This is a genomic window from Burkholderia sp. HI2714 (assembly GCF_002223085.1).
GTDB classification, from domain to species: Bacteria; Pseudomonadota; Gammaproteobacteria; order Burkholderiales; family Burkholderiaceae; genus Burkholderia; species Burkholderia lata_D.
Genome location: NZ_NKFM01000032.1, coordinates 1 through 171,640, shown reverse-complemented (window position 1 = coordinate 171,640; position 171,640 = coordinate 1). Strand labels below are relative to the sequence as shown.

Sequence of the window (171,640 nt, the reverse complement as noted above, 5' to 3'; positions counted from 1 at the left end):
GCTACCTCGTCTGGCTGTTCACGAAGCTGCCTCTCGCTGCAACCGCCGACGACTACGCGGCCCTCATGCCATGGAGCATGCCTGCCACTCCCAACCTCTGATGGGTGTCGTTAAAAGACCGCATACGGTTCAGGAGGGTGGGAATTGGCTGTCCTAGGCCGCCTGCTCTTGCTGTTCCAGAAAGCGCTTGCGGAATTCCATCGGGCGCGAGATGCCAGGGATCGGTGCCTGAGGGTTACCAGCCCCGGCCATCACGATCGATCCGAAGTCGAAGATTCGCCCCAGAATACCCTGGTGGATCTGGATGCTTTCGACTTTGCGGATGCCGATTTCAACAGTGCTGCGTCGGATAAACCCGAACTTCGCGACAATTCGCTTGTTCGTGACTGCCAGTTCCGTGGATTTGTACCGGATGAATACGTCCAGCCACAGGAGCAGGCCGATACCGAACAACGGGAGGAGTAGCAGGCCGAGAATGATTTTGGGAGCAAGGTGCCAAAGGCTCAGTTGCCCCTGGTAGACGACCTGCTCTTCGGACATGAGATTTTTTTGTACGTAATTCGCCACGATATCCCCGGGTGGTGTGTTTTCGGCAGAGGTGCCAGTTCTCTGAGTTATCGGCACATGCAGTCTTAACTTTACCCGATCGGGACGGGCGAATTGGCAGTTTGAGTGGCCTTCACGGTCGCCGACCTGTTGCGGTCAGCCCTTCCTATGTCGCGTCTCCCGCTCATCGAGCGCCTGAACGACCTTGCCGGCCACGGTGTCGGCGAAGAGGTCCATCGTTCGGTCGTCGACTGGCGGCACTCCCTTCACATCCCGTTCAAGGCTTTCTTCGAGCCTTCTCACGACCTCCGCATTCAGCGATCTGCCGTTCTCCTCCGCGAGCGCCGTCAGCCGGTCTTTCAATTCGACAGGCAGGCGCAGCTTCATTTGTGGATCTTCACGTGTCATGTCGTGATTATGATGGACCACGGTGGTGTTGACAATGAACCACGGTGGTGTATATCATGAGGTCACCGTGATCCCCAGTGTTGCCATCCACAGCGATGAGGAGATAGCTATGCGCGCCCAAGCATCGATGCAGCAAAGTTCCGTGCCCGTTCGCGTTGGTCAACTTGCGATTCTGTCGACTCGCCACGAGACGCGAATCATCCGCGTCCTATCGCGCGCTGCGGACATCTGCCTCGACTGGAAGGTCGAAATACTGGGCAGTCCACTCTGGTGCGTCGATGCGCGTACCAACCTGCCGGCGCTCACGAATCTTGCCTTGGTGAAGGACGGTCAGTTGTTTTCGCTCGAGACGGATGACATGGAGTTGTCACTGATCGAAGAGCAGGATGGTTGACGGAGTACCCCCAGTCGACGGCATTTTTAGTGCCTAATGATTAGGACAACATGATGATTAAAAATGAATCAACTGATCGCGAGGATTCGTCCCGCCTCGTCGAACGAATCGTCCAAGACGCTTTGCGTAACGCCTCGATTGCGTGCACCGATGCAGATGCGTTGGATATCGCTGGCGACGCACTGTGCCGCCTCGTCGAAATTGCCCGAGAGGAGGTGCGCCATGGATAGCCGCAAGAGCACGTCCCAATTGGGCCGCGGAACTCAAATTGTCAATTTGGTGGACTTCCGAAGAAATTCTCCAGCCGCTCGCACACTGTCGGAAGAGGACGCCCGACGCGAGCTTAAGCAGACAATCCTGTCCCTGTCGAATCATGTGCTTTCCTGTGCCGAGTTAGTCGCCAAATGCGGCGAGCTGTTCGAGGTGCTTGACGACGTGGGGGCGCATCATGGCTAAGACATCGTTTCCGATATCGATTGCCGGGTCTGACGGGCTCCTGCTTGTAGGGGCTGATGCACCGATAGCCGATTCCTTGGAGGAAGCGTCGAACACCTTGGAGGCAGCGCTCACCATCATTACTGCTGTCGCTAACGGCATGGAGGCGATTCCGGAGGCGCAATCGACACTTTATGGCGCCCTCACGTTGATCGGAATCAGCAAAGGTCTTGCCGATGCAGCACTCGTCAAGTACGGCTTGGCGAAGGACACGGAGGTGAACCATGTCTGACATTCGCACGCTTAAGACTCTCGCTGAAGAGCCTCTCGATAGGAATGCGATGACTGGATATTTTTCGGTCACGGCTGGTATGCCGGTTCTTGAAGCCCTGGAGGCTTCGTCATGCCATCTCAGCGTCGTGCTGGACGTGCTTCGAGACGCTGCATCCAATAGCACTGAATGTTCGAGCCAAATGTATGCCGCTATCGCAGTCGCAGCGATGGCCAAGGGACTACTCGATTCTGCTGTCTCAGCTATCCAGGCCGACGGTCGGGAGGCGGATCATGAATGAAAACACAACCCTTCCGCGATGTCCTGCTGATGCGTTGCATGCCGCGAGCAACGCGCTTTTGCACGCTGAGCAACTGCTAACAATTGTGCGGGACTTCATTCGGACAGAGCCGACCGACAACGGCCACGTTCTGGCGTTAGTGGCGTCCGCGATCAGCTATTTGCACGCGCAAGGAGTTGAGGCTGGCGAGACGGCGGACGACCTGTTGGCGCAGTCGATGTGATCTGCGTTTGTGATGGTGCGCTCTGACGATATATTTTGTCGCGCCGCAAGAGCGCAGGGGCAACGAAGATGCAAGAAGAACAATTTCTGATCCGTGACCGATGCTACGGCGTTTGGCATCGGCCGCGATCGATTGGCCGCTACCTTGAGCGCCGCAAAGCGCAATCGTTGACGATGGCCGATCTTGATAGCGTGCTGTTCGTCGAGTACGGATATGGGAACAAGGTTCCGTTGGCCCTTGTCGAGGTTGCCCGGGACATTGGTCAGGAGAAACCCACGGGCGTGATACGAGAACTGGCAAAGATGGCGAACCTGCCGGCATTCGTTGCGCTCTACACACCCGCGCAACAGGCGAATCCCACCAGTCCCGCGTGGCATGACATCGACGGTTTCCGCGTTCGACGTGTGTGGCCGAGACCGGAGGCGTCGTGGAGGTCGCTGACGCCGGGGCAGTGGGCAAACGCGCTGCTACAGATTCGGGACTGGCAACTGCGCAAGTATGTGTCGCGCGCCGCCGAAAACGATGCCCGCTTCTGACATCTAGTTTCGGTTGTCGCGGCACGACAACAACACGTTTTTCCTATCCTAGCGGCGCACCACTTTGCGATATCTCACGTAGACCGAATGCCGTCGCGACAGTATGCGTGCGTCACTCTGTAGACGTGACCGCCATTCTTCAGCGCAGGACAGGAGCCGCCGAAAAGTTGTTGCCAAGCCGTACGAGCCCCGCTAATCTTCCTTCATACCTAGCCCGGGTTAAGGGCATCGACTGCAAGACCTAGCTGTTGAAGAGCCATATGTGACGCCTGCTTTGCGGGCACGGTGACTAGATCACCGAATGAACTGAGTCGGGCCCACGCCCAAAATCCGTCCGTCGGTTCCTGATGGACTTGTGACTGCTTCGCCGGTAGGTGAAGCCCTCCATCGCCTTTTGCTTCCCGCAAAAGGCGCGATGTGCAATCCCCGTATGCCGCTCCCGCGGCAATCAATCCGTGACGTGCGCCCCCAGCGCTAACGCCATGTCTTGCTGCGTCCGTTTCAATCGCCCTCATGACGATTGGCGGCGCGCTCGGCCTCGGCGTCTGAAATCTCGTGTCGACTCGCTCGGCACACATCAATTCGCGCGGTCGGGGCATTGGCGCCCCCGATCGGTCGCAAAGCCAAAACACGGATCAAACGGGGGAAGCGTCTTCCCGTCACGCGTCGAACCTCATCGGGTTCATGCGTGCCGGGCTGCGCCAGCTGGCTGGCGTAGAACGCTCCCAATCTCACCAGGCCGAGGCTCGTGCCCCCGTTTGTTGTCTCCCAGCTGCGTTTGCGCGGCTCCGCCCAGCGGACAGGGAGGCAACTGGGGTCGAGCCTCACGTCATGGATGCGGGGTACGCATGTCGCACAAATCTCTCACGGCCGACCTGTGCCGTGCTGCGCGCGGGGCGCGTGGCAAACAGGCAAACTCGACCTCGAAAGGTCGCGAGAAGTCGCTCGCGCGTTTCGCGCGGTTTCTGTGGGATATGGGCTTTCAGGTCCACACGACCGGTCAGCTCAAAGAGAAGCATCTGATCGCCTGGTCGAACGACATGACAGGCCGAGGGCGCTCGAAGCGGACTGCCGTCAACAACATGACGCACATCCGAACGGCGCTCGAAGGGATCGGCCGCCGGCCGTTTGCCGACAAGATGAGCAATGTGGCGCTCGGTCTGTCGGGAGCAAGCCGGGCCGGCACGAAGCGACCGATGATGCGCGACGAGCTGGAACCGTATCGTGCCGCTGTTGCTGCGATCGATCCTGGCATCGCGGTTGTGCTTGAGATGCAGCTCGAGCTTGGGTTGCGTGCCCGGGAGGCGGTTCAAAGTATCAAGTCGCTGACTGAATGGCGGCGCGCTCTTTCGAGCCCGATCGGGGATGGCTTCGTGACCATCATCCACGGGACGAAAGGAGGCAAGACGCGACGGAGCCCGCCATTGGATCGGCAGCGCGCTGCCGAGCTGGTGGAGCGTGCGATTGGACTGTCGAACGAGTACGGCGGGAAGCTGGTCCGCAAGCCGGATCTGAAGCGCGCGATGGAGCGTTACCACTACGTCGTGCGCAAGGTCGGTATGACCGATGAGTGCGCGCCGCATAGCCTCCGGTACGCATACGCGACCGAGCACCTGGAGCGGCAGAAGGCTGCCGGCGTATCACGCCGAGAAGCGGCCGCCGGTGTGTCAACGTGGCTCGGCCACGGGGACGGCCGCGGCACGTGGGTGGAGCGGGTCTATGGGCGCGAGGCGTTGGCCGAATCGGAGGCGAAGTATGCATAAGCACGTCGACACGCTGCCGGAGGTTGGTCACTCGCGCTGGAGACAAATCGCGCCGTTTGTGGGTGTGTGCCGGGAGACGTGGCGAAAGCTCTGTTTGGCTGGGCGGGCGCCTCAGCCGATTCAACTATCTCCGCGGTGCACGGTGTGGAAGAACACTGAGATTCATCGTTACCTCTCCAACCCCTTGCAATATCGGGATGAGTAAGTCTGCCTATGGTGCAGTTCGGGGCTGCACTTCTCAAGTTAAGTGGCTAACGACCGATATGACGTATCAAGGAGGTGCGACGTTGTGGACATGGCAGATCTTGTCAATGCATACGGCATCGGTTCGGTCATAGGAGCCGTTGTTGTGGTGGTTTGTGCGAAGGGAGCAAAACCGTATAGTTTCACGACCCTCTTGGCAGGTGCAGGGTTGATCATTGTTGCGGCAACAACGGCATCAACGTTTTCAAGTCTCGAAATGATTGCGAAGTCGCTTCATTTGCAGCACCGGTTGAGTGATGGAGCGTTAGAGGAAAGTCTTCGCATCAACGGTTTGTGGGTGCTTATATGCCCCGCTCTTGTGGGAGCGATGGGTATAAATCTTTTGACTACATGGTTTCAGGCCAGCAAACCAACGGTCGATAGGGACTCGATTGAGGCGACTGTTCCGATGCGCACCGCGGAGCAACGCACCGCGAATTTCGCCAGTAATGTTCAACGCGAACAAGGATCGTCTCGACCCATGCGGCGAGTGCGGAGAAATGAGAGGGCGACGCTTGTACGGAGACGCTGAGAGACTTGGTATTCACATATCACGTTACTGAGATCGCTTTCCTCCGACTCTGCTTAGACCAAGTTGGCCAAGATGTTGTTGTCGAAGTAGACGTTCATGGCGCAACTCATCAAGGGCGACAGGGCAAATGGTAGGACATATTTCCTTCATGACAGCGTGATCTCTGGGTGTAAGGGCTACGAGAGCCTCCAATGCTCGCCTGCGTGGTCGGTGCATTGTGGCATGCGTTACTTTTCCTTTTAAAATTAGGAGTTTAGAGCTAAACTCCCAACATGCCGAAAAACGACCAACGTCCAATTCTTGAGTCTTTTACAGCTGCGCAGGCCGCGCGGCTCGGCGGGTTGTCGCTGGACATGGTCAACTACTTGTCGCGATATGGGATCGTTGTTGCGAGCGGCAATCACCGCCGCGGGCGAGGTTGCCAGCGAAAGTACCTATACGTCGACGTGTTGCTCCTCAAGATCGTGAGCAGTCTGTTGGAGAGAGGTGTCTCGGTCCTTCGCTTGAGGCGAGCAATGGCTGCGATTTTGAGGCGGCGCGACAAGGGCGATATCTTGTCGGCACGCTACTTGGTGACGGATGGACGTGCGATGTACTTTCGCGATGGTGATGTACTGGAGGTCCTAGAGTCTGGACAACTAGCCTTCGCCTTCGTCATGGATCTGTCGGGGGCCCGCAAGGAGTTGGATCGTGAGATTCGTCGCGAGTCCCGCGTCGCATGAAAATCGTGATAGCTGCGTCGGGTGCTATGATGCGCCGCTCAACCGGGATGATGTGAACTACGTGAACGACATACGCGTCCGTGTGACTCCTGAATTGGTTCGTGCCCGCTTTGGGCAGGATGCCGAACGTTATCTCGCCAATAAGGGGCGTGGCGGCGAAAATAACTTCAAAGGTGGCCGATACGAGCAATTTTTTGCGGCGCATCGCATTGCTCAATTGGCGGTTGCTTTTGTTAGCGACGGCGCAGATGCTTTGGTTGAGGCCCAAGCCTATGGATTTGTCGACGACCTCGTCGTGACGACATCTGGCGACGGAGCATATAGCGCCTATCAGCTTAAGAATTCTGGCAACGTCAGTTGGACGACTGGAGAACATCCAATCGCTGACGACTTCAGAAATCAGTACTCGATCACTCGAGATTTCGGTTACGCAAGCATCAGGCTGAAGCTTGTGTGTTCGGACGAGGCTTGTTGCGGAAGGCTGGAGCGCGACGTGCCGGCCGACATCAGTGAGTATTCGGCTGCTGAGCACTTTCCGTACGCAGCGGCTACCCACGAAATCTTGATGAGCAACGCTCGGCTTAGAGATGATTTTGCGAGCTTGCACATCAACGAGCGTGGAGGGGCGCTGGAGAGTGATGAGGTCGCGAGCTTGCTTATTGGGGCTTGGGCAAGCTTGCCACCTGAAGCCAAAGTAAGCGACGTCTACGCAAAGGTCCGGCGACTCTCTCCAACGATCATTCGACCAGCACGTTCGGATGCTGATGCGCTGGCAATGTTGCTCCCCGCATGTAAGGCAATACTTGACGCTGTGCAGCACTTTTCATACAACATTCGTCGAGGTGTGTTTCGATGGAGCGAAGAGTTCGGATTGTCCGGGCAATTGTCATACGATTGCTTTGATGACCGTTTCCGAGCGTTTCAGGACCGGATTTTGGACGCGCATCCCGCGACCCTTGACGACTTGCTGGAGTTGTTGCGATGAAAGCATACGGTCGCACTACCACTGACTACTCCTCGCGCAACACGGACACGCTCCTGGCGGCGCTTGCTAGTGAGCGGACGGATGTCGAGCACTACCGTGAGACCATGAAATCACTTGGTGGTGAACTGGCGCGCGCGATTGTGCCGAAGGTTAAGGGGCCGGATGCTGGCTCCACGATTTGTATCGCTTGCACCGTAGAGGATGCTGACTATTTGGCGCAAGGTCTGATAGATGGGCTCGTCGCACGTGGAGTCGGTGCGGATAAATTGCGCCTCTTCTGTTTCTGGAATGAGCGACTGACACGTTTCGACGATGAGCAGTCGGGATCGTTTGATATCGCTCCCATTGTGAAGCAGTACGAGGAGCCGGTTGATCTTGGCAAGGCGGTATTGGTCGTCATTAAGTCGATCATCTCAGGTGCTTGCGTGGTCAAGACCAACTTATCGCGGTTGATCGATAGGGCAGAACCCGAAAAGATCTTTGTAGCCGCTCCAGTTATGCACGTGGAGGCGAAGAAGCGTCTGGAAGAACAATTCCCTCCCAGTGTTTCTGAGCGCTTTGATTTCGTAACGTTTGCGATTGACCGTGTACGAAGCGCAGACCGGCACACAGTGGTTCCCGGCATTGGCGGTTCGGTATACGAGCGATTGGGGTTTGAAGATCGACTCGGTGCATTGCCATCTTTGGTTCTGTCCCGTCGCAAGGAGCGTCAGCGCGCCGCCTAGTGATTGGGCACAGACGTTTTAAGGTACACACTAAGGTACACAAAGGCCTCGCCTATTTGGCGGGGCCTTGTTGTATATGGTGTTTGGGGAGTTTTCTAGGTTTTGTATCGAAATGATCCTAGGGTCGTTGACCTCGTGGGGTGCTGCTTCATCCGCCTGCATCGTATCGGCACGCCTCGTCATACCTCTGTACAGTCCAGAATCGGGTAGCTGAATGGGGCACTGTTTGCCTAAACGCCCTATTTGGACAGTTTGGGGTCGACAACTCGACGCAAGCCTCTCGTGACGGCTCTGTCACGAAGCTGACTATTTCGCAGCATGTTGTTCGCGTGGATGTTTGGAGCTCCATGTTCGGACAATGTTTGGACCGATGTCGTGCTCCATGGTTGGCGCGATTGCCAGGCCTGTATCCGCTCGCGCTTCCCATTCTCGTGCTATTTCCTCGTCCGTCTCGCGTGCGATCGACTACCGCCGGCGCAACAACCCCTCGTGTTGCCCGTTCACCACGGGTCCATGCTTATGGCAAGCCGTCTGCTCGTCGGTCTCCAGATCTGGTTCGCAATCGAGCAGGCCGAGTGGAACCCGCGCCGCACCGTGTCTCGTTGCGCCACGGCCAACTGTGCGAAGGGATGCAAGCGCTCGCCACGCAGCTCAAGTAGCCGACTCGAAGGTAATGGGGTAGCGATCTCAGCGGGCAGCGTATTTCGTTGACAGGTAGACCTTAAGGGTCTAAATTGACTCGCGTTGGGTAACGCTCCGCGTAGCCCGCTACCTCCGAAAGGAACGACATTATGAATAGCATCGTATTCGCGGGAATTCCGCGCGACCACGCTTATGGCCCTCAAATATTTCCCGCCGACGCCGGAAGACCTGCGTGCGCTGAAAGTGCGCCTTGGATTCACCGGCGAGCAGATGGCTCAGATGTTCGGATTGGCTGGCAACAGTCAGTGGCGAAAGTACACGGGGGGAGTCGAGCCGAGACCGATGTCGTTGCCGATGCTGTTCCTAGCGCTAGCGCTGCAGGATCGTTCCGCGACTGTCGACCAAGTGCTCGAGAAGTGTCGGAAGGTCGGCGCAACGATCGAGCTGGACGACGAGTAACCGCCGACGGCGTGCTTGCTGCTACCTTTCCGAATACTCTTCCCAAATCTGCCGATCCGATCGCTCTCGTACCGAGTGCCTGGCGTAACGCCCGGGCGTCGAAGCCCGCGATTACTGTCACATCGGAGCTATTCGAACTTGCCGGTATCCGTGCGACAGAACATTGGCTGAATGTTCGCCCGACGGCGCGCCCGAGCCGGTGGTATCGGTTGATGTTCGAAGACCTCGTCGCTGGCTTCGGTCATATCCCGTTCCGCGCTGATGGCTGCGCAGCGTTCAAACGCAGCATCGAGGCCGCAACTTGCACTGACTGTAAAGCCTCAGAGGTGTGCGCAATCTCCGCCGCCGAAATCATTCTTCGCTGTTTGCTGGGTGCAGTGAAGGCACATGCGCTTCTCATGATCGCTGAGATCGGGCCTCGGATGGGTCAGGCGGCGCGTTGCGTGCAAAATGCGGAGGCGCATCATGGCTCAAAATGATGACGCAACTTTATCTATCGAGGAGGCGCGCCGCGAACTGCTGCAGGCATCGCGTCAACTGAGCGTTCTGTTGCTCGATTTGTCGATGGATCCCGAACGGGTGTTTGAACACTTTGCCGTACGTCGTGACGCCTTCTTCGAACTGTTGTCGGATCTGAGCGTCAAGGTCAATACGCGTCTGGAGGAAATGCTTCGTGAGTGAAAGCATGTGTCTTTCCGTTGAGAAGCAGCTTGATGCCGTGCAAGGCGAAGCGGGAGGCCTAGCGGGGGAGCGTTGTCGATGTCAACGTCACTTGGCCCGAACATCTTTCGAAGATCGGGATCATCAACAGAATATTCGCTGCGATATTCGGCGTGCTTGGCGGCCAGAACATGGGTCCTATGGCCAATTTCCGTGCATCGGCGGCAGCGACCCGCGCGCGAGCGCCCGTATTTCCAGATAGACATAGCCGAACTGCTGGGCGAGTCGTATCGATTCGATGCCCGACGCGATCTGATCGAAGACGCGGAAAAGGGGGCGATCCTCGAGCGTCTCCACGATGAAAGGCGCGCTGCGTTACAGGTATCCCCAATGCATACCGAACCGGACCACATCGGCTCGATCCCGCGAATGTCCGGATCGCCGCTTCGGACCCTGCGCCTGCATCAATCCCAATGACGATGATGGTGGTAATACCCATCCCCGTAATACCCGCCGCCGTCAGGCACCACAATACAGCCGCTCAACAACACGGCGACGCCGGCAATCAGCAAAAGGGCCTTCTTCATCGCGTTCACCTGCTCGGATTCAATATGAAACCCAGCATAGCGAGCGGTCCCGGCTCCGACTGTAAGCGATCGTATCCCGGCGCCGCAATCCGTAACGGCGGATTATTCCGGTCACAATGACCGTAACAAATAGCCAAACAGCAGACGTTTTCAGGCGGTGACGACCCTGTTTCGCCCCGTATCCTTCGCACGATACAGCGCGGCATCGGCGGCTTCGATCAATGCATCGGGCGTCGACAGATCGTCGGCCGACACGGTCGCGCAGCCGACGCTCACGCTCACGCGTCCGGCGGGTGCGGTCGGCATCGCGAGATCGAGCCGCAGCACCGCTTCGCGCGCTTCCTCGGCGACCAGCCGCGCACCGCGCGCCCCCGTGTTCGGCAGCACGATCGCGAACTCCTCGCCACCGTAACGCGCGACCATGTCCGCGGGCCGCCGCACCGCGCCGGCGAGCGCATTCGCGACCGCGATCAGGCAAGCATCGCCCTTCACGTGGCCGAACGCATCGTTGTACGCCTTGAAGCGGTCGACGTCGACCATCAGCAGCGACAGCGGTTCGCCTTGCCGTCGCGCCTGCAGGAACAGCGTGTGGAAATGATCGTTGAAGTGCATGCGGTTGAATGCGCCCGTCAGGCCGTCGCGCGCGGACGAACGGATCAGCGTCGCGTGCGCCTCGAACAACCGCTGGTACAGCATCGTCACTTCCCACGCGAGCACGCACACGAGCACGCCCGGCGTGAACATGCTGAACACGCGCGCGAGGTACCAGCCGACCGTGAAGCGATGGGTGCTCATCAGGTTCAGCGTCGTGTCGGTGAGGCAGGCGAGCACCGCGATCGCGAGCCACAGATCGAGCGTCGTGCGCAGCCGGCCGGTGGCCAGCACGGCCACGAGCGCCAGCGCATTGAGCAACCACACGATCAGCGCGACGGCGTTGACGGGCAGCACGGCCGCGTCGCCCGGCGGATGAAACGCGGGCGGCAGCGACACGTTCAGCGCGAACAGGCACAGCACTCCGGCGACGACAGCCGGCCCGCCGATTAGCGCGAGTGTCCACCAGCGTGTCTGCTGCGCACTGATCGGTGCGCGTGCCAGCCGCTCGCGCGCGAGCAGCGCGACCATCACGAAACCCGGGAAGCCGGCATGCCAGAAGATCCACATCCACGCGGCGCTTTGCGGTTGCGCGCCGAACAGCCCCTGTGGTGCGAACACGCCGGGAAAGGTGAGCAGCTGCAATGCGACGGCGAGCGCGGTAAACGCGTAGGCGCCGCCGAGCGCGCCGAGCACCGGCTGGCGCGTCACGGTGAACTGCGCGCCGAGAAAGAACGCCGCGATGCTCGCCGTGGTGAACACGGTGAGCGCGCACATCGGCATGAACGGCTCGACGGCTGGCAGCTCAACGCTCGCGTGCGGCGCGGCGATCCCGAGCGCGAGCACGATGACGAGCGCCGTCAGGGCGCCGAACCAGAGCTGACGGCGTGTCGTGTGCTGGATCAGGATGCCTTCCATGGTGTTCCCCGGGCACGTAGGCGGAAACGCCCGGGTCTTGCGCCGGGCGACAGGCAACCGGCCGCCGCGCGACCGGTGCGGCCTGATCCTATCGCGTTATGGGTGCGCGCTCAAACCCCGAGGCCGGGACCGAAGTTGCCGGCGACCCATTGCGTGACGGCGTTCACGTCCGCGTAGTCCTGTTCGGGCAGGCCGTCGAGCATCGACAGCACTTCGTTGCTGGCGCCGGCGTCGCGCGCGGCATCGACGATCGCATCCTTGTTGGCCGGGTAGCGGACGGCCGCGAGGACGTCGGCGATCTGCAGGTCGATCGTTTCGCTGGGAATGTCGTGCGGAGGCTGGGCGGGCTGGTCGTTCACGGCGGCGTCTCGCGGGGTGAGCGGATCAAGGGGGAATCGGATCGCGGCGAAGTTCGGGTGCTTGACAGGGCGCGTCACGCGTTCACATGCCAGGGTGGCCGGGCCGGCACGCCCCGCGGATGAACGGCAATCGACTCAATGCTCGCGTCGCACGCGGCGCCACGGATGCTTCCAGTCGATGTGCGGTGCGTTTTCGTCGCGCGGATGCTGGCGCCGATGTTCCTGCCAAAGTTCGTCGGAAAACAGCGCCGCGACGATCACGAGCGGCAGCACGAGGAATATTCCGAGTATGACTTGCTCGAACACGATAGCCTCCTTGCGGTGGCAGGAACCCTTGCTCCCATTCTAGGCTCTGAACTTCGCCCGCGTTCAATTTCTTACAGTGCGAAACAGGCCGGATGCGGCCTTGCCGCACGTGCGCCGGCATCAAAAAAGGACATGAACATGCAACTCCAGAACGATACCAACACGCTCGCGCTGCGGCCGCTGGAGCGCCAGGACCTGCGCTTCGTCCACGAGCTGAACAACGACGCCAAGATCATGCGCTACTGGTTCGAGGAGCCGTACGAAACCTTCTCGGAACTGTCACAACTGTACGACCGCCACGTGCACGATCAGCGCGAGCGCCGTTTCGTCGCGGTCGACGCGCAAGGCGAACTGGTCGGCCTCGTCGAGCTGATCGAGCTCGACTACATCCATCGCCGCGGCGAGTTCCAGATCATCATCGCGCCGCAACGCCAGAGGCGCGGCTACGCGGGCCAGGCGACGCGTCTTGCGATCGAGTACGCGTTCAAGGTGCTGAACATGCGCAAGCTGTATCTGATCGTCGATACGTCGAATGCGGCGGCGATTCACGTGTACGAGAAATGCGGATTCCAGCACGAGGCCGAATTGAAGGAAGAATTTTTCGGAAACGGCGCGTATCACAACGCCTATCGCATGTGCATTTTTCAGCGCGATTATTTCGAGCGCCAGTAAGCCACCCTGAATAAAGCAGGGTAAACACGCTGGCGAATGGCGCCTGCGACGGGGCTTTCGCGGGCGCCGAATACATGCGGCGTAGTACGGATAAATACGGATGCGCTTATACCTGGCATTTTTCTTGTATCGGGTAAATGCGATGCCGCGTTGCGGTAAAGTCGAATCGTTTCGGATGACTTTATGTGCGGCGCATCAAAATGATCTGGATATCGAAATGGATTATCCAAACCGTTCAATCGCCGCGTTGTAACTTTGATGAAAGTCTTGCTGAGTAACGCTTTCCGCCCGGCGGCGCGAGCCCGTTCGTCGGGTGGTGCGCGTCGTCGTGCCTGTGCGGGATGTGAAAAACAGGCTGCGCATGGGGTGCGACAATCCGCCGCTATTGCGGTCGCACAACAAATGTGCTTGCTATCGCTTGCCGGTCTTCTAAAGTGAAAAACGCGGGTTCACGATCACCTTTAAACACATAGCTAACCCAAGCCTGGTGCCCGCAAGCCTGGAGACAGAACATGATGAAACGTACCGGTATCCTTTTTGCCCTCGTCGGCGCATTTTGCGCGGTGTCGATTGCCCAAGCCGGCGGCGATTCGGCCGTCAAGCCGAAGCAGGAAATCCAGCTGACGAAGAACGCATGGGGCTGCCTGTCGAAAGACAATCTGGACTCCGTACTGAGTCACGAACGTGACGGCAAGTCGCAGGCGAAGCAGCAATACTTCGACGATTACCGGTGCCTGTCGGTGCCGGAAGGTCAGCGCTTCCGCGTGGTGTCGGTCGACCAGGGCGACGTGCAGTTCGTCAGCGCCGACAACAGCGACCAGCAGGGTCTCTGGACCGATTCGCGCTTCGTCAAGCAGTAACCGTCCATTCACCGCGACGTCACACGACGCGCGAGCGCGCCGGCCCGATGAGCCGGCGGCGCGAACCGAACACGGCCCGGCACATGCCGGGCCGTTGCGCTGTGGGTGGCGCATGACACGCGCCGGACGGCCCGCATTCGGTATCATCACGGCCCGACCGAACCGAATGCCCGCCCGGGCCGACTCCGCATGGCGCTGAAATCCACGATCTACAAAGCCGAACTGCAAATCGCCGACATGGATCGGCATTACTACGCCGATCACGCGCTGACGGTGGCGCGCCATCCGTCCGAAACCGACGACCGGATGATGGTGCGTATTGTCGCGTTCGCGCTGTTCGCGCACGAGCGGCTCGAATTCTGCAAGGGGCTGTCGGACGTCGATGAGCCCGACCTGTGGCAGAAGGACCTGACGGGCGCGATCGACGTCTGGATCGAAGCCGGTCAGCCCGACGAGCGGCGCATCTCGAAGGCGGCCGGCCGCGCCGGGCAGGTCACGGTGATCGCATATGGCGGCAAGACGTCGGATATCTGGTGGCAGGGCGTGCGCAGCAAGGTCGAGCGGCTGCGCAACGTGCAGGTGCTGTCGCTCAACGACGGTGTCGCGGCCGCGCTCGGGAAACTCGCGGAGCGCACGATGCGCCTGCAATGCACGGTGCAGGACGGCGCCGCGTGGATCTCGAGCGCCGACCACGATCCGGTGGCGGTCGAGTGGACGGTGCTGAAGGCGCGCGCGGACGCGTGACGGCCCGCGTGCCGCCCGCGTTCAGCCGATCGCGGCCGGCGGCCCCTTGAATTCGAGCATGTTGCCTTCCGGGTCGAACAGGTAGATCGACGGCCCGTAGCCGCCGGCGCCGTAGCGTTCCGCGGGCGCGCCCGGCCGTGCGCCATGCGCGGCGAAATGGGCGGTCAAGGCGTCGGGATCGAACGGCTCGACGCGTAGGCACAGGTGATCGAGATTGCGTCCCGTGCCGGGCGGGCCGCTGTCGGGACGGTCGATCGGGCCGCCGACCGACAGCAGGTCGATCAGCGCGTCGCCGGCGCGCAACTGCACGAGGCCCAGATCGGGCTGTTCCTTCTCCACATGGCAGCCGACGGCGTCGCAGTAAAAGCGCGTCATCGCGGCCATGTCGGTCACGCGCAGCACGACGTGATCGATCGCGCGGATGGTCGGTTTCATGGGCAAGGCTCTCCTTCGCAGTCCACGAGCATCGAGTGTAGACGCATCGCGCCTGCGCCGCCGGCCGGAACGCGGCACAATCGACGGACGAAAAAAAGCCCGTTCACGCAGAGCGGAACGGGCTTAATCCATATCAGGAGGAGACATGGAGGAGACAGTTCCAACTATACACACGGCGATGGTGCGACGCAATATTCCGAATGCAAAAAAACGTCAGGACGGCGATTTGTCGCATCCGCAGTGCAACACAATGGTGACGGGACGATGACGAAAACCGCGCCGGAACAGCCGGCGCGCGCGTTTTGTCGGATTTATTTTCGGCTGATGCGCCCCGATTATCCGGGGCGAATCACAGAGCAAGATTCAGGGCGCGACGGCACGTGCCGATGTCTAGAGTAGGCACCATCTACACTAGAGAGTGCGAGGTTCAGATGAAAACCGCCTATCCGACCGATGATGCCCGCTGGGGCGCCGTCACCGAGCGCGATCCGCATGCGGACGGCGCGTTCTTCTACGCCGTGAGCACGACCGGTGTGTTCTGTCGCCCTACCTGCGCGTCGCGGTTGCCGCGTCGCGAAAACGTGTCCTTCTTCGCCGACACGGCCGCCGCGCGTGCGGCCGGCTTCCGGCCCTGCAAGCGTTGCCAGCCGGAAGGGCTGCCGCGCGAGCTCGAGATCGTCAACCGCGCGTGCGCGGTGCTCGACGCGCATGCCGAACGGCTCACGCTGCAGCAACTGAGCGATGCCGTGCACGTGAGCCCGTTTCACCTTCAGCGGCTCTTCAAGCGCGTGGTCGGCGTGTCGCCGCGGCAGTACCAGGCCGCGCAACGCGGCGCCGCGCTGCGGCAGGCGCTGCAAAGCGGCCAGCCGGTCACGCAGGCGGCCGTCGACGCGGGCTTCAACTCGCCGTCGCGGCTTTATGCGTCGGTGCCGCGCGAGCTCGGGATGGCGCCGTCGGCGTTCCGCCGGCAGGGCGCGGGTCTGCGGATCGACTATGCGACCGCATCGACGTCGCTCGGCACCGTGCTCGTCGCTGCAACCGAGCAGGGCATCTGCCGGATCGCGTTCGGTGACGAACCGGCAACGCTGGTCGGCGAACTGAGGGACGCGTTCGCGCGCGCCGAGCTGGTCGAAGCGTCGGCACGGCTCGAGCCGTTCGTCACGCAGATCCGCGCGTACCTGGACGGCACGCGGCACGCGTTCGACCTGCCGCTCGACATCGCGCCGACCGCATTCCAGCAGCGCGTGTGGGAGGCGCTGACGCATATTCCGTACGGTGAAACGCGCAGCTACTCGGAGATCGCCGAGGCGCTGGGTGCGCCGCGCGCGGTGCGCGCCGTCGCGTCCGCGTGTGCGTCGAATCCGGTCGCGCTCGCGATCCCGTGCCACCGCGTCGTACAGAAGGGCGGCGCGCTTTCCGGGTATCGTTGGGGCGTGCGCCGCAAGGCGACGCTGCTCGCGTCCGAAGCGCGTCATGTGCACGACGATCAAACCGAATTCGTTGCGGAGGGCAGCGCAGTTTGAGCATCGCAAAAACAACCATCACCTCCATCGTGAACGGCGGCCAGGTGCCGCCGTCCGCACAAATGGAACTGCGCTTCAATGCGCCTTACGACTGGGCGCGCGTGCTGCGCTTCTTCAGCGGGCGCGCGATTCCGGGTGTCGAGCAGGTCGCGGACGGCGTGTATCGCCGCATCGTCGACCTGCACGGCGATGCCGGCCGGCTCACGGTCGCGAAACATCCGCGCAAGCACTGCCTGGTCGCGACGGTCGAAGGCGCGGTCGCGCGTCATGTCGATGAGGCGTTCGCCGTGCGCGTCGCGACGATGTTCGACCTCGGCGCCGATCCGGCCGCGATCGGCGACGGGCTCGCGCGCGATCCGTGGTTTGCGCCGCTCGTCGAGGCCGCGCCGGGGCTGCGTGTGCCGGGCGCGTGGTCGGGGTTCGAGCTGGCCGTGCGCGCGATCGTCGGTCAGCAGGTGAGCGTGAAGGCCGCGACGACGATCGTCGGCCGGCTCGTCGAGCGAGCCGGCGAGCGCGTGGTTCAGGAAGACGACGGCGCGCCCGCATGGCGCTTCCCGACGCCCGATGCGCTGGCCGCCTGCGATCTCGACAAGATCGGGATGCCCGGCAAGAGGGTGGCGGCACTGACGGGCGTGGCGCGCGCGGTGGCGGCCGGCGACGTGCCGGTCGATCGCGAGCACGCGGACCTCGCGACGCTGCGCAGCGCGTGGCTCGATCTGCCCGGCATCGGCCCGTGGACTGTCGAATACATCGCGATGCGCGCATGGCGCGATCCGGACGCGTGGCCTGCCTCCGATCTCGTGCTGATGCAGTCGATCGCGGCGCGCGATCCGGCGCTCGACCGGCTCGCGACCCAGAAGCACCGCACCGAAGGCTGGCGGCCGTGGCGCGCGTACGCGGCGCTGCATTTGTGGAACGAAGTGGCCGACCGGGCGGGCGGCGCGCGCGGCGGGTGACCGCTGTGGCCTGCGGCCGGGTGCGACCTGGTGAGGCCGCGATGCAACCCGTTTGCGCAGGTGGTGCCGACATGCGCAGGCTAACCACCGGACACCGAACGCCGAACGCCGAACGCCGAACGCCGGACACCGGACACCGGACACCGGACACCGGCCGTAGCGGCAATTCCGCGCATCCGTCGTCGGCCAAATGCCGGGCGCGCGATGCCTCTTCACCCCGCTTTCCGCGATCGGTTCAGCGGCAGGGTTGCACCTGCCGCCACCCGTCCGCGCATCACGTTCCGTCCGACGAATTCGCGTAACCGGCGTGCCCGTTGCCGCCGCATGGAACCGGTCGCAGATACGGCGACCGCCGCGACCGGCCCGCCTGGCGGCCCGCTTCGGCCCGCGCACCGTGCCCGGCGCCACCTCAAGCGCGTGTTTCGGCGAGATGTTAAAGTGCCCGCTACCAACGAAGCGACCAACAATCCAGCCGGCCGCGTGCGGCGTTCTGCGCGCGGCCGTCACGCACTTGCGTCTCCATGTCGAACACCATGACTCACCGCCAGTCCGAACTGCTGCTGAATCGCCTCGACGCGCTGAGCTCGGGCCCGACGCGGCAGCATCTGCCCGACGGCCTGCGCGGCATCGAAAAGGAAAGCCTGCGCGTGACGCGCGACGGGATGATCGCGTTCACGCCGCATCCGCGCGCGCTCGGTTCGGCGCTCACGCATCCGGCGCTGACGACGGACTATTCCGAAGCGCTGATCGAACTGATCACGCCCGCGGAGCGCGACGCCGCGCTCACGCTCGAACGCCTCGACGATCTGCATCGCTACGTATATGCATCGCTCGGCGACGAGATCCTGTGGAACGACTCGATGCCGGGCCTGCTGCCGGCCGACGACCAGATCCCGATCGCCAACTACGGCACGTCGAACATCGGCCGCCTGAAGACGGTGTACCGGCGCGGTCTCGCGTACCGCTACGGCCGCACGATGCAGTGCATCGCGGGCATCCACTACAACTACTCGCTGCACGAGGAAGTGTGGCGGCGTCTGCATGCGGACGAAGGCTCGACGGCCACGCTCGTCGACTACCAGTCGGAACGCTATCTCGCGCAGATCCGCAACTTCCGCCGCCGCAGCTGGCTGCTGATGTACCTGTTCGGCGCATCGCCCGTGCTCGACACGAAGTTCCTGCGCGGCAAGCCGCAAAAGCTCGACACGTTCGACGCCGATACGCTGTACCGGCCGTATGCGACGAGCCTGCGGATGAGCGATCTCGGCTACTCGAACACGACGGCCCAGGCCGCGCTGCACGTCGACTACAACACGCTGCCGGGCTATCTCGACGCGCTGTCGAAGGCCGTGAGCGAGCCGTATCCGGCGTATGAGGCGATCGGCACGCATCGCGACGGCGAGTGGATCCAGATCAACACGAACGTGCTGCAGATCGAGAACGAGTTCTACTCGACGATCCGGCCGAAGCGCGTCACGTATTCGGGCGAGCGGCCGCTGCATGCGCTCGCGTCGCGCGGCGTGCAGTACATCGAGGTGCGCTGTCTCGACATCGATCCGTTCGAGCCGACCGGCATCGCACTGGAAACCGCGCGCTTCATCGACGCGTTCCTGCTCGCATGCGCGCTCGACGAGAGCCCGGCGCTCGATTGCCCCGCGTACAAGGAGGCGAACGCGAACTTCGGCAGCGTGACGATGGAAGGGCGCAAGCCGGGGCTGACGCTGCAGCGCGACGGCCAGCCGGTCACGCTGCAGGCATGGGCGGACGACCTGATGGCCGATATCGAAACCGTCGGCCGTCGTCTCGACGAGATCCGCGGCGGCGACGAGCATGCGCGTGCAATCGCCGCGCAACGCGAGAAACTCGCGGATCCGGAGCGCACGCCGTCCGCGCGCGTGCTGCGCACGATGCGCGAGCGCGGCCAGTCGTTCCTCGGGTTCGCGCTGGCGCAGAGCGAAGCGCATGCCGCGCATTTCCGTGCGCATCCGCCGTCGGCGGAGACGCTGCGCACCGAGCAGGCGCTTGCCGCGAAATCGCTGGCCGAGCAGGCCGAGCTCGAAGCGAAGGAGGCCGGATCGTTCGACGCGTTCGTCGCGGCCTATCGCGCCTATACGCTGAACCGCTTCAGCGTGTGATGTTTGCGCACGTGCACCGCGTCGGTCGGCGTGGTGCGCGATGCGTCTCTCCGTCGCCGGTCAGGGCGCACCGTTGTACGCTCGATCCGGTTGAATCTGCCGTCAGTGATGCGCGTACGTGCCGCGGTCGATTGCGTGCGGCAGCGCCGGCTTGCCCGATTCCACGTTTGTCCCGCCTTCGCTGCCGTAGCCGGTGTCCTCGCCGCGTGCCTGTGCGGCGCGGCGCATGATCGCCTGCATGTGGTCCGGAAAGTCGGGACTGCTCGCGAGGCTCGTCCGGTAGCCGGCGGCCTGCAATTCCACGAGTTCATGGCGGACATCGGCACGCGTCAGCGTCGACGCGGCCTGCGCGTGAGCGGCGAAGGCCGCGCCGATCAGCACGAACGCGCATGCAGCCTGTTTCATCGTCTTCATCGTGTTCACTCCGTGAGGTTCCGGTGCCGGGCCTGCCGTGGCCGGCGCGGGCGGAATCGATGCGGCCAGTCTAGGCTTCGGACGCCAAACGAAACATCCCGCCCGCCGTTAGGCACCTTTGCCGCATGTGCAACATTGCGCGGGTGAGCCGCTCGTGGCGGGCTTCCTGTCGAATGCGACAGCGGGCTGCCTGCTGCCGGTCAGCGGGCGGCGGGTGGTGCGTATCGGGTCGCTACGCATCGGGCTTGTCCCCCTTGTACAAGCGCCGTGCGCCTCCTAACCTCTTTTAAGCGACTGATCGGTTGGCCGTGCGACGTCGTTGCGTGCGCAAGCGCCTGATTGTTGTCGTGACCGCAGGACATCGCCTTGTACCGAACCCGGGGCATCCCGTTGCCAGCTCGGGTCGACTCTGGAGACACGATGAACCCCACCGACGCCCTACCGCCCGGCATCGTCTTCGCACAGCCGCTGACGCCGGTCGCCAACTCACTGCTGCTGTCCTTCCTCGTCGCCGCAATCCCGATCGCGGTCGCGCTGATCGCACTCGGCGTGCTGCGCCGCCCCGCGTGGCAGGCGTCGCTCGCCGGGCTCGTCGCGGGCCTCGCGGTCGCGATCGGCGCATGGGGCATGCCGGCGGGGCTCGCGTTCAACGCGGTCGGCGCCGGCATGGCGCTCGCGGTCGTGCCGGTGATGTGGATCGTCTTCAACGCGCTGCTGCTGTACAACATCGCGGTGAAGTCGGGCCGCTTCGACCAGTTTCGGCAGTGGATGCTCGACAACCTGCCCGACGATCGCCGCCTCGTGCTGCTCGTCGTCGCGTTCTCGTTCGGCTGCCTGCTCGAAGGGATCTCGGGATTCGGCACGCCGGTCGCGATCACGAGCGCACTCTTGATCGCACTCGGCTTCCCCGCGCTCGAAGCGCTCACCTACACGCTGCTGTTCAACACGGCGCCGGTCGCGTTCGGTGCGCTCGGCGTGCCGATCACCGTGCTCGGCGCGGTCACGTCGCTGCCGCCCGCGACCCTCGCGCAGATGGTCGGCCGCCAGCTGCCGTTCTTCGCGCTGCTGCTGCCGTTCTACGTGGTCGGCGCGTACGGCGGGCTGCGCTCCATCTCGAAGCTGTGGCCCGCGCTGCTCGTGTCGGGCGGCAGCTTCGCGATCGCGCAGTTCGTCACGTCGAACTTCCTCGGCTACCAGCTCACCGATGTGCTGTCGTCGCTCACGTCGCTGATCGTCACGATCGGTTTCCTGCAGATGTGGAAGCCGCAGCCCGATCCGCAATACGCGCTCGCGCGCAGCGTGCCGGCAACGGCCGGCGCCGCGCGCGCGGGCTTCGGCGGCTGGCTGCCGTGGCTCGTCGTGTCGGTGGTCGTGATCGTGTGGGTGCACGCGAACATCGCGGCGATCGGCGACGTGAAGATCAAGTGGCCGGGCCTGCACAACGCCGTGTTCGTGTCGCTGTACCACAAGCCCTATGCGGCGATCTGGGACTTCCAGCCGCTCGGCACGGGCACCGCGATCCTGCTGTCGGCGATCATCACGGCCGCGCTGACGCGCACCGGCGTGGGCGATTTCTTCGAGTGCGTGGTCAAGACCTGGCGGCAGACGTGGATCGCGATCGTCACGGTGATGATGATCGTCGGGCTCGCGTACCTGCTGAACTACTCGGGGATCAGCTACACGCTCGGCACCGGCGTCGCGTCGACCGGTGCGCTGTTCCCGCTGGTGTCCGCGTCGCTCGGCTGGATCGCCGTGTTCCTGTCCGGCAGCGATACGTCGGGCAATGCGCTGTTCGGCAACCTGCAGGTCGTCGCCGCGCGGCAGCTCGGCCTCGATCCGGTGCTGATGGCCGCGACCAACTCGTCGGGCGGCGTGATGGGCAAGATGATCTCGCCGCAGAACATCGCGACGGGTGTATCGACGACGGACCTGAAAGGGCAGGAAGGTGTCGTGTTTGCGCGCACCTTCTGGCACAGCGTGATTCTCACGCTGCTGCTCGGCGTGCTGGTGTTCCTGCAGCAGCACGTGCTGACGTGGATGATTCCGGCACTGCCGAAATGATGTGAGCGCAACGACAGAAGGAAGGCACGAGGAAAAACGAGGGAAGGCGCGGGAAAAGCGCCATTGAAGTGCGGAACCGGTGAGCGCGCGGCAGTTCAGCGCGCGTTCATCCGCCGCGCCGTTCGTCCTGCTTCATCCGTCCCGGCCGCGTCGCTGCCGGCCGGCAGGATGCATGCGAGGAATGCGTCGATCGCGGGGCTCTGGCGGCGCGCCTTCAGGTAGTACACGTATTCGTCGATCGTCGTGTCGACGCCGCGCAGCGCGATCACGCGCAAATCCGGATGGCGCTCGGCCTCGCCGAGCGGAAACAGGCTGCCGCCCACGCCGTGCAGGATCGCCTCGCGAATGGCTTCACGGCTGCCGATCTCGGCCACCGAGACGGCCGCGACACCGGCCGCCTCGAGAATCGTCTCCGTGCAGCGGCGCGTGACCGAGCCTTCCTCGCGAATCAGCAGCCGCACGTCGGCGAGCTGCGCCGGCTCGATCGCGTCGAAACGCGCGAGCGGATGGTTGCGATGCACGACGAGCACGAGCGGGTCGGTCGAGATCACCTTGCGTTCGAGGCCATCGGCGTCGTTGCGCTGCGACGAGACGGCGAGGTCGATGCGGAATTCCTGCAGCGCCTGCAGGATCTCCTCGGAGTTGCCGATCCGGCACGTGAGCGCGATCGACGGATGCGCGTTCGAGAAGCGGCCGACCGCGTCCATGATGTAGTACGGCCCCGTCGCACCGATCCGCAGGTGGCCTTCGAACAGGCCGCCGACGTTGCGCAGCATGATGTCGGTCTGCGCCTCGAGCGCGATCATCTTTTCGACGAGCGGCAGCAGCTCGATGCCGGTCTCGGTGACCTCGAGCTTGCGGCCGCTGCGGTAGAACAGCTCGACGCCGTACACCTGCTCGACCTGCCGGATCTGCGCGGCGATCGTCGGCTGGCTCACGCCCAGGTGGCGCGCGGCGCGCGTGATGCTGCCCTGCCGGACGGTCGCGTGGAACGCCTTCAGCTGATCGAACACGACTCGGCTTCTCCCCTCTGTATCGCGCGTCAGCGTAGCGCATGCGTATGTCGGCAGGATGAAAGGCGCGTCGTGTGCCGCTTCGAAAAAATTCCTGTGGGTAACCCAAAGAAACCTGCGGTAACCGGTCACGGCCGGGACACGCCGATGCGGGGTAATAACGGCAACGCACCACCGCCGGCCCCGCTCGACCGGCGCCCCACTCCTATCGACAACAGGGTTCTCTTCATGTCCTCGAACAATCGACGCGATTTCCTGCGCCTCGCCGCGCAGTCGGCCGGCGCAATGGCCGCCTACGCGGGCTTCCCGCCCGCGATCCGCAATGCGCTGGCGATGCCGGCCGCCTATCGCACGGGCACGATCCGCGACGTCGAACACGTCGTGATCTTCATGCAGGAAAACCGTTCGTTCGACCATTACTTCGGCGGCCTGCGCGGCGTGCGCGGCTTCAACGACCCGCGCCCGCACCTGCTGCCGAACGGCGCACCGGTGTGGCAGCAGCCGCCGGCATCGGTGTTCACGAAGCACTATCATTCGCGCGGACTCGATCCGTCGGCGCCGTACGTGCTGCCGTTCTACCTCGATCCGAAGCAGACGACCGAATTCCAGCCGGGCACCAACCACGGCTGGAGCAGCGGCCACCTGTCCTGGAACAACGGCCAGTGGGACCAGTGGGTGAACCAGAAGCAGGACGTGCTGACGATGGGTTACCTGAAGCGCCAGGATCTCACGTACCACTACGCATTGGCCGACGCGTTCACGATCTGCGATTCGTACTTCTGCTCCGCGCACGCCGACACCGCACCGAACCGCATCTACCTGTGGACCGGCACGGTCGACCCGCGCAACATCTACGGCAACCCGCCGAACGGCCCGGGCATCGGCGAGCGCGACGACGTGAACGGCTACACGTGGACGACCTACGCGGAACGCCTCGAGAACGCGAAGATCAGCTGGAAGGTGTACCAGGGCGGCACGGGCATCCCGGGCGACCCGACCGACAACTACACCGACAACTCGCTGATGTTCTTCAAGCGCTTCCAGGTGAAGGAAGGCGCGAGTGGCCCGCTGGTCGACAAGGGCGCGTCGGACCATACGCTCGCCGAGCTGAAGGCCGACGTGCAGGCGAACCGGCTGCCGCAGGTGTCGTGGATCGTGTCGCCGTACAAGTACAGCGAGCACCCGCAGGCATCGCCGACCGACGGCGCGTTCTACATCAACATGGTGCTCGAGGCGCTCACGTCGAACCCGGAAGTGTGGGCGAAGACGGTGTTCATCCTCAACTACGACGAGAACGACGGGTTGTTCGACCACGTCGTGCCGCCGGTGCCGCCGGTGACGAGCGGCGTGGGCGGCCAGGGCATCGTGTCGTCGAACCTGCTGTCGAATCTCGGCGACGAGCTGCTCGACCTGAACAAGTATCCGGGAGAAATGAGCCCGCTCGTGCCGGGCGCGGACCCGGGCGGCATCCAGCCGATCGGCCTCGGGCCGCGCGTGCCGCTGATCATCATCTCGCCGTGGACGAAGGGCGGCTGGGTGTGCTCGGAGACGTTCGACCATACGTCGGTGCTGCGTTTCCTCGAAGCGCGTTTCGGCGTGAAGGAGCCGAACATCAGCGCGTGGCGCCGCTCGATCTGCGGCGACCTGACGTCGGCGTTCGACTTCTCCGCGCGTCCCGACACGCGCACGGTCAGCTTCACGGTGCCGCAGCACATCGCGACGGCCGGCCAGGCGTACCAGGTGCCCGCGCAGCAGTCGATGCCGGCGCAGGAGCCGGGCACGCGCCCGGCACGTGCGCTGCCGTACGAGCTGTTCGTGCACAGCCGCGTGAACGGGCACGACGACAGCGTGTCGCTCGACTTCGCGAACACCGGTGACGCAGGCGCGGCGTTCTACGTGTACGACCGCCGCAACCCGACGACGGCGCCGCGCCGCTATGCGGTGTCCGCGCACGACCGCTTCGTCGACACGTGGAACACGTCGGCCGCGCGCGGCGACTACCATCTCGCGGCCTACGGCCCGAACGGCTATCTGTGCGAATTCCAGGGCAACACGCGGCTCGCGGCGGACGGCCACCACGCGAACCCCGAAGCGCGGATCGGCTACGACGTGCGCAACCGCCACGTGTACCTGCAACTGCGCAACAGCGGGCGCGCGACGTGCCGCGTGACGGTCGACAACGCATACAGCCACAAGCAAGCGCGGACCTACACGCTGGAGCCGGGCGAGCGCATCGAGGATCACTTCGAGCTGTCGTCGAGCCACGGCTGGTACGATCTGACGATCACCGCGACGACGCTGCGCGGCGGCAACGACAAGGTCGTGCGCCGCTTCGCGGGCCACGTCGAGACGGGCCGGCCGAGCCAGAGCGATCCGGGGCCGGTGAAGCACACGGCGGCCTGACGGCCGGCACGCGTCGCGCGATACGGGCGAGGTGGGCCCGCCGCGCGACTGCCGCCTGCCGCGCGCGTTTCGGTTGCATTCCGGCAGGCAGGATTGGTTTTTGGAAACTGAAAACTGTTGACAATGTGCCGGGTCGAGGGTATACAAGGATCATTCGCCGATATGGCGCCCTCGTTTTCTACCGCAGCCCTGCTGCCTGCCCGACCATGACAGCCCCGAACGCGCTCAGCGCCATCGAACTCCTGCAAAGCCAGTCGCTCGCGATGATCGTCCAGGACATGCTCGAGCGCGCGATCGTCTCCGGCGAATACGCGCCCGGCGAGAAGCTCAACGAAGTCGAGATCGCGACCAAGCTGAACGTATCGCGCGGCCCCGTGCGCGAAGCATTCCGCGCACTCGAACAGGCCGGCCTGCTGCGCAACGAGAAGAACCGCGGCGTGACGGTGCGCGTCGTGCCGCTGCGCGAGGCCGAGGAGATCTACGAAGTGCGCGCGATGCTCGACGAGTCGGTCGCGCGCGCGCTCGCGAAGCGCATCTCGCCCGACACGCTGAAGGTGCTGAAGGGCATCATCCAGTCGATGAAGGACGCCGCGAAGACGCACGATGTCACGCGCTATACCGAGCTGAACGTGCAGTTCCACGACGCGATGGTCGTGGGCGTCGGCAATACGCACCTCACCGATACCTACCGCCGGCTCGTGCGCCAGCTCGGCCTGCTGCGCCAGGCGGCGATCGAGGCCGAGGAGGATGCGATCGCCGTATCCGCGGCCGAGCACGACAAGATCGTGCAGGCGCTCGCGGGCGGCGACGAGGAGCAGGCTGTGGCACTCGTGCGAGAGCACTTGTCGCACGGCCTCGAGCGCATGCGCCGCACGCATGAGCAGGGCTTGCCCTCGACGGGCAAGGCGGCGCGGGAAAAGCCCGTGCGCGCGTAACTGCGCGGCAACTCCTGCGCGGGTTGCCGCGAAATGGTTGCCGCACAAAAGCAAAGGGACGCTTCGCAGCGTCCCTTTTTTCATAGCGGCTTCAGGTCATGCGGGTCCTGAAGGTTCTGAAGATCAACGCATCGTCACGCCTTGTCGGCTTTCCCGGCTGCGCTCGCGAATTTCGCGAGCCACGTGTCGACAACTGCCGGCGGCCGGCTCTCGTCCTCCGCGCGCTCCTTGCGGCGGATCGCATTGCGCACGATGTGCGCGCCGACATAGCGGATCGGCTCCGGCGGGAAATGACCCAGCGGGCCGCGCACGATCGGGCTGCGCGTCCACGCGTTGTCGAGGCCGAGCACGAGCGACGACAGGATCTGCCCGCCCATGTAGGTCGGCCCCACGCCGTTGCCCGAGTAGCCGAAGCCGTAGAACACGTTCGGTGCGTCGTCGAGGCGGCCGAAGAACGGGAAGCCGGTGACGGAGCGATCCGACGGCCCGTTCCAGCTCGCGGTGACCGGCACGCCCGCGAGCGACGAAAAGAACGCGCGCAGGCTTTGCGTGAGCTGCGCCTCGTACGGCGAGCGCCGGTCGAACACGGGCGCGATGCGGCTGCGCCACGAGAACGTATTGCCGCCCTTGCCGAGCATCAGCCGCCCGTCGGCGGTGGTGCGGTAGTAGTAGACGAAGATCCGCGAATCGAGCACCGACACGCCGTCCACGAGCCCGGTCTTTTCGAGCAGCTCCGGGCATTTCTCGGTGATGACCATGTCGCTCGACACAACCGCGATCGTGCGCTCGAACTGCGGGAAGCGGCCCGCCATCCACGCGTTGATCGCGAACACGAGCTTGCCCGCGCTCACGCTGCCGGACGGCGTGCGCACGACGGCAGGCTGGCCGGGCGTGAAGTCGAGCATCGGCGTGCGTTCGTGGATCCGGATGCCCATCGCGAGTGCGACGCGGCGCAACCCACGCACGAGCTTGCCGGGATGCACGGTCGCGGCGATCGGCGAGTAGACGCCGTCGAGATTGCGGGCGGAACCCGAGCGGCGCGCGACTTCGGCGGGCGGCAGCGGCTCGTAGCTGTGGATGCCGCACGCGGCGAGCGCGTCGAGCACCGGCGCGAGCGTGCCGACCTGCGCACGCGACGTCGCGGTGTACAGCGTGCCGTCGAGCCGCAGCTCGGCATCGATGGCATGCGCGCGGCAGAAATCGGCGATGTGCTGCACGGCGGCTTCGGATGCCTTCACGAGCCGGATCGCCTCGGCCTCGCCGAACAGCCGCCGCAGCGTCAGGAATTTCGCGGACCACGTGAGCAGGCAGCCGCCGTTGCGACCGCTCGCGCCGGCGCCGCACAGGTCGGCCTCGACGATCACGATGTCGAGCGCGGGGTTCTGCTGCTTCGCCTGGATGGCCGTCCAGAGCCCGGTGAAGCCGCCGCCGACGATGCACACGTCGGCCTGCGTCGCACCTTGCAGCGCGGGGGCGAGATCGCCGTCGTTGAACAGCGCTTGTTCGATCCAGAAGGGTCGCATGGGAGGGTTCGCCGAAAAGGGGCCATGCCGTGCACGGCCCGAAACAACTGACCGCCACATGCGAACGTGCATGCGGCGGGGACCATCACGTCACGCTGCCGCTTCGGCCGACACGCGACGCACGCCCATCGCCTTCAGCGTGTCCGCGATAGCCGCGACCGCGCCCGGGATGCCGGCTTCGCCGAAGTGGCCGATGCAGCCGACCCGGAACGTCTCGACCTCGGTCAGCTTGCCCGGATACAGGATGTAGCCGCGCTGCTTGACCTCCTGGTAGAACCGCTTGAAGTCGTAGTTCGGATCGTCCGGCGCGTGGAACGTGACGATGATCGGCGCCTGGATCGCCGGATCGAGGAACGGCCGGAAACCGAGCGCGAGCATCCCGTCGATCAGCGCGCGATAGTTGCGCTGGTAGCGGCCGCCGCGTGCCGCGAGCCCGCCTTCGTCGACGTATTGCGCGACCGCGGCGTCGAGTGCCGCGACCACGTGCGTCGGCGGCGTGAAGCGCCACTGCGTCGTGCGCTGCATGTAGACCCACTGGTCGTACAGGTCCATCGCGAGCGAGTGGCTGTTGCCTTCGCAGCGTTCGAGCGCACTGCGCTTCGCGATCACGAAGCCGAGCCCCGGCACGCCTTCGAGGCATTTGCCGGATGCGGCGATCACCGCGTCGAACGGCGTCGTGCGCGCGTCGATGTCGATCGCGCCGAACGAGCTCATCGCATCGACGATCAGCGCGCGGCCGTGCTTCGCGACGACCTGCGCGATGTCGTGCAGCGGGTTCAGCACGCCGGCGCCCGTTTCGCAATGCACGAGCGCGACGTGCGTGATGGTCGGATCGGCGGCGAGCGCGCGCTCGACGTCGGCCGGATCGACACGGCGATCCTCGCGGTAGTCGATCGTCGTCAGCTTGCGGCCGAGCACGCGGCAGATCTTCGCGATGCGCTGGCAGTACGCGCCGTTGTTCGGCACGAGCACGTGGCCGTCGCGCGGCACGAGCGTGCCGAGGGCCGCTTCGACCGAGAACGTGCCGCTGCCTTGCAGCGGGACGCATTCGTGCGTGCCTTCGCCGTGCACGATCTGCAGCAGGCGTTCGCGCAGCCGCGCGGTGATCGCGTTGAAGTCGCTGTCCCACGATCCCCAGTCGCGCAGCATCGCGTCGCGCGTGGTGTCGGAGGTCGTCAGGGGGCCGGGGGTGAGCAGGATGGGCTGGGCGGCGAGCGTCATGGTGTCTCCTTGATGAAGTCGGGACGTCACGTAAGTACGGTCAAAGAATCAACGGCGATGCGGGTTGCGCCAGGCCTGCGTACGGCGCAACAGTCGGTGCGAGATGCATGCGAACAGCACGCAGGCGAACGACGAGGTCGCGAGCACGAGCGTGGCCATCGCGGCGGCCGGGCCCATCTGGCCCGCGTCGTCGAGGTTCAGGATCGCGACCGATGCGGGCTGCGTGTCGGGCGAGTAGAGGAACGCGACGGCCGAGACCGTCGTCATCCCGTTGACGAACAGGTAGCGCGCGATCAGCAGGATCGCGGGCAGGCACACGGGCACGGTCACGCGCAGGAAGGTCTTGTAGAACGGCACCTTCAGCGACGCGGACACGGCCTCGAACTCGCTGTCGATCTGCCGGAGCGCGGTGACGGCGGTCAGGTGGCTCGATGCGTAGTAGTGCACCACCGTGACGATCGCGAGCAGCCACAGCGACCCGTACAGCCCGTTCAGCGGATTGCCGGGCGCGTTGAACAGGAAGATGTAGCTGATGCCGAGCACGAGCCCCGGCACGCCCATCGGCAGGATCGCGCACAGCGCGATGAAGCCGCGCAGCCAGCGTGCGCCGCGTGTCTTCTCGATCAGGTAGGCGCCGCCGAACACGACGATCGTGCCGCCGAGCGCCACCGTCGCGGCCATCCGCAGGCTGTTCTTGTACGCGTCGAAGATGCCGGCGCCGATCAGCCCCATCTCGTAGTGCTGCAGCCCGACGCTCATCTGGTACGGCCAGAACTTCACGAACGACGCGAACACCGAGATGCCGACCACCGAGATGAAGAACGCGCACACGATGCCGCAGTACGCGACCATTGCGGCGTCGAAGCCGCGCGACGGCTTCGGCTGGTACGGCGTCGAGCGCGCGCCGAGCTGCGACTGCTGGCGGCGGCGGATGAAGAAGTCGACGCCGAACGCGACGAGGGCGGGGCAAAGCAGCATCAGGCTCACGACCGCGCTGCGGTTGAAGTCCTGCAGGCCGATGATCAGCTTGTAGATGTCGGTCGACAGTACGTTGTACGAACCGCCGATCACCACCGGCACGCCGAAGTCGTTGATGCACATCGTGAATGCCACCATCGTCGCGCTGATCAGCCCGTACTTCGCACCCGGCAGCGTGATCGTGAAGAACTTGCGCATGCGGCGCGTGCCCATCGCGTCGGCGGCCTCGTAGAGCCGGCCGTCGGCCAGCGACAGCGCGGTGACGAGGATCATCAGCACGTGCGGAAACGACGCGTACACCATGCTCAGCACGATGCCCGGCAGCCCGTAGATCGAATGGCCGTGCAGCAGCGGCTTCAGCAGCCCCGCGTTGCCGAACCAGTAGATGAACGACACCGCGGACAACAGCGTCGGCGCGAGCAGCGGCAGCAGCGCGATCGTGCGCGCCGCGTTCTTCAGCGGCATGCACGAGCGCGTCAGCGCGTAAGCGAACGTGAACGCCATCGGCACGACGATCGACGTGACGAGCGCGCCGACCGTCAGCGAGTGCAGCATCGAGCGCAGTACGCCGCTGTCCTCGAGATACTCGACGAAGTTGTGTGCGCCGACGAAGCGTCCGTCCGCATCGACGAAGCATTTCTGCACGACGAGCGCGAGCGGCAGCAGCAGGAACATCGACATCAGCGCGGCCATCGCGACGAGCGCGAGCTGCGCAATGCGGTCGTGCCAGTGCGTGATCTGCCGCACGTCGGCGGGGGCGGAGGCGCCACGGCGGCGCTCGGTCAGGACGGTGCTCATTGCAGTCGCTCCTTCGCGCTCGGGAACACGCGGACATGCTCGCGATCGAGCGCGAGGTCGATGCGCGCGCCGGCCTGCACGCCCGTGCGGTCGACGTCGTGATAAGACAGGTCGGCGACGATCTCCTGGCCGTCGAGCCCGTCGATCCGGAAGCTCACGCGGCAGAACGCACCGAGGAATTCGAGCTTCTCGACGCGGCCGGCCAGCACGTTGTCGGCCGTCTCGCCCGGCACGCGGATGCGCAGGTCCTCGGGCCGCACGTAGACCGACACGGCCGTGCCCTGGGCTGGCCGGGTGGTGCCGTGGCGGCAGTCGAAGCCGACGCCGCCCGCGCGCAGCGTGCCGTCCTGGGCGACTTCGGCGGGGATCGTGTTGACGCGGCCGATGAAGTCGGCCACGAACGGCGACGCGGGCTGCCGGTAGATTTCGAGCGGCGTGCCGATCTGCTCGATCACGCCGTGGTTCATCACGACGATCCGGTCGGCCATCGACAAGGCTTCTTCCTGGTCGTGCGTGACCATGATCGTCGTCACGCCGAGCCGCTGCTGCAGCGCGCGGATCTCCTGGCGCAGCCGCACGCGCACCCGTGCGTCGAGCGCCGACAGCGGCTCGTCGAGCAGCAGCAGGCCGGGGGAGGTGGCGAGTGCGCGCGCCAGCGCGATGCGCTGCTGCTGGCCGCCGGACAGCTGGCCCGGATGCTTGCGATGGCTGTCGGGCAGGCCGACCAGCGCGAGCAGCGTGTGCACGCGCTCGTGGATCGCGTCGCGCTTCATCTTGCGGTTCACGAGCCCGTACGCGACGTTGTCGTACACCGTGAGGTTGGGGAACAAAGCGTACGACTGGAACACGATCCCGTAGTCGCGCAGTTGCGGCGGCAGCCGCGAGATGTCGCGGCCGTCCTGCATGATGTGGCCGGCGTTCTGCGTCTCGAGCCCCGCGATGATCCGCAGCAGCGTGGTCTTCCCGCAGCCGGACGGCCCCAGGAAGCAGATCATTTCGCCCTTCATCACGCTCAGGTTGATGTCGGTCAGGACCTGCGTGTCGTTGTACCGCTTCTCGATGCGTTCTACGCTCAGGTAAGGTGCCATGCGCGCCTCCATGCTGGGGCGGCCCGGGGGCCGGATTCGACGATGGAAAGGGGGCGCGGGGCGGCGCGCGGCGCGGCCCCGCGGCGGGTCGCGGTATTACTGCTGCGCTTTCGCGCCGTAGCGCTTCTGCCACGTATCGAGAATCGACTGGCGGTTCTTCGCCGACCATACGAAGTCGTTCTTCACGAGCAGGTCCGAGTAGTTGTCGGGGATGCCGGCGAGCTTGCGCGCGACACCCGGGTACGCGACGATCGCCCACCAGCGCGCGGTGATCTGGTTCGCCTCCTTGCTCGCCATGAAGTCGGCCAGCTTCTTCGCGGCGTCGGGCTGCTTCGTCGTCTTCATGATCGCGGTGCCTTCCATGTCCCAGCCGAGCCCTTCCTTCGGGAACACGAGATCGATCGGCGCGCCCTGCGACTGCAGTTCGTGGCCGCGGAACTCGAACGAGATGCCGATCGGGAATTCGCCGGTGCCGGCGAGCGTGCACGGCTTCGAGCCCGAGTGCACGTATTGCGCGACGTTCTTGTCGAGCGCGTCCATGAATTTCCAGCCTTTGTCGTCGCCGAAGGTCTGCAGCCACGCGGTCACGTCGAGGTAGCCGGTGCCGGACGAAACCGGGCTCGGCATCACGATCGCGCCTTTATAGACGGACTTCGTCAGGTCTTCCCACGACGTCGGCTTCGGGATGCCCTTGGCCTGCGCGGCGACGCGGTTGTAGCAGATCGTCGCGCCCCACACGTCCATGCCGACCCAGTGCGGCGGCGTGTTCGCGTCGCTGTACTTGCGCGTGAGCTGGTCGAAGTCCTTCGGCGTGTACGGCATCAGCATCCCCTGCAGGTCCAGCAGCGTCAGGCTCGATGCGGCGAGGCCGAGCACGACGTCCGCGCGCGGGTTGTTCTTCTCCGCGAGCAGCTTCGCGGTGACCGAGCCGGTCGAGTCGCGCACCCAGCGGATCTCGATATCGGGGTTCGCTTTCTCGAACGCGTCCTTGTAGGGCTTCATCGCCTCGTCTTCCAGCGCGGTATAGACGAGCAGCGACGTCTTCGCGTGCGCCGCCTGCACCGCGCCGAGCGCGACCGCCGCGGCCAGCGCGAAGCGGGCCGCGCCCGCCGCCCATGCGTTCAAACGCTTGTTTACCGGCACTTCGTTCATCTTCAGACCCCTTGACTGTGGCGCCGCGGCACGCGGCGGATGAGTGGAGACCAGCCCTCTTGCTGCTACGTTGTTTTGCTTTCTGTTCTCTGCATGTTGTTGACAATCTACAAATCATCAATTTTAATGTCAAGCATGGAAAACACCTCCCCTTCGGCGCGGCGCGGGCGCCGACGGCTCTACCCTTCGAACTGAAAGGAATGAACGTCATGAATGAAACGCCTGTATCCGTGGAAGTGAACGGCCGCCGCTACAACTGGATGAGCCGGCCCGTGGTGGTCGTGTGCGTCGATGGCTGCGCATACGAATATCTGGAAGAAGCGGCCGAGGCCGGCGTCGCGCCGTTCCTGCGCACGCTGCTGAAGCCGGGCACGGCGCTCAAGGGCGAGTGCGTGGTGCCGAGCTTCACGAACCCGAACAACCTGTCGATCGTGACAGGCGTGCCGCCGGCGGTGCATGGGATAAGCGGCAACTACTTCTACGATCGCGACACCGGCGCCGAAGTGCTGATGAACGATCCGAAGTACCTGGTCGCACCGACCGTGCTCGCGACTTTCGCGGAGCAGGGTGCGAAGGTCGCGGTCGTCACTGCGAAGGACAAGCTGCGCCGCCTGCTCGGCAAGGGGCTGAAGGGCATCTGCTTCTCGTCGGAAAAGGCCGACGAGGCGAGCATCGAGGAAAACGGCATCGACAACGTGCTCGAGCTGGTCGGCAAGCCGGTGCCGAGCGTGTACAGCGCGGATCTCTCGGAATTCGTGTTCGCGGCCGGCGTGCGCCTGCTCGAGACGCGCCCGATCGACCTGATGTACCTGTCGACCACCGACTACGTGCAGCACAAGTGCGCGCCCGGCACGGAAGGCGCGAACGCGTTCTACGCGATGATGGACACCTACCTGCAGCGCCTCGACGCGCTCGGCGCGATCGTCGCGATCACGGCCGATCACGGGATGAACGCGAAGCACGACGACGAAACCGGCGAGCCGAACGTGATCTACCTGCAGGAGCTGTTCGACGAGTGGCTCGGCGAGGATGCGGCGCGCGTGATCCTGCCGATCACCGATCCGTACGTCGTGCACCACGGCGCGCTCGGCTCGTTCGCGACCGTCTACGTGCCGGCGACGGCCGACGCCGAAGCGCTGCGCGCACGGCTTGCCGCGGTCGACGGCATCGAGGTCGTGCTGACGGGTGCCGAGGGCTGCGCGCGCTTCGAGCTGCCGCCGGCGCGCATGGGCGACCTGATCGTGATCTCGAAGCAGGACGTCGTGCTCGGCACGCGCCGCATCAAGCACGACCTGTCGGGCCTCGACGTGCCGCTGCGCTCGCACGGCGGGATCTCCGAACAGATCGTGCCGCTGATCTTCAGCAAGCCGGTCGCCGGCGACGTCTCGGGCCGCGCGCGGCTGCGCAACTTCGACATCATCGACATCGCGCTCAACCATCTGCAGTGATGCGTACGCATCCGTAAGGGGACACACTCATGAACGCCATTGCAGCATCGACGGACGTCCGCGAGATTCGTCGCGAAGCACTGCGAATCGATGGGGAACGGATTCATCGGGACGCGGTAATCGAAGTGCGCAACCCGTACGACGGCGCGCTGGTCGGCACCGTGCCGAAGGCGACGCTGGACGACGTGCGGCGCGCGTTTGCCGCCGCGCGTGCCTACCGGCCGACGCTCACGCGCCACGACCGCGCGGCGATCCTGCGCCGTGCGGCCGACATCGTGCGCGCGCGCACCGCCGAGATCGCAGCCCTGATCACGGCCGAGTCTGGTCTGTGCATCAAGGATTCGGCATACGAAGCCGGCCGCGTGGCCGACGTGCTGACGTTCGGCGCTGGAGAAGTGCTGAAGGATGACGGGCAGATCTTCTCGTGCGACCTGACACCGCACGGCAAGAAGCGCCGCGTGTACACGCAGCGTGACCCGCTGCTCGGCGTGATCTCGGCGATCACGCCATTCAATCACCCGATGAACCAGGTCGCGCACAAGATCGTGCCGTCGGTCGCGACCAACAATCGGATCGTCGTGAAGCCGTCGGAGAAGGTGCCGCTGTCGTGCTACCTGTTCGCGGACATCCTGTATGAAGCCGGGTTGCCGCCGCAGATGCTGCAAGTGCTCACCGGCGACCCGAAGGAGATCGCTGACGAGCTGATCACGAACCCGGCGATCGATCTCATCACGTTCACGGGTGGCGTATCGATCGGCAAGTCGATCGCATCGCGGATGGGTTACCGCCGTGCGGTGCTCGAGCTCGGCGGCAACGATCCGATCATCGTGATGGAGGACGCCGATCTCGACGAAGCGAGCACGCTCGCGGTGTCGGGTTCGTACAAGAATTCGGGCCAGCGCTGCACGGCGATCAAGCGGATGCTCGTGCACGAGTCGGTGGCCGATCGCTTCACGGAGCTGGTGGTCGAGAAAACCAAGGCGTGGTCATACGGCAATCCGGCCGATCCGTCGGTCGACATGGGGACGGTGATCGACGAAGCGGCCGCGAAGTTCTGCGAGCAGCAGGTGAACGACGCGATTGCACGCGGTGCGCGGCTGCTGGTCGGCAACGTGCGCAGCGGCGCGCTGTATTCGCCGACCGTGATCGATCGCGTGACGCCCGACATGCCGCTCGTGAAGTACGAAACCTTCGGCCCGGTATCGCCGATCATGCGCTTCCGCGACATCGACGAAGCGATCCGGATGTCGAACAGCACCGACTACGCGCTGTCGTCGTCGGTCTGCACGAACCGCTTCGACAACATCACGCGCTTCATCACCGAGCTGGAAGTCGGCAGCGTGAACGTGCGCGAAGTGCCGGGCTACCGGCTCGAGCTGACGCCGTTCGGCGGCGTGAAGGATTCGGGGCTGGGCTACAAGGAAGGCGTGCAGGAAGCGATGAAGAGCTTCACGAATACGAAGACGTATTCGCTGCCGTGGTAAGCGATGTGTAATGCGGACGCGCCGGCGCGAAGGCCGGCGCGCGTAATGTCCCTCGGCGGGATACGCCTGCGACGGGCGCCAGGCGACGGTCAATCGTCCTCGTCGCGGTGATGTCGCCAGCCGCGATGCCAGCCGTTGTCGTGCCGGTAGCGGCGGTAGCGATATTCGCCGTAGTACGGGCCGTAATAGGCGGGTGCCGGCTCGTACACGACGGGCGGCGGCGTGTAGTAGACAGGCGGTGGCGCCTCGATCACCGGCCCCGGCACGCCGAAGTACACGCCGACGTCGGTGTGCGCGAATGCGCTTGCCGACAGGCAGGCGGCCGCGAGGCCGACGGCACTGGAGAACAGGATGCGTTTCATTTGCCGTTCACTCCGTTCGCGGGGGCAAGGCCCGCGAGCAACAGGTTGATCTGCCTTCATGGTACGTAGCGCATGCCGAACGGGTGATACCGCGGTGTCGCTTCTGTAACCGCCGGTAACGAATCGTCGGACCATTGCCGCGCTGCATCGCGACGGATTTCATCTGAGGGATGAGGGGGCTGGTCGGCGCGTTATTCGTCGTGCTCATATCGATAGCCGATTTGCGTTTTTGCCGCGCATCGACGCGTCGGTAGAATTCGCGGACCTCTCGAACGGCATGCATGTGCCGCGGGAATATTCCCTCCAATCATTCGGGGTCCGCACCATGAAATTCCTTCGCTCCATCCTGGTCGTCGCCATGCTGCAGGCCGTTTCGGTCACGAGCGCACTGGCTGCCGACGACCTGTCGCAGATCAAGTCGTCCGGCGTGTTCCGGGTCGGTACCGAAGGCACGTACGCGCCGTTCACGTACCACGACGAAACCGGCAAGCTGACGGGCTTCGACGTCGACATCGCGACCGCGATCGCACAGCGCCTCGGCGTGAAGCCGCAGTTCGTCGAAGGCAAGTGGGACGGGCTGATCGCCGGCCTCGACGTGAACCGCTACGACGCGGTCGTCAACGAAGTGTCGATCACCGACGCGCGCAAGGCGAAATACGATTTCTCGACGCCGTACATCACGTCGCGCGCGGTGCTGATCGTGCGCGCCGACAACACGACGATCCGCTCGTTCGACGACCTCAAGGGCAAGAAATCCGCGAACACGCTGACCAGCAATTTCGGCAAGCTCGCGGCCGCGCACGGCGCGGACGTCGTGCCCGTGCAGGGCTTCAACGAATCGATCGACCTGCTGAGCTCGGGGCGCGTCGACGCGACGATCAACGATTCGCTGTCGTACCTCGATTTCCGCAAGCACAAGCCGGACGCGAAGCTGAAGATCGCGGCGACCGACACGGGTGGCGCGAGCGACGCATCGGGCGTGCTGCTGCGCAAGGGCAGCCCCGCGCTGGTGGCCGCGATCGACAAGGCGCTCGCGGACATCAAGGCCGACGGCACCTACGCGAAGATCTCGCAGAAGTATTTCGGCCGCGACGTGTCGCAGCCGTGATGCGAGGCTGAACGATGCCGGCCTGGCTTCATCTGATGGCGGAATCGCTGCGGCCCCTGCTCGTCGCGGGGCTCGTGTTCACGGTGCCGCTCACGCTCGCGTCGTTCGCGATCGGCCTGTTGCTCGCCTTCGGCGCAGCGCTCACGCGGTTGTTCGGGCCGCGCTGGGCGCAGGCCGCCGTGCGTTTCTACATCTGGCTGTTTCGCGGTTCGCCGCTGCTCGTGCAGCTGTTCGTGATCTTCTATGGCCTGCCGAGCGTCGGCATCGTGCTCGATCCGCTGACGGCCGCCGTGATCGGCTTCTCGCTGAACGTCGGCGCGTACAACGCCGAGGTGATTCGCGGCGTAATCGAATCGATTCCGAAGGGGCAGTGGGAGGCCGCGTACTCGATGGCGATGACGCGCCCGCAGGCGCTGCGTCGCGCAATCCTGCCGCAGGCCGCGCGCGTCGCGCTGCCCGCACTGTCGAATTCGTTCATTTCGCTCGTGAAGGACACGTCGCTCGCGGCCGTGCTGACCGTGCCGGAGATCTTCCAGGCCGCGCAGCGGATCGCGGCCGTGACCTACGAGCCGATGATTCTCTATACGGAAGCCGCACTGATCTATCTGCTGCTCAGCTCGGTGCTGTCCACGCTGCAGCGTCGCCTCGAAATCCGTTTCGGCCGCCACGCGCTGTTCCAGGCGGAGTGGCGATGATCCGGCTCGAACGCATCGACAAGTCGTTCGGCTCGCATCGCGTGTTGCACGGGATCGACCTCGCGTTGCAACCCGGCAGCGTGACGGCGCTGATCGGGCCGTCCGGCAGCGGCAAGAGTACGCTGCTGCGTTGCGTGAACCTGCTCGAAGTGCCCGAGGCGGGCACGCTGACGGTCGGCGACGCACGCATCGACTTCTCGCCGGCGCAGCGGCCGGCGCGCGACGCCGTGTTCGCAGTGCGGCGCCAGACCGGCATGGTGTTCCAGAACTTCCAGCTGTTTCCGCATCTGAGCGTCGTGCAGAACGTGATGGAAGGGCTCGTCACCGTGCAGCGCTGGCCGCGCGAACGGGCCCGCGAACGCGCGCTCGCGCTGCTGGAGAAGGTCGGCATCGCGGACAAGGCCGACGCATGGCCCGGCACGCTGTCGGGCGGCCAGCAGCAACGCGTCGCGATTGCGCGCGCGCTTGCGCCGTCGCCGCAGGTGCTGTTGTGCGACGAGCCGACGTCGGCACTTGATCCGGAGCTGTCCGTCGAAGTGGTCGAGGTGCTGCGCCAGCTCGCACGGGAAGGCACGACGATGCTGATGGCCACCCACGACCTGCGCCTGGCCGCGTCGATCGCGCACGACGCGGTGTTTCTCGCGGAGGGCCGTGTCGTCGAAGCCGGTGCGTCGCGCGACCTGTTCGGCGACCCGCGCGATCCGCGCACCGCGAAGTTCATCTCGACGCTCGCGCAGGGCGTGCCGGTGTTCTGACGCGACCCGCGACGCGGATTACCGGCGGCGTCAACCTTGCCCTGGCCCGTCGAGCACCGCCGCGACGATCGCCTCCGGCGCATCTTCCTGCACCAGGTGGCCCGCGCGCGGCACCCTGATCAGCTGGCCGTGTGCGATACGCTCGGCGAGCGCCTGTCCCTGTTCGAGCGGAATCCACGCGTCGTCCTCGCCCCATACGATGCGCACCGGAAAGTCCGGCGGCGCGTAACGCGCCTCGGCTTCCTCGATGTAGCGCTGGCGCATCTGCGCGATCTGGCGGTAGAACGCGGCCTGACCGTCGGGCGTGAGCCACGGCGCGCGGTAGATCGACAGCGCCTCGTCGCTCAGCGGCCGGGCGACCGCGTTGCCGAGATAGGCCGACACGAGCGCGTGATGCGCGTAAGCAGGCAATCCGGTGAACGCGGCTTCGTGCTGCGCGACATGACGCACGAACGGCGAACCCTGCGGCGCGATCGCGACCGGATTCACGAGCGTGAGATCCGCATAGGCGACGCCGTCGAGGAAGTGCGCGCGCAACACGGTTGCGCCGCCGTAGTCGTGTGCGAGTACGCGGGGGCGTGAGATTGTCCACTCGTCGAGCAGCGCGCCGAACAGCCCGTTCTGGCGGCCGAGCGATACGTCCGCGTCCGGCATGTCGGACTGGCCGTAACCGAGCAGGTCATAGAAGAACACGCGATGACGCCGCGCAAGCCACGGTGCGATCCGGCGCCACACCTGCGACGAAAACGGCGTGCCGTGCACGAGCACGAGCGGCGGCCCTTCGCCGATCGTTCCCCAGGCAATCCGGTGGCCTTCGAATATGAAGCGATTGGCGAGTTCGAGCATCGGCATCTCCGTGCTAACCTGTTTTGGTTGTTAACAGGTTACTCCGGATTATCCGGGTGTGAAACCGAATAGGTGAAAATAAATGGTTACTCGACACGAGCCCGCGCGAGCCGCGCCCGCATGGGGTGCAGCCGATTTCGTCGGCGGCCATCCGGCGCTCGACTTCCTCAACACGGTGGCCGACACGGGCAAGACGCGCGATGCGGACAAGCTCGTCGACTGGCCGGCCGTGCATGCGTGGGCGGAACGATCGGGGCTGCTGGCGCCGGCCGATCTGGCGCGGCTGCTGCGCCATGCGCGGCAGGACGACGCGGACGCGCTGGCGGCGCTGCATCGCTTTCGCGAGGATGCCTACACGGCGATCGCGCACCTGACGGCCGGAGGCGGCGGCACGGCCGGCGCGCGCGCGGCCGGCCGGCTCGCCGTCGCGATTCGCGAGGCGATCGGGCGCAGCGCATTCGATGCGGTCGACGGCCGGTTCGCGTGGCGGCCCGACGCGCGCGCCGCGTCGCGCTGGGTCGATGCGGCCGCACTCGGCTTCGAGCAGTTGCTGCGCAGCGACGATTTCGCGCGCGTGCGGCAGTGCGGCCGGTGCACGTGGTTCTTCGTCGATCGAGGTCGCGGCGTCGGGCGCCGCTGGTGCGACATGCGCACGTGCGGGAATCGCGCGAAGGTGGAGGCGTTCAGGGAGCGGTGACGCGCGCGCCGTACCGGTTGTCGTGCCAGGCGGTGCGCGGCCGGCGCGCGAGCGTCATGGGGAGGTTCCGTGCGACCGATGCTCCGGCCACAGCGTCGCGGCGACGAACAGCCCGGCCGCGAGGAACGGCGCACCGATTGCCAGCAGGATCGCCGTGAGGCCCCAGTGATCCCAGAAGCGGTCGACGACCGCGCTCTCGGGGGTGACGGGGTCGTACAGCACGTTGACCGCTTCGCCTTCCTGCAGGCCCGGATGCGACGACGCCGAGCCCTGCGCGAACGTGATCAGCCGCCCGCTGTCGGTCGTGAACGCGACGATCGCCGAATACAGCGACGTGCGCGAGCGGGCCGACCGCGCATTTTTTGCGATCTCGACGACGTGGCCGGTAGAGCGCGCGTAGTGGTGGACGATCTGCCACTGACGCAGGCCGGTTGCGCCGGCACCGGCGATGAAGCCCGTGCCGATCGTGATCGGAATCAGCACGATCGCGATATCCCAGCGGCGTCGCGCCTGCTTGCGCTCGGCTCGGGTCGGCGGTGCATCGAATTGCATGCGGTGGCGCTTGCCGACGATCAGCAGGGCGCCGATCGCGAACGACGCGACGGCGAGCAGTGCCGACACCGCCGCCGGAAACCAGCGTTGCGCGAAATCGTCGATCAGCGCGGGGCGCTCGGGATGGACGGGGTCGAGCAGGACGTCGACGTTTTCGCCGATGTCGTAGGCAGGGATGGTCGAGGCGGTATTGCCGGCGATCTCGCGGCGCTGACCGTCGTTCGCGAGATACGCGACGATCGGCCGGTACGCGCGCATCGCGTCGCTGTCCTGCACGATACGGACGACCGTGCCCGGCGTGCGGACCAGATGACCGGTCGCCTGGCCGGTCGTGACGGCGAGCACGCCTGCCAGTACGAGCAGCACGGCGCCGAGCGCCAGCGCGACGAGCGCGCCCTTACCCGGCATGGCCGGATCTGGTTCGTGCGTCGCACTGCGGATGCCGGCGTGATCGTGGGAGTGGCGTGTCCCGACGGACTTGCCGATATCGGCGCAACCAGGCTCTCTGAATGGTCGGGTCTCGGTTACATGCTTCCATGTCTGACGTCCCATGTTCTCTCAGTGCCGGCGGGCAAACGGCAGTGCCTGCGCCGGTCGTGTGATATTTGTCGGACGATTCTAGCGGAAACGATGCGGAGCGGGCGTGCGGAGGCGTATTGCGACAGGGCGCGCCACGAATGCGGCGGCGGAAAAGGAAAAAGCCCGGTCAGCTTTCGCTGACCGGGCTTCGGAATTCCTGGTGGGGCGTGAGTGACTCGAACACTCGACCTACGGATTAAGAGTCCGCTGCTCTACCAACTGAGCTAACGCCCCCAACAGAAGAAAGATTATGCACGGGTATTTCGGGTCTTGCAAGCCCTTTCTGCAAATTTCCTGAAAATATTTCGTCACGGCAACGGCGGCTGTCGGTCCGGCATCGAGCGATCGGAGTTTCCGCGCTCCCGGTATGATGACGCCACACGTGTTGCGCGGCGGTCGCGCAACACTTTCTGGGCTTTCGAAGATGGACGAAAACGCAGTCCGCGAATTGCTGGATCGCCTGCTGGCCCCCTGGGTCCGCTCGCTCGGTCTGGTCCCCGTGTCGATCGGCGACGACAGCGTCACGCTGCGCCTGCCGTTTTCCGGCGAATTCCGCCATTCGGGCGGCATCATCTGCGGCCAGGTGTTCACGGCGGCCGCCGACACCGCGATGGTGGTCGCGATCTCGGTCGCGCTCGGCGAGTTCCGGCCGATGACCACCGTATCGCTGAACACGAACTTCATGCGGCCCGTGCGCAAGGGCGACGTGCTCGTCACCGCACGCGTGCTGCGGATGGGTCGCAACCTCGTATTCGGCGAAGTCGAGCTGTTCGACGAGGACGGCAAGATGGCCGTTCACGCGACGTCGACCTACGCGCTCGTCAGCTGAGCGGCGCGATGTTCGACCAGATCGTCTTTGCGGGCGGCGGCAATCGCTGCTGGTGGCAGGCCGGCTTCTGGGACGTCGCCCAGCCGGCGCTCGGCCTGCGCCCGCGCGTGATCACCGGCATTTCGGCCGGCGCGGCGACCGCGTGCATGCTGTATACGCGCGACGCCGCCTGGGTGATGCGCTATTACGAAGAGGCGCTGCGCCACAACCGGAAGAACGCGTACTGGGGCAACTTGTTCGGACGCGAGCCCGTGTTTCCGCATTACCGGATTTACCGTCAGGCGCTGCTCGACATCTATGGCGAGCCGTTCGCGAAGCTGGCCGCGGCGCCGGAGATCCGCATCGGCGTGTCGCACGTGCCGCGCTGGCTCGGCGCGCGCAGCGCGGTGGCCGCCGGCCTCGTCGCGTACAACATCGAGAAGTACGTGCGCAAGACGCTGCACCCGACGCTCGGGCGCACGCTCGGCTTTCGGCCGGAATTCGTGCGCGCGCAGGCCTGCACGCGCGTCGACGATCTCGCCGACCTGATCCTGCAGTCGTCCTGCACGCCGCCGTTCACGCCGGTGCTGCGCCGCGGCGGCTGGCCCGTGCTCGACGGCGGGATGGTCGACAACGTGCCGGTCGACGCGCTCGACCCGACGCCGGGCGACGTGCTGGTGCTGGTCACGCGGCTGTACCCGCGTCCGCAGATGTTCACGGTTGCGCACGGCGAGCAGCGGCGGCTGTACGTCCAGCCGTCGAGCAAGGTGCCGATTTCGAGTTGGGATTACACGAGCCCGTCGCAGATGCGGCATGCGTACGACCTCGGGCGGCGCGACGGCGAGCATTTCCTCACGCGCGTCGGCGCGATGACGGGCGGCCGCGTGGCCGCCTGAAGACGGGAAGCAGGAAAGCGGGGCCGCGCGGCAGGCGCGGCCCGCGGCGCTCAGCGCACGCGGCGCGGCGTCAGTGCTTCCGGGTTGACGACGCTCGACATGTCGCCCTGGTCGAACGCCAGGATGTTCCGGAATGCCGCGCTGAAGTAGAGCTCGTAGCTTTCGCGCTCGACGTAGCCGATGTGCGGCGTGCAGATCACGTTTTCCATCCGCAGCAGGCTGTAGCCCTGCAGGATCGGCTCGCTTTCGAACACGTCAATCGCGACCATCCCCGGGCGGTTGTGCGACAGCGCGTTGACCAGTGCATTTTCCTCGAGCAGTTCGGCGCGGCTCGTGTTGACGAGCAGCGACGTCGGCTTCATCCGCATCAGGTCTTCCTGCTTCACGATCCCGCGCGTGTCGTCATGCATGCGCAGGTGCAGCGACAGCACGTCGCTCTGCTCGAACAGCGCTTCGCGGCTTTCGGCGGCCGTATAGCCGTCGGCGCGCGCGGCCTCGAGCGAATGCTCGCGGCCCCAGATCAGCACGTTCATCCCGAACGCCTTGCCGTAGCCGGCGACGAGCCGGCCGATCTTGCCGTAGCCCCAGATGCCGAGCGTCTGGCCGCGCAGCACCTGGCCGAGGCCGAAGTTCGGCGGCATGGCCGACGTCTTCAGGCCCGACTGTTGCCAGGCGCCCTGCTTCAGGTTCGCGACGTATTGCGGAATGCGGCGCTGGGCGGCCATCACGAGCGCCCAGGTCAGTTCGGCGGGGGCGATCGGCGAGCCCGTGCCTTCGAGCACCGCGATGCCGCGGTCGGTACAGGCTTCGAGATCGATGTGGCTCGAAATGCGGCCGGTCTGGCTGATCATGCGCAGGTTCGGCAGCTTGGCGAGCAGTTGCGACGAAATCGGGGTCCGTTCGCGAATCAGCACGAGTGCCTCGACTTCCGCCAGACGGCTGGCGAGTTGTCCCAGTCCGCGCACCGTATTGTTGAAGACCTTCACGTCGTGGTCGGCAAGCATCTCGAAGCAGTTCAGCTTGCGGACGGCGTCCTGGTAGTCGTCGAGGATGGCAATTTTCATGGTGAGCGGGTGTCGCGCGTTGAAAGCGGCGGTGGCGGCGGCGCACATCGCGCACCCGTCCCGCCCGGCCGGGGCCGACATGATGCTACGTCGGCCGCCTCCATGGTGTCTTTTTAACAGGTTGTTACGCTCCGCCGCAATTGGCGGCAGCCTGACCCGGAGCCGCTTGCGCGGCGGGCGGAAGGGTGCGCTGTTGTGTCGCATCAAATACGTCCTTCCTGATTCGGCCACTTACTCGACGAGGTTCACCCAATTGTTGCTCCAATCAGAATAATTGGATCAACTATCCGCAGAAGCCGAGGATTTTTGACTATTTTTATCGTCAACCACGGCCTTGTTGAGCAACTCTGCATCATTTCCGCTGTCGTAGGAGAATTACGCATTTGCTTCATCTTTTTGAAGTTGTAACAGCGGCAGGAGTCGTTTATGGATCATTTGCAGTCGATGCGCGTGTTCGTCAAGGTTGCAGATCTCGGCAGTTTTGCGCGGGCCGCGAGTGCAATGGATATCTCCAACGCGGTCGCGACGCGTCACGTCGCCGATCTGGAAGGCCGGCTCGGCACGCGTTTGCTGAACCGCACCACGCGCAGCCTTTCCCTGACGGAGTCGGGCCAGGTCTATCTGGAGCGGGCTCGCCAGATCCTCGATGAGCTGGAGGACGTCGAGCAGATGGTCGTTGCGCGCAATCACGAGCCGGTCGGAACGTTGCGCATCGTTGCGCCGGTCGTGTTCGGCCTGCACAACCTCGCGCCCGTGTTGCAGTCGTACACGGAGAATTTCCCGAAAGTGGTGCCGGATCTCACGCTGGTCGACCGGCAGGTCGATCTCGTCGAGGAAGGCTTCGACGTCGGCATCGTCGTCACGCGCCAGATGCGCAGCGCGAGCATCGTCACGCGGCGGCTGACCACCGGTTGCATGACCGTGTGCGCGACGCCGAGCTATCTGGAGAAGCACGGCGTACCGACCCATCCGGAGCATCTCGCCGAGCACCCGAGCTTGAGCCTGCCGACCGAATACTGGGGTGACGAGCGTGTGTTCACGGGGCCGGACGGCGAAGTGCGCGTGCGCCCGACCAACGTGATCGTCGCGAACAACACCGCGATGCTGCGCCAGTTCGCGCTGCTCGGGATGGGGGTCGCGATCCTGCCGAGCTACCTGATCGGCGGCGACATCGCGCGCAGCGCGCTCGTGCGGCTGCTGCCGGATTTCCGGCTGCCGCAGGTCGAGATCAACATCGCTTACCCGAGCCGGCGCCATCTGCCCGCGAAGGTGCGCACGTTCATCGACCACCTCGTCGAGCATTTCAGCCACTCGACCGACGCGACGATGGGCGAGCAATGGGCCGCGCAGAGTCCGGCGCTCGCGCCGATCGGTGTCGAGACGCGTGCCGAGCAGCCGGAGTCGGCCGACCCGAACCTGTCGCCTCGCCTGCCGCGTTCGCCGCGCACGCGCGTCGCGGCACCGTCGCCGCTGTAACGGCGCGACGGCCGGGCGGCGGTTGCCGCCGGCATAAAGAAAAACGCGGATCGAGCAATCGATCCGCGTTTTTTTATGGCTGCCTGCCGGAGCCGGATGCGCCGGGGGAAGCCCCGGCGGCCAGGTCATTACGAGCCGGTCTTGCGTGCCGTCGTTTTGCGAGCGGCCGTCTTGGTCGCGGTCTTGGCGGCGGTCTTGCGAGCCGGTGCCGGTTTCTCTTCGGCGCCTTCCGTCACGGTTTCGGCATCCTTCGTCGCTGATTTTGCCGTCTTCTTCGCGGCAGCGGCCTTCGGCTCCTTCTTCTCGAACTCGAAGCCGATCTTGCCGTCAGGCTGCTTCACGAGGAAGGCCTTGAAGTTGCGGCCCGTGCGCGACGACTTGAAGTTCGGCAGCAGATCCGTGCGGCCGTCGGCAAGCAGCTTGCCCATCTGCTCGCGCGTGATTTCCTGCTGCAGGATCACCTTGCCCGAGCGGAAGTCGCAGGTCTTCGGGTTGGCCACCGAGTGCTCGCACACGTAGCTCATCCCGTGCTCGAACACGCGGCCCTTGCACTTCGGGCACGCACCGACCGGCTCCTGCGCGGAGAAGTCGGGTGCTTCGCCTTCCTCGCCGCCCGTGTCCTGGCCGAAGTCGAACTCCAGCTTGTAGTTCTTCGTCTCGTCGTCGAAGGACAGCTTGAGGATCGCCGAGAACGGGCGGCCCATCTTGCTGCGGAAGCCGGACAGCGGGCCGATCGTCTTCTCGCGCAGCAGCTCCTCGACTTCCGCGATCTCGAACTGCCGGCTGCCCGGGATCTTCGAGATCGAGAACTCGCACTTCGTGCACGCGAAGCGGCGGTAGTTTTCCTTCACCTGGCCGCCGCAGTTCGGGCACGGCGTCTCGAGCGTCGCGTAATCGCCGGGGATCGTGTCGGAATCGTATTCCTTCGCACGCTTCACGATCTGCTGCGTCATGCGGGCGATTTCCTGCATGAACGCTTCGCGCCCGAGGTTGCCGCGCTCCATCTGCGACAGCTTGTATTCCCATTCGCCGGTGAGCTCGGGCGCGGTGAGTTCCTTCACACCAAGCCCGCGCAGCAGCGTCATCAGCTGGAATGCCTTCGCGGTCGGGATCAGTTCGCGGCCTTCGCGCACGAGGTACTTCTCGCCGAGCAGCCCTTCGATGATCGCCGCGCGCGTGGCCGGCGTGCCGAGGCCCTTCGCGGCCATCGCCTCGCGCAGTTCGTCGTCCTCGACGAGCTTGCCCGCGCCTTCCATCGCGGACAGCAGCGTCGCTTCCGAGTAGCGTGCGGGCGGCTTCGTGACGAGCGCGACGGCGGCGATTTCGTCCGTCTTCACCTTCTCGTCCTTCTGCACCGGCACGAGGTTCGCATCCGCGCCTTCGGCGTCGCGGCCGTACACCTGGAGCCAGCCCGGCTCGACGAGCACCTTGCCTTCAGTCTTGAAGTGATGGCCGGCGACTTCGGTGATCCGCGTCGTGACGCGGAATTCGGCGGCCGGGAAGAACACGGCGAGGAAGCGCTTCACGACCATGTCGTACAGCTTCTGCTCCGGCTCGGACAGCGACTTCGGCGCCTGCAGCGTCGGGATGATTGCAAAGTGGTCGCTGATCTTCGAGTTGTCGAAGATCCGCTTGTTCGGCTTCACCCAGCCCTTGTCGAGCACCTGCTTCGCATGCGGCAGGTAGTTGTTGCTCTCCTTGAGCATCTCGAGCGTGGACTCGACCGTCGACAGATAGTCTTCCGGCAGTGCGCGCGCGTCGGTACGCGGGTAGGTCAGCACCTTGTGCTTTTCATACAGTGCCTGCGCGAGGCCGAGCGTGTTCTTCGCCGAGAAGCCGAAGCGGCTGTTCGCTTCACGCTGCAGGCTCGTCAGGTCGAACAGCAGCGGCGACAGCTGCGTCGACGGCTTCGATTCCTCGGAGACCGTGCCGATCTGGTCGCGACACGCGGCGACGATCGTTTCGGCAGCCGGCAGGCTCCACAGGCGGGAGTCGCGCTTTTCCGGATCGAATTCGTCGCGCTTGAATTTAGGGTCGTACCACTTGCCTTCGTAGAAGCCCCCCGCGCACGCGAATTCGGCCTTCACTTCCCAGTAGTCGCGCGGGATGAAGCGGCGGATTTTCTCTTCGCGTTCGACGACGATCGACAATGTTGGCGTCTGAACGCGGCCAACTGTCGTCAGGAAGAAGCCGCCGCCCTTGCTGTTGAACGCGGTCATCGCGCGGGTGCCGTTGATCCCGACGAGCCAGTCGGCTTCCGAGCGGCAGCGTGCGGCGTCGGCGAGCGGCAGCATGTCCGCGTCGCTGCGCAGGTTCGCGAAGCCGTCGCGGATCGCCTGCGGGGTCATCGACTGCAGCCACAGGCGCTGGACCGGCTGCTTCGCTTTCGCGTGCTGCGCGATCAGGCGGAAAATGAGCTCGCCCTCGCGCCCCGCGTCACATGCGTTGATCAGGCGGTCGACGTCCTTGCGCTTCAACAGCTTGGTGAGCACCTTGAGGCGCGACTCGCTTTTTGCGATCGGGTTCAGGTCGAAATGCGGGGGGATAACGGGCAGATGCGCGAAGCTCCATTTCCCACGCTTGACCTCGTACTCTTCCGGGGCGGCGATTTCCAGCAGGTGGCCGACAGCGGACGAAAGGACGAAATCGTCGCTTTCGTAATACTCGTCATGCTTGGTAAAGCCGCCCAAAGCGCGTGCGATGTCGTTCGCGACAGAAGGCTTTTCCGCAATGATCAGTGCTTTGGACATGACAGGTGTGTGTTGGTAGACCGGGTTCGCCGGTTGTGGGTCCCTTTTACGACCGCTTTATAGCACACGCCGCAGCGATGGCGGCTCGGCGTGCAAAAAGCGGCTCATCATAGAGGGGGGCTGCAACGGCGGCAAGCGCCCGGCGCGGCGGGGCGCGCAAATGTGCGCGAAACCACCGGGCCGGCTCGCGAATTCAGGCTTCGACGGCCAGGATGTTGCGCAATTTCGGTGCGTGCGGCGCACCGGGTACCGCGCTCAGGTCGGACAGCATCCGCTCGACGATCGCCGCATGCGGCAGCACCGTGCCGAAGAAGCGGGCGGTGTGGGTATCTTCGATCAGGATCGTCGGGAAGTTCTCGACGTCGAGATCGTCGAGCTGGTCGGCATGCGTTTCGATGTCGATCCAGGCGAAGCAGGCGTCCGGATGCGCGTCGGCGAGCTGGTCGAAGGCCGTCCGGTAATCGCGGCACGTGCCGCACCACTCGGCGCACAGGCAGGCGACGAGCAACGTGCCGGGATCGGCGAGGCGCTCGGCGATCCGATCCGCATCGGTGTCGAGATTCAGCGCGGGCATGGGTTTCCTTGGATATCGTCGGCGGCCAGGCCGCCCCTATGCGGGGGAATGTAGCACGCCGTGCACGGGCGGGGTGCGTGCTGCGTCAAGCCGTGCGAAGCGTCCGCCGGGGACGCTGGCGACGCGGCCGGCCAGTTCCAGCGCAAGCAGCGCGCGGTGCAGCACGTCGTCAGGCAGGCCGCTGTGCTCGGCGAGCCATTCGTAGGTGACGGGGCCGTATCCCAATGCGGCAAGCACGGCCTGTTCGGATGGGGTGGCGGGCAGCGGTGGCGCCGGCGACGGTGCTTCGTCTCGGGCGGGCGCGGTGGCCGGAACGGCGTCGCCGGTTTGGATAACACCGGTAGCGGCACGCTGAACGGCGGCTTCGGTTTCGCGGAGGTCGCCGGTGTCCGCGCACGGATGCCCGGAACACGCCGCACCGCCTGCCACGCCGGCTTTCGATTCGCCCAGCCCGTATTCCTCGAGTACATCGAGCGGCGCCGCCGTCAGCTTCGCGCCGTCGCGGATCAATGCGTGGCAGCCCTGTGCGAGCGGCGCATGGATCGAGCCCGGCATCGCGAACACATCGCGCCCCAGTTCGTTCGCGAGCCGCGCGGTGATCAGCGAGCCGGAGCGCGGCGCGGCCTCGACGACGAGCGCGCCGACCGCGAGCGCGGCGATCAGCCGGTTGCGCTGCGGGAAGTGGGCGGCGCGGGCCGGCGTGCCGAGCGGCCATTCCGACACGATCGCGCCGTGCGCGGCGATCTCGTGGGCGAGTGCGCGGTGCCGCGCCGGATAGACGAGATCGGCGCCGGTCGCGATCACCGCGACCGTGCCCGACCGGCCGTCGAGCCCGCCACGATGTGCGGCGGCGTCGATCCCGAGCGCGAGGCCCGACACGATCGGCAGTCCGGCATCGGACAGTTCGCGTGCGAAGCGCGTTGCGTCGGCGAGCCCCTGCGGCGTGGCGTGACGGCTGCCGACCACGGCGAGACTGCGCGCGTGCAGCAGGTCGAGCCGGCCCTTTACATATAGCAGCAGCGGCGGATCGTGCAGGTCGCGCAGCCGTGGCGGGTAGGCCGGATCGTTCAGCGTGACGAGTGCGTTGCCCGGCGCATCGAGCCACGCGAGCGCGGCGTCGGTGCGCGCGTCGAGATCGCCGCGCGCGCTTGCGCGCACGGCCAGGGCGGCGGCGGCGCTGGTTACGGCGGCGATGGCGTGGTCGGGCGCACGCAGCAGCGCGTCCGGCGAGCCGAACGCATCGAGCAGTGCCTGCAACACGGCGGGGGTGAGGCTGGGCGCATGCGCGAGCTGTAGCCACGCGCGCACCGCAGAGGTGGTCAGCGCTTGCGGCGACATGAGGCACCCCTCGAATGCGGTGGCCAGCGGACCGCGTGGCGCCATGATAAAATTTTCATCATCCGAAATACTCGACAGGGCCGCGCGCGCAGGCGCCCGGCCAATTGCAGGAGGCGTGATCCGCGGCATTGATTCGCCGCGCGTCCGCCTCATCTTCATTGCATCCCGGCGGCAGCGCCAGCCGGCCGGATGGCCGATGCGGCACGCCGCTCCACCGAATACCGAACGCCATGGCTTTACTCAATATTCTTCATTACCCCGACAAGCGGCTGCACAAGGTCGCGAAGCCCGTCGACAAGGTCGACGACCGGATCCGCAAGCTCGTCGCCGACATGGCCGAGACCATGTATGCGGCGCCGGGCATCGGCCTTGCCGCCACGCAGGTCGACGTGCACGAGCGCGTGATCGTGATCGACGTCTCCGAGGAGAAGAACGAGCTGCGCGCGTTCATCAACCCCGAGATCGTGTGGTCGAGCGATGCAAAGCAGATCTATGAAGAGGGCTGCCTGTCGGTGCCCGGCATCTACGACGAAGTCGAGCGTCCCGATCATGTGCGCGTGCGTGCGCTCAACGAGCAGGGCGAGACGTTCGAGCTCGACTGCGAGGGCCTGCTGGCCGTGTGCGTCCAGCACGAGATGGATCACCTGATGGGGCGCGTGTTCGTCGAATACCTGTCGCCGCTCAAGCAGACGCGCATCAAGACGAAGATGAAGAAACTCGAACGCGCGATGTAACGCGCGTTCGCCCAGCCCGACCCCGAACGCTGTCATGACCCATACGTTGCGCGTAGTTTTTGCCGGCACGCCGGAATTCGCCGCGGCTGCCCTCGCCGCGATCCACGAGGCCGGTTTTCCGGTGCCGCTCGTGCTCACCCAGCCCGATCGCCCTGCCGGGCGCGGGATGAAACTGCAGGCGAGCGCGGTGAAGCGCTACGCGGTCGAGCACGGGATGCCTGTCGCGCAACCGCCGTCGCTGCGCCGCGCGGGCAAGTACCCGGCCGAGGCGGCCGATGCGATCGAGCTGCTGCGCTCGACGCCGCACGACGTGATGGTGGTCGCCGCATACGGCCTGCTGCTGCCGCAGGAAGTGCTCGACATTCCGCGCGACGGCTGCATCAACATTCACGCGTCGCTGCTGCCGCGCTGGCGCGGCGCCGCGCCGATCCACCGCGCGATCGAGGCCGGCGACGCCGAGACGGGCGTCACGCTGATGCAGATGGACATCGGCCTCGACACCGGCGCGATGATCGAGGAAGCGCGCATCGCGATCGCGCCCGACGAGACGACCGCGACGTTGCACGACCGGCTCGCCGCCGAAGGCGCGCGACTGATCGTCGACACGCTCGTGAAGCTCGAGCGCGACGGCGTGCTGCCGGCGACGCCGCAACCGGCCGACGGCGTGACCTATGCGGAAAAGATCGGCAAGCACGAAGCGGCGCTCGACTGGCGCAAGCCGGCCGACGTGCTTGCGCGCCAGGTGCGCGCGTTCGATCCGTTCCCGGGCGGCGTCGCGACGCTCGACGGCGCGGCAATCAAGCTGTGGGCGGCCGAGCCGGTGGCGGTGCGCGGCGACGCGGCGCCCGGCACGATCGTCGAAGCTGCGCCGGAAGGCGTGGTCGTCGCATGCGGCAGCGGTGCGCTGCGCGTCACGCAGTTGCAGAAGCCGGGCGGCAAGCGGCTGCCCGCGCGCGAATTCCTGGCCGGCTCGCCGCTCGCCGCAGGCCAGCGTTTCGCGCTGACCGACGTTGCCTAAAGCGGCCTGACCGCCATCCGACACGGCCTGCCGGGCATGCGCAATCGGCCGGACGGCCGAGTCGCGCGGCGCGGCAGGGGCGCGTAGAATTTCCCTGCGCTCTCCGGTTTCGAGGTTTTCATGTTCGGCATCACCCATTTCGGCTTCTTCGTGCTGGCAGTCTTCCTGCTGAACGTCACGCCCGGCCCCGATACGGCCTATATCGTCGGCCGCAGCGTCGCGCAGGGCCGCGGCGCGGGGTTGATGTCGGCGCTCGGCATTTCGGCCGGCTGTTGCGTTCACGCGCTCGCCTGCGCATTCGGCCTGACCGCGCTGCTCGCGGCGTCGGCTGCCGCATTCACGGTGATCAAGCTGGTCGGCGCCGCCTACCTGATCTACCTGGGCGTGCGGATGATCATCGCGAAGCAGGCGGCCGAGCCGTCGGGCACGGCGGCCACGCAAGCCGCGAAGCCGCTGCGCCAGCTGTTCATGCAGGGCTTCTGGACCAACGTGCTGAACCCGAAGGTCGTGCTGTTCTTCGTGTCGTTCTTCCCGCAGTTCGTGTCGGCCGACAGCCCGCACAAGGCATTGGCGTTCCTGACCCTCGGCGGCGTGTTCGTCGCGATGAGCACGGTGTGGACCAGCCTCGTCGCGTGGGTCGCGGGCAGTGTCACCGCGCGCTTCTCCGGCAAGCCGGGCGTCAAGAAGTGGCTCGACCGCACGGTCGGCAGCGCTTTCGTCGGCCTCGGGCTTCGTCTTGCAACATCGCAACGGTGAGATTGAATTTTTCCGGCAAGACCTTATCTAACAAAACGCTTACAATTTTCCGCCGTGCCCTTTGATGCGCGGCGGGTCCCCTGACGGATAAGGAGTGGGTATGTTCAATTGGGTCAAAACGGCGATGCTGATGGCCGCGATCACGGCCCTGTTCATCGTGATCGGCGGGATGATCGGCGGCTCGCGGGGCATGACGATTGCGCTGCTGTTCGCGCTCGGCATGAATTTCTTCTCTTACTGGTTCTCGGACAAGATGGTGCTGCGCATGTACAACGCGCAGGAAGTCGACGAGAACACGGCGCCGCAGTTCTACCGGATGGTGCGCGAGCTGGCCACGCGCGCGAACCTGCCGATGCCGCGCGTCTACCTGATCAACGAGGATGCGCCGAACGCGTTCGCGACGGGCCGCAACCCCGAGCACGCGGCAGTCGCCGCCACGACGGGCATCCTGCGCGTGCTGTCGGAGCGCGAGATGCGCGGCGTGATGGCGCACGAGCTCGCGCACGTGAAGCACCGCGACATCCTGATCTCGACGATCACCGCGACGATGGCGGGCGCGATCTCGGCCATCGCGAACTTCGCGATGTTCTTCGGCGGGCGCGACGAGAATGGCCGGCCGGTCAACCCGATCGCGGGTATCGCGGTCGCGCTGCTCGCACCGATCGCGGGCGCGTTGATCCAGATGGCGATTTCGCGGGCACGCGAGTTCGAGGCCGACCGCGGCGGCGCGCAGATTTCCGGCGATCCGCAAGCGCTCGCGACCGCGCTCGACAAGATCCATCGCTATGCGGCGGGCATCCCGTTCCAGGCGGCCGAGCAGCATCCGGCCACCGCGCAGATGATGATCATGAACCCGCTGCACGGCGGCGGCCTGCAGAATCTGTTCTCGACGCACCCGGCCACCGAGGAGCGCATCGCGCGCCTGATGGAGATGGCACGTACCGGCCGCTTCGACTAAGCCACGGCACACCGTGCGGCAGTTGCCGCGCGGGGGCCGCCACACCACCCCGCACGCTTCGCGCTGCGGGGTGTTTCATTTGCGCGTGCCGTAAAGGGGCCAAAGGGCCTGCAGCATCGCACGCTACAATGCCCGGTTTGGGATGACAGGGCCCACGGGCGCCGCGATCCCGCCGTTTGCCGCATTTGCTTGCTGTGCCCGTTTGCCGCGCTTGTTTGCCGAATTTGCTCCGATGACACGAACCCGTTCTACCGCTCCGTCTTCTTCCGGCCGCCCGGCGCGCCTGTCCGCGCTGCATCTCGCGCCCGATTCGCTCGGCTTCGCCCTCGACGCGGCCGCGCAGGCGGTCGATGCGGTGCGGCGCGGCACCGCGCTGCCGGCGGCGTTGTCGGCGGTATTCGCGCAAATGCCGTCCGGTGCGCAGGCGCTCGCGCGCGGGGCGACGCAGGACGTCGCCTACCGGACGATGCGCCGCCTCGGCAGCGCGGACTGGCTGATCGGCCGGCTCATCAGCAAGGCGCCGCCCGCGTACGTGCACGCGGTGCTCGCCGGAGCGTTCGCGCTGCTGCTCGACCCGGCGGACGAGGCCGCGTATCCGGCGTTCACGGTGGTCGACCAGGCCGTGACCGTGATCGGCGCACGCCGCGAATGCGCGTTCGCGAAGGGGATGGTCAATGCGGTGCTGCGCCGTTTCCTGCGCGAGCGCGACGCGCTCGTCGCGGCGCTGCAGGACGATGTCGTCGCGCGCTGGAACTACCGCGCGTGGTGGGTCGATTCGGTGCAGCGCGCCTGGCCCGACGCATGGCAGGCGATCCTCGCGGCCGGCGAGCGGCAAGGGCCGCTGACGCTGCGCGTGAACGCGCGCCGCGCGAGCGTCGACGCGTATCTCGATACGCTGCGCGAGAACGGGATCGAAGCGACCGCGATCGGCCGGCATGCAGTGCGGCTCGCGTCGGCGCTGCCGGTCGATCGCATTCCGGGGTTTGCCGACGGCGTCGTGTCGGTGCAGGACGCCGGCGCGCAGCTCGCAGCCGAATGGCTCGGTGCGCGCGACGGCATGCGCGTGCTCGACGCATGCGCGGCGCCCGGCGGCAAGACCGGCCATATTCTCGAACTGGCCGATGCGGACGTCGTCGCGCTGGAAAGCGACGCCGCGCGCGCGGCACGGATCGGCGAGAACCTCGTGCGGCTGTCGCTCGAAGCGGACGTGCGGGTCGGCGATGCGGGTGCCCCCGACGCGTGGTACGACGGGCGCCCGTTCGACCGCATCCTTGCCGACGTGCCGTGCTCGGCGTCCGGCATCGTGCGGCGGCACCCCGACATTCGCTGGCTGCGCCGCGAGGCCGACATCCCGGCGCTCGTCGCGGAGCAGCGCCGCATCCTGGCGGCGTTGTGGCCGCTCGTGAAGCCGGGCGGCGAACTGCTTTACGTGACCTGTTCGGTCTTCCCCGAGGAAGGCGAATTGCAGGCCCGCTGGTTTGAAGCGGCCTGTGAAGATGCGGTACGATTGGACGCCCCGGGCCAGCTGCTGCCGGGCGGAGTGCAGGGAGGGGCGGCCGCCGGCGCACTCGACCAGAACACCGATCACGACGGATTTTTCTACGCGCGGTTTCAGAAACGGTGACGATCAAACACCTTTTTCCACTTCGGCTCGCGGCCGTCCTGATGGTCGCGTTGACGCTGTGCCTGGCTGTCGTCCGGCCGGCGCATGCCGAGTCGATCGCCGTGCAGCGCGCGTCGCTCCAGTCTGACGGAAGCGGCTGGGCGCTCGACGCACGCTTCGATTTCGAGCTGAACCCGAACCTCGAGGATGCCGTCAACAAGGGCATTCCGCTTTATTTCACGACCGACTTCGAGTTGAGCCGTGCACGCTGGTACTGGTTCGACGAGCAGCCGGTGGCGGTGACGCAGACGATCCGCCTGTCGTTCCAGCCGCTCACGCGCGAGTACCGCGTGTCGACGGGCGGCTTGCAGCTCGGCTTCCCGTCGCTGAAGGATGCGCTCGCGGTGGTCCGCCACATCACGTCGTGGCACGTGATCGACCGCAACCAGGTGCGCGCGGGCGAAACCTACACGGCATCGGTGCGGATGCAGCTCGATACGGCGCTGATGCCGAAGCCGTTCCAGGTCGATGCCGTGAACAATCGCGACTGGACGCTCGGGTCGGACTGGAAGCGCTTCAACTTCACGGTGACCGAACGTGCTAAATAAAGTGCGCCGCGCGGCCAGCGGGAAGAGCCTCCTCATCCGCGTGATCGTCTCGACGGTCGCGCTGACCGCGCTGCTGCTGCTCGTGCTGCTCGCGGCCGCGAGCGCGAACACCGAATTCTTCGACCGCTACTACTCGTGGCTGTACGCGACGAACATCGTCGTCGCGCTCGTGTTCCTGCTCGTGGTGCTCGGGCTGATCGGGATGATCGTCGTGCGCCTGAGGAAGGGCAAGTTCGGCACGCGGCTGCTCGCGAAGCTCGCGGTGTTCTTCGCGCTCGTCGGCGTGGTGCCGGGCGGGATCATCTACATCGTCTCGTACCAGTTCGTGTCGCGCAGTATCGAGTCGTGGTTCGACGTGAACGTCGAGACGGCGCTGACGGCCGGCCTGAACCTCGGCCGCGGGATGCTCGATGCTTCGCTGTCCGATCTGCAGACGAAGGCGCGGCTGATGTCCGACCAGCTCGCGAGCGTCGATGCGAACACGAACGGCACGACGCTCACGCTGCTGCGCTTGCGCGACCAGTTCGGCGTGCAGGACGCGACGATCGTCGAGCCGAGCCGCGGCGGCTCGGGTGCGGCGCCCGACCTGCACATCGTCGCGCAGGCGTCGGGCAATTTCGCGGCACTGATTCCGGACGACCTGCCGACGCCGCTGATGCTGAACCAGGCGCGCGAACACGGCGCGTACGCGGCGATCGAGGGTGAAGTCGACGGCGACCCGCGCGCGCACGGCGCGAAGGGCGCGCTGCGGTTGCGCGTCGTGCGGCCGATTCCCGATGCATCGACGTCGCTGCTGCAGCCGGCGGAACGCTTCCTGCAGCTCACGCAGCCGGTGCCGCCGACGCTTGCCCACAACGCGGACGCCGTGCAGCGCGCGTATCGCGAGTACCAGGAAAAGTCGCTCGGCCGCACGGGGCTGCGCAAGATGTACATCGGCACGCTGACGCTTGCGCTGTTCCTCGCGACCTTCATCGCGATGATGCTCGCGCTCGCGCTCGGCCAGCAGCTCGCGCGGCCGCTGTTCCTGCTCGCGCAGGGCACGAAGGAGGTCACGGAAGGCGACTACACGCCGAAGCGCGAGATCAAGACGCGCGACGAACTCGGCTTCCTCACGCAGTCGTTCAATGCGATGACGCGTCAGTTGTCCGAGGCGCGGCTCGCGGTCGAGAAGAACCGCGTCGCGCTCGAGCATTCGAAGACGTATCTCGAGAGCATCCTCGCGAACCTGACGGCCGGCGTGTTCGTGCTCGACCGCCAGTTCCGGCTGACGACGGCCAATCGCGGCGCCGAGCGGATCTTCCGGCAGCCGTTCAACACGCTGATCGGCACGACGCTCGACCGGATCGGCGTGGCCGCCGGGTTCGGCGCGATGGTGCGCAAGGCGTTCGCCGATCGCGAGGCGGCATCCGACGGCGGCAGCGGCGATCGCGGCCACTGGCAGCAGCAGTTCGCGATCGAGGTGCCGGGCGAAGCCGATCCGCTGACCTTGCTCGTGCGCGGCACGCGCCTCGTGTCGACGGTCGAGGGGCAGGCCGACGATCCGCAGACGTCCGGTTACGTCGTCGTGTTCGACGACATCTCCGACGTGATTTCCGCGCAGCGTTCGGTCGCGTGGGGCGAGGTCGCACGCCGGCTCGCGCACGAGATCAAGAATCCGCTGACGCCGATTCAGCTGTCGGCGGAGCGGCTGCAGATGAAGCTCTCCGACAAGCTCGCACCGCCCGATGCCGATGTGCTCAAGCGCGGCGCGACGATGATCGTCAATCAGGTCGCCGCGATGAAGCGGATGGTCGACGATTTTCGCGAATACGCGCGCACGCCGCCGGCGGTGCTCTCGAACCTGCAGTTGAACGAACTGGCGAGCGAGGTGCTCGGGCTGTATGGTGTGGGCGAAGGCAAGAGCGCGATCGTCGCCGAGCTCGCGCCGTCGCTGCCGGTGATACGCGGTGACGCGACGCAACTGCGCCAGGTGATACACAACCTGCTGCAGAATGCGCAGGATTCGGTCGCGGAGTCGCCGCATCCGCGTGTGTTGATCGAAACCAAGACAGTAGAATATGGCGATCCCGACGCCGAGGGCAAAACGCGCGTCGCGGTACGTCTTACCGTGTCCGACAACGGGCCCGGTTTTCCGGCGCGCATCCTGACCCGCGCGTTCGAGCCTTATGTGACGACGAAGGCGAAGGGCACGGGTCTGGGGTTGGCCACGGTCAAGAAGATCGTCGATGAGCACGGTGCGCGGATCGATCTGCGCAATCGCATGCACGGCGAGACCGTCGAGGGTGCGCAGGTGTCGATCCTGTTCCTGCAGATGGCGAGCGATGCGCCAGGCGCCGAATCGGGCGTGCAGGACGGGGCGGCCCCCGCCAAGACAAAAGCAAGTGAGCAGACAAAGGCAGCGTAAATGGCAACCATCCTGGTGGTAGATGATGAAATGGGCATCCGGGAATTGCTCTCGGAGATCCTCAGCGATGAAGGACACGTCGTCGAGGCGGCGGAGAACGCGCAGGCCGCGCGGGAATACCGGTTGAATCAGGCGCCCGATCTCGTGCTGCTCGATATCTGGATGCCCGATACCGACGGCGTGACGTTGCTCAAGGAGTGGGCGGCGCAGGGGCTGCTGACGATGCCCGTGATCATGATGTCCGGGCACGCGACGATCGATACGGCCGTCGAGGCGACGAAGATCGGCGCGCTCGATTTCCTCGAGAAACCCATCGCGCTGCAGAAGCTGCTGAAGTCCGTCGAGCACGGTCTCGCACGCGGTGCGGCGCCGGTGTCCGCGAACGCGGCGGCGAAGGCCGGTGCGGGGCAGGCGGCGGGGCCCGCGGCGGTTGCGTCCGCGGCCGCGCTGCCGACGCTCGGCGACGACATGGCCTCGGCACTCGGCCTCGCGGGCCAGACGGCCGCGATCCCGTTCGACATCCCGTTGCGCGAAGCGCGCGACGCGTTCGAGCGCGCGTACTTCGAATATCACCTCGCGCGCGAAAACGGCAGCATGACGCGCGTCGCGGAGAAGACGGGCCTCGAGCGCACGCACCTGTATCGCAAGCTCAAGCAGCTCGGCGTCGAGCTCGGCAAGAAGCCGTCCGAAGGTGCCGTATAAAATATTTCGTGAAAGTACTTGATCAAGTAGCGAAGGGTGGATATACTTTCTCTTCTTCGTTGGCCCGGTAGCTCAGTTGGTAGAGCAGCGGATTGAAAATCCGCGTGTCGTTGGTTCGATTCCGACCCAGGCCACCAGAATTAAAACCCCAAGAATCGGAAGATTCTTGGGGTTTTTCGTTTGTGGTGGGGTTTGCGTGATGCATGGCGTGCCCGGCAGCGTTCGTGAGGGCATGGTAAAATCCGTGTCCGCTCAATAACTTAGCGCATCGCTTCATGCGCACGGCAGGCTGCCAGCGTGGCGCCGCCGTGGCGCGCGGCAACGATGCCGCGCGATGGGCGGTATAAGCGCTCCGCCGCGTTCGCGGCCGATTGCGCTGCCTATACTGGTCGAGCCGGCCCAGGCCGGCACGCGTCGGGCCGCCCGGCGGCAGCCGGCCCCGGGGCGCAGCGCGACGCGAGCCTACACATTCACGGAGTATCACGGTGATTCGGACAGACGCTAAAGACGGCGCGCTCGTGTTGTTTTCCGGCGGGCAGGACTCGGCCACGTGCGTGGCTTGGGCCCTCGAACGCTACCAGACGGTCGAGACGCTCGGCTTCGATTACGGCCAGCGCCACCGCGTCGAGCTCGAATGTCGCGAAGGCGTGCGCGAAGCGCTGAAGCGTGACTTTCCCGCCTGGTCGGACCGGCTCGGCGACGATCACATGATCGACCTGTCGGTGCTCGGTGCGATCAGCGATACCGCGATGACGCGCACGATCGAGATCGAGACGGCGGCGAACGGCCTGCCGAACACGTTCGTGCCGGGCCGCAACCTGATGTTCATGACGATCGCCGCGGCGATCGCCTATCGCCGCGGGCTGCGCGTGCTGGTCGGCGGGATGTGCGAGACGGATTTCTCCGGCTATCCCGACTGCCGCGACGACACGATGAAGGCGCTGCAGGTCGCGCTGAACCTCGGGATGGATACCCGCGTCGTGCTCGAGACGCCGCTGATGTGGCTCGACAAGGCGCAAACCTGGCAGCTCGCCGAACAGCTCGGTGGCGAAGCGCTCGTCGAACTGATCCGCGTCGAGACGCACACGTGCTACGTGGGCGAGCGCGCGGAACTGCACGACTGGGGCTTCGGCTGCGGCGAATGCCCGGCCTGCAAGCTGCGCAAGCGCGGCTACGAGGCGTACCTGAAGGGCGAGCGGGTGACCGAAGCGCCGCTGTGATGCAGCAGCAACGGCAGCGCCTGGTGATTAACGGATTCTGATCGACAGCGAGCGGCGCGAGCCGGACGAAGGACGATGACTTACGCGGTCAAGGAAATTTTCTACACGTTGCAGGGCGAGGGCGCGAACGCGGGCCGGCCGGCCGTGTTCTGCCGGTTCGCCGGCTGCAACCTGTGGTCGGGCCGCGAAGAGGATCGTGCGGAGGCCGTGTGCCGCTTCTGCGATACCGACTTCGTCGGCACCGACGGCGAGAACGGCGGCAAGTTCAAAGATGCCGAAGCACTCGTCGCGACGATCGCCGGCCTGTGGCCGGAGGGCGAGGCGCACCGCTTCGTCGTCTGCACGGGCGGCGAGCCGATGCTGCAGCTCGACCAGCCGCTCGTCGACGCGCTGCACGCGGCCGGCTTCGAGATCGCGATCGAGACCAACGGCTCGCTGCCGGTGCTCGAATCGATCGACTGGATCTGTGTGAGCCCGAAGGCCGACGCGCCGCTCGTCGTCACGAAGGGCAACGAGCTGAAGGTCGTGATCCCGCAGGACAACCAGCGGCTCGCCGACTACGCGAAGCTCGACTTCGAGTATTACCTCGTCCAGCCGATGGACGGCCCGTCGCGCGATCTCAATACGAAGCTCGCGATCGACTGGTGCAAGCGTCATCCGCAGTGGCGGCTGTCGATGCAGACCCATAAATATCTGAACATTCCCTGAGCCCCGGCTTTTGACATCGTGCTGATTACCCGAAAACTCGAATTCGACGCGGGCCACCGCATTCCCGACCACCGCAGCCAGTGCCGGAACCTGCATGGCCATCGCTACGTGCTCGAAGTCACGCTGCGCGGCGATCTCGTCGATACCGAGGGGGCGCCCGACCGCGGCATGGTGATGGATTTCGCCGACGTGAAGGCGCTCGCGATGGAGCACCTGGTCGGCAAGTGGGACCACGCGTTCCTGGTCTATGCGCGCGACGACGTCGTGCGCTCGTTCCTCGAGCAGATGGCCGACCACAAGACGGTCGTGATCGACCGGATTCCGACCGTCGAGAACCTCGCGGCGATCGCGTTCGACATCCTCGCGAACGTGTACGACGCGCACTACGGCGTGAACCTGCGGCTCGAGCGCGTGCGCCTGTACGAAACGCCGAACTGCTGGGCCGACGTCGAGCGCCAGCCCGGCCGCTGATCCCGCCTTCCCGGCAGCCCCGCCAGCCGGCGCGGGCTGCCTGACGCCGCACCCCGCGGCCTCGTCCCGCCTCGCTCCCCGTCCGTTCCCACATTTCGCGTAACGCCGCGCTATGATCGTTGCGTGGCGCGGAAAAACGCTGCCGTGCGCAGGTCGTGCGGCCGGCGCTGTCAGATCGGCCGCCCACGGCCGACCAACGTTCCAGGGCCCGGTCCTGGCGCCGCCGTGCATCGCTGCCCGGCATGTCGCGCTCCGCTTTGCCCGTTGCTTGTCCCGTTCGATTGCCGTTCCGTCCAGGAGCCCGTATCGATGAGCACGCTCACCAATTCCCTCAAACAACGCCTGCGCGACGGCGACGATCCGCTGTACGGCCTGTGGTTGTCGCTCGGCAGCGACTCGGCCGCGGAAGCGCTCGCGCATGCCGGCTACGACTGGCTCTGCATCGACATGGAGCACGCGCCGAACGACAGCCGCGATGTTGCATCGCAGCTGCGCGCGATCGCCGCCGCCCATCTGCCGAGCGAGCCCGTCGTGCGCGTGCCGGCGCGTGAGCCGTGGCTCGTGAAGCGCGCGCTCGATGCGGGCGCGCGCACGCTGATGTTTCCCTGCATCGAGACGCTCGACGACGCCGCGCACGCGGTGCGGCTCACGCGCTATCCGTCGCCCGATTCGCCGGACGGGCTGCGCGGCGTCGCGGGCATGGTGCGCGCGGCGGCGTTCGGCATGCGTCGCGACTACGTGCAGACGGCGAATGCGCAGGTTGCAGTGATCGCGCAGATCGAATCGGCGCGCGGCGTCGATGAAGTCGAGCGGATTGCGGCGCTGCCCGGCATCGATTGCCTGTTCGTCGGCCCGGCCGATCTTGCGGCGAGCCTCGGGCACCTTGGCGACATCCGTCACCCGGACGTCGAAACCGCGATGGCGCGCGTGCTCGCGGCCGGCCGGCAGGCCGGCGTCGCGGTCGGGATCTTCGCGGGCGATACGGCGGCCGCGCGCCAGTATCGCGACGCCGGCTACCGGATGATCACGGTGTCGGCCGACGTCAGCTGGTTGTTGCGCGCCACGCGGCAGGCGCTGCAGGAGGTGCGGTCATGAACGGTGGCGATGGCGCGTGCCGTGGGCGCGCGCAGGGTGGGAGCGGGAGGCGCGGGCAGGTCGGCGCGGTGCTCGGCCTGTGGGTCGTGTGGATCGCGGCCGCCGCGCAGGGCGCGCCGCAGGCGAAGCCCGATCCGACGCACGAGACGCAGTCGGCGGTCGCCGACTACAACGCCGGCGACTATCGTGCGGCGCTGGTGCAGTTCCACGACGCGGCCGAGCGCGGCGACCGTCTCGCGCAATTCAACTACGCGATGATGCTGCTGACGGGCGAAGGCGTGACCGCGAACGTCGACGAAGGGTTGCGCTGGCTGAAGCGCGCGGCCGACGCGAACATGTCGCATGCGCAGTACGTGTACGGCCGGATGTTCGACGACGGCGAGTTCGTCGCGCGCGACCCGGCCGAAGCGCACCGCTGGTTCCTGCGGGCGGCGAAGCAGGGGCACGTGCAGGCCGAGCTGTCGCTCGCGAACCAGTTCCTCGACGGGCGCGGCACGCCGCGCGACAACCGGCAGGCATTCACGTGGTACAAGCAGGCCGCGGACGCGGGCGAGCCGACCGCGCAGTACGTGACCGCGTCGTTCTACGAGCGCGGTGGCGACGGCGTCGCGCAGAACCTCAACATCGCGCGGGCGTATTACGCGGCGGCCGCCGCGCAGGGCGACGAGACGGCCGGGCTGAAATTCAAGGAGCTGAGCGCTCGGCTGAAGGCGCAGGGGCCGGCATCGGGCGCCGGCGCGGAGCCGGGCGGGGCACACGCGCCGCCGCCGTGAGTGGGGCGCGCGCCGCGCGGCACTGCGTGGCCGCGCTTGTCATCCGCAGTCGAAAAAAAACGGCGCCGAAGCGCCGTTTTTCTTTGTGCGGTGCGTGCCGCGCGGTCAACTCTTCATCAACCGCCGCTGCCGCCCGACGCTCATGATCATCCCGATCGCGATGCCGAGCGTCGTGAGCGCGGTGCCGCCGTAACTCATGAACGGCAGCGGCACGCCGACGACCGGCAGCACGCCGCTCACCATCCCGATGTTGACGAACGCATAGACGAAGAACGCGAGCGTGAGCGAGCCCGCAAGCAGGCGGCCGAACAGTGTCGCGCCCTGCGCGGCGATATAGAGCCCGCGTGCGATCAGCGCCATGTACAGTGTCAGCAGCACGAGCCCGCCGACGAGCCCCCATTCCTCGGAGAACACCGCGAAGATGAAGTCGGTGTGCTTCTCCGGAATGAATTCGAGGTGCGCCTGCGTGCCTTTCAGGTAGCCCTTGCCGAGCACGCCGCCCGAGCCGATCGCGATCACGGCCTGGATCGTGTGGAAGCCCTTGCCGAGCGGGTCGGAAGTCGGGTCGAGCAGCGTGCACACGCGGTGCTTCTGGTAATCGTGCATCAGCGGCCACTGCACTTCGGGCTGGCAGATGCGCTCTTCGAACACGGCGATCGAGCCGACCGCGATCACGCCCGCGACGAGTACCGGCACGATCAGCTTGAACGACAGGCCGGCGAGGTAGATCACGAAGAAGCCGGCCGCGAACACGAGCAGGCCGGTGCCGAGGTCGGGCTGCTTCGCGATCAGCCCGACCGGCACCAGCAGGATCCCGAACGCGGCGATGAAGTCGTACCAGCGCAGCCCGCCTTCACGACGCTGGTAGTACCACGCGAGCATCAGCGGTGTCGCGATCTTGAGGATTTCCGACGGCTGGATCACGACGCCGACGTTCAGCCAGCGCTTCGCGCCCTTCTTGGTCATCCCGAACAGCGCGACCGCGACCAATAGCGCGACCCCGAACGTGTAGAGCGGGACCGCGAAGCGCATCAGCGTCGTGGGCGGGATGTTGGCGATCACCCACATCAGCACGAACGTCAGCAGGATGTTGCGCAACTGGTCCTCGACGCGGCCCGGCATGTCGATCGCCGCGCTGTACAGCGTGACGATGCCGACGCACAGCAGCAGAAACACGATGAGGGCGAGCGGGCGGTCGAAGCCCGCGAACATCTGCTTGATCTTGTCGAGCCAGGCGCGCTTGTCGAATTGCATGCCTTTCTCCGTTAATGAGCGGTGCCGGCGTCCGCCGCCTTCGCGGGGGCCGTTGCACGGTGATTGTCGTCGCGCGGCGTCGCGACGAGCGGCTGCGCATCGCTGGCGGGCCGGCGCGGCCGGTGCGGGCGCCGGATCGGCGGCAGGCTCGCGGCCCTCGGCGCCGCGGCGCTGGCGCTGGCGGGCAGGGCGGCGCTCGCGGCGGCGGCCGCCGACGCTTCGGAGGCGGCCGCCGCCGATGCCGCTTCGGCCGCGCTGGCCGCGCTCGGCACGACCGGCTGCGGCAGCGCGGTGAAGCCGGCCGCGACGGCAGCAGGCTTGTTTGCGTCGCCGATCACGGGTGCGTTGATGGGTTCGGTCGCCGACGCCGCGGCAGCCACGGCCGCCGCCTCGTTCTGCGGGTTCTGGCGGTCGACGAGGTAGAAGTCGAGCACGCGGCGCGCGATCGGGCCGGCGGCCTGCGCACCCCAGCCGCCGTTCTCGACGACCAGCGCGACGGCGATCTGCGGATGGTCGACCGGCGCGTACGCGATGAACAGCGCGTGGTCCCGCAGGTGCTCGGCGAGCAGGTGGCCCTTGTAGTTGGAGCCTTGCAGCGAGAATACCTGCGCGGTACCGGTCTTGCCGGCAGCGAGGTACGGTGCGCCGCGGAACACCTTGTACGCGGTGCCGGACGGGTTCTCGATCACGTTCTCCATCCCGCGCTTCACGACGTCGATGTCGGCCTGCTTGAGCGGGATCGTTTCGCTTTCCTTCGGCACGGTCAGGCGGCGCCCGCGCGTGATCGGATCCTCGACTTCCTTCACGAGGTGAGGCTTCATCACGACGCCGTTGTTCGCGAGCGTCGCGGTCGCGTGCGCGAGCTGCAGGATCGTGAACGAGTTGTAGCCCTGGCCGATCCCGAGGCTGATCGTCTCGCCGTCGAACCACTTCTGCTGCGCGGCCTTCTTGAACGCCTTCTTCTTCCAGTCGGTCGACGGCAGGATCCCGCGCGCCTCGCCCTGGATGTCGATCCCGGTGATCTGGCCGAAGCCGAACGGCTTCATGAAGTTCGCGATCGAGTTCACGCCGAGGTCGCGCGCGAGCATGTAGAAGTAGGTGTCGTTCGACACCATGATCGCCTTGTTCATGTCGACCCAGCCCTGGCCCGAGCGCACGTCGTTGCGGAACGTGTGGCCGCCGAACGTGAAGTAGCCGGGATCCTGGAAGCCCCAGCCCGGCGTGCGCTTGCCGAGCGTCAGGCCGGCGAGCGCCATGAACGGCTTGTACGTCGAGCCGGGCGGGTAGGTGCCATGCAGCGGGCGGTTCAAGAGCGGCTTGTCGGTCGAGTTGTTCAACTCGTCCCAGGTCTGCTGGTCGATGCCGTCGACGAACGAGTTCGGGTCGAAGCTCGGCGACGACACGAACGCGAGCACGTCGCCCGTCTTCGGCTCGATCGCGACCAGCGCGCCGCGCTTGCCGGCGAACGCCTGCTCGGCCACCTGCTGCAGCCCGATGTCGAGCGACAGCACGAGGTTGTTGCCGGGCGTCGCCTGCGTGCGCGACAGCGTGCGCACCGGCCGGCCGCCGGCCGTCACCTCGACTTCCTCGAAGCCCGTCAGCCCGTGCAGCTCGGTCTCGTAGCTCTGCTCGACACCGATCTTGCCGATGTAGTCGGTACCCTTGTAGTTGTTCGCGTCGCGGCGCGGATCGTAGTTTTCCTGATCGCTGTCGTTGTCATCGCTCATCGCGTCGATGCGATCCTGGTCGCGCTTCGAGATCCGGCCGATGTAGCCGATCACGTGCGCGGCCGTCGTGCCGAGCGGATATTGCCGGAACAGCCGTGCGCGCACGTCGACGCCGGGGAAGCGGAAGCGCTGCGCGGTGAAGCGCGCGACTTCGGCGTCGGTGAGGCGCGTGCGGATCGGCAGGCTCTCGAAGTTCTTCGAGTCTTCCTGCAGCTTCTTGAAGCGGCGGCGGTCGCGCGCGTCGATCGGGACGATCTCGGACAGCTTGTCGATCGTGTTGTCGAGCGTGTCGTCGAGCTTCGACGGCGTGATCTCGAGCGTATAGGCCGAATAGTTCTTCGCGAGGATCACGCCGTTGCGGTCGGTGATGATCCCGCGGTTCGGCACGATTGGCGCAACGGAGATACGGTTTTCCTCGGCCTGCAGCGCGTATTTGCCGTGCTGCATCAGCTGCAGGTAGAAGAAGCGGCTTGCGAGCAGCCCGAAGCAGACGAACACGAACACGCCCGCCGCCGCGACGCGCAGGCGGAACTTCGAGAGCTGCTGTTGGGTGTCGTTGAATTCGGTCATGCGGCTAGGGTCTGTCTGGCCCGCGCACGGCGTGCGGGTGCGGGCGAGGTGCCGCCCCGGAGCGCGGCGCGCGGCGGGCGTGGAGGCGGCGGGTATTCAAGGCGGGCCCCTGGCTCAGATGGGGCGCGTATCGTCCGGATCGACCGGGCGGCGTTGCGGCATCAGCAGCAGATGGCTCGCGATCGGCCACAGCGCGGCTTCGACGAAGCCGTCGACCAGGTAGCGCCAGCCCGGGAACGCGGCGCCCATCAGGAGGCGGATCACGAACGGGACGAGCTGCGCGACGACCAGGAGCGGCGTGACGTACAGCACCTGCACGCCGATCGGCATCCACAGCACGCGGCGGTGGATCGTGATCGCGCCGTACGACAGCAGCGTATAGGCGAGCGCATGCTCGCCGAGCAGCCCCGCGTCATGCACGTCCATCAGGATGCCGAGCGCGAACGCGACGCCCATCCCGACCTTGCGCGGCTGGTGGATGTTCCAGAACAGCAGCACGAGCGCGACGAAGTCGGGCACGCCGGGCAGGCGGCCCCACGGCATCAGGTTCAGCAGGAACGCGGCGGCGAGGCTGAAGACGATGAAGTACGGATTGACCGGCTGCAGGATGTATTGCGGGCGATTCATCGCTGGGCTCCTGATTGCCCGGCCGCGGGCTTCGCGGGCGTGGCGGCGGGCTTGGCCGGAGCGGCCGGTGCCGCAGGTGCGGGCTTCGCGCCGGGCTGGGCCGCGGCGGCCGGCTTCGCATTCGCGTCGGCCTTGTCGGCCTTCTCGCCCTTCGCGGCGGCTTTCGCGCCTTTCTTGCCCTTCGCGTTCTTGTCGGCGGCCGGATCGGGCTCGGCCGGGCGCGGCGGGATGTCGTTCTGGTAATGCAGCACGAGCATCTGGCGCGCGCCGCGCACGGCGGCGACCGGCGCGCAGGTCACGCGCGCGAACGCCGTATCGGCGAGCTTGTCGACGCGCACGACCTTCGCGACCGGCAGGCCGGGCGGATAGACGCCGTCGAGGCCGCTCGTGACGAGCTCGTCGCCGACGACGAGATCCGCGCTGGTCGGCACGAAGCGCAAATCGAGCGAATCGCCCTTCGGCGTGCCGTAGATCACGCTGCGCAGGCCGGTGCGCAGCACCTGCACGGGAATCGCGAGATCGCGGTCGGTGACCAGCGTGACTTCGGACTGCAGCGGGAACACGCGCGTGACCTGGCCGACCACGCCGTTCTCGCTGACGACGGGCGCGCCGTTCTGGATACCTTGCTGCGAGCCCTGGCCGATCACGATCTTCTGCGTGAACGGATCGCTCGTGTCGTACTGGATCTCGGCCGGCGTCGACTGCGTCGCGATGTGCTGGCGCAGCTCGAGCACGGCGCGCAGGTGCGCGTTCTCCTGCGTGAGCACGGCGGCCTGGTTGGCTTGCGTGGACAGCTGCAGGTTGCGCTTGCGGAGGTCGTCGTTCTCGTGGCGCAGCGACGCGCCGGTGACGGCGATGTCGGCCGCGCCCATGAACAGGTCGCGCGGCACGAGCGCGGCGCGCTGCAGCGGATAGAGCACGGTGCCGAGCACGCCGCGGACGATTTCGAGCGTGCTGAAGCGCGCGTCCGAGACGAGGAGCGCGATGGCGAGGGCAACGAAGAAGATGAGCCGCGCGAGCGCGGGCGGACCTTGCTTGAAGAGGGGCGGCGGACTGTATTCCATGGTCGGCGCCGGGCGCGAATGATCGGTTAAATGATGCTCAGACGCGCAAACGGCGCGGCGGTTCGTTCTAAACGAGCGAGCCGGCCACGCCGCGGTTGCGTCATGTCAGGGAACTGCCTGGACGATCACTCGTACGAGAAGATGCTGCCCAGCTTGTCCATGCGCTCGAGCGCCATGCCCGAACCGCGCACGACGCAGGTGAGCGGATCTTCCGCGACGAGCACCGGCAGGCCGGTTTCTTCCGCCAGCAGGCGATCGAGGTCGCGCAGCAGCGCGCCGCCACCCGTCAGCATCATCCCGCGTTCGGCGATGTCGGCGCCGAGTTCCGGCGGCGTCTGTTCGAGCGCGATCTTCACCGACGACACGATCTGGTTCAGCGGATCGGTCAGCGCTTCGAGGATTTCGTTGCTGGAGATCGTGAAGCTGCGCGGAATGCCTTCCGACAGGTTGCGGCCCTTCACTTCCATTTCCTTGACTTCGGAGCCCGGGAACGCGGAGCCGATTTCCTTCTTGATCGCCTCGGCGGTCTGTTCGCCGATCAGCATCCCGTAGTTGCGGCGGATGTAGTTGACGATCGCCTCGTCGAACTTGTCGCCGCCGACGCGCACCGAACCCTTGTACACGATGCCGCCGAGCGAGATCACGCCGACTTCCGTCGTGCCGCCGCCGATGTCGACGACCATCGAGCCGGTGGCTTCCGACACCGGCAGGCCCGCGCCGATCGCAGCGGCCATCGGCTCTTCGATCAGGTAGACCTGCGATGCGCCGGCGCCGTGCGCGGCTTCCTTGATCGCGCGGCGCTCGACCTGGGTCGAGCCGCACGGCACGCAGATGATGATGCGCGGCGAAGGCGAGAACATGCGCGACTCGTGGGCCGTCTTGATGAACTGCTTGATCATCTGCTCGGTGACGGTGAAGTCGGCGATCACGCCGTCCTTCATCGGGCGGATCGCCTCGATGTTGCCCGGCACCTTGCCGAGCATCTGCTTGGCTTCCTTACCGACTGCCTGGATGGTCTTCTTGCCGTTGGGGCCGCCTTCCTGGCGGATCGACACGACGGACGGCTCATCGAGCACGATGCCCTTGCCGCGCATGTAGATCAGGGTGTTTGCGGTGCCGAGGTCGATCGCGAGATCGTTGGAGAAGTAGCTGCGCAAAAAACCGAACATTCAGAATCCTGTTTCGCTCTGGGCCGGCCCTGCATAGCGAGCGCTGAGGGCGGCAGCGGAAAAAATAACAGCCTCGGGAAGCGTGGCGGAAGCGGCCGCCGCGGCGCACGAAGCTGCGAGTGATGTCTACCGGGGATCGCACGATGCACGCACGGCCTGCCGAAGCGGGGCGAAACGGTGCGGGAAAAGGCTGCCGGGTTTGGGTCGAACGCGTAATGATACCTTATAATTTCACGGTATTTGAATCGAAACGGGCGGTATTTTTGCCGCTTCGGCCCCGATTTTTGAGGGTGGGATCGCACCCTCCAACCCCCCGCCGCAGTGCTGCTTTTGATGCGCTGCGCAGCCTTGTTTTTCCGGTGATCGCATGGCCCTGACCCTGACCGATGTGAAACGCATCGCGCACCTGGCGCGACTCGAAATGGCCGACGCCGACGCCGAGCACATGCTCGGCCAGCTCAATGAACTCTTCGGCCTCGTCGAGCAGATGCAGGCGGTCGATACCGCCGGCATCGCGCCGCTCGCCCACCCGATCGAACAGATCCAGGAAGTCGCGCAGCGCCTGCGTGACGACGCCGTGACGGAGGTCGTCAATCGCGACGACAACCAGCGTCCGGCGCCGGCCGTCCAGGACGGCCTCTATCTCGTGCCGAAGGTGATCGAGTAAGCATTCGATGACAAGCGCGCCGCCTCTGCGCCGCGCGCCACCCAGAATTCCCAGGAAAACCACTCAATGCACGCAAAAAGCCTGACCGAACTGCGCGCCGCGCTCGCCGCCAAGGAATGCTCGGCCGTCGAGCTCGCGCAGCTCTACCTGAAACGGATCGAAGCCGCGCGCGACCTGAACGCGTTCGTCCACGTCGACACCGATCTCACCCTCGCGCAGGCCAAGGCCGCCGATGCCGAGCTCGCGCGCGGCGCGGGCGGCGCGCTCACCGGCCTGCCGATCGCGCACAAGGATGTCTTCGTCACGCGCGGCTGGCACTCGACCGCCGGCTCGAAGATGCTCGCGAACTACGAGAGCCCGTTCGACGCGACCGTCGTCGCCCGCCTGCAGGCGGCCGGCATGGTCACGCTCGGCAAGACCAACATGGACGAGTTCGCGATGGGCTCGTCGAACGAGAATTCGGCGTTCGGTGCGGTGAAGAACCCGTGGGACACGAACGCGGTGCCGGGCGGCAGCTCGGGCGGCAGCTCGGCAGCGGTGGCCGCGCGCCTCGCGCCGGCCGCGACCGGCACCGACACCGGCGGCTCGATCCGCCAGCCCGCGTCGTTCGCGGGCGTGACGGGCATCAAGCCGACCTACGGCCGCGTGTCGCGCTACGGGATGATCGCGTTCGCGTCGTCGCTCGACCAGGGCGGCCCGATGGCGCAGAGCGCGTCCGACTGCGCGCTGCTGCTGAATGCGATGGCCGGCTTCGACGAGCGCGACTCGACGAGCCTCGAGCGCGACGACGAAGATTTCACGCGCCACCTCGGCCAGCCGTGGGCAGCCGGCAACGATGCGGGCAAGCCGCTCGCGGGCCTGCGCATCGGCCTGCCGAACGAGTATTTCGGCGACGGCCTCGCCGACGACGTGCGCGCGGCGATCGACGCGGCGCTGAAGCAATATGAAGCGCTCGGCGCGACGCTCGTGCCCGTGTCGCTGCCGAAGACGGAACTGTCGATTCCCGTGTACTACGTGATCGCGCCGGCTGAAGCCTCGTCGAACCTGTCGCGTTTCGACGGCGTGCGCTTCGGCCACCGCGCCGCGCAGTACGGCGACCTGCTCGACATGTACAAGAAGTCGCGCGCGGAAGGCTTCGGCCCCGAGGTGAAGCGCCGGATCCTGGTCGGTGCGTACGTGCTGTCGCACGGCTACTACGACGCGTACTACCTGCAGGCGCAGAAGATCCGCCGCATCATCGCGAACGATTTCCAGGAAGCGTTCAAGTCCTGCGACGTGATCATGGGCCCGGCGTCGCCGACGGTCGCATGGGATCTCGGCTCGAAGGGCGACGATCCGGTGCAGATGTATCTCGCGGATATCTACACGCTGTCGGTGAGCCTCGCCGGCCTGCCCGGCATGAGCGTGCCGTGCGGCTTCGGCGCGGGCGCGAATGCGAAGCGCCCGGTCGGCCTGCAGATCATCGGCAACTATTTCAACGAAGCCCGGATGCTGCAGGTCGCCGACGCGTTCCAGCGCGCGACCGACTGGCACAAGCAAGTTCCGGCAGGGGTGTAAGCATATGGCTACTCAATGGGAAGTCGTCATCGGTCTCGAGACGCACGCGCAACTGTCGACCGTCTCGAAGATTTTCTCGGGCGCGTCGACGCAGTTCGGCGCCGAGCCGAACACGCAGGCCTGCCCGGTCGACCTGGCGCTGCCGGGCGTGCTGCCGGTGCTGAACCGCGGCGCGGTCGAACGCGCGATCCGCTTCGGCCTCGCGATCGGCTCGACCATCGCGCCGCGCAGCATCTTCGCGCGCAAGAATTATTTCTACCCCGACCTGCCGAAGGGCTATCAGATCAGCCAGTACGAGATTCCGGTCGTGCAGGGCGGCCAGATCACGATCCAGGTGCCCGCCAACGAAAAGGCCGGCAAGGAAGCGTACGAGAAGACGGTCAACCTGACCCGCGCGCACCTCGAGGAAGATGCGGGCAAGTCGCTGCATGAAGACTTCGCCGGGATGACGGGGATCGACCTGAACCGCGCGGGCACGCCGCTGCTCGAGATCGTCACCGAGCCGGAAATGCGCAGCGCGGCCGAGGCCGTGGCCTACGCGAAGGCACTGCATGGGCTCGTCGTGTGGCTCGGCATCTGCGACGGCAACATGCAGGAAGGCTCGTTCCGCTGCGATGCGAACGTGTCGGTGCGCCCGGTCGGCCAGGAGAAGTTCGGCACGCGCGCGGAAATCAAGAACCTGAACTCGTTCCGGTTCCTCGAGGAAGCGATCAATTTCGAAGTGCGTCGCCAGATCGAGCTGATCGAGGACGGCGGCGAAGTCGTGCAGGAAACGCGCCTCTACGATCCGGACAAGCGCGAGACGCGTTCGATGCGCAGCAAGGAAGACGCGCACGACTACCGTTACTTCCCCGACCCCGACCTGATGCCGCTCGTGATCGGCCAGGACTGGATCGAGCGCGTGCAGTCCGGGATGCCCGAGCTGCCTGCCGCGATGCAGCAGCGCTTCGCCAACGAATACGGCGTGTCCGCGTACGACGCGGGCGTGCTGACGTCGAGCAAGGCGATGGCCGCGTACTTCGAAGCCGTGGTCGCGAAGGCCGGCACCGCGAACGCGAAGATCGCCGCGAACTGGCTGATGGGCGACGTGTCGTCGCAGCTGAACCGAGACGGCATCGAAATCGACGCGATTCCGGTCTCGGCCGCGCAGCTCGCGCTCGTGCTGCAGCGCATCGCGGATGGCACGATCTCGAACAAGATCGCGAAGGAAATCTTCGCGACGATCTGGGACGAGAAGGCGACCGACGAAGGCGCGGCCGACCGCATCATCGACGCGAAGGGGCTCAAGCAGATCTCCGACACCGGCGCGCTGGAAGCGATCATCGACGAAGTGCTCGCGGCGAACGCGAAGTCGGTCGAGGAATTCCGCGCAGGCAAGGAAAAGGCGTTCAACGCGCTGATCGGCCAGGCAATGAAGGCGACGAAGGGCAAGGCCAATCCGCAGCAGGTCAACGAACTGCTGAAGAAGAAGCTCGGCTGAGCATGACCGCGCGCCTGAACCACGCTTGACGACGGGCCGCCCCGAACCGGATCGGGGCGGCCCGTTGCGTTTTGGTGGATGCGTTATCGTATGCACCACAGCGTCCAACGGAGGAACGAATGGCGAAACAACCGTCGCTCGACGATTTCCGCGTGCCTTACAGCACGCGCGAGAAGGAAGCCGCCGCATTCAAGCTCGATGCGTTCGACCCGGCCGCGAAGCCGTTTTCGTCCGGATCGAAAGAAGCGGACCGCGAACGGCTGTCGGTCGTGTCGACCGAGCTCGACGTGCAGCAGGAGCGCCTGCACACGCAGCAGAAGAAGCGCGTGCTGCTCGTGCTGCAGGGGATGGACACCAGCGGCAAGGACGGCACCGTGCGCGCGGTGTTCCGCGAGGTCGATCCGCTCGGCCTGCGCGTGGTGTCGTTCAAGGCGCCCACGCCGATCGAGGCCGCGCACGACTTCCTGTGGCGCGTGCATGCGCAGGCGCCGGCCGCGGGCGAGCTCGCGATCTTCAACCGCAGCCACTATGAAGACGTGCTCGTGCCGCGCGTGCTCGACCTGATCGACACGAAGGAATGCGAGCGCCGCTACCGGCAGATCCGCGATTTCGAGACGATGCTGGTCGAGAACGGCACGACGATCATCAAGTGCTTCCTGCACATATCGAAGGACGAGCAGCGCGCGCGGCTGCAGGCGCGCATCGACGATCCGGCCAAGCACTGGAAGTTCGACATTTCCGATCTCGACGCGCGCAAGCACTGGGACGCGTACCAGTCCGCCTATCGTGACGCGCTCGCCGCGACGTCCGCCGAGCATGCGCCGTGGTACGTGATCCCGGCGAACTCGAAGACGCACCGCAACGTGATGATCGCCGAGCTGCTGCTGCGCACGATGACCGACATGAAGCTGGAATTCCCGCCGCCGAAGCCCGCGCTCGAAGGCGTGAAGATCCGCTAAGCTGCCCCCCTGAAAAACATCGAACTGAACGGAATCCGACATGATGCGAGTGATTACCGCCAACCTGAACGGCATCCGCTCCGCCGCGAAGAAGGGCTTCTTCGAGTGGCTCGGCGAACAGAACGCCGATTGCGTGTGCGTGCAGGAAATCAAGGTCTCGGCCGACGACCTGCCGGCCGAATTCGTCGAGCCGCACGGCTTCAAGAGCTATTTCCACCACGCCGAGAAGAAGGGCTACAGCGGCGCGGGCGTGTACAGCCGCCGCGAGCCCGATGACGTGATCATCGGCTTCGGCAGCAGCGAATTCGATGCCGAAGGGCGCTACGTCGAGGCGCGCTACGGCAAGCTGTCCGTCGTGTCGGTGTACGTGCCGTCCGGCTCGAGCGGCGAAGAACGCCAGCAGGCGAAGTACCGCTTCATGGACGAGTTCATGCCGCACCTCGCCGCGCTGAAGAAGAAGCGCGAGGTGATCCTGTGCGGCGACGTGAACATCGTCCACAAGGAAATCGACATCAAGAACTGGAAGAGCAACCAGAAGAACTCGGGCTGCCTGCCGGAAGAGCGCGAGTGGCTCACGAAGCTGTTCGACGATGTCGGCTATGTCGACGTGTTCCGCACGCTCGACCCGCGCGCCGAGCAGTACACGTGGTGGAGCAACCGCGGCCAGGCGTATGCGAAGAACGTCGGGTGGCGGATCGATTACCAGATCGCGACGCCGGGTATCGCCGGCACCGCGAAAAGCACGTCGATCTTCAAGGACATCAAGTTCAGCGACCACGCGCCGCTGACGGTGGACTACGACTACAAGAAGTGATGTTCCGCGCTGCGCCGCGCGTGCAGCAGTCGGATGCAAAAACGGGCCGCATGTCGAACATGCGGCCCGTTTCGTTTGGGGCGGCGATCGTGCGTATCGCCTTCGGCGCTTATTGCTTGATCGACGCCATGTCGATCACGAACCGGTACTTCACGTCGCTCTTCAGCATGCGCTCGTAGGCCGCGTTGATCTGCTGCATCGGAATCGTTTCGATATCCGACGTGATCCCGTGCTCCGCGCAGAAGTCGAGCATTTCCTGCGTTTCCGCGATCCCGCCGATCAGCGAGCCGGCGAGGCGGCGGCGCTTGAAGATCAGGTTGAACACCTGCGGCGACGGATGGTCGTGCTCCGGCGCGCCGACCAGCGTCATCGTGCCGTCGCGCTTCAGCAGGTGCAGGAACGGGTTCAGGTCGTGCTGCGCGGCGACCGTGTTCAGGATGAAGTCGAAGCTGTTCAGGTGCGCGTTCATCTGCGCCTCGTCCTTCGAGATCACGACTTCGTGCGCGCCGAGCCGCTTGCCGTCCTCGATCTTCGACGGCGACGTGGTGAACAGCACGACGTGCGCACCCATCGCGCGCGCCAGCTTCACGCCCATGTGGCCGAGGCCGCCGAGCCCGACGATGCCGACCTTCTTGCCGGGGCCGACGTTCCACTGCCGCAGCGGCGAGTAGGTCGTGATCCCCGCGCACAGCAGCGGCGCGGCGCCGGCCGGGTCGAGCGTCTCGGGCACGCGCAGCACGAACGCCTCGTCGACGACGAGCTGCGTCGAATAACCGCCGAACGTGATGTCGCCCGTCACGCGATCCTGGCCGTTGTAGGTGCCGACGAAGCCGTTCTCGCAATATTGCTCGAGGCCTTCTTCGCAGCTCGCGCAGGTGCGGCACGAATCGACGAGACAGCCGACGCCGACCAGTTCGCCGACCTTGAAGCGCGTCACTTCCGGGCCGGTCGCGGTTACGCGGCCGACGATTTCATGGCCCGGCACGACCGGATAGATCGTGTTGCGCCATTCGTTGCGGGCCTGGTGCAGGTCCGAGTGGCAGACGCCGCAGTAGAGGACGTCGATCTGGACGTCGAGGTCGCGCAGTGCGCGACGCTGGAATTCGAACGGGGCGAGCGGCGAGCGCGAATCGGTCGCCGCGTAGGCATAGGTAGTGCTCATGCGATGGGCTCCTTGTCCGGAAAGCATCCGGCGAAACAGACTGCCGTCGCATCATGTGGCGATGCGGCGAGGCAGGACGTCATCGTAAGGAGCGCGGCGCCGCAGTGAAATACACGAAGGTCTGGAAGATTTGCCTATTCCTCTCTAACTGCGTGCAAACAGCCGTCAAAACACGTCCAAGGTGCTAAATTGCGAGCCAGATTCTCTTGCCGGACAGGACCACGCAGATGAGCTTCGAGCCCCTTTTCGCCGATACGGGCGACCGTGTGCAGCGCCGCATGGTCGAGCTGCATACGCGCGTCGCGCCGAACGAGGGCGACACGCTCGCGGCGCTCGACGGCGTGCGCTTCATCCGCGTGAGCCGTCCGGTGCCGCGCATGCCCGTGTTGTACGAGCCGAGCATCGTCGTCGTGTGCCAGGGGCGCAAGCTCGGCTATCTCGGCGAGCGCTCGTTCGTGTACGACGCGCAGCAGTATCTCGTGCTGTCGGTGCCGCTGCCGTTCGAATGCGAGACCTTCGCGAGCCAGGGCGAGCCGTTTCTCGCGATCTCGATCCGCGTCGATCTCGCGGTGATCGCCGAGCTTGCGATCCTGCTCGACGAGACGCTGGGTGCGCCCGTCAGCGAACCGCTCGGCGTTGATTCGACGCCGCTCGATGCGCCGCTGGCGGACGCCGTGCTGCGGTTGCTCGAAGCGCTCGCATCGCCGCACGACACGCGCGTGCTGGGTCCCGCGATCATGCGCGAGATCGCGTATCGGGTGCTGACGGGCGCGCAGGGCGACGCGATCCGCGCGGCGCTCGTCCAGCAGCATCACTTCGGCCGCATCGCGAAGGCGCTGCGGCGCATCCATGCGGACCTGAAGGCCGATCTCGACGTCGAGACGCTCGCGCGCGAGGCCGGCATGAGCCTCGCGGTGTTCCATGCGCAGTTCAAGCACGTGACGGCGACGTCGCCGATGCAGTATGTGAAGGCCACGCGGCTGCACCAGGCACGGCTGATGATGGTGCAGGACGGGGTCGGCGCCGGTGCGGCGGCCGCGCGTGTCGGCTATGCGAGCGCATCGCAGTTCAGCCGCGAGTTCAAACGGCTGTTCGGCCGCAGCCCGGGTGACGAGGTGCGCTGGATGCGCGAAAGCGGTGCCCGGCCGGTCGCGGCGGAGGTGGATGCGTAGGGCGGCGTCGCGATCGGCCGCGCGGGGCGCTCAGCGCCGCACGACCTTGCGACGCTGCGCGCTGATGCCCGCGTAGTCGGGCAGTGTGTCGACGCGCTTGCCCACGGCCTTCGCGTACAGTGGCATCAGGTCCGGCAGCCGGTTCAGCAGATCCTGACGGCGCGCGGTGCTGTACGGGTGCGTGTAGATGAAGCCCGTCGCCTTATTCCCGCGTGTCGCAACCGCGAGCTTGTCCCACAGCGTGATCGCTGCACGCGGATCGAAGCCGGCACGGGCGGCGATGTCGCCGCCGATCACGTCGGCTTCGGTCTCGTCGGTCGGGTCGTAGTGGAGCGACTGCAGGCGTTCGCCGAGGTTCAGCGCCTGCGGCAGAGGCTCGCCAACGCCGAACAGCGGCGGCAGCGCGGCCGCGCGCAGCGACGTCTGCGAGGTCGCGCTGAAGTTGCTGCGCGCGTGTTCGCGCAGCGCATGCGCGATGCCGTGCGCGAGCAGCACGCCGAGCTCGTCGTCGTTCAGGCGGACGCGGTCGAGCAGGCCGCCGTACACGAGCACCTTGCCGCCCGGCAGGCAGGTCAGGCGAATGTCGCGCGAGCGGATCGCGTTGACGTCCCACGCCCAGCTCTTCACGCGGTCGTTCCATTTCACCGAATACGGCGCGAGCTTCGCGACGATCGCGCGCAGGCGCTTCACGCGCGGCTGGTTCGCCGGCAGCAGGCGATTGCTGTCGGCGGCCGCCTGCACGATCTGCGCGTATTCGTTCGCGGTGAGCTGCTCGAGCAGCGGCGACGGGATCAGCGTGCGGAAGGCAATGGTGTCGCCGTAGCGGACCTGCTGCGATGTCTGCGCATAAGCCTTCGCCGACGCGGCGGCGCCGGTCGGCTGCGCGGGTTCGGCGGTGGCCGACTGCGCAGGGGCGGCGGGCGTCGAAGTCGCCGGCGGTGAAGCGGGTGCCGTGGCCGGGGAGCCCGCGGCGGGGGCAGCGGGCGCGCCGGCGTCGGTCGCATGGGCGAACCCCGCGGCGAGCGCCGCGGCGCCGACGCTCAACGAAGCCGCAACGCGCGCGAGGCGGTGCAGGCCGTTACTGCGCACGGCTGGCCTCGCCGTTGCGCGCGGCACCGTTCCACGGCGCGATCTTGAACAGCAGCAGCATGCCGGGAATCGCGAGCGCGGTACACACGATGAAATAGTCGTACCAGCCGATCTTTGCGACGACGAAGCCGCTCGCGGCCGACGCGAGCGTACGCGGCACCGACGCGAGGCTCGTGAACAGCGCGAACTGCGTGGCCGTATAGCGCGGGTCGGTCGTGCTCGCGATATACGCGACGAACGCGGCCATCGTCAGGCCGGTCGTGAAGGTTTCGAAGCCGTAGACGATCGCGAGGGCGACCGTCATCGGGCTCAGCTTTGGCGTGATCTCGATACCGAACACCGACATGAACGACGCGAGCGCGTGGCTGGCCGCGACCGTGAAGTCGTACAGCACCGCGAGCACCGGCGAACCGGGGCCGACCTGCGCGAGCCACGCGAAGCCGAGCGTCGACACCATCTGCAGCGCACCGAAGATCCACAGCCCGCGGCCGATGCCGATCTTCACGAGCCAGACGCCGCCGATGATGCCGCCGGCCACGCTCGCGACGAGGGCAGTGGTCTTCGCGACGATGCCGATTTCGGTGCGCGAGAAGCCGATGTCGAGGAAGAACGACGTCGACAGCGTGGTGGCCATCGTGTCGCCGATCTTGAACAGGAAGATGAACGCGATGACGAGCAGCGCGCCGGCCCAGCCGTCGCGCTGGATGAATTCGCGGAACGGCAGCACGATCGCGTCGCGCAGGTTGCGCGGCGGCGCGCCGACCACTTCGGGCTCGCGCACGACGAGCGTCATCAGGATGCCCGGCAGCATGAACGCGCCGGTGAGCGCGAACACGGCGTCCCACGGCAGGTGGTCGGACAGGATCAGCGCGAGCGAACCGGGGATCAGCGCGGCAAGCTTGTACGCATTCACGTGCACCGCGTTGCCGAGGCCCTGCTCGGTGTCGCGCAGCAGCTCGCGGCGGTACGCGTCGATCACGATGTCGGCGCTCGCGCCGAAGAACGCGACGAGCGTGGTGAGCGCGGCGACCGTCCAGATCGAGTCGCGCGGCGACACGAAGCCGAGCGCGGCGATCGCACCCGCGACCAGCAGCTGCGTGAGCAGCAGCCAGCCGCGCCGGCGGCCCGGCCGCCAGCCGGGCAGGCGCGGGACGTAGCGGTCCATCAGCGGCGCCCACAGGAACTTCCACGTGTACGGGAACTGGATCAGCGCGAACAGGCCGATTTCCTTCAGGTTCACGCCCTCGGAGCGCAGCCATGCCTGCACGAGGTAGACGAGCGTGAAGAGGGGCAGACCCGACGTGAAACCGAGGAACACGCAGATCAGCATGTGCGTGTTCAGATAGGCTCGCCAGCCGGGGTGATCCTCGTGAGCGGTGAGTGCGGGCGCCTCGTGTGGCGTTTTCGACATGGACTGGAACTGGATAGCGTTGACTGATTGCGGCGGCAGCGCAGGCGACGGCGCGGGTCGCGCAGCGGCGCGGCCGCACGTGCGTGCGGGCCGACGGCGTCCGTCAACGGCTCCCCGGCTCAGCTGCGCTTGACGCGGTAGACAGCAAGACTACCACGCCAGTTCGCTCCCCATCGAATCGGTTGGCCTTCGTGCAGCACCACGCGGTCGAGGATCGTCACGCCGACTTCGGGCGCGAGCGCCTCGAAATCCTCGATCGTCAGCACCCGCACGTTCGGCGTGTTGTGCCACTGGTAAGGCAGCGATTTCGACACCGGCATCCGGCCGTTCAGCACCGACAGCCGGTGCGGCCAGTAGCCGAAATTCGGGAACGACACGATGCATTCGCGCCCGACCCGCGCGGTTTCGCGGAGGATCGCGGCCGTCTGGTGGATCGTCTGCAACGTCTGCGACAGGATCGCGATGTCGAAGCTGTGGTCCTCGAACAGGCGCAGGCCGTCTTCCAGGTTCTGCTGGATCACGTTGATGCCGTTCTTCGCGCTCGCGAGCACGCCCGCGTCGTTCAGCTCGATCCCGTAGCCGGTCACGTCCAGTTCTTCCATCAGCAGCGCGAGCAGCGAGCCGTCGCCGCAACCGAGGTCGAGCACCGTCGAGCGCGGTTCGACCCAGCGCGCGATCGTGCGGAAGTCCGCGCGCGCGGACAGGGAATTCAGTGCTTGCTGGTTCATGCACCCACCTCGATGGCGATTCGTTCGTAATACGCGCGGAGCAGGTTGTGATAGCGCGCGTCGTCGAGCAGGAATGCGTCGTGGCCGTGCGGCGCATCGATTTCCGCGTAGCTGACCGTGCGCTTGTTGTCGAGCAGCGCCTTCACGATCTCGCGCGAGCGGGCCGGCGCGAAACGCCAATCGGTCGAGAAGCTCGCGATCAGGTATTTCGCCTGCGTGTGCGCGAGCGCGGCCTTCAGATTGCCGTCGAACGCCTTGGCCGGGTCGAAGTAGTCGAGCGCGCGCGTGATCAGCAGGTAGGTGTTCGCGTCGAAGTAGTCGGCGAACTTGTCGCCCTGGTAGCGCAGGTACGACTCGACCTCGAACTCGACGTCGAAGCTGAAGTTGTACGCGTCGAGCGCGCCGTCGGCACGGCGCAGCGCACGGCCGAATTTCTCGGCCATGTCGTCGTCGGACAGGTACGTGATGTGGCCGATCATCCGCGCGACGCGCAGGCCGCGCTTCGGCTTCACGCCGTGTGCGTAATAGTCGCCGCCGTGGAAATCGGGATCGGACAGGATCGCCGAGCGCGCGACCTCGTTGAATGCGATGTTCTGCGCGGACAGCTTCGGCGTCGACGCGATGTCGATACAGTGCGCGACGCGCTCCGGATACATCAGGCTCCACGCGAGCGCCTGCATCCCGCCGAGGCTGCCGCCCATCACCGCGGCGAAGCGCTCGATGCCGAAGGCATCCGCGACGCGCGCCTGCGCGTGCACCCAGTCCTCGACGGTGACGACCGGGAAGCTCGCGCCGTACGGCTTGCCGGTGGACGGGTCGATGCTCATCGGGCCGGTCGAGCCGAAGCACGAGCCGAGGTTGTTCACGCCGATCACGAAGAAGCGGTTGGTATCGAGCGGCTTGCCCGGGCCGACCATGTTGTCCCACCAGCCGGTGCTGCGCGGATCGTCCGCGTAGACGCCGGCGACGTGGTGCGACGCGTTGAGCGCGTGGCAGACGAGCACCGCGTTCGAGCGCGCGGCGTTGAGTTCGCCGTACGTCTCGACGACGAGCTGATAGTTGCCGATCACGCTGCCGCTTTGCAAGCGCAGCGGTTCGGCGAAGTGCATGGTCTGTGGAGCGACGATGCCGATCGATTCCATTCGTTCCGCCTTATGACTGGGCAGCTAAATGGTGTCGGCGATGCGCGGAGGCGAAGGTGCGCGGCTGACGACCTCTTTAGCCGCATTTGTAGTGAACCGCCGGGACAAAGACAGCATCAACGCCCTGGCCGGTTCGCGCGCCCGCAATCGAGTCAGCAAATCGGCGCGTGTCTGGCTGCCGCCCTAGGGGCGGCAGTCGGCAAAGTATAGCGGAAATTGCGGAGCGCGGATTCGGGCGCGCCGGGCGGGGCCGCCGCGCCCGCGTCATCTCACTGCAGGATCAGCCGCAGATGCGCATCGGCCTGCTCGCCGGGCGATTTCTGGAACCCGCCTTTCGCGAAGCGGTGCCAGCGCCCGATCACGTAGCTGACGAGCAGGCTGGCGCGCGTGGCCGGATCGTAGTCGGCCGGCAGTGCCAGGCCGCTGTTCTGCTGTGCGCCGGCCTCGGCGCGCGCAACACGCAGGCATTGCTTGACGGTCGCCTCGATACGGTCGAGCAACTGGTTCACGCGTTCGGTGAGCCGCTCGTCCTCGCCCACCAGCGCCTCGCCGGTCAGCACGCGCGTCATGCCGGGGTTCTTCGCGGCGAAGTTGAGCATCGTCAGCGCGATCGTGCGCGCCTGCTGCACGCCGTTCGGCTCCTTCGCGACGATCTGGTTGACGAGGCCGAACAGCGCCTGCTCGATGAATTCGATCAGCCCCTCGTACATCTTCGCCTTGCTGGCGAAATGCCGGTAGAGCGCCGCTTCCGAAACGTCGAGCCGGGCCGCGAGCGCGGCGGTCGTGATCTTCTCGGGCTTGGGCGCCTCGAGCATCGTCGCGAGTGTCTGCAGGATCATCACGCGCCGCTCGCCCGGCTTCGGGCGCGGGCGGGACGGCGTGGCCTGGTCTTCCTTTACGGCTTGGTCCTGCGGGTAAGTCGGCTGCATTTCTGTCGCCCCGATCGTGTGCCCAGTCGCAGCGATTTTAACGAACGAATGCGCTGATCGACATAATGTGGACGGCCGATGCTCGGCAGATGGCCCGGCAGGTGGCCGGTGATCCATACGGTACCGATGCCGAGCCGCTTGTAGCGTTTCAGGTGGCTGCGGGTATCTTCGACGAGGATCGCATCGGCCAGCCGCGCATGCGCGGCACGCAAGGCCCGGCGCAGCATCGTGTGGTCGGGCTTCGCGCGCCATGTGCGGCGGTCGCGCATGTGCTCGATCGCGATCACGCGCTCGAACAGCCGCTCGATGCGCAGCTCGCGCAGCACCGCGCGCGCATAGTTCTCCGGCGCGTTGGTCAGGATCAGCTTGCGGCCCGGCAGCGCGGCGACGATGCGCGCGAGGCCGCGCTCGGCGCGCACCATCGCCGGCAGGTCGGAAAACGTGTGGACGACGCGCAGGAAGTCGTGCGGGTCGATCGGATGATGGCGCGTGAGGCCGAGCAGCGCGGCGCCGTAGCGCTCGGTGTAGCCGGTGCGCAGGCGGTCGGCTTCGGCGCGCTCGACCTGCAGCGCGTCGATGATGTACTGCGTCATCGCGCGGTTGATCTCCGGAAAGATCGCGTGCGATGCGTGGTGAAGGGTGTTGTCGAGATCGAACAGCCACACCGGCGCGCCGGCGCGGGGCCGGCTGCGTGACACGCGCCGGCGCAGCAGCGGAGCCGGCAAGTCGGGTGTGGCGGTCTTGCTGCGCTTGCTCAATGCGAGCGGATCATCGTGCCGAACGGCTGCTCGGTCAGGATTTCCAGCAGGACCGAGTGCTCGATCCGGCCGTCGACGATGTGCACCGACTTCACGCCGCTCTTCGCGGCGTCGAGCGCCGACGAGATCTTCGGCAGCATGCCGCCGGAGATCGTGCCGTCTTCGAACAGCGCGTCGATCTCGCGTGCGGAGAGATCGGTCAGCAGGTTGCCGTCCTTGTCCATCACGCCCGGGATGTTGGTCATCATCAGCAGCTTCTCGGCGTTCAGCACGGTGGCGAGCTTGCCCGCGACGAGGTCGGCGTTGATGTTGTACGAGAGACCGTCTTCACCGAAACCGATCGGCGAGATCACCGGGATGAACGCGTCGTCCTGCAGCGCCTTCACGACTGCCGGGTTGATCGCCTCGACTTCGCCGACCTGGCCGATGTCGATGTACTGGCCCGGGTTGTCGCGGTCCGGCATCAGCAGCTTGCGCGCGTGGATCAGGCCGCCGTCCTTGCCCGTCAGGCCCACCGCGTGGCCGCCGAAGTGGTTGATCAGCATCACGATGTCCTGCTGCACTTCGCCGCCCAGCACCCATTCGACGACTTCCATCGTCTCTTCGTCGGTGACGCGCATGCCCTGGATGAAGGTGCCGGCCTTGCCGATCTTCTTCAGTGCATGATCGATCTGCGGACCGCCGCCGTGGACGATCACCGGATTGATGCCGACCAGTTTCAGCAGGATCACGTCGCGCGCGAAGCCTTGCTTGAGCCGCTCTTCCGTCATCGCGTTGCCGCCGTATTTGATGACCACGGTCTTGCCGTGGTAACGGCGAATGTACGGCAGTGCCTCGGCGAGGATTTCTGCTTTCAGCGTGGGGGCGATCTGCGAGAGGTCGATGGGCTCGGACATGGCGGCGGCTCTGGCTGGGAACGTTGAAACACGGCGAATTGTACAGGAGTGGCGCAGCGCAGCATCGGGTTTTTGGGCGGGCCGGAACACCGGCGGCGTGGCGCGGGCACCGCGCGCGGCGGCCCGCCGGCTATGGCGCGGCGCGATGCCGGCCGCGATACGGGCAGCGGTGCGCGGGCGTCGCCGGAGGGGCGGTTCGCGCGCGTTCGCGATGGCCATCGGCCGAACGGCCGGCGTGCAAAATCCGTTCGCCGCGCTATGCTTGTCGCGTAGGGCGGCTTCCCGCCCGCTCGAGCGCTTCAGCCATGACCGATTCCGCCGCCGACGCCCGTTCCGCCCCGCGCCGCGCGCGCTGCCCGCACTGCGGCCGCAGCTTCGACTGCGGCGCCCGCACGCAGCCGTTCGAATGCTGGTGCGCGTCGATGCCGGTCGTGCCCGGCGGTACGCCGCCCGCGGCCGGCGCACGCTGCCGCTGCCCCGAGTGCCTGGCCGACGAGATCGCGCAGCGGATGGCCGGCGCGGCCGGTTGACGGCATCGGCCGCGCACGTGGGGCGTCCCGTTCGCCGCGCGCCGATCCGGCCCCGCTAGAGGCGCCGCCCGCTAAACGGGTAAACTGCTCGGATGCAACGAATCACCACCACCGGGCGCGTCAACCTCAGTCACCTGTTCTGGCTCCGCAATCTCGCGATCATCGGCCAGCTCGTGACGATCGGCGTCGTGCAGACCTATTTCGGCGTGCATCTGCCGTTGCCGGCGATGCTGATGGTCATCGCGCTCGAAATCGTTTTCAATGCGCTCACCTGGGTGCGCGTGCTGCGCGCGCGGCCCGAGACCAATTTCGAGCTGCTCGGCCAGCTGTGGGTCGACCTCGGTGCGCTGTCCGCGCTGCTGTTCCTGTCGGGCGGCACGACCAATCCGTTCGTGTCGCTGTACCTGCCTTCGCTCGCGATCGCGGCGGCCGTGCTGCCGTGGCACCTGATGATCTGGCTCGCGGCGTTCGCGGTCGCGTGCTACGCGGCGCTCGGCTTCGACTCGGTGCCGCTCAACATGGACAACCCCGCGAACCTGTTCGACTATTACCGTACCGGGATGTGGGCGAACTTCATGGTCAGCGTCGGGCTGATCGCGTGGTTCGTCGCGCGCATGTCGAATGCGCTGCGCCAGCGCGATGCGGCGCTCGGCGAAGCGCAGCAGCACCTGCTGCGCGACGAGCGGGCGGTCGCGCTCGGCGTGCAGGCCGCCACCGTCGCGCACGAGATGGGCACGCCGCTGTCGACGATCGCGATGCTCGCCGAAGAGCTGCGCGACGCCGCGCGCGACGATCCGGGGCTGGCCCGCTACGAGGCCGACCTGAAGGTGCTCGAGGAACAGATGACGCTCTGCACGTCGGCGCTCGCGCGCCTGCGCAGCCGCGCGAGCGCGCCCGCGAGCCGCCAGCCGGTGGACGACTGGCTCGACACGTTCGTCGAGCACTGGCGCCTGCGGCATCCGCATGTGCAGTTCGAATTGCTCGGCGCGCGCCCGGCGGGCGTCGCGCTCGACGACACGGTCGCGGCCGGCCAGATCCTGACGATCCTGCTCGACAACGCCGCGCGCGCGAGCCCGCAGCGCGTGACGCTGGCCGCGAAGGTCGCGCACGCCGGCACGGCCGACGAGATCGAATTCGAGGTATGTGACGACGGGCCCGGCATTCCGGCGGCGTTGCGTGAATCGCTCGGCGCGATGCCGGTCGACAGCACGCAGGGCGGGCACGGGGTCGGCCTGTATCTGGCGTTCAGCGCGGCCGCGCGGCTCGGCGGCGAGATCGAACTGTCCGATGTCGTGCCGCGCGCGGCGGGCGGCAACGGGCGGGCCGGCAGTGCGGCGAATGGTCACGCCGCGGCAGGATCGGCACAGCGCGCGGGCCAGCGCCTGACCGAACGGACAACCGGCGCGCCGGACAGCCGCCCGGCCGGCACGACCGCCGCGCGCGGCACGCGGGCCGTGCTGCGGCTGCCGGTCGTGCGTGTCGCGACGCCGGCCGCCTCAACCAACACGTAGACGGAGAAACCACATGAGCGAGAACAATTTCCTGGTGATCGACGACAACGAGGTGTTCGCGGGCACGCTCGCGCGCGGCCTCGAGCGCCGCGGTTACGCGGTCCAGCAGGCGCACGACAAGGAGGCGGCGCTCCGGCTCGCCGCGGGCGGCAAGTTCCAGTTCATCACCGTCGACCTGCATCTCGGCGAGGATTCGGGCCTGAGCCTGATCGCACCGCTGTGCGACCTGCAGCCCGACGCGCGGATCCTGGTGCTGACCGGCTACGCGAGCATCGCGACTGCCGTGCAGGCGGTGAAGGAAGGCGCCGACAACTATCTCGCGAAACCCGCGAACGTCGAGTCGATCCTCGCCGCGCTGCAGACCAACGCGACCGAAGTGCAGGCCGACGAAGCGCTGGAGAATCCGGTCGTGCTGTCGGTCGACCGGCTCGAATGGGAGCACATCCAGCGCGTGCTGGCCGAGAACAACAACAATATTTCGGCGACGGCGCGCGCGCTGAACATGCATCGCCGCACGCTGCAACGCAAGCTCGCGAAGAAGCCGGTGCGGCAGTAAGCGGCGCGCCGCGCCGTGGTCGTCACGGCGAGGGCGATTCCGTACGACGCGTGCCGCGGGATACGGCGCGCGATCGCGCAGGCGGACGGGCGGCGCATGGCGGCCTGCCGCGCGGCGCACCAACGAAAACGGGCGGCCCGCCGGGCCGCCCGTCTCGCATTCGACGCCGCGCGCGTTACAGCACGTAGCGCGACAGATCTTCGTCCTGCGCCACTTCGCCGAGCGCGCGATCGACATACTTCGCATCGATCGTCACGCGCTCGCTCGCATGGTTGCCGGCCGAGAACGACACGTCCTCGAGCAGTTTCTCGATCACCGTGTACAGCCGGCGCGCACCGATGTTCTCGGTCTTCTCGTTGACCGAGAACGCGATCTCCGCGAGACGGCGGATGCCGTCCTCGGCGAATTCGAGCTGCACGTCTTCGGTCGCGAGCAGCGCCTGGTACTGCTTGACGAGGCTTGCATCGGTCGCGACGAGGATCGCTTCGAAATCGTTCACCGACAGCGAGTCGAGCTCGACGCGGATCGGGAAGCGGCCCTGCAGTTCGGGAATCAGGTCGCTCGGCTTCGCGAGGTGGAACGCGCCGCTCGCGATGAACAGGATGTGATCGGTCTTCACCATCCCGTACTTCGTGTTGACCGTCGTGCCTTCGACGAGCGGCAGCAGGTCGCGCTGCACACCCTGGCGCGACACTTCGCCGCCGCTGCCTTCGTTGTTGCGCGACGTGATCTTGTCGATCTCGTCGAGGAACACGATGCCGTTCTGCTCGACGTTCTGCACGGCCTTCGTCTTCACTTCCTCGTCGTTGAGCATCTTCGCCGCTTCCTCGTCGGTCAGCAGCTTCAGCGCTTCCTTGATCTTCACCTTGCGGCGCTGCTTCTTGCCGCTGCCGAGGTTCGAGAACATCGAGCGGATCTGCTCGGTCATCTCTTCCATCCCCGGCGGCGCCATGATGTCCATGCCGGCCGACGGCTGCTCGAGGTCGAGCTCGACTTCCTTGTCGTCGAGCTGGCCTTCGCGCAGGCGCTTGCGGAACGTCTGGCGCGTCACGTTGTTGTCGTCGTTCGCGTGCTCGGCGTTGCCGCCGAAGCCCACCGCGCGCGGTTGCGGCAGCAGGATGTCGAGGATGCGGTCTTCCGCCTGGTCGGTCGCCTTGCTGCGCACCTTGCGCATTTCGGTTTCGCGCGTCTGCTTGACCGAGATCTCGATCAGGTCGCGCACGATGCTGTCGACGTCGCGGCCGACGTAGCCGACTTCGGTGAACTTGGTCGCTTCGATCTTGATGAACGGCGCATCGGCGAGCTTCGCGAGGCGGCGCGCGATTTCGGTCTTGCCGACACCCGTCGGCCCGATCATCAGGATGTTCTTCGGCGTGATTTCCTGGCGCAGCGGGTCGGCGACCTGCTGGCGGCGCCAGCGGTTGCGCAGCGCGACCGCGACGGCCTTCTTCGCCTTCGCCTGGCCGATGATGTGCTTGTCGAGTTCCGAGACGATCTCGGCAGGGGTCATGGTGCTCATGGTGCGGTCCTTACTCGATCGTTTCGATGATGCGGTTGTGGTTCGTGTAGATGCACATGTCGCCGGCGATCCCGAGCGACTTCTCGACGATCTCGCGCGGCGACAGCTCGGTGTTCTCGACGAGCGCGCGAGCCGCGGCCTGCGCATAGGCACCGCCCGAGCCGATCGCGCAGATCCCGCCTTCGGGGTCGAGCACGTCGCCGTTGCCGGTGATGACGAGCGTGGTGGTGGCATCGGCCGTGATCAGCATCGCCTCGAGGCGGCGCAGCATCCGGTCGGTGCGCCAGTCCTTCGCGAGCTCGACGGCCGCGCGGGTCAGGTTGCCCTGGTGCTTCTCGAGCTTCGCCTCGAAGCGATCGAGCAGCGAGAACGCATCGGCGGTGCCGCCCGCGAATCCGACCAGTACCTGGTTGTTGTAGATCCGCCGCACTTTCCGCGCGCCACCCTTCATGACGATGTTGCCGAGGGTTACCTGGCCGTCGCCGCCGAGCGCGACCTTGTCGCCGCGCCGGACCGAAACGATGGTCGTGCCGTGAAATTGCTCCATCTGCGTTCCTTGAGAAAAACGGGGAAGAGTCGGGCGGCGCGGGGCGCCGCCGCATGAATCGCAGTGCGCCGGGGAGCGGCCCGGCGCGCATCCGTTTCATTTTAGGGCGGGCGCCGGGATATCAAGAGGGGCTGGCAAATCGGCCGGCAGGGGCCTGTTCCCGCTAATAACGGGCTTGTGAACGTGTCTTGCCGGTCGTCCCCCAAGGGGACTTCCTTTGGGCGCGTGCAAGAAGCAAGGAGCGCCGTTTGGCCGAGCCAAACAAGCGACGCGCGACGCAGCAATGCGGCCAGCGCAAGCCCGTTATTAGCGGGAACAGGCCCCTAAACCGGTGCCGGAAAAACAAAAAGCGCGCGGCAGGCCGCGCGCTTTCGGGAAGCAGCGTGTCTGAGCGGAACGCCGCTCGATCAGTCGCCGAACAGCTTCTGGCGCAGCTCGCGGCGCTCTTGCGCTTCGAGCGACAGCGTGGCGGTCGGACGCGCGAGCAGGCGCGGAATGCCGATCGGCTCGCCGGTTTCCTCACACCAGCCGTAATCGCCGGAATCGATGCGGGCGAGCGACTGCTGAACCTTCTTGAGGAGCTTGCGTTCGCGATCGCGCGTACGCAGTTCGAGCGCGTGCTCTTCCTCGATCGTCGCGCGATCGGCGGGATCGGGCACGATCACCGTCTCGCGCAGGTTCTCGGTCGTCTGGCCTGCATTCTTGAGGATGTCCGCCTGCAACTGTTCGAGCCGATTTTTGAAGAAGGCGAGCTGATCCTCATTCATGTAATCCTTGTCGCTCATCTTCAGGATTTCGGCTTCGGTCAAGAGTTTCTTCGTCATCTGCTTGCTTCTTCAATGTGCGGCAAATCGATAGATATTGCCTGCACTTTGGGATTACCCGCAACCGCCCTTGCAATCATTTGCGATTTGCCGCCGCGGGGCCGAAAGCCTCTGGAAAACCGGTTCTCAAATACCAGGATAGGCCTGGCGCGGAGTTGCGCGCGCTGCGAACCGGTGTGCTGCGCGGCACATCGCATCGGCCGCGGCCGGGAGGCGGATTGGCGATCCGGCGCGGTTGCGATGCCCGGAAAACTGGTTCAGCAAGAACCGGGCCTGTTTGTTGCCGTACTCCAGCGGGCACGTATTGTAACTGAATCGCAAGCGGGCGCCGTATCGGGTCGATCCCCGTCGGCTGCGCCAATATCTAGAAAATATAACGCGCAAATCGAGAAAAAGCGATGACGGCGAAACCCTGCCCGGAAAAGGCGCCCCGCGGCCGCAGCAGCCGCCCGCGAGGCGGCCGTGCGGCGGGGGCGCGACGGTCGCCCGCGCGCGTCAGGCGAGGCAGGCGTCGAGGCCGTCGGTGATCAGGTCCTGCGGCAGATCGACGCCGATGAACACCATCTTGTTCGTCTTCTTCTCGACCGGGAGCCACTTCGAGGCGAGGTCGCTGCCCATCATCTGGTGCACGCCCTGGAACACGACCTTGCGGTCGACGCCCTTCATGTACAGCACGCCCTTGTAGCGCAGCATCCGCTCGCCGTAGATCTGCAGGATGCCGCCGAGGAAGTCTTCCAGCTTGTTCGGGTCGAACGGGCGGTCGTTGCGGTACACGAACGACTTGATCTTGTCGTCGTGATGCGCGTGGTGGTGATGGTGGTGGCTGTGATCGTGATCGTGCGCGCATTGACCGTGATCATGGTCGCAATTCGCGTGATCGTGATCATGGTCGTGATCGTGGTGGTGGTGCGCGTGATCGTCTTCGGCGAGGAAGTCGGGGTCGATCTCGAGCTTCGCGTTCAGGTTGAAGCCGCGCAGGTCGAAGATTTCCTTGATGTCGGCTTCACCGAAGTTCACGACCTTGATCGCGGCCTTCGGGTTCATGTGCATCAGGCGGTGCTTGAGGTCGGCCACCGTCTGGTCGTCGACCAGGTCCGACTTCGTGATGAACAGGCGATCGGCGAAACCGACCTGGCGCTGCACGACTTCGTGCTCGTCGAGCTGCGCGTTCGCATGCTTCGCGTCGACCAGCGTGATGACCGCGTCGAGCAGGAAATCGTCGGCGATCTCGCTGTCGATGAAGAAGGTTTGCGCGACCGGGCCCGGGTTCGCGAGGCCCGTGGTTTCGATCACGATGCGGTCGAAGTCGAGCTTGCCTTCGCGCTTCTTCGCGGCGAGATCGCCGAGCGTGCGCGCGAGGTCGCCGCGGATCGTGCAGCAGATGCAGCCGTTGCTCATCTGGATGATCTGCTCGTTCGAATCCTGGATGAGGATCTCGTTGTCGATGTTCTCTTCGCCGAACTCGTTCTCGATCACGGCGATCTTCATGCCGTGCTGTTCGTTCAGGATGCGCTTGAGCAGCGTCGTCTTGCCGCTGCCGAGGAAGCCGGTGAGGATGGTGACGGGAGTGGCCATGTCAATCGCCTGTTGTTCGTGAATCGGGGTCAAAACCAGGATGTGCGTCGCGCCCGGTTAGTCGAGCGCGCAATCCTCCATTGAAACATACCTTTGACATCCTCCCCACTCTGGACCTCTGGCCGCCGCCATTTGGCGGAAAGAGCGGGGATTCCTGCCGCGTCTCGAACGATGATGCGTGTCTCGGATCGCCTCGGTGGGTTCCTGCTTCGCGGAGTGGCCTGATTGCGCCGGCTCTCCACAGGCTGCAACGCGGTGTCCCCGCGCCAGTATGTTGATCGCGCCGACCACGTCGGCATGGTCCTCATGCCCGCACCCGACACAGTGGAATGCGGCCTGCGTCTGTCGGTTCTCGGCGCTCACCGACCCACAGGCCGGACACGTTCGACTCGTATTCGCCGGCGGCACCGCGACAAGCCAGCCGCCGTTCCACGCCAGCTTATAGTCCAGTTGGCGACGAAACTCGAACCACCCCTGATCGAGAATGGCTTTATTCAGGCCAGACTTGGTCCGAACATTTTTGCCCGGCGCATCTGGGCTGCCTGCCGCCGACCTAGACATATTGCGTACCTGCAAGTCCTCGATGCATACCATCGCGTGGTTTTGGCTGATGGTGGTCGTGGCCTTGTGCAGATAGTCGCGGCGGGCATTGCCGATGCGGGCATGGATACGCTGGATACGGGCCGTTGCCTTCTTCCAGTTGTTGCTGAACTTGACCTTTCGGCTCAGTGCCTGCTGCGCACGACGCAGCTTGGCCTCGTGCCGCCTGAAGCTGTTGAGAGGCGCGAGAAAACTGCCGTCGCTCATGGTGGCAAACCGAGCGATGCCCATGTCGATACCAATCGCGCTCGCTGCCTGCGGTACTGGTTGCTTGACTTCACGTACTGTCTGGATCGAAACGCGCCATTTGCCCGCGTTTTGACACACGGTGACGTGACGCACCTCGCCCAGCACATCCCGACTGTTGCGATAGCGAAGCCAACCGAGTTTGGGCAAGAAAATGCGGTTGTTGCTCTGATCGAGCTTGATTTGCTTCGGGTCGGGATAGCGGAAGCTGCTGCCGAGACTCTTCTTTTTGAAGCGTGGAAAATCAGCGCGCTTAGCGAAGAAGTTTGTGTAAGCCTGTTCCAGATCCTTGAGAGACTGTTGCAGCGGATGAATCGGTGCGTCCTTGAGCCACGGTGTTTCCGTACCGTTGCGCCAATCGGTAAGCAGCTTGCACAGCCCCGCGTAGCTCAGATTTTTCTCGCCTCGATCATAGCGTTCCTTCTGCACGGCCAATGCCTTGTTGAACACGAAGCGGCATGCCCCTGCGAAGCAGCGCATGCTGTGCTGCTGCTCGTCAGTCGGCATCAGTTCGTATTTGAAGGCTTGATAGCGTTGCATGAATGAGTCGTATCAGGACTTCCTCGCTGCCTTTACCCGGCCTGATGGCCGAGGCTTGCCGCGCACCTGGTCAAGCCGTCCGGTCGGTCGGACGCGACAGACCGGAGAGCTCGACTGTCATGCCGGCGACCGCCGCGCGGAGGGTCATCGCATCGCGGTACCGGCGACCAGTGGGGAGGGCGTGCGCGTAGATCGGGGCAGTCAGACGATTTGCAACAGCAGGCCCTTCAGATATTCGCCTTCCGGGAAGGCCGCGAGCAGCGGGTGATCGACGCCCGCGCCGAGCCGCTTCAGGATGCGCGCGTCGACCTTCGCGTCGGCGGCCGCGCCCGCGACGATCTTCTGGAACAGGTCCATGTCGATCGCGCCCGAGCACGAGTACGTGAACAGCAGGCCGCCCGGACGCAGCAGCTTGAAGCCGCTCAGGTTGATGTCCTTGTACGCGCGCGCCGCGCGATCGACGCTGTCGCGCGTCGGCGCGAACTTCGGCGGATCGAGCACGATCAGGTCGAAACGCTCGCCTTCGTCGACGAGGCGGCGCAGCGTCTTGAATGCGTCGGCGTCGAGCCAGGTCGCGCGTTCGGCATCGAAGCCGTTGGCGGCGACGTTCTGCTGCGCGAGCGCGAGCGCATCGCCCGACGAGTCGATCGATACGACACGCTTCGCGCCACCCTTGAGCGCGGCGAGCGAGAAGCCGCCCGTGTAGCAGAAGCAGTTCAGCACATCGCGATCGGTCGCGTACTGCGCCACCAGCGCGCGGTTGTCGCGCTGGTCGACGTAGAAGCCCGTCTTGTGGCCGTTCGGTACGTCGACGTGATAGCGCACGCCGTTTTCGTTCGAGATCAGCGTCGCGGGCGGCGCATCGCCGGCGAGCACGCCGGTCGTCTGTTCGAGCCCTTCCTTATCGCGGATCGATACGTCCGAGCGCTCGTACACGTTCGGGCAGTCCGTCGCGCCGACGAGCGCCTTCACGATCGCGTCCTTCCACGCCTCGACGCCCGCGGCCATGAACTGGCAGACGAGCTGGCCGCGCGGCGCCGCGCCGGCTTCGGCGGTGTCCGCGACGTAGTAGTCGACGATCAGCCCCGGTAGCCCGTCGGCTTCGCCGAACACGAGCCGCACCGCGCCCGTGCCCGACACCATCGTCGTGCGGTGCGCGACCGCGCGCTGCACGCGGCGCTTGAAGAACGCGTGGTCGATCGGCTCGTTCTCGTCGAAGCTCCACACGCGCACGCGGATCTGCGATTGCGGGCTGTACGCGCCGCGCGCGAGGAAGCGGCCGTCGTGTGCGCGCACGATCACGGTCGCGCCGGGCGCGGGCTTGCCGTCGACGCGGTCGATCGCATTGGCGTAGATCCACGGATGGCGGCGCAGCAGCGATTTTTCCTTGGACGGCTTGAGGGTGACGGTTTGCATGGTAAGATCGAAATGGGCCGTGCGCGACGCCGACCGTGGCCGGTCGCCGCGCGCGGCGGGTAACACGGGACGCGCGTCAGTCGCGCTTCTTCGCGCGCGGATGCGCGCTGTCGTAAATCTTCGCGAGATGCTGGAAGTCGAGCGACGTATAGACCTGCGTCGCGGCGACGCTCGCGTGGCCGAGCAGTTCCTGCACCGCGCGCAGGTCGCCGCTCGACTGCAGCACGTGCGTCGCGAACGAGTGGCGCAGCACGTGCGGATGGACGTTGGCGGGGATGCCCGCGGTGAGCGCCGCGCGCTTCACGCGCTCGCGCACGACGCCCGGCGACATCCGGTTGCCGCGCACGGACACGAACAGCGGATGCGGATCGTGCTTCACGAATTCGCCGCGTACCGCGAGCCATGCGTTCAGCGCATCGATCGCCTTGCGGCCGACCGGCACCTTGCGCTCCTTGTTGCCCTTGCCGCGCACGGTGACTTCGGCTTCGGCGAGGTCGAGCCAGCCGGTCGACCGGTAGCCGTCGGCCTGCGTGTACATCACGTCGAGCCCGATCAGCTCGGCAAGGCGCAGCCCCGACGAATAGAACAGCTCGAGGATCGCGTGATCGCGAATGCCTTCGGTCGTGTTGGCGAGCGGCGCGTCCATCAACGCCGATGCGTCGTCGACCGACAGCGCCTTCGGCAAGGTCTTCGCGCGTTTCGGCGCGCGCACCGCGGCGACCGGGTTCGCGGGCATCTCGACGCGCTGCGCGAGCCAGCGGTAGAACGCGCGCCACGCGGACAGCCGGTGCGAGATCGACCGGGCGGACAGCCCGCCCGAATGTGCGCGCGCGACCGCGCCGCGCATGTCGGCGGCCGTCAGCGCTTCGAGCGGCCGGCCGTTCGCGAGCTTCTTCAGCTCGTCGAGTTCGTGCGTGTATCCGCGCAGCGTGTGTTCCGACAGCTGCCTGACGTGCTTCAGGTTCGACAGGTAGGCGGCGATCGGATCGTCTGTCATCGCGTGCGGAGGATCAGTGCGGCAGCAGGCGCGTGAGCGCGGCGCTCGCGAGCGTCGCGATCTGCGCGAGGAAGTCGGTGGCCATCCCGTCGTGGAAGCGGCGCGGGTCGGGCGAGCCGAGCACGAGCAGGCCGAACGCGGGCGCATCGTTACCGGCGAGCGGTGCACGCAGCGCGAGCAGCGCGACCGATGTGGCCGAGCCGTCGCCGGCCGGCGGTGCGGCGTCCGCGCCTTCCGCCGCATTCGCGGCCGGGGCGGCAACTGCGGGCGCGAGCCACTGCGCGGCCTCGAAGCCCGTGTTCGCACCGCAGTACGGCGTCGACAGCCCGTTCGTGAACAGGCGCACTTCCTCGCCGACCTGGCGTGCGAAGTCGGCCTGCGAGTAGGTGTCGGCGACGTCCCATACGCGCAGCGCCGTCTGCGGCACGTCGAAGACTTCAGCGATGCCGTCGGCGATCGTGCGCGGCAGCGCGTACGGATCGCGTTCCGCGATCACGCGCGCGGTCCAGCGGCTGAACTTCGCGGACAGGCTGTCGTTCTCGTGGCCGTAGCGCACGAGTTCGGCAAGCCGGCGCTCGAGATGCTTGTTCTTGTCGCGCAGCATCTCCATCTGCCGCTCCTGCAGCGAGATCGCGGCCTTGCCGTGCGGGTTCGCGAGACGGATCGTCGCAAGCAGTTCGGCGTGCTGCGCGAAGAATTCGGGATTGGCGAGCAGGTAGTCGGCGACTTCGCGATCGTTCATGTGGCTGGAGCGTTCAGTTATCAAGGACGTTGCAGGGTCAGGCAGGCAGATCGATCTCGCCTTCGAACACGGTCGTGGCGGGGCCGGCCATCATCAGCGCGGCGGCTTCGTCGCGCGCGCCGTCCCAGCTGATCGTCAGCGTGCCGCCGTGCGTGTGCACGGTCACCGGCGAATCGAGCAGACCGCGCCGGATGCCGGCCGCGACCGCCGCGCATGCGCCGGTGCCGCACGCGAGCGTCTCGCCCGCCGCGCGTTCGTACACGCGCAGCTTCACTTCGCTGCGCGACACGATCTGCATGAAGCCGGCGTTCACGCGCTCCGGGAAGCGCGCGTGGTGCTCGATCAGCGGGCCCTCTTCCCGCACCGGGTAGGCCTCGACATCGTCGACGACCTGCACCGCGTGCGGGTTGCCCATCGTCACCGTCGAAATCCAGCGCGTCGCACCGCCGACGTCGAGCGGCCACAGCGTGTCGCGACCCTCGGTGCGGCCGTCGAGGCCCGCTGCGTCGAACGGCACCTGCGCCGGCGTGAACACGGGCGCACCCATGTCGACGACGACTTCCCCGTTGTCCTGCATCGTCAGCGTGATCAGGCCCTTCATGACCTGCACGCGCACGCTGCGCTTGTCGGTCAGGCCGCGGTCGCTGACGAACTTCACGAAGCAGCGCGCGCCGTTGCCGCAGTGTTCGACCTCGCCGCCGTCGCAATTGAAGATCCGGTACTTGAAATCGACGCCGTCGACAGTCGGTTTTTCGACGAGCAGCAGCTGGTCGGCGCCGATGCCGAAGTGGCGGTTGGCGAGCGCACGCACCTGCGTTTCGGTGAGCGGCGGCAACGCGCGCGAATAGCCGTCGAGCACGACGAAGTCGTTGCCCGCGCCGTGCATCTTGGTGAACGAGAGTTTCACTGGGTCCGGATTTCCATGGCGAACAAGGCGGTCAGCGCGGCGTGCGCGACGCCGCGCCATGCCGGGCGGCCTCGTTCGTCGTGCTGATCTCAACCGCAAATGATACATGCAGCCGACAGGGGCGTCCTGCGCGGGCGGGGGTGGGCGGCCGCGAAATGGGGCGCGTCTGCCGATCGGTCGACTGGTCGCGTTTGTGGCAGGCGGGCAGATTGATGTGGTGTGACGCGCCTGTCGTGGTGCGAGCAGGGTTCGGCGAAAACACGGGATGGCGCGGACGCGTACTTTCGTACAGGTCAAATTGACAAGGCAATCAAGCGATTCGTATAGTGTGGCTATACACGTGGGCCATGCTGACGGCATCGCGACTCGAATGTGGGAGCTCCATGATCAAGTCGTGGCAGCACAAGGGGCTGGAAGCATTTTTCACGAACGGGAACAAGGCGGGCATCCGGCCCGACCATGCTCCAAGATTACGGCGCCAGCTTGCACGTCTCGACGTCGCGAGCCGGCCGCTCGACATGAACGTGCCTGGCTGGCGGTTTCACGGCCTTGCCCGTGGGCTGGACGGCCATTTCGCGGTGAGCGTGAGCAGCAACTGGCGTCTGACGTTCAGTTTCGACGGCGCCGATGCCGTCCTGGTCGATTACCAGGACTACCACTGAGGTGATTCAAGCGATGACTCGCATCTTCAATCCGCCGCATCCGGGCGAAGCGCTGCGTGACGACGTGCTGCCGGCATTCGGCCTGACCGTCACCGAGGCCGCCGCACAACTCGGCGTCACGCGTGCGGCGCTGTCGCGCATTTTGCATGGCCACGCCGGGATTTCGCCGGAAATGGCGTTGCGCATCGAGGCGTGGCTCGGAGAGGAAAACGGCGGTCGCGCGGATCTGTGGCTGGCACAGCAATCCGCTTACGACTTGTGGCAGGCGCGCGCGAAAGGCGTGCCCAAGGTAGCGAGAGCGCAGGCACGTGCGTGACCGTGCGCCCGCGGGTACGGCTCAGTACAGGCTCGGCTCGCCGGCCGGGCGGGTCTTGAAGCGCTTGTGGACCCAATAGTATTGCTCGGGCAGCAGCGGGATCTGTTCCTCGAGGAATTCGTTCATCCGCCGCGCGTCGAGATCGTCGTCCCCGGTCGGGTAGTGATCCCACGGCTTGAATACCTTCAGACGGTAGCCCTTGTAGTTCGGCAGCACCTCGCCGATGAACGGCACGACCTGCGCGCGGCCCGTCTTCGCGAGCCGGCCGACCGCCGTCAGCGTGCAGGCGGGCACGCCGAAGAACGGGACGAACGTCGAATTGCGCAGCCCGTAGTCCATGTCGGCGCCGAGCATCACCGGCTTGCGGTCGCGCAGCCAGCGCAGCACGACGCGCGCGCTGTCCGCGCGGCCGACCATCTCGGCGTCGAAACGCCCGCGCGCCTTCTTCGCCTCTTCCTCGAGCACCGCGTTCGAGAACGGCTGGTAGAGCGACCCGCAACGGCGGTGCAGCGAACGATTCAGCCAGATCGAGCCGGCCTCGATGCCGACGAAATGCAGGCCGAGGAACAGCGTCGGCGGCAGGTCCGGATCGTCGAGGTCGACCGCGCTGTCGACCTGGATCAGCTTCGCGAGCTTTTTCTCCGAACCGAACCACTGCACGCTGCGTTCGACGTAGCTGCGGATCGCATGGCGGAAATGCTGCCCGGCAATTTCCTCGCGGCGTTCGTCGCTCCAGTCAGGGAAGCAGAGTTTCAGATTGGTGTGTACGATGCGTTTTCGCCGGCTGGGGATCTTGTAGAGCAGCCAGCCGAGACCATCGCCGAACCGTGCGGTCAGGCCGTACGGCAACAGGGCGAGCAGTTTCAGCAAGCCAATGGCGAGGTGCGTGGCTAGACGACCTAGCATGCGAAACCTCCGTGGGACCGGCTGGCCGGCGCTTTGCAAACAGGTGGGTGAGACAGCGGAAGATGCAGCACGGGCGGCGCTCTGTGACAATTCAGGAAAGCCGCTATAATACGGGCTTCGCCGAGTTAACTGACAACTTGCGGGGCGAAGCCGGTTAGCGTGACACGCGCTGCCCGGTCCTGGTAATCCGCTAAAGCGTCGCCGCTTCAGGCCCAACGAAGCTGGCTACGTGAAACCAACCGTAACCACACAGGAGCCTGAAAAAGTGGCAAACGATTATCTCTTCACGTCCGAATCCGTCTCTGAAGGCCATCCGGACAAAGTCGCGGACCAAATCTCGGACGCGATCCTCGATGCCATCCTCGAGCAGGACAAGTATTCCCGCGTTGCGGCGGAAACGCTGTGCAACACGGGTCTCGTCGTTCTGGCCGGTGAAATCACCACGACGGCCAACATCGACTACATCCAGATCGCGCGCGACACGATCAAGCGCATCGGTTACGACAACACCGACTACGGCATCGACTACAAGGGTTGCGCGGTGCTCGTCGCGTACGACAAGCAGTCGCCGGACATCGCCCAGGGCGTCGATCGTGCACACGACGACAACCTCGATCAGGGTGCGGGCGACCAGGGTCTGATGTTCGGTTACGCGTGCGATGAAACGCCGGAACTGATGCCGCTGCCGATCTACCTGTCGCACCGCCTCGTCGAGCGCCAGGCCAGCCTGCGCCGCGACGGCCGCCTGCAATGGCTGCGCCCGGACGCGAAGTCGCAGGTGACGGTCCGCTACGTCGACGGCAAGCCCGATTCGATCGACACCGTCGTGCTGTCGACGCAGCACGCACCGGACATCGAGCTGCCGGCGCTGCGCGAAGCCGTGATCGAGGAAATCATCAAGCCGACGCTGCCGGCCGACCTGATCAAGGGCGACATCAAGTTCCTGGTGAACCCGACCGGCCGATTCGTGATCGGTGGCCCGCAGGGCGACTGCGGCCTGACCGGCCGCAAGATCATCGTCGATACCTACGGCGGTGCCGCACCGCACGGCGGCGGCGCGTTCTCGGGCAAGGATCCGTCGAAGGTCGACCGTTCGGCTGCGTACGCAGGCCGCTACGTCGCGAAGAACATCGTCGCCGCCGGCCTCGCGTCGCGCGCGCTGATCCAGGTGTCGTACGCGATCGGCGTGGCCGAGCCGACCTCGGTGATGGTCAACACGTTCGGCACGGGCCGCGTGTCGGATGCGGTGATCACGAAGCTCGTGCGCGAGCATTTCGACCTGCGTCCGAAGGGCATCATCAAGATGCTCGACCTGCTGCGCCCGATCTACGAGAAGACCGCTGCTTACGGCCACTTCGGCCGCGAAGAGCCGGAATTCTCGTGGGAAGCGACCGACAAGGCGCTCGCCCTGGCCGAAGCGGCCGGCGTCGAGCCGACGGCACGCGTCGCGTAAGCGTCGTTCGCCTCAAATGAAAAAACCCCGGCGATGCCGGGGTTTTTTTATGGTGCGCCCGGCAGGGCGCACTCACTAGGAGGTGAAAGTCCTCTACACGCCCGGCAAGGGGAAGTGTTAGCTAGAGGCAAGGGCGTCGTGGGTGACTGCGAGTCTGAAGGAAGCCCGAGGCAAAGCGCTGGCCTGACGAACAGGAAGCGGATAAGAGGCGACGCATCGGGGTAAGGCAGCCATAAAGGCCGAAGCCCGAAACTTGCACGGGACGATGCGGCGTATATCCGACAGGCATAAGCGCGAAGGTGGGTGCGCAATACCCGGGGAGATCTGCACGGCTGCCGAAGTGCTACTGGCGTCGAGAGGCGTCGGGATGGCCATGCAGAAGTCAGCAGAGGGCATAGTAGGCCGCGAGGCTGAAGGCCCGAACATGAAGGACCGCGATTAGGACGGTGGAGACTCGATGCGAGCCGATGAAGCACAAGCCCGTGAGAACGGGGCCATGACGCAGGAGCCGGGGCGGAACCCTGGGGATGGCGCGCGTGGTGCGGAGGTTGGCGCGGCGGCTACCGGGCAAGCGAAAGCGGAGGGGCCATCGCTGATGGAGGCGGTGGTTGAACGCAGCAACCTGTGGCTGGCGTATCGACGGGTGGTCGAGAACCGTGGCGCACCGGGAGTCGATGACTTGCCGGTGGAGCAGTTCAAAGGCTGGCTGAAGGTACATTGGCCGAGCGTGAAGGCGGCGCTGCTGGAAGGGCGATACGTACCGGCGGCGGTGCGCGCGGTGGATATACCGAAGCCTGCGGGCGGGGTAAGGACACTGGGCATCCCGACGGTGCTGGACCGGCTGATCCAGCAAGCGCTGCACCAAGTACTCCAACCGATGTTCGAGCCGGGGTTCTCCGAGTCGAGCTACGGCTTCAGGCCGCGACGCAGCGCGCAGCAGGCGGTGCTGAAGGCACGACAGTACGTGCAGGAAGGCCTTCGCTGGGTGGTGGACATCGATCTGGAGAAGTTCTTCGACCGGGTGAACCACGACATCCTGATGTCGCGGGTGGCCCGGCAGGTAAAGGATGATCGGGTGCTCAAGCTGATCCGGCGGTATCTGGAGGCGGGCCTGATGCGAGGCGGGATGGTGACGGTGCGACGGGAGGGGACGCCGCAAGGCGGGCCGCTCTCGCCGCTGCTGTCGAACATCCTGCTGACGGATTGGGACCGCGAGCTTGAGCGACGCGGCCACGCGTTCTGCCGCTATGCGGACGACTGCAACATCTATGTTCGAAGCAAGGTGGCGGGCGAGCGGCTGTTGATACAGATGAAGGCGTTTCTCGAGAAGCGCCTGAGGCTGCGAATCAACGAGGCGAAGAGCACGTGTGCACGACCGTGGGCGCGCAAGTTCCTGGGCTACAGCGTGACGATGCATCGTCAGGCGAGGCTGCGAATCGCGCCGGAGAGCCTGAAGAGGCTGAAGAGGCTGACGGCGCGGGTCAAGGAGCTGATGCGTCCGGGCCGAGGGCGTAGCGTATCGCAGACGATCGAGGCGCTGAACCCGGTGCTTCGCGGCTGGATAAGCTACTTCCGGCACACGGAGGTCAAAGGCGCGTTGGAGGAACTGGACGGGTGGGTCAGACGGCGAATGCGCAGTCTTCTATGGAGACAGGCGAAACGCCGGGGAGCCCGCGCGATCATGTTGCGTCGAAGGGGCCTCACGGAGGCACGCGCATGGCAATCGTCCCGCAATGGGCGAGGGCCATGGTGGAACGCGGGAGCGAGCCACATGAACGCGGCCTTCCCGAAACGCTACTTCGACGCCTTGGGGTTGGTCTCGCTGCTGGATACTCAGCAGCGCCTCCAGCGTTCTTGATGAACCGCCGTATGCGGAACCGCACGTACGGTGGTGTGGGAGGGCTGAGGGGGTAACCCCTCTCCCTACCCGATGGTTCCGATGCCGCGGCAATCGGGCAACGGCGCGGGCAGCGGCGCGACGGCGATCGTCGCGCGGCGATGCCCGCCTGCGTGCGCTCAGCGCGCGCCGAACCCGAACCAGCCGTTGCTGGCCGCGAGGCGGCGCGGGCGGTTGACGCGGCGCTGCGGGCCGAGCGTGCGGCGCAGCGCGAGCGCGCGCAGCGACGACGGCTTCTGCAGCAGCGAGCGCAGGCCGGAACGGCGCGAGAACGCCTGCGCGCTCATCATCGAGAAAAATGCGTGGAACCACGCACGGATGCCGTCCAGCCGGCTATGTGCGGGCGTACGCTCGGCCAGCGCCTGCGTGCGTGCGCGGTGATGGCGCAGCGAGCGGGCAGGAGCGGGCGGCACGACGCGCTTCGCAGCGCGGCTGAGACGGGAAGTCAGACGGAATGGCATGTGAACGATGCTTCGCTTGTATGGATGGCGCCCTTGGGAGCGCACTGGTATGAACGGCCTCGGATTGCGCAACGGATCTTATCGAAACTCGCTGCGCGCCGCGCCCGCCAGAATTGACAGGCCGCGACAGGCTACAGGGGATTCATGACGGGCAAAAGTCGCGATAAACCCTTGTGCCACAAGGCGTGTGCCGCATACCGCCTGTCGGTGAGGCCGGCACCGCGCCGCACAGTTCCCTTGAGCCGGATCAAATTCGAGATTGGCATGCCCCTGCGCACGACAATGGTGCTGTTCGCGGCATCCGGCGCCGATTTACAATCGTCACATTCACACAATAAACGTCTGGCATCCCATGTCGTCTCCATTGCAGTCGGAATCGATCCGCGCGCAAGTCGCGGAATTGCGCGAGCGCGGCTTCGTCGTCGCGCGTGGCCTCGTCAGCGACGAGCAGTGCGCGGCGCTCAGGCAGATCGCGGAGCGCCAGTTGCGGGAGGCGGCCGAGCCGATCGAGTTCGAGGCAGACCTGCGCTACCCGGGCGCGCCCGAGTCCAAGCATGCGCCGGGCGGGCATACGGTGCGGCGGCTGCTCGATGCGTATTCGCGTGATCCGGCCTTCGCCGAGCGCGCGGTCGCACCGGAAATCGGTGCGTGGATGCGCGAGTATTTCGGCGAAGAACCGGTGCTGTCGCGCGCGCATCACAACTGCATGATGACGAAGCACCCCGCGTACGGCAGCCTGACCGGCTGGCATCGCGATTTCCGCTACTGGTCGTTCGAGCGTCCGGACATGGTGTCGGTATGGCTCGCGCTCGGCCCGGAAACGAACGAGAACGGCGCACTGTGGCTCGTACCGGGGTCGCATACGGCCGAATTCGGACCTGAAGCGTTCGACGATGCGAAGTTCTTCCGCAGCGACCTACCCGCGAACCGGAAGATGATCGACGCGGCCACGTGTCCGTCGCTGCAGACGGGCGACGTCGTGTTCTTCCACAGCAACACGCTGCATTCGGCCGGGCAGAACCGTTCCGACCAGGTGAAGTTTTCGCTCGTGTACACGTATCACGGCGCGAGCAACCGGCCGGTGCCCGGCACGCGCTCGGCATCGAAATCGGAAGTGCCGTTCTAGGCGCGGAGCGGGCGGCCTTCGAGGCCGCGGCGATGACGCGATGCCGCGCATCGCGGGTGCATGGAACAACGGGCGGCCTGGCCGCCCGTTTCGTTGGGTGCGGCCCGAGCGTATGACGCGGGCCGTGCGTGCATCGCGCGACTGCGCGCTCAGCGCTTGCCGCCCGGCATCGCGAGGCCGATCAGGCCGATGAACGATGCGACGGCGCCGCCCACGATCAGCAGGATCGTCTTCGTCGCGGGCGAACCGGTGAAGAAGCGCGACACGTTGTCGTTGATCGAATGGAACGACTGGCCGCCGAAATACAGCAGCACGACGCCGCCGACGAGCAGCGCAACCGAGATGACCCGGGACATACCAACCTCGCTGGAACGGTGATTCGAGACGCCGCAGTGTAGGCGACGACCGCGGCCGCGTCCATCGTCGCGCCGCCGAGCACGTTCCGGCCGCTTTCGCTACCATAGTCGTCGTATGACTCCTTCGCCGCCGCCGCGCCGCAAGCGCGGCCGGCGCGCGTCCCCTCTCCCGATGTCCTGACGGAACCGACTCATGGCCTACGAAGCAGCTTCCGAACGTTATGCCGACATGCAGTACCGCACCTGCGGCAAATCCGGGCTCAAACTGCCCGCGCTGTCGCTCGGCCTGTGGCACAACTTCGGCGACTCGACGCCGATCTCGACGCAGCGCGACATCCTGCGCACCGCATTCGACCTCGGTATCAACCACTTCGATCTCGCGAACAACTACGGGCCGCCGTACGGCAGCGCGGAAACCAACTTCGGCCGGCTGCTGAAGGAAGATTTCCGGCCGTATCGCGACGAGCTGCTGATCTCGACGAAGGCCGGCTGGGACATGTGGCCGGGGCCGTACGGCAGCGGCGGCGGGTCGCGCAAGTACGTGCTCGCGAGCCTCGACCAGAGCCTGCAGCGGATGGGGCTCGACTACGTCGACATCTTCTATTCGCACCGCTTCGACGCGCACACGCCGCTCGAGGAAACGGCGGGCGCGCTTGCGTCGGCCGTGCAGCAGGGCAAGGCGCTCTACATCGGCATTTCGTCGTACTCGGCGGCGAAGACGCGCGAGATGGCCGAGCTGCTCGCGCAGTACAAGGTGCCGCTGCTGATCCACCAGCCGTCGTACAACCTGCTGAACCGCTGGGTCGAAACCGAACTGCTCGGCACGCTCGACGAGATCGGCACGGGCAGCATTGCGTTCACGCCGCTCGCGCAGGGGCTGCTCACGTCGAAGTACCTGAACGGCGTGCCGGCCGACGCGCGCGTGAACAAGCCGGGCGGCGGTTCGCTGAAGCAGGATCACCTGAGCGCGGACAACCTCGATCATGTGCGCAAGCTCAACGCGATCGCCGAACGGCGCGGGCAGAGCCTCGCGCAGATGGCGCTCGCCTGGGTGTTGCGCAACGGCCGCGTGACGTCCGCGCTGATCGGCGCGAGCCGGGCGGAGCAGGTGCGTGAAAACGTGGGCGCGCTGAAGAATCTCGAATTCTCGGCGGAAGAACTCGCGGAGATCGATCGTTACGCGACGGAAGGCGGCATCAATCTGTGGGAAAAGCCGTCCACCGATCAGGCGATCTGACCGGCAGTCGATACGGCATGCGAAACATCGCGTGCCGTATCGATGGCTTGCGCGAAGCACATCGCATCGCTGCAATGCAGCGATGCACGCCACGCACGGGTGGTGCGCCGCTAGATCAGTGCAGGCAGGCCTTCGACGAGCAATACCGCGACGCCGACGCCGAGGATGACGCCCAGCACGCGCAGCAGGTTGTGGCGGAATTCGGTTGCGCACGGCACCGCGCCGAGAAATAGCGCTCCGGCTAGCGCCATCGGAATCAACAGGATGAAGTCGCCGATCGTGAAGTAGGTCGTCATGCGTGTCTCCAGGGTCGACCGGAGTGGGCGCATGCGCGCTTGCTCCGGCCCCATGCCGGGTGTTTCTAGTATGGTCCGGCCCGATTGCGAGCGGGGCGGTCAATTCGAGTATAGGCAACCGTCAGCGCTTTTCGCTATCCGAACCATTAAAAATCAGCGGAAAGCCCGGCGAATCGCGCATTTTTCCCGCAAGTTCGACGAACGCCTTGCGCGTATCTTTCTCGCGCCTTTCGATTTTTGCGGATTCGTCGTATGTGTCCGATGCGTGCCGCCGCACCGCGGGCGCGGCGGCACGCCCGCTCATGCGCGGTCGGGTTGCACGCGGGCGGCCGGTGCGCGGAACACGAGTGCGAGCCCCGCGATGATCGCCCCCATGCCGGCGAGCGCGAGCGGCTCGGGCCGGTTGCCGAGCCATGCGGCATCCATCAGCGTGGTGACGACGGGCACGAGATAGAACAGGCTCGTCACATTGACGAGATCGCCGCGCTGCATCAACCGGTAGAACAGCAGTTGCGCGATCACCGAAATCACGATGCCGAGCCACAGCAGCGGGATCACGAAGGCCCAGCTCATGTCGAACGACACCGGCCGGAACGGCACGATCGCCACGCACAGCGCGAGGCCGATCGCATTCTGCAGCGGCAGCACGTCGGCGGGCGCCGCACGTACGCGCTTTTGCAGCAGCGAGCCGGCGGTCAGCGCGACGAGCGCGGTGAGCGCGTACGCGATGCCGGCGAGCGACAGGCCGCCGTCTCCCGCGCCGCGGAACACGACGAGCGCGAGGCCGGCCAGCGACAGCGCGAGCCCCGCGATGCGTGCGGGCTGCCAGCGCCGCTCGACGATCGCGAGCGTGAGGATCGGCTGCACGCCGAGGACCGTCGCGAGCACGCCCGGTGCGATCCCGCGTTCGAGCGCGAGCAGGTAGAAGATCGAATAGCCGCCCATCATCAGCAGGCCGGTCAGCGCGGCCATGCGCCGCTCGCCGCGCGGCGGCAGCCAGCGCTTGCGCAGGAGGGCCAGCCCGAGCAGCACGAGCGATGCCAGTGCGAAACGTGCAGTGAGAAAGACGAACGCGGACGCGTGACGCAGACCGAGTTCAGCGAAGATTGCGCCGCTGCTCCACAGCAGCACGAAGAGCGACGTCGCGCCATGCGCGGCGAGCGCGCGTTTGAACGAAACCATGTGAATCCACCTGTCGAACGGATCGGGATGTTCCATCCGCGCGCGCAGCAACACGCCGTGCGTCACGACGCACGAATGCGACCTACGGGCGAATGGAAGACGAAACGAAAAGCCGGCTGGTCAGCCGACGCGTGCCGCCGGAGGGGGCGGCGCGGTGCAGACGAGCGGCGGTGCGACAGGAGGAGGAAGGACCGACGGATGCGCGCACGCCTGCGGCCGCGAGTCGAACTGCGGCCGGGATTTTGCAAGGGCGGACGTGAACGGATGCATCGTGTCGGAATGCGCTTGAACGCGAATGAGCGTCAAAGGTACCGCAAGGCCGGCGTCGGATGCAACACCTGTCGGTGGTGCATCGCATGACGAAGGGCGAAGGGCGAAGGGCGAAGGGCGAAGGGCGTTGCGTGCGCAACGGTCGCTGCGCTGGCTGCGTTCGAGGCGGGGGGAAGGTGATGACGGCGTCGCGTGATTCGGCAACCGCCGTCGCGCGAATTTGCGTGACGACCCGGCACCGGACCCATGACGCACGCGGAGCGTCCGTCACGTGCGCGCCGCGGTGATGCCGGGGATTCGGCGGGCGGTCACATTCGACAGGGTATGATGGGGGTAACCGGGCGGGCAAGCGTCTGCTCCGGCGCAGTGGTTGATTGGAGACATTCGACGAATTCGCGGCACTTCGCCTGCTTCTTCTTCTTTTCGTGCTTCGATAAACCGTGAACAATGGGATTACGCGCAACGCTCCGACGAGAGCGCGCGGATCGTGCATTTGCCGGCCCCCAGCGGGCCGGGTTTCAAGATTCAAGAGTGGGGAACCATCATGCATGTCGGGTCGATTGTCTGCACTACCCATATCGCGGTGCCGAAGGGCGCGCGCGGCATCGTCCAGCGCGTCCTGGGCGACATGGCCATGGTGACCTGGTACGCGGGCGTACCGGGCGAGTCCAAGGAACTCAACACCGAGCCGTTCTTTCTCGAGGACCTGATCGACACCGGCGAATCCGTGCTGCCGGCCGGCGCGGCGCTTCACTAAGCGCAACCTCCGCACCGGGCGCTCGTCTTTCAGCCCGACTGGCGGCACAATGCGGGGCATGAAAGACGTCACTTCCGCTCCCGCTTCGCCCGCCGGCCCGCCGTTCGCCGGACTCACGCCCGAGTGCGTGCTCGACGCGCTCGACAGCGTGCTGATACCGGCCGGCCTGCGCACCGACGGGCGCCTGCTCGCGCTCAACAGCTACGAAAACCGCGTCTATCAGGTCGGTATCGAAGACGGCCCGCCGGTCGTCGCGAAGTTCTACCGTCCGGCGCGCTGGTCGGACGAAGCGATCCTCGAAGAGCACGCGTTCGTCGCCGAACTCGCCGCGCGCGAGATTCCGGCGGTGCCCGCGCGCACCTTCGACGGCCGCACGCTGCACGCGTTCGACGGCTTCCGCTTCTCGATCTTCGAGCGGCGCGGCGGCCGTGCGCCCGATCTCGATCGCAGCGACACGCTCGAATGGCTCGGCCGCTTCATCGGCCGGATCCATGCGGTCGGCGCGACGCAGCCGTATGTCGCGCGCCCCGTGCTCGACATCAATACGTTCGGCTATGAGCCGCGCGACTACCTGCTCGCGCACGATTTCATTCCGGACGATGTGCGGCCCGCATACGAGACGGCCGTGACGCTCGCGCTCGAAGGTGTCGAGGCCGCGTTCGAGCGGGCGGGCGAGATCCGTCTGCTGCGCACGCACGGCGACTGTCATCCGAGCAACGTGCTGTGGACCGATGCCGGCCCGCACTTCGTCGACTTCGACGACAGCAGGATGGCGCCCGCGATCCAGGATCTGTGGCTGCTGCTGCCGGGCGATCGCGAAGGCGCATCGCGTGCGCTGGCGGACCTGCTGGCCGGCTACGAGGATTTCTGCGAATTCGAGCCGCGCGAGCTGCATCTCGTCGAAGCGTTGCGCACGCTGCGGCTGATCCACTACGCCGCATGGCTCGCGCGGCGCTGGGACGATCCCGCATTTCCGGCCGCGTTCCCGTGGTTCAACACGCATCGTTACTGGGAAGCGCGCGTGCTCGAGTTGCGCGAGCAGATCGGCGCGATGCAGGAAGGGCCGCTCTGGCCCGTGTGACGGCGCGCGCGGCACCCTCGCCGCGCGGCATGCCTGTGCGGGCCGCGGCGCGACGCGCGCGGCCCGTTCCGCTCAGAACTTCAGCATCAGCTTGATCAGTGCGGCGAAGCGCTTGCCGTACGGCGGCGCGAGCAGGTTGCGCGCGTTCAGGCGCGCCTGCGTGAGCACCGGCTTCATCTTCGAGAACGTCACGAAGCCATCGTAGCCGTGATAGGCGCCCATGCCGCTCGCCCCGACACCACCGAACGGCAAACTGCCGCACGCGATGTGCATCAGCGTTTCGTTGATCGACACGCCGCCCGAAATCGTTTCGCGCATCACGCGGTCGATCGTGCCGCCGTCCTCGTCGAACAGGTAGAGCGCGAGCGGACGCGGGCGTGCATTCACGTACGCGATTGCTTCGTCGAGCCGTTCGTACGGCACGAGCGGCAGCAGCGGCCCGAAGATTTCCTCCTGCATCAGTTGCGACGCGGCCGGCACCTGCGTGACGGCGCACGGCACGAAGCGGCGCGATGCGGGATCGGATTGCGCGTCGGACAGCGGATGCAGCTGCGCGCCGGCCGCCTGCGCGTCGCTCGCGAGCTGCTGCAGCCGCGCGTAGTGGCGCGGCGACACGATCGTCGTGTAGTCGCCGTTGGCCGACAGGTCGGGATACATCTTCGCGAACCGTGCGCGTGCGCGCTCGATGAAGGCGGCTTCCATCCCGCGCGGCAGCAGCACGTAGTCGGGCGCGATGCAGGTCTGGCCCGCATTCAGCGTCTTGCCCGCGACGATCGCGTCGACGGCCGCATCGAAGCGCGCGTTCGGGCCGACGATCGCCGGCGACTTGCCGCCGAGTTCGAGCGTGACGGGCGTGAGGTTGTCGGCGGCCGCGCGCATCACGTGGCGGCCGACGTGCGTCGAGCCGGTGAACAGCAGATGATCGAACGGCAGCCCGCTGAACGCGGCGCCCACTTCCGCATCGCCGTTCACGACCGCGACGTGGTCGCGCGTGAAGGTCTTGGCAATGAGCTGCTCGAACAGCGCCGACGTGCGCGGCGTCAGTTCGGACATCTTGATGATCGCGCGGTTGCCGGCCGCGAGCGCGCAGATCAGCGGGCCGGCCGCGAGCAGTACCGGGTAGTTCCACGGCACGACGATGCCGACCACGCCGAGCGGCTGCGGAATCACTTTCGCGCGCGCCGGGCGCAGCCACTTGTTCATCGGCTTGCGGATCGGCTTCATCCAGCGCTTGCCGTGCTTGAGCGCGTCGTCGATCTCTTCCTTCGCCATCCAGATTTCCGACAGCAGCACTTCCTGCTTCGCGCGATGACCGAAATCGGCGCTGATCGCTTCGGCGAGTGCATCCGCATGGTCGATCAGCATCGTGCGCAGCGCGCGCAGGTGTTGCACGCGCGTTTCCCATGCCGGATACGGCGCGCGCAGGTAGGCCGCGCGCTGGTCGCGCAGCAGCGCCGTCAGCGCATCCACCGACGGCAGGGCTTGCGGGGCCAGTTCGGGCAGCTCGTTCTTCATGTCGTCTCCTCCAGTTGGGCCAGGCGGGTCGGCCGGCCGTCACGCCGCACGCGCACGCTCGGCGAGCGCGGCGACGCGGATCGGGATGGTGCGGGTCGCGCGGCACGGGGCCGATGCGACGTGTGCTCGAAAACCGGTTGAAGCGTGCAGCGGGCGTCGCATCCACGCGACGGTGTGTGCATCCGGGTACCGTGCTGCGGCTCATATGCTTGCAGCGCGATGCGACCATTGCCGGGTGCGCGACGCGGCTGCCCGACCACCCGCCAACGCACCGAAACGGAGCAGCGCGACAGGTCCGTCAAATCATGTCGCGGCGCATCGTGCCGCTGCGGCGGCAAACCGTCCAAACGGTCGGCGACGACACGTGCCGTTCGATTTCGATCGACTGCGCGCATGACGCCGAGCATCCCCGCGCGGGCAGCCGTTTGAAATGAAATGCGGGCTGCGCGCATCGCATCCGGACCACCCGGTCGCCACGCGGCCTGCAGAACCTGGCGCTGCATCGTCGTCACTCCCGTTTCGCGACGGATCGGCTTCTCGTGGCCGGCGCGTCGCTCAAAGCGAATCGATACATCTTAAATTTAGTTCACGCGAGCGTTTAGAGGAATCGCTCTTGAATCGGCGCGCCGCGCGCGGGACGGCCATTCCTACAATGCCCGAACACAAGAGGAGACGCGGTCGCGCGGCGATGCCGGGCGCCTTCCATGACACGACGGAGACGTGACATGCAATACGACTACATCATCGTCGGCGGCGGTTCGGGCGGGTCGAGCCTGGCAGGCCGTCTCGCCGATGCCTGCCCCGATGCGACGATCGCGCTGATCGAGGCCGGCTCGCATACGGAGCGCAACCTGCTCGTCAACATGCCGGTCGGCATCGCGGCGCTGGTGCCGTTCAAGCTCGGCACGAACTACGGCTACGAGACGGTGCCGCAGCCGGGCCTCGGCGGGCGGCGCGGCTACCAGCCACGCGGGCGCGGGATGGGCGGCTCGAGCGCGATCAACGCGATGATCTACACGCGCGGCCACCCGGGCGACTACGACGAATGGGCGCAGCTCGGCGCGACCGGCTGGGGCTGGCAGGACGTGCTGCCGTATTTCCGCCGCGCGGAAGGTAACGCGCGCGGCGCCGATGCGTGGCACGGTGCGGACGGCCCGCTCACGGTGTCGGATCTGCGCTTTCGCAATCCGTTCTCCGAACGATTCATCCAGGCAGCGCAGGCGGCCGGCTATCCGCTGAACGACGACTTCAACGGCGCGACGCAGGAAGGCGTCGGCTTCTACCAGGTCACGCATCGCGACGGCTCGCGCTGCAGCGTCGCCCGCGCGTACATTTATGGCCGCAACCGGCCGAACCTGCACGTGATCACCGATGCGACGGTGCTGCGCGTCACGTTCGACGGCAAGCGCGCGGCCGGCGTCGCGCTCGCGCGCAACGGGCGGGTCGAGACGCTCGACGCGCGTGCGGAAGTGATCGTGTCGGCCGGCGCGTTCAATTCGCCGCAACTGCTCATGTGTTCCGGGATCGGCCCTGCGGAGCAGCTGCGCCGGCACGGGATCGCGGTCGTGCAGGATGCGCCGGACGTCGGCACGAACCTGATCGACCATATCGATTTCATCATCAATACGCGCGTGAATTCATCGGAACTGGTCGGCGTGTGCCTGCGCGGGATCGCGAAGATGACGCCCGCGCTCGCACGCTATTTCTCGAGCCGCACCGGGATGATGACGAGCAACGTCGCGGAGGCCGGCGGCTTCATCAAGAGCGATCCGTCGCTCGAACGTCCCGACCTGCAACTGCATTTCTGCACGGCGCTCGTGGACGACCACAACCGCAAGATGCACTGGGGTTTCGGCTACTCGCTGCACGTGTGCGCGCTGCGGCCGTTCAGCCGCGGCACGGTGGCGCTCGCGAGCGGCGATGCACGCGACGCGCCGCTGATCGACCCGCGCTTCTTCAGCGATTCGCGCGATCTCGACCTGCTCGTGCGCGGCACGCAGGCGATGCGCAAGATCCTGTCGCAGGCGCCGCTCGCGTCGCAGGGCGGCCGCGAGCTGTACACGCGGGCCGACCAGAGCGAAGCGGAACTGCGCAAGACGATCGTCGAGCATGCCGACACGATCTACCACCCGGTCGGCACCTGCCGGATGGGCTCGGACGCGCGCGCGGTCGTCGATCCGCAACTGCGCGTGCGCGGCGTCGAAGGGTTGCGCGTGGTGGATGCGTCGGTGATGCCGACGCTGGTCGGCGGGAATACGAATGCGCCGTCGGTGATGATCGGCGAACGCGCGGCGGATTTCATCGTCGCCACGCGCAAGGGCGCGGCGCCGCGCGGCGAGGCAGCCGCGGCGGTGCACGGCCGCTGAGCGGCGCGCGCACGGCGGCGGCCATGCTCAGGCAAATGTATCGACGAGGCCGGCGCGGCTCACGCTCGCGGCGGCCGGTGCGGATTGCGCAACGCCGACCGGTGCATCGCCGGCTGACGATCCGCCGCTCCCGCGCCGCGACGGCTGGCCGCCGGCGAAGGATTGTTGCGGGTTCTGCTGCTGCGAAGCGAAGCCGCCGTCGCTGACGGTCGCGCTGCCGAGCCCGAGCCCGCCCGCTTCCATGGCCTCGCGCAGCTTCGGCAGCGCGGCTTCGACCGCTTCGCGCACCTGCGCGTGCTGCGACACGAACAGCGCGTGCGCGTTGTTGTCCGCGACGCGCAGCACGACCTGCAGCGGCCCGAGATCGGCCGGATTGAGCGTCAGTTCGGCGCTCTGCTGGTGCGCATTCGACAGGAACACGACCTTCTGGCTCAGCGCGTCCGTCCAGTCCGGCGTGCTGATGTGCGGTGCGAGCACGTGCGCGTTCGCGGTGGCGATCGCCCCCGCGGCCGGCGACAACTGCAGGTTCGCCTGGGCCGCGGCCGCAGCCGTGGCGCCGGCCGCGAGCGTCGCGCTGGCGGCCGGGTCCGTCGCGTTGCTGGCGGCCGCGAGCGCGTGCTGCTCGCCCGACTGCGCGTTCGCGTTGGCCTGCAGCGCCTGCGCGGTGGCTTGCACCGGCGTTTGCTGGGTGGCGAGCGCGCCCTTCGCGTCGGCGAGCGTGCGGTCGAAGGTCGGCACCTTCGGTGTCAGCGGCGCGGCGGTGCCGGTCGCCGCAGTCGCGGCGGGGGCGGCGGGTGCGGACGCCGTCGTGCCGGCCGCGGGCATCGCGATCGCGCCCGAGCCGCCCGTCAGCTTGGCGAGCGCTTCCTGCAGCACATCGCGGCTCGTCGCCGGTGCGGCCTGGGTGGTCGCCGCCGCGTCCTTGGCCGCATGATCCGTCAGCGTGGCCGTGGCATCGGGTTGGCCGGACACGGCCGTCTTTTGCGCAGCGGCCGCGGCGGCAGCCGCATCGGCCGGCATCGCGTTGTCCGTGCGCGCCTGCAGTTGCGCCTGCACGGCCGCCGCCGCCGCGAGCGCGGCCGCGTCGGGGTTGATGGCGGCGGTCGTGGTCGTATCGTCGGTCGTGTCGTCGTCTTCGGTGGCGGACGGCTTCGTGCCGGTGGCCGGCTTCGACGAAGCCTGTTGCGTCGACGCATCCGGCACGCCGGAATTCGACGCATCGCGACGGGTGATGACGCTTTGCTTCAGCGTCTGCGCGAACGGCACGGCGGTCGTTGCGGTCGCGGCATCGTTGCCGGCGGCGCTGGACGAACCCGAGCCGCGGGCGGCCTTGAGTGCGGTGCCGGCGGTGTCGAGCAGCGCGCCGAGCAGGGGCAGGGGAGGCATGTCGGTTCTCTCGTTCGAAGGCGGTGGTCGGTTACGACGAACGGGCCGCGTCGGCCCGCATGCGCAGGATCTTCGCGGCGTGTTCGTCGGCGTCGCGCTGTTCGCGCCGGGCGTCACGCTTCGCTTCCTGCGCGACGCCGCGCGCCTGCAGGATTTCGAACGAGCCGACGGTGCGTTTCTTGTTTTGCCAGTTCGGGCGGGCTTCGTCGATACGGATTTCGGCCGCGGCCAGCACGCTGCGCTGCTGCGCGATCGCGGCGTCGAGCGTATCGATGAACGCCTGGAAATTGCGCCAGTTGCCGGCCGGCATCCCGTGCTGCGCGGATTGCGAGAAGCGCGCGTGGTATTCGTCGCGGTAGCGCAGCAGCGCGTCGAGCTGCTCGGCGGCCGCGGTGCGGTCGCGCTGTGCGGTGCCGAGCTGCTTCGTGGCGGAATCGAGATCCTCCTGCGCGCGGTCGAGCAGCAACTGAAGGGGAAAGCCGTGTGCCATCTGGATCAGCCTCCGTAAGCGTCGAACAGTGCATCGAGCCCGGCGAGGCTCGACGCGAACGGCGCGCATTCGCGAAAGCCCTGCTGCAGGAACGCCTCGATGCGCGGATAGAGCGCGATCGCGCGGTCGAGCTGCGCGTCGCGGCCGGGCGCGTACGCGCCGACCGCGATCAGGTCGCGATTGCGCTGGTAGCGCGACAGCATCTGCTTGAACTGCCGGACGTGGTCGAGATGCGTTTCGTCGATCAGCGCGGTCATCGCGCGGCTGATCGACGCCTCGATGTCGATCGCCGGATAGTGGCCGGCCTCGGCGAGCGCGCGTGACAGCACGACGTGGCCGTCGAGGATCGCGCGCGCCGAATCGGCGATCGGGTCCTGCTGGTCGTCGCCTTCGGTCAGCACCGTGTAGAACGCGGTGATCGAGCCGCCGCCTTCCGGCCCGTTGCCGGTGCGCTCGACGAGCGCGGGCAGCTTCGCGAACACCGACGGCGGGTAGCCCTTCGTCGCGGGCGGCTCGCCGATCGCCAGCGCGATCTCGCGCTGCGCCATCGCGTAGCGCGTGAGCGAATCCATCAGCAGCAGCACGTGCTTGCCCTGGTCGCGGAAATACTCGGCGAGCGACGTCGCGTAGGCCGCGCCCTGCATCCGCAGCAGCGGCGACACGTCGGCCGGCGCCGCGACGACGACCGAGCGCGCGAGCCCGTCCTCGCCGAGGATCTGTTCGATGAATTCCTTCACTTCGCGGCCGCGTTCGCCGATCAGCCCGATCACGATCACTTCCGCGCTCGTATAGCGCGCCATCGTGCCGAGCAGCACCGACTTGCCGACGCCGGAGCCCGCGAACAGGCCCATCCGCTGCCCGCGGCCGACGGTGAGCAGCGCGTTGATCGCGCGCACGCCGACGTCGAGCACGTGGTGGATCGGTTCGCGTTCGAGCGGGTTGATCGACGGCGCCGACAGCGGCGCGTCGACCTTCGACGCGAGCGGGCCGAGGCCGTCGAGCGGGCGGCCCGACGCGTCGACGACGCGCCCGAGCATTTCCCAGCCGACCGGCAGCCGCTTCGCGCCCGCGAGCGGATCGGCGACGGGCGCGCTTTCGCGCGGCCACACGCGCGCGCCGGGCAGCACGCCCGCGACGTCGGTGGTCGGCATCAGGAACAGGCGATCGCCGGCGAAGCCGACGACTTCCGCTTCCGCGTGCGGCAGCGTGCTGCCGGGCGGCAGTTCGATCGTGCATTCGGCGCCGACCGACAGGCGCAGCCCGATCGCTTCCAGCACGAGGCCGGCCGCGCGCGTCAGGCGCCCGCACGGCCGCAGCGGCAGCGCGCGCCGGCTGCGCGCGGCGAGCCCGTTCAGGTGGGTGCGCCAGTGCGCGAGATGCGGGTTGTGCGGGGCGCGCGGCGTGGCGCCGGCGGCCTCGGCCGCCGCAGCGGCGGCGTGCTGGGTGGCGTCTTGGGCGGTGTCCAGCGCGGCGTTGTGCGCGTCCGGGCCGAACGACGCGAGCGCGAGTTCGCGCTCGAGCGGCGTCATGCCGTCGTGCGCGAGCGCCTCGGGCGGCCGCGTCACCACGTGCTCACCTTGCCGATCGCGGCGGCGACGCGCTGCCAGCGCGTGGGCAGCGTCGCGTCGACCTCGCCGGTCGCGGCGTGCGCGCGGCAGCCGCCGCGCTCGATCGACGCATCGGTGCGCACGCTCCAGCCGAGCGTATCGAGATCGTCCTGCAGATAGGCTTCGACGACGGGCAGGTCGGCCGGATTGACCGCGAGATGCGGCGCGCCGGACAGCGCGGGTTCGGCCGCGAGCACGTCGCGCACGGCGGCAACCAGCGCGGCCGGGTCGTGCTTCACGTGCTGCCGGACCACCTGCTGCGCGATGTCGAGCGCGAGCTGCGCGATATCGGCGGCCAGATCGTGCTCGACGGTCGACACGGCCTCGCGGAACGACGCGGCGAGCGCCGCGAGCTGCGCGGCCTGTTCACGCGCGTCGGCCTGGCCGGCTTCGAAACCCTGTTCGCGGCCCTGCTCGAAACCGGCCTGGTAGCCGAGCGCCTGGCCCTCGACGTGGCCGGCCGCATGGCCTTCGGCGTGCGCGGCGTCGCGCACGCGCTGCAGCTCCTCGGCGAGCGCGGCGGCGGCCGCTGCCGCGTCGTCGGGCGGCGGCGGGGGCGGCGGCGGGTCGAACGACGCCATCTCCCACCGCTGGTAGGCGGTGAGGGTGCCCGCGCGATCGCTCGCCGAATCAGACATACGCGTCTTCCGCCTTGCCGCCGATCGCGATCGCGCCGCTTTCGGCCAGGTTGCGCACGATCTGCAGGATGCGGCGCTGCTGCGTCTCGACGTCGGATACGCGTACCGGGCCGCGCGCGTCGAGATCCTCGGCGAGCAGTTCGGCCGCGCGCTGCGACATGTTCGCGAGGAACTTCTGGCGCAGTGCCGGCGGCGCGCCCTTCAGCGCGATGATCAGCGTTTCCGACTCGACTTCCTTGAGCACCATCTGGATCGCGCGATCCTCGAGGTCGAGCAGGTTCTCGAACACGAACATCTGGTCGATGATCTTCTGCGCGAGTTCGGCGTCGTACTGGCGCACGCTTTCGAGCACGCCTTCCTCATGCACGCTCGTCATGAAGTTCAGGATTTCGGCCGCGGTGCGGATGCCGCCCATCGGGCTGCGCTTCAGGTTGTCGCTGCCGGACAGCAGGCCCGTCAGCACGTCGTCGAGCTCACGCAGCGCGGCCGGCTGGATGCCGTCGAGCGTCGCGATCCGCAGGATCACGTCGTTACGCAGCCGCTCGGTGAAGCACGACGCGATTTCCGACGCCTGGTCGCGGTCGAGGTGCACGAGGATCGTCGCGATGATCTGCGGATGCTCGTTCTTGATCAGTTCGGCCACGGCGGCCGAGTCCATCCACTTCAGGCCCTCGATGCCGCTCGTGTCGCTGCCCTGCAGGATGCGGTCGATCAGCACGCCGGCCTTGTCCTCGCCGAGCGCCTTGGTCAGCACCGAGCGGATGTAGTCGCTCGAATCGAGCGACAGCGCGGTGTGCTGCTCCGCTTCCTTCGCGAATTCGTGCAGCACGTCCTCGACCTGCTCGCGCGTGACGTTCTTCAGCGCGGCCATCGCGGCGCCGATCTTCTGGACCTCGCGCGGCGCGAGGAACTTGAATACCTGCGCGGCCTCTTCCTCGCCGATCGACATCAGCAGGAGCGCGCTCTTGGTCAAGCCTTCAGCGTTCATCGGACACCCAGTTCTTCACGACGGTGGCGACGATCTTCGGATCCTGGCGGGCGATCGTGCGCGCGTAGTCGAGGTTGCGTTCGTAACGGTTCTTCTCGCTCTCGAACCCGAGCAGCAGCGAGTCGGGTTCCTCCGCCTTCTCCGGCGCCGGCAGGCCGTCGAGCACAACCGGATCGTCCGGTGCGGCGAGCGCCGGCGCGGCCGGTTCGGGCGGCGGGAATGCGCGGCGCATCGCCGGGCGCACGAACATGAAGTAGAGCGCCGCCGCGGCCGCCGCGATGCCGAGCCACTTCGCCGCTTCCTTCGCCATCGCGATCATGTCCGGCTGGCGCCACCACGGCAGGTCGGCGTACGGGTCGCTCGCGGTGGAGAACGCGCTGTTCACGACGTTCACCGAGTCGCCGCGCTTCTCGTCGTAGCCCATCGCATCCTTCACGAGCTGTTCGACCTGCGCGAGCTTCGCGGGCGGCAGCGGCTGCATCGTCACGTGGCCCTTCGCGTCGGCGACCGGCTGGTAGTTGACGACGACCGCGACCGACAGCCGCTTCACGCTGCCCATCGGCTGTTCGGTGTGGCGGATCGTCTTGTCGAGCTCGTAGTTGGTCGTCTGGTCCTTGCGGTCGCTGACCGGCGTGGTCTGCGGCGCGTTCTGGCCGTTGCCGGCGACGATCGGCGCGGAGGCCGGCTGCGGCGGCGTGTTCGACAGCGCGCCCGGCACGCCCGACGCGCCGCCCTGTGCGAGCTCGGTCGCGCTGCTGGTCTGCTGGCTGCGGATCGCGGATTGCTGCGGGTTGCCGTTCGGGCCGTAGCTTTCCGACGTCTGCTCGATCTTCGAGAAATCGAGATCCGCGCTGACCTGCGAGCGCGCGTTGCCGGCGCCGAAGATCGGCGCGAGGATCGCGTCGATGCGCTTCTGCGTGTTGTGCTCGACCTGCTGCACGTACTTGAGCTGGCTCGCGTCGAGGCCGGATGCCGACGCGGTCTGGGTCAGCAGGTTGCCGTCCTGGTCGACGATCGTCACGTTCTTCGCGGGCATGTCGGGCACGCCGGACGACACCATCCGCGTGATTGCCTGAACCTGCCCCTCGTCGAGCACGCGGCCCGGGTAGAGGTCGACGAACACCGACGCGCTCGGCGCTTCCTTGTCGCGCACGAACACCGACGGCTTCGGGATCGCGAGATGCACGCGCGCGCCGCGCACGGCGTTGATCGATTCGATGGTGCGCTGCAGCTCGCCTTCGAGCGCGCGCTGGTAGTTGATCTGCTCGGCGAACTGGCTGATGCCGAATTTCTGGTTGTCCATCAGCTCGAAGCCGACCGAGCCGCCCTTCGGCAGCCCCATCGCGGCGAGCTTCAGGCGCGTTTCATGCACCTGGCTCGACGGCACGAGGATCGCGCCGCCGGCATCGGCGAACTTGTAGGGAACGTTTGCCTGCTGGAGCGCGGCAATGATCGCACCGCCGTCGCGATCCGACAGGTTGCTGTACAGCACGCGGTAGTCGGGCGCGCGGCTCCACAGCACGAGCGCGGTGATGACGGCGACCGCGAATGCGACGGCGATCAGGAACGGCAGCTTCGGGTTGCCCTTCATCCGCGAGATGCCGGGGATGCGTTCCGCGAAGCCGCCAAGCCCGAAGTCCGCGCCTGCGCCACCCGCGCCCGGCAACGCGGCGGCCGCGGCGGCGCCGGGCGCCGGGCTGGCGAGGCCCCCGCGGGCGTCTGGGTTGATCAGCGAGTTGGCCTGCGAATCCATGCGTCGAGTTTCTCCGGAGCGGGACGACTGAGCTCGCTCGGACGAGCGGGCGGACAATGACACGATGCGATTATCGTGACCCGGGCCCGACTCCGATCGACCGAAAAGAGCGGGGTTTCCCCCGTACTTTCTCGGCTTTGACGCGCGGCGCGCTGCTATCCTTTTTCGGAATCCGGCATGGTGCGCGTGGTGCGGCACCGGCGGATCTCCCGGTGCGTCCGGGTCTCTCTCTCAGTTTTGGGGACAGCATGACTGCGAACGTCAGCGGAATCGGTTCGGTGTTGCAACAGATGCAGTCGATGGCCGCGCAGGCGTCGGGCGGCGTCGCGAGCCCGGCGGCGGCACTGGCCGGCTCGGGCGCGGCGACGGCCAGCACGTTCGCCAGCGCGATGAAGGCGTCGCTCGACAAGATCAGCGGCGACCAGCAGCACGCGCTCGGCGAGGCGCAGGCGTTCGAGGTCGGCGCGCCGAACGTGTCGCTGAACGACGTGATGGTCGACATGCAGAAAGCCAACATCGGCTTCCAGTTCGGGCTCCAGGTCCGCAACAAGCTAGTGAGCGCTTACAACGACATCATGCAGATGGCGGTTTGACACGGCGGCTATTCAGGGAAAGCGATCCGTGGACGGCCATACGGCCTGGTTCGCGGGCCGGCCTGGCTGCGCCAGGCGGCACGCGCCGCTTGCCTAAAGCTTTCCCAATCCCTTCCGATAACTCCGGTGAAGGCCGCGTCGTGCGATGCACGGCGGCGGTTCCCGTATAGCCAAGGCACAACAAGGAGAAGCGCATGTTTTCCCCAGGACACGCTGGAGCCAGTGCATACGCGCGTGTCGGCGTCGAGACCGGGGTGATGGGCGCTTCCCCGCACCGGTTGATCGCGATGCTGTACCAGGGCGCGCGGCAGGCGGTTGCGCTGGCGCGCATGCATTTGCAGCAAGGCAATGTGTCCGCGCGCGGCGAAGCGATCAGTAAGGCGATCCGGATCGTCGACAGCGGGCTGAAGGCGTCGCTGAACCTCGATGCGGGCGGCGAGATCGCGGAGCGGCTGGATGCGCTGTATGCGTATATCGGCCGGCGTCTGCTCGAAGCCAATGCGCAGGCGAGCGACGCGATGCTGGTCGAGGTCGACAGGCTGCTCGCGACGCTCGAGGAAGCATGGACGGGGATCGCCCCGGAAGTCGCGCGGATGGCCGCGCAACAGGCAGTGGAAGCATCGAGATGAATCGCAAGGCCGAATACTTCGAACGTTACGAGGCGCTCGCCGCCGTGTCGGGCCGGATGCTGGGCGCTGCCCGCAGCGCCGACTGGAGCGCGTTGCCGGAGTTGCAGGCCGAATTCATGCAACTGGTCGACGGGCTGAAGGAAGCCGATCCGGGCGTCGTGCTCGACGAATCGGATCTCGGCCGCAAGCTCGACCTGATCCGCCGCATCCTGGCCGACGACGCCGCGATTCGCGATCTCGCGAGCCCGGACCTCGCGCGGCTGTCCGCGCTGTTCGAGGCGCGGCGCTCGACCCAGGTATTGACCGATCTCTACCGCGCGCGCGGGTAGGGCCCGTTTCCGGGGAAACGGGCGCGGGGGCGCACGAGCCCGTTGCGGCAGGCGCGCAGTTCCCGCGGACGGCACCGGCGTGCCGTGCCCGGATTCGCAACGATGTGGCTGAGATGAGCAGGCTCCGATCATGACCGGTATCGACTCCGTTGCGGCCGCGCTGCTGGCGAGCCGCCTCGACAGCTTGCTGACCGGCACCGCGTCGGCGCCCGCCGGCGGCGGCGTGACCTCGCAGGTCGGCACGCCGGGCACCGGCGCGTCGTCCACGCCGTCGGCCGGCACTCCGCCTGCCGCACCGCCTGCTTCCACCCAGACTGCACTGTCCGATGTCGGGCGCGTGCTCGACGCGATCTCGCGCGCCGGCGGCGACGCGACGCCGGCCATCGCCGGGCGCGCACCGCTGCTGGCCGATCCCACCGTGTTGTTGACCGACACGGCTGCGCCGGCCCGCGCGCCGGCCGCCGCCGATCCGGCAGCGTCGTCCACGCCCGCTTCAGCGGCTGCGTCGTCGGCTGCGGCAACACGCGAAGCGGCGGCGACGTTGCCCGTCGCGGCGCTGCGCGCGGCGCTCGCGCAGGCCGTGAGCGAAAGCGGCCTTTTCTACGAATCTCACCTCGCGCAGTGGCTGGCCGGCCAGCGTCCGCTCGCGGCGCTGATGCGCGAGCCGCAGGCGCGCCTCGCGACCGCGCTCGCACCGGCCGATCCGGATGCCGCACGGCACGGCTCGACCGACCTGCTCGACGAACTGCTCGAGCCGCGTCCGCCAATGGCTGCGACCGCGCGCGCAACCGTGCCGCCGGGCACGCCGGCCCAGGGCGGTGCGCCGGCTCGGGACCCCGCACAGGCCTTGCCGGCAGGCGCGCGGCAAGGGGCGTCGTTGCCGCACGATACGGCCGATCTGCTCGGCGATCGGCCCGATGCGCGCTGGACGCCCGCGCGGGCCGAGCTGGCCACTGCGTCGTCCGATTCGCCGGCGCAGACGCTCGCGACCGTGCATCCGGCCACCGTGCCGCTCGTCAGGCAGCAGCTCGACGCGCTCGCGACCGACCAGTTCCGCTGGGCGGGCGAGGCGTGGCCCGGCGCGCGGCTCGACTGGACGATCGAGCCCGACGATCCGGGCAACCGTGCGTCGCGCGGTGACGGCGACACGGGCGACGGCATGGCCTGGCGCACGCGCCTCACACTGACGTTGCCGTCGCTCGGCACGGTCGACGCGGAGCTGGTGCTGAACGGCACGCAGCTCGTCGCGCGGTTGCGTGCGAACCAGACGGGTGCCGACCGCCTCACGCGGCACGAGGCGGCGCTGCGGCAGCGGCTCGAAGTGTCGGGGCTCAAGGTGGGCGGGCTGTCGATCCGCGCGGTCGACGACGGCCCGGACGGCTTCGACCTGTTTGCGGCCCAGGCGGCGGCCGCCGCGTATGCGCGCGGTTCGGCGTCGGCCTCGGCCAGCGGCCCGGCGACGCGCGCGCCGGATAGCGACGACGAGGCGCTGGCATGAGCATGACGTCCCGCAAGCGCGCGGCCGCGCTCGTCTACGATCCGAAGGGCGGCGATGCCGCGCCGCGCGTGGTCGCGAAGGGCTACGGCGCGCTCGCCGAGATGATCGTCGCGCGCGCGCATGACGCCGGGCTGTACGTACATACGGCGCCGGAGATGGTGTCGCTGCTGATGCAGGTCGATCTCGACGACCGGATTCCGCCGCAGCTCTACCAGGCGGTCGCGGATCTGCTCGCGTGGCTGTACTCGCTCGACCGTACCGACCCCGCGCCGGACGCCGCCGCATCGCGCTTTCCGCTGCCGCCGCTGCGCTGAACGGCGCTGCGCCGCGCGATTTCTTACGAAATGCCGCCTTGATCTTGCAAGGTCATTCTGTCGGTATTTTTCGCCTATCGATCGGCATCGTGCTGCAACGGTCGTGCTTCGCCCGAATTTCCTCGCTCGACGGGCTCGCCGCGGCGTACCCGGGCGGATTGAGCCTGTAATAGATTTGTGTAATGATATCCATTCTCATTTTCATGCTGCCCGGGCGGCGCGCACGCTTTGCGCGTCGCCCGTTGTTTTGAACGAATGGAACCTCTCGCGTGAACGCGCCCGAAACGATCAATCCGCCCCGGACGGGGGCTTCCCGCGCGGGCGTCACCGTGCTGCACCCGGCGGCCCGCCCGCTGAGCGACGACGAACGGGCCGCACGCCGCCAGCGTTCGCGCCGCGCGACCTTCATCAAGTGGCTGCGCAAGGTGCATGGCTGGGTTGGGCTGTGGGGCGCGGTGCTCGGGTTGCTGTTCGGCGTGACGGGCGTGCTGCTCAACCACCGCGCGCCGCCGCTGAAGATTTCGACCGGCGAGCCGCAGGTCGAGGAGATGCAGATCGCACTGCCGGACCCGGCGCCGAAGACGCCCGCCGCGATGACGAAGTGGCTGCAGCACGAACTGCATTTCGACGGCAAGCCGGGCCGCATGCGCAAGGAGCCGGCGCAGCCCGTCGCATGGGGCGACAAGCGCGTGATGCAGCCGGAGCACTGGCAGATGGGCCTGTTCGGCCCGCACCAGAACCTGCAGGCCGAATACTGGGTCGGCAACGGCTACGTCGCGGTGAAACGCACGGGCAACACGTTCCTGACGACGCTGAACAACCTGCATCGCGGCGTCGGGATGAATCTCGGCTGGGTGCTGCTGATGGACACGATCGCGGGCTCGCTGATCCTGCTGTCGCTGACCGGCGTGCTGCTGTGGACCGAGCTGAACAAGCACCGCACGGTCGGCGTGGTGCTGGTGGTCGGTTCGGTCGCCGCGGCGCTGGCCGCCGGCCTGACCTGATCGGCGGCCCGCGCCGGCCTGGCGCCGGCGTGGGCGCTTTCGTCGGTTTCGTCCGCTTCGCCGGTCGCGGACGCGTACTCGGCGCGACTGCGCGTCGGAGTCGCGGCGATCAGAGCCCGCAGGCCGCGCCGCTGTTCGCGGCGATCTCGCGCGCGGCCTTCGCGCCCTCGACCTGCAGGATCGTCGGTAGCGACACGTTGTTCTTCGCGGCGGTGATCTCGGCGAGGATCGAGATCGCGATTTCCGGCGGCGTCCGGCTGCCGATATAGATGCCGGCCGGCCCGTGCAGCCGGGCCAGTTCCGCTTCGTTCAGGTCGAATTCGCGCAGCCGCTCGCGCCGTGCCGCATTGTTGCGCCGCGAGCCGAGCGCGCCGACGTAGAACGCGGGCGTCTTCAGCGCCTCCATCAGCGCGAGATCGTCGAGCTTCGGGTCGTGCGTGAGCGCGATCACCGCCGAACGCGCATCGAGGTTCATGTCGAGCACCGTATCGTCGGGCATCGTGTGCACGACGCGCGTACCCGGCACGTCCCACGCATCCGTGTATTCCTCGCGCGGATCGCACACCGTCACCTGGTAGTCGAGCCCGACCGCGATCTGGCACAGATAGCGCGACAACTGGCCGGCGCCGATCACGAGCATCCGGTAGCGCGGCCCGTGGATCGTCACGAGCCGCTCGCCGTCGAACGCGAGCCCGTCGGCCGCCTGCGCGGGCGACAACGATGCGCGGCCGGTCGCGAGCGTCATCGTGCGCGTGACGAGGCGGCCGGCCTCGACTTCCGCGCACAGCGCGGCGATCCCGCTGTCGCGCGTGAGCGGCTCGAGCACGAGCTGGATCGTGCCGCCGCACGGCAGCCCGAAGCGGTGCGCTTCCTCGGCCGTCACGCCGTACTTGAGCGCTTCCGGGCGTGCATCGGCCGCGATCCCGCTTGCGTGCACACGGGCGATCAGGTCGTCCTCGATACACCCGCCGGACACGGAGCCGACCACGAGCCCGTCCTCGCGCACCGCGAGCATCGCGCCTTCGGGGCGGGGCGACGAGCCCCACGTCTTCACGACCGTCACGAGCAGCACGCGGCGCCCTTCTTCGAGCCAGCGCGCGCTGGATTTCAATACATCGAGATCGACGCTTTCCATCATCTTCTTCCTGTTGCCGGGCGACACCGCCGATGCGGGCCGCCGTTCGATGGCGCGATTATGAACCGGCCGCGGCAAGCGTGCAGGCAACGACGGAACGCGCAAAACGGGAAGGGAGAAGCGCAGCAGCGAGGAAGGCGGGCAGGGCGGCCGGAGGCGGGCCGCCGGCAGGTTGCCGGGCGGACGCATCCGCCCGGCGGGTCGCTCCGTCAGAGCGAGCCCAGGTACTGCGTCAGGTTGCGGATGTTGTTGTCATACGCGCTCGGCGAGCCGAGTTCGACGCCGCCGCTGCGCACGTAGTACTCGAACGGCACGGAGCGGGTGCCGAAGAACGGCAGGAAATTGTCCGGTTGCAGCGTCGTGCCGTTCAGGCCGATCGCCCAGTTCCGCGACTTGTACAACTCGAGCTCGCGGATGGTCGCCTGGACCTGGTTCGTCTCCGACGCGCGAATCGCGGCGATGTGCTGCGTCAGCGTCTCGATGTTCGCCTGGTAGGCGCTCGGTTCGCCGACCGAGACACCGCGCGCGCGGACGTAGTAGCTGAACGGCAGGTTGCGCTCGGTGAAGAACGTCAGGAAACCGTCCGGCGCGAGCGTATCCCCGTTCAGCCCGATCGCCCAGTTCTTGCTTTGGTAATCCTTGAGCCCCGCGATCGTCTGGTTGGCCGCGCTGATTTCGACCTTCGCCGTGACGTTGACCAATGTATTGCTCATGACAGACCTCTCTGGTTCTTGTTGAACTTCGGACAGGTACAGCACATGCCTCCGGACGGAGGCAATAAAATACCGTCGACCGGATTATCAGGCCGTGAATTTTTTAATTAAAAATATGCTGAAAATTCGTTTTTGAATGCGCGATGAAGTTGTGCTTATAAAAAGGCGCTTCGAGGAAATCGATCGCATCCCGCCGCGCTCCTGCTGCGGCTCGTGCCCCGTCTAGTCTAGGCGGGACGGGTGTAAGACCGGCCGACCTAAATACTAGGTTGGCGAATGCAAGAGTTCAATGTCGGCGGCCTGATTATTTTCTTCTATTCATATTCAATTCAATCTAATTACACTTTTAATCGATAAATATGTCGATCCGAACCGAATATATCGGCATTCGGAAAATGACCAATGGGAACCGGAATTGACGCGCGGATCGTTGCAGGAAAGGCAACGTGGCGGCGGGACGGGTGGAGGCAGGGCGGGGAGGGGGCGGGGCCGGCGTCCGGCCCCGCGGGGGCGTACCGTGCCGCGAGCGGCACGGCGGCGCTCAGTGCGCGTCGTGGTGACCGTGCGCGAGCTTCGAGTGGTGGCGCGAGTACAGGAAGTAGATCACGAGGCCGATCGCGAGCCAGATGCCGAACGCGGCCCACGTGATGGGCTGCAGGTTCAGCATCAGGAACAGGCACGACGCGACCGCGAGGATCGGCACCACCGGCACGCCGGGGCAGCGGAACGCACGCGGCAGGTCGGGGTGCGTGCGGCGCAGCACGAGCACGGCGATCGACACCATCGAAAACGCGGCGAGCGTGCCGATGTTGATCAGCTCGGCGAGCACGTTGAGCGGCACGAGCGCGGCGATCAGCCCGAAGAACAGGCCGACGAGCCAGGTCGTCAGGAACGGCGTCGCGTAGCGCGGGTGCACGCGCGACAGCGCTGCCGGCAGCAGCCCGTCGCGCGACATCGCGAAGATCACGCGCGTCTGGCCGTAGCTCATCACGAGGATCACGGTCAGCATGCCGAGCACGGCGCCTAGATCGATGAAGCCCGCCACCCACGTTTCACCGGCCTTCTGCAGCGCGTACGAGATCGGGTGCGAGATGTTCGCGTACTGGGCCGACGGCACGATGCCGGTCGCGACCGCGGCGACCGTCACGTACAGCACCGCGCACACCGCGAGCGACGCGATGATGCCGATCGGCAGGTCGCGCTTCGGGTTCTTCACTTCCTCGGCCGCCGACGACACCGCGTCGAAGCCGATGAACGCGAAGAACATCACGGCCGCCGCGCCGAACACGCCGTTCCAGCCGTGCGGCATGAACGGCTTCCAGTTCGCGGGCGTCACGTGGAACACGCCGACCGCGATCACGAGCAGCACGACCGACACTTTGATGAACACCATGATGTTGTTGATGCGGGTCGACTCGCGGATGCCGATCGACAGCAGCGTCGTGATCACGATCATCACCAGGAACGCGGGCAGGTTGAACCACGTGACGACGCCCGGCACCGCACCGGGCGCGGCCGTCAGCACGGTGGGCAGCGTGAGTCCGAAGCCCTGCAGCAGCGACTGCAGGTAGCCCGACCAGCCGACCGATACGGCCGACGACGCGAGGCCGTATTCGAGCATCAGGTCCCAGCCGATGATCCACGCGACGAGCTCGCCGAGGGTGGCGTACGAATACGTGTAGATCGAGCCGGCGACGGGGATCGTCGACGCGAACTCCGCGTACGACAGTGCGGCGAGGCCGCACGCGATCGCGGCGATCACGAACGACAGCATCAGGGCGGGGCCGGCCTGCACGGCGCCGGTACCGGTCAGCACGAAGATGCCGGTGCCGATGATCGCGCCGATGCCGAGGAAGGTGAGGTCGATCGCGCCGAGCGCTTTCTTGAGCCCGGCGGCATGCGCGCCGGCGATCATGCGATCGACGTTTTTCTTGCGGAAGAGAGACATTGCGGATGAATCGCCAGCGCGCGCGGGGCGCGGTAGCGCTGACTGAGTGAAAACCCGCAATTTTAGCCGATTTGGCGTGCAAGACCCGCTGCGGCGCAGCGGTTCGTCACAAAATCGTCCGATAAAACAAGCGCTTGCGCTTCAGGCAGGCGACAGCGGGCGGCGGCGCGGCATGTGCCGCGTCGCTGGCCCGGACGAATCGGGTGAGCCGGGGAAATCAGGCGCCGGCCGTGGGCGCCATGTCGACGAGCCGGTTGCTCATCACGTAGAACGTGAGTTCCGCGTTGTTCGACAGCCGCATCTTCTCGAGCAGCCGCGACCGGTACACGCTCACCGTCTTCACGGACAGCGACAGCGTGTTCGCGATGTCGGTGAGCCGCTTGCCCGACGCGAGCATGCAGAGTGTCTGGTATTCGCGGTCGGACAGCTTCTCGTGCGGCAGCGGTTCGTTCTCGAACGACACGTATTCGGCGAGCGCCTCGGCCATCGCGGGGCTCACGTACTTGCGGCCGGCCGCGACCTGCTGGATCGCGCCGATCATCTGCGCGGCGTTGACCGTCTTCGACAGGTAGCCGGCCGCGCCGGCCTTCAGCGCGCGCACCGCGTACTGATCCTCGCGGTACATCGAGAACATCAGCACCGGCGTGCGCGGCAGCTTGCGCTTGAGGCGCTTGAGCACCTCGATGCCGTTCGTGTCCGGCAACGAGATGTCGAGCAGGATCACGTCGAATTCCTGTTTGTCGACGGCGGCCATCGCGTCGCCGCCGGTTTCGGCCTCGGTGACGTCGCGCGCGACGCCACGATCGATCAGCAACTGGCGGATCCCTTGCCGGACGATCGCATGATCGTCCACGAGCAGGATGTTCAGGCTCATGACGTCCTCACGAAAGCGACGCGCGGCGGGCCGCGACGGGCACCGCGAGCAGCGAATCCCAAGCGAAGCGCGCGGTGACGCGCGTGCCGTGGCCGGTTGCCGGCGTGGCCGTCTCGAAGCTGCCGCCGAACGCCTCGCAGCGGGCGCGCATGCCGGCGAGACCATAGCCGGTGCGGCGGCGCCGGGGGAAACCGGTGCCATCGTCGGAGACAATCAGTGACAGGTGCGTGCCGTCGGTGGCGATCCGCACGTCGACCGACGTCGCGCGTGCGTGCTTCGCGACGTTCGACAACGCTTCCTGCGCGACGCGGAACACCGCGAGCGCGCTGGCCCCGGCGATCTGCGTCAGGCGCGCATCGGCCGCACAGACGAAGCTGGTGCGCAGGCCGGTGCGGGCCGCATGGGTGTCGGCCCACGACGACAACGCGCCGACCAGGCCCGCGTCGAGCGCCGGCGTGTCGCGCTCGTCGATCAGCCGGCGATTCGCGTCGGTCGCGGCGTCGAGCGCCTGCTGCGCCAGTTCCAGCGCACGCAGGCAACCCTCCGGCGCATCGGCCGGCAGCCACGTTTGAACGTTTGCGAGCGCGAATCGCGCAGCGGTGAGTTCGGCGCCGAGCCCGTCGTGCAGTTCGCCGGCCAGATGGCGGCGGGCCGCTTCGTCGGCGGCGAGCAACTGGGCGGACAGCGCTGCGATCCGCGCGGCGGAGGCGCCACGTTTCGACGCGGCGTCGGCAATGGGCGGAGTCGCGACGCAGCCCGGCACGCGCTGTTGCGACGGGAACGGGGCGTGGGCGCCCAAAGGCGCGTTAAGCGACGTATCCATGACTCTCCCTGCTGTCAGAAAGCGGTTCAGACACCGGCTGGCTGCGTGGATCGGCTGCCGTTTCGATGACGGTCGCCGCCAGAGAATCGCCCCCTGCCGAGGTAACAAAAGTTACGTCTTGTAACACTTGCATCCGACCCTTCCACTCTCATCCGAACGGCAACCGCGCGCGGCGAATAATATCTCAAAATTTCTGAAAAGGTCATGTCGGGCGGACATTTAAGGGTAAATGTGAATAATCGGGATGAAGGTGTTGTAGGAAAAACACTGACACCCGAGCACCGGACGATGACGTATCCAAATGTAACTATTTGAGATGAGATGATCCCAATTTGTTACGAATTCGCCAAGTAGGGACGAAAAAAAACCGGAGCTTTTGCTCCGGTTCTTGATGATGCGCAAAATTTGGGGATCGATCAGTCCACGAACGCGCGCTCGATCACATAGTGGCCCGGTGCGCTGTTCTTGCCTTCGACGAGGCCGGCCTGTTTCAGCAGGTCGGTCGTGTCCTTCAGCATCGCGGTGCTGCCGCACAGCATCACGCGGTCGTTTTCCGGCGAGAACGGCGGGACGTCGAGATCGGTGAACAGCTTGCCCGTTGCGATCAGGTCGGTGATCCGGCCTTCGTTGTCGAACGCTTCGCGTGTGACCGTCGGGTAGTAGACGAGCTTTTCCTTGATGATGTCGCCCAGGTACTCGTGGCCCGGCAGGTCGTGCTTGATGTAGTCCATGTACGCGAGCTCACCCTTCAGGCGGCACGTGTGCGTCAGGATCACCTTGTCGAAGCGGTCGTAGATGTCCGGGTCGCGGATGATCGACATGAACGGCGCGAGGCCCGTACCCGTCGACAGCATCCACAGCGTCTTGCCCGGCAGCAGGTTGTCGGCGACCAGCGTGCCCGTCGGCTTCTTGCCGATCAGCACCGTGTCGCCCACCTTCAGGTGCTGCAGGCGCGACGTCAGCGGGCCGTTCTGCACCTTGATGCTGAAGAATTCGAGATGCTCTTCATAGTTCGGGCTGACGATCGAGTAGGCGCGCGCGAGCGGCTTGCCGTCGACCTCGAGGCCGACCATCGTGAATTCGCCGTTGTTGAAGCGCAGGCTCGCCTCACGGGTGCAGGTGAAGCTGAACAGCGTGTCGGTCCAGTGATGGACGGATTGGACGGTGGCGGTGTCGTATTTGCTCATGGCTTTGAAAACGGACGCGCGTAGCGAACGCGAGTAACGGGCCCAAAAACGGGCAAAAAACCGAGTGCGACGGCCCGATCACGGATCGGCCGGCCGGCGCGTCGGACACGCGCCTTCTCGATGACAGACGATTGAGGAACTCGTTATTTTACCCTGTTGACGCCGTTCGCGGGCTTGACCCCCGTGGCCGCGCGGATTTGGCGCAACGAATTATTTCAATTGCCTTTCGGTTTTTCAGCGCTCGGCCGCGAGTTTCGCGCCGAGGCCGACGAGCGCCACGCCGCACAGCGCGTCGAGCGGGCGCCGCACGCGCCGGTAGCCGCGCTGCGCGCGCGGGCTCGCGAACAGGTACGCGACGCACGAATACCAGCCGGCCGACAGCACGCCGATCGTCACCAGCACCGCGCCGTTGAACCACAGCGGCACGTGCGCGGGTAGCATCGCCGCGAACACGCTGGTCCAGAACGCGCACGATTTCGGGTTCGTCAGGCAGGTGAACAGGCCGCTGCGATACGCACGCAGGTAGTCGCGCGCGTGCGGCGCGGCCAGCGGTGCGCGGTCGTCGGGCGCGTCGGCCGGCGCCGTATCGCGGCGCACGCCCGCGCGCAGCAGCTTGAAGCCGAAATACACGAGGTACACGGCGCCGCCGATCCGGATCGCCTCGTACAGCCATTCGACCTGGTGCAGCACGGCGGCGAGGCCGAGCATCGCGAGCGTCGCCCATGCGATCGACGCGGTGCCGACGCCAAGCGCCGACGCGGCACCGAGGCTGCGGCGGCCCGCGAGCGACAGTTGCGAAATCATGAAGAAATTCGGGCCGGGCGTGATCGCCGCGACGAGATAGACGACGGCGATTTGCAGCAGGATCGGCAGGTAGGTCATGGCGGCGCGGCCCGGCGGCGGGGCGGAGCGGAATAGGCAAGTCGTTAATGTAGCGCGCGCCGCGCGGCCGCGCTTTGGCGGCGCGCAATCCGGCTGAGATCGGGCCGAGGTGGGGAGCCCTATTGCGGCTCGAGGCGCAGGCGCGCGATGTACGGCAGGTGGTCCGACAGCCACGCGGCCTCGCCGGACGGCGCGCGCCATTCGAGCGGCGTCAGTCCGCGCACGAACATCTTGTCAAGCGCGAGCGCCGGCGAGAACGCGGGGAACGTGCGGCCCGATTCGCCGAGCAGCGTCGCGACCTCGGACAACCCGATCTCGCCGAACAGCGCGACCGAATCGTTGCGCCAGTCGTTGAAGTCGCCGGCGAGCATCAGCGGGCCGGCGCCAGCGTTGCGCACGATCCAGTGCGCGATCCAGTGCATCTGGCGCAGCCGCGCGGCACGCGTGAGCGCGAGGTGCGCGCACAGCAGTGTGACCGGGCGCGAACCCGCGAGCGTCGCGCGCGCGACCAGCAGGCCGCGCCGCTCGAAGCGGTGCGCCGAGATGTCCCAGCGGCCGCCGAGGTCGAGCGGATGCGGTGACAGGATCGCATTGCCGTGCCGCCACGACGGCTTGAACACGTTCGGACCGAGCGCGATCTGCCAGTCGAGCGCATGCGCGATCTCGGTGGCCTGGCAGTGCCAGATGTCGTCGACCGCGTCGTCCATCGGTGCGCCGAAGCCGGGCGCGAGCACGGGGCGCGGCATGCGGCGCGCCATCGCTTCCTGCAGGAAATACACGTCGGCGTGCGTCGACTGCATCCAGTTGCGCATCGCGTTCCACGCGGTGAAGCCGAGCGGCGAGCGGCCCTTGTGCAGGTTCCAGCTGACGGCGGTGATTTCGTCGGGGGCGGCGTGCGGTTCGGCGAACGGCAGGGACAGGGCGTCGGCGGACATGACGCTCAATCCTTCGCGACGTGCGCACGCACGCGGTACACGAGGTGCGGATGTTGCTCGACGAGCGTCCAGTCGGTCCACGCGTCGGCGCCGACCGTCAGACCGGGGTGGCTCGCGACGATTTGCCGCGGCGACGCGGGCACGCACGGATCGGCCGGCTTCGCGCCTTCGTCGTCGATCGTTTCCTGCACGTCGAGCGCGAGCGACACCGTGTTCGCGCCGACGTCGACGGTGAGCGGCGCGACCGTCACCGAGCGCGAGCGTTCGGTCGGCACGACGCGCGCGGCATTGCCGCAGCCGACCGGCACGGCGGACGGATAGCGATGGGTATCGGTACGGGTCTGACCCACAGTGGTGCGCTGCTGGAACGTGTCGATAGTCTGACCGTCGCGTGCGACCTGGATCTCCCACGCGACGGAGGCCGGTGCGGGGCTCTGCGCATGGGCGGCGAGCGCGATGCTCGCGAGCAGGACGGCCAGGCCGTGTTTCAGCATGAAACGTCTCCGGAAACGCGCAATAGCGGGGAACGGACGCACATCTTACGCCCGATCGATTTCGATCGCGATGTGACAGGACGCGTCGCGGCAGGTTCGGAGCACGATGCGTACCTGTTCGAAAGGTAGGGCCGCGTCATGCGTTTTCAAGCGAAAAAGCGCGTGAACTCGGCGACCGGCGCGCGCTCGGTGACGAGGCGGTTCTCGATCGCGTCGGGGTCCGCATGGCCGAGCGACATCCCGCAGACCAGTTGCTCGTTGGCGGGAATGCCGAGGTGTTCGGTGACGATCCGGTGGAACGGCACGAACGCGGCCTGCGGGCAGGTATCGAGCCCGCGTGCGCGCGCGGCCGTCATCACGCCCTGCAGGAACATCCCGCAGTCGAGCCAGGCGCTTAGGGGCTGTTTGCCTGCGGAACGTGCATGCGTTGCCCCGAGAAGGGCCGCTCGCGAGGCGTGCGACGCCGCGAATACTGGACGTATTCGCAAGGAGCACAACGCGGCGAGCGGCCCTTCTCGGGGCAACCCCAAATTTAAAATTTATTCCACGGGAATGGCCTAAATCGGCCGCATGGCGGCGTCGATCGTTGCTTGTTTGGCGCGGCCAAACGGCGCTCCTCACTCCTTGCCCTGCAGCCGATTCAGGCCATTCGCATGCACGTTCCGCAGGCAAACAGCGCCTAATCATCACACGGTCGAGCGTGAAGAACAGCGCAACCGGCGCATCGAAGAAACGGAAGTTGCGGGCGTGCTGCGCATGCATGCGCGCCTTCTCGTCGCGGCCGATGTTCAACAGGCCGTACAGGTCCCAGCCGACCTTGCGGCGCCGGTCGATGTACGGCGACACCCATTCGCGCGGGTAGTAGTCGTACTCGGCGACGTATTTCTCGTCGCGCGCGGGATCGTCGTACGCCGCGGTCAGCGCGGCGGCGAGCGCATCGCGCGTGGCGCCCGTCGCGACGTACACGCGCCATGGCTGGATGTTGGTGCCTGACGGCGCGCGGCTCGCGGCTTCGAGGATCGCCTCGAGCGTGTCGCGCGGCACCGGCGTCGGCAGGAACGCGCGGACCGCACGGCGTGACGTGAGCGCCGCGTCGACGGCGTCGATCGCATCGGCATCGACGCGCGGGACAGCAGTGGGGACGGACATCGGCATACCTTCGAGGCGGGGGGCGACGCGCCGCGCGGGCGCGGTCGGCCGGGCCGGTGCGGCGGGTGGGTGAACCGACGATCATACGCCGCGGCGCGCCGGCGTGCAGCGCGCGCGGCTGTTAGCAGCAGACGCGCGTGGCTGCTTGCTTGCGCGCGAATGCGGGATCGCTACACTGAAATCGTAAGGGTCTGATGGTCGTGTGACGGCAAGCGGCAGCGAGGTTGGTATGACGACGGCGATGGTGAAACAGGAACTGGCGGTGGCATCCTTCAGCACGGTGTACGACCTCGAGCAGGTCGAGACGGCGCTGAATGACCTGAACGAGAGCGCGAGCGACGCATTGCGCGCCACCTACGAGAGGATGCTCAAGACGGGCAATCTGCGCTTCTGCGTGAAGCCGAACCGGATGCCGTCGTTCGACGCGCTCGGCGAGGCATTGCCCAATTTCGCCGAGCCGCTCGAAGACGTGCGCAAGCAGGTCGCGCTGTGCCTCGAAACGGAGGACCGGCTCGAACTGATGCCGATCCTGCTGCTCGGGCCCCCGGGCATCGGCAAGACGCATTTCGCGAAGGCGCTCGCGCAGTTGCTCGGCACCGCGTACCACTACGTGCCGATGAGTTCGCTGACGGCCGGCTGGATCCTGTCGGGTGCGTCGTCGCAATGGAAGAACGCGAAGCCCGGCAAGGTGTTCGATGCGCTGGTGAACGGCAGCTACGCGAACCCGGTGATCGCGGTCGACGAGATCGACAAGGCCGGCAGCGATGCGCAATACGATCCGCTCGGCGCGCTGTATGCGTTGCTCGAGCACGACACCGCGCGCGCATTCATCGACGAATTCGCGGAAGTGCCGATCGATGCGGGCAACGTGATCTGGATCGCGACCGCGAACGAGGCGCACGCGATTCCGGAGCCGCTGCTCAACCGGATGAACGTGTACGAGATCGAGCCGCCCGATGCAGCCGGCGCGCGCCGGATCGCGCAGACGATCTACGACGAGATCCGCACGTCGCATGCATGGGGGCGGCGCTTCCCGGACACCCTCGGCGACGACGCGCTCGACGTGCTGGCCGCGACTCCGCCGCGCACGATGCGCCGCGCGCTGCTGCACGCGTTCGGCGCCGCGCGGCTCGACGGGCGCGACGCGATCGGGCCGCGCGACATCCGGGCCGACGAAGGCGCCGCGAAGCGCCGGCCGATCGGCTTCTGAACGAGCGGCGCGCGCACGGCGGCGTGCGTGCCGCGCCGTGCCGCGCGTCGTGCCGTGCGTCGCGCGTCACGCACGGCGTCGCCGCGAGACGCTGCACGACCTTCGGCAAGCGGATGAACCGGGACGTACAATTCTCTTGTCTCCCCTCGACGCGCTAGCGGCGCGAAACGTCATGGAGCAGATGGATTGTGTCGTGATCGGCGCGGGCGTCGTCGGTCTGGCGATTGCGCGCGAACTGGCCGCGCGCGGGCGTGAAACGCTCGTGCTCGAGGCGGCCGATGCGATCGGCACCGGTACGAGTTCGCGCAACAGCGAAGTGATCCATGCGGGGCTCTACTATCCGCGCGGGTCGCTGAAGGCGACGTCGTGCGTGCACGGGCGCGACCTGCTGTACGAATTCTGCGAGACCCATCACGTGCCGCACCGGCGTGCCGGCAAGCTGCTCGTCGCCACGAGCGCCGCGCAGGTGAAACAGTTGAAGGCGATCGCCGCACGCGCGACCGAAAACGGCGTGCTCGACCTGATGCCGCTCACGCGCGCCGAGGCGCAGACGCTCGAGCCCGCGCTCGAATGCGTCGAGGCGCTGTTCTCGCCGTCCACCGGCATCGTCGACAGCCACCAGCTGATGCTTGCGCTGCTCGGCGACGCGGAGCGCGACGGCGCCGTGTGCGCGCTGAAATCCCCGGTCGAATCGATCGACGTGCTGCGCGGCGGGCGCTTCGTCGTGCGCACGGGCGGCGACGCGCCGACCGAGATCGAGGCCGCCTGCGTGATCAACAGCGCGGGCCTCGGCGCGCAGGCGCTGGCGCGCCGCACGCGCGGCCTCGACCCGCGCTGGGTGCCGCCGCTCTATCTCGCGCGCGGCAACTACTTCAGCCTGTCGGGGCGCGCACCGTTTTCCCACCTGATCTACCCGATGCCCGACCGCGCGGGGCTCGGCGTGCACCTGACGTTCGATCTCGGCGGGCAGGCGCGCTTCGGCCCGGACGTCGAATGGATCGATGCGCTGCGCTACGAAGTCGATCCCGCGCGCGCGACCGCGTTCTACGCGTCGATTCGTGCGTTCTGGCCGGGCCTGCCCGACGACGCGCTGCAGCCGGCATATGCGGGCATCCGGCCCAAGCTCGCGGGCCCCGGCGAGCCGCCGGCGGACTTCATCGTGCAGGGCGCCGCGCAGCATGGCGTGCGGGGGCTCGTGAACCTGTTCGGCATCGAGTCGCCGGGGCTCACCGCGTCGCTCGCGCTCGCGCAGCGGGTGGGCGACATGACGGCTTACCGCTGACGCGGCGCGTGTGTGGCGGGCAGATGGCGAATGCGTATCGGCCGTGTGAAATTCCTTATCTCTGGAATTTCGGCGCGCACATTTATTCGCATGAGCGTTATTCTGTCGAACGGCTGTCGCCAGAACAGCTTTCAAACCGATAACGTTGGAGCGAGTCCCCCATGAAAACATCCCGTCGGAGTTTCCTGATTACGAGCATTGGTGCCGTGTCCGCGCTGGCGCTGTCGCGTGAAGCGCTGGCCGATGCGCCGATGCTCGCGGAAAGCGACCCGACCGCGACGGCACTCGGCTACAAGGCCGATGCGACGAAGGTCGACAAGACGAAGTACCCGAAATACGCAGCAGGCCAGGATTGCGCGGCCTGCATGCTGTACCAGGGCAAGAAGGGGTCGGCCTCGGGCCCGTGCGGCGCCTTCCCCGGCAAGCAGGTGTCGGCGAAGGGCTGGTGCAGCGCCTTCTCGAAGATGGGTTGAGGCCCGTGCGGCATCGTGCGATGCCGCATTGTGGCGAAAACCGCAAAACGCCCGCCGTCGAAGGATGGCGGGCGTTTTTTAATGCTTGAAATCGGTTCCGTCGCTTTCTACACTCGCTGCACACCGGCGCGCCGCGGGCACCCCGCGCGCCGCGCAGCCCGACACGGCGAACTGACGAGGACGAGGCACGCATGGCGACGATTGCGAATTCAACGAAAACGAGCCGGCCCGAGCGTGCGCTGAACCGGCGTGCGGTCGCGGCCGCCGTGATCGGCAACGCGCTCGAGTGGTACGACTTCACGGTGTTCGGCTTCATGACGGTCGTGATCGCCGAACTGTTCTTCCCGACCTCCAGCGAATACTCGTCGCTGCTGCTGACCACCGCGACGTTCGGCGTCGCGTTCTTCATGCGTCCGATCGGCGGCATCGTGTTCGGGCTGTACGCGGATCGCGCGGGCCGTAAGGCCGCGCTGTCGCTCGTGATCCTCCTGATGACGGCCGGCATCTTCCTGCTCGCGGTCGCGCCGCCTTATGCGGCGATCGGCATCGGCGGCCCGATCCTGATCGTGCTCGGCCGCTTGCTGCAGGGCTTCTCCGCGGGCGGCGAATTCGGCAGCGCGACGGCGCTGCTGATCGAGGCCGCGCCATTCTCGAAACGCGGCTTCTACGGCAGCTGGCAGATGGCGAGCCAGGCGGCCGCGCTGCTGATCGGCGCGCTCGTCGGCGCGGCCGTCACGCGCGGGCTGTCGCACGACGCGCTGCGCAGCTGGGGCTGGCGCGTGCCGTTCATCCTCGGGCTCATGATCGGCCCGATCGGCTTCTACATCCGCCGCCATCTCGCCGATTCCGAAGCGTTCCTGCATGCGCAGCAAAGCGCGCGCCGCGCGACGCTCGGCGAAGTGTTCACGCGCCACCCGCGCGAGGTGCTGTGCGGGCTCGGCTCGGTGATCGCGCTGACGGTGACGATCTACGTGCTGATCAGCTATCTGCCGACCTTCGCGGTGAAGCAGCTGAAGCTGCCGTACGCGGAATCGTTCTACGCGGTGATCGTCGGCAACCTGCTGCTGATGGTGCTGTCGCCGATCGCCGGTGCGTGGTCGGATCGCATCGGCCGCAAGGGGCTATCGCTGTGGTCGCTCGTGCTGACGCTCGCGCTGATGTATCCGCTGTTCGCGTGGCTCGACGCGGCGCCGAGCATCGCGCGGCTGATCGCGGTGCAGGCCGTGCTGTCGGTCACGCTCGCGGGCTACTACGGGCCGTTCGGCGCGATGATCGCCGAGCTGTTCCCGGCCAACGTGCGCTCGACCGGGCTGTCGATCGCGTACAACGTCGCGGTGATGCTGTTCGGCGGCTTCGGGCAGTTCATCGTCACGTGGCTGATCAAGGTCACGGGCACGCCGCTCGCGCCGACCTATTACGTGATGGCCGGGATCGCGCTGTCGATCGTCGCGGTCGCGTTCGTGCCAGCGCGCAGCGCCGACCTCGACGCGCCGGTGTGACGACGCGCCGACATGACGAAATGAAGACGATCACTGGATCGTTTCGCAAAACGCAATGATGTGCTGCGGAACACGGGAAAGCGGTGCGCGGGGCCTTCGTGTTCGCGCCCGAATTGTTTAGTCGTCGAACGAAACATGCGCGAGATGAACGAAATGGGCGCTCGCGCGCGTTATCGCATTTTTTTACCCCCACTAAACATCGGCAAAAACCCGGCGGGCATCTAGAAGAGTTTTTTCTCCAGCTTGTTGCCACATCGTTAGCTCAAGTAATATCCGCGTACGCCGGCCCCTGGCGGGTCGGTTCCGATCTGGAGACCTGGAGGAAACATGGAATACAACCGTCTGTTGCACACCCTGCGTGTTACCGCCATTGCAGGCGTGGCAGCGGCATCGCTCGGCGTCGCGGGCTCTGCATTCGCACAGATCCCGAACAAAACGCTCGTCTACTGCTCAGAAGGCAGCCCGGCGGGTTTCGATTCCGCGCAATTTACGACCGGCGTCGATTTCACCGCAGCCACGTTCACCGTCTACAACCGCCTCGTCGAATTCGAGCGCGGCGGCACGAAGGTCGAGCCGGGCCTCGCCGAGAAGTGGGATGTGTCGCCGGACGGCAAGGTGTACACGTTCCATCTGCGCCACGGTGTGAAGTTCCACACGACCGACTTCTTCAAGCCGACGCGTGAATTCAATGCGGACGACGTGCTGTTCACGTTCCAGCGCATGCTCGACCCGAACCAGGCGTTCCGCAAGGCGTACCCGGTGTCGTTCCCGTACTTCACCGACATGGGTCTCGACAAGCTGATCACGAAGGTCGAGAAGGTCGATCCGTACACCGTGAAGTTCACGCTCGCCGAGCCGAACGCGCCGTTCATCCAGAACATGGCGATGGAATTCGCGTCGATCCTGTCGGCCGAATACGGCGACCAGCTGATGAAGGCAGGCAAGGCCGCCGACATCAACCAGAAGCCGGTCGGCACGGGCCCGTTCATCTTCCGCAGCTACACGAAGGACGCTACGATCCGATTCGACGGCAATCCTGATTACTGGAAGAAGGGCGAAGTGAAGATCTCGAAGCTGATCTTCTCGATCACGCCGGATCCGGGCGTGCGCGTGCAGAAGATCAAGCGCAACGAATGCCAGGTGATGAGCTATCCGCGTCCGGCCGACATCGCGACGCTGAAGGCCGATTCGGGCGTCGACATGCCGTCGCAGGCAGGCTTCAACCTCGGCTATCTCGCGTACAACGTCGAGCACAAGCCGGTCGACAAGCTCGAGGTGCGTCAGGCACTCGACATGGCGATCAACAAGAAGGCGATCCTCGAGTCCGTCTACCAGGGCGCAGGCCAGGCAGCTAACGCGCCGATGCCGCCGACCCAATGGTCGTACGACAAGAACCTGAAGATGGCGCCGAACGACACCGCGAAGGCGAAGGCGCTGCTCGCGAAGGCCGGCTTCCCGAACGGTTTCGAGATCACGCTGTGGGCGATGCCGGTGCAGCGCGCGTACAACCCGAACGCCCGCCTGATGGCCGAGATGATCCAGGCCGACTGGGCGAAGATCGGCGTGAAGGCGAAGATCGTCACGTACGAGTGGGGCGAGTACATCAAGCGCGCGCACTCGGGCGAGCAGGACACGATGCTGATCGGCTGGACGGGCGACAACGGCGATCCGGACAACTGGCTCGGCACGCTGCTCGGCTGCGAAGCGATCAAGGGCAACAACTTCTCGCACTGGTGCTACAAGCCGTTCGATGAGCTGGTCCAGAAGGGCCGCACGACGACGGGCCAGGACGCGCGGACGAAGCTCTACATGCAGGCTCAGCAGATCTTCGCGCAACAGCTGCCGTTCTCGCCGATCGCGAACTCGACGGTCTACCAGCCGGTGCGCAAGACCGTGGTCGACATGCGTATCGAGCCGCTCGGCTATGCCCGCTTCGACGGTGTGAGCGTGAAGTAACGCGCCCGGCGTAAGCTGTATACGAAGACCGAGACCGGCTAATTCATCCGGCGGCGGGAGGCCAAAAGCTTCCCGTCGCCGGTCGCACATTTCCCACAAGAAAATACGAGACGCATCATGTTCACATTCGTGTTGCGCCGCGTGGGCATGGTGATCCCGACTTTCATCGGCATCACCATCCTGGCGTTTGCGCTGATTCACCTGATACCGGGCGACCCCATCGAAGTGATGATGGGCGAGCGCGGCGTCGATCCCGCGATGCATGCGGAGGCGATGAAACGCCTCGGGCTCGACCAGCCGCTGCCCATGCAGTACATCCACTACATCGGCCGGGCGCTGCATGGCGACCTCGGCACGTCGATCATCACCAACACGAGCGTCGCGGGCGAGTTCTTCGCGCGCTTCCCGGCGACCGTCGAGCTGTCGCTGTGCGCACTCGTGTTCGCGCTCGCGGTCGGGCTGCCGGCCGGCGTGATCGCGGCGCTGCGGCGCGGCTCGGTCATCGACCACGGCGTGATGGGCACCGCGCTCACCGGCTACTCGATGCCGATCTTCTGGTGGGGGCTGATCCTCATCATGGTGTTTTCGTCGACCCTCGGCTGGACGCCCGTGTCGGGGCGCATCGCGGTCGAATACGATTTCCCGCACCCGACGGGCTTCATGCTGATCGACGCGCTGCTCGCGCCGGATGAAGGCGCGTTCAAGTCGGCGGTCAGCCACCTGATCCTGCCCGCGATCGTGCTCGGCACGATCCCGCTCGCGGTGATCGCGCGGATGACGCGCTCGTCGATGCTCGAAGTGCTGCGCGAGGACTACATCCGCACCGCCCGCGCGAAGGGGCTGTCGCCCGCGCGCGTGGTCGTCGTGCATGCGCTGCGCAATGCGCTGATCCCGGTCGTCACCGTGATCGGCCTGCAGATCGGCACGCTGCTTGCTGGCGCCGTGCTGACCGAGACGCTCTTTTCGTGGCCCGGTGTCGGCAAGTGGCTGATCGATGCGATCGGCCGCCGCGATTATCCGGTCGTCCAGGGCGGCATCCTGCTGATCGCGACGCTCGTGATCGTCGTGAACCTGGTCGTCGACCTGCTGTACGGCGTGCTGAATCCGCGCATCCGCCACACGAGGTAATCCCATGAGCAATCTGCAAAATACCCTGCCGACCGAAACCGCGCCGGCCGGCGGCCGTGCGCTCGCGCTGCGCGAGTTCTGGGCCAACTTCTCGCGCAACCGCGGCGCCGTCGGCGCCGGCATCGTCGTGATCGTGCTGATCCTGGTCGCGCTGCTCGCGCCGCTGCTCGCGCCGCACAGCCCGGTCGAGCAATACCGCGATTTCGTGAAGATCCCGCCCGCATGGCTCGAAGGCGGCAACTGGAAATTCATCCTCGGCACCGACGAAGCGGGCCGCGACATTCTTTCGCGGCTGATGTTCGGCGCGCGGATGTCGTTCTGGATCGGCTTCGTGTCGGTCGTGCTCGCGCTGATCCCCGGCATCGTGCTCGGGCTCGTCGCCGCGTTCTTCCAGAAGTGGGCCGACACGCCCGTGATGCGCATCATGGACGTGCTGCTCGCGCTGCCGTCGCTGCTGCTCGCGGTCGCGGTCGTCGCGATCATCGGCCCGGGCCTCACCAACACGATGTTCGCGATCGCGATCGTCGCGCTGCCGGCCTATGTGCGTCTCACGCGCGCATCGGCGCTCGGCGAGCTGCAGAAGGAGTACGTGACGGCGTCGCGCGTGGCCGGTGCCGGCACGCTGCGCCTGATGTTCTCGCAGGTGCTGCCGAACTGCACGGCGCCGCTGATCGTGCAGGCGACGCTCGGCTTCTCGTCGGCGATCCTCGACGCGGCCGCGCTCGGCTTCCTCGGCCTTGGCGTGCAACCGCCGACCGCCGAGTGGGGCGCGATGCTGGCCTCCGCGCGCGACTACATCGACAACGCGTGGTGGATCGTGACGATGCCGGGCCTGTCGATCCTGATTTCGGTGCTCGCGATCAACCTGCTCGGCGACGGGCTGCGCGACGCGCTCGATCCCAAACTGAAACGGATGGCCTGACATGAGCAACAATCTTCTGACCATCCGCAATCTCGCGGTGAACTTCAACGGCTTGCCCGCGGTCGACCGGATCAACCTGTCGATCGCACCGGGCGAGGTGGTGGGCGTCGTCGGCGAATCGGGCTCGGGCAAGAGCGTGACGATGATGGCGCTGATGGGCCTGATCGACGCGCCGGGCAAGGTGACGGCGGACGAAGTCACGTTCAATGGCGTCGACCTGCTGAAGGCGTCGCCGAAGGCGCGCCGCAAGATCGTCGGCAAGGACATCGCGATGGTGTTCCAGGACGCGCTGACGAGCCTGAACCCGAGCTATACGGTCGGCTACCAGATCAAGGAAGTGCTGAAGCTGCACGAAGGGCTGCGCGGCGACGCGCTGCACCGGCGCGCGCTCGAGCTGCTCGACCAGGTCGGCATTCCCGATGCGAAGAACCGCATCGCGTCGTTCCCGCACCAGATGTCGGGCGGGATGAACCAGCGCGTGATGATCGCGATGGCGGTGGCGTGCAACCCGAAGCTGCTGATCGCCGACGAGCCGACCACCGCGCTCGACGTGACGATCCAGGCGCAGATCATGGATCTGCTCGTGAAGCTGCAGAAGGAGCGCGGGATGGCGCTCGTGCTGATCTCGCACGACCTGGCCGTGGTGTCGGAGGTCGCGCATCGCGTGGCGGTGATGTACGCGGGCGAGGTGATCGAGACCAACCGCGTGCCCGACATCTTCCGCGCGCCGCATCATCCGTACACCGAAGCGCTGCTCGCGGCGATTCCCGAGCACAATCAGGGGGCGCGTCGCCTTGCCGCATTGCCCGGCATGGTGCCGGGCCGCGATGATCGCCCGTCCGGGTGCCTGTTCGCGCCGCGCTGCAAGTACGTCGTCGACGACTGCCGCAAGGCGCGGCCGGCGCTCGACACGCTGGTACCGGCCAACGATGCGATGCGCGCGCGCTGCATCAAGCCGCTGAACGTTTCCAACCTCGACCTGACGGGAGGTGCACGATGAATGCAGTCAATCAAACGCCTCGCGTGTCGCACGACGAGGAAGCCGTGCTGGTGGCCGACGGCCTCGCGAAACACTATTCGGTGAAGCGCGGGATGTTCGGGCAGGGCACGGTGAAGGCGCTGAACGGCGTGTCGTTCTCGCTGAAGCGCGGCAAGACGCTCGCCGTCGTCGGCGAATCGGGCTGCGGGAAGTCGACGCTCGCCCGCCAGCTCACGATGATCGAGACGCCCACCTCGGGCAGCCTGACGATCGACGGCAAGAACGTGGCCGGCGCAAGCCGCGAGACGGTCGCCGACCTGCGCCGCCGCGTGCAGATGGTGTTCCAGAACCCGTTCGCATCGCTCAACCCGCGCAAGACCGTCGAGCAGACGCTTTCCGAGCCGCTCGAGATCAACACGAACCTGACGGCCGCCGAGCGCGCCGCCCGCATCGCGCAGATCATGCGCACGGTCGGCCTGCGGCCCGAGCACGCGAAGCGTTATCCGCACATGTTCTCGGGCGGCCAGCGCCAGCGGGTCGCGATCGCGCGCGCGATGATCCTCGATCCGCGCATCGTCGTGGCCGACGAGCCGGTGTCCGCGCTCGACGTGTCGATCCAGGCGCAGATCCTGAACCTGTTCATGGATCTGCAGGAGCAGTTCAAGACGAGCTACGTGTTCATCTCGCACAACCTGTCGGTGGTCGAGCACGTCGCGGACGACGTGATGGTGATGTACTTCGGCAGCGTCGCGGAGCTGGGCGACAAGGCGACGATCTACGCACGGCCGCGCCATCCGTACACACGCGCGCTGATGTCGGCGACGCCGGCGATCTTCGAGGAAGACCGCCGCGTGCAGATCAAGCTGCAGGGCGAACTGCCGTCGCCGCTCAATCCGCCGTCGGGCTGCGCGTTCCACCAGCGCTGCCCATACGCGGTCGAGCGGTGCCGCGTCGAGGAGCCGCAATTGCGCGAAGTCGACGGCCGGCGCGTGGCCTGCCATCGCGCCGAGGAGGTCGGGGAGGAGAATGCCTGAAGCGTTGGCGGCGCGCGCGTCCGGCGTGCGCCGTGCGGGGGCAAGCAGCGCGCGCGTGATGCGCGCGTACCGCTACGCGCGGCGCTGGAGCGTGCGTACCGTCACGGGCGCGGCGCTGGCCGGCGCGTGCGTGGCGGCCAGCCTCGTGGTTCCCGTCGAATCCGCGCGCGCCGAAGGGCGCGCGCCGGCCACTTCACCAATCCATCCATCGCAAGTTCCGCCGCCCGGCTTGAGCCTGCCGGGCTTCCACGCGCCGGCCGTGTCGAATGGCACGGTGTCGCGCGGCACCGTGCGCGTGCAGCCCGCGCGCATGCCGTTCTACGTCGCGACCAAGGGCAAGGTCACGCTCTACGTGCTCGGCACGCTGCACACCGGCGACCCGTCCGACTACCCGGGCGCGCAGCCGTTCCGGCCGCGCATCCTCGCGGCGCTCGCCGCGTCGCCCACACTGGCGCTCGAACTGTCGCCCGACGATCTGCTCGAATCGCAGGACGACGTGTCGAAGTACGGCGTCTGCCGCTACCCGTGCCTGCAGCGCCTGCTGCCCGAGCCGCTGTGGCAGCGGCTCGCGGCGCGCCTGCGCGGCAACCCGGCCGCGCTCGTCGAGATCCGCAAGATGCGGCCGTGGCTCGCGGCGCTCGTCGTCGAGACCTACGATTCGCTGTCGGCCGGTTTGCAGACCGAGTACGGCACCGAGGCGCAGCTGCAGAACGTGTTCCTGAAGAAAAAGGGCGGCCGCGTGATCGGGCTCGAGACGCTCGCCGAACAGATGCGCGCGTTCACCGGGCTGACGCTTGCCGAGCAGCGCGAGATGCTCGCGCAGGACATGGTGCAGACGCCCGCGCAGAACGCCGACGACATCAAGGCGCTGCACCGACTGTGGCGAATTGGCGACGCCGATGCGATCTCGGCATGGGCGGTCGCGAAGAGCGAACGGCTCGCGCGGTCGAAGGCGTTGTCGGACGCGATCGACAACAAGATCGTGTACGAGCGCAACCGGCGCTTCGTTGCACGGATGACGGCAATCGCCGCACCGAACCGGCCGCTGTTCGTCGCGATCGGCGCGCTGCATCTGGGCGGCCCGCGCGGCGTGCTCGAATTGTTGCGTCAACAAGGTTACAGCGTCGACGCGAACTGATCGCCGTCACCGCACCCGAACCGATCCTCCCCTGTTTGATCGACGCTGTGCGAGCGGCTCAAACGCCTGGTTGGGCACGCGATTCGATAAGGAAAACCCTCGATTCATCAGAAAATAGCGTTTCAAACGATTGACATCCGGATCTGCCAATATCTATTCTTCGATCCACAAGTTGAAAAAATGAAAAGAATAGAAAAAGTTCTACGGGGTAGCAGAAAATAAAGCGCGGGGTTAGCGCGTTGCCGGCACGTGGCGCACGTGCCGGCCGCGGAAGTGTCTGCATGTACGGCGGGGCCAATCATCGTCGGACAACAACAACGCATGCAGGCCGACTTGCGGGATAAGCGACGTTCCGTCGTCCCACCGGGGAAAGGCAGTAATCGGGCGGCGGCGGACGTTTTTTAATCCGGAATATTTTTCCGGTCACCGTCGCAAGACGGTTTCGGGGGGCGAATCGACAGACGGCAAAGCCGCAGCGATTGCGCCAACGGAAAAGCGCCACGAGGGCGCTTTTTTCTTTTGTGCGACGGATCCGTGCGTCTGCTGCGCGATCGGCCCGATCAGGCGCGTTCGTCGGCGTGCAGCATGCCGGGCGCGACCACGTCGACGCCCACCGCCTCGAGCGCGGCGCGAATCCGTTTCGCGAATACGAGCGCGTGCGGCCCGTCACCGTGCAGGCAGACGGTCTGCGCATTGAGCATCACCCATTCGCCGCCGATCGCACGCACCTGCCGGCTGCGCACCATGTCCAGCGTGCGCGCGATCATCGTGTCTTCGTCGTCGATCAGCGCGCCGGGCTGGTTGCGCGGCACGAGCGAGCCATCGGCGAGGTAGCCGCGATCGGCGAACACTTCCTCCACCGCGGCGAGCCCCGCGTGCCGCGCGGCCGCGACGAACACGCTGTTCGCCAGCCCGAACACCGCGAGCGACGGGTCGAAATCGCGGATCGCGGACACCACCGCCTCGGCGATCATCGGGTCGCGCGCGGCCTGGTTGTACAGCGCACCGTGCGGCTTCACGTGCGCGATGCGCCCGCCCTCGGCCTGCGCGATCGCCGACAGCGCGCCGAGCTGGTACAGCACGCCCGCGTAGATATCGCTGGCCGGCAGCTGCATTTCCTTGCGGCCGAAATTCTCCGGATCGTGAAAGCTCGGGTGCGCGCCGATCGCCACGCCTTTCTGCACGGCCCAGCGTACGCAGTCGCGCATCGCGTTCGCCCCGCCCGCATGCCACCCGCATGCGATGTTCGCGGACGTCACGAGGTCGAGCAGCGCCTCGTCCGAACCGCATCCTTCGCCGAGATCGGCATTCAGATCGATTTCCATGGTGTTCCTCGTCCACTGATTGCGTGGCCCGTCCTCTCTACTGCGACTGCCTTCGGTACTGCTACCGCCATTGTCACGCCGCACGCGACTCGGCGCGGCGGCGCGCTTCCTCGCGCAGGTCGATCGCCACGTCGATCTGCCGCAGATAGGCACGTTCCGCGGCCAGCGCGGCGCGCGCGGCGTCGGGTGTCGTGCGCACGAAGCGGATCGGCAGGTTGAGCCGCGCCTGCGCGAGCTTCCACAGGTCCGCACGGATCACCGTGCCGATCTTCGGGTAGCCGCCGGTGGTCTGCGCGTCGTGCATCAGCACGATCGGCTGGCCGTTCGGCGGCACCTGGATCGTGCCGGGCAGCACCGCGTGCGACAGCAGCTCGGCCGGCCGCTCGCGCACGAGTTCGACACCGGCGAGCCGGTAGCCCATGCGGTTGCTGTTCGCCGTGACCAGCCATTCTTCATCCCAGAACGCCTGCTGCGAATCGGCGGCGAACGACGCGTAGTCGGGGCCCGGCAGCACGCGCACGGGCATCGCCCACGGCGCATGCGCGGGGCGGTGACGGCGCGGTGGCTCGTCGACGCGCACGAACGCGCACCACGCCGGCGCCTTGACGCCGAATTCGGGGGCGTCGGCCGCGAGGCAACCCATCCCGGCCGGAAGCACGCCGACCGGGAGGCGATCGCCGTCGCGCAGCGCGCGGCCGCCGAGGCCGCCGAAGCGCGATGCGAGATCGGTGCTGCGCGAGCCGAGCATCGGCAGCACGTCGATGCCGCCGGCGATGCACAGGTAGCCGCGCATCCCGCGTTTCGCGGCGGGCAGCACGAGCGTCTGCCCGGCCTCGACCGGCAGGCTCCACCATGAATATACGCGCTGGCCGTCGAGCGTCGCACCGAACTCGGTGCCGGTGATCGCGATGCGGGTCGCGCGCGTGAAGCGGAAGGCGGCCGGACCGATCGTGATCTCGACGCCCGCCGCATCGGGGCGGTTGCCGACCAGCCGGTTGCCGACTTCGAGCGCGAGGCCGTCGAGCGCGCCGCCCTGCGCGACGCCAAGATGGCGTGCGCCGCGGCGCCCGAGATCCTGCACGGTGGTCAGCGGGCCGGCCCGCACCACCTCGATGGTGCCCGGTACGTTGCTCTGGGTCATCGTGCGTTGACTCCGGCAATGGTGAAGCGCACGCGGTCGCCGGGCAGCAGCAGCGTCGGCTGCGGCCGCGCCGGATCGAACAGCACGAGCGACGTGCGGCCGATCAGTTGCCAGCCGCCGGGCGACGTGGCCGGGTAGATGCCCGTCTGCGCGCCGCCGATGCCGACCGAGCCGGCCGGCACCTCCAGGCGCGGCGCCGCGCGGCGCGGCATGTGCAGCGCGGCGTCGAGCCCGCCGAGATACGCGAAGCCCGGCTGGAAGCCGACGAAGAACACGACGTAGGCGCCGGCCGCGTGGCGCGCGACGACCTCGTCGGCCGACAGGCCGGTATGCGCGGCGACGGCCGGCAGATCGGGGCCGGCGGCGCCGCCGTATTCGACCGGGATCTCGACCTCGCGGCCGTCCGCGTGCTCGACGTCGGCCGTCTCCCACGCGTCGCGCAGCGCCGGCGTGAGCGAATCGGCCGTCGTGGCGAGCGCGTCGAATACGATCGTCAGGTTGTTCATGCCGGGCACGACGTCGATCACGTCGGGCCACGCGCGCGCGGCCTCGGCCACGGCCCAGACGCGGCGCTGGCAATCGAGCGTGGCGGGCGGCGGCACCTCGCAGACGAGGGCGGCATCGCCGAGCGGATAAATGCGGGGTTGCGTCATCGGACTGGCACGGTTCGGACGGCAATGTTAGCGCACATTGTCAATAAAATATCGACAACTTCCCAATAAGCGTTTTCGCCTAGCCCGTATGCCGGGGCTTCTGGCGTACACTCGGCACACCCTGTCATCCGGCTTGCTCCGCCTTTCCATGAAGCGTCCTGCGACCAAGATCGTGTCATCCGAACACCTCGTTTCCGATTCGAGCGCGGAGCTGTCGGAACTCGAATACGGCCTCATCATGGCAGGCAATGCTTTCAACCGGTGGATGGTGCGCTGCATGTCGGCGGCCGGCGCGAAAGACATGACGGCGGTCGAGGTGTCGCTGCTGCATCACGTCAGCCATCGCGAACGCAAGAAGAAGCTCGCCGACATCTGCTTCGTGCTCAATATCGAGGATACGCACGTCGCGACCTATGCGCTGAAAAAACTGATCGCCCGCGGCTATGTGAAGAGCGAGAAGAACGGCAAGGAAGTGTTCTTCTTCGCGACCGACGCGGGCCGCGACCTGTGCCTGAAGTACCGCGAGGTGCGCGAGCACTGCCTGATCGAGACACTGAAGGACAGCGGGCTCACCAACGAGCAGATCGGCGACGCGGCGCAGTTGCTGCGCAACGCATCGGGCCTGTACGACACGGCCGCGCGCGCGGCGGCGTCGCTGTAAACGATTGCGCCGCGGGTGGTGCGCGGCGTTGCGCTGACGGGCGTGCGACGACGGATGCGGCGCCGCCCGCCGCCTCATTCGGCGGCCGGGTACAGCGCGCCGTCGGTCACGATCCAGTGCAGCGCGAGGTCGTGCGCTTCGGCCGGCAGCGCATCGACGCGGCACGCTTCATACGCGATGCCGACCGTCACGGGCAGTTCGCTGCCCGGCCATGCGGCGAGCGTGCGGTCGTAGTAGCCGCCGCCGTAGCCGAGCCGGTAGCGCTGCAGATCGAATCCCACACAGGGAATCAGCAACAGGTCGGGCACGACGACGATTCCCGACGCCGGTTCCGGAATCCGGTGATGACCTTCGCGCATCGGCGTGTGCGTGTCCCATGCATGGAACTCGAGCGGCGTGTGCCGCTCGTCGATCACGGGTAGCGCAGCCTGCCTGCCGGCACCGGCCGCGCACCATGCGAGCACCGCGTCGCGCGCATCGAATTCGCCCGGCAGCGGCCAGTAGAACCCGACCGTGCGCGGCGCGAGCCGTTCGAGCAGCGTGCGCAGCCGCGCGTCGAGCGCGGCGTTCGCGGCGGGTTGCGACGCGGCGTCGCGACGCGCGCCGGACAGCGTTTTGCGTAGCGCAACCTTCGGGTTCGGCACAGGGTTGCGTGCTATGCTTTCGCTCACTTCGTGCTCCATTCAAAACGATGTCGAACAGCCTTTTCCGAGTATATCGCGCGGTCGCGCTCACACTTTCGGCCGCCGCGCTCGTCGCGGGTACGGCTGCGTGCGCCGCACCGAACGACGATACGGTCTCCGGGGACGACCAGACCTTCGTGCAGCTTCGTGAAGCCGCGCGTCGCAACGACGCCGCGAAAGCCGCGCAGCTCGCGTCGATGATCCCGAACTATCCGGTACCGTCCTACGTCGAGTATTTCCAGATCAAGCCGCAGTTGTTCGATTCGACGGGCCGCGCGCGCGTGGACGCGCCGGACGCGCCCGTGCAGTCGTTCCTGCAGCGCTACGACGGCCAGGCGATCGCCGACCGCCTGCGCAACGACTACCTGCTCGTGCTCGGCGCGCGCCACGACTGGCGCAACTTCGACGAGCAATACAAGCGCTTCGTGCTCGACGACGACACGCAGGTCAAGTGCTATGCGCTCGAATCGCGCGCGGCGCGCGGCGAGAACGTCGCCGAAGCGGCACGTGCGCTGCTCGTCGAGCCGAAGAACTACGGCGACGCGTGCGTCGACCTGATCACCGCGCTCACGGTCAACCAGCAATTCACGAGCGACGACGTGTGGCAGCAGGCGCGCCTCGCGTACGAGCAGAACTACACGACGCTCGGCGGCAAGATCGTCGACGCGCTCGGCGCGCGCCCGGTCGGCTTCGACCAGGCGACGAGCGCGCCGCCGCTGTACCTCGCGCGCGGCGTCGGCCCCGACGCAACCTCGCACCAGCTCGCACTGATCGCGCTCGGCCGCATGGCGCGCAACGATCCGGACGCGGCAGCCGCGATGCTGACCACGGTCGCGCCGTCGCTGACCAAGCAGGAGCAGGCGATCGCGTGGGGCGCGATCGGCTACCAGGGCGCGATCAAGCGCTCGCCGCTCGCGTCGGTCTGGTACGCGAAATCCACGAATGCGCCGCTGTCGAACCCGGGCTACGAATGGCGCACGCGCGCCGCGCTGCTCGCCGGCAACTGGCCGATGGTGCGCTGGTCGATCGAGCAGATGCCGCCGTCGCTGCGCGACGATCCGGCCTGGATCTACTGGCATGCGCGCGCGCTCAAGCAAAGCGGCGACACGCTGCAGGCGAACCAGGAATTCGAGCAGGTCGCGGGCCAGTTCAACTTCTACGGGCAGCTCGCCGGCGAAGAGCTCGGCCAGCGCACGTCGATCCCGCCGCGCACGAAGGTGAGCGACGCCGAGATCGACGCGATGAGCAAGATTCCGGGTTTCGCGCTCGCGCAGCGTTTCTACGCGCTGAACCTGCGCCTCGAAGGCAACCGCGAATGGAACTGGCCGCTGCGCGGGATGACCGATCGCCAGCTGCTGGCCGCGGCCGAATACGGCAAGCGCGTCGAGCTGCTCGACCGCACGGTCAACACGGCCGACCGCACGAAGGCCGAGCACGACTTCACGCTGCGCTACCCGTCGCCGTACCGGAACATCGTCGAGCGCTACGCGCAATCGACGGGCCTCGACACCGAATGGGCGTACGGGCTGATCCGCCAGGAATCGCGCTTCATCATCAGCGCGCGTTCGTCGGTGGGCGCGGGCGGCCTGATGCAGCTGATGCCGGCCACCGCGCAGATGGTCGCGAAGAAGCTCGGCATGGGCACGATCTCGCGCGCGCAGATGCACGACATCGACACCAACATCCAGCTCGGTACCTGGTATCTGGCGGACATCTACAACAACTTCGACAGCTCGCCGGTGCTCGCCACGGCCGGCTACAACGCGGGCCCGGGCCGGCCGCGCCAGTGGCGCCAGGTGTTGACGCAGCCGGTCGAAGGCGCGATCTTCGCAGAAACGATTCCGTTCAACGAGACGCGTGACTACGTGAAGAACGTGCTGTCGAACACCGTCTACTACGCGGCGCTCTTCGAGGGCAAACCGCAGTCGTTGAAGAAACGTCTAGGCATGATCTCGCCCTGATACGCAATCTTCATACTGCCGCGCGAGACGCGGCAGTGTTCTTTTGAGGCTCACGACATGGATAGCCAGACCGTTGCGCTGCTGGGCGGCACCGGCTTCATCGGCAGCCGGCTCGTCAATGCGCTGATCGAATCCGGCAAGCAGGTACGGATCGGCACACGCCGGCGCGACCACGCGCGCCACCTGCAGATGCTGCCCGTCGAAATCGTCGAGCTCGAAGCGCTCGACACGCGCACGCTCGCGCGCTTCGTCGCCGGTGCGCACGCGGCGATCAACCTCGTCGGTGTGCTGCACGGCGGCCGCGGCACGCCGTACGGGCCCGGTTTCGAGCGCGCGCACGTCACGCTGCCGGCCGCGCTCGCGACCGCCTGCACGGAAGTGGGCGTGCAGCGCGTGCTGCACATGAGCGCGCTCGGCGCCGATTCGCACGGCGCGAGCATGTACCAGCGCTCGAAGGGCGACGGCGAGGCCGCGCTGCATGCGATCGCGGCGACCGATTCGCTCGCGCTGACGATCTTCCGCCCGTCGGTCGTATTCGGCCCCGGCGATGCGTTCCTCAACACGTTCGCGAACCTGCAGCGCTCGGTGCCCGTGCTGCCGCTCGCGATGCCCGACGCACGCTTCCAGCCGGTGTTCGTCGGCGATGTCGTGCGCGCGTTCGTCAACACGCTCGATCTCGCGGCCGCACACGGCAAGACCTACGAACTCGGCGGCCCGACCGTCTACACGCTCGAGGAGCTGGTGCGCTATTGCGGCACGCTGGTCGGCCGGCAGGCCCGCATCGTGCGGCTGCCCGACGCGCTCGCGCGGCTGCAGGCGACCGTGTTCGAATGTCTGCCCGGCGAGCCCGTGCTGACGCGCGACAATCTCGCGACGATGTCGGTGCCGAACGTGCTGTCGGGGCCGCTCGCGCCGGAGCTCGGGATCTCGCCCGCGAGTCTCGAAAGCATCGCGCCCGCGTATCTCGGCCATGCCGCGCAGCGCTCCCGGTTCGACTGGTTCCGCTCGCGCCGCTAGGCCGGCAGCGTCATCCTTTCCACCTTCGCGTTTTCCGGAACACCGTCATGAAACTCGTCATTGGAGACAAGAACTACTCGTCGTGGTCGATGCGCCCGTGGCTGCTGCTCGCGCATTTCGGCATCCCGTTCGACGAGATCGCGATCGAGCTGCGCCGCGACGACACGGCCGCGCGCATCCGCGAGTATTCGCCGTCCGGCAAGGTCCCGTGCCTGGTCGACGACCAAGGTGTCGCGATCTGGGATTCGCTCGCGATCGCCGAGACGCTCGCCGAACGCTATCCGCAGTTTCCGATGTGGCCGGCCGATCCGCTCGAGCGTGCGCATGCGCGCTGCGTCGCGGCCGAGATGCATTCGGGCTTCGCGGCGCTGCGCACGCAGATGGGCATGAACGTGCGCGCGTCGATGCCGGGGCGCGGCGCGACCCCCGACGCGCTCGCCGATGTCGCGCGCATCGATGCGCTGTGGAATGAGTGTCTCGAGGCGTCGGGCGGGCCGTTCCTGTTCGGCGAATTCGGCATTGCCGATGCGATGTACGCGCCCGTCGTGATGCGCTTCAACACGTATGCGCCGGGCCTGTCGCCGGAAGCGGCCGGCTATGCGGCCCGCGTGACGGCGCTGCCGGCCGTCCAGCGCTGGATCGACGCCGCGCGCCGCGAAACGAACGTGATCGCCGAATACGAGCCTCAGCCATGAACATCTACGCAGTAGGCGGCGCCATCCGCGACGAACTGCTCGGCGTGCCCGTGCAGGACCGCGACTACGTGGTGGTGGGCGCGACCCCCGAGCAGATGGCCGCGCAGGGCTTCCGGCCGGTCGGCAAGGATTTCCCGGTATTCCTGCATCCGCGCACGCAGGAGGAGTACGCGCTGGCGCGCACCGAGCGCAAGACGGCGGCCGGCTATCACGGCTTCCAGTTCCATTACGCGCCGGACGTGACGCTCGACGAGGATCTCGCGCGGCGCGACCTGACGATCAACGCGATGGCGCGCGAGGTGAGCCCGGAGGGCGACCTGGTCGGGCCGGTGATCGATCCGTTCGACGGGCAGGCCGACCTGCGCGCGCGCGTGTTCCGGCACGTGAGCGACGCGTTCGTCGAGGATCCGGTGCGGACCCTGCGCATCGCGCGCTTCGCCGCGCGGTTCGCGGATTTCACGGTCGCGGACGAAACGCTCGCGCTGATGCGGCGGATGGTCGACGCGGGCGAGGTCGACGCGCTCGTGCCCGAACGCGTGTGGCAGGAAATCGCGCGCGGGCTGATGGAAGCGAAGCCGTCGCGGATGTTCGCGGTGCTGCGCGAGTGCGGCGCGCTCGCGCGCATCCTGCCCGAAGTCGAGGCGTTGTGGGGCGTGCCGCAGCGTGCCGACTACCACCCGGAAGTCGACACGGGCGTGCACGTGATGATGGTCGTCGACTATGCGGCGAAGCAGGGTTATTCGCTGCCGGTGCGCTTCGCGGCGCTCACGCACGATCTCGGCAAGGCGACGACACCGGCCGACGTGCTGCCGCGCCACGTCGGCCACGAGGGGCGCAGCGTCGACCTGCTCAAGCCGTTGTGCGAGCGGCTGCGCGTGCCGAACGAATGCCGCGATCTCGCGCTGGTCGTCGCGCGCGAGCACGGCAACCTGCATCGCGTGATGGAGATGGGCGCGGCCGCGCTGGTGCGGCTGTTCGAGCGCAGCGACGCGCTGCGCAAGCCGGCGCGTTTCGCCGAGATGCTGCAGGCGTGCGAATCGGATGCGCGCGGGCGGCTCGGGCTCGACGCGCAGCCGTATCCGCAGGCCGAGCGGCTGCGCGTCGCGCTCGCGGCCGCGCGCAGCGTCGATGCCGGCGCAATCGCGCGCGGCATCGGCAACGATACGGAGAAGATCAAGGACGCCGTGCATCGCGCACGGATCGAGGCCGTCGCGCAGGCGCTCGAGATCGGGGAATAGGGCCGGCGGGAAGGGCGTGCGTCGCCCTCCCGGCAATCGTTACGACTTCTTCTTGCGCGCCGGCTTCGCGGCCGCCGGGCGTTTGCCGGCGGATGCGCGCGGCTTGGCCGCGGCCTTCTTTTCCTTTCCCGCCGCGCCGGCGTCGCGATCGCGCTCCGCCCGCTTGGGCGACGGCCCGCGGCGGCTCACGCGCGGCTTGCCCGGCGTCACACGCGCGGCGGGGCCCGGTTTCCCGACGTCCATCGTCGCCGACACGAACCCGGCGCCACGGTCGTCGAACAGCGGCAGCGTGCCGACCGTGATCACCTCGGCCGGCCCGTCGCCCACGTTGGCGACCCGATGCCGCTTGCGCGCGTCGAAGTGCAGCGAGTCGCCGGGCGACAGCGGGTAATCCTTCTTGCCGACCGTGTAGCAGATCCGGCCGGCCAGCACGTACACGAATTCGTCGCCGCCGTGCGCGACCCATTCCGAGCGGTAGCCTTCCATCATCTGCACCTTGAGCGCGTTGATCTGGCTGCCGTCGAACGTGGTGGAGAGGCGTTCGTACCACTGCGACCTGGCGTCGAGCGCGTACGGCTTGCGGCGGCCCTCGTACGAATCGGGCTGGGTCTGGCGCGGCTGGTCGATCAGCGCGCCGAGCGGCACGCCGAGTGCCTTCGCGACGTTGACGAGCGACGACAGCGAGATGCCCGTGAGGTGGCGCTCGACCTGGGACAGGAACCCGACCGACAGTTTCGCTTCGGTCGCGACTTCCAGCAGCGTCTTCTTCGCGTCCCGGCGCAGGCGGCGAATGCGCTGGCCGATACGCATGATGTCTGAATCCATGAATCTCTTTCGTGACAACGAGTCGGGAGGCGAGCGGACGGGCGGTGCAGTCGCCGGACGGTGATTTCCGCGCACCGCACGAAGCACGGCCGTCGGGACGGCGATGCCGGCGAATTGTACCGCGCAGCGTTGCCGGACGAATGCTCGTTGTGCCGGGCTGCGCAGGCGCCGTGCCGATTTTAGCCCTACGAAAATTTCAGCTTGACCTCAATTTCGGTGTGCTCTAGATTCTGTCGCTCGTATCAAAAAAAGTTAAGTGAGACGAAAATTTTTTCAAGGACTGCTGCCGGAACGGCACGGCGGTCCGGCGCCGTGCCGCGCCGGGCCGAACGTCCACCTGCAGCGGCGCCGTGCCGCATCAGGCCTGCCTCGGGCCTGCACCCCGCCGCGTCACCGCCGGCCGCCGACAACAATGCATAACGGGCTTCCGATGATCGATCGACTGAAATACAGCTTCTCCGGCCTTCCCCCGTACGACGCATCCGTCGTCGACACGCAGGCGGGCCTGTCGCGCCTGCTCGATGCCGCGCGGCTCGACGCGGTGCTGGTCACGTCGCAGGACGAATACGTGACCGAGTACCTGCCGCTCGCCAACAATCCGCGCTACGCGGTGTCGGGTTTCGACGGCTCGGCCGGCTGCGGGATCTTCCTGAGCGCGGCGACCGCGCAGGCGCTCGATCTGCCCCCGTTCGTGCTGTTCGTCGACGGCCGCTATCACCTGCAGGCCGAGCAGCAGTGCGATCCGGCGCGCGTGCGCATCGAGAAGCTCGGGATGACCGTGACGATCTGGCAGGCGATGGCCGACTGGCTGGTCGCGCACGGCAGCCAGCTCGCACGGGTCGGCTACGACGCGCGGCGGATCAGCGTCGCGCAGCGCGATCGACTGTTCGAACGGACGCAGGCCGCGTCGCTCGACTGGACGAGCCTCGTCGACCGGGAGATCGATCGCGCGATCGACTTGCCGGGCTGGGTCGTCGAGCGGCCGATCTTCGAAGTGCCGGAATCGGCGACCGGCCTGAGCGTCGCGCAAAACCTCGACACGCTGAACCGCCAGCTCGCCGCGCATACCGGCGCGCCGGACGGCAAGACCGCGTTCTTCACCTGCGCGTCGGATGACCTCGCGTACCTGCTGAACAGCCGCGGCTATCACATCCCGAATGCGTCGTCGCACCTCGGCTTCCTGTTCGCGGTCGGCGGCCAGGTGGCGTTGTTCCTGCCGGAAGGCTGCGACCGCTGCGAGGTCACGCTCGCGTCGTATCCGGCGCTGCACGTGATCCGGCGCGATGTCGCGGCGCTCGAGCGCTTTCTCGCGCAGTTCGACGTCGAGCACGTGTGCTACGGCTTCGAATCGGTGAACTGCGCGCTCGTCGACGCGGTGAAGCGGGTGTGGCCGCACGCGCGGCAGGCCGACTTCAACCCGGTCGAGGCGATGCGGGCCGGCAAGACGCCGGCGGTGCTCGACCGGTTCCGCGACGCGTTCGCGCGCAGCTCCGCGGCGATCGCCGAGACGATGCGCTGGGCGAAGGCCGGCGAGCCGGGCACGCGCCACACCGAATACGACCTGGCGCGCACGATCAACGACGCGTACGGCGCACGCTCGGCGGTGGCGCTGACGTTTCCGTCGATCGCGGCGAACGGCGCGAACAGCGCGTTCGCGCATTACACGGCGGCGAGCGCCGACGTCGAGCTGACGGAAGGCGAACTCGTGCTGCTCGACAGCGGCGCGTACTACGAAGCGGGCTTCGCGACGGACTGCACCCGCGTGGTGCTGCGCCGGACCCGGCCGGAAACGGTCGCGCAGCCGTGGCAGCGCGAGATCTACACGGTCGCGCTGAAGGCCTGCATCAAGGGGCTCGTCACGCGCTTCCCGAGCGACGCAAAGGGCGGCGACGTCGATGCGCTCGTGCGACAGGTGTGCCGCGACCACGGCTACGATTTCGGCCACGGCACCGGGCACGGCGTCGGGATTCACGTGCACGAGGGCGGCGTGCGGTTCGCGCCGGGCGCGCAGTACGGGCTCGTGCCGAATGCGGTGATTTCGGTCGAGCCGGGCATCTACGTGCCGGGCAAGGGCGGCGTGCGGATCGAGAACATCGTGATCATCCACCGGGACGACGCGCAGCCGGACACCGTCACGTTCGAGAACATCGTGACGGTCGGCTACGACTGGGACCTGATCGATCTCGACCTGCTGGACGACGACGAGCGCGCGTACCTGCGCGACTACGAACGGCTGTGCGTGCAGCGCGGCACGCAGGTCACCGCGTGTCCGCTGCTGTAGGCGCCGCCGCCCGCGCCGCTCAGTTCAGCAGGCGTGCGCGCACGAACGGCGCGATCCGCTCGGCGAGCCATGCGTGCGTGCGCGTGGTCGGGTGCAGCGTGTCCCAGAACACGAAGCGCGCCGGATCGCGGCAGTCCGTACGCGGCGTCTGCGCGGCCATGTAGGTGAGCGACGACGGTTTCGGGATGTCGAGACATGAACGCTTCGCGTCGTCGAAGCCGTACTGGGCCGGGTGGCTCAGCAGGTCGTCGAACAGCGCGTACGCATCGAATACCTCGAGCCGCAGCGTCGCGCCGTAGCGGGCGCGCAGCGCGGCGGCCGCGTCCGCGAGGCGCTGGTTGTAGTCCTTCACCTGCGCGGCGACGCTCGCAGTGTCGGTGCGGGTCGCGAACACCGGCGCGCGCGACACGTCCGGCAGCGTGACGAGCATGATCCGCGTCGCGCCGGCCGCGGCGAGCCGCTCGAGGCTGTCGCGCACCGCATTCGCCGCCTGCTCGGGCGAGCGCCCGTAGTTCACCAGATCGTTGCCGCCCGCGAACACCGCGAACAGCGTGTTGGCGGGCCGGTAGTCCGGCGCGCGATCCATGTATTCGCGCCACGAGTCGATCTGCTGCACGAGGCCCGGCACGACGAGGTACTGGTCGGTCGCCGCGCCGCCGATCGCCCAGTTGTAGAACGGCAGCCGCAGCGCGTTCGCGAGATATTCGGCCCACACCGGGCCGTTGCTGAAGCGGCCCGCCTGCCAGCTCGTGCCGTTCGGCAGCTTCCACTGGCTTGCATTGAACATGTTCTGCGTGTCGGACAGGCTGTCGCCGAACACGATCAGCTTGTTGACGCGCGCGTCCTGCTGCGCGGCGTCGATGGTCCACACCGTGTAGTTGAACGACAGCGCGTTGTTCGCCGCAACCGCCTGCACGAGGTCGGTCCTGATGCCTTTCGCGGCCAGCGTCTTGCGGCACACGTCGGCGAGCGTGTCCTGCGTCGTCGTGCTGTAGAACATGTTCTTCCACTGCGTGATGCCGTCCGCCCACCAGTAGCCGGACACGCGATACCAGTCGCCGCCGGCGGGGTTGAGTGCCCATTCGTAGGTCGCGGCCGGCTTCAGCGGGTCCGCGTCGATCCGGTACCAGCAGCGCAGGTACGTGTAGGTGTCGGACCCGCGGCGGGACGCGCGCGGCGTGGCGCCCGGCGCACTCGATGCGGCCGGCGGCACGATGTCGGGGCCGGCCGGCGACAGCGCCATGTCGCCCGTCGGCGTGGGCAGCGGCGCGGGGCCGGCGGCCTGCGCGGCGGGGAGCGTCAAGGCGGCGCCCAGCGTGGCGACAGCGGAAACGGCAGCGACGCGGGATGAAAACGGAATGCGGAAATATGGCATGCGGCCCTCTTCTGATTGTTGTGACGGGACGGCGCGCGGCTGCGCGACCGTGTATCGGAAGGGACCGTGGGTGCCGGGCTCGGGCCCGGTCTGTCGAAACGTGACGTGCCGCGAACGGCGGGGGAAGTACGGTGGCGGCGCTGCCGCCGGTCAGTCAGTGCTTCAGCGCGTGAGGGCCGACACGCGCCCGTCGGGGCCGTAGACGCCGGCCGGCGCGGGCGCCGAGCGCAGTACCGCGAGCGCGCGCTCGTTGTAGTCCATCCGGATCCGGATCAGCATCCCGTTGTTCGCATTGGCCTGGCGCGCGCGTTCGGCGGACTGCTGCAGCAACTGCCAGCGGCCGGCGAGGCGGGCATCGCGCTCGGCGGCCTGGTCCATCCCCTTCTTGCCGGCCGGAAAGCCGAGTGCGGAAAGCTGCGTATCGCGCGTGCGTTCGAGCTGCGCGAGCCGGTCGATCAGCTCGCTTTTCTTCTCGACGATCCCCGGCAGCATCTCGAGCGGCTGCGCCATCGTCAGCGCCTTTTCCTCGTACGCGAGCAGGGACGCGAACGCCTCGACCGTCGCGTGTTCGTCGTTGACCGTGGCCAGCAGCTCTTCTCTCATCGCGTCATGCTCGTCGCGCCGGCGCGGGTAGCGCCGGCAAACCGGGGGGCGGGCCTCGCGAGGCCCGCTTCAGTTGCCCGGGCGCTGCTGCTGCAGCAGCTCTCGGGCGGTATTCAATACGCCGTCGGCGATCTTGTTCGCGTCGATCGTCAGCGTGCCGTTGTTCAGCGCGTCCTTGATCGACTGGACCAGACCCGTGTCGATATCGCCGTTGCCGGACGCGGATACCGAGCGCAACCGGCCGGACAGACCCGACAGGTTCACGCTCATGTCACCGCCGGTCGACCCCGCATCGGCCGCCTGCGCGGACGAAGACGAGGCCGTGCCGGATTGCGCACGGGTCGCGCCGTTGCCGGTCGGCGCCAGGGGGCTCGGGTTCGGAGTGGAATCGATCTTCACGATGGGTTTCCTGTTCGGTTTGACCCAGATAACGGCCGGGTCGGCCCGAACTTTAGCATCGCGAGCCCGAAATGGCCCGAATAAACAATTCTTTACATTCTTGCCGCGAGATCCGTCCCTATAGCGGAATTTCCACGGTACCGGCGTCCTTGACGATCGCCGTGACGATCTGGCCCGCCGCCATCCGCACCCGTACCGACTGGCCGGGCGCCGCATTCGCCAGTGCGCTGCCCTCGGCCGAAATCGTGAAACCGGGCCCGGCCGCGACGACCCGCACCGTCTGGCCGGCCGACACCGACGCCGCGCTCTTCAGCAGGTCCTGCCGCAGCGGCAGCCCGGCCGAGATGCGCGCGAGCGCGGTCGCGCCGATCGCCTGCGCCGGATCGGTGATCACCGCGAGCGGCAGCACCGTCAGGTCGCCGTCGCGGGCGACCAGGTCGGCCGCGGAAAGCGGCTCGCCGGGCGCGATCTGGCGCGCGGCGACGTAGTAGGTGGCCTGCACGGTGACTTTCGCCTGCAGGTAGACGGTCCACGGCCGCTCGCCCGCGCAGCGCACGCCGACCGTCGTGCGGCCCCACAGGCGCGCGCCGGTCGGCATGAACGGTTCGAGCGTCGTGCACGCGGCGAGCCCGCGCGGAAACGCGGTCGTGACCGTCGTGGTGGTCTTGCCGGGCAGGCCCGCGACCTGCTGCTGCAGGAACGTGAGGGCCGTGCGGCGGATCGACTCGGGATCCTGCTGGCCGGGCGGCGTCGCGGGTTGGGCCGCGTTGGCGGCATTGGCCGCCGGGGCCGGGTTCGCGGAAACCGGGACGGCGCGCGGCGCCGGCGCGGCGGATGCGGCACGGGCCGCCGCCAGGCGTGCGGCCATGGCCGGCTGCGGGGCCGGCCGTGCGGAATTCGATGTGGGTTCTGCCGTCCCGGCGACGACCGTCGCGATCGCGTTCGGATCGGCGGCGCGCGCCGCGCCATATCCGGTTCCGGCGTTCGCGCGGGCGGCTGCATAGGCAGGGCGCAGCGCTGAGGCTGGCGCAGGCGCAGGCGCCGGGACGGTCGTCACGACCATCGTGCCAGCCGGTTGCGCCGCGTAGCCGGTGCCGGACGCGCCGGCGGCGGTACCCGCGCCGCTCGCGGCACGACCCGTGTCCGGCGCCAGGCCCGAAGCCGGCACCATCGCCGCATTCCCGCCGAACTGCCCGCCGCTCGCCGCATTGGCGTGCGCGAGCGCGGTTTCGGCCGTCTCGCCGCGCCCCGGAATCACGATCATCGCGTCGTCCGCGTGCGCGGCCGGGGCGGCGATCCACAGCGCCGACAGCGCCGCGGCGAGCGCAAACGCACGCCGGACGTGCGTGAGCCGCCCGTTCCTTCCGCGAAGTGCGCTGCCAGTCATCGCCGTATCCCCGATCCGTTGCTCCGCTTCGCATTCTAGGGAGCGGGGCGGTCGCGCAAACGATGAATAGAGGGGGCCTTTGCCGCGTTATTCGCCCGATTGCCGGTTGCGTCCGGCGCCTACCATCGCTGTCATGGAAAAAAGCCTCTCGCGTCGCCATCCGGCGCGAGGGGCGTGCAGCGCTTCATACGGAGAGACGCACACATGCTGGACAAACTCGATGCGGAATTCGCGTTCGGCCGACAGGCGCTGGACGTGCGCGCCTACCGGCAGGAACTGCTGTCGTCGAACATCGCGAACTCCGACACGCCCGGCTACCAGGCCCGCGACGTCGATTTCGCGTCGACGCTCGCGCGCTCGCTGAAGCAGGCAGGCGGCGGCCTCGCGCCGAGCAACGCGGCGCAACTGCCGATGGCACAGCCGGCCGGCGTGACGAACGGGATGTCGATGGTGTCGACGGCGGCGGGCCACATGGCCGGCACCGCGAAGCTGATCCCGACGGGCGGCCCGTCGGACGACTACGGCCGTGCGCAATACCGGATGCCGCTGCAGCCGTCGCTCGACGGCAACACGGTCGATCTCGACGTCGAGCGCGTGCAGTTCGCGAACAACGCGCTGCACTACCAGACCGGGATGACCGTGATGACCCAGCAGATCAAGGCGATGATCGCCGCGATCACGTCGAACCAGTAACGGCGCGTACCGCCTCCGAATCCGAGCAAAAGGAGCTTCCATGCCCTCGTTGATGAACATCTTCGGCGTCGCCGGCTCGGCGCTGTCCGCGCAGTCGCAGCGCCTGAACGTCACCGCGTCGAACCTCGCGAACGCCGACAGCGCGACCGGCCCCGACGGCAAGCCGTACAAGGCCAAGCAGGTCGTGTTCGCGACCGACCCGATCGGCGGCGCGCGCACCGCGTCCGGCCAGGGCGTGGGCGGCGTGCGCGTGACGAAGGTGATGGACGACCCGTCGCCGATGAAGTCGACCTACGACCCGTCGAACCCGGCCGCCGATTCGAACGGCTACGTGCAGATGCCGAACGTCGATCCGGTGCAGGAGATGGTGAACATGATCTCGGCATCGCGCTCGTACCAGGCCAACGTCGAGACGCTGAACACCGCGAAGACGCTGATGCTCAAGACGCTGACGATCGGCTCGTAAGCCGCGCCGACCGACCTTACCGACCCGACAGTTCCGACAGAAGGCCACCCAGGATGACTTCCTCCAGCACGACGATCGGCAGCAACGGCACCAACGTGTCGAACCTGCCGACCGACACGATGAACACCAACAAAGTGTCGTCGACCAACGGCACGTCGGCGAGCGACCTGCAGGCGACGTTCCTGAAGCTGCTCGTCACGCAGCTGCAGAACCAGGACCCGACCAGCCCGGTCGACAGCTCGCAGATGACGTCGCAGCTCGCGCAGATCAACACGGTGAGCGGCATCGCGCAGCTGAACACGTCGCTCACGTCGCTGTCTTCGCAGCTCACGGCCGGCCAGCAGACGCAGGCCGCGCTGCTGATCGGCACGAACGTGCTCGCGCCGGGCAATGCGGTCGCGGTGAAGAGCGGCGCGGCGTCGCCGTTCGGCGTGTCGCTCGCGAGTTCGGTGTCGAACCTGACGATCACCGTGAAGAACGCGGCGGGCACCGTGGTGAACACGATCAACGCGGGCGCGCAGTCGGCCGGCACCGTGCCGTTCAACTGGACGCCGACCGACGCGGCGGGCAACGCACTGCCGGACGGCAAGTACACCGTCAGCGCGTCGTACACCGACAGCAACGGCACGCCGCAGCCGGCCACGACGCTCGCGGCGTCGACCGTGCAGAGCGTGATCAAGCAGGCGGACGGCACGGCGGGGCTCGTGCTGTCGAACGGCACGACCGTGGGGCTGACCCAGGTCGCCTCGATTTTCCCGAACGCCGCGTCGTCGCCCGGCGGCGGCACCACCTCCAACTGATACTGACCGAGCAATCTCGAAACGGAGACCGAAATGGGTTATCAACAGGGTCTGAGCGGCCTCGCGGGTGCATCGAACGCGCTCGACGTGATCGGCAACAACATCGCGAACGCGAACACGGTCGGCTTCAAGTCGAGCACCGCGCAGTTCGCCGACATGTACGCGAACTCGGTCGCGACGTCGACCAACACGCAGATCGGTATCGGCACGTCGCTGAACGCGGTGCAGCAGAACTTCGGCCAGGGCACGATCAACACGACGAGCTCGTCGCTCGACGTCGCGATCAACGGCAACGGCTTCTTCCAGATGTCGAACAACGGCGTGACGACCTACTCGCGCGACGGCACGTTCCAGCGCGACAAGAACGGCTTCATCGTCGATTCGCAAGGCCGTAACCTGATGGGCTACGCAGCCAACGGCGGCGGCGTGATCAACACCGCGCAGACCGTGCCGCTGCAGGCGCCGACGACCAACATCGCGCCGACCGCGACGACCAAGATCGCCGCGCAGTTCAACCTGAACTCGCAGGACGCGGTGCCGACCAAGACGCCGTTCAGCGCGACCGACAACACGACCTACAACTACTCGACGTCGATCCAGGTGTACGACTCGCTCGGCGGTTCGCAGGCGGTCAACATGTACTTCGTGAAGTCCGCGGCCGGCACGTGGGAAGCGTACGCGGGCGTGCAGGGCGGCGCCACCACGGATCTCGGCACGGTCACGTTCGACTCGTCGGGCGCGATCAAGAGCACGACGACGGGCACGCCGGCCACGCCGACCACGTCGGTCGGCCAGTTCCAGTTCACGGTGCCGAACACCGACGGCTCGGCGACGCCGCAGAGCCTCACGCTCGACCTGACCGGCACGACGCAGTACGGCGGCAAGAACGGCGTGAACAACCTCGCGCAGGACGGCTACGCGAGCGGCACGCTGACGACCTATACGATCGGCACCGACGGCAAGCTGACCGGCAACTACTCGAACGGCCAGACCGCCGTGCTTGGCCAGATCGCGCTCGCGAACTTCAACAACCCGAACGGGCTGGTGAACCTCGGCGGCAACCAGTACGCGGAAAGCTCCGCGTCGGGCGTGCCGCAGATCTCGGCGCCGGGCAGCACGAACCACGGCAAGCTGCAGGGCAGCGCGCTGGAAAACTCGAACGTCGACCTCACGTCGCAGCTCGTCAACCTGATCACCGCGCAGCGCAACTACCAGGCGAACGCGCAGACGATCAAGACGCAGCAGACCGTCGACCAGACGCTCATCAACCTGTAAGCGCGGATAACGGGCAGCCATGGACCGACTGATCTACACGGCGATGACGGGTGCGTCGCAGTCGCTCGACCAGCAGGCGGTGGTCGCGAACAACCTCGCGAACGCGTCGACGACGGGCTTTCGCGCGCAACTCGCGACGTATCGCGCGGTGCCGATGAATTTCGGCGACGGCAGCAACATCGACCCGACGACGACGCGCACCTACGTGCTCGCGTCGACGCCCGGCGCCGACTACGCGCCGGGTCCGATCACGCGCACCGGCAACCCGCTCGACGTCGCCGTGCAGGGCGCGGGCTGGCTGGCGGTGCAGGCGGCCGACGGCAGCGAGGGCTACACGCGCGCCGGCAACCTGCATGTCGACGAGAACGGCCAGCTCGTCACCGCGAGCAACCTGCCGGTGGTCGGCAACGGCGGCCCGATCTCGGTGCCGCCGAACGCGGAAGTGACGATCGGCAAGGACGGCACGATTTCCGCGCTGATGCCGGGCGACCCGCCGACGGCGGTCGCGATCGTCGACCAGATGAAGCTCGTGAACCCCGATCCGGCCACGCTCACGCGCGGCAACGACGGGCTGTTCCGTACCGCCGACGGCAATCCGGCCGACGCCGACCCGAACGTGGTCGTCACGCCGAATTCGCTCGAAGGCAGCAACGTCAACCCGGTGACCGCGATGGTCGCGATGATCGACAACGCGCGCGCGTTCCAGCTGCAGTCGAAGCTGATCCAGACGGCCGACCAGAACGAGCAGACGGCGAACCAGCTGCTCAATTTCAGCTGAGCGCCCGCGCCAGCCCACGCAGGAGAACTGACAAGTGAACCGTTCGCTCTACATCGCCGCCACCGGCATGAACGCGCAGCAAGCGCAGATGGACGTGATTTCGAACAACCTCGCGAACACCAGCACGAACGGCTTCAAGGCGTCGCGCGCGGTGTTCGAGGATCTGCTGTACCAGACCATCCGCCAGCCGGGCGCGAACTCGACGCAGCAGACGGAACTGCCGTCGGGCCTGCAGCTCGGCACCGGCGTGCAGCAGGTCGCGACCGAGCGCCGGTACACGCAGGGCGGCCTCACGCAGACCGGCAACGCGAAGGACGTCGCGATCAACGGCGCCGGCTTCTTCCAGGTGCTGATGCCGGACGGCACGAACGCCTACACGCGCGACGGCGCGTTCCAGACCAACGCGCAGGGCCAGCTCGTCACGTCGAGCGGCTACCAGGTCCTGCCGGCGATCACGATCCCGCAGAACGCGACGTCGCTGACCATCGGCAAGGACGGCGTCGTGACGGTCACGCAGGCGGGCTCGACCAATTCGGTGCAGATCGGCTCGCTGCAGGTCGCGACCTTCATCAACCCGGCCGGCCTCGAAGCGCGCGGCGAGAACCTGTTCTCCGAGACGACGTCGTCGGGCGCGCCGAACGTGTCGCAGCCGGGCCTGAACGGCGCGGGCACGCTCAACCAGAACTACGTCGAAGCGTCGAACGTGAACGTCGTGCAGGAGCTCGTCAACATGATCCAGACGCAGCGTGCCTACGAGATCAACAGCAAGGCCGTGACGACGTCCGACCAGATGCTGCAGACCGTCACGCAGATGAAGAGCTAACCGGAACACCCGTCGTCGCCATGAAGCAGGTTCGCCTCCTCCCGTCAGCCACCGTCCGCGCCGCATGCGCGGTCGCGGTGGCGGCGTTCGCCGCCGGTTGCGCGCAGATTCCACGCGATCCGATCATCCAGCAGCCGATGACGGCGCAGCCGCCGACGCCGATGTCGATGCAGGCGCCCGGCTCGATCTACAACCCCGGCTACGCGGGGCGGCCGCTCTTCGAGGATCAGCGTCCGCGCAACGTCGGCGACATCCTGACGATCATGATCGCGGAGAACATCAACGCGACCAAGTCGTCGGGGGCGAACACGAACCGGCAGGGCAACACCGACTTCAACGTGCCGACGGCCGGCTTCCTCGGCGGGCTGTTCGCGAAGGCGAACCTGTCGGCCGCCGGCAACAACAAGTTCGCGGCGACCGGCGGTGCCAGCGCGGCGAACACGTTCAACGGCACGATCACGGTGACCGTCACCAACGTGCTGCCGAACGGCAACCTCGTGGTCAGCGGCGAGAAGCAGATGCTGATCAACCAGGGCAACGAATTCGTGCGCTTCTCGGGGGTCGTGAACCCGAACACGATCTCGGGCGCGAACTCCGTCTACTCGACGCAGGTCGCCGACGCGAAGATCGAATACTCGTCGAAGGGCTACATCAACGAAGCCGAGACGATGGGCTGGCTGCAGCGCTTCTTCCTCAACATCGCGCCGTGGTGATGACGATGCAGAAGACGCTTCTCGCCCGCTTCCCGGCCCGCGCGCATGCCGCCGCGCGGCTCGCCGTCGCGTTCGCGGCCGTGGCCGCGGCGTGCGTATTCGGCGCGGCGCCCGCGCACGCGGAACGCCTGAAGGATCTCGCACAGATCCAGGGCGTGCGCGACAACCCGCTGATCGGCTACGGCCTCGTCGTCGGCCTCGACGGCACGGGCGACCAGACGATGCAGACGCCGTTCACGACGCAGACGCTCGCGAACATGCTCGCGAACCTCGGCATCTCGATCAACAACGGGTCGGCCAACGGCGGCGCGTCGCAGCTGAGCAACATGCAGCTGAAGAACGTCGCGGCCGTGATGGTGACCGCCACGCTGCCGCCGTTCGCGCGGCCGGGCGAGGCGCTCGACGTCACCGTGTCGTCGCTCGGCAACGCGAAGAGCCTGCGCGGCGGCACGCTGCTGCTGACGCCGCTGAAAGGCGCGGACGGCCAGGTCTATGCGCTCGCGCAGGGCAACATGGCGGTCGGCGGCGCCGGCGCCAGCGCGAACGGCAGCCGCGTGCAGGTGAACCAGCTCGCGGCCGGCCGGATCGTCGGCGGCGCGATCGTCGAGCGTTCGGTGCCGAACGCGATCGCGCAGATGAACGGCGTGCTGCAGCTGCAACTGAACGACATGGACTACGGCACCGCGCAGCGGATCGTGTCCGCGGTCAACTCGAGCTTCGGCCCGGGCACCGCGACGGCGCTCGACGGCCGCACGATCCAGCTCGCCGCGCCGGCCGATTCGGCGCAGCAGGTCGCGTTCATGGCGCGGCTGCAGAACCTCGACGTGAGCCCGGACAAGGCCGCGGCGAAGGTGATCCTGAACGCGCGCACCGGCTCGATCGTGATGAACCAGATGGTCACGCTGCAGAGCTGCGCGGTCGCGCACGGCAACCTGTCGGTCGTCGTCAACACGCAGCCGGTGGTGTCGCAGCCGGGGCCGTTCTCGAACGGGCAGACGGTGGTGGCGCAGCAGTCGCAGATCCAGCTGAAGCAGGACAACGGCGCGCTGAAAATGGTGACGGCCGGCGCGAATCTCGCCGACGTCGTGAAGGCGCTGAACACGCTCGGCGCGACGCCCGCGGACCTGATGTCGATCCTGCAGGCGATGAAGGCCGCCGGCGCGCTGCGCGCCGACCTGGAGATCATCTAAATGGCAGCCAGTCTCCCGAACGCGAACGACCTCACGCAGCGCTTTGCGCTCGACGTGCAGGGTTTCGACGCCCTGCGCGAGCAGGCGAAGCAATCGCCGCGGGCCGGCGCGAAGGCGGTCGCCGGCCAGTTCGACGCGATGTTCACGCAGATGATGCTCAAGAGCATGCGCGACGCGTCGCCCGACGGCGGGCTGTTCGATTCGCATACGTCGAAGATGTACACGTCGATGCTCGACCAGCAGCTCGCGCAGCAGATGTCGACGCGCGGGATCGGCGTGGCCGATGCGCTGATGAAGCAGCTGCTGCGCAATGCGGGGCAGGGCGCGGGCAGCGAAACGGCGGCCGACGTCGGCGCGGCCGGGCTGGGCGCGGACGGCTTCGGCGCGTCCGGCAACGAAGGCGGTCTCGCCGCGATGAACGCGATGGCGAAGGCCTACGCGAACGCGGCCAACAACGGCGGGCTCGCCGGCACGCGCGGCTACTCGGCCGGCAGCGCGCTGACGCCGCCGCTGAAGGGCGCGAGCGGCGTGCAGGACGCCGACGCGTTCGTCGACCGGCTCGCGGGCCCCGCGCAGGCGGCCAGCGCGTCGACCGGCATCCCGGCGCGCTTCATCGTCGGCCAGGCCGCGCTCGAATCGGGCTGGGGCAAGCGCGAGATCCGCGCGACCGATGGCTCGACGAGCTACAACGTGTTCGGCATCAAGGCGACCAAGGGCTGGACCGGCCGCACGGTGTCGGCGCTGACCACGGAATACGTGAACGGCACGCCGCGCCGCGTGGTCGCGAAATTCCGCGCGTACGACTCGTACGAGCACGCGATGACCGATTACGCGAACCTGCTGAAGAACAATCCGCGCTACTCGGGCGTGCTGAGCGCGAGCCGCAGCGTCGAAGGCTTCGCGCACGGCATGCAGAAGGCCGGCTACGCGACCGACCCGAATTACGCGAAAAAGCTGATCTCGATCATGCAGCAGATCGGCTGACGGCCCCGTCGGCGACTGCCTGTTGCACCCCTCTGGACCGCGCCCGGCAGCCCGCCGCGCGCGGTTTCAACGTTTGCGCGAAAAAAATCCCCAATTCGATCTAAACTTTCGGTCAGCACTGCCGCTAAGTGTGAGAGACCTGCGACCGGGCCCACGTTCTGGCCCGGTTTTATTGCGCACCGGTTGCCCCGGGCGCCCATGACAAGAATGACCGGCTAGCCATGAATATCGAAACGTCGACGGACCCCAGCCTGGATGCAGGCCACTCCGGGCCCGACTATGCCCGCCGCAATCCACTGGAAATCGGCGTGCAGCTGCGCAACCTCGTCAATCGCGGCGATTTCCTGACCGTCCAGTACCCGGGCGGCCAGCTCGTCACGCGCCTGCTCGAGGTGGATGTCGGCGCGCGGACGTTTACGTTCGACTGGGGTGCGCTGTCGGAGCAGAACGCCGGCATCCTCGGCGCGTCGCACTGCACGTTCGCGGCCGCGCCGGAGGGCGTGCGCGTCGAATTCTCCACGGGCACGCCGCGCGAGACGCGCTACGAGGGGCTGCCCGCGTTCGTCGCCGATTTCCCCGACGTGCTGATGTGCATCCAGCGCCGCGAATATTTCCGCGTCGATGCGCCGATCGTCGATCCGTTCCTGTGCCGCGGCAAGCTGCCGGACGGCGAAAGCTTCGTGTTCGAGGTGCACAACCTGTCGCTCGGCGGCGTGGGGCTGCGCACGGCCGACGAACGCGTCGAGGCGCTCGAGGTCGGCACGCTGCTGCCCGACGTCGAGCTCACGCTGACCGGCCACGGCAAGCTGTCGCTCGACCTGCAGCTCGTGTCGCAGCGTTCGACGCAGATGCCGAACGGGTCGCGGCGCTACCAGCTCGGCTTCCGCTACATGTCGCTGCCGGGCAGCGCGGAGAACACGCTGCAGCGGCTGATCACGCAGCTCGAGATGAAGCGCCGCTCGCTCGCGCGGGCCTGACGCGCAAGCGGCCGGCCCCGTTACTATCTTCACGCCCCGATAATCGGGGCTTTGGCCAGCCAGACCCGGCATGATTCCCGCCCCCAGTCGCAGTCATGATCCGGGGGGTGTTGTCACCGGGTCTGGTGGGTGGCTGGTGATC

At 66.9% G+C, this 171,640-nt stretch carries 172 protein-coding genes, 2 tRNA genes and 1 pseudogene; 96 read left to right on the top strand and 79 right to left on the bottom strand.

The window, feature by feature from the left end; translation table 11 throughout:
• Window positions 1-153: 153 nt before the first annotated feature.
• Both CFB82_RS17730 and CFB82_RS17725 read right to left on the bottom strand, forming a co-directional pair.
• The gene (locus CFB82_RS17730; protein ID WP_254602426.1) at window positions 154-540 is read right to left on the bottom strand and encodes a PH domain-containing protein; all 387 of its coding nucleotides are present in this window, start codon (window positions 538-540) and stop codon (window positions 154-156) included.
• 162 nt (window positions 541-702) lie between these two features.
• Window positions 703-954, bottom strand: coding sequence for an Arc family DNA-binding protein (locus CFB82_RS17725; protein ID WP_089484712.1), 252 nt, complete (start codon window positions 952-954; stop codon window positions 703-705).
• Between the two features lie 34 nt (window positions 955-988).
• Between CFB82_RS17725 and CFB82_RS17720 the strand changes: the two genes are divergently transcribed.
• The 14 genes from CFB82_RS17720 (at window position 989) to CFB82_RS42200 (ending at window position 9,866) form a co-directional block, all read left to right on the top strand.
• Window positions 989-1,348 carry a hypothetical protein gene (locus CFB82_RS17720; protein WP_143750922.1) on the top strand — a complete coding sequence of 120 codons (360 nt, stop codon included), beginning with the start codon at window positions 989-991 and terminating at the stop codon, window positions 1,346-1,348.
• A gap of 63 nt (window positions 1,349-1,411) precedes the next feature.
• Complete coding sequence (locus tag CFB82_RS43260; RefSeq protein ID WP_179255412.1) at window positions 1,412-1,804, top strand: hypothetical protein; 393 nt, start codon at window positions 1,412-1,414, stop codon at window positions 1,802-1,804.
• Window positions 1,797-2,075, top strand: a complete 279-nt coding sequence (locus tag CFB82_RS17710; RefSeq protein WP_089484706.1) for a hypothetical protein — start codon at window positions 1,797-1,799, stop codon at window positions 2,073-2,075. The genes CFB82_RS43260 and CFB82_RS17710 overlap by 8 nt, the downstream gene beginning before the upstream one ends.
• Window positions 2,068-2,355 (top strand): DUF3077 domain-containing protein, encoded by a 288-nt coding sequence (locus CFB82_RS17705; protein WP_089484705.1) that lies wholly within the window; start codon window positions 2,068-2,070, stop codon window positions 2,353-2,355. The genes CFB82_RS17710 and CFB82_RS17705 overlap by 8 nt, the downstream gene beginning before the upstream one ends.
• The gene (locus CFB82_RS17700; RefSeq protein WP_143750920.1) at window positions 2,348-2,578 is read left to right on the top strand and encodes a hypothetical protein; all 231 of its coding nucleotides are present in this window, start codon (window positions 2,348-2,350) and stop codon (window positions 2,576-2,578) included. The genes CFB82_RS17705 and CFB82_RS17700 overlap by 8 nt, the downstream gene beginning before the upstream one ends.
• A 68-nt stretch (window positions 2,579-2,646) precedes the next feature.
• Window positions 2,647-3,114 (top strand): hypothetical protein, encoded by a 468-nt coding sequence (locus tag CFB82_RS17695; protein WP_089484703.1) that lies wholly within the window; start codon window positions 2,647-2,649, stop codon window positions 3,112-3,114.
• Between the two features lie 848 nt (window positions 3,115-3,962).
• The gene (locus CFB82_RS17690) at window positions 3,963-4,877 is read left to right on the top strand and encodes an integrase domain-containing protein (RefSeq protein ID WP_089484702.1); all 915 of its coding nucleotides are present in this window, start codon (window positions 3,963-3,965) and stop codon (window positions 4,875-4,877) included.
• A gap of 295 nt (window positions 4,878-5,172) precedes the next feature.
• Window positions 5,173-5,652 carry a hypothetical protein gene (locus tag CFB82_RS42210; RefSeq protein ID WP_143750919.1) on the top strand — a complete coding sequence of 160 codons (480 nt, stop codon included), beginning with the start codon at window positions 5,173-5,175 and terminating at the stop codon, window positions 5,650-5,652.
• A gap of 272 nt (window positions 5,653-5,924) precedes the next feature.
• Window positions 5,925-6,374, top strand: a complete 450-nt coding sequence (locus CFB82_RS17680; protein WP_089484700.1) for a hypothetical protein — start codon at window positions 5,925-5,927, stop codon at window positions 6,372-6,374.
• Window positions 6,343-7,359 (top strand): hypothetical protein, encoded by a 1,017-nt coding sequence (locus CFB82_RS17675; protein WP_143750918.1) that lies wholly within the window; start codon window positions 6,343-6,345, stop codon window positions 7,357-7,359. Before CFB82_RS17680 ends, CFB82_RS17675 begins: the two co-directional genes overlap by 32 nt.
• Entirely contained in the window at window positions 7,356-8,084 is a 729-nt protein-coding gene (locus CFB82_RS17670; RefSeq protein WP_089484698.1) for a hypothetical protein, read from the top strand. The genes CFB82_RS17675 and CFB82_RS17670 overlap by 4 nt, the downstream gene beginning before the upstream one ends.
• Window positions 8,085-8,918: 834 nt before the next feature.
• Window positions 8,919-9,185, top strand: a complete 267-nt coding sequence (locus CFB82_RS17665) for a hypothetical protein (protein WP_069249180.1) — start codon at window positions 8,919-8,921, stop codon at window positions 9,183-9,185.
• An 11-nt stretch (window positions 9,186-9,196) separates the two neighbouring features.
• Window positions 9,197-9,664 carry a hypothetical protein gene (locus CFB82_RS42205; RefSeq protein WP_143750917.1) on the top strand — a complete coding sequence of 156 codons (468 nt, stop codon included), beginning with the start codon at window positions 9,197-9,199 and terminating at the stop codon, window positions 9,662-9,664.
• Entirely contained in the window at window positions 9,651-9,866 is a 216-nt protein-coding gene (locus tag CFB82_RS42200; protein WP_143750916.1) for a hypothetical protein, read from the top strand. Before CFB82_RS42205 ends, CFB82_RS42200 begins: the two co-directional genes overlap by 14 nt.
• 177 nt (window positions 9,867-10,043) lie before the next feature.
• Here the strand turns inward: CFB82_RS42200 and CFB82_RS43255 are convergent, their stop codons facing one another.
• From CFB82_RS43255 to CFB82_RS43250, 5 genes are all read right to left on the bottom strand, one after another.
• The gene (locus CFB82_RS43255) at window positions 10,044-10,202 is read right to left on the bottom strand and encodes a hypothetical protein (protein ID WP_156814530.1); all 159 of its coding nucleotides are present in this window, start codon (window positions 10,200-10,202) and stop codon (window positions 10,044-10,046) included.
• 107 nt (window positions 10,203-10,309) lie between these two features.
• Entirely contained in the window at window positions 10,310-10,432 is a 123-nt protein-coding gene (locus CFB82_RS44010) for a hypothetical protein (protein WP_256979112.1), read from the bottom strand.
• Window positions 10,433-10,582: 150 nt separating this feature from the next.
• Window positions 10,583-11,941: a GGDEF domain-containing protein gene (locus CFB82_RS17655; RefSeq protein ID WP_089484697.1), complete on the bottom strand. Its 1,359-nt coding sequence runs from the start codon at window positions 11,939-11,941 to the stop codon at window positions 10,583-10,585.
• A gap of 110 nt (window positions 11,942-12,051) precedes the next feature.
• Window positions 12,052-12,300, bottom strand: coding sequence for a DUF2795 domain-containing protein (locus tag CFB82_RS17650; RefSeq protein ID WP_046544145.1), 249 nt, complete (start codon window positions 12,298-12,300; stop codon window positions 12,052-12,054).
• A 135-nt stretch (window positions 12,301-12,435) separates the two neighbouring features.
• Window positions 12,436-12,606 (bottom strand): hypothetical protein, encoded by a 171-nt coding sequence (locus tag CFB82_RS43250; protein WP_041492990.1) that lies wholly within the window; start codon window positions 12,604-12,606, stop codon window positions 12,436-12,438.
• Window positions 12,607-12,744: 138 nt separating this feature from the next.
• Between CFB82_RS43250 and speG the strand changes: the two genes are divergently transcribed.
• From speG to CFB82_RS17635, 3 genes are all read left to right on the top strand, one after another.
• Complete coding sequence (gene speG, locus CFB82_RS17645; protein WP_069249398.1) at window positions 12,745-13,278, top strand: spermidine N1-acetyltransferase; 534 nt, start codon at window positions 12,745-12,747, stop codon at window positions 13,276-13,278.
• Window positions 13,279-13,790: 512 nt separating this feature from the next.
• On the top strand, window positions 13,791-14,138 hold the full coding sequence (sap1, locus tag CFB82_RS17640; protein ID WP_011353606.1) for a surface attachment protein Sap1: 348 nt from the start codon (window positions 13,791-13,793) through the stop codon (window positions 14,136-14,138).
• A 189-nt stretch (window positions 14,139-14,327) separates the two neighbouring features.
• Window positions 14,328-14,882, top strand: a complete 555-nt coding sequence (locus CFB82_RS17635; RefSeq protein ID WP_039364653.1) for a YaeQ family protein — start codon at window positions 14,328-14,330, stop codon at window positions 14,880-14,882.
• 21 nt (window positions 14,883-14,903) lie between these two features.
• Here CFB82_RS17635 and CFB82_RS17630 read toward each other — a convergent pair whose 3' ends face one another.
• Window positions 14,904-15,317, bottom strand: coding sequence for a VOC family protein (locus CFB82_RS17630; RefSeq protein WP_060206878.1), 414 nt, complete (start codon window positions 15,315-15,317; stop codon window positions 14,904-14,906).
• Window positions 15,318-15,748: 431 nt separating this feature from the next.
• Here CFB82_RS17630 and ada point away from each other — a divergent pair, with 431 nt between their 5' ends.
• From ada to gshA, 3 genes are all read left to right on the top strand, one after another.
• Window positions 15,749-16,840, top strand: a complete 1,092-nt coding sequence (ada, locus tag CFB82_RS17620; protein ID WP_089484696.1) for a bifunctional DNA-binding transcriptional regulator/O6-methylguanine-DNA methyltransferase Ada — start codon at window positions 15,749-15,751, stop codon at window positions 16,838-16,840.
• Window positions 16,837-17,796, top strand: a complete 960-nt coding sequence (locus tag CFB82_RS17615; RefSeq protein WP_069249174.1) for a DNA-3-methyladenine glycosylase family protein — start codon at window positions 16,837-16,839, stop codon at window positions 17,794-17,796. Before ada ends, CFB82_RS17615 begins: the two co-directional genes overlap by 4 nt.
• A gap of 521 nt (window positions 17,797-18,317) precedes the next feature.
• Window positions 18,318-19,931 carry a glutamate--cysteine ligase gene (gshA, locus tag CFB82_RS17605; protein ID WP_179255411.1) on the top strand — a complete coding sequence of 538 codons (1,614 nt, stop codon included), beginning with the start codon at window positions 18,318-18,320 and terminating at the stop codon, window positions 19,929-19,931.
• A 102-nt stretch (window positions 19,932-20,033) separates the two neighbouring features.
• On the opposite strand, the gene CFB82_RS17600 is transcribed toward gshA, so the two are convergent.
• Entirely contained in the window at window positions 20,034-20,345 is a 312-nt protein-coding gene (locus CFB82_RS17600) for a DUF4148 domain-containing protein (protein ID WP_089484711.1), read from the bottom strand.
• Window positions 20,346-20,765: 420 nt separating this feature from the next.
• Between CFB82_RS17600 and CFB82_RS17595 the strand changes: the two genes are divergently transcribed.
• Complete coding sequence (locus tag CFB82_RS17595; RefSeq protein ID WP_089484693.1) at window positions 20,766-22,406, top strand: L-lactate permease; 1,641 nt, start codon at window positions 20,766-20,768, stop codon at window positions 22,404-22,406.
• Window positions 22,407-22,501: 95 nt separating this feature from the next.
• Here the strand turns inward: CFB82_RS17595 and CFB82_RS17590 are convergent, their stop codons facing one another.
• Window positions 22,502-23,419, bottom strand: coding sequence for a LysR family transcriptional regulator (locus tag CFB82_RS17590; protein WP_089484692.1), 918 nt, complete (start codon window positions 23,417-23,419; stop codon window positions 22,502-22,504).
• 228 nt (window positions 23,420-23,647) lie between these two features.
• Here CFB82_RS17590 and CFB82_RS17585 point away from each other — a divergent pair, with 228 nt between their 5' ends.
• Together CFB82_RS17585 and CFB82_RS17580 are read left to right on the top strand one after the other, a co-directional pair.
• Window positions 23,648-25,822 (top strand): phosphocholine-specific phospholipase C, encoded by a 2,175-nt coding sequence (locus CFB82_RS17585; RefSeq protein ID WP_089484691.1) that lies wholly within the window; start codon window positions 23,648-23,650, stop codon window positions 25,820-25,822.
• A 206-nt stretch (window positions 25,823-26,028) separates the two neighbouring features.
• Complete coding sequence (locus CFB82_RS17580; RefSeq protein ID WP_089446659.1) at window positions 26,029-26,757, top strand: phosphonate utilization associated transcriptional regulator; 729 nt, start codon at window positions 26,029-26,031, stop codon at window positions 26,755-26,757.
• Window positions 26,758-26,891: 134 nt separating this feature from the next.
• Here the strand turns inward: CFB82_RS17580 and CFB82_RS17575 are convergent, their stop codons facing one another.
• From CFB82_RS17575 to CFB82_RS17555, 5 genes are all read right to left on the bottom strand, one after another.
• On the bottom strand, window positions 26,892-28,280 hold the full coding sequence (locus CFB82_RS17575; RefSeq protein ID WP_089484690.1) for an FAD-dependent oxidoreductase: 1,389 nt from the start codon (window positions 28,278-28,280) through the stop codon (window positions 26,892-26,894).
• 90 nt (window positions 28,281-28,370) lie between these two features.
• Window positions 28,371-29,501: a 2-aminoethylphosphonate--pyruvate transaminase gene (locus tag CFB82_RS17570; RefSeq protein WP_069249167.1), complete on the bottom strand. Its 1,131-nt coding sequence runs from the start codon at window positions 29,499-29,501 to the stop codon at window positions 28,371-28,373.
• Window positions 29,502-29,549: 48 nt separating this feature from the next.
• Window positions 29,550-31,277: a putative 2-aminoethylphosphonate ABC transporter permease subunit gene (locus CFB82_RS17565; RefSeq protein ID WP_069249166.1), complete on the bottom strand. Its 1,728-nt coding sequence runs from the start codon at window positions 31,275-31,277 to the stop codon at window positions 29,550-29,552.
• Complete coding sequence (locus CFB82_RS17560) at window positions 31,274-32,365, bottom strand: putative 2-aminoethylphosphonate ABC transporter ATP-binding protein (RefSeq protein WP_069249396.1); 1,092 nt, start codon at window positions 32,363-32,365, stop codon at window positions 31,274-31,276. The genes CFB82_RS17565 and CFB82_RS17560 overlap by 4 nt, the downstream gene beginning before the upstream one ends.
• Before the next feature lie 96 nt (window positions 32,366-32,461).
• Complete coding sequence (locus tag CFB82_RS17555) at window positions 32,462-33,517, bottom strand: putative 2-aminoethylphosphonate ABC transporter substrate-binding protein (RefSeq protein ID WP_069249165.1); 1,056 nt, start codon at window positions 33,515-33,517, stop codon at window positions 32,462-32,464.
• 209 nt (window positions 33,518-33,726) lie between these two features.
• On the opposite strand from CFB82_RS17555, the gene phnA reads away from it, so the two are divergent.
• Together phnA and phnY are read left to right on the top strand one after the other, a co-directional pair.
• Window positions 33,727-34,965, top strand: coding sequence for a phosphonoacetate hydrolase (gene phnA / locus CFB82_RS17550; protein WP_047852694.1), 1,239 nt, complete (start codon window positions 33,727-33,729; stop codon window positions 34,963-34,965).
• 29 nt (window positions 34,966-34,994) lie between these two features.
• Complete coding sequence (gene phnY / locus CFB82_RS17545) at window positions 34,995-36,449, top strand: phosphonoacetaldehyde dehydrogenase (protein WP_069249164.1); 1,455 nt, start codon at window positions 34,995-34,997, stop codon at window positions 36,447-36,449.
• A gap of 89 nt (window positions 36,450-36,538) precedes the next feature.
• On the opposite strand, the gene CFB82_RS17540 is transcribed toward phnY, so the two are convergent.
• Window positions 36,539-36,811, bottom strand: a complete 273-nt coding sequence (locus CFB82_RS17540; RefSeq protein ID WP_069249163.1) for a hypothetical protein — start codon at window positions 36,809-36,811, stop codon at window positions 36,539-36,541.
• A 325-nt stretch (window positions 36,812-37,136) separates the two neighbouring features.
• Here CFB82_RS17540 and CFB82_RS17535 point away from each other — a divergent pair, with 325 nt between their 5' ends.
• The 3 genes from CFB82_RS17535 to CFB82_RS17525 are packed head-to-tail and all read left to right on the top strand — an operon-like array spanning window position 37,137 to window position 39,369.
• Entirely contained in the window at window positions 37,137-37,919 is a 783-nt protein-coding gene (locus CFB82_RS17535) for an amino acid ABC transporter substrate-binding protein (RefSeq protein WP_043185191.1), read from the top strand.
• Between the two features lie 14 nt (window positions 37,920-37,933).
• Window positions 37,934-38,614, top strand: a complete 681-nt coding sequence (locus CFB82_RS17530; protein ID WP_069249162.1) for an amino acid ABC transporter permease — start codon at window positions 37,934-37,936, stop codon at window positions 38,612-38,614.
• Window positions 38,611-39,369 carry an amino acid ABC transporter ATP-binding protein gene (locus tag CFB82_RS17525; protein ID WP_069249394.1) on the top strand — a complete coding sequence of 253 codons (759 nt, stop codon included), beginning with the start codon at window positions 38,611-38,613 and terminating at the stop codon, window positions 39,367-39,369. Before CFB82_RS17530 ends, CFB82_RS17525 begins: the two co-directional genes overlap by 4 nt.
• A 30-nt stretch (window positions 39,370-39,399) precedes the next feature.
• Here CFB82_RS17525 and CFB82_RS17520 read toward each other — a convergent pair whose 3' ends face one another.
• Window positions 39,400-40,215, bottom strand: a complete 816-nt coding sequence (locus CFB82_RS17520; protein ID WP_069249393.1) for an alpha/beta fold hydrolase — start codon at window positions 40,213-40,215, stop codon at window positions 39,400-39,402.
• Window positions 40,216-40,297: 82 nt separating this feature from the next.
• Here CFB82_RS17520 and CFB82_RS17515 point away from each other — a divergent pair, with 82 nt between their 5' ends.
• Complete coding sequence (locus CFB82_RS17515; RefSeq protein ID WP_089484689.1) at window positions 40,298-40,912, top strand: CGNR zinc finger domain-containing protein; 615 nt, start codon at window positions 40,298-40,300, stop codon at window positions 40,910-40,912.
• 54 nt (window positions 40,913-40,966) lie between these two features.
• Here the strand turns inward: CFB82_RS17515 and CFB82_RS17510 are convergent, their stop codons facing one another.
• Window positions 40,967-42,016: a DUF3592 domain-containing protein gene (locus CFB82_RS17510; protein WP_089484688.1), complete on the bottom strand. Its 1,050-nt coding sequence runs from the start codon at window positions 42,014-42,016 to the stop codon at window positions 40,967-40,969.
• A gap of 185 nt (window positions 42,017-42,201) precedes the next feature.
• Window positions 42,202-42,277, bottom strand: a tRNA-Lys gene (locus CFB82_RS17505).
• Between the two features lie 190 nt (window positions 42,278-42,467).
• Here CFB82_RS17505 and CFB82_RS17500 point away from each other — a divergent pair.
• Window positions 42,468-42,872 (top strand): PaaI family thioesterase, encoded by a 405-nt coding sequence (locus tag CFB82_RS17500; protein WP_059232891.1) that lies wholly within the window; start codon window positions 42,468-42,470, stop codon window positions 42,870-42,872.
• Between the two features lie 8 nt (window positions 42,873-42,880).
• Window positions 42,881-43,747 carry a patatin-like phospholipase family protein gene (locus CFB82_RS17495; protein ID WP_089484687.1) on the top strand — a complete coding sequence of 289 codons (867 nt, stop codon included), beginning with the start codon at window positions 42,881-42,883 and terminating at the stop codon, window positions 43,745-43,747.
• 50 nt (window positions 43,748-43,797) lie between these two features.
• Here CFB82_RS17495 and CFB82_RS17490 read toward each other — a convergent pair whose 3' ends face one another.
• The gene (locus CFB82_RS17490) at window positions 43,798-44,811 is read right to left on the bottom strand and encodes a D-2-hydroxyacid dehydrogenase family protein (RefSeq protein WP_011353578.1); all 1,014 of its coding nucleotides are present in this window, start codon (window positions 44,809-44,811) and stop codon (window positions 43,798-43,800) included.
• 426 nt (window positions 44,812-45,237) lie between these two features.
• Here CFB82_RS17490 and CFB82_RS17485 point away from each other — a divergent pair, with 426 nt between their 5' ends.
• Window positions 45,238-46,287 (top strand): LysR family transcriptional regulator, encoded by a 1,050-nt coding sequence (locus tag CFB82_RS17485; protein WP_089484686.1) that lies wholly within the window; start codon window positions 45,238-45,240, stop codon window positions 46,285-46,287.
• Window positions 46,288-46,415: 128 nt separating this feature from the next.
• Here the strand turns inward: CFB82_RS17485 and CFB82_RS17480 are convergent, their stop codons facing one another.
• From CFB82_RS17480 to dprA, 3 genes are all read right to left on the bottom strand, one after another.
• Complete coding sequence (locus CFB82_RS17480) at window positions 46,416-49,037, bottom strand: DNA topoisomerase III (RefSeq protein WP_069249155.1); 2,622 nt, start codon at window positions 49,035-49,037, stop codon at window positions 46,416-46,418.
• 193 nt (window positions 49,038-49,230) lie between these two features.
• Entirely contained in the window at window positions 49,231-49,611 is a 381-nt protein-coding gene (locus tag CFB82_RS17475) for a thioredoxin family protein (RefSeq protein ID WP_039353754.1), read from the bottom strand.
• A gap of 36 nt (window positions 49,612-49,647) precedes the next feature.
• Window positions 49,648-50,994: a DNA-processing protein DprA gene (dprA, locus tag CFB82_RS17470; RefSeq protein WP_089484685.1), complete on the bottom strand. Its 1,347-nt coding sequence runs from the start codon at window positions 50,992-50,994 to the stop codon at window positions 49,648-49,650.
• 185 nt (window positions 50,995-51,179) lie between these two features.
• Here dprA and def point away from each other — a divergent pair, with 185 nt between their 5' ends.
• The 14 genes from def (at window position 51,180) to CFB82_RS17400 (ending at window position 63,999) form a co-directional block, all read left to right on the top strand.
• Window positions 51,180-51,683: a peptide deformylase gene (gene def / locus CFB82_RS17465; RefSeq protein WP_006477461.1), complete on the top strand. Its 504-nt coding sequence runs from the start codon at window positions 51,180-51,182 to the stop codon at window positions 51,681-51,683.
• Between the two features lie 34 nt (window positions 51,684-51,717).
• Window positions 51,718-52,701 carry a methionyl-tRNA formyltransferase gene (gene fmt, locus CFB82_RS17460; protein WP_089484684.1) on the top strand — a complete coding sequence of 328 codons (984 nt, stop codon included), beginning with the start codon at window positions 51,718-51,720 and terminating at the stop codon, window positions 52,699-52,701.
• A gap of 120 nt (window positions 52,702-52,821) precedes the next feature.
• Window positions 52,822-53,457 (top strand): LysE family translocator, encoded by a 636-nt coding sequence (locus tag CFB82_RS17455; RefSeq protein WP_089484683.1) that lies wholly within the window; start codon window positions 52,822-52,824, stop codon window positions 53,455-53,457.
• A gap of 100 nt (window positions 53,458-53,557) precedes the next feature.
• Window positions 53,558-54,415 (top strand): zinc metalloprotease HtpX, encoded by an 858-nt coding sequence (gene htpX / locus CFB82_RS17450; RefSeq protein WP_069249150.1) that lies wholly within the window; start codon window positions 53,558-53,560, stop codon window positions 54,413-54,415.
• A 232-nt stretch (window positions 54,416-54,647) separates the two neighbouring features.
• Window positions 54,648-56,039, top strand: a complete 1,392-nt coding sequence (rsmB, locus tag CFB82_RS17445; protein ID WP_089484682.1) for a 16S rRNA (cytosine(967)-C(5))-methyltransferase RsmB — start codon at window positions 54,648-54,650, stop codon at window positions 56,037-56,039.
• Window positions 56,036-56,626: a DUF4390 domain-containing protein gene (locus tag CFB82_RS17440; RefSeq protein ID WP_039353770.1), complete on the top strand. Its 591-nt coding sequence runs from the start codon at window positions 56,036-56,038 to the stop codon at window positions 56,624-56,626. The genes rsmB and CFB82_RS17440 overlap by 4 nt, the downstream gene beginning before the upstream one ends.
• The gene (gene esaS / locus CFB82_RS17435) at window positions 56,616-59,030 is read left to right on the top strand and encodes a sensor histidine kinase EsaS (protein ID WP_089446638.1); all 2,415 of its coding nucleotides are present in this window, start codon (window positions 56,616-56,618) and stop codon (window positions 59,028-59,030) included. Before CFB82_RS17440 ends, esaS begins: the two co-directional genes overlap by 11 nt.
• A complete protein-coding gene (esaR, locus tag CFB82_RS17430) occupies window positions 59,031-59,732 on the top strand; it encodes a response regulator transcription factor EsaR (protein WP_021163978.1) in 702 nt (233 codons plus the stop codon).
• Between the two features lie 61 nt (window positions 59,733-59,793).
• Window positions 59,794-59,869 (top strand) — tRNA-Phe (locus CFB82_RS17425).
• A 348-nt stretch (window positions 59,870-60,217) separates the two neighbouring features.
• Window positions 60,218-60,952: a 7-cyano-7-deazaguanine synthase QueC gene (queC, locus tag CFB82_RS17420; protein ID WP_011353565.1), complete on the top strand. Its 735-nt coding sequence runs from the start codon at window positions 60,218-60,220 to the stop codon at window positions 60,950-60,952.
• A 75-nt stretch (window positions 60,953-61,027) separates the two neighbouring features.
• The gene (gene queE, locus CFB82_RS17415; RefSeq protein WP_011353564.1) at window positions 61,028-61,660 is read left to right on the top strand and encodes a 7-carboxy-7-deazaguanine synthase; all 633 of its coding nucleotides are present in this window, start codon (window positions 61,028-61,030) and stop codon (window positions 61,658-61,660) included.
• An 18-nt stretch (window positions 61,661-61,678) separates the two neighbouring features.
• A complete protein-coding gene (gene queD, locus CFB82_RS17410; protein ID WP_011353563.1) occupies window positions 61,679-62,131 on the top strand; it encodes a 6-carboxytetrahydropterin synthase QueD in 453 nt (150 codons plus the stop codon).
• A gap of 309 nt (window positions 62,132-62,440) precedes the next feature.
• Window positions 62,441-63,226 (top strand): HpcH/HpaI aldolase family protein, encoded by a 786-nt coding sequence (locus CFB82_RS17405; protein ID WP_069249147.1) that lies wholly within the window; start codon window positions 62,441-62,443, stop codon window positions 63,224-63,226.
• Window positions 63,223-63,999 carry a tetratricopeptide repeat protein gene (locus CFB82_RS17400; RefSeq protein WP_069249146.1) on the top strand — a complete coding sequence of 259 codons (777 nt, stop codon included), beginning with the start codon at window positions 63,223-63,225 and terminating at the stop codon, window positions 63,997-63,999. Before CFB82_RS17405 ends, CFB82_RS17400 begins: the two co-directional genes overlap by 4 nt.
• Window positions 64,000-64,104: 105 nt before the next feature.
• Here CFB82_RS17400 and rodA read toward each other — a convergent pair whose 3' ends face one another.
• The 5 genes from rodA to CFB82_RS17375 form a co-directional block, all read right to left on the bottom strand.
• On the bottom strand, window positions 64,105-65,253 hold the full coding sequence (gene rodA, locus CFB82_RS17395) for a rod shape-determining protein RodA (RefSeq protein WP_039353786.1): 1,149 nt from the start codon (window positions 65,251-65,253) through the stop codon (window positions 64,105-64,107).
• Window positions 65,254-65,264: 11 nt separating this feature from the next.
• Complete coding sequence (mrdA, locus tag CFB82_RS17390) at window positions 65,265-67,550, bottom strand: penicillin-binding protein 2 (RefSeq protein ID WP_089484681.1); 2,286 nt, start codon at window positions 67,548-67,550, stop codon at window positions 65,265-65,267.
• 114 nt (window positions 67,551-67,664) lie between these two features.
• Window positions 67,665-68,177 (bottom strand): rod shape-determining protein MreD, encoded by a 513-nt coding sequence (gene mreD, locus CFB82_RS17385; RefSeq protein WP_006482567.1) that lies wholly within the window; start codon window positions 68,175-68,177, stop codon window positions 67,665-67,667.
• Window positions 68,174-69,241, bottom strand: coding sequence for a rod shape-determining protein MreC (mreC, locus tag CFB82_RS17380; protein ID WP_069249144.1), 1,068 nt, complete (start codon window positions 69,239-69,241; stop codon window positions 68,174-68,176). The genes mreD and mreC overlap by 4 nt, the downstream gene beginning before the upstream one ends.
• A gap of 125 nt (window positions 69,242-69,366) precedes the next feature.
• Window positions 69,367-70,410, bottom strand: coding sequence for a rod shape-determining protein (locus CFB82_RS17375; protein WP_004189550.1), 1,044 nt, complete (start codon window positions 70,408-70,410; stop codon window positions 69,367-69,369).
• Window positions 70,411-70,777: 367 nt separating this feature from the next.
• Here CFB82_RS17375 and gatC point away from each other — a divergent pair, with 367 nt between their 5' ends.
• From gatC to CFB82_RS17350, 5 genes are all read left to right on the top strand, one after another.
• Window positions 70,778-71,077: an Asp-tRNA(Asn)/Glu-tRNA(Gln) amidotransferase subunit GatC gene (gatC, locus tag CFB82_RS17370; RefSeq protein ID WP_039353798.1), complete on the top strand. Its 300-nt coding sequence runs from the start codon at window positions 70,778-70,780 to the stop codon at window positions 71,075-71,077.
• Window positions 71,078-71,143: 66 nt separating this feature from the next.
• Window positions 71,144-72,634 (top strand): Asp-tRNA(Asn)/Glu-tRNA(Gln) amidotransferase subunit GatA, encoded by a 1,491-nt coding sequence (gatA, locus tag CFB82_RS17365; RefSeq protein WP_069249143.1) that lies wholly within the window; start codon window positions 71,144-71,146, stop codon window positions 72,632-72,634.
• 4 nt (window positions 72,635-72,638) lie between these two features.
• Window positions 72,639-74,114 carry an Asp-tRNA(Asn)/Glu-tRNA(Gln) amidotransferase subunit GatB gene (gene gatB, locus CFB82_RS17360; RefSeq protein WP_089484680.1) on the top strand — a complete coding sequence of 492 codons (1,476 nt, stop codon included), beginning with the start codon at window positions 72,639-72,641 and terminating at the stop codon, window positions 74,112-74,114.
• A gap of 119 nt (window positions 74,115-74,233) precedes the next feature.
• On the top strand, window positions 74,234-75,073 hold the full coding sequence (locus CFB82_RS17355) for a polyphosphate kinase 2 family protein (protein WP_089484679.1): 840 nt from the start codon (window positions 74,234-74,236) through the stop codon (window positions 75,071-75,073).
• A gap of 40 nt (window positions 75,074-75,113) precedes the next feature.
• Complete coding sequence (locus CFB82_RS17350; RefSeq protein WP_069249140.1) at window positions 75,114-75,887, top strand: exodeoxyribonuclease III; 774 nt, start codon at window positions 75,114-75,116, stop codon at window positions 75,885-75,887.
• Window positions 75,888-75,996: 109 nt separating this feature from the next.
• Here CFB82_RS17350 and CFB82_RS17345 read toward each other — a convergent pair whose 3' ends face one another.
• Window positions 75,997-77,049, bottom strand: coding sequence for an NAD(P)-dependent alcohol dehydrogenase (locus tag CFB82_RS17345; protein WP_069249139.1), 1,053 nt, complete (start codon window positions 77,047-77,049; stop codon window positions 75,997-75,999).
• Window positions 77,050-77,276: 227 nt separating this feature from the next.
• On the opposite strand from CFB82_RS17345, the gene CFB82_RS17340 reads away from it, so the two are divergent.
• Window positions 77,277-78,221 (top strand): AraC family transcriptional regulator, encoded by a 945-nt coding sequence (locus tag CFB82_RS17340; RefSeq protein ID WP_089484678.1) that lies wholly within the window; start codon window positions 77,277-77,279, stop codon window positions 78,219-78,221.
• A 30-nt stretch (window positions 78,222-78,251) separates the two neighbouring features.
• On the opposite strand, the gene CFB82_RS17335 is transcribed toward CFB82_RS17340, so the two are convergent.
• From CFB82_RS17335 to argB, 7 genes are all read right to left on the bottom strand, one after another.
• Entirely contained in the window at window positions 78,252-79,310 is a 1,059-nt protein-coding gene (locus tag CFB82_RS17335) for a M48 family metallopeptidase (protein WP_089484677.1), read from the bottom strand.
• Window positions 79,300-80,721, bottom strand: coding sequence for an AmpG family muropeptide MFS transporter (locus CFB82_RS17330; protein WP_069249137.1), 1,422 nt, complete (start codon window positions 80,719-80,721; stop codon window positions 79,300-79,302). Before CFB82_RS17330 ends, CFB82_RS17335 begins: the two co-directional genes overlap by 11 nt.
• 119 nt (window positions 80,722-80,840) lie before the next feature.
• Complete coding sequence (gene metW, locus CFB82_RS17325) at window positions 80,841-81,449, bottom strand: methionine biosynthesis protein MetW (RefSeq protein ID WP_006755281.1); 609 nt, start codon at window positions 81,447-81,449, stop codon at window positions 80,841-80,843.
• On the bottom strand, window positions 81,446-82,591 hold the full coding sequence (metX, locus tag CFB82_RS17320; RefSeq protein WP_089446629.1) for a homoserine O-succinyltransferase MetX: 1,146 nt from the start codon (window positions 82,589-82,591) through the stop codon (window positions 81,446-81,448). The genes metW and metX overlap by 4 nt, the downstream gene beginning before the upstream one ends.
• Before the next feature lie 269 nt (window positions 82,592-82,860).
• On the bottom strand, window positions 82,861-83,520 hold the full coding sequence (slmA, locus tag CFB82_RS17310) for a nucleoid occlusion factor SlmA (protein ID WP_089484676.1): 660 nt from the start codon (window positions 83,518-83,520) through the stop codon (window positions 82,861-82,863).
• Entirely contained in the window at window positions 83,487-84,278 is a 792-nt protein-coding gene (locus tag CFB82_RS17305; protein WP_089446627.1) for a pyrimidine 5'-nucleotidase, read from the bottom strand. The genes slmA and CFB82_RS17305 overlap by 34 nt, the downstream gene beginning before the upstream one ends.
• A complete protein-coding gene (gene argB, locus CFB82_RS17300; protein ID WP_006490510.1) occupies window positions 84,275-85,174 on the bottom strand; it encodes an acetylglutamate kinase in 900 nt (299 codons plus the stop codon). The genes CFB82_RS17305 and argB overlap by 4 nt, the downstream gene beginning before the upstream one ends.
• A 305-nt stretch (window positions 85,175-85,479) precedes the next feature.
• Here argB and CFB82_RS17290 point away from each other — a divergent pair, with 305 nt between their 5' ends.
• From CFB82_RS17290 to CFB82_RS17280, 3 genes are all read left to right on the top strand, one after another.
• Window positions 85,480-85,704, top strand: coding sequence for a cysteine-rich CWC family protein (locus CFB82_RS17290; protein ID WP_069249130.1), 225 nt, complete (start codon window positions 85,480-85,482; stop codon window positions 85,702-85,704).
• A 92-nt stretch (window positions 85,705-85,796) separates the two neighbouring features.
• A complete protein-coding gene (locus tag CFB82_RS17285; protein ID WP_089484675.1) occupies window positions 85,797-87,215 on the top strand; it encodes an ATP-binding protein in 1,419 nt (472 codons plus the stop codon).
• A gap of 13 nt (window positions 87,216-87,228) precedes the next feature.
• Window positions 87,229-87,771, top strand: coding sequence for a response regulator transcription factor (locus CFB82_RS17280; protein ID WP_021156278.1), 543 nt, complete (start codon window positions 87,229-87,231; stop codon window positions 87,769-87,771).
• 175 nt (window positions 87,772-87,946) lie between these two features.
• On the opposite strand, the gene hslU is transcribed toward CFB82_RS17280, so the two are convergent.
• The 9 genes from hslU to dapF form a co-directional block, all read right to left on the bottom strand.
• The gene (gene hslU, locus CFB82_RS17275; RefSeq protein ID WP_089446625.1) at window positions 87,947-89,290 is read right to left on the bottom strand and encodes an ATP-dependent protease ATPase subunit HslU; all 1,344 of its coding nucleotides are present in this window, start codon (window positions 89,288-89,290) and stop codon (window positions 87,947-87,949) included.
• 10 nt (window positions 89,291-89,300) lie between these two features.
• Window positions 89,301-89,837 (bottom strand): ATP-dependent protease subunit HslV, encoded by a 537-nt coding sequence (hslV, locus tag CFB82_RS17270; protein WP_006477497.1) that lies wholly within the window; start codon window positions 89,835-89,837, stop codon window positions 89,301-89,303.
• 407 nt (window positions 89,838-90,244) lie between these two features.
• Complete coding sequence (dksA, locus tag CFB82_RS17265) at window positions 90,245-90,661, bottom strand: RNA polymerase-binding protein DksA (protein WP_006477498.1); 417 nt, start codon at window positions 90,659-90,661, stop codon at window positions 90,245-90,247.
• A 495-nt stretch (window positions 90,662-91,156) separates the two neighbouring features.
• Complete coding sequence (locus CFB82_RS17255; RefSeq protein ID WP_089484674.1) at window positions 91,157-92,236, bottom strand: CobW family GTP-binding protein; 1,080 nt, start codon at window positions 92,234-92,236, stop codon at window positions 91,157-91,159.
• 57 nt (window positions 92,237-92,293) lie between these two features.
• The gene (locus CFB82_RS17250) at window positions 92,294-93,622 is read right to left on the bottom strand and encodes an RNA-guided endonuclease InsQ/TnpB family protein (RefSeq protein ID WP_256990375.1); all 1,329 of its coding nucleotides are present in this window, start codon (window positions 93,620-93,622) and stop codon (window positions 92,294-92,296) included.
• A gap of 201 nt (window positions 93,623-93,823) precedes the next feature.
• Complete coding sequence (locus CFB82_RS17245; RefSeq protein WP_089484673.1) at window positions 93,824-95,038, bottom strand: class I SAM-dependent rRNA methyltransferase; 1,215 nt, start codon at window positions 95,036-95,038, stop codon at window positions 93,824-93,826.
• 76 nt (window positions 95,039-95,114) lie between these two features.
• The gene (gene xerC, locus CFB82_RS17240; RefSeq protein ID WP_089446622.1) at window positions 95,115-96,035 is read right to left on the bottom strand and encodes a tyrosine recombinase XerC; all 921 of its coding nucleotides are present in this window, start codon (window positions 96,033-96,035) and stop codon (window positions 95,115-95,117) included.
• A 13-nt stretch (window positions 96,036-96,048) separates the two neighbouring features.
• Window positions 96,049-96,777: a DUF484 family protein gene (locus tag CFB82_RS17235; protein WP_069249124.1), complete on the bottom strand. Its 729-nt coding sequence runs from the start codon at window positions 96,775-96,777 to the stop codon at window positions 96,049-96,051.
• A 37-nt stretch (window positions 96,778-96,814) separates the two neighbouring features.
• Entirely contained in the window at window positions 96,815-97,684 is an 870-nt protein-coding gene (dapF, locus tag CFB82_RS17230) for a diaminopimelate epimerase (RefSeq protein ID WP_089446621.1), read from the bottom strand.
• A gap of 383 nt (window positions 97,685-98,067) precedes the next feature.
• Here dapF and CFB82_RS17225 point away from each other — a divergent pair, with 383 nt between their 5' ends.
• The gene (locus CFB82_RS17225; RefSeq protein ID WP_069249122.1) at window positions 98,068-98,346 is read left to right on the top strand and encodes a type II toxin-antitoxin system RelE/ParE family toxin; all 279 of its coding nucleotides are present in this window, start codon (window positions 98,068-98,070) and stop codon (window positions 98,344-98,346) included.
• A gap of 13 nt (window positions 98,347-98,359) precedes the next feature.
• Window positions 98,360-98,662 (top strand): HigA family addiction module antitoxin, encoded by a 303-nt coding sequence (locus tag CFB82_RS17220; protein ID WP_069249121.1) that lies wholly within the window; start codon window positions 98,360-98,362, stop codon window positions 98,660-98,662.
• A 21-nt stretch (window positions 98,663-98,683) separates the two neighbouring features.
• Here the strand turns inward: CFB82_RS17220 and lpxL are convergent, their stop codons facing one another.
• Window positions 98,684-99,568 (bottom strand): lauroyl acyltransferase LpxL, encoded by an 885-nt coding sequence (gene lpxL, locus CFB82_RS17215; protein ID WP_069249120.1) that lies wholly within the window; start codon window positions 99,566-99,568, stop codon window positions 98,684-98,686.
• 265 nt (window positions 99,569-99,833) lie between these two features.
• On the opposite strand from lpxL, the gene metK reads away from it, so the two are divergent.
• Both metK and ltrA read left to right on the top strand, forming a co-directional pair.
• Window positions 99,834-101,021, top strand: coding sequence for a methionine adenosyltransferase (gene metK, locus CFB82_RS17210; RefSeq protein WP_006482984.1), 1,188 nt, complete (start codon window positions 99,834-99,836; stop codon window positions 101,019-101,021).
• A 457-nt stretch (window positions 101,022-101,478) separates the two neighbouring features.
• Entirely contained in the window at window positions 101,479-102,879 is a 1,401-nt protein-coding gene (gene ltrA / locus CFB82_RS17205) for a group II intron reverse transcriptase/maturase (RefSeq protein WP_089484672.1), read from the top strand.
• 158 nt (window positions 102,880-103,037) lie between these two features.
• On the opposite strand, the gene CFB82_RS17200 is transcribed toward ltrA, so the two are convergent.
• Entirely contained in the window at window positions 103,038-103,379 is a 342-nt protein-coding gene (locus tag CFB82_RS17200) for a hypothetical protein (protein ID WP_089446620.1), read from the bottom strand.
• Between the two features lie 352 nt (window positions 103,380-103,731).
• Here CFB82_RS17200 and CFB82_RS17195 point away from each other — a divergent pair, with 352 nt between their 5' ends.
• Window positions 103,732-104,505, top strand: coding sequence for a phytanoyl-CoA dioxygenase family protein (locus CFB82_RS17195; RefSeq protein ID WP_069249118.1), 774 nt, complete (start codon window positions 103,732-103,734; stop codon window positions 104,503-104,505).
• A gap of 149 nt (window positions 104,506-104,654) precedes the next feature.
• On the opposite strand, the gene CFB82_RS17190 is transcribed toward CFB82_RS17195, so the two are convergent.
• Complete coding sequence (locus tag CFB82_RS17190) at window positions 104,655-104,861, bottom strand: DUF3185 family protein (RefSeq protein WP_011353528.1); 207 nt, start codon at window positions 104,859-104,861, stop codon at window positions 104,655-104,657.
• 193 nt (window positions 104,862-105,054) lie between these two features.
• On the opposite strand from CFB82_RS17190, the gene mgrA reads away from it, so the two are divergent.
• Window positions 105,055-106,098 carry an L-glyceraldehyde 3-phosphate reductase gene (gene mgrA, locus CFB82_RS17185; protein WP_069249117.1) on the top strand — a complete coding sequence of 348 codons (1,044 nt, stop codon included), beginning with the start codon at window positions 105,055-105,057 and terminating at the stop codon, window positions 106,096-106,098.
• A gap of 110 nt (window positions 106,099-106,208) precedes the next feature.
• Here mgrA and CFB82_RS17180 read toward each other — a convergent pair whose 3' ends face one another.
• From CFB82_RS17180 to CFB82_RS17170, 3 genes are all read right to left on the bottom strand, one after another.
• Window positions 106,209-106,394 (bottom strand): hypothetical protein, encoded by a 186-nt coding sequence (locus tag CFB82_RS17180; RefSeq protein WP_011353526.1) that lies wholly within the window; start codon window positions 106,392-106,394, stop codon window positions 106,209-106,211.
• A 121-nt stretch (window positions 106,395-106,515) separates the two neighbouring features.
• Window positions 106,516-106,698, bottom strand: coding sequence for a hypothetical protein (locus CFB82_RS17175; protein ID WP_089484671.1), 183 nt, complete (start codon window positions 106,696-106,698; stop codon window positions 106,516-106,518).
• Window positions 106,695-107,576 (bottom strand): DMT family transporter, encoded by an 882-nt coding sequence (locus CFB82_RS17170; protein ID WP_089484710.1) that lies wholly within the window; start codon window positions 107,574-107,576, stop codon window positions 106,695-106,697. Before CFB82_RS17170 ends, CFB82_RS17175 begins: the two co-directional genes overlap by 4 nt.
• A gap of 814 nt (window positions 107,577-108,390) precedes the next feature.
• Here CFB82_RS17170 and CFB82_RS17160 point away from each other — a divergent pair.
• Together CFB82_RS17160 and CFB82_RS17155 are read left to right on the top strand one after the other, a co-directional pair.
• The gene (locus CFB82_RS17160) at window positions 108,391-108,603 is read left to right on the top strand and encodes a hypothetical protein (RefSeq protein ID WP_011353523.1); all 213 of its coding nucleotides are present in this window, start codon (window positions 108,391-108,393) and stop codon (window positions 108,601-108,603) included.
• A gap of 58 nt (window positions 108,604-108,661) precedes the next feature.
• The gene (locus tag CFB82_RS17155) at window positions 108,662-109,684 is read left to right on the top strand and encodes a serine/threonine protein kinase (RefSeq protein WP_321199746.1); all 1,023 of its coding nucleotides are present in this window, start codon (window positions 108,662-108,664) and stop codon (window positions 109,682-109,684) included.
• 72 nt (window positions 109,685-109,756) lie between these two features.
• Here the strand turns inward: CFB82_RS17155 and CFB82_RS17150 are convergent, their stop codons facing one another.
• Both CFB82_RS17150 and CFB82_RS43245 read right to left on the bottom strand, forming a co-directional pair.
• On the bottom strand, window positions 109,757-111,199 hold the full coding sequence (locus tag CFB82_RS17150) for a coniferyl aldehyde dehydrogenase (RefSeq protein ID WP_089484669.1): 1,443 nt from the start codon (window positions 111,197-111,199) through the stop codon (window positions 109,757-109,759).
• Complete coding sequence (locus CFB82_RS43245; RefSeq protein WP_156814525.1) at window positions 111,196-111,711, bottom strand: hypothetical protein; 516 nt, start codon at window positions 111,709-111,711, stop codon at window positions 111,196-111,198. The genes CFB82_RS17150 and CFB82_RS43245 overlap by 4 nt, the downstream gene beginning before the upstream one ends.
• Before the next feature lie 213 nt (window positions 111,712-111,924).
• Between CFB82_RS43245 and CFB82_RS17135 the strand changes: the two genes are divergently transcribed.
• Entirely contained in the window at window positions 111,925-113,565 is a 1,641-nt protein-coding gene (locus tag CFB82_RS17135; protein ID WP_069249115.1) for a GMC family oxidoreductase, read from the top strand.
• Between the two features lie 27 nt (window positions 113,566-113,592).
• Here CFB82_RS17135 and CFB82_RS17130 read toward each other — a convergent pair whose 3' ends face one another.
• Genes CFB82_RS17130 through fliF form a run of 6 tightly spaced genes read right to left on the bottom strand, consistent with a single transcriptional unit; the run spans window position 113,593 to window position 120,427 of the window.
• Complete coding sequence (locus CFB82_RS17130) at window positions 113,593-114,951, bottom strand: flagellar hook-length control protein FliK (RefSeq protein ID WP_089484667.1); 1,359 nt, start codon at window positions 114,949-114,951, stop codon at window positions 113,593-113,595.
• 31 nt (window positions 114,952-114,982) lie between these two features.
• Window positions 114,983-115,441, bottom strand: coding sequence for a flagellar export protein FliJ (gene fliJ, locus CFB82_RS17125; RefSeq protein WP_069249113.1), 459 nt, complete (start codon window positions 115,439-115,441; stop codon window positions 114,983-114,985).
• Window positions 115,442-115,446: 5 nt separating this feature from the next.
• Window positions 115,447-116,970 (bottom strand): flagellar protein export ATPase FliI, encoded by a 1,524-nt coding sequence (gene fliI, locus CFB82_RS17120; protein ID WP_373558818.1) that lies wholly within the window; start codon window positions 116,968-116,970, stop codon window positions 115,447-115,449.
• 32 nt (window positions 116,971-117,002) lie between these two features.
• Window positions 117,003-117,686, bottom strand: coding sequence for a flagellar assembly protein FliH (gene fliH, locus CFB82_RS17115; protein ID WP_089484666.1), 684 nt, complete (start codon window positions 117,684-117,686; stop codon window positions 117,003-117,005).
• Window positions 117,679-118,674 carry a flagellar motor switch protein FliG gene (fliG, locus tag CFB82_RS17110; RefSeq protein ID WP_069249110.1) on the bottom strand — a complete coding sequence of 332 codons (996 nt, stop codon included), beginning with the start codon at window positions 118,672-118,674 and terminating at the stop codon, window positions 117,679-117,681. Before fliG ends, fliH begins: the two co-directional genes overlap by 8 nt.
• Window positions 118,664-120,427 carry a flagellar basal-body MS-ring/collar protein FliF gene (fliF, locus tag CFB82_RS17105; protein WP_069249109.1) on the bottom strand — a complete coding sequence of 588 codons (1,764 nt, stop codon included), beginning with the start codon at window positions 120,425-120,427 and terminating at the stop codon, window positions 118,664-118,666. The genes fliG and fliF overlap by 11 nt, the downstream gene beginning before the upstream one ends.
• A 248-nt stretch (window positions 120,428-120,675) precedes the next feature.
• Here fliF and fliE point away from each other — a divergent pair, with 248 nt between their 5' ends.
• The 6 genes from fliE to CFB82_RS17070 all read left to right on the top strand — a co-directional run bounded on the left by fliE (window position 120,676) and on the right by CFB82_RS17070 (window position 124,794).
• Window positions 120,676-121,020 carry a flagellar hook-basal body complex protein FliE gene (gene fliE, locus CFB82_RS17095; RefSeq protein WP_069249108.1) on the top strand — a complete coding sequence of 115 codons (345 nt, stop codon included), beginning with the start codon at window positions 120,676-120,678 and terminating at the stop codon, window positions 121,018-121,020.
• 194 nt (window positions 121,021-121,214) lie between these two features.
• Entirely contained in the window at window positions 121,215-121,649 is a 435-nt protein-coding gene (gene fliS / locus CFB82_RS17090) for a flagellar export chaperone FliS (protein WP_069249107.1), read from the top strand.
• Window positions 121,646-121,978, top strand: a complete 333-nt coding sequence (locus CFB82_RS17085; protein WP_069249106.1) for a flagellar protein FliT — start codon at window positions 121,646-121,648, stop codon at window positions 121,976-121,978. The genes fliS and CFB82_RS17085 overlap by 4 nt, the downstream gene beginning before the upstream one ends.
• A gap of 130 nt (window positions 121,979-122,108) precedes the next feature.
• Window positions 122,109-123,476, top strand: a complete 1,368-nt coding sequence (gene fliK / locus CFB82_RS17080; protein WP_069249105.1) for a flagellar hook-length control protein FliK — start codon at window positions 122,109-122,111, stop codon at window positions 123,474-123,476.
• Window positions 123,473-123,790 carry an EscU/YscU/HrcU family type III secretion system export apparatus switch protein gene (locus tag CFB82_RS17075; RefSeq protein ID WP_069249104.1) on the top strand — a complete coding sequence of 106 codons (318 nt, stop codon included), beginning with the start codon at window positions 123,473-123,475 and terminating at the stop codon, window positions 123,788-123,790. The genes fliK and CFB82_RS17075 overlap by 4 nt, the downstream gene beginning before the upstream one ends.
• 269 nt (window positions 123,791-124,059) lie before the next feature.
• Window positions 124,060-124,794 (top strand): PepSY-associated TM helix domain-containing protein, encoded by a 735-nt coding sequence (locus tag CFB82_RS17070; protein ID WP_089484665.1) that lies wholly within the window; start codon window positions 124,060-124,062, stop codon window positions 124,792-124,794.
• Between the two features lie 109 nt (window positions 124,795-124,903).
• Here the strand turns inward: CFB82_RS17070 and CFB82_RS17065 are convergent, their stop codons facing one another.
• The 11 genes and pseudogenes from CFB82_RS17065 to CFB82_RS17010 all read right to left on the bottom strand — a co-directional run.
• Window positions 124,904-125,929, bottom strand: a complete 1,026-nt coding sequence (locus tag CFB82_RS17065) for an XdhC family protein (protein WP_039354764.1) — start codon at window positions 125,927-125,929, stop codon at window positions 124,904-124,906.
• Between the two features lie 209 nt (window positions 125,930-126,138).
• The gene (locus CFB82_RS17060; protein ID WP_069249102.1) at window positions 126,139-126,642 is read right to left on the bottom strand and encodes a hypothetical protein; all 504 of its coding nucleotides are present in this window, start codon (window positions 126,640-126,642) and stop codon (window positions 126,139-126,141) included.
• 541 nt (window positions 126,643-127,183) lie between these two features.
• On the bottom strand, window positions 127,184-128,590 hold the full coding sequence (locus CFB82_RS17055; protein ID WP_069249101.1) for an amino acid permease: 1,407 nt from the start codon (window positions 128,588-128,590) through the stop codon (window positions 127,184-127,186).
• A 217-nt stretch (window positions 128,591-128,807) separates the two neighbouring features.
• Complete coding sequence (rqpR, locus tag CFB82_RS17050; RefSeq protein ID WP_039354771.1) at window positions 128,808-129,464, bottom strand: response regulator transcription factor RqpR; 657 nt, start codon at window positions 129,462-129,464, stop codon at window positions 128,808-128,810.
• Between the two features lie 7 nt (window positions 129,465-129,471).
• The gene (gene rqpS, locus CFB82_RS17045) at window positions 129,472-130,287 is read right to left on the bottom strand and encodes a quorum system sensor histidine kinase RqpS (protein ID WP_069249100.1); all 816 of its coding nucleotides are present in this window, start codon (window positions 130,285-130,287) and stop codon (window positions 129,472-129,474) included.
• Between the two features lie 416 nt (window positions 130,288-130,703).
• Complete coding sequence (locus CFB82_RS17040) at window positions 130,704-131,474, bottom strand: ferredoxin--NADP reductase (protein ID WP_034179295.1); 771 nt, start codon at window positions 131,472-131,474, stop codon at window positions 130,704-130,706.
• A gap of 234 nt (window positions 131,475-131,708) precedes the next feature.
• Complete coding sequence (locus tag CFB82_RS17035; protein ID WP_089446608.1) at window positions 131,709-132,356, bottom strand: LysE family translocator; 648 nt, start codon at window positions 132,354-132,356, stop codon at window positions 131,709-131,711.
• A gap of 119 nt (window positions 132,357-132,475) precedes the next feature.
• Entirely contained in the window at window positions 132,476-133,291 is an 816-nt protein-coding gene (locus CFB82_RS17030; protein WP_089484664.1) for an endonuclease/exonuclease/phosphatase family protein, read from the bottom strand.
• A 5-nt stretch (window positions 133,292-133,296) separates the two neighbouring features.
• Entirely contained in the window at window positions 133,297-133,785 is a 489-nt protein-coding gene (locus CFB82_RS17025) for a hypothetical protein (RefSeq protein ID WP_089484663.1), read from the bottom strand.
• A gap of 146 nt (window positions 133,786-133,931) precedes the next feature.
• A complete protein-coding gene (locus CFB82_RS17020) occupies window positions 133,932-134,273 on the bottom strand; it encodes a nitroreductase family protein (protein ID WP_373558817.1) in 342 nt (113 codons plus the stop codon).
• 196 nt (window positions 134,274-134,469) lie between these two features.
• Window positions 134,470-134,934, bottom strand: a pseudogene (locus CFB82_RS17010) (nitroreductase family protein); the annotation flags it as partial.
• A gap of 229 nt (window positions 134,935-135,163) precedes the next feature.
• On the opposite strand from CFB82_RS17010, the gene CFB82_RS17005 reads away from it, so the two are divergent.
• From CFB82_RS17005 to CFB82_RS16960, 10 genes are all read left to right on the top strand, one after another.
• On the top strand, window positions 135,164-136,144 hold the full coding sequence (locus CFB82_RS17005; protein ID WP_069249096.1) for an AAA family ATPase: 981 nt from the start codon (window positions 135,164-135,166) through the stop codon (window positions 136,142-136,144).
• 172 nt (window positions 136,145-136,316) lie between these two features.
• A complete protein-coding gene (locus CFB82_RS17000; RefSeq protein WP_069249095.1) occupies window positions 136,317-137,426 on the top strand; it encodes an NAD(P)/FAD-dependent oxidoreductase in 1,110 nt (369 codons plus the stop codon).
• Between the two features lie 161 nt (window positions 137,427-137,587).
• Window positions 137,588-137,899, top strand: coding sequence for a high-potential iron-sulfur protein (locus tag CFB82_RS16995; protein ID WP_039354792.1), 312 nt, complete (start codon window positions 137,588-137,590; stop codon window positions 137,897-137,899).
• A gap of 191 nt (window positions 137,900-138,090) precedes the next feature.
• Window positions 138,091-139,398 (top strand): MFS transporter, encoded by a 1,308-nt coding sequence (locus CFB82_RS16990; RefSeq protein ID WP_069249094.1) that lies wholly within the window; start codon window positions 138,091-138,093, stop codon window positions 139,396-139,398.
• A gap of 327 nt (window positions 139,399-139,725) precedes the next feature.
• Window positions 139,726-141,354 (top strand): ABC transporter substrate-binding protein, encoded by a 1,629-nt coding sequence (locus CFB82_RS16985; protein ID WP_069249093.1) that lies wholly within the window; start codon window positions 139,726-139,728, stop codon window positions 141,352-141,354.
• Between the two features lie 117 nt (window positions 141,355-141,471).
• Window positions 141,472-142,482: an ABC transporter permease subunit gene (locus CFB82_RS16980; protein ID WP_069249092.1), complete on the top strand. Its 1,011-nt coding sequence runs from the start codon at window positions 141,472-141,474 to the stop codon at window positions 142,480-142,482.
• 4 nt (window positions 142,483-142,486) lie between these two features.
• On the top strand, window positions 142,487-143,404 hold the full coding sequence (locus CFB82_RS16975; RefSeq protein WP_069249091.1) for an ABC transporter permease subunit: 918 nt from the start codon (window positions 142,487-142,489) through the stop codon (window positions 143,402-143,404).
• A gap of 1 nt (window position 143,405) precedes the next feature.
• A complete protein-coding gene (locus CFB82_RS16970) occupies window positions 143,406-144,404 on the top strand; it encodes an ABC transporter ATP-binding protein (protein WP_069249090.1) in 999 nt (332 codons plus the stop codon).
• On the top strand, window positions 144,401-145,417 hold the full coding sequence (locus tag CFB82_RS16965; RefSeq protein WP_069249089.1) for a peptide ABC transporter ATP-binding protein: 1,017 nt from the start codon (window positions 144,401-144,403) through the stop codon (window positions 145,415-145,417). The genes CFB82_RS16970 and CFB82_RS16965 overlap by 4 nt, the downstream gene beginning before the upstream one ends.
• Window positions 145,410-146,555, top strand: coding sequence for a TraB/GumN family protein (locus CFB82_RS16960; RefSeq protein WP_089484662.1), 1,146 nt, complete (start codon window positions 145,410-145,412; stop codon window positions 146,553-146,555). Before CFB82_RS16965 ends, CFB82_RS16960 begins: the two co-directional genes overlap by 8 nt.
• 560 nt (window positions 146,556-147,115) lie before the next feature.
• On the opposite strand, the gene pxpA is transcribed toward CFB82_RS16960, so the two are convergent.
• The 3 genes from pxpA to pxpB all read right to left on the bottom strand — a co-directional run bounded on the left by pxpA (window position 147,116) and on the right by pxpB (window position 149,674).
• Window positions 147,116-147,880 (bottom strand): 5-oxoprolinase subunit PxpA, encoded by a 765-nt coding sequence (pxpA, locus tag CFB82_RS16955; protein WP_069249087.1) that lies wholly within the window; start codon window positions 147,878-147,880, stop codon window positions 147,116-147,118.
• Window positions 147,881-147,953: 73 nt separating this feature from the next.
• The gene (locus tag CFB82_RS16950) at window positions 147,954-149,021 is read right to left on the bottom strand and encodes a biotin-dependent carboxyltransferase family protein (protein WP_069249086.1); all 1,068 of its coding nucleotides are present in this window, start codon (window positions 149,019-149,021) and stop codon (window positions 147,954-147,956) included.
• On the bottom strand, window positions 149,018-149,674 hold the full coding sequence (pxpB, locus tag CFB82_RS16945) for a 5-oxoprolinase subunit PxpB (RefSeq protein ID WP_069249085.1): 657 nt from the start codon (window positions 149,672-149,674) through the stop codon (window positions 149,018-149,020). The genes CFB82_RS16950 and pxpB overlap by 4 nt, the downstream gene beginning before the upstream one ends.
• 148 nt (window positions 149,675-149,822) lie before the next feature.
• On the opposite strand from pxpB, the gene CFB82_RS16940 reads away from it, so the two are divergent.
• On the top strand, window positions 149,823-150,335 hold the full coding sequence (locus tag CFB82_RS16940) for a winged helix DNA-binding protein (protein WP_027788908.1): 513 nt from the start codon (window positions 149,823-149,825) through the stop codon (window positions 150,333-150,335).
• 74 nt (window positions 150,336-150,409) lie between these two features.
• Here CFB82_RS16940 and CFB82_RS16935 read toward each other — a convergent pair whose 3' ends face one another.
• Window positions 150,410-151,018 carry a 5-formyltetrahydrofolate cyclo-ligase gene (locus tag CFB82_RS16935; protein WP_069249084.1) on the bottom strand — a complete coding sequence of 203 codons (609 nt, stop codon included), beginning with the start codon at window positions 151,016-151,018 and terminating at the stop codon, window positions 150,410-150,412.
• Window positions 151,019-151,026: 8 nt separating this feature from the next.
• Between CFB82_RS16935 and CFB82_RS16930 the strand changes: the two genes are divergently transcribed.
• Genes CFB82_RS16930 through CFB82_RS16915 form a run of 4 tightly spaced genes read left to right on the top strand, consistent with a single transcriptional unit; the run spans window position 151,027 to window position 155,929 of the window.
• Window positions 151,027-152,979, top strand: a complete 1,953-nt coding sequence (locus CFB82_RS16930; RefSeq protein ID WP_069249083.1) for a lytic transglycosylase domain-containing protein — start codon at window positions 151,027-151,029, stop codon at window positions 152,977-152,979.
• A gap of 57 nt (window positions 152,980-153,036) precedes the next feature.
• Window positions 153,037-153,996, top strand: coding sequence for a complex I NDUFA9 subunit family protein (locus tag CFB82_RS16925; RefSeq protein WP_069249082.1), 960 nt, complete (start codon window positions 153,037-153,039; stop codon window positions 153,994-153,996).
• A 47-nt stretch (window positions 153,997-154,043) separates the two neighbouring features.
• Entirely contained in the window at window positions 154,044-154,691 is a 648-nt protein-coding gene (locus tag CFB82_RS16920) for a glutathione S-transferase family protein (RefSeq protein ID WP_089484661.1), read from the top strand.
• Window positions 154,688-155,929, top strand: coding sequence for a multifunctional CCA addition/repair protein (locus tag CFB82_RS16915; RefSeq protein WP_069249080.1), 1,242 nt, complete (start codon window positions 154,688-154,690; stop codon window positions 155,927-155,929). The genes CFB82_RS16920 and CFB82_RS16915 overlap by 4 nt, the downstream gene beginning before the upstream one ends.
• A 39-nt stretch (window positions 155,930-155,968) precedes the next feature.
• Here the strand turns inward: CFB82_RS16915 and CFB82_RS16910 are convergent, their stop codons facing one another.
• Window positions 155,969-156,754 carry a helix-turn-helix domain-containing protein gene (locus tag CFB82_RS16910; RefSeq protein WP_069249079.1) on the bottom strand — a complete coding sequence of 262 codons (786 nt, stop codon included), beginning with the start codon at window positions 156,752-156,754 and terminating at the stop codon, window positions 155,969-155,971.
• A 430-nt stretch (window positions 156,755-157,184) separates the two neighbouring features.
• Between CFB82_RS16910 and CFB82_RS16905 the strand changes: the two genes are divergently transcribed.
• A complete protein-coding gene (locus CFB82_RS16905) occupies window positions 157,185-159,035 on the top strand; it encodes a M24 family metallopeptidase (RefSeq protein WP_069249078.1) in 1,851 nt (616 codons plus the stop codon).
• 19 nt (window positions 159,036-159,054) lie between these two features.
• On the opposite strand, the gene CFB82_RS16900 is transcribed toward CFB82_RS16905, so the two are convergent.
• From CFB82_RS16900 to flgA, 4 genes are all read right to left on the bottom strand, one after another.
• Entirely contained in the window at window positions 159,055-160,338 is a 1,284-nt protein-coding gene (locus CFB82_RS16900; RefSeq protein WP_231937728.1) for an SGNH/GDSL hydrolase family protein, read from the bottom strand.
• A 234-nt stretch (window positions 160,339-160,572) separates the two neighbouring features.
• Window positions 160,573-161,013, bottom strand: coding sequence for a flagella synthesis protein FlgN (locus CFB82_RS16895; protein WP_069249076.1), 441 nt, complete (start codon window positions 161,011-161,013; stop codon window positions 160,573-160,575).
• A gap of 69 nt (window positions 161,014-161,082) precedes the next feature.
• Complete coding sequence (gene flgM / locus CFB82_RS16890; protein WP_069249075.1) at window positions 161,083-161,412, bottom strand: flagellar biosynthesis anti-sigma factor FlgM; 330 nt, start codon at window positions 161,410-161,412, stop codon at window positions 161,083-161,085.
• Window positions 161,413-161,530: 118 nt separating this feature from the next.
• Window positions 161,531-162,799, bottom strand: a complete 1,269-nt coding sequence (flgA, locus tag CFB82_RS16885) for a flagellar basal body P-ring formation chaperone FlgA (RefSeq protein WP_069249074.1) — start codon at window positions 162,797-162,799, stop codon at window positions 161,531-161,533.
• 204 nt (window positions 162,800-163,003) lie between these two features.
• Between flgA and flgB the strand changes: the two genes are divergently transcribed.
• The 10 genes from flgB (at window position 163,004) to CFB82_RS16835 (ending at window position 171,498) form a co-directional block, all read left to right on the top strand.
• Window positions 163,004-163,492, top strand: a complete 489-nt coding sequence (gene flgB, locus CFB82_RS16880) for a flagellar basal body rod protein FlgB (protein ID WP_069249073.1) — start codon at window positions 163,004-163,006, stop codon at window positions 163,490-163,492.
• Between the two features lie 40 nt (window positions 163,493-163,532).
• On the top strand, window positions 163,533-163,958 hold the full coding sequence (gene flgC, locus CFB82_RS16875; protein ID WP_011353470.1) for a flagellar basal body rod protein FlgC: 426 nt from the start codon (window positions 163,533-163,535) through the stop codon (window positions 163,956-163,958).
• 53 nt (window positions 163,959-164,011) lie between these two features.
• Entirely contained in the window at window positions 164,012-164,758 is a 747-nt protein-coding gene (locus tag CFB82_RS16870) for a flagellar hook assembly protein FlgD (protein ID WP_069249072.1), read from the top strand.
• Between the two features lie 33 nt (window positions 164,759-164,791).
• Window positions 164,792-166,033: a flagellar hook protein FlgE gene (gene flgE, locus CFB82_RS16865; protein ID WP_069249071.1), complete on the top strand. Its 1,242-nt coding sequence runs from the start codon at window positions 164,792-164,794 to the stop codon at window positions 166,031-166,033.
• A gap of 19 nt (window positions 166,034-166,052) precedes the next feature.
• The gene (gene flgF / locus CFB82_RS16860; RefSeq protein WP_069249070.1) at window positions 166,053-166,811 is read left to right on the top strand and encodes a flagellar basal-body rod protein FlgF; all 759 of its coding nucleotides are present in this window, start codon (window positions 166,053-166,055) and stop codon (window positions 166,809-166,811) included.
• Between the two features lie 34 nt (window positions 166,812-166,845).
• On the top strand, window positions 166,846-167,634 hold the full coding sequence (gene flgG, locus CFB82_RS16855; protein ID WP_069249069.1) for a flagellar basal-body rod protein FlgG: 789 nt from the start codon (window positions 166,846-166,848) through the stop codon (window positions 167,632-167,634).
• 20 nt (window positions 167,635-167,654) lie between these two features.
• Window positions 167,655-168,347 (top strand): flagellar basal body L-ring protein FlgH, encoded by a 693-nt coding sequence (gene flgH, locus CFB82_RS16850; protein WP_069249068.1) that lies wholly within the window; start codon window positions 167,655-167,657, stop codon window positions 168,345-168,347.
• A gap of 5 nt (window positions 168,348-168,352) precedes the next feature.
• The gene (locus CFB82_RS16845) at window positions 168,353-169,537 is read left to right on the top strand and encodes a flagellar basal body P-ring protein FlgI (protein ID WP_069249386.1); all 1,185 of its coding nucleotides are present in this window, start codon (window positions 168,353-168,355) and stop codon (window positions 169,535-169,537) included.
• A complete protein-coding gene (gene flgJ, locus CFB82_RS16840; RefSeq protein ID WP_069249067.1) occupies window positions 169,538-170,521 on the top strand; it encodes a flagellar assembly peptidoglycan hydrolase FlgJ in 984 nt (327 codons plus the stop codon).
• A gap of 221 nt (window positions 170,522-170,742) precedes the next feature.
• Complete coding sequence (locus tag CFB82_RS16835; RefSeq protein ID WP_069249066.1) at window positions 170,743-171,498, top strand: flagellar brake protein; 756 nt, start codon at window positions 170,743-170,745, stop codon at window positions 171,496-171,498.
• The last annotated feature ends 142 nt before the right edge of the window (window positions 171,499-171,640 follow it).

Bases quoted from the DNA above. Each gene is read 5' to 3' on its own strand.
- CFB82_RS16995 (WP_039354792.1), top strand. From the start codon at position 137,588: ATGAAAACATCCCGTCGGAGTTTCCTGATTACGAGCATTGGTGCCGTG.
- CFB82_RS17690 (WP_089484702.1), top strand. From the start codon at position 3,963: ATGTCGCACAAATCTCTCACGGCCGACCTGTGCCGTGCTGCGCGCGGG.
- phnA (WP_047852694.1), top strand. From the start codon at position 33,727: ATGAATGAAACGCCTGTATCCGTGGAAGTGAACGGCCGCCGCTACAAC.
- CFB82_RS17000 (WP_069249095.1), top strand. From the start codon at position 136,317: ATGGAGCAGATGGATTGTGTCGTGATCGGCGCGGGCGTCGTCGGTCTG.
- CFB82_RS17515 (WP_089484689.1), top strand. From the start codon at position 40,298: ATGGTTACTCGACACGAGCCCGCGCGAGCCGCGCCCGCATGGGGTGCA.
- CFB82_RS17200 (WP_089446620.1), bottom strand. From the start codon at position 103,379: ATGCCATTCCGTCTGACTTCCCGTCTCAGCCGCGCTGCGAAGCGCGTC.
- speG (WP_069249398.1), top strand. From the start codon at position 12,745: ATGCAACTCCAGAACGATACCAACACGCTCGCGCTGCGGCCGCTGGAG.
- fliG (WP_069249110.1), bottom strand. From the start codon at position 118,674: ATGAACGCTGAAGGCTTGACCAAGAGCGCGCTCCTGCTGATGTCGATC.
- CFB82_RS17255 (WP_089484674.1), bottom strand. From the start codon at position 92,236: ATGGCCACTCCCGTCACCATCCTCACCGGCTTCCTCGGCAGCGGCAAG.
- CFB82_RS17030 (WP_089484664.1), bottom strand. From the start codon at position 133,291: ATGTCCGCCGACGCCCTGTCCCTGCCGTTCGCCGAACCGCACGCCGCC.
- CFB82_RS17190 (WP_011353528.1), bottom strand. From the start codon at position 104,861: ATGTCCCGGGTCATCTCGGTTGCGCTGCTCGTCGGCGGCGTCGTGCTG.
- CFB82_RS17350 (WP_069249140.1), top strand. From the start codon at position 75,114: ATGATGCGAGTGATTACCGCCAACCTGAACGGCATCCGCTCCGCCGCG.
- CFB82_RS17555 (WP_069249165.1), bottom strand. From the start codon at position 33,517: ATGAACGAAGTGCCGGTAAACAAGCGTTTGAACGCATGGGCGGCGGGC.
- CFB82_RS17485 (WP_089484686.1), top strand. From the start codon at position 45,238: ATGGATCATTTGCAGTCGATGCGCGTGTTCGTCAAGGTTGCAGATCTC.
- CFB82_RS17480 (WP_069249155.1), bottom strand. From the start codon at position 49,037: ATGTCCAAAGCACTGATCATTGCGGAAAAGCCTTCTGTCGCGAACGAC.
- flgH (WP_069249068.1), top strand. From the start codon at position 167,655: ATGAAGCAGGTTCGCCTCCTCCCGTCAGCCACCGTCCGCGCCGCATGC.
- ltrA (WP_089484672.1), top strand. From the start codon at position 101,479: ATGCGAGCCGATGAAGCACAAGCCCGTGAGAACGGGGCCATGACGCAG.
- CFB82_RS17665 (WP_069249180.1), top strand. From the start codon at position 8,919: ATGGCCCTCAAATATTTCCCGCCGACGCCGGAAGACCTGCGTGCGCTG.
- CFB82_RS42210 (WP_143750919.1), top strand. From the start codon at position 5,173: ATGGCAGATCTTGTCAATGCATACGGCATCGGTTCGGTCATAGGAGCC.
- CFB82_RS17655 (WP_089484697.1), bottom strand. From the start codon at position 11,941: ATGGAAGGCATCCTGATCCAGCACACGACACGCCGTCAGCTCTGGTTC.
- CFB82_RS17700 (WP_143750920.1), top strand. From the start codon at position 2,348: ATGAATGAAAACACAACCCTTCCGCGATGTCCTGCTGATGCGTTGCAT.
- CFB82_RS17670 (WP_089484698.1), top strand. From the start codon at position 7,356: ATGAAAGCATACGGTCGCACTACCACTGACTACTCCTCGCGCAACACG.
- sap1 (WP_011353606.1), top strand. From the start codon at position 13,791: ATGATGAAACGTACCGGTATCCTTTTTGCCCTCGTCGGCGCATTTTGC.
- CFB82_RS17585 (WP_089484691.1), top strand. From the start codon at position 23,648: ATGTCCTCGAACAATCGACGCGATTTCCTGCGCCTCGCCGCGCAGTCG.
- CFB82_RS17235 (WP_069249124.1), bottom strand. From the start codon at position 96,777: ATGAACGATCGCGAAGTCGCCGACTACCTGCTCGCCAATCCCGAATTC.
- CFB82_RS17060 (WP_069249102.1), bottom strand. From the start codon at position 126,642: ATGAGCAATACATTGGTCAACGTCACGGCGAAGGTCGAAATCAGCGCG.
- CFB82_RS17075 (WP_069249104.1), top strand. From the start codon at position 123,473: ATGAGCATGACGTCCCGCAAGCGCGCGGCCGCGCTCGTCTACGATCCG.
- CFB82_RS16915 (WP_069249080.1), top strand. From the start codon at position 154,688: ATGAACATCTACGCAGTAGGCGGCGCCATCCGCGACGAACTGCTCGGC.
- CFB82_RS17135 (WP_069249115.1), top strand. From the start codon at position 111,925: ATGCAATACGACTACATCATCGTCGGCGGCGGTTCGGGCGGGTCGAGC.
- gatB (WP_089484680.1), top strand. From the start codon at position 72,639: ATGGCTACTCAATGGGAAGTCGTCATCGGTCTCGAGACGCACGCGCAA.
- CFB82_RS17680 (WP_089484700.1), top strand. From the start codon at position 5,925: ATGCCGAAAAACGACCAACGTCCAATTCTTGAGTCTTTTACAGCTGCG.
- gatA (WP_069249143.1), top strand. From the start codon at position 71,144: ATGCACGCAAAAAGCCTGACCGAACTGCGCGCCGCGCTCGCCGCCAAG.
- CFB82_RS17340 (WP_089484678.1), top strand. From the start codon at position 77,277: ATGAGCTTCGAGCCCCTTTTCGCCGATACGGGCGACCGTGTGCAGCGC.
- CFB82_RS17565 (WP_069249166.1), bottom strand. From the start codon at position 31,277: ATGAGCACCGTCCTGACCGAGCGCCGCCGTGGCGCCTCCGCCCCCGCC.
- slmA (WP_089484676.1), bottom strand. From the start codon at position 83,520: ATGCAGCCGACTTACCCGCAGGACCAAGCCGTAAAGGAAGACCAGGCC.
- fliI (WP_373558818.1), bottom strand. From the start codon at position 116,970: ATGACGCCGCTCGAGCGCGAACTCGCGCTCGCGTCGTTCGGCCCGGAC.
- mreC (WP_069249144.1), bottom strand. From the start codon at position 69,241: ATGGAATACAGTCCGCCGCCCCTCTTCAAGCAAGGTCCGCCCGCGCTC.
- metW (WP_006755281.1), bottom strand. From the start codon at position 81,449: ATGAACCAGCAAGCACTGAATTCCCTGTCCGCGCGCGCGGACTTCCGC.
- flgA (WP_069249074.1), bottom strand. From the start codon at position 162,799: ATGACTGGCAGCGCACTTCGCGGAAGGAACGGGCGGCTCACGCACGTC.
- CFB82_RS16870 (WP_069249072.1), top strand. From the start codon at position 164,012: ATGACTTCCTCCAGCACGACGATCGGCAGCAACGGCACCAACGTGTCG.
- CFB82_RS16895 (WP_069249076.1), bottom strand. From the start codon at position 161,013: ATGAGAGAAGAGCTGCTGGCCACGGTCAACGACGAACACGCGACGGTC.
- flgF (WP_069249070.1), top strand. From the start codon at position 166,053: ATGGACCGACTGATCTACACGGCGATGACGGGTGCGTCGCAGTCGCTC.
- mgrA (WP_069249117.1), top strand. From the start codon at position 105,055: ATGGCCTACGAAGCAGCTTCCGAACGTTATGCCGACATGCAGTACCGC.
- CFB82_RS17055 (WP_069249101.1), bottom strand. From the start codon at position 128,590: ATGTCTCTCTTCCGCAAGAAAAACGTCGATCGCATGATCGCCGGCGCG.
- CFB82_RS17455 (WP_089484683.1), top strand. From the start codon at position 52,822: ATGTTCGGCATCACCCATTTCGGCTTCTTCGTGCTGGCAGTCTTCCTG.
- queE (WP_011353564.1), top strand. From the start codon at position 61,028: ATGACTTACGCGGTCAAGGAAATTTTCTACACGTTGCAGGGCGAGGGC.
- CFB82_RS17720 (WP_143750922.1), top strand. From the start codon at position 989: ATGAACCACGGTGGTGTATATCATGAGGTCACCGTGATCCCCAGTGTT.
- CFB82_RS17175 (WP_089484671.1), bottom strand. From the start codon at position 106,698: ATGAGCGGGCGTGCCGCCGCGCCCGCGGTGCGGCGGCACGCATCGGAC.
- CFB82_RS16925 (WP_069249082.1), top strand. From the start codon at position 153,037: ATGGATAGCCAGACCGTTGCGCTGCTGGGCGGCACCGGCTTCATCGGC.
- CFB82_RS44010 (WP_256979112.1), bottom strand. From the start codon at position 10,432: ATGAAGAAGGCCCTTTTGCTGATTGCCGGCGTCGCCGTGTTGTTGAGC.
- CFB82_RS17250 (WP_256990375.1), bottom strand. From the start codon at position 93,622: ATGCAACGCTATCAAGCCTTCAAATACGAACTGATGCCGACTGACGAG.
- fliS (WP_069249107.1), top strand. From the start codon at position 121,215: ATGTTTTCCCCAGGACACGCTGGAGCCAGTGCATACGCGCGTGTCGGC.
- CFB82_RS16970 (WP_069249090.1), top strand. From the start codon at position 143,406: ATGAGCAACAATCTTCTGACCATCCGCAATCTCGCGGTGAACTTCAAC.
- CFB82_RS17520 (WP_069249393.1), bottom strand. From the start codon at position 40,215: ATGCTCGAACTCGCCAATCGCTTCATATTCGAAGGCCACCGGATTGCC.
- rqpS (WP_069249100.1), bottom strand. From the start codon at position 130,287: ATGGATACGTCGCTTAACGCGCCTTTGGGCGCCCACGCCCCGTTCCCG.
- CFB82_RS16935 (WP_069249084.1), bottom strand. From the start codon at position 151,018: ATGGAGCACGAAGTGAGCGAAAGCATAGCACGCAACCCTGTGCCGAAC.
- CFB82_RS17290 (WP_069249130.1), top strand. From the start codon at position 85,480: ATGACCGATTCCGCCGCCGACGCCCGTTCCGCCCCGCGCCGCGCGCGC.
- CFB82_RS17330 (WP_069249137.1), bottom strand. From the start codon at position 80,721: ATGTCGAAAACGCCACACGAGGCGCCCGCACTCACCGCTCACGAGGAT.
- CFB82_RS17535 (WP_043185191.1), top strand. From the start codon at position 37,137: ATGAAATTCCTTCGCTCCATCCTGGTCGTCGCCATGCTGCAGGCCGTT.
- CFB82_RS16965 (WP_069249089.1), top strand. From the start codon at position 144,401: ATGAATGCAGTCAATCAAACGCCTCGCGTGTCGCACGACGAGGAAGCC.
- fliE (WP_069249108.1), top strand. From the start codon at position 120,676: ATGACTGCGAACGTCAGCGGAATCGGTTCGGTGTTGCAACAGATGCAG.
- argB (WP_006490510.1), bottom strand. From the start codon at position 85,174: ATGTCCGAGCCCATCGACCTCTCGCAGATCGCCCCCACGCTGAAAGCA.
- CFB82_RS17705 (WP_089484705.1), top strand. From the start codon at position 2,068: ATGTCTGACATTCGCACGCTTAAGACTCTCGCTGAAGAGCCTCTCGAT.
- pxpA (WP_069249087.1), bottom strand. From the start codon at position 147,880: ATGGAAATCGATCTGAATGCCGATCTCGGCGAAGGATGCGGTTCGGAC.
- flgB (WP_069249073.1), top strand. From the start codon at position 163,004: ATGCTGGACAAACTCGATGCGGAATTCGCGTTCGGCCGACAGGCGCTG.
- CFB82_RS16835 (WP_069249066.1), top strand. From the start codon at position 170,743: ATGAATATCGAAACGTCGACGGACCCCAGCCTGGATGCAGGCCACTCC.
- CFB82_RS17035 (WP_089446608.1), bottom strand. From the start codon at position 132,356: ATGACCTACCTGCCGATCCTGCTGCAAATCGCCGTCGTCTATCTCGTC.
- CFB82_RS17345 (WP_069249139.1), bottom strand. From the start codon at position 77,049: ATGAGCACTACCTATGCCTACGCGGCGACCGATTCGCGCTCGCCGCTC.
- CFB82_RS17510 (WP_089484688.1), bottom strand. From the start codon at position 42,016: ATGGGACGTCAGACATGGAAGCATGTAACCGAGACCCGACCATTCAGA.
- CFB82_RS17635 (WP_039364653.1), top strand. From the start codon at position 14,328: ATGGCGCTGAAATCCACGATCTACAAAGCCGAACTGCAAATCGCCGAC.
- CFB82_RS17040 (WP_034179295.1), bottom strand. From the start codon at position 131,474: ATGAGCAAATACGACACCGCCACCGTCCAATCCGTCCATCACTGGACC.
- flgJ (WP_069249067.1), top strand. From the start codon at position 169,538: ATGGCAGCCAGTCTCCCGAACGCGAACGACCTCACGCAGCGCTTTGCG.
- CFB82_RS17220 (WP_069249121.1), top strand. From the start codon at position 98,360: ATGACTCGCATCTTCAATCCGCCGCATCCGGGCGAAGCGCTGCGTGAC.
- hslV (WP_006477497.1), bottom strand. From the start codon at position 89,837: ATGGAGCAATTTCACGGCACGACCATCGTTTCGGTCCGGCGCGGCGAC.
- CFB82_RS17005 (WP_069249096.1), top strand. From the start codon at position 135,164: ATGACGACGGCGATGGTGAAACAGGAACTGGCGGTGGCATCCTTCAGC.
- CFB82_RS17530 (WP_069249162.1), top strand. From the start codon at position 37,934: ATGCCGGCCTGGCTTCATCTGATGGCGGAATCGCTGCGGCCCCTGCTC.
- CFB82_RS17405 (WP_069249147.1), top strand. From the start codon at position 62,441: ATGAGCACGCTCACCAATTCCCTCAAACAACGCCTGCGCGACGGCGAC.
- rqpR (WP_039354771.1), bottom strand. From the start codon at position 129,464: ATGAGCCTGAACATCCTGCTCGTGGACGATCATGCGATCGTCCGGCAA.
- phnY (WP_069249164.1), top strand. From the start codon at position 34,995: ATGAACGCCATTGCAGCATCGACGGACGTCCGCGAGATTCGTCGCGAA.
- fliJ (WP_069249113.1), bottom strand. From the start codon at position 115,441: ATGGCACACGGCTTTCCCCTTCAGTTGCTGCTCGACCGCGCGCAGGAG.
- CFB82_RS16910 (WP_069249079.1), bottom strand. From the start codon at position 156,754: ATGGATTCAGACATCATGCGTATCGGCCAGCGCATTCGCCGCCTGCGC.
- CFB82_RS17400 (WP_069249146.1), top strand. From the start codon at position 63,223: ATGAACGGTGGCGATGGCGCGTGCCGTGGGCGCGCGCAGGGTGGGAGC.
- fliH (WP_089484666.1), bottom strand. From the start codon at position 117,686: ATGTCTGATTCGGCGAGCGATCGCGCGGGCACCCTCACCGCCTACCAG.
- CFB82_RS17180 (WP_011353526.1), bottom strand. From the start codon at position 106,394: ATGACGACCTACTTCACGATCGGCGACTTCATCCTGTTGATTCCGATG.
- CFB82_RS17155 (WP_321199746.1), top strand. From the start codon at position 108,662: ATGAAAGACGTCACTTCCGCTCCCGCTTCGCCCGCCGGCCCGCCGTTC.
- CFB82_RS16920 (WP_089484661.1), top strand. From the start codon at position 154,044: ATGAAACTCGTCATTGGAGACAAGAACTACTCGTCGTGGTCGATGCGC.
- CFB82_RS17595 (WP_089484693.1), top strand. From the start codon at position 20,766: ATGAACCCCACCGACGCCCTACCGCCCGGCATCGTCTTCGCACAGCCG.
- pxpB (WP_069249085.1), bottom strand. From the start codon at position 149,674: ATGACGCAACCCCGCATTTATCCGCTCGGCGATGCCGCCCTCGTCTGC.
- CFB82_RS17285 (WP_089484675.1), top strand. From the start codon at position 85,797: ATGCAACGAATCACCACCACCGGGCGCGTCAACCTCAGTCACCTGTTC.
- CFB82_RS17160 (WP_011353523.1), top strand. From the start codon at position 108,391: ATGCATGTCGGGTCGATTGTCTGCACTACCCATATCGCGGTGCCGAAG.
- CFB82_RS16940 (WP_027788908.1), top strand. From the start codon at position 149,823: ATGAAGCGTCCTGCGACCAAGATCGTGTCATCCGAACACCTCGTTTCC.
- CFB82_RS17695 (WP_089484703.1), top strand. From the start codon at position 2,647: ATGCAAGAAGAACAATTTCTGATCCGTGACCGATGCTACGGCGTTTGG.
- CFB82_RS17725 (WP_089484712.1), bottom strand. From the start codon at position 954: ATGACACGTGAAGATCCACAAATGAAGCTGCGCCTGCCTGTCGAATTG.
- mreD (WP_006482567.1), bottom strand. From the start codon at position 68,177: ATGAATCGCCCGCAATACATCCTGCAGCCGGTCAATCCGTACTTCATC.
- CFB82_RS17560 (WP_069249396.1), bottom strand. From the start codon at position 32,365: ATGGCACCTTACCTGAGCGTAGAACGCATCGAGAAGCGGTACAACGAC.
- CFB82_RS17600 (WP_089484711.1), bottom strand. From the start codon at position 20,345: ATGAAGACGATGAAACAGGCTGCATGCGCGTTCGTGCTGATCGGCGCG.
- CFB82_RS16990 (WP_069249094.1), top strand. From the start codon at position 138,091: ATGGCGACGATTGCGAATTCAACGAAAACGAGCCGGCCCGAGCGTGCG.
- CFB82_RS16845 (WP_069249386.1), top strand. From the start codon at position 168,353: ATGCAGAAGACGCTTCTCGCCCGCTTCCCGGCCCGCGCGCATGCCGCC.
- fmt (WP_089484684.1), top strand. From the start codon at position 51,718: ATGACCCATACGTTGCGCGTAGTTTTTGCCGGCACGCCGGAATTCGCC.
- rodA (WP_039353786.1), bottom strand. From the start codon at position 65,253: ATGCAATTCGACAAGCGCGCCTGGCTCGACAAGATCAAGCAGATGTTC.
- gatC (WP_039353798.1), top strand. From the start codon at position 70,778: ATGGCCCTGACCCTGACCGATGTGAAACGCATCGCGCACCTGGCGCGA.
- CFB82_RS16975 (WP_069249091.1), top strand. From the start codon at position 142,487: ATGAGCAATCTGCAAAATACCCTGCCGACCGAAACCGCGCCGGCCGGC.
- CFB82_RS17280 (WP_021156278.1), top strand. From the start codon at position 87,229: ATGAGCGAGAACAATTTCCTGGTGATCGACGACAACGAGGTGTTCGCG.
- CFB82_RS17630 (WP_060206878.1), bottom strand. From the start codon at position 15,317: ATGAAACCGACCATCCGCGCGATCGATCACGTCGTGCTGCGCGTGACC.
- CFB82_RS17195 (WP_069249118.1), top strand. From the start codon at position 103,732: ATGTCGTCTCCATTGCAGTCGGAATCGATCCGCGCGCAAGTCGCGGAA.
- CFB82_RS17355 (WP_089484679.1), top strand. From the start codon at position 74,234: ATGGCGAAACAACCGTCGCTCGACGATTTCCGCGTGCCTTACAGCACG.
- CFB82_RS17225 (WP_069249122.1), top strand. From the start codon at position 98,068: ATGATCAAGTCGTGGCAGCACAAGGGGCTGGAAGCATTTTTCACGAAC.
- CFB82_RS17525 (WP_069249394.1), top strand. From the start codon at position 38,611: ATGATCCGGCTCGAACGCATCGACAAGTCGTTCGGCTCGCATCGCGTG.
- CFB82_RS17130 (WP_089484667.1), bottom strand. From the start codon at position 114,951: ATGCCTCCCCTGCCCCTGCTCGGCGCGCTGCTCGACACCGCCGGCACC.
- dksA (WP_006477498.1), bottom strand. From the start codon at position 90,661: ATGACGAAGAAACTCTTGACCGAAGCCGAAATCCTGAAGATGAGCGAC.
- rsmB (WP_089484682.1), top strand. From the start codon at position 54,648: ATGACACGAACCCGTTCTACCGCTCCGTCTTCTTCCGGCCGCCCGGCG.
- mrdA (WP_089484681.1), bottom strand. From the start codon at position 67,550: ATGACCGAATTCAACGACACCCAACAGCAGCTCTCGAAGTTCCGCCTG.
- hslU (WP_089446625.1), bottom strand. From the start codon at position 89,290: ATGAGCACCATGACCCCTGCCGAGATCGTCTCGGAACTCGACAAGCAC.
- CFB82_RS17540 (WP_069249163.1), bottom strand. From the start codon at position 36,811: ATGAAACGCATCCTGTTCTCCAGTGCCGTCGGCCTCGCGGCCGCCTGC.
- CFB82_RS17245 (WP_089484673.1), bottom strand. From the start codon at position 95,038: ATGCAAACCGTCACCCTCAAGCCGTCCAAGGAAAAATCGCTGCTGCGC.
- CFB82_RS17575 (WP_089484690.1), bottom strand. From the start codon at position 28,280: ATGCGACCCTTCTGGATCGAACAAGCGCTGTTCAACGACGGCGATCTC.
- flgE (WP_069249071.1), top strand. From the start codon at position 164,792: ATGGGTTATCAACAGGGTCTGAGCGGCCTCGCGGGTGCATCGAACGCG.
- xerC (WP_089446622.1), bottom strand. From the start codon at position 96,035: ATGACAGACGATCCGATCGCCGCCTACCTGTCGAACCTGAAGCACGTC.
- CFB82_RS43260 (WP_179255412.1), top strand. From the start codon at position 1,412: ATGAATCAACTGATCGCGAGGATTCGTCCCGCCTCGTCGAACGAATCG.
- CFB82_RS16950 (WP_069249086.1), bottom strand. From the start codon at position 149,021: ATGACCCAGAGCAACGTACCGGGCACCATCGAGGTGGTGCGGGCCGGC.
- fliK (WP_069249105.1), top strand. From the start codon at position 122,109: ATGACCGGTATCGACTCCGTTGCGGCCGCGCTGCTGGCGAGCCGCCTC.
- CFB82_RS17730 (WP_254602426.1), bottom strand. From the start codon at position 540: ATGTCCGAAGAGCAGGTCGTCTACCAGGGGCAACTGAGCCTTTGGCAC.
- dprA (WP_089484685.1), bottom strand. From the start codon at position 50,994: ATGGCGCCACGCGGTCCGCTGGCCACCGCATTCGAGGGGTGCCTCATG.
- CFB82_RS17085 (WP_069249106.1), top strand. From the start codon at position 121,646: ATGAATCGCAAGGCCGAATACTTCGAACGTTACGAGGCGCTCGCCGCC.
- CFB82_RS17065 (WP_039354764.1), bottom strand. From the start codon at position 125,929: ATGGAAAGCGTCGATCTCGATGTATTGAAATCCAGCGCGCGCTGGCTC.
- CFB82_RS16960 (WP_089484662.1), top strand. From the start codon at position 145,410: ATGCCTGAAGCGTTGGCGGCGCGCGCGTCCGGCGTGCGCCGTGCGGGG.
- CFB82_RS17500 (WP_059232891.1), top strand. From the start codon at position 42,468: ATGGACGAAAACGCAGTCCGCGAATTGCTGGATCGCCTGCTGGCCCCC.
- CFB82_RS17375 (WP_004189550.1), bottom strand. From the start codon at position 70,410: ATGTTCGGTTTTTTGCGCAGCTACTTCTCCAACGATCTCGCGATCGAC.
- def (WP_006477461.1), top strand. From the start codon at position 51,180: ATGGCTTTACTCAATATTCTTCATTACCCCGACAAGCGGCTGCACAAG.
- fliF (WP_069249109.1), bottom strand. From the start codon at position 120,427: ATGGATTCGCAGGCCAACTCGCTGATCAACCCAGACGCCCGCGGGGGC.
- CFB82_RS17570 (WP_069249167.1), bottom strand. From the start codon at position 29,501: ATGACGCTCGCCGCCCAGCCCATCCTGCTCACCCCCGGCCCCCTGACG.
- CFB82_RS17475 (WP_039353754.1), bottom strand. From the start codon at position 49,611: ATGCCCGCGCTGAATCTCGACACCGATGCGGATCGGATCGCCGAGCGC.
- CFB82_RS16930 (WP_069249083.1), top strand. From the start codon at position 151,027: ATGTCGAACAGCCTTTTCCGAGTATATCGCGCGGTCGCGCTCACACTT.
- CFB82_RS16980 (WP_069249092.1), top strand. From the start codon at position 141,472: ATGTTCACATTCGTGTTGCGCCGCGTGGGCATGGTGATCCCGACTTTC.
- CFB82_RS17170 (WP_089484710.1), bottom strand. From the start codon at position 107,576: ATGGTTTCGTTCAAACGCGCGCTCGCCGCGCATGGCGCGACGTCGCTC.
- lpxL (WP_069249120.1), bottom strand. From the start codon at position 99,568: ATGCTAGGTCGTCTAGCCACGCACCTCGCCATTGGCTTGCTGAAACTG.
- CFB82_RS42200 (WP_143750916.1), top strand. From the start codon at position 9,651: ATGGCTCAAAATGATGACGCAACTTTATCTATCGAGGAGGCGCGCCGC.
- CFB82_RS17495 (WP_089484687.1), top strand. From the start codon at position 42,881: ATGTTCGACCAGATCGTCTTTGCGGGCGGCGGCAATCGCTGCTGGTGG.
- ada (WP_089484696.1), top strand. From the start codon at position 15,749: ATGAAAACCGCCTATCCGACCGATGATGCCCGCTGGGGCGCCGTCACC.
- flgC (WP_011353470.1), top strand. From the start codon at position 163,533: ATGCCCTCGTTGATGAACATCTTCGGCGTCGCCGGCTCGGCGCTGTCC.
- CFB82_RS17710 (WP_089484706.1), top strand. From the start codon at position 1,797: ATGGCTAAGACATCGTTTCCGATATCGATTGCCGGGTCTGACGGGCTC.
- esaR (WP_021163978.1), top strand. From the start codon at position 59,031: ATGGCAACCATCCTGGTGGTAGATGATGAAATGGGCATCCGGGAATTG.
- CFB82_RS16905 (WP_069249078.1), top strand. From the start codon at position 157,185: ATGATCGATCGACTGAAATACAGCTTCTCCGGCCTTCCCCCGTACGAC.
- CFB82_RS17150 (WP_089484669.1), bottom strand. From the start codon at position 111,199: ATGAAGAACGAGCTGCCCGAACTGGCCCCGCAAGCCCTGCCGTCGGTG.
- CFB82_RS17490 (WP_011353578.1), bottom strand. From the start codon at position 44,811: ATGAAAATTGCCATCCTCGACGACTACCAGGACGCCGTCCGCAAGCTG.
- CFB82_RS16985 (WP_069249093.1), top strand. From the start codon at position 139,726: ATGGAATACAACCGTCTGTTGCACACCCTGCGTGTTACCGCCATTGCA.
- htpX (WP_069249150.1), top strand. From the start codon at position 53,558: ATGTTCAATTGGGTCAAAACGGCGATGCTGATGGCCGCGATCACGGCC.
- CFB82_RS17580 (WP_089446659.1), top strand. From the start codon at position 26,029: ATGACAGCCCCGAACGCGCTCAGCGCCATCGAACTCCTGCAAAGCCAG.
- CFB82_RS17025 (WP_089484663.1), bottom strand. From the start codon at position 133,785: ATGCTGAAACACGGCCTGGCCGTCCTGCTCGCGAGCATCGCGCTCGCC.
- gshA (WP_179255411.1), top strand. From the start codon at position 18,318: ATGTCGAACACCATGACTCACCGCCAGTCCGAACTGCTGCTGAATCGC.
- metX (WP_089446629.1), bottom strand. From the start codon at position 82,591: ATGGAATCGATCGGCATCGTCGCTCCACAGACCATGCACTTCGCCGAA.